163 protein-coding genes, 5 tRNA genes, 1 other RNA gene, 3 pseudogenes and 1 riboswitch are annotated in these 211333 nt (G+C 48.9%); of the genes and pseudogenes, 48 read left to right on the forward strand and 124 right to left on the reverse strand.

The annotated features are described in order from the left end of the window. Positions 1-558, reverse strand: a pseudogene (locus tag ACTJKB_RS22060) (YVTN family beta-propeller repeat-containing protein); the annotation flags it as partial. 1695 nt (positions 559-2253) lie between these two features. Between ACTJKB_RS22060 and ACTJKB_RS22065 the strand changes: the two are divergent. Both ACTJKB_RS22065 and ACTJKB_RS22070 read left to right on the forward strand, forming a co-directional pair. Then, entirely contained in the window at positions 2254-3375 is a 1122-nt protein-coding gene (locus tag ACTJKB_RS22065; protein WP_440836521.1) for a serine hydrolase, read from the forward strand. 302 nt (positions 3376-3677) lie between these two features. Then, the gene (locus tag ACTJKB_RS22070; RefSeq protein ID WP_440836665.1) at positions 3678-3977 is read left to right on the forward strand and encodes an RDD family protein; all 300 of its coding nucleotides are present in this window, start codon (positions 3678-3680) and stop codon (positions 3975-3977) included. 96 nt (positions 3978-4073) lie between these two features. Here the strand turns inward: ACTJKB_RS22070 and ACTJKB_RS22075 are convergent, their stop codons facing one another. Continuing rightward, a complete protein-coding gene (locus tag ACTJKB_RS22075; protein ID WP_440836522.1) occupies positions 4074-5522 on the reverse strand; it encodes an ABC transporter substrate-binding protein in 1449 nt (482 codons plus the stop codon). 238 nt (positions 5523-5760) lie between these two features. Here ACTJKB_RS22075 and ACTJKB_RS22080 point away from each other — a divergent pair, with 238 nt between their 5' ends. The 3 genes from ACTJKB_RS22080 (at position 5761) to ACTJKB_RS22090 (ending at position 9566) form a co-directional block, all read left to right on the forward strand. Next, positions 5761-7617 carry a cache domain-containing sensor histidine kinase gene (locus ACTJKB_RS22080; protein WP_440836523.1) on the forward strand — a complete coding sequence of 619 codons (1857 nt, stop codon included), beginning with the start codon at positions 5761-5763 and terminating at the stop codon, positions 7615-7617. Continuing rightward, positions 7592-9211: a response regulator gene (locus ACTJKB_RS22085; protein WP_440836524.1), complete on the forward strand. Its 1620-nt coding sequence runs from the start codon at positions 7592-7594 to the stop codon at positions 9209-9211. Before ACTJKB_RS22080 ends, ACTJKB_RS22085 begins: the two co-directional genes overlap by 26 nt. A 64-nt stretch (positions 9212-9275) precedes the next feature. Next, the gene (locus ACTJKB_RS22090) at positions 9276-9566 is read left to right on the forward strand and encodes an alpha/beta-type small acid-soluble spore protein (RefSeq protein WP_440836525.1); all 291 of its coding nucleotides are present in this window, start codon (positions 9276-9278) and stop codon (positions 9564-9566) included. A 103-nt stretch (positions 9567-9669) separates the two neighbouring features. Here ACTJKB_RS22090 and ACTJKB_RS22095 read toward each other — a convergent pair whose 3' ends face one another. The 8 genes from ACTJKB_RS22095 to ACTJKB_RS22130 form a co-directional block, all read right to left on the reverse strand. Continuing rightward, the gene (locus ACTJKB_RS22095; protein ID WP_440836526.1) at positions 9670-10416 is read right to left on the reverse strand and encodes a protein-glutamine gamma-glutamyltransferase; all 747 of its coding nucleotides are present in this window, start codon (positions 10414-10416) and stop codon (positions 9670-9672) included. A 49-nt stretch (positions 10417-10465) separates the two neighbouring features. Continuing rightward, on the reverse strand, positions 10466-11821 hold the full coding sequence (locus ACTJKB_RS22100; protein ID WP_440836527.1) for a PucR family transcriptional regulator: 1356 nt from the start codon (positions 11819-11821) through the stop codon (positions 10466-10468). 71 nt (positions 11822-11892) lie between these two features. Beyond that, positions 11893-14250, reverse strand: a complete 2358-nt coding sequence (locus tag ACTJKB_RS22105; protein WP_440836528.1) for an FtsX-like permease family protein — start codon at positions 14248-14250, stop codon at positions 11893-11895. Positions 14251-14252: 2 nt separating this feature from the next. Further along, the gene (locus tag ACTJKB_RS22110; protein WP_440836529.1) at positions 14253-15011 is read right to left on the reverse strand and encodes an ABC transporter ATP-binding protein; all 759 of its coding nucleotides are present in this window, start codon (positions 15009-15011) and stop codon (positions 14253-14255) included. A gap of 137 nt (positions 15012-15148) precedes the next feature. After that, positions 15149-16414, reverse strand: a complete 1266-nt coding sequence (locus ACTJKB_RS22115; protein ID WP_440836530.1) for an ATP-binding protein — start codon at positions 16412-16414, stop codon at positions 15149-15151. A gap of 9 nt (positions 16415-16423) precedes the next feature. Next, positions 16424-17101 carry a response regulator transcription factor gene (locus tag ACTJKB_RS22120; RefSeq protein WP_074110405.1) on the reverse strand — a complete coding sequence of 226 codons (678 nt, stop codon included), beginning with the start codon at positions 17099-17101 and terminating at the stop codon, positions 16424-16426. A 207-nt stretch (positions 17102-17308) separates the two neighbouring features. Then, positions 17309-18442 carry an alanine dehydrogenase gene (ald, locus tag ACTJKB_RS22125; RefSeq protein ID WP_440836531.1) on the reverse strand — a complete coding sequence of 378 codons (1134 nt, stop codon included), beginning with the start codon at positions 18440-18442 and terminating at the stop codon, positions 17309-17311. Positions 18443-18759: 317 nt separating this feature from the next. After that, positions 18760-19986, reverse strand: coding sequence for a Zn-dependent hydrolase (locus tag ACTJKB_RS22130; protein WP_440836532.1), 1227 nt, complete (start codon positions 19984-19986; stop codon positions 18760-18762). Between the two features lie 217 nt (positions 19987-20203). On the opposite strand from ACTJKB_RS22130, the gene ACTJKB_RS22135 reads away from it, so the two are divergent. The 6 genes from ACTJKB_RS22135 to ACTJKB_RS22160 all read left to right on the forward strand — a co-directional run bounded on the left by ACTJKB_RS22135 (position 20204) and on the right by ACTJKB_RS22160 (position 27991). After that, positions 20204-21079, forward strand: a complete 876-nt coding sequence (locus ACTJKB_RS22135) for an aldose 1-epimerase family protein (protein WP_440836533.1) — start codon at positions 20204-20206, stop codon at positions 21077-21079. 326 nt (positions 21080-21405) lie between these two features. Beyond that, a complete protein-coding gene (locus ACTJKB_RS22140; RefSeq protein ID WP_440836534.1) occupies positions 21406-22311 on the forward strand; it encodes a glycosyltransferase family 2 protein in 906 nt (301 codons plus the stop codon). Between the two features lie 30 nt (positions 22312-22341). After that, the gene (locus ACTJKB_RS22145) at positions 22342-23397 is read left to right on the forward strand and encodes a glycosyltransferase family 2 protein (protein ID WP_440836535.1); all 1056 of its coding nucleotides are present in this window, start codon (positions 22342-22344) and stop codon (positions 23395-23397) included. Then, positions 23394-24527: a polysaccharide pyruvyl transferase family protein gene (locus ACTJKB_RS22150; RefSeq protein ID WP_440836536.1), complete on the forward strand. Its 1134-nt coding sequence runs from the start codon at positions 23394-23396 to the stop codon at positions 24525-24527. Before ACTJKB_RS22145 ends, ACTJKB_RS22150 begins: the two co-directional genes overlap by 4 nt. Next, positions 24517-26055 carry a lipopolysaccharide biosynthesis protein gene (locus ACTJKB_RS22155; protein ID WP_440836537.1) on the forward strand — a complete coding sequence of 513 codons (1539 nt, stop codon included), beginning with the start codon at positions 24517-24519 and terminating at the stop codon, positions 26053-26055. Before ACTJKB_RS22150 ends, ACTJKB_RS22155 begins: the two co-directional genes overlap by 11 nt. A 619-nt stretch (positions 26056-26674) precedes the next feature. Next, positions 26675-27991 carry a glycosyltransferase family 2 protein gene (locus ACTJKB_RS22160; protein WP_440836538.1) on the forward strand — a complete coding sequence of 439 codons (1317 nt, stop codon included), beginning with the start codon at positions 26675-26677 and terminating at the stop codon, positions 27989-27991. A gap of 93 nt (positions 27992-28084) precedes the next feature. Here the strand turns inward: ACTJKB_RS22160 and ACTJKB_RS22165 are convergent, their stop codons facing one another. Beyond that, the gene (locus ACTJKB_RS22165) at positions 28085-29197 is read right to left on the reverse strand and encodes a threonine aldolase family protein (RefSeq protein ID WP_440836539.1); all 1113 of its coding nucleotides are present in this window, start codon (positions 29195-29197) and stop codon (positions 28085-28087) included. 190 nt (positions 29198-29387) lie between these two features. On the opposite strand from ACTJKB_RS22165, the gene udk reads away from it, so the two are divergent. Then, the gene (udk, locus tag ACTJKB_RS22170) at positions 29388-30023 is read left to right on the forward strand and encodes a uridine kinase (protein WP_440836540.1); all 636 of its coding nucleotides are present in this window, start codon (positions 29388-29390) and stop codon (positions 30021-30023) included. A gap of 129 nt (positions 30024-30152) precedes the next feature. Here the strand turns inward: udk and ACTJKB_RS22175 are convergent, their stop codons facing one another. The 6 genes and pseudogenes from ACTJKB_RS22175 to ACTJKB_RS22200 form a co-directional block, all read right to left on the reverse strand. After that, complete coding sequence (locus ACTJKB_RS22175) at positions 30153-33674, reverse strand: OmpL47-type beta-barrel domain-containing protein (RefSeq protein WP_440836541.1); 3522 nt, start codon at positions 33672-33674, stop codon at positions 30153-30155. A gap of 372 nt (positions 33675-34046) precedes the next feature. Further along, positions 34047-34970, reverse strand: a complete 924-nt coding sequence (locus tag ACTJKB_RS22180; protein WP_440836543.1) for a hypothetical protein — start codon at positions 34968-34970, stop codon at positions 34047-34049. A gap of 33 nt (positions 34971-35003) precedes the next feature. Continuing rightward, positions 35004-35741 (reverse strand): UMP kinase, encoded by a 738-nt coding sequence (gene pyrH, locus ACTJKB_RS22185; RefSeq protein ID WP_440836544.1) that lies wholly within the window; start codon positions 35739-35741, stop codon positions 35004-35006. Positions 35742-35979: 238 nt separating this feature from the next. Beyond that, positions 35980-36057: pseudogene (locus tag ACTJKB_RS22190) on the reverse strand (hypothetical protein); the annotation flags it as partial. 263 nt (positions 36058-36320) lie between these two features. Then, complete coding sequence (locus ACTJKB_RS22195; RefSeq protein ID WP_440836545.1) at positions 36321-36941, reverse strand: NUDIX domain-containing protein; 621 nt, start codon at positions 36939-36941, stop codon at positions 36321-36323. A 433-nt stretch (positions 36942-37374) separates the two neighbouring features. After that, positions 37375-38088: a DNA-binding protein gene (locus ACTJKB_RS22200; RefSeq protein ID WP_440836546.1), complete on the reverse strand. Its 714-nt coding sequence runs from the start codon at positions 38086-38088 to the stop codon at positions 37375-37377. A gap of 308 nt (positions 38089-38396) precedes the next feature. Between ACTJKB_RS22200 and ACTJKB_RS22205 the strand changes: the two genes are divergently transcribed. Next, on the forward strand, positions 38397-38654 hold the full coding sequence (locus tag ACTJKB_RS22205; RefSeq protein ID WP_440836547.1) for a helix-turn-helix domain-containing protein: 258 nt from the start codon (positions 38397-38399) through the stop codon (positions 38652-38654). Between the two features lie 243 nt (positions 38655-38897). Here ACTJKB_RS22205 and ACTJKB_RS22210 read toward each other — a convergent pair. From ACTJKB_RS22210 to ACTJKB_RS22230, 5 genes and pseudogenes are all read right to left on the reverse strand, one after another. Further along, positions 38898-39064: pseudogene (locus tag ACTJKB_RS22210) on the reverse strand (transposase); the annotation flags it as partial. 58 nt (positions 39065-39122) lie between these two features. Further along, positions 39123-39872 (reverse strand): hypothetical protein, encoded by a 750-nt coding sequence (locus tag ACTJKB_RS22215; protein ID WP_440836548.1) that lies wholly within the window; start codon positions 39870-39872, stop codon positions 39123-39125. Positions 39873-39893: 21 nt separating this feature from the next. Next, entirely contained in the window at positions 39894-40187 is a 294-nt protein-coding gene (locus ACTJKB_RS22220; RefSeq protein WP_440836666.1) for an AlkZ-related protein, read from the reverse strand. A 76-nt stretch (positions 40188-40263) separates the two neighbouring features. After that, positions 40264-41133 carry a hypothetical protein gene (locus tag ACTJKB_RS22225; RefSeq protein ID WP_440836549.1) on the reverse strand — a complete coding sequence of 290 codons (870 nt, stop codon included), beginning with the start codon at positions 41131-41133 and terminating at the stop codon, positions 40264-40266. Positions 41134-41387: 254 nt separating this feature from the next. Beyond that, complete coding sequence (locus ACTJKB_RS22230) at positions 41388-42089, reverse strand: hypothetical protein (protein WP_440836550.1); 702 nt, start codon at positions 42087-42089, stop codon at positions 41388-41390. Positions 42090-42779: 690 nt separating this feature from the next. On the opposite strand from ACTJKB_RS22230, the gene ACTJKB_RS22235 reads away from it, so the two are divergent. The 8 genes from ACTJKB_RS22235 (at position 42780) to ACTJKB_RS22270 (ending at position 50694) form a co-directional block, all read left to right on the forward strand. Continuing rightward, positions 42780-43637 carry a carbohydrate ABC transporter permease gene (locus ACTJKB_RS22235; protein WP_440836667.1) on the forward strand — a complete coding sequence of 286 codons (858 nt, stop codon included), beginning with the start codon at positions 42780-42782 and terminating at the stop codon, positions 43635-43637. Beyond that, a complete protein-coding gene (locus ACTJKB_RS22240) occupies positions 43634-44512 on the forward strand; it encodes a carbohydrate ABC transporter permease (protein ID WP_440836551.1) in 879 nt (292 codons plus the stop codon). The genes ACTJKB_RS22235 and ACTJKB_RS22240 overlap by 4 nt, the downstream gene beginning before the upstream one ends. A gap of 54 nt (positions 44513-44566) precedes the next feature. Continuing rightward, positions 44567-45952, forward strand: coding sequence for an ABC transporter substrate-binding protein (locus ACTJKB_RS22245; RefSeq protein ID WP_440836552.1), 1386 nt, complete (start codon positions 44567-44569; stop codon positions 45950-45952). Positions 45953-46039: 87 nt separating this feature from the next. Further along, on the forward strand, positions 46040-47029 hold the full coding sequence (locus ACTJKB_RS22250; RefSeq protein WP_440836553.1) for a LacI family DNA-binding transcriptional regulator: 990 nt from the start codon (positions 46040-46042) through the stop codon (positions 47027-47029). Between the two features lie 209 nt (positions 47030-47238). Beyond that, positions 47239-48234: an N-acetylglucosamine kinase gene (locus ACTJKB_RS22255; protein ID WP_440836554.1), complete on the forward strand. Its 996-nt coding sequence runs from the start codon at positions 47239-47241 to the stop codon at positions 48232-48234. A 6-nt stretch (positions 48235-48240) separates the two neighbouring features. Next, positions 48241-49575, forward strand: coding sequence for a 6-phospho-beta-glucosidase (locus ACTJKB_RS22260; RefSeq protein ID WP_440836555.1), 1335 nt, complete (start codon positions 48241-48243; stop codon positions 49573-49575). A 124-nt stretch (positions 49576-49699) separates the two neighbouring features. After that, positions 49700-50152 (forward strand): MarR family winged helix-turn-helix transcriptional regulator, encoded by a 453-nt coding sequence (locus tag ACTJKB_RS22265; RefSeq protein WP_440836556.1) that lies wholly within the window; start codon positions 49700-49702, stop codon positions 50150-50152. 23 nt (positions 50153-50175) lie between these two features. Then, positions 50176-50694 carry a GNAT family N-acetyltransferase gene (locus tag ACTJKB_RS22270; protein ID WP_440836557.1) on the forward strand — a complete coding sequence of 173 codons (519 nt, stop codon included), beginning with the start codon at positions 50176-50178 and terminating at the stop codon, positions 50692-50694. Between the two features lie 86 nt (positions 50695-50780). On the opposite strand, the gene ACTJKB_RS22275 is transcribed toward ACTJKB_RS22270, so the two are convergent. Next, positions 50781-51206, reverse strand: coding sequence for a MaoC family dehydratase (locus ACTJKB_RS22275; RefSeq protein WP_440836558.1), 426 nt, complete (start codon positions 51204-51206; stop codon positions 50781-50783). Positions 51207-51241: 35 nt separating this feature from the next. Beyond that, positions 51242-51673: a MerR family transcriptional regulator gene (locus tag ACTJKB_RS22280; protein ID WP_074088796.1), complete on the reverse strand. Its 432-nt coding sequence runs from the start codon at positions 51671-51673 to the stop codon at positions 51242-51244. A 169-nt stretch (positions 51674-51842) separates the two neighbouring features. Between ACTJKB_RS22280 and ACTJKB_RS22285 the strand changes: the two genes are divergently transcribed. Beyond that, positions 51843-52964 carry an NADH-dependent flavin oxidoreductase gene (locus ACTJKB_RS22285; RefSeq protein ID WP_440836559.1) on the forward strand — a complete coding sequence of 374 codons (1122 nt, stop codon included), beginning with the start codon at positions 51843-51845 and terminating at the stop codon, positions 52962-52964. A gap of 109 nt (positions 52965-53073) precedes the next feature. Here the strand turns inward: ACTJKB_RS22285 and ACTJKB_RS22290 are convergent, their stop codons facing one another. The 17 genes from ACTJKB_RS22290 to ACTJKB_RS22370 all read right to left on the reverse strand — a co-directional run bounded on the left by ACTJKB_RS22290 (position 53074) and on the right by ACTJKB_RS22370 (position 78857). After that, positions 53074-54465 (reverse strand): MATE family efflux transporter, encoded by a 1392-nt coding sequence (locus ACTJKB_RS22290; protein ID WP_440836560.1) that lies wholly within the window; start codon positions 54463-54465, stop codon positions 53074-53076. Between the two features lie 88 nt (positions 54466-54553). Continuing rightward, positions 54554-56302, reverse strand: a complete 1749-nt coding sequence (locus ACTJKB_RS22295; RefSeq protein ID WP_440836561.1) for a hypothetical protein — start codon at positions 56300-56302, stop codon at positions 54554-54556. A 52-nt stretch (positions 56303-56354) separates the two neighbouring features. Next, positions 56355-57017, reverse strand: coding sequence for a hypothetical protein (locus ACTJKB_RS22300; protein WP_440836562.1), 663 nt, complete (start codon positions 57015-57017; stop codon positions 56355-56357). Next, a complete protein-coding gene (locus ACTJKB_RS22305; RefSeq protein ID WP_440836563.1) occupies positions 57017-57967 on the reverse strand; it encodes a sugar phosphate isomerase/epimerase family protein in 951 nt (316 codons plus the stop codon). The genes ACTJKB_RS22300 and ACTJKB_RS22305 overlap by 1 nt, the downstream gene beginning before the upstream one ends. A 32-nt stretch (positions 57968-57999) precedes the next feature. After that, positions 58000-58872, reverse strand: coding sequence for a carbohydrate ABC transporter permease (locus ACTJKB_RS22310; RefSeq protein WP_440836564.1), 873 nt, complete (start codon positions 58870-58872; stop codon positions 58000-58002). A gap of 25 nt (positions 58873-58897) precedes the next feature. Then, complete coding sequence (locus ACTJKB_RS22315; protein ID WP_074110440.1) at positions 58898-59800, reverse strand: ABC transporter permease; 903 nt, start codon at positions 59798-59800, stop codon at positions 58898-58900. 76 nt (positions 59801-59876) lie between these two features. Further along, positions 59877-61490 (reverse strand): extracellular solute-binding protein, encoded by a 1614-nt coding sequence (locus ACTJKB_RS22320; protein ID WP_440836565.1) that lies wholly within the window; start codon positions 61488-61490, stop codon positions 59877-59879. A gap of 365 nt (positions 61491-61855) precedes the next feature. Continuing rightward, positions 61856-64114 carry a helix-turn-helix domain-containing protein gene (locus ACTJKB_RS22325; RefSeq protein ID WP_440836566.1) on the reverse strand — a complete coding sequence of 753 codons (2259 nt, stop codon included), beginning with the start codon at positions 64112-64114 and terminating at the stop codon, positions 61856-61858. A gap of 336 nt (positions 64115-64450) precedes the next feature. Continuing rightward, complete coding sequence (gene iolE, locus ACTJKB_RS22330) at positions 64451-65347, reverse strand: myo-inosose-2 dehydratase (RefSeq protein WP_440836669.1); 897 nt, start codon at positions 65345-65347, stop codon at positions 64451-64453. 104 nt (positions 65348-65451) lie between these two features. Beyond that, positions 65452-67407, reverse strand: a complete 1956-nt coding sequence (iolD, locus tag ACTJKB_RS22335; protein ID WP_440836567.1) for a 3D-(3,5/4)-trihydroxycyclohexane-1,2-dione acylhydrolase (decyclizing) — start codon at positions 67405-67407, stop codon at positions 65452-65454. 24 nt (positions 67408-67431) lie between these two features. Continuing rightward, complete coding sequence (locus ACTJKB_RS22340) at positions 67432-68892, reverse strand: CoA-acylating methylmalonate-semialdehyde dehydrogenase (RefSeq protein ID WP_440836568.1); 1461 nt, start codon at positions 68890-68892, stop codon at positions 67432-67434. A gap of 200 nt (positions 68893-69092) precedes the next feature. Continuing rightward, a complete protein-coding gene (gene iolC, locus ACTJKB_RS22345; RefSeq protein WP_440836569.1) occupies positions 69093-70103 on the reverse strand; it encodes a 5-dehydro-2-deoxygluconokinase in 1011 nt (336 codons plus the stop codon). 1033 nt (positions 70104-71136) lie between these two features. Continuing rightward, complete coding sequence (locus tag ACTJKB_RS22350; RefSeq protein ID WP_440836570.1) at positions 71137-72147, reverse strand: LacI family DNA-binding transcriptional regulator; 1011 nt, start codon at positions 72145-72147, stop codon at positions 71137-71139. 318 nt (positions 72148-72465) lie between these two features. Further along, positions 72466-73293 (reverse strand): 5-deoxy-glucuronate isomerase, encoded by an 828-nt coding sequence (gene iolB, locus ACTJKB_RS22355; protein WP_440836571.1) that lies wholly within the window; start codon positions 73291-73293, stop codon positions 72466-72468. 38 nt (positions 73294-73331) lie between these two features. After that, positions 73332-74381, reverse strand: a complete 1050-nt coding sequence (iolG, locus tag ACTJKB_RS22360; RefSeq protein ID WP_440836572.1) for an inositol 2-dehydrogenase — start codon at positions 74379-74381, stop codon at positions 73332-73334. Between the two features lie 179 nt (positions 74382-74560). Beyond that, positions 74561-75676, reverse strand: coding sequence for a glycoside hydrolase family 88/105 protein (locus tag ACTJKB_RS22365; protein ID WP_440836573.1), 1116 nt, complete (start codon positions 75674-75676; stop codon positions 74561-74563). A 40-nt stretch (positions 75677-75716) separates the two neighbouring features. Beyond that, positions 75717-78857, reverse strand: coding sequence for an alpha-mannosidase (locus tag ACTJKB_RS22370; RefSeq protein WP_440836574.1), 3141 nt, complete (start codon positions 78855-78857; stop codon positions 75717-75719). Positions 78858-79016: 159 nt separating this feature from the next. On the opposite strand from ACTJKB_RS22370, the gene ACTJKB_RS22375 reads away from it, so the two are divergent. After that, positions 79017-79928, forward strand: coding sequence for a helix-turn-helix domain-containing protein (locus ACTJKB_RS22375; RefSeq protein ID WP_440836575.1), 912 nt, complete (start codon positions 79017-79019; stop codon positions 79926-79928). A 68-nt stretch (positions 79929-79996) separates the two neighbouring features. Here ACTJKB_RS22375 and ACTJKB_RS22380 read toward each other — a convergent pair. After that, positions 79997-80080, reverse strand: a tRNA-Leu gene (locus ACTJKB_RS22380). A gap of 146 nt (positions 80081-80226) precedes the next feature. Here ACTJKB_RS22380 and ACTJKB_RS22385 point away from each other — a divergent pair. Continuing rightward, positions 80227-80895 (forward strand): ion channel, encoded by a 669-nt coding sequence (locus tag ACTJKB_RS22385; RefSeq protein ID WP_440836576.1) that lies wholly within the window; start codon positions 80227-80229, stop codon positions 80893-80895. A 174-nt stretch (positions 80896-81069) separates the two neighbouring features. Continuing rightward, entirely contained in the window at positions 81070-82860 is a 1791-nt protein-coding gene (locus ACTJKB_RS22390) for a helix-turn-helix domain-containing protein (RefSeq protein ID WP_440836577.1), read from the forward strand. A gap of 98 nt (positions 82861-82958) precedes the next feature. On the opposite strand, the gene ACTJKB_RS22395 is transcribed toward ACTJKB_RS22390, so the two are convergent. Beyond that, a complete protein-coding gene (locus ACTJKB_RS22395) occupies positions 82959-83864 on the reverse strand; it encodes a helix-turn-helix domain-containing protein (RefSeq protein ID WP_440836578.1) in 906 nt (301 codons plus the stop codon). 160 nt (positions 83865-84024) lie between these two features. Here ACTJKB_RS22395 and ACTJKB_RS22400 point away from each other — a divergent pair, with 160 nt between their 5' ends. Next, a complete protein-coding gene (locus ACTJKB_RS22400) occupies positions 84025-84426 on the forward strand; it encodes a hypothetical protein (RefSeq protein WP_440836579.1) in 402 nt (133 codons plus the stop codon). A gap of 82 nt (positions 84427-84508) precedes the next feature. Here the strand turns inward: ACTJKB_RS22400 and ACTJKB_RS22405 are convergent, their stop codons facing one another. From ACTJKB_RS22405 to ACTJKB_RS22460, 12 genes are all read right to left on the reverse strand, one after another. After that, entirely contained in the window at positions 84509-85795 is a 1287-nt protein-coding gene (locus ACTJKB_RS22405; protein WP_440836580.1) for a LysM peptidoglycan-binding domain-containing protein, read from the reverse strand. Between the two features lie 194 nt (positions 85796-85989). Then, the gene (locus tag ACTJKB_RS22410) at positions 85990-86688 is read right to left on the reverse strand and encodes a guanylate kinase (protein WP_440836670.1); all 699 of its coding nucleotides are present in this window, start codon (positions 86686-86688) and stop codon (positions 85990-85992) included. A 141-nt stretch (positions 86689-86829) separates the two neighbouring features. Beyond that, entirely contained in the window at positions 86830-89616 is a 2787-nt protein-coding gene (locus ACTJKB_RS22415) for a glycoside hydrolase family 3 C-terminal domain-containing protein (protein ID WP_440836581.1), read from the reverse strand. Between the two features lie 246 nt (positions 89617-89862). Further along, positions 89863-90366: a hypothetical protein gene (locus tag ACTJKB_RS22420; protein ID WP_440836582.1), complete on the reverse strand. Its 504-nt coding sequence runs from the start codon at positions 90364-90366 to the stop codon at positions 89863-89865. Positions 90367-90762: 396 nt separating this feature from the next. Continuing rightward, positions 90763-97116: an S-layer homology domain-containing protein gene (locus tag ACTJKB_RS22425; RefSeq protein ID WP_440836583.1), complete on the reverse strand. Its 6354-nt coding sequence runs from the start codon at positions 97114-97116 to the stop codon at positions 90763-90765. 18 nt (positions 97117-97134) lie between these two features. Then, a complete protein-coding gene (locus ACTJKB_RS22430; RefSeq protein ID WP_440836584.1) occupies positions 97135-98013 on the reverse strand; it encodes a carbohydrate ABC transporter permease in 879 nt (292 codons plus the stop codon). Then, entirely contained in the window at positions 98010-98990 is a 981-nt protein-coding gene (locus ACTJKB_RS22435) for a carbohydrate ABC transporter permease (RefSeq protein WP_074110648.1), read from the reverse strand. Before ACTJKB_RS22435 ends, ACTJKB_RS22430 begins: the two co-directional genes overlap by 4 nt. 57 nt (positions 98991-99047) lie before the next feature. Beyond that, positions 99048-100469, reverse strand: coding sequence for an extracellular solute-binding protein (locus tag ACTJKB_RS22440; RefSeq protein ID WP_440836585.1), 1422 nt, complete (start codon positions 100467-100469; stop codon positions 99048-99050). A 134-nt stretch (positions 100470-100603) separates the two neighbouring features. Continuing rightward, positions 100604-103036, reverse strand: coding sequence for a hypothetical protein (locus ACTJKB_RS22445; protein ID WP_440836586.1), 2433 nt, complete (start codon positions 103034-103036; stop codon positions 100604-100606). A 74-nt stretch (positions 103037-103110) separates the two neighbouring features. Next, positions 103111-104169: a LacI family DNA-binding transcriptional regulator gene (locus ACTJKB_RS22450; protein WP_440836587.1), complete on the reverse strand. Its 1059-nt coding sequence runs from the start codon at positions 104167-104169 to the stop codon at positions 103111-103113. A gap of 329 nt (positions 104170-104498) precedes the next feature. Further along, positions 104499-104687, reverse strand: coding sequence for a hypothetical protein (locus ACTJKB_RS22455; RefSeq protein WP_074088769.1), 189 nt, complete (start codon positions 104685-104687; stop codon positions 104499-104501). Between the two features lie 109 nt (positions 104688-104796). Continuing rightward, positions 104797-105027: a hypothetical protein gene (locus ACTJKB_RS22460; protein WP_440836588.1), complete on the reverse strand. Its 231-nt coding sequence runs from the start codon at positions 105025-105027 to the stop codon at positions 104797-104799. Between the two features lie 509 nt (positions 105028-105536). Here ACTJKB_RS22460 and ACTJKB_RS22465 point away from each other — a divergent pair. Both ACTJKB_RS22465 and ACTJKB_RS22470 read left to right on the forward strand, forming a co-directional pair. Then, entirely contained in the window at positions 105537-106871 is a 1335-nt protein-coding gene (locus tag ACTJKB_RS22465) for a putative DNA modification/repair radical SAM protein (RefSeq protein ID WP_440836589.1), read from the forward strand. Further along, positions 106871-107704 (forward strand): TIGR03915 family putative DNA repair protein, encoded by an 834-nt coding sequence (locus ACTJKB_RS22470; protein WP_440836590.1) that lies wholly within the window; start codon positions 106871-106873, stop codon positions 107702-107704. The genes ACTJKB_RS22465 and ACTJKB_RS22470 overlap by 1 nt, the downstream gene beginning before the upstream one ends. 89 nt (positions 107705-107793) lie before the next feature. Here ACTJKB_RS22470 and ACTJKB_RS22475 read toward each other — a convergent pair whose 3' ends face one another. Both ACTJKB_RS22475 and ACTJKB_RS22480 read right to left on the reverse strand, forming a co-directional pair. Continuing rightward, positions 107794-110178 (reverse strand): phosphoketolase family protein, encoded by a 2385-nt coding sequence (locus ACTJKB_RS22475; RefSeq protein ID WP_440836591.1) that lies wholly within the window; start codon positions 110176-110178, stop codon positions 107794-107796. A 267-nt stretch (positions 110179-110445) separates the two neighbouring features. Next, entirely contained in the window at positions 110446-111168 is a 723-nt protein-coding gene (locus tag ACTJKB_RS22480) for a GntR family transcriptional regulator (RefSeq protein ID WP_074088763.1), read from the reverse strand. 242 nt (positions 111169-111410) lie between these two features. Here ACTJKB_RS22480 and ACTJKB_RS22485 point away from each other — a divergent pair, with 242 nt between their 5' ends. From ACTJKB_RS22485 to ACTJKB_RS22505, 5 genes are all read left to right on the forward strand, one after another. Beyond that, the gene (locus ACTJKB_RS22485; protein ID WP_440836592.1) at positions 111411-112736 is read left to right on the forward strand and encodes an ABC transporter substrate-binding protein; all 1326 of its coding nucleotides are present in this window, start codon (positions 111411-111413) and stop codon (positions 112734-112736) included. A gap of 217 nt (positions 112737-112953) precedes the next feature. Next, on the forward strand, positions 112954-114729 hold the full coding sequence (locus tag ACTJKB_RS22490) for a sensor histidine kinase (protein WP_440836593.1): 1776 nt from the start codon (positions 112954-112956) through the stop codon (positions 114727-114729). Between the two features lie 28 nt (positions 114730-114757). After that, the gene (locus tag ACTJKB_RS22495; RefSeq protein WP_440836594.1) at positions 114758-115585 is read left to right on the forward strand and encodes a response regulator; all 828 of its coding nucleotides are present in this window, start codon (positions 114758-114760) and stop codon (positions 115583-115585) included. A 229-nt stretch (positions 115586-115814) separates the two neighbouring features. Beyond that, complete coding sequence (locus ACTJKB_RS22500; protein ID WP_440836595.1) at positions 115815-116696, forward strand: carbohydrate ABC transporter permease; 882 nt, start codon at positions 115815-115817, stop codon at positions 116694-116696. Positions 116697-116709: 13 nt separating this feature from the next. Further along, on the forward strand, positions 116710-117537 hold the full coding sequence (locus ACTJKB_RS22505; RefSeq protein WP_440836596.1) for a carbohydrate ABC transporter permease: 828 nt from the start codon (positions 116710-116712) through the stop codon (positions 117535-117537). Positions 117538-117572: 35 nt separating this feature from the next. Here the strand turns inward: ACTJKB_RS22505 and ACTJKB_RS22510 are convergent, their stop codons facing one another. Then, positions 117573-118313: a LytTR family DNA-binding domain-containing protein gene (locus ACTJKB_RS22510; protein ID WP_440836597.1), complete on the reverse strand. Its 741-nt coding sequence runs from the start codon at positions 118311-118313 to the stop codon at positions 117573-117575. Positions 118314-118496: 183 nt separating this feature from the next. On the opposite strand from ACTJKB_RS22510, the gene ACTJKB_RS22515 reads away from it, so the two are divergent. After that, positions 118497-119081, forward strand: coding sequence for an RNA polymerase sigma factor (locus ACTJKB_RS22515; protein WP_440836598.1), 585 nt, complete (start codon positions 118497-118499; stop codon positions 119079-119081). Continuing rightward, positions 119042-120028 (forward strand): hypothetical protein, encoded by a 987-nt coding sequence (locus ACTJKB_RS22520; protein ID WP_440836599.1) that lies wholly within the window; start codon positions 119042-119044, stop codon positions 120026-120028. The genes ACTJKB_RS22515 and ACTJKB_RS22520 overlap by 40 nt, the downstream gene beginning before the upstream one ends. Before the next feature lie 204 nt (positions 120029-120232). Here the strand turns inward: ACTJKB_RS22520 and ACTJKB_RS22525 are convergent, their stop codons facing one another. From ACTJKB_RS22525 to pflB, 3 genes are all read right to left on the reverse strand, one after another. Next, on the reverse strand, positions 120233-121114 hold the full coding sequence (locus ACTJKB_RS22525) for a hypothetical protein (protein WP_440836600.1): 882 nt from the start codon (positions 121112-121114) through the stop codon (positions 120233-120235). A gap of 691 nt (positions 121115-121805) precedes the next feature. Further along, positions 121806-122546 (reverse strand): pyruvate formate-lyase-activating protein, encoded by a 741-nt coding sequence (pflA, locus tag ACTJKB_RS22530; protein WP_440836601.1) that lies wholly within the window; start codon positions 122544-122546, stop codon positions 121806-121808. A gap of 13 nt (positions 122547-122559) precedes the next feature. Beyond that, complete coding sequence (gene pflB, locus ACTJKB_RS22535; protein WP_440836602.1) at positions 122560-124788, reverse strand: formate C-acetyltransferase; 2229 nt, start codon at positions 124786-124788, stop codon at positions 122560-122562. A 219-nt stretch (positions 124789-125007) separates the two neighbouring features. Here pflB and adhE point away from each other — a divergent pair, with 219 nt between their 5' ends. The 3 genes from adhE (at position 125008) to ACTJKB_RS22550 (ending at position 130246) form a co-directional block, all read left to right on the forward strand. After that, the gene (adhE, locus tag ACTJKB_RS22540; protein ID WP_440836603.1) at positions 125008-127635 is read left to right on the forward strand and encodes a bifunctional acetaldehyde-CoA/alcohol dehydrogenase; all 2628 of its coding nucleotides are present in this window, start codon (positions 125008-125010) and stop codon (positions 127633-127635) included. 1117 nt (positions 127636-128752) lie between these two features. After that, positions 128753-129382, forward strand: a complete 630-nt coding sequence (locus tag ACTJKB_RS22545) for a hypothetical protein (protein WP_440836604.1) — start codon at positions 128753-128755, stop codon at positions 129380-129382. A 75-nt stretch (positions 129383-129457) separates the two neighbouring features. Next, positions 129458-130246, forward strand: coding sequence for a hypothetical protein (locus tag ACTJKB_RS22550; RefSeq protein ID WP_440836605.1), 789 nt, complete (start codon positions 129458-129460; stop codon positions 130244-130246). Between the two features lie 1149 nt (positions 130247-131395). On the opposite strand, the gene ACTJKB_RS22555 is transcribed toward ACTJKB_RS22550, so the two are convergent. Beyond that, the gene (locus tag ACTJKB_RS22555; RefSeq protein WP_440836671.1) at positions 131396-133189 is read right to left on the reverse strand and encodes a response regulator; all 1794 of its coding nucleotides are present in this window, start codon (positions 133187-133189) and stop codon (positions 131396-131398) included. Positions 133190-133309: 120 nt separating this feature from the next. Next, on the reverse strand, positions 133310-133888 hold the full coding sequence (locus ACTJKB_RS22560; RefSeq protein WP_440836606.1) for a sensor domain-containing protein: 579 nt from the start codon (positions 133886-133888) through the stop codon (positions 133310-133312). A gap of 354 nt (positions 133889-134242) precedes the next feature. Between ACTJKB_RS22560 and ACTJKB_RS22565 the strand changes: the two genes are divergently transcribed. Then, a complete protein-coding gene (locus ACTJKB_RS22565) occupies positions 134243-135604 on the forward strand; it encodes an erythromycin esterase family protein (protein ID WP_440836607.1) in 1362 nt (453 codons plus the stop codon). Between the two features lie 22 nt (positions 135605-135626). Here the strand turns inward: ACTJKB_RS22565 and ACTJKB_RS22570 are convergent, their stop codons facing one another. The 4 genes from ACTJKB_RS22570 to ACTJKB_RS22585 all read right to left on the reverse strand — a co-directional run bounded on the left by ACTJKB_RS22570 (position 135627) and on the right by ACTJKB_RS22585 (position 138315). Continuing rightward, positions 135627-136400, reverse strand: coding sequence for a MerR family transcriptional regulator (locus ACTJKB_RS22570; protein WP_440836608.1), 774 nt, complete (start codon positions 136398-136400; stop codon positions 135627-135629). A gap of 9 nt (positions 136401-136409) precedes the next feature. After that, positions 136410-137144, reverse strand: coding sequence for an ABC transporter permease (locus tag ACTJKB_RS22575; RefSeq protein WP_440836609.1), 735 nt, complete (start codon positions 137142-137144; stop codon positions 136410-136412). Then, on the reverse strand, positions 137141-137860 hold the full coding sequence (locus ACTJKB_RS22580) for an ABC transporter ATP-binding protein (protein ID WP_440836610.1): 720 nt from the start codon (positions 137858-137860) through the stop codon (positions 137141-137143). Before ACTJKB_RS22580 ends, ACTJKB_RS22575 begins: the two co-directional genes overlap by 4 nt. A gap of 101 nt (positions 137861-137961) precedes the next feature. Next, entirely contained in the window at positions 137962-138315 is a 354-nt protein-coding gene (locus ACTJKB_RS22585) for a nitrous oxide-stimulated promoter family protein (protein WP_440836611.1), read from the reverse strand. Between the two features lie 515 nt (positions 138316-138830). Here ACTJKB_RS22585 and ACTJKB_RS22590 point away from each other — a divergent pair. Then, the gene (locus ACTJKB_RS22590) at positions 138831-141212 is read left to right on the forward strand and encodes a GH36-type glycosyl hydrolase domain-containing protein (protein WP_440836612.1); all 2382 of its coding nucleotides are present in this window, start codon (positions 138831-138833) and stop codon (positions 141210-141212) included. Between the two features lie 283 nt (positions 141213-141495). Here ACTJKB_RS22590 and ACTJKB_RS22595 read toward each other — a convergent pair whose 3' ends face one another. After that, the gene (locus tag ACTJKB_RS22595) at positions 141496-142059 is read right to left on the reverse strand and encodes an RBBP9/YdeN family alpha/beta hydrolase (RefSeq protein WP_440836613.1); all 564 of its coding nucleotides are present in this window, start codon (positions 142057-142059) and stop codon (positions 141496-141498) included. Between the two features lie 554 nt (positions 142060-142613). On the opposite strand from ACTJKB_RS22595, the gene ACTJKB_RS22600 reads away from it, so the two are divergent. Next, complete coding sequence (locus tag ACTJKB_RS22600) at positions 142614-143426, forward strand: hypothetical protein (RefSeq protein WP_440836614.1); 813 nt, start codon at positions 142614-142616, stop codon at positions 143424-143426. A 146-nt stretch (positions 143427-143572) separates the two neighbouring features. On the opposite strand, the gene ACTJKB_RS22605 is transcribed toward ACTJKB_RS22600, so the two are convergent. The 6 genes from ACTJKB_RS22605 to ACTJKB_RS22630 all read right to left on the reverse strand — a co-directional run bounded on the left by ACTJKB_RS22605 (position 143573) and on the right by ACTJKB_RS22630 (position 148203). Continuing rightward, positions 143573-145165: a DUF4179 domain-containing protein gene (locus tag ACTJKB_RS22605; protein ID WP_440836615.1), complete on the reverse strand. Its 1593-nt coding sequence runs from the start codon at positions 145163-145165 to the stop codon at positions 143573-143575. Continuing rightward, positions 145122-145715 (reverse strand): RNA polymerase sigma factor, encoded by a 594-nt coding sequence (locus tag ACTJKB_RS22610; protein ID WP_440836616.1) that lies wholly within the window; start codon positions 145713-145715, stop codon positions 145122-145124. The genes ACTJKB_RS22605 and ACTJKB_RS22610 overlap by 44 nt, the downstream gene beginning before the upstream one ends. A 438-nt stretch (positions 145716-146153) precedes the next feature. Beyond that, positions 146154-146711: a zeta toxin family protein gene (locus ACTJKB_RS22615; RefSeq protein ID WP_440836617.1), complete on the reverse strand. Its 558-nt coding sequence runs from the start codon at positions 146709-146711 to the stop codon at positions 146154-146156. A 13-nt stretch (positions 146712-146724) separates the two neighbouring features. Further along, positions 146725-146922 (reverse strand): hypothetical protein, encoded by a 198-nt coding sequence (locus tag ACTJKB_RS22620; protein ID WP_025708165.1) that lies wholly within the window; start codon positions 146920-146922, stop codon positions 146725-146727. An 84-nt stretch (positions 146923-147006) separates the two neighbouring features. Continuing rightward, positions 147007-147336 carry a DUF6155 family protein gene (locus ACTJKB_RS22625; RefSeq protein WP_440836618.1) on the reverse strand — a complete coding sequence of 110 codons (330 nt, stop codon included), beginning with the start codon at positions 147334-147336 and terminating at the stop codon, positions 147007-147009. Positions 147337-147372: 36 nt separating this feature from the next. Continuing rightward, entirely contained in the window at positions 147373-148203 is an 831-nt protein-coding gene (locus ACTJKB_RS22630; protein WP_440836619.1) for an Rpn family recombination-promoting nuclease/putative transposase, read from the reverse strand. Between the two features lie 383 nt (positions 148204-148586). On the opposite strand from ACTJKB_RS22630, the gene ACTJKB_RS22635 reads away from it, so the two are divergent. After that, positions 148587-149468, forward strand: a complete 882-nt coding sequence (locus ACTJKB_RS22635; RefSeq protein WP_440836620.1) for a phosphotransferase — start codon at positions 148587-148589, stop codon at positions 149466-149468. Positions 149469-149779: 311 nt separating this feature from the next. Here ACTJKB_RS22635 and ACTJKB_RS22640 read toward each other — a convergent pair whose 3' ends face one another. The 6 genes from ACTJKB_RS22640 to ACTJKB_RS22665 all read right to left on the reverse strand — a co-directional run bounded on the left by ACTJKB_RS22640 (position 149780) and on the right by ACTJKB_RS22665 (position 159695). Further along, entirely contained in the window at positions 149780-150022 is a 243-nt protein-coding gene (locus ACTJKB_RS22640; protein ID WP_440836621.1) for a hypothetical protein, read from the reverse strand. A 213-nt stretch (positions 150023-150235) separates the two neighbouring features. Beyond that, a complete protein-coding gene (locus ACTJKB_RS22645) occupies positions 150236-154933 on the reverse strand; it encodes a polysaccharide lyase family 8 super-sandwich domain-containing protein (protein ID WP_440836622.1) in 4698 nt (1565 codons plus the stop codon). A 239-nt stretch (positions 154934-155172) separates the two neighbouring features. Then, positions 155173-156219, reverse strand: coding sequence for a glycoside hydrolase family 130 protein (locus ACTJKB_RS22650; RefSeq protein ID WP_440836623.1), 1047 nt, complete (start codon positions 156217-156219; stop codon positions 155173-155175). A 32-nt stretch (positions 156220-156251) separates the two neighbouring features. Next, the gene (locus ACTJKB_RS22655) at positions 156252-157784 is read right to left on the reverse strand and encodes an ABC transporter substrate-binding protein (protein WP_440836624.1); all 1533 of its coding nucleotides are present in this window, start codon (positions 157782-157784) and stop codon (positions 156252-156254) included. A gap of 77 nt (positions 157785-157861) precedes the next feature. Further along, entirely contained in the window at positions 157862-158746 is an 885-nt protein-coding gene (locus tag ACTJKB_RS22660; RefSeq protein WP_440836625.1) for a carbohydrate ABC transporter permease, read from the reverse strand. 10 nt (positions 158747-158756) lie between these two features. Continuing rightward, entirely contained in the window at positions 158757-159695 is a 939-nt protein-coding gene (locus tag ACTJKB_RS22665) for an ABC transporter permease (protein WP_440836626.1), read from the reverse strand. A 252-nt stretch (positions 159696-159947) separates the two neighbouring features. On the opposite strand from ACTJKB_RS22665, the gene ACTJKB_RS22670 reads away from it, so the two are divergent. Further along, positions 159948-162296, forward strand: coding sequence for a helix-turn-helix domain-containing protein (locus tag ACTJKB_RS22670; protein WP_440836627.1), 2349 nt, complete (start codon positions 159948-159950; stop codon positions 162294-162296). A 123-nt stretch (positions 162297-162419) separates the two neighbouring features. On the opposite strand, the gene ACTJKB_RS22675 is transcribed toward ACTJKB_RS22670, so the two are convergent. The 11 genes from ACTJKB_RS22675 to ACTJKB_RS22725 all read right to left on the reverse strand — a co-directional run bounded on the left by ACTJKB_RS22675 (position 162420) and on the right by ACTJKB_RS22725 (position 175090). Beyond that, positions 162420-162782 carry a type II toxin-antitoxin system death-on-curing family toxin gene (locus ACTJKB_RS22675; protein WP_440836628.1) on the reverse strand — a complete coding sequence of 121 codons (363 nt, stop codon included), beginning with the start codon at positions 162780-162782 and terminating at the stop codon, positions 162420-162422. 235 nt (positions 162783-163017) lie between these two features. Beyond that, positions 163018-163382, reverse strand: a transfer-messenger RNA (tmRNA) gene (gene ssrA / locus ACTJKB_RS22680). A gap of 194 nt (positions 163383-163576) precedes the next feature. Next, complete coding sequence (smpB, locus tag ACTJKB_RS22685; RefSeq protein WP_074088737.1) at positions 163577-164056, reverse strand: SsrA-binding protein SmpB; 480 nt, start codon at positions 164054-164056, stop codon at positions 163577-163579. Positions 164057-164310: 254 nt separating this feature from the next. Further along, positions 164311-167184 carry a ribonuclease R gene (rnr, locus tag ACTJKB_RS22690; protein WP_440836672.1) on the reverse strand — a complete coding sequence of 958 codons (2874 nt, stop codon included), beginning with the start codon at positions 167182-167184 and terminating at the stop codon, positions 164311-164313. A 352-nt stretch (positions 167185-167536) separates the two neighbouring features. After that, a complete protein-coding gene (gene secG / locus ACTJKB_RS22695) occupies positions 167537-167770 on the reverse strand; it encodes a preprotein translocase subunit SecG (protein ID WP_074088735.1) in 234 nt (77 codons plus the stop codon). 175 nt (positions 167771-167945) lie between these two features. Then, positions 167946-169232 (reverse strand): phosphopyruvate hydratase, encoded by a 1287-nt coding sequence (eno, locus tag ACTJKB_RS22700; RefSeq protein ID WP_036726271.1) that lies wholly within the window; start codon positions 169230-169232, stop codon positions 167946-167948. Between the two features lie 48 nt (positions 169233-169280). Then, on the reverse strand, positions 169281-170825 hold the full coding sequence (gene gpmI / locus ACTJKB_RS22705; protein WP_074103414.1) for a 2,3-bisphosphoglycerate-independent phosphoglycerate mutase: 1545 nt from the start codon (positions 170823-170825) through the stop codon (positions 169281-169283). A 2-nt stretch (positions 170826-170827) separates the two neighbouring features. Then, complete coding sequence (gene tpiA / locus ACTJKB_RS22710; RefSeq protein WP_440836629.1) at positions 170828-171583, reverse strand: triose-phosphate isomerase; 756 nt, start codon at positions 171581-171583, stop codon at positions 170828-170830. A 33-nt stretch (positions 171584-171616) separates the two neighbouring features. Further along, the gene (locus ACTJKB_RS22715) at positions 171617-172798 is read right to left on the reverse strand and encodes a phosphoglycerate kinase (RefSeq protein ID WP_440836630.1); all 1182 of its coding nucleotides are present in this window, start codon (positions 172796-172798) and stop codon (positions 171617-171619) included. A gap of 112 nt (positions 172799-172910) precedes the next feature. Beyond that, positions 172911-173921, reverse strand: coding sequence for a type I glyceraldehyde-3-phosphate dehydrogenase (gap, locus tag ACTJKB_RS22720; protein ID WP_074088731.1), 1011 nt, complete (start codon positions 173919-173921; stop codon positions 172911-172913). Positions 173922-174037: 116 nt separating this feature from the next. Further along, positions 174038-175090 carry a sugar-binding transcriptional regulator gene (locus tag ACTJKB_RS22725; protein ID WP_440836631.1) on the reverse strand — a complete coding sequence of 351 codons (1053 nt, stop codon included), beginning with the start codon at positions 175088-175090 and terminating at the stop codon, positions 174038-174040. Positions 175091-175421: 331 nt separating this feature from the next. Here ACTJKB_RS22725 and ACTJKB_RS22730 point away from each other — a divergent pair. Together ACTJKB_RS22730 and clpP are read left to right on the forward strand one after the other, a co-directional pair. Beyond that, positions 175422-175496: transfer RNA gene (locus ACTJKB_RS22730), tRNA-Arg, on the forward strand. A 194-nt stretch (positions 175497-175690) separates the two neighbouring features. Continuing rightward, positions 175691-176287: an ATP-dependent Clp endopeptidase proteolytic subunit ClpP gene (gene clpP, locus ACTJKB_RS22735; RefSeq protein WP_074088729.1), complete on the forward strand. Its 597-nt coding sequence runs from the start codon at positions 175691-175693 to the stop codon at positions 176285-176287. Between the two features lie 78 nt (positions 176288-176365). Here the strand turns inward: clpP and ACTJKB_RS22740 are convergent, their stop codons facing one another. From ACTJKB_RS22740 to ACTJKB_RS22850, 23 genes are all read right to left on the reverse strand, one after another. Beyond that, positions 176366-177004 (reverse strand): GDSL-type esterase/lipase family protein, encoded by a 639-nt coding sequence (locus tag ACTJKB_RS22740; protein ID WP_440836632.1) that lies wholly within the window; start codon positions 177002-177004, stop codon positions 176366-176368. A 131-nt stretch (positions 177005-177135) separates the two neighbouring features. After that, positions 177136-178236: a PdaC/SigV domain-containing protein gene (locus ACTJKB_RS22745; RefSeq protein ID WP_440836634.1), complete on the reverse strand. Its 1101-nt coding sequence runs from the start codon at positions 178234-178236 to the stop codon at positions 177136-177138. Positions 178237-178522: 286 nt separating this feature from the next. Next, positions 178523-179281, reverse strand: coding sequence for an SIMPL domain-containing protein (locus ACTJKB_RS22750; RefSeq protein ID WP_440836635.1), 759 nt, complete (start codon positions 179279-179281; stop codon positions 178523-178525). A gap of 226 nt (positions 179282-179507) precedes the next feature. Further along, positions 179508-179777 (reverse strand): HPr family phosphocarrier protein, encoded by a 270-nt coding sequence (locus tag ACTJKB_RS22755; protein ID WP_019914358.1) that lies wholly within the window; start codon positions 179775-179777, stop codon positions 179508-179510. A 97-nt stretch (positions 179778-179874) separates the two neighbouring features. After that, positions 179875-180804: a DNA-binding protein WhiA gene (gene whiA, locus ACTJKB_RS22760; RefSeq protein WP_440836673.1), complete on the reverse strand. Its 930-nt coding sequence runs from the start codon at positions 180802-180804 to the stop codon at positions 179875-179877. A 35-nt stretch (positions 180805-180839) separates the two neighbouring features. Next, on the reverse strand, positions 180840-181775 hold the full coding sequence (locus ACTJKB_RS22765) for a gluconeogenesis factor YvcK family protein (protein WP_167374670.1): 936 nt from the start codon (positions 181773-181775) through the stop codon (positions 180840-180842). 56 nt (positions 181776-181831) lie between these two features. Continuing rightward, positions 181832-182731, reverse strand: a complete 900-nt coding sequence (rapZ, locus tag ACTJKB_RS22770) for an RNase adapter RapZ (RefSeq protein ID WP_074110591.1) — start codon at positions 182729-182731, stop codon at positions 181832-181834. 46 nt (positions 182732-182777) lie between these two features. Further along, positions 182778-183728: an ROK family glucokinase gene (locus tag ACTJKB_RS22775; protein WP_440836636.1), complete on the reverse strand. Its 951-nt coding sequence runs from the start codon at positions 183726-183728 to the stop codon at positions 182778-182780. Positions 183729-183931: 203 nt separating this feature from the next. Next, a complete protein-coding gene (locus ACTJKB_RS22780) occupies positions 183932-185203 on the reverse strand; it encodes a DUF438 domain-containing protein (RefSeq protein ID WP_440836637.1) in 1272 nt (423 codons plus the stop codon). Positions 185204-185245: 42 nt separating this feature from the next. Then, positions 185246-185473: a DUF1858 domain-containing protein gene (locus tag ACTJKB_RS22785; protein WP_440836638.1), complete on the reverse strand. Its 228-nt coding sequence runs from the start codon at positions 185471-185473 to the stop codon at positions 185246-185248. A gap of 262 nt (positions 185474-185735) precedes the next feature. Beyond that, positions 185736-187430 carry a phosphomethylpyrimidine synthase ThiC gene (gene thiC / locus ACTJKB_RS22790; protein WP_440836639.1) on the reverse strand — a complete coding sequence of 565 codons (1695 nt, stop codon included), beginning with the start codon at positions 187428-187430 and terminating at the stop codon, positions 185736-185738. 115 nt (positions 187431-187545) lie between these two features. Beyond that, a riboswitch (TPP riboswitch) is annotated at positions 187546-187652 on the reverse strand. Positions 187653-187726: 74 nt separating this feature from the next. Then, complete coding sequence (gene trxB / locus ACTJKB_RS22795) at positions 187727-188680, reverse strand: thioredoxin-disulfide reductase (RefSeq protein WP_440836640.1); 954 nt, start codon at positions 188678-188680, stop codon at positions 187727-187729. Between the two features lie 19 nt (positions 188681-188699). Beyond that, the gene (locus tag ACTJKB_RS22800) at positions 188700-190433 is read right to left on the reverse strand and encodes a tetratricopeptide repeat protein (RefSeq protein WP_440836641.1); all 1734 of its coding nucleotides are present in this window, start codon (positions 190431-190433) and stop codon (positions 188700-188702) included. A 265-nt stretch (positions 190434-190698) separates the two neighbouring features. Continuing rightward, positions 190699-191649 carry a ribose-phosphate diphosphokinase gene (locus tag ACTJKB_RS22805; RefSeq protein ID WP_062523658.1) on the reverse strand — a complete coding sequence of 317 codons (951 nt, stop codon included), beginning with the start codon at positions 191647-191649 and terminating at the stop codon, positions 190699-190701. Between the two features lie 23 nt (positions 191650-191672). Continuing rightward, positions 191673-192500, reverse strand: a complete 828-nt coding sequence (gene hisJ, locus ACTJKB_RS22810) for a histidinol-phosphatase HisJ (protein ID WP_440836642.1) — start codon at positions 192498-192500, stop codon at positions 191673-191675. Positions 192501-192515: 15 nt separating this feature from the next. Then, on the reverse strand, positions 192516-193244 hold the full coding sequence (gene hisIE, locus ACTJKB_RS22815; RefSeq protein ID WP_440836643.1) for a bifunctional phosphoribosyl-AMP cyclohydrolase/phosphoribosyl-ATP diphosphatase HisIE: 729 nt from the start codon (positions 193242-193244) through the stop codon (positions 192516-192518). Beyond that, positions 193241-193999: an imidazole glycerol phosphate synthase subunit HisF gene (hisF, locus tag ACTJKB_RS22820; protein ID WP_074110584.1), complete on the reverse strand. Its 759-nt coding sequence runs from the start codon at positions 193997-193999 to the stop codon at positions 193241-193243. The genes hisIE and hisF overlap by 4 nt, the downstream gene beginning before the upstream one ends. A gap of 361 nt (positions 194000-194360) precedes the next feature. Further along, positions 194361-195098 carry a 1-(5-phosphoribosyl)-5-[(5-phosphoribosylamino)methylideneamino]imidazole-4-carboxamide isomerase gene (hisA, locus tag ACTJKB_RS22825; RefSeq protein WP_440836644.1) on the reverse strand — a complete coding sequence of 246 codons (738 nt, stop codon included), beginning with the start codon at positions 195096-195098 and terminating at the stop codon, positions 194361-194363. A gap of 69 nt (positions 195099-195167) precedes the next feature. Next, positions 195168-195791 carry an imidazole glycerol phosphate synthase subunit HisH gene (gene hisH / locus ACTJKB_RS22830; RefSeq protein ID WP_440836645.1) on the reverse strand — a complete coding sequence of 208 codons (624 nt, stop codon included), beginning with the start codon at positions 195789-195791 and terminating at the stop codon, positions 195168-195170. Position 195792: 1 nt separating this feature from the next. Beyond that, the gene (hisB, locus tag ACTJKB_RS22835) at positions 195793-196404 is read right to left on the reverse strand and encodes an imidazoleglycerol-phosphate dehydratase HisB (RefSeq protein ID WP_440836646.1); all 612 of its coding nucleotides are present in this window, start codon (positions 196402-196404) and stop codon (positions 195793-195795) included. Further along, positions 196394-197701: a histidinol dehydrogenase gene (gene hisD / locus ACTJKB_RS22840; protein WP_440836648.1), complete on the reverse strand. Its 1308-nt coding sequence runs from the start codon at positions 197699-197701 to the stop codon at positions 196394-196396. Before hisD ends, hisB begins: the two co-directional genes overlap by 11 nt. Positions 197702-197723: 22 nt before the next feature. Then, positions 197724-198380: an ATP phosphoribosyltransferase gene (gene hisG, locus ACTJKB_RS22845; protein WP_074088709.1), complete on the reverse strand. Its 657-nt coding sequence runs from the start codon at positions 198378-198380 to the stop codon at positions 197724-197726. A gap of 52 nt (positions 198381-198432) precedes the next feature. Next, the gene (locus ACTJKB_RS22850; RefSeq protein ID WP_440836649.1) at positions 198433-199650 is read right to left on the reverse strand and encodes an ATP phosphoribosyltransferase regulatory subunit; all 1218 of its coding nucleotides are present in this window, start codon (positions 199648-199650) and stop codon (positions 198433-198435) included. A 348-nt stretch (positions 199651-199998) separates the two neighbouring features. Here ACTJKB_RS22850 and gnd point away from each other — a divergent pair, with 348 nt between their 5' ends. The 3 genes from gnd to gntK all read left to right on the forward strand — a co-directional run bounded on the left by gnd (position 199999) and on the right by gntK (position 203302). Further along, positions 199999-200901: a phosphogluconate dehydrogenase (NAD(+)-dependent, decarboxylating) gene (gene gnd / locus ACTJKB_RS22855; protein ID WP_440836650.1), complete on the forward strand. Its 903-nt coding sequence runs from the start codon at positions 199999-200001 to the stop codon at positions 200899-200901. Positions 200902-201036: 135 nt separating this feature from the next. Further along, positions 201037-201708 (forward strand): GntR family transcriptional regulator, encoded by a 672-nt coding sequence (locus ACTJKB_RS22860; RefSeq protein ID WP_440836651.1) that lies wholly within the window; start codon positions 201037-201039, stop codon positions 201706-201708. Between the two features lie 64 nt (positions 201709-201772). After that, the gene (gene gntK / locus ACTJKB_RS22865) at positions 201773-203302 is read left to right on the forward strand and encodes a gluconokinase (RefSeq protein ID WP_440836674.1); all 1530 of its coding nucleotides are present in this window, start codon (positions 201773-201775) and stop codon (positions 203300-203302) included. Positions 203303-203406: 104 nt separating this feature from the next. Here the strand turns inward: gntK and ACTJKB_RS22870 are convergent, their stop codons facing one another. The 10 genes from ACTJKB_RS22870 to ACTJKB_RS22915 form a co-directional block, all read right to left on the reverse strand. Next, entirely contained in the window at positions 203407-204558 is a 1152-nt protein-coding gene (locus tag ACTJKB_RS22870) for an acyltransferase (RefSeq protein ID WP_440836652.1), read from the reverse strand. Between the two features lie 213 nt (positions 204559-204771). Then, complete coding sequence (locus ACTJKB_RS22875) at positions 204772-205290, reverse strand: acyltransferase (protein ID WP_440836653.1); 519 nt, start codon at positions 205288-205290, stop codon at positions 204772-204774. Next, positions 205287-205940, reverse strand: coding sequence for a pyrophosphatase PpaX (gene ppaX / locus ACTJKB_RS22880; protein ID WP_440836654.1), 654 nt, complete (start codon positions 205938-205940; stop codon positions 205287-205289). Before ppaX ends, ACTJKB_RS22875 begins: the two co-directional genes overlap by 4 nt. A 9-nt stretch (positions 205941-205949) precedes the next feature. Beyond that, a complete protein-coding gene (gene lgt / locus ACTJKB_RS22885; RefSeq protein ID WP_440836655.1) occupies positions 205950-206981 on the reverse strand; it encodes a prolipoprotein diacylglyceryl transferase in 1032 nt (343 codons plus the stop codon). 12 nt (positions 206982-206993) lie between these two features. Further along, a complete protein-coding gene (gene hprK / locus ACTJKB_RS22890) occupies positions 206994-207932 on the reverse strand; it encodes an HPr(Ser) kinase/phosphatase (RefSeq protein WP_440836656.1) in 939 nt (312 codons plus the stop codon). Between the two features lie 333 nt (positions 207933-208265). Continuing rightward, positions 208266-209387, reverse strand: a complete 1122-nt coding sequence (locus ACTJKB_RS22895) for an ABC transporter ATP-binding protein (RefSeq protein ID WP_074088700.1) — start codon at positions 209385-209387, stop codon at positions 208266-208268. Positions 209388-209496: 109 nt separating this feature from the next. After that, positions 209497-210591 carry a PucR family transcriptional regulator gene (locus ACTJKB_RS22900; RefSeq protein ID WP_440836657.1) on the reverse strand — a complete coding sequence of 365 codons (1095 nt, stop codon included), beginning with the start codon at positions 210589-210591 and terminating at the stop codon, positions 209497-209499. A 494-nt stretch (positions 210592-211085) separates the two neighbouring features. After that, positions 211086-211158: transfer RNA gene (locus ACTJKB_RS22905), tRNA-Lys, on the reverse strand. A gap of 7 nt (positions 211159-211165) precedes the next feature. Beyond that, a tRNA-Tyr gene (locus ACTJKB_RS22910) sits at positions 211166-211251 on the reverse strand. Positions 211252-211257: 6 nt separating this feature from the next. Next, positions 211258-211333, reverse strand: a tRNA-Phe gene (locus tag ACTJKB_RS22915).

The following is a 211333-nucleotide window of genomic DNA, read 5'->3' on the forward strand; positions in this document are numbered from 1 at the left end:
TCCGGTTTCACCAGTCGCACCTGTCACACCTGTGGCTCCAGCCGCTCCCGTAGCTCCAGTGGCTCCCGTTTCACCAGTAGCACCTGTCACACCTGTGGCTCCAGTTGCTCCCGTTTCACCGGTCGCTCCTGTCACGCCCGTAGCTCCAGTGGCTCCCGTTTCACCGGTCGCTCCGGTAGCACCGGTGATCCCCGGGACTTCTCCCAGTAATTCAGAGGATACCAGACGATGGGCAGCCACTAATTGCCCCGTGCTGCTCTTACCCCAGAATGATATCTGTACAGGATCATCTGCCGGGCTTGGACTTGATGTTGTGAAAAGAAACTCAAATGCATCCAAATCAGCAAAATAGCTGATTGTCACTACTTGATTGGCAGCCAGGTTCAAGGATTGGCTGACATACAGATTCCGTATACCGCCACTCATATAGTAGCCTTGAATCGAGACTATAGAGGCTTCTGAATCACTCCGGTTGTCAATTCGGAGTGTCACTGACTGCGTGGGTCTTGCACCACTGACCGCATTGTTTTCAATGGGGCCCGTTGATAAAAAGGTCATCTCTTCATTCTCCTTTTTTTGGATTTCACATCCCTGCTGGTACTGCGTAATGACTTCCAATATTCCTCCCAGGAACTCTAGCAGCACAAAAAGTGATTTATATAGTAATATTCGAACGACTTACATGCGGTGTGGACGTAAGAACTGCAAGCTTGCGTACAATCTGGCACCCAACAAACAGAAAACACTGCACTGTCCTTAACAAAGTATCAGTGCTAACAAAACTGTACCGGCTTTACCTTACACAAAAGGCAACCGAGTAGGCCCATATCACTGACATGGGCCTCTCTTAGATCCGTGCGTGTGGCTCATCAAATACGGCATACGGCAACGACTCTTCCGACAGTTATTTCTTTTTGGGGGAACAGCTCGCCTTCCATTCCTCCGCATACTACCTCACGGCCACACTACCGGTTATCGTCAACTATGTACTTCAGCCACCTACAGTATACTCGGGACCTACTTCCGTCAGCGCAAAGAGCTGCCAAATGCACAAAGGACCGCTCCAAAAGCACAATGGCTTTTGGAACGGTCCCTTATAATTGGCAGCTTGCTTCGAATCGCTCTTGGGATCACTATCCTTTACAATTATTTGATACATTATGCTCAGAGATTCTTTCTATGGAGCAACGATGGAATTAACACCTATACCGAGACATTCCTACATACCAATTTTTCATTATACAACTTCTCTAACTCACTACTTTATTTCGATGTCGTCTACCATCTCGGAATCATCGTCTCTCTTATCTATCTTTTAGGCTATAAGGGACGCTTATTTGCTGTTCTTAATTTGTTTTTTAATTTTTGTATATTCGAACCATGTACATTAGTGATGGCGGCGATAACTTACTAAACCTCTGCTTGATATTCCTTGTGTTTGCAGAAAGCACCCGTTACTATTCCATTGATGCTCAAAGGAACAGGAGGACGAAAGAAAATTTCCAAATCTCCTTCATACATGAATTGAAGATGATTATCCATAATTTCGCCGTTTTATTCTGTATTATTCAATTGTGTATCGTTTATCTTTTTTCAGGTGCCTATCAGCTGATGGGAGAATTATGGCAGAATGGAACAGCAATCTACTATGTTTCCTAAGTGAATGAATTTAGCAGACCTATATTGCGTAATTCTATTGAACATTATCTATGGACTAGCTTCATTCTTTCTTATTTGAGTATATTTATTAAACTAACCTTCCCATTCAGTATTATGAACAAGAAGGTAAAACCGTTTATTGTTATATTCATGGTTCTATTTCATGCGGGAATCGGCGTTGGTATGGGCCTACTCACATTTTCATTTGGTTGGTGTCCAATGTGTCGAGGAGTCGTTCAAAAAATCGCCGCTATGGATTATTTCCGGTTTATCACTTGCACGAGCTTCAAGGACGAAAATGTCATCATCGAATACTCATTGGTACCGGAAGAGGTTCAGTTACGTATGCATAGTACTAAATTAAACCGAATCAATTTGAAGCGCGGGATTCATTCCGTTCTTCAAATTTCTTGCCGACTACTGCCATTATCGCCTCTTGTGCCATTAATTTATTTGTTCAGAGTTATCGGTCTGGGGTAATTCCTTTACGATATGATTGCCAAGAGGCGGATGAATGTTCCTGTTAATCATTGCGATGATACGTGCGACGTTACGTTTGTTAATCATTAGATATCAATTAGGAGGAAAAATGTCTTGGATATCATTATCTATATCGGTTGCGGGATCATCGTCCTACTAGGGTTGTTTGCCTTGCTGGTCTTCTTTGAAGTCAAGCGGCAGAATCGTAGAACCGAGCAGCATATCCTTAAATTTATTGCCAGAAACCCATCCCGGGCGTCACTCTATATTATTGAAAATGGAGAAATCGTTGTTGACTTGCAGTCAGCGGTCAGGAGACCTCTTGCGAGCGTGGCCAAGATTATCGTTCTGGCCGAATTTGCTGAGCAAGCTGCCAGTCAACAGATCGACCTTGATAAGAAGGTTCCTTTGGCCAGTCTCAACCGATTTTATATCCCCGATTCTGACGGAAGTGCGCATTCAGAATGGTTATTCGATCTGGAAGAGAAAGGACTCGATCTGGAAAAAGACATCACAATGCTTGAAGTAGCCAGAGGCATGATTCGGTATAGCTCAAACGCCAATACGGATTTTTTAATGGAGACTTTAGGGCTGGATAGAATTAATCAAAAAATAACGGATTGGGGATTGAAAGATCATGATGCCTTGTACCCTTTTTCTTCAGCCATTCTAATGCCCACATATCTTAAAGATACGCTTGGGGTCTCGATGAACAAAGTTGCCTCAATAATGAAAGGATTCACTTATGCTGAATATGCGGCTAAATCTATCGAAATATTTAACCTGCTTAGAAACGATCCTGAAGGGAAATGGATTCAGCAGTTGAATCGTCGGGCACGCGCCCGGATAAAATTCCAAAAGATCTGGTCCGACAAGTTCCCCCGTTCGACGGTCAAGGAATATGCTCAATTGTTAAAAGACATTTATGAAGGTGATCGGTTAAAGGAAGAGGCCAGGACACTATTCCAGAATCTAATTAAACTGGAGGTGCCGAATCCACAATTCACTATGGCTGCCCAGAAGGGCGGTTCCAGCTATACTATTCTTACTTTGGCTATGTATTACGAGGACCTCACGGGAAACAAAACAGAAATGGCCCTCTTCATATATGATCCTGCGGGCGGCGAACAAATGTGGTTGGAGAAGAAGCTGGTTCTTTTTATCAATCAATACTTCACAAACGAACAATTTAAACGGCAAGTCATCCAAGCTTGCCACCCAGCTAACGGTATATGATCTCTCTACTACTTCTTCTAAAGACTGTAGTATTGCCTCTCCTCCTATGTACCATTACATTTAGGTATCAGTTTAAGAGCATCTTCTCCTTGATCATCCATTCAAATCTTTACAGTAAGCTGGATGCTCACTTTGATGATCGTTTGATTCAGAAACATAACAACTAAGCCGGGTTTTGGCCGCGGTTTATGGCATTCACCATAGACGCAGCCATCATCCTTGCGTTTATTTTTCTATTGTCATCATGGGTACCGTACATAAACGTTATAAGTACATGACCGTTCAAACTCATTATCGTTCAGATTTATTTCGTTTCGTTAACCACGATATATAACCAGACCCTAGGAAAGATGATCGTCGGCATAAAAGTCCGTACGTTCACCGACGAGAAACCTTCTTGGGAAGATGTGTTGTTGCGTGAAGGCATCGGAAAAGGGATTTCGGCCTGCATTTTTTTTATAGGCTATTTGATGGCCGCGTTTGATCCTACAAAGCGAGCTTTACACGACCATTTGACGAATATGGTCGTCGTGTGGGAGGCGAATGGACGCAAAGCAGTCCACTCCCCTTTCCCAAATGGTGAGACAAATCCGTTCTTGTAAACCAGGCTTTCTCTGTTGGAATGTCACAAGGATGATCATCTCAAACAACGATAACACGATACTACATTAAGTAATTACTATTCAAATGTCTTGCAATTATTCTGCTCTTACATGACCCAAGGGATTCTTCGCATCAAACCCCGGATAAATGTACTCCTCACGTTTAAAAGAATAACCGGTAGCCGCAATATCCAGCATCTGATTCAACCGGTCACTTTCCGCGCGCAGGCCCTCGCCCGCGCTTATGCCGCCGGAAAGGATCTGCAGGTAGAGCTGTATGCGGGGGCGGTCACCTGAGTCGCGTGGTTCCACCGAAACGGTGTTCGGATCGTACTGGTCCATAATCTGCGGGGACAGCGGGTAAATGGACTCCTCTGCGGTCGGGTAAAATTCCTTGAAATGGCCCAGCCCCGGAACCAGGCCCGGAAGATCTGTGATCCCGTCTACCACCGGCAGTGCCAAGGCCTGCTGGAACAGAATGGTAAGGAAGGCTTCAGACTGCAGAAACTTCCATACTTTCACCGCCGCTTCCCGGTCAGGTGTGCTGCTATTTACCGCCAGCGGTGAGTGCGGAATCATCATTAACGCCCCGCTGCCCTTCTTCGCCGAAGACGTTACGGGCGGCAGAGCCACCCCCCAATTATCCTTTGGCATATATTCCTGTAATTTCACATAATCTTTGCTGGTTGCATACATCATGCCGATGTTGCCGTCGGCGAATTGCCTGAGTGCACCGTTCCGCTTCAGCAGAGTCTCCCCGGGATACAGGCTACCCTCTGCTTTCATATCCAGCAGCATTTGCAGCCAGGGAGCATATACACTCAGATCATAACGTCCGTTCCGGTAATTATAGAGATACACCCCGCTGTAGGTATTGGACATTTCCAGCCCCGTCTGCAGACTGTCCTGGCTGTCTCCGGCGGCCAGCGCGAAGCCGTATTTGTTCACACCGACCCCGGCCCGGCTAATCCTGGCCGCAGCCTGCTTCACTTCAGCGAAGGTGACAGGCGGATGCTCCGCATCCAGTCCGGCGCTCTGGAACAGCTGCTTATTATAGATCAGGCGAACAGTCTCAATACTGGAGGGCAGGAAGTAGATCCCTCCCTTAAACAGAGAGCTGCGTGCGTAATCTCTAGCCCACTTTGGAAATCTGTTCAGATCCGCAGGGTCCAGATAAGAGTTCAGGTTGGCCAGATACCCCTTGTTCACATAGGTAGCCAGCCAGCTGTTATCCACGCTGAACACATCCGGCCCCTGACCTGAAGTCATCAGCATGTTGAGCGTGTCATCGTAGGCATCCGTGGACAGATTCATCATTACAATTTCAATATGGTCTGGATTGCTCTGATTAAATTGCCGGATCGCGTTCTTCACCTCCAGATTCTCTGTCCAGTCGTACAGCGCGATCCGTACTTGAACCGGGGGAGCCCCCTCAGGTACCGGCTCTGAATTAAACTCCACCAGCAGCGGACGGTCATAAGCACTGGCATATACGATAAGCCCGCATAGCAACAGGCCGAAGATATAGAATAACAGCCGTTTCATCCTTCACCTCCTGCGTTGACAGCCTAACGCGCCCGTTTTACAATGTATACCATCTATTCCTGAAATAACGATGTCTGATCTCAGGACATTGTTATGGAAGCCAAATTGAGGGTCTTCTCCGAAATTCACATCTGATAGTGCCGCGAAGGAGCGGCATAAGTGCCTATTGATTGATATTTTCCATTAATACCTGTTAGATGGCAAGCGAAGATTATCCGCAGCGTGAAGGGGGCCTCAGATGAAGAAATTATTCGATACTCTGTCCAAAACCCTCTTCTTATACAACTTCAGCATCCGCAGCAGACTTATCCTCTACTTCCTCTTTCTCGTCCTTCTACCGACCACCATCATCTCCGTTACGGTATATAACAAATCAGCGGATATTATCACCCGCAATGTCAATACATCGATCGAAAACAACCTGAATCTGGTTCAGGATAATCTCGCTCAGCGTTTCGCCGCTGCGGATCAATCCATGATTTCTCTATACCTCAATACGGAGTTCGCTGACCTGATCTCCGCCAACCGTCCGACAGACAGCACAGGAATTATTAATGAGCTGGCTGCGCTGAGCAGAATCCTGGAGAGCTTTCCTGGCAGCGGAACCTCCGGAAGCAGCTTCGTCCCTATGCTATATATGCTGAACCGTCCGGAATATACGCAGTACAATTTCTCAAGACGGGTGTTCAATATCGATCAGATTTCCCTGAAGCCCTGGTATCTGGGCATTCCGGCCAAATCCGACTTCACGGTGGTCGGGCTCAGCTCCCTGGATTCCAAGTTCACCCTTAAATTTGCAAAACGCCTGTTTGGCATCCGGCATGCCCAACTGCCCTATGTAGGCCTCCTTACCATTGATATTCCCGTGACGGAATTCGATAATCTGCTGGAACACTACAAACCTACGGCAGGCAGCCGGATTTACATCGCTGACCAGACCGGAACGATTGCGGTTAGCCCTGACACGTCACTCATTGGACAGAACATCAGCACCCAGAACTATTACCCCTACATGAAGTTCCCTGAAGGCAGCAGCGGCACCCTCCATTCCTTCCGTCAAGTAATCCAGGGGGAGAAGATGCTGGTCTCCTATACCCAAATCCCGGAAACCGGCTGGACGATCCTTTCCTTCTCACCTGTGAGCGAGCTTAATGGAGAATTGGCCTCCTTTCAGCGTGTCATGTACATTGTCATCGGCATCTGTATGCTCATTTCACTCATGATGGCTCTGCTGCTGTCGGAGAATATCTCGGCACCCATCCGTAAATTTATCCAGTCCATGTCCCATGCAGAGAGCGGCAACTTCAACATCATTATCCGCTACCGCCGTAAAGACGAATTTTCCTATTTGTTCAACCGCTACAATAAGCTGCTGCAGCAGATCAAAGCGCTGATCGATAAGCTCTATGTGACCGAATTACGTAAAAAAGAAGCCGAGCTTAAAACCCTTCAGGCTCAGATCAATCCGCATTTCCTCTATAACACGCTGGATTCGATCAACTGGATTGCCATCAATCATGACATTCCCGAGATCAGCAATATGGTAACCTCGCTGTCCGACTTCTTCCGCTACAGCCTGAGCAAAGGCCGGAATATTATCCCGCTGCGCGATGAGCTGCGGCAGGTGGACAGCTACCTGCAGATTCAGCAGTTCCGCTTCCAGGATAAGCTGGAGTATGAGCTGGAGGAGACCGACCCCCGGGTGCTGGAGGAATGTCTGGTGGTCAAGCTCAGTCTTCAGCCGCTCGTAGAGAACTCCATTATCCATGGAATCCAGAAACGGCGGGGAAAAGGCAAAATCCGCATCCGGGTGGAGCGGTCCGGGGACCTTCTCTGTGTGTCCGTCTTTGACGATGGGGCAGGTGCAAATCCAGAGCGGCTGAATCAGCTGCTGACGGATCAGCATCCGGGGAATCAATCCTACGGCATCCGCAATGTGCATACCCGAATCCAGCAGTTTTTCGGCGAATCTTACGGCATCCGGTATTATGCCAATACCGAAGACCAGAGCGGCCTCTTGGCCATAGTCCGGTTTCCAGTTGTAACTACATGGAACGAGGTGATGGAAGATGTTGACGATGATCGTAGCGGATGATGAGCCGTTTATCCGCAGAAGTCTGATCCATGTGTTCAATTGGCAGGAGGAGTTCGGCATCGAGATCATCGGTGAGGCCTCAGACGGGCAAGAGGCGTATGAGTTATGTATGGAGCTTCAGCCTGATATTTTATTCACGGATATTATGATGCCCATGCTGGGGGGCCTGGAGGTGGCGGAGAAGCTGAAGGCCGGGAATTGCCGGACCCGAATCATTATCATCAGCGGCGCCCAGGATTTCTCCTATGCCCAAACTGCCCTGAAGGTCAATGCCGAGGGGTATATTCTGAAGCCTGTCAAATTGCCCGAGCTGCGGGAGGTCTTTCAGGAAGTCGTCAACCGGCTGCGTCAGGAGAAAGACCACCGGATGAATGTCGAGCAGTTGAAGAAGCAAGTAGAGAACCACATGCCGCTGATCCGCGAGAAATTCCTCCAGAACTGGGTGGGGGGACTATACCGGGATGAACGGGAGCTCTGGGAGAAGATCAGCTATTTCCGGCTTCCCTTTACAAAGGGGGATGTTCTGACGGCAGGCGTACTCCAGCTGGATGATTATGAGACCGCGGTCGACAAATTCTCGGAGGAAAATAAACAGCTGCTGTATTTTGCTATTCAGAACATCATCACCGAATGTCTGGAGAGTCCGCCCGGCGGAATCACTTTTGTCGCCAGTGAAAATGAATTCATCATCATCTTCTGCCCGGATACGTCTGCTTCTCCCGGCACCAGCAGCATCGCAAGCCTCTGTGAAAAAATCATGGGCAGCATCCAGCAATATCTGCGGCTGGATACATCCATAGGCATCGGCCGGGCTTGCCCCACCGTAAGTGAGCTTGAGGACTCCTATAAGGATGCGCTGGCCGCGCTGGTGCATACCTTTTATACCGGCCATGGTTCCATTCTGGATATCAAGGATATTCAGTCCGCTACGGAGACTCTGCAGAGCACTTTTTTTTACAAATTCCATGCGCGGCTGATGAATGAGCTGAAGGCGGGCCATACCGAAGAAGTCATGGAACTGCTGGAGAAGCTCTTCGACCGGCTGGCCGCCCCCAAGCTGCAAATCGATTATGTGCAGAGCATCTGCGCCGAGATGATTTTTACGTCTGCAAGAGCCCTTTATGAGCTGGATGAGGACATCGAACAGGTGCTGCAGGACCGGCTGACCATCATGGACACACTCTACAAGCAGAAGAATATATCCGGGCTAAAAGCCTATATGCTCTCGCTTTTTTATGATCTCAGCGCTTATGTGGCGGGGAAAAGCACCTCCAAAAACAGCAAAACCATCAACCGGATCAGAGCCATTGTTCAGGAGGGGTACGCTCATGAGCTGTCCATTGCACGAATTGCCGAGGAGGTCTACCTGACCCCCAACTACATCAGCCTGATCTTCAAAAAAGAAACCGGCGAAACCCTTACCGACTACATCACCAGAATCCGAATCGATAAGGCCAAGGAGCTGCTGCATTCCACAGATCTCAAGGTCATGGAAATTGCTGAACGGGTCGGCTACGAGAATCCCCATTATTTTAGTACAGTATTCAAAAAGATTGTCGGAAAACATCCGCTTAAATACCGCTCCGACAAGTAGCCAGAATGAACGGTTGTTCTTCCGGGCAAATTAAGGGCAAAGACATCAGGGGGAGTGAGTGAGGATGGCAAGAAGGAACAGAAGATATGCGGTGCCCGGAGTGGAACAGGGAATGCAGACTTTGAAAGCCAATGTGATGAAGCAGGAAGGCTATACGGTTAATCCGGACCGGCCGAATGACGTGAAATACGAAGTGGCTAAAGAGTTGGGCGTCCCTCTGCAGCACGGTAACAACGGAGCACTGACTACGGAATCGGCCGGTCAGATCGGCGGCAAAATTGGCGGGTCCATGGTTCGGGAAATGATCCGTCTTGCCCAAGAGCAGCTGGCGAACACAGAGCAGCAGAACAAGTAATCCTTCCGGGGACAAAGCTGGTTGTGTACATTGCATAGCCACCGGTGCTGCTGCCTGCCATTAGCAAATAGCTTCGATGGCGGGGCAGATGCCCCGTCCTTTTCTATTTAGTGATGTAGGATTTGACCCCAATTCTGGAGAAAATCCTGTGCCGCGCATCGCCGCTGCCCTTCGGACCCCGCACCGACCGGCTGGACAAGGTCTGCAGATAAGCAAAATCCGGGTGGAGTCCTTCATCCGTGAGATAAGCCGAGATCCGGCTGCCCGGGACTCTTTCGCGGTTCAGTGACGTAATGATGCCTTCCGCACTTTTAATCCCCAGCCCGTGTCCATAATAGCTGTCATTACCGAGCATCACCGTATTTTCACCCTGCCATTCCGGCTTATCCGGATCATGGTCCGGGTTCTTGAAATACACGACATCCCCCGGCTGCATTTCTGACGGATCAAATGTAGTGATCATCCGCAGATTGCTGTCATAGTTCCAATCCCACAGGAACAGGTCCGTAAAATGCTGATTAAACGCATTTTCCCCAATCATATCAATGGTTGCCTTGTAGAGAATCATTACCATCGCCATGGCACATTCGAAGGCGTACAACTGTCCGTTACTAAAAATATCCTGGATTGCCGCCGACGGGGTGACATCGCTGCGAAGCTGGAATCCTCCATTCTCCGTACGTATCCAATATTTTGGGTTGCAGCGGGAATTCTTAAATGTGGAAAAGTCTGTGCCGCCGGTACTCATCGCTTTGGCTGTTTCAATAATGCGTTCCCTCATCTTCTGTTCGAATCCCGAACCTGGATTATCATATCCAAAGGCCACTATCCATTTCCCCTTTCCTGTCACAATAGATAGGTTATTGTACGTGTCGGGCCTTCGGTTGGTGCACGGCAGTTTAACCCTCCTGAAACCAGGCGTTAACCTGAGCGGTCTCCTCTGTCAGAACATCCAGATAGATTGAAGTGCGGTAATCCGTTTCCTTGAGGCTTCGGCCCGTAATTTCAGCGATCCGGTTCAGCCGGTACATCAGGGTGTTGGTGTGGATATGCAGAAAGGACGCAGATTCCTTAAGATTCCCGTTCAGCGTCAAATAGACGGCAATGGTTTTGACAAAATCACTTTTGTGCTCACGGTCATGCGCCTTCAGTGGAGAGAGCAGCGAGCTCTTGCGCGTCCGGCTGCGCTTCTGCTCCAGAATGGCCGGAATATACGCCCAGAAGCCGATATCCTCATACAGCAGCAGGTGACGGGCATGATAGGGCAGCAGTTTTTTGATCTCCAGGATGGTGAGTGCTTCCCGGTACGCAGCCGCAGCCGAGGTATATTCCCGGTAGCCCGGACTGCAGCCTGCTGTCAGAACGCAGCTTTCGCTGCGGCTCAGCTCCTGCAGCAGGTTCTGCACGAACGAAGATAACAGTTCTGTTCCTTCGACCGGAAACAGAAAGGAAAACAGAATAATCAGCCGGTTATGCTCGGCAGTCAGAAACAGCAGGCGCTGATTGGCACCCGCCTCCATCCGTTGGCGGAAACGCTGTACAAAGCGGTCGTCGATCGTCTTGTCACTCTCCAGCACCCCGATATAATAGCTCTCCGGCAACAGGATCGAAGAACCTTCAGCCTCCTGGCGGATACGCGATTCCGTTTCGTAATGCGAGGTCAGCAGCTTCCAGAAGAAATCCTCATGCGCCTTCTCCTGCCTGGTCTTCCAGCCGCGCTGCTTCAGCAGATAACGCCCGGCAATCCCGGCAGCCTTCTCCACAATGCGCTCCGCATGCCCCTCAGCCAGATTGCCTCTGTCCACCACCCAGATATAACCGAGAATCTCCTGCTGATGCCGGATGCACATCGCCAGCCTCGGCCCGAGCCCTACCTCCATGACTGCCGGAATGCGGATCGGATGCGCGGTGTTCTCAAGCTGATGCATCACGCCTTTTTTTCGCAGGCCGATGATGACCGTATTCGGCACTCGCTTACCGATAATAGTGGAGATGCGCGCCGGATCGCTCTCGAACTGATGGGAGCTGTATCCGATCACGTGATGGTTGCTATCCTCAATCGTCACCTGCGACTGAAGCGATTCGCTGAGGGTATCCGCCAGGGATTCCATACTGTCAAAAAAACGATCAAATGATGGCTCTGAATCTGTCAATGTCCCCACCCCAACCTGAAGAATAGCCGAAATACTATAAGTGATTTCATTATAGCCTGCAGCTTTGCGGCTGACTATAGGGGACGGTTGCCTGGTGGTCAAGTAGAAACGGGTACCGTCGTTAAAGGACGGTACCCGTTTCTGGCATAAATCGTCTATCCACTTTTTTATGCTTACTCACTTACCAGAGCATACGCGGATATTTTACGAATGCGGTAAGTAATCAGCATCGAAGTACAGTAAGAGACAATGACAATTGCCACTCCAAACAAACTAATCCACGACGTCGCGATAATAAATTGTGCCTTCATAATCCCCATAGCACGCATCGCCACTGACATGAGTGGGTTGGTTAGGGTAAGTCCAGCTACACTTCCGAACAATACGCCTATAATGATAGGTAGCAAAAACCCAAGCGAGAGCTGATTCATTAGCTGGAAGGTTGTAAAACCAATCGCTTTTTGTATACCCAGTTCACGTTTCTTACGAATAACCGATGAAATAATAACAAAATACAGAACAAGGATCACAACAACTATGGTTATAACCATCATACCAATCCCAAGCTTCGAGACAATCGATATGTACATGCCCATGCCATCGTCCATAATTTTATCCATATCTACTGATGTTACGATTGAATCTCCATAGTCGCTTTCAAGCTTGTTTACAAATTCATTAGCTTTACTATTTTTGTTCAAATAGATTTGCAGGCTCTGCTGTTTAAAGTCCGGGTTAACCTTAAGGATGCCATCCCTTCTTATAGACGCATTCATTCCGCCCATATTCGCACCTTGAGATAAGCCTGTGATCATATATTCGGCCTGCTTAGCGCCGACTTTTATCATTACACGATCACCGATCTTTTTGTCCATCTTATCCGCTAAGATACCGGCAAGTACAACTTCATTGCTGTGGAGCGGATATCTGCCCTTAAAGACGGTGTTCGTTTCTTTTGTAGAAAAATCCTCCATTACATAAGCAGTTACATCATAGTTCTCTATTTTAACTTTGGACTCATCTATATACTGGACTTTTCTTACATTCTTCATGTTTTTAATGTTATCCACAAGCTTTGGTTGTTCCGCATCCGAATTCAAAATAGCCACCGCATTTGAAAGTTCGATTCCGGGAGTCTTTGCAAATGCCTTTGTATCAATGACGGTGTTATAAAACATCACAGCACCAAATGTACTGGCAAAAGATACAGCAGCAAGGATAACTCCAATCATGAAGCTGTGCTTCCTGCTTTGCAGCATGGATTTAAACCCGAGAACAACCGGCAGACTGCCTATTGACTTATGAAGCGGCAAATAATTTTTTCTGAAGTTATGGGTTGTGATTCCGCCTCTTAAGGCTACAATCGGATTAAGCTTACGAATTCGTCCCGAAGAAATGAAAGAGACAATGATAACAACGAATAAAATTGCACTTAGAATAATACTGCTGATTGCTCCATCGAAGCCTTGCACCCACATGAGCCCGGATTGATGTGCAAAAATATCAGAAAGTACTGGCGTTGTTAAATAGGATAACGATATGCCTGCTATACTGCCAACCAAGGCAATAAGCATGTACTGCATTACAATTGACAATATAATTTGTCTGCTGGTATACCCGATCGCCCTTAGAGACCCGATTTTGCTCATATCTTCTTCTATGCTGTTCCCAATTCTGAACCGGACCACAATAAGGCATACGATTGCGATAATAAAAGCGAAAGCCATCGCCATTACCGACACCATACTTGACATAAAAGTACGGGACGTTCTCAACAGTTCTATATCCGAGCTGGACAATGTGCTGGTATCTTCTACCATAGCAAGAGTCGCCTTTTGATCCGTTTGTACTAATTCTCTTATCCCTGTTTCAACTTCATTATTTACTTTATCAAGATCAGCAAAAATAAGTGTTGCACTATATTTGTCACCCAGCTTTTGTACAACTTTTTCATAGGTTTCATGGGGCAAATAAGTTCCTAAATTTATAGTATCAAGAGAACTGAAGAAGGCATCTTCTGTAAAACCTTTTATTGTAAATGTAAGGGCTGCATCATCAAATTTCATTTCAACTTTGTCATTCAGCTTGTATCCACCGTCAATATTCAATACATACGGCACATAAATCGACATTGAATCAGGCGGTAAATGCTCGCCAACAAATTTCCATTTAGAGAAATCACGTTCTTTATCTGCATCATTTAGAATAAAACTCATCTCGCGTATATCATCATTATAAGGGATGGATGCCTGAGCCCATATTACTTCCTCTTTTTGCATGTTTGATACATTTTTATTATTTCTGATGTACTTATCTACCTCTCCGTTATATAAATGACTTGGCATGATATAGTACACATCATTTGTCTTAAGCTCTTTGGTGACTTTTTCAAAAAAACTGCCAAAATTCACAAACACGAGCGAGCCCGCATTTAACAGCAATCCGGCAATGAAGAACATTAGCAATAGTGAAACCGTGTGTCCTTTGGTTTTTCGTATATTCGCAAAGCTGAGCATAGCTAATTTTCGCAACGTTACCACCCCATTTCAGTGAGGAAGGCCTGGAGCTTGCCGTGCCGCTCCCTGTCGCCGCTTACGTATTTGCCTAAGTTGCAAATGCCATGAATAACGCCGTCACGCATATATAAAATCCGGTTTCCTCTTCTTGCGGATTTCAAATCATGGGTAACCATGATAATGCTTTGCCCCCTGCTGTTAAGATCGGTCAGCACATCAAGTACTGCCTTACCAGACGCGGAGTTAAGGGCGCCTGTGGGTTCATCGGCAAAAACAACCTTTGGCTGGTTGATTAATGCACGCACAATCGCAGCACGCTGCGCTTCTCCGCCGGACAATTGGGTAGGAAATTTACTCCAAATCATTTCTGTTAATCCAACCTGTGCAAGCAGTTCTTTTGCCCTTGCTGTAATGGCCTTTCTGTCATTACTGACAAGCAGTCCTGCGGCAAGAATATTATCCAATATACTCATATTATCGAGCAGGAACATTTGCTGAAACACAAATCCGCAATTTAATCTGCGAAACACCGCCAGCTTATCATTGGACAGCTTTGCGATCTCCTGATCAAAGTATGTGATGGAGCCGAGCGTCGGCTTATCCATACCTGATAAGGCATACATGAGCGTGGATTTCCCCGCGCCGGATGAACCCATGATGACAGTGAAATCCCCGGATAATATCTCCAAATCAAGATTTTTAAGAACATGCTGCTGCATGCCTCCGCTGGAGAACGATTTGCTAAGCTTGTCGGTCGTTATAATTACTTGACTCATTATTGGGCCCCCTAATAAAAATAAGACTGTTAAAACTTACTGCATGTGGAGCAGTTAAAGTTTTATTTACAGTCTTATCTTAGCGTATAAATTCTTAACGGGTCTTTAGACAGTTCTTAACCAATTCTAAAATCTTTTTACGCGATATGTAATCTTAAGATCACCACAAAACCGCCATCCATATTCCTGCAATTGATATCTCCGGACATTTTGTTCATCAGGTATTGGGAAATATACAAGCCAAGCCCTGTTCCGCTTTTGCCCACCGAATTTTTGGCGCGATAGAATTTATTGAATAAAAGTGGGATTTCCTCCGGGGAGACCCCCTGTCCATAGTCTTTGAACTCGATCTCCAGATATTGTCCTTTGATGCTTGCCGTTATACCGATGGATGTACCCGCGTATTTATAGGAGTTGCTTATCACATTGTCAACGACCTGCAGAAGCCGAAGCAGATCTACAAGCACAATGCATTCAGGGATAGACGATACAACAGCTCTGTTATAGTAGTCAACATTTTGGATCAAATCCCCCAGAACTGTACTCGACTCCTCCGTTACTGTAACATTCAGCTCCTGTAACTCTTCTAATGTAGCATTGAACAAATTCGTGATCAGTGTATTGATCTGGTCAGCTTTTGAATTAATCACTTCCAGCTGATTGATGTCTTCCTCAATAACCGAATTCAGAATCATAACCTCGGAGACAGCCTTAATCGAGGCGACTGGTGTTTTTATATCATGGCTAAGTGACGCTACCAGCTCCTTTTTGCTCTGATTCGCCATTCTTTCATTCTCACGCGCTTTCGCAAGTTCCTCTCTCATCAGGTCAAAGCTCTCTGCAAATGCACCGAACCCATTGCCCTTTTCCATTTCGAGCGGCATGTCCAGCTTGCCCTCTGCCACATGACGCGCAAAGGCCTGCAGTTTACGAAACGGACGAAAAATCGATCTGTCGATATATACTGCATAGATCAAACAAAATAAAGTGATAAAAATGATAATCACTCCAAAAAAAACAAGCAGGTCGTTCCTGTATTTCTCCCATAGCTCGCTTGTATTATTAAAAATAATTACTTTCCCCAAAACCGTGCCATTTCGCGTAATATCCACAATCGTATCCCGGTTATGGATTGCAGAGTCAATATTCTCACTTAATCCACGCCTTGTGGCCCCAACCAGATCGCCGCGGCTATCCAGTACAGTATATTCCAGTCCGTATTGCCGGCTTGGTAATTCTGACTGCTCCTGACTGCCCCAATGTTCAGCAAGCGATTGTGTAATATCATTCACAGCAACAACATCGATTCCCGCTTCATTTAAGCTGCGAAAAATAAAAAAAATGACACTAATGCCAATGAATAGAATGGCTACAGCCAAAACCGTTACCTTCTTGATGCTCATCTTCCACCCCTAGTCGGCTTCAAATACATAGCCGGTCCCCCATATCGTCTTGATGTAACGCGGCTCATTAGGGTTTTCTTCAATTTTTTCACGCAGTTTGCGAATGTGGACATTTAAAGTTCCGTCACTCGTAATAGCATCGTTCCAAACGTTTGAGAACAATTCTTCTTTGGCAAGCGGGCGATTTTTGTTTTGGATTAAATAGGCTAGCAGCTTATATTCCATGGCCTTTAATTTAATTTCGCAACCATCATTCACAAGCTTTTCCGTGATCAGATCCATTGTAAAACTCCCAAAGCTTAAAACATCAACATCGCCCCTATACCTTTTTAATACCGTTTTTACCTTAGCCAAAATAATACTGAGTGCATACGGTTTTTGGATATAGTCGTCACCACCGATATTCAGTGCAAGCAGCACATCGTCATCACTTGTTCGTGCACTTATAAACAATATCGGGATATTGGTAGTACTTCTCAGTTTTTTACATATTTCAAATCCGGATGATTGTTGCCCTAAATTAATATCCAGCAGGATCAAATCAGCTTTATTTTGCGTAAAAAACTCAAAGCATGCCTGTTCATCAGCTACCCAGAAGGTTTTCACGCCAAGCATATTAAAGTATTTGCAGGTGCTTTTTGATAGCGCTTCTTCATCATCAACGATTAAACAGTCATACTTTAACATCCTTTTTCCCCCCGCAAATAAACTCGAATAACAGAAGCTATTATATCATATTGAAAATAGTGTCAAAATTAAAAAGGCTTTGGGGAGGTGGTCCCCAAGCGTCATCTGGCCCGCGAATAAAAGAGCAAAAAACAGCCCGGCGATTGCTCACCGGACTGCTGAATGATTGTTCCCCCTCGATTTCTGTCTATAGCCGGTTCTCTTGCTTTAGATCAGAGTGAACTCTTGCTCTACTGCTTTCTCTACCGTGTAGTACTCTTCCCCAAGAGCCTCTGCGACGGCCTGGCAGGTGATTTTACCATTGGCTACGTTGACACCGCTCTTCAAGCCGGCATTGTCTTCAATCGCCTTGAACACACCTTTATTTGCAATTTGCAGCGCATAAGGAACCGTAACGTTGGTTAAAGCCATGGTCGAAGTTTTGGCTACAGCACCCGGCATATTGGCTACCGAGTAATGCAGTACGCCGTATCTCTCAAATACCGGGTTATCGTGGGTAGTTACCCGGTCAATCGTTTCTACAATCCCGCCCTGGTCAATCGCTACGTCTACAATGACAGAGCCGGGCTTCATCGCCTTGACCATTTCTTCGGTAACCAGCTTCGGCGCTTTCGCACCCGGGATCAATACCGCACCTACCAGCAGGTCCGCTTCGGCTACAGCCTTGGCAATGTTGTACGGATTAGAGATCAGCGTATTAATCTGTGCACCAAAAATATCATCCAGCTGGCGCAATCTGTCTGCGCTGAGGTCAACAATCGTCACTTCGGCGCCGAGGCCGATGGCCATCTTGGCTGCGTTGGTACCCACTACACCCCCGCCGATAATGCTGACCTTGCCTCTGCTGACACCGGGAACCCCGGAGAGCAGAATGCCTTGTCCGCCGTAGTTCTTCTGCAGGAACTGTGCGCCGAGCTGCACGGACATCCGTCCGGCTACCTCACTCATCGGCGTCAGCAGCGGCAGTGTGCGTCCGTCGACAACCGTTTCGTATCCGATAGCGAACACGCCTTTGTCCTTCAGGGCAGTAGCCAGAGCAGGCTCTGGAGCCAGGTGCAAGTAGGTGAAGAGGATGAGTCCAGGACGGAAGTAGCCATATTCGCTTTCCAGTGGCTCTTTAACCTTCATGACCATTTCCGCAGTTGCCCATACCGCAGCAGCTTCAGCGATCAGTTCAGCACCAGCTGCAGTATACTCTTCATTCGGGAATCCGCTGCCTAATCCGGCTCCGGCTTCCACCAGCACTTGATGCCCATCAGCTACCAGACTTACGACTCCTGCAGGGGTAATGGCAACACGGTTTTCGTTATTTTTTATTTCCTTAGGCACTCCAATAATCATTGTTCATCGCTCCCGTCTGTTGTGTTTCTCTTATGTAAAGAATGATAACATAGTAATTCTTTTTGCAATTTGGGTAAAAAGAAAAACTTTATCTGCCATGATTGTGTTTTAACACAATGCAGGGGGTAAAAACCCTATACTCGAACACCGTAACCCTTGGTATATCTGACAAAACCATCATCAAACAGGTACAAAAAGACACCGTCGCCGGTGTCTTTTTGTACTGAACGATATATAGCAGGTAAGAAATCAAGTGCCGCTGTTTAAGTAAAGCTTCCCCAATCCTCTAATATTCACGTCATGTTTCATGACACGTTTTACTTAGCCAATACAGCAAGCACCGTTTCTAGTACGACATTTACACCTTGCTCGCACTCCTCATAGGAGGTGAGTTCTTCCTCACAGTGACTTTTTCCGTTTACGCTCGGCACAAAGATCATGGCTGACGGAAGGAAACCGGCCACGAATTGGGCATCATGTCCTGCGCCACTGGCTATTTTTTTGCTGGAGTAGCCTAGGGTCGATGCCGCCTGCTCCACCAAAGCGCAGATTTCAGGGTCGAACCACACGGTATCGCGGCCCCACAGCTTGGTCTTCGAGACCGTACAACCCAGCAGCACTTCAGGCAGGCCGTCAATGATATCCTCTACCGTGCGGACAATGTCCATGTCTTTGTGTCTGGCTTCAACGGTGAAGATCACCTTGTTCGGGATCACCGTATGGATATTAGGCAGTACATTCATCCGGCCCATGGTGAAGACCAACCCGGAATCGAGCACCCCCAGCTTACGGCGCAGCTCGGTAATCAAGTCGGTGGCAGCGAACAGCGCATCCTTGCGCATATCCATCGGCGTGGTCCCGGCATGGTCGGATTCGCCCGTCACTTCAATCTCATAGCAGGCCATACCGACGACGCAGTCGACCAGGCCGATGGTGAGGTTTTCTTTTTCCAGCACAGGTCCTTGTTCGATATGCAGCTCCAGATAAGCAGTTGCTTCCTTGATCCGGTTCGCGGCATCCCCCGCATATCCGCTCGCTTCCAGCGCTTCCGCAAAGGTCGTCCCTTCCGGGTCCTTTTTCTTCAGCATCTCTGCCTTATCGAACTTGCCGGAGAGCACGCCAGAAGCCATCATCGAAGGCTCGAACCGCGCACCTTCCTCATTCGTGAAATTCATGACCGTCACCGGCAGCCGCGGCTTGATCCCATGGTCCACCAGGGTGCGTACCACTTCCAGACCGGCAATGACCCCAAGCACGCCATCGAAACGTCCGCCTTTCTTGACCGTGTCCAGATGTGAGCCGATCACCACAGGCGGTCCTGCTTCCGTCCCTTCAAGCGTTGCGTACATCGTTCCCATATCATCTACTTTGACCGTCATTCCCAGTTCTTCACAACATGCAGCGAAGTAATTCCGCACCTTCACATCCTGCTCCGACAGTGACAGCCGGGTCACCCCATTGTTCTCCGTACGCCCATAATCGGCAAAGGCTTCAATCGTATTCTTCAATCTCTCACCGTTCACGAATATTTGCTTCAGCTGCATGGCCCTATCCCTCCGCTTCGAACGCTTAAGTTTACACAATCATTGCTTTCTATATATGTTATACCATTCCGCCTGATTGTCATTTTACACACTGTAATAATTATTTTTTGGAATTGTTCACGATGTGTTACATTGGTTCGGCAGAAGTTTGATAGAATATGAACAGCAGTCAGCAGCAGACAGGGCTGGCCAACCATTGTGAAAGGGGCGTCATCATATGAACACCATTTTGCGCAGCAGCTCAGCACAGGCTGAGATCAGTACCCTGGGGGCGGAGCTTGTCAGCTTCACCCGAAAGGACACAGGCACTGAATATATCTGGAGCGGGGATGCCGCTTATTGGACAGGCCGTTCTCCGGTCCTGTTCCCCATCATCGGCGCCGTCCGGAACGGAGAGATCAAGGTACAAGGACAGGCGTACAAGCTTGCCAATCACGGCTTCGCCAGACGCAGCGAATTCACAGTCGTTGAAGCAAGTGAGTCCCACGCGGTATTCCGGCTCACCAGTAGCGAACATACCCTAGCCAGCTACCCGTTCCAATTCAACCTGTATATTACCTACACGCTGAATGAAAACACGCTTAAGCTAGACTACCGGGTAGAGAACATTGATCAGCAGGATATCTTCTTCCAGCTTGGCACACACCCTGCCTTCAATTGCCCGCTGGATGAGAACGGAAGCTTCAGTGACTATGTACTTGAGTTCTCCGAGACTGAGACGCTGGAGCGGGAGTTTCTGAATAGTGCGGGCCTGCGGATCAGCGGCAAATCGGAGCCAGTGCTGAAGGGTGAGCGCATCCTTCCGTTAACCCATGAGATGTTCAAGGACGATGCGCTGGTCTTCCAGAATGTAGCCTCCCGGCAGATCACACTGAAGAGTAAGCTTACCGGAAAAAGCGTGGCCGTCTCCTTCGAAGGCTTCCCGGATCTCGGCATCTGGCAGAAGCTGAATGCACCTTTTCTCTGCATTGAACCTTGGCAGGGATTTGCGGACAGGGATACGTTCGACGGCGAACTGCAGGACAAAGAAGGCGTAATCGCCCTGGTACCAGGAGCAAATTTCGCCAGCTCATTAACGATCGAAATCAATTAAAAAAGCCAAAAAAAGGCCGTAGGTCACCTTTTCAGGTGCTACGGCCTTTTTCTGTTGATATGATTTTACTGGCTAAGCGTTTCCCCACCTTCATTATGCATCGCGTCTGGTCAATTTCCGCTAATTACTCCGTGAGAAATGTTCAGCACCACCACATGAAATCAGGGCATTTTTCTGCCCTTCATTCACTGCTCCGTGATATTCAATAAGTAAACTAAAGTAGTATATACAACCTTTCTCTGCCAATAGTAAGCTTAAGTTAGCTTATAATCCCAAGTTATATTAACAAACATAGAATGGGAGAATTGGATAAGGGAGTGGAGTATATGCAAGGATTGTCAGTGGTTATCTGCACGAGGAATCGGGTACAGGACCTGACACGGTGCATTCATTCTATAACTAATCAGGACATAGGCCGGACCTGCCCCATAGAGGTTATCGTTATAGATGACGGCGCCATACCTGAAAAAGTCCTGGGCGAATTCGAAACGTTACTTACCGCGTGCGGTTATCCCTTTATCTATCACAGCAAGACGGACCGGGGGTTATGGCTGTCCCGGATCAAGGCAGTGGAGCTGTCCACAATGGATAAAATCCTGTTCCTTGATGATGACGTCGAAATCCCCGCTCATTACTTGTCCACGCTGAACCAAACCTACCTCGACTATCCCAACTGCGCAGGGGTTGGCGGCATTGCCATCGGGATGCGCAACAGCTTCCTTGGCACGATCCGCTGCCTGCTGTCTTTTCAGCAATCTTTATCGAGCGGCAAGCTCTCCCTAAGCGGCCAGGCAGGCTCCATGTACAATTGGCATAAGGCGAGGAAGATCTTCAAGACCGAATTCCAGCACGGCTGCAACATGTCGTTCAAGAAGGAGGCCATCAAGGATCTGGGACCCGTGCCCTGGCTCAAGAGCTACAGCGTCGGCGAGGACATTCTCATGTCACGCATCGCCCGGAAATCCGGCCCCCTATATATCAATCCCGAACTGAAGCTCCTGCATCATGAGTCACCAGCCTCCAGAGATAACCTCGAAGATGTGGCCTATACCCGGGTGCTGAACCATGTGTATCTGCTGAAGGATAAGAAATCAGGTCCTGTCGGATATCTCGCTCTCGTCTGGACCACGCTCTACCTCATTCTCCGGGAGCAGCCCAAGAAGAATGTCGCCGCCATTAACGGCTACAAAAAAGGGCTGAAGGAAATCTTCTCCAGACAAACCGCGAGGTAACAATCACTGCTTCAGGAAGGGAGTGGCCGCATGAGCCTAAGCATTGTAGTTCCCATGTACAATTTAGAACATTATGTTGAGCCCCTGCTAAACTCACTCCTGGATCAGAATGAGAAGCGGTTCGAACTGATTTTGGTGGATGACGGCTCCAAGGACCGTACGGCCCAGGTTGCTGAAGAGATGCTCGCAAGCCATCCCATTCTGCAGGCCAAGCTGATCCGCACACCTAATGGCGGGGTCAGTGCCGCCAGAAATACAGGGCTGGCCGCAGCAAGCGGTGACTATGTGCTGTTCCTGGACGGCGACGATTATGCAGACAGCAGTCTGGTACAGCGTGTAGAGTCCTGCACGGCGGACGGGAAGACGGATATTCTCTGCTGGGGCTATACCCTGGTCCGTGAGGACAGATCAACGATCGTGAGCTTCACTTCAGACGCTGGAGATACTACGGGAAGCGAAGCGCTGAAGAATATTTTTGTGCATAAAACCTTGAGAATCTGGACCGGCAGCATCGCCTTCAAACGCACCTTTCTTCTGGAGAACGGCATCTCGTATACCGAGCGCTGCGTGAACGGAGAGGATCAAGAGTTCATCTATAAAGCGTTGTCCAGGGCTTCACGGGTCATCTCGATCCCCGATGTGCTGTCCTATTATCTGCAGCGGACGTCTTCAATTACGGGGACATATAATGTGAACAAATTCGATGTGGTCGCCGCCTTCAAACGGGTGGATGAATATTTCAGCAAGCATCCTTTCAGTGAGGTTCACACGATATCCGCCCTCTTGCTGAACCGCGAGATGACCGAGAATTACTTCTACAATCTCAAGACCTGCCTGAACGGCACAAACAGCATCAGTACCCGCAAACTACTTCATGATATTGAACTCGCCTACCCCGGCGTGAATCAGGAGATGCTTGCGATCATGCGCAATTATCAGGGGGATGACCGTAAGCTAGCTTTTCAAATCAAGGTCTTCTTAATTTCCCCGTCTCTGTACGGGCAGTTGATTCATCTGGACCACAGCTGGCTACAGTTCAAACAGAAGCTCAAAGCCGTGATTAGCAGAAAGGAAATTAAGATATGAAGAAGAAAATGATGATTTACGCATACACGGAATTCAATCTCGGCGATGATCTGTTTATCAAGGTACTGTGCGAGCGCTATCCCGACACCCAGTTCATGCTTATTGCCCCGCGGCTGTACAAAGTGGTGTTCAAGGATCTGAACAATCTCAAGGTCTATGCATCGGACTCTGTCCTGTTCCGGGGAATCAACTACTTCTTCCGCAAGCTGAAGCTTCATCCCAACTTCATGCAGAAGATGCTGGTGGATCAGGGGGACGGCACAGTCCATATCGGCGGGTCTATATTCATGCAGGGCGAACACTGGTCTGAATACGTGGCGAATAACGAGAGCCTCCGCAATAAAAACAAACCGTATTATCTGATGGGCGCCAACTTTGGCCCCTTTACTGATAACGCCTATTATGCGGAGCATCGTCGGATCTTCCAGGAATATGCCGATGTCTCATTCAGAGAACAGTACTCCTATGATTTGTTCAAGGATTTGGGCAATGTCAGAATGGCACCGGATATTATTTTTCAGCTCCAGTATGATCAGGCTGCAGGAAAAGCCCCGGAAGGGCAGTATATCGCCATTTCGGTGATTAAGCCTTCCTCCAAAGCCCTGAGCGGTTTTGACAACCTCTATTATGAAAAAATGAAAGATGTTGCAATCCATTTCATTCAGCAGGGCTATGCCGTGCATTTTCTGTCGTTCTGCCAGCATGAAGGCGACCAGGAAGCGATCGGACAGATTTTGGGCCTCATTCCGGTAGAGCTGCAGCGTGAGACACAGGTTCACTTTTACAAAACAGATATGGATGAGATTCTCGCGGCGCTGGCGGGTGCCAGCTTCATCGTTGCTTCCCGGTTCCATGCGATGATTCTCGGCTGGGTATTTGGCAAACCGGTGTATCCAATAGCGTACAGCAGCAAAATGATCAATGTTATGAATGACGCTCATTTCGGCGGGCTGTACACGGATTTCGCGCATCTGGCCGAGGTGACTCCGCAGCAGGTATTCGAGAGTATGGCTGTGAACAGCCTGGATGTGACGCTCCAGGCGAACCAGGCGGAGAAGCATTTCGAGCAGCTTGATACTTACCTCTCACCGGCACCGCTTGTGGAAGGGAGAAGAAGTTATGAAAGCTAAACGCAGCATGCTGAACCTCGGCTTCGGACTCACGAGCCAGGTCATCACCATTATTCTCGGCTTCTTCATCCCCCGGCTGATCATGGTCAATTACGGCTCGGAAGCCAACGGTCTGATCGCGTCCATCGTGCAGATCATCAGCTATTTCGCCCTGCTCGAAGCCGGTGTCGGCGCAGCTTCGCTGCAGGCGCTATATAAACCCGTTGCCAAAAATGACTACAACCATATCAATTCCATTCTCGCCGCCACCTCCAGCTACTACAAAAAAACCGGGATTTATTATTTCATCTCGGTCGTGCTGCTGGCGGTCGTCTATCCCCTGGTGATCCATTCGGAGATCAACAAGCTGAGCATTATGGCAATTATCCTGTTCTCGGGACTGGGCGGAGCAATCAATTATTACTACCAGGGGAAATTCAGAGTTCTGCTGATCGCCGAGGGCAAAAGCTATATTGAAACCTCCATCGTCACGATTGCGAACATTCTGAACAATGTGGTGCGGATCATCCTGCTGCTGCAGGGCGTGGACATTATCGCCGTACAGGCGTCTTTCTTCGCGCTGACCGTTCTGCAGATGATTGCCTTCTATATCTATTCCAAGCGTTATTACAAGTGGATTGATCTTGGACAGAAGCCGGACTTTGAAGCCATCGGGCAGAAAAATTCAGTGATGGTGCATGAGATTTCCTATATGATCTTCCGCAACACCGATGTGCTGATCCTGACGATTTTCACCAACCTGAAGGTGGTCAGCATCTACGTCATGTACAATATGATCTTCACGATTGTCGACAACATCGTCCAGACCGTCAACGGAAGTGTGAAGTCGGCGTTGGGACAGAGCTATCATGAGGGCAAAGAGGCTTTTGTCAAATTCTATGATGCGTATGAGGTCTATTTCATGGGCCTGATCTTCTCGATCCTGACCGTCGTATACATTCTCATTCTGCCGTTCATGCGGCTCTATACGGCTGGAGTCAACGATGTGAACTATATCAACTTCTGGCTGCCGGTCCTGTTCGTGGTGATCAAGCTGTTGACCAATGCCCGCACCTCATCCAACAATCTGATCACAATCGCCGGACATTTCCGCAACACCCAGTTCCGTTCGATTATGGAGTCGGCCATCAACCTGGGCGCTTCGATCATCTGCGTGCTGTTCTTCGGGATCTACGGTGTGCTAATGGGAACCATCGCCGCACTGCTGTACCGTTCTATCGATATCGTAGTGTACGCCAACCGGGTACTGCTGGAGCGCAGCCCTTGGGTCACCTTCCGCAGATGGCTGATCAATGTCGGCGTGTTCGTGGCTATTGTCTTCATCACCACCAAGCTCGACCTTAGCATGACCTCCTATACCAGCGTAATCCTATGGGGTGTAGTACTCGGTCTGGTCATCCTGCCTATCTACTACATCGCCGGTTCCCTGATGGAACGCGAGGTGTTCCTCTACGCCTGGGGCTACGCCAAACGCTTCAGAACCAAGATCAAGCTGAAGCGCAGCAAGGTCACAGCCAGCCAGACGTAAGGCGGCAGTTCTTCAGCTGCACGGGCGGAAATGCTGCGCGGGCTGCATTGCGTGGCATTCCGGCGGCGCAAGAGCGGCACCGGGGCTGTATTGCGTGACATTCAGGCGGCGTAAGTGCGGCACCGGGGCTGCATTGCGTGGCATTCAGGCGGCGTAAGTGCGGCACCGGGGCTGCATTTCCCCTACAGAGCTCACTCGCTATCCTGGCATTGAACCGGCATCGTCCCGATCCTGCGCTAAGTGGAAAAAAGTAACCTAATTCGTTCGATTTGGCTCGTTTTGAGCATTTAAGTGGGAAAAGTAAACCTAATCCTCCCCGCTTGACCGAATTTCGCTTATTTACGCTGATTTAAGTCTACTTTTTCCCACTAACACTTACCGCAGTTATCCGCCTAAGGAAATAAGTGTATAAATTCCCACTAAATATATACATGACTGACAGATAGCTCACCTGAATTAGCGTTTGTCCACGATAAGCTGCCTGACGCAGCAATTTTGGGGAGCCTAGCTCCACAAAACGCAGCAGCGACTAACAAACTGTTGAGGATATGCTTCCGAGGCTTTTTTTTCGTAGCTGAATCGGGGTAGATTATTCAAAAAATTTTGAGGAGGTCCAACTATGGCTCACAGCGAGGAATTGCACCAGGCCGGATACCGCCTGCTAAACCAGCTCAACGAAGCTAGACAGCATCTGCCTGCCGGGGCGCTGTCCAGCGAAGAGCTTATACGAAGATGCAGAGACAGCATTGGCAGCGAAGCCGACGCAGGCATACGGGGGAATCTTGAGAATCTGGCCGGGGTGATCGAGGCCTATCTGTCGCAGCGCGCCTCAGCGGATGCGCTGGATTTCTACTTGTCCCAGCAATTCAACATTCAAGCCGTGAATATCCTGGAACTCATGAAAGGTCTCGCCGGGTTAAGAGCGGACGGCGGAGAGCAGGAGATCCTTTTTCCTTCACCTTCCGATCCCTACAACCTTCCCAAAGTCAGTGTAATTATTACTACTTATAATAGAAAAGACTTCCTGCATCAGGCCGTTCAGAGCATCCTGCGTCAGGATTACCCGCATAAGGAGATTACGGTGATTGACGACTGCTCCAGCGACGGTACGGCAGAACTCATGAGCCGGAATTATGGCGATGATCCGCGTGTATTCTTCATGCCGAATGAGACCAATCAAGGCCCGGGGAATAACCGGCGCAAAGCGCTTGCCGCTCATGGTGACGGTGAGTATATTCTGTTCCTGGATGACGACGACTATCTGATTGACCGGAGCTATTTCAGCCGCGCTGTCCATTTCCATCAAGAGCAACCGGAGATTGCTTTTGTGGCTGCGAATGTGTTCCTGGAGTATTCCAAGACTGAAGAGCTGAAGCCGTCCAGCCTGCAGCTAAACCGGATTACCCCGAAGGAGGCCTACTTCAGGAATTTTGAACAAAAGGGGTATCCCAAACCAGCCTCAACCCTGACAGCGGTCTTCAAGCGGGAAACGCTGATGAAGATGGATATTCTGAACATGAACATGGTCAACGACGCTTCGATTTACCTGCGTGCCCTGCTGATCGGGGACGCCGGGTTTATCGACACCCTTGCCGGAGTGTACCGGATTCATGGCAACAATATTACTTTTAACCTCAGCCAGTCTTTTCTGATCGAGAATTTGGAGGAAAAACGGCTGATCCGCAATATGGCCATCGAACGCTACGGCTATAGCAAGACGGAAATGAACGAATGGTTCAACCATAATGTGTATGACACCATCTCGTATTACCTGATGAATTCCGCCAAAAGCCACACCGATTTCAAGTCAATGTACAGCTGGGCCAGCGAACATTGTCCCAAGGCCTACAGCCAATTAAAGCGCCAGTTCCGCACCAAGCTGATGAAAAAGCAGCTGCTGCGCGTGTCGTTTGTCCGGGCATTGCTGAACCGGTAGACTTTCCTGCGATGATGATAAAAAAGGATGATAGTGTGCATGGGCACAGACTACCATCCTTTTTGGGTTGGGCAGCCCTGATCCGGGTGATCCTTAAGCCTCCCTCAGCAGCCGATCCAGCATCCCGAATGCCGCTTCCAGGTTCGCCTTGGGAATGCCGCTGTACAAATCTCCAATGCTCAATTCATAAAAACACGACGACTCGCTGCTCTCCCTCAAACGCGGAGTAAAGCCCACGCCGGTTTCTTCACTGATCCGGGTCAGAATCAGCTCTACCTTCACCTTGGACAGGGCAAAATGCACATGGAACATGTTCGACACCGGCACTTCCGGCAGAGTACTTACGTTATGACAGCCGTTGAACAGAGCCGCAAGCTCCTTGGCCTCCGCATAATATTGAGCCATCTTGTCCACTCTCTGCCGGTAATAATGCCGGGAGGAGATAATGTATGGATACAGGCTGATCAGGTCGCCGCCATGCCGCCGTTTCCAAATTTTCGATTCTTCAGTAAAGTCCGCACTTCCCGCAAGAATGGCCCCGGCAATTCCGCCAATGCCTTTATAAAAGGAGATATATACGCTGTCGAACAGGCTGCAGACTTCAGCGGCGGTTTTGCCGTAATACGGCAGCACCTCAAACAAACGCGCACCGTCCAGATGCAGCATAATCTCCTGCTCACGGCAATAGGCGGATATTGCTTCAAGCTCTGCATACTCCGGAAGCTGTCCGCCAATCTCGCGCTGCGGCAGCTCCAGCAGGAGACAGGCTATTCCCTGACCCATGTTCTTCACATCTTCCAGTGTAATCAGGCGGTCCTTGTCAGCGAGCAGCAGCGGCTCCAGATGATGCAGCTCTTTTAGCCCATCCTGCTCATGTATCTCCAAGTGGCAGAGCGGGTGGTACGCTACAGACTTGCTGCCCTTACGGTCGCTCCAGATTCGAAGTGCAATCTGCTGTGCCATCGTACCGCTCGGGAAAAATACAGCCGTTTCCTTCCCCAGCACCTCTGCCATTTCCGCCTGAAAACCCTCGATCAGCTTACCTGTACCGTACATGTCACTGACCACACTATCCTCTACCCCGGCAAAAGCCTCCTTCAGCACCCGGACCTCTCGTTTGCCGTGGCCTGCCAGCTGCATTGGAGCCGCATTAAAAGCTTCTAATAATGATTGGCTGTTATCGCTCATGGTTTTGCTAATATCCATACTCCTAACTCCCCTCTCCGCCTGCTTGGGTCTAGCCCATCTGACAAAATTATATCATTTCCCGCCGGAAACCCCCTTTTTTTCAAAAGTTCACGGTTTGTTCCCCGCTGTTCAGGTGAAATTAATGCATCGCTGTGCTACAATATTGGAATTGCAAAGGCAATCGCTTAGGGAGGTTTATTACAACACCATGCTCATTATTGGTATCGCCGGCGGGACCGGCTCCGGCAAAACGACGGTAGCACGCTCCGTCATTGACCGTTTGGGAACAGACAAAGTGACGTTCATATCTCAGGATAACTACTATAAAGACCATTCTTACCTCAGCTTCGAGGAACGCGGAGCGATCAATTATGATCACCCGCTTGCCTTTGATACGGAGCTGCTGATCGAGCATTTAGATTGCCTCCAAGCCGGACAGGCTGCTTATGCCCCGGTGTATGATTTTACGATTCACGCCCGCTCTACCGACAAGACCGTTGAACTGCTGCCGAACAACATCGTTATCGTAGAGGGTCTGCATGTGCTCTCCGATGAGAAGCTCCGCGGGCAGCTGAATATTAAGGTTTTTGTCGATACCGACCCGGATGTGCGCATCCTCCGCCGTGTACTGCGGGATATCGAGGAACGCGGACGGACGATCCGTTCCATCCATACCCAGTATCTAACCACAGTCAAACCGATGCATGAAGCATTCATCGAGCCGTCCAAGAAATACGCCGACCTAATCATCCCTGAAGGCGGGCAGAATGAAGTAGGCATCCAGCTGCTGTCCGTACTTACAGAGAAGTATCTGTCAGGCGACCATCAGTGGACCATGAAGTAAAAGTTGAAGATTGTACAGGCCGCCGGGAGCTCCCGGCGGCCTTTTTGTATAAAACGAGATTTCACCTTACATATGTTACGGACAGACCTGCTTTTTCCATATTGAACCGGATGCAGAACTTCTTATTGGTTATTCAGCATTCTGATTGTTATTATTTACGGATTGATCATGAGGCACTCTGACGGTTACGGAAGAAGTCTCTTTATTCCCTGCTTTGTCGGTTATCGTATACGTAATTGTGTAGATACGGCCCACTGCTTTATCCTTCCCTTTTTCGGCGCGTAAACTAAAGGATGTGGCTGCTGTTCCTACACTGGCTTGAATGTCGCCTTGACCACTGTCCGGTTCATTGATCGTAATGGAGGTTAATATTACCGATTCAACCCCTGATGTAGCATCACCCGGATTCAATGCAGCGTGAATCGTCACCATTTTATGATTGGCCGGCCATAGGGTTGTTGTATCCAATTGGACGGTTAGCGCTGGCGCCGTCTTGTCTATCTTCAATTCGAGGGTTTTGATGGGTTCGACATTGCCTGCCTGGTCCGTGCTGCGATAGCCTACGGTATAAATCCCTTCACCAAAGGCGGGAATAGATCCTGTATAAGGGGTCCAATCTCCGTTATTGATCTGGTATTCTGTTTTCGACACACCGGATACATTGTCGCTTGCCGCTAAGCTTACAGTAACCTCCGATGTATACCATCCGGATTCTGCAGGACTCGCGGAGCCCAAGCTGGCTGTGGTGACTGGCGCGGTATGATCCAGCTTAAACGTCTGGGTCTTTGGGTATTCGGCCCCTCCGGCCGCATCCGTTGAATAATAGGCTACGGAATATTGCCCATCCTCATTAAATGTAACCGGACCGGTGTAGGTGCTCCATGCCGTTCCATTATCAACGCTGTACACCGCGCCGGTTACAGTACCTCCTGCTTCAGCCGCAGTAAGAGTCATCGACACCGGGCTAATATACCAGCCCTGCTCCCCATCCGGTAATGCCGGTGAGAATGCAGCCGTCGTGACCGGTGTTTTCTTTTCCACTGCCAGCCACGCCAGTACAGGATCACTGCCGCTGACCTTGCTTACGCTGATTTGTACATTCTGAGCTTTAGCCAGCGTAAATTCTATCTTCTCTTGATCGGCTAGGGTTGCTTTGTTGATGGTAAAGCTCTTAGAAGCAAGTACGCTGCCGCTGGCATCCTTGGCTGAGAAGGTCATGCCGCGGGTTGCTCCCCACCATTCCTTATAGCCCGAAACCAATGTGTAGGTTCCAGGGTCCAAATGAACGGAGTAATTGATGCTCTTATTGGAGTAGGCCCACCAGCCGCTATCGTAAATGCTGCTGGTACTGGTGTGATACCCAATGTCAGTACCGATTTTACCAGTGTAGCCCCATTGTCCGTTGTATGCCTGATCAGACACTGTGTTTACCAGCTGTCCGCCCAATTTAGCCTTAGCCGCGTTATAAAAAGCGGAATTACCCTGGGAACCCCCGCTAATGAAGTAGGTTAATCCCGCATTTACCACATCAACCGTGGCACTCACTTGATATCCGGGCAATGTGCCCGTAATCTTCACAGATGTATACGGACTAAAGGCCACACCAGCCGTATTCCAAATGACCGGCACCGTAACCGTATTCCCCGCAGCATTCACCGCTTGAAGTGTTGCCGGAAGGCCAGAGGCTCCGTCCCCCGTGGTCACCGCATATTCCGTAGGACTGCTTACAGAGACAATGACGTTCGGGTCGATGATATCAAAGTCTTTGGTCATTACACCGCTTGGTTCCATGCCCTCTGCGTAGGCGACCGCCTTGAGAATCGTGTGGCCTAGCGTCAAAGTGACCGGAGTGGTATAGAGCGTACTGTGATTTGTAGGTTCTGTACCATCAGTCGTGTAATAGATCTTGGCTCCGACGGCCTTACTAGAAAGTGTTATGGTCTGATCTGAAGTGTACCTGCCGCCTTCTTCGCTTGCTGCCGGCAGCGTAGCAATCGGCCTCGTGAGGTTGTTAGCATACACCTGGACCTCAAGCATGCCGTTCTCCCAACTGGCTGTGGAATTGCCATTGTGTGCATTAATGACGGAGGTGACATAGAGCCGCACATACCGGTATTTCCCCCCCAGTGTATTGCTTTTGAAGCCCGTCATTTTATTTTGGGTCTCATCCGCCAGGATTGTCCAGTTCTTGTTGTCATTGCTGCCTTGTACCGTATAGTCGTAATAGGCTTCGGAACCATTGAATTGCTTGAAGCTGATATCCACGCGGGAAAGATCGAATATCTCCTGCAAATCAATTGTTACTGCGTATGGGACCTTATTTTGCTGATAGTACAGTGTACCCGCCGACCATGTATCCGCCTCATCGTAGGAACCATCGTTAATGTACTTCAGCAATTTGCCGGAAACGACATTATCTTCACCTTCTACCGGTTTGCCTTGCGAAACATTGGATACATCCGGGAAATGAAATGCTCCGGTCACAGGGTCGAGGGACCACCCCGGTGTATAGCTCATGGTCATGGTGTGTGTGGTACTGTCGATGTTCAAGGGCAGCCACACATAAGCGGAGGTGCCTAGAGCTTCGGGATTCCAGCGGTCGCCCATGTATACATTTTGCCTGCTGCCATCTGCCGCAACAATCTCCATAATGTTGGTGGGCTGGCTGTAGAAGGTGGTGTTGTTGCCCACGGGCTGGAGAGCCGACCATCCGCTTGGATTACTGATATCGGTGGTGAAGGAATACATAGCCTGATTCGGATACCAGCCTGACTGACTGGAAGTGATGATATAGTAGACGCCATTAGCTTTGATCATGGCAGGCGCTTCCCTTCTGCCGCCGCTAAACAGCAGATAGGAGTTTTGCCAGTCAACATTCGTACTGTTCTCAGTAAGCTTGTATACGCGCATGTTCTGCCAATCCTGTGTGCTGATCAGGTAAGCTTCGCCGGTGCCGGGATCCTGATAGACGGTGAAATCGCGGGAGCCATAACCCCATTTGCCGTCGGTTCCCGTATAGGACTCGTCTTTTTCATTAGGGTCCCCTACATAGCCCACACCCGGACGGAAATTATGAAGTACGGTGTAATGGCCGTCCACTGAACCTGCGGAAGCAATCAGAATATGGGAATTTCCATAGCTGGTCCCGTTTTCCCAGTGGGCGAACAGAACGAACTTCCCGCTGGCCTGATCATAAATCAGCTTCGGACGCTCCATATTGAACTGCTGGGTCTGGGGGCTGATGAGCCCGGGTGTCGTAGCCGTGGTATATCCAGGGTTTGTCGTATTGGACAGGATCGTAGACACAAATTCCCAGTTGAGAAGATCCTTCGATCTGTACAGATTAATGCCTGTAGTATTGTGGGAATTGCTGGATTTATTCTCTCCGACCCAATAATACCAGCCGCCCTGCTGCACGAAACCTCCGCCGTGGGCCTGGATAGAGTTTCCGGCACTGTCATTCCACGCCGCACCAACCGGAACACTTGTATAGAGACCCGCAGGTGGTGTACCGTTGACGGTCAGTTCACTTGCCGTTCCGAAAGTGGCAGCGCTTACAGTAGCAGACATTGCAGGAATCATTCCAATAATAAGGATTAGGCCAAAGAAACCTGCCAGAATGCGTTTCATTCCAATGTGTTTCTTGTTCATTTCTACAGCTCATCTCCTTTTTTCAACTGCTGTTAAAATAACAAGGCACTTCAAATACGTCCTGCGGCTACATCTTCCTCCTCCCCGGAATTAGGTGACGACACGTCTTCTCCGTGAATTGTAAGCCCTTTCTCAGGCATGCGTATAGTGAATTATTTAAACTTTTAGGGACATTCCATGTTTTTTGGTGGATGCAAACACTTTTGAACGATAATAATTCATAGGTTTCATATATCCTCCAAAAAAACTTGCCTCTACTTATGATACGGCTCACCGCGCTAGCTGTAACGGCAAGTTAAAGGCCATCCCGCAGAGGGTGGCCTTCTCTATTAGACTCACTCTATTCAACTATCGTTTTCCGTTAGAACGTAATCAGAAAGCATTTTCCCTTATTTCATTGAGTTCCTCTGCGCTAAACAATTCTGCCTGGTACAGATTGAAAAACTCCTCCGATACACTTTGGTCAAAAATAAGCATATCATCTGAATTTATCGTTACCCTTATGCCATGGTCGTACAAAATTTTTATAGGATGTGTTTGATAGTTCTCTACTCTTGAGAGCAGGATATTGCTTGTTGGGCAAATGTTCAATTGTATGTGATGGTCTGATAACCATCTCATCACTTGGGGAGAACGTGCAGCGGCGATTCCATGCTGTATTTGATCCAATTCCAATTCTTCAGCCGCTTGTCTGACCAGTTGAGCCGTTCCAAATTCACCGACATGTGCCTTAAGAATCAATCCTTTATCCTTCGCCTTTCGAAAAATCTTCTTGAATGCGGGGACAGCAAATTCATCACCGAATATGTCCATAGATTTGAAATAATTAAGCTCTAGGAACTGATCCATCTTTTCGGAGGTCTCATGCATCGGTGTATGTGTTAGAAATGCGATCTCCGGGACAAAAGTAACCTCAGGAGCAACTCTCCGATGGATGTCCTGTATTGCTTGTATCCATTTTTCAGGGGAGTTATCAAACAAAGCTTCTTCACCAATGGTTACACTCATATGAAGTAAGTGAATCCCATCCAATTTCGCCTGAGCAAAGGCAGCTTCTATACGCTTTTCATAACCAAGCCGACCCATTAACAAAGGTTTTATGTGCATGGCGTTCCACTGATTCATATCATGAAGATCTGCAAACTTAGGGCACTCAGGTATCTTTACACCGCACCAATCCTCAATATATCTCTTATTTCCGCCCCTGGTGATATGATTGTGTAAATCAGCTTTGAGTACTTTTCTCATTTCAGCCAAGCTGTTTTGCTGTAAAGCCGCTATAAACTGATCTTTCATGAGTTACTCGCCCCCCCTTTAGTGAAATACCTCCTATTCCATTTCTAAAACTGATTTACCACTAATGATCGTACCGTTATTTTTTCCTTCACAAATCTCTTTCATTGAGCCTGGCTTGTCAAAGTTGAACACATGCATTGGCAGATTGTAGTCTCTAGCTAAGATGAAAGCTGACTGATCCATTACCTTTAAGTTATGTTGTAAAACATCGTTGTAGTGAAGGGATCTGAACTTCCTTGCATCTTTATCGCACTTAGGATCTGCATTTAGAACACCATCAACACCTTGCTTTGCAACTAAAAGAGCTTCACAATTAACTTCGATTGCTCTTTGAACAGAAGGATAGTCTGTTGTAACGTAGGGTTGCCCGTTTCCTCCTGCAAAAATTACAATGTAGCCCTTTTCCAAATGGTGAACTGCTCTTAGTCTGATGTATGGTTCAGCAACTGATGTAGTAGGTATTGCTGTCATTACACGAACTTCTTTGTTTGTTTTAGCTTTAAGAACGCCACGAAGCATCAAGCTATTGATAACAGTTGCGAGCGTCCCAATGTTGTCAGCTTCTGCTCTTTCTATTCCCCAGCTTTCCGCCATACTACCACGGAAAATGTTCCCACCGCCTATAACTAATGATACCTCAACGCCTAGATTCACAACTGACATAATTTCGTTAGCAATATGATCCAACCTTTCAGGCTCAAAACCAAATTCCGTGTTTCCAGCGACTGCTCCACCACTTAGTTTAATAAGAACTCTTTTGTACCTTGTCAACTTTTACACCTCCGCAAATAAAAAACACTAAAGCAATGAATGCTTTAGTGTTTTAATGGAACGAGAATATGAAATTGTAACAGTTGACAGAATATAAATCTTCCGTTTCGCCCTCATATCCCCACCCCTTCCAGTAATTTTTCATCAACTAATTCTATACTCTATTGAAGCAATATTCAACTACCGTAGGATTGCCCCGTTGGAGGCTATGACCTGCTTATAATCCCAGCAGATCAACGCCGTCTTCTTCAACCGTATCCACGACGCCGAACCCGTTCTCTACAATAAACAACGGCTTCTGATAACGACCGTATAATATGTATGCATGGCATAGCGCCAGTTGGTGGAGAAATATGCAGCAAAAGACAAACCTTGTTGACGTTACATACTCCGAGGACATTCAGGACAAGGTGTTGTGGAGAGCTACGGCAGATTTTGACCTTCACGAAGTTCGCCCTATTTATGATACGGTTCACCGCGATGTATCAAGTAAAAAGTACAATTTGGCCACAAAATATACATCAATATATAAAGACAAAGCCACTCCTAACGAAAGAGTGGTTTCTTTGGATGTTGTTATTATAGGAGAAAGGTATATTTCAATTCATTTGAAACGTATTTTATCCATTCGTTTTGCGGTGATACTATCTCAGGTAACTTGTTAATTGGAGACCAAAACAATTTAAAAGTATGATTATCCGCTTCCTGCTCCCACTCTTTAAGTTCACTTTTTGTGTGTAAATGATAAAAATGTCTTTCGACCGTTGATGCTAATTGTGTTTCCTCCACCCAACCTGTTATTTGATAAGTAATGTAGTTTGGCTCTGGATATTTATCTCCTTCAATATAGGAGATTTGTACAAACTTTTCGTGCTTGCGTTCGTGTTTGACAGTAATACCCCTTCTAATCTCAGCCCAATGTGAACTTGATGAGTCTGGTCTTGAATAGACCTTTGCTTTTTGAAAAACGATGTATTTATCTCCCGAAAAGTTCAACTCTTGTTTTCCTATGTAATTACATGAAAGAAATTCATTTAGCCCAGTTTCTTCAAAGGCTTCACGTAAGGCAGACTGTTTGAAATCCTCATTTATCTCAACCGTCCCTGCTGGAAATTGAATACCTGCATTTGGATGCTGAATTAGAAGGAGTTCAATATTGTCCTTTTTTCCCCTAGTAATAAAGCACGTGACTTTTCCCATTACATGAGGTTTTATCATTATTCCCCCCACAAATTATATTCTTTCAACCCTTCTCACAGTACCATATATTGGAACACCTTTCTATATCGTATCGTCCCAAAATTATAGATACCCTCGTCTAAGTGACAACATTGATGAAATTCATAAGGATAGTAGACCCTGAGAAGCAGAAGGATTTACTTCATGCTATCATTAGTAAAATTACAGTGAACACAGGTAATAAGCCTGAAAAAGGAGCGTCAAGGAAATTGAATTGTTCTTTGACGCTTCCATTAAGAACAACTTTGTGCTTACTTGTGATACGGTTCTCCGCGCTGTCTGTAACGGCAAGTTTTTAGGCCATCCTTTGGCCTATTTCTGCAGGTAGTACCTCGCCCTTAAAAGCGACTATGCACGCATCATTTTCATGAATGGAACGGCGAACCGCCTTGGGTCACCGTTCCTTAATCATCCCCTGAACCTCCCTCACCTGCTCTGCCGTCGCCCAATCCCGCAGCAATTCGAAAAGCGCAAGACTTCTTGTAAAATAACTGTCATTCCCCGACCGATGAGCAAGCCTTAAGGCTTGCAGTACCTGCTCCAGTGCCTCCTCCGTTCTTCCCGCCCGCTTCTGGTACAACGCCAGATGATGGCTGAAGCGGTAATAGTGCGCCAAATTGCCCTCATCCTCATATGTACCAAATTCAGCCGTCTGCTCCGCAAACGTCTCCAGCAGCTCGTCCACATTGAGTCCATGCCGCAGCGCGGCCCGCAGAATTGTATCCAGCCCCGGTAGCACTTCTTCGGGATTCTCCCACAAAAAGTCGGTATAGGCAGCCAGCACCTCCACACGGCCAGACAGCAACTCCAGCGTATACCTGTTCGCTTGGGCCAGAAATCGGAACTCCTCTACAACCTCCAGCCCATCCTCACCCAGATCCTCCAGCCATCCCAGCTCGGCATACTTATCAATGCACGCCCGGGATTCCTCATACTGTCCCTTCTCCTGGCAAGCCATTCCCCGCATCAGATGACTGAACCCGTAGTAGTAGACCATTGGATGCTCCAGCTCGAATGTCTGCAGCGGCAAGGACTTAGCCTTCCTATACTGCTGCTCCTGGTACAAGCACTGCACGCATTCGCACAAAATCTCCGCCGTCTCAATCACCTTGTTCTACTTCTCCAGGCGGCAAACCATCTCTAACATCTCCACAATAACATCCGGGTTGAGTGATTTTAGGAAGGATGGGCGCACGGGTAGAGCCTCCTTTGGGCTAAAAGAATATTTTTGCTTTTTGAGGGTACGTTATTTGTGCGATATATTTGCAGGTCAAGTAACTTGGGATGATTGAGAGTCTGCTATAGGGCTTTCATAAACAACTTCATAAATTGTATATATTTTACTTTTTGTTGAATACTTTATCTGTTGTGGCCATTATATCAGATTGATAATGGACTTAAAAGGGGTGAATTTCCTTGAGCGATCCGTCCAATATCATTAAGCAAATTATCGGTAAAACCGTGAAAGCAATACGTATCACACGAGGCTTAAGCCAAGAAGATCTAGCGCATGAATGCAATGTCGACCGATCCTATATTTCCATGATTGAGGTTGGCAGAAACGAGCCTTCCGTCACAAAAATTTTCGACCTCTGCAAAGGTCTAAAAATCAAGCCGTCCGACTTTTTTAAACTGGTTGAGGTGGAATATGAGAAAGCACAGGAGAATGAGTGAATGTGAATAAGAGCGGGACATAAGGCCGGTGGCCTGTGTTCCGCTCTTATAACGACGACTTTGCCTCTACTTTCAACGCGATGGCTGAAGGGGCAAGTTATCTTGTAAATCAAAAGGCGACTTATAATAATCAATTACCTCAGAGTATCGAGAAATCCAGGTCGCAGGCCTTTGGTTTCTTTTAATGTTCCGGCAGATGTAAAATCGCGAAAACGAGAGGGTTATCCCTGTTTCCAGGCGATCCAAGTGAATTTGCAACTTCTTCTTATTCTGCACGACTACCGTTCTCAGTGCCTGTTCCTGAAGTTTGCGAGTCCGCGCAATCGGCAATAGCGAAACCTACGGAGCTCTTTTGCATCCGCGAAGCTTCGCTCTATCGTCTCTTTTTGTTTGCGGTACAGCTGTTTCCCGAAGGTAAAAAAACCAGTGAACACAATGTTGTAAATATCTCCAATTTTATTATCTGGATCACAATTTATTGAACTCAATACATAATTTATAGTAAGCACTGGATATTTGATCCATCACATATTTATTACTTACAAATGCACTCTTTATATTTATTAGGTATAAGCATCTTAAATAAAAAGCAAAACATCTGTATTCCTCAAACTTCACTTCAATACTTTCTCCATCGCCTCTCCCCCAAATTGCCTTCATAACTGGCTCCCTACCTCTCTCAAGGCTGAACGTGAAATATGTTTCGATTTTTCCTTCAGCATCGTCTGTAAATAAGTTCTTTTCATCCCACGATAACACAATTATTGCTGTTTCAAGGTTAGAAATAAACGCTGAGACAAGATCAAAATAAAGATCTAGTTCCGCAATCTGAGGTATTGAATATTCATGCTCCATTTTATTTCTTATCGCATTTAACTTTGTTAAAGACTTTGAATTAAAGATACCGATAGCTCCTAATAGCTCAAGCTTTTTTTCAAACTTCAAATTCCTTTTTTTTATCACATCATAGAGTGTTAAGGTATGATAAAAGGTATCGATTTGACAATCCACCGCTCTCTTTAAGTTAGATACACAATTAATAAGAGATTCTGTTGTTCCAACAAGGAGTTGATTCTCAGCAAAATTCAAGTAATCTCTTGCATATAAATCATGCTCAGGCACATTAAAACTTGATCCCCAAGAAGCATCGTCCTTAAGCACTTCTAAGTACTTCTCCAAGAATATATATAATTTATTGATTTTATTAAATTCATCCACTAATAACACTCCAAATCAAATTTAGTTATAATTTTTCCACAAATCATATCGAAGATGACACTGGCCTTCCGGGAAGGGGAGCTTTCCATGCTCACTAAGGACATCATAGATATGATGTGACATTTTTGAAATTAAACCATTTTTGAATCTTTCATCTACCGTTTTGTTGGAAGTTTGGATGGTCCTAAATAGAGGGAATAAATGCGTATGAATAAAGGAGGCTTTCGTACCAAAAAACTTACCATATGCAGCAACACCCTCTTGGACAATTCGAATTCGCCATAGCCATCTCCCTCTACCAGTGGAGAAGCCCAGCCTTCGTACATAATTCTAATAAAATGTGGGTATAAAAAATAATACCCACTTATTGCAAAGTGGGCTTTAAGTTACTTTAATTTTTAAAAATTTTATCAAGTACCTTTTCAAAATTTTCAGTCACTTGTGGTAACTTTGTTGAAAGAGTTTCAACTTTTGCAAATGTTTCAAGCGTAAATAGTTTTTTCAATCCTGACAGAACTAGCGCACCAAATGCTTTTATCTTACTCTTTTTAGGAATATCACTTTCAATAGTTTCTTCAAGATCATTTAAGGACTCCACAATTTCGTCCTTCTCTTCGTTTGGAACACTACCAAGTAATTCTTTAATCTCAGTTATAATACTTCTTAACTCTTCAATATCAACATTACTATTTCCAATGTTTTGAATTCCCGTAGAGTTATCTAGGTTCTGTTGAAAGCCCGTAACCGATCCTTGAAAAATATTATTTACTCTTGCCCCATTGTCCATATCAACAACCTTCCTCCCGATAAAATCTTTAATCCTGTGCGCCAAATTATCTAAATCGAACATATCTCCAGCCATGTTACATATTTCAGAGTCAATTGACTCTACTTTACTAAAGTTAGCTTCACCATATTCTTTATCCCTATAACTAGACCAAACCTTTTTTGCATCGCTGAATATTTCCTGTGCAGTCGTTGCTAACTTTATTAAAATCTTAAAGTGATATTCTTTAATTTCCGTATGTATCCCTTCGATAACTTCCCTTATATCGGATTTTGCAGTATCAAAAAATTTGACAGCGTAAGCACAAATCGAGCGAAAATCAAAGTCAACTTGCTTCCAATAGCCATTTTGAATGAGTTCAGCACTAATCTTATTTATTACTTTTACACTCTCTTCTAAAGAATTATTCCATTCCTCTAAATCTATTGATATATCTGTTAGAGACTGATGAGAGTAGTCAGTTAAACCAACCATTAATCCCCGTACCAACTAAATCACCTTCCTTATATACAATGCTATTTACGTAAATTATGATTTGAGGACTTTTTAGTTCATTAGCAGATATCATAAAAATTAGCGTTCGTGCTTATTACGAAACCTCAACTCTCGCAGAGCTATAAATGATTCAGGATGGGCTGAGTGTAATTTAGCAATCTTGACGAAATATAGAAAACACCTCTTGGTTAGGCAACCCAACATTACCACACTTATGTAGCACCGAGTTGCTTTTAAAGATAATCATTTTTGTTTTTATCATAGCTTTCAAATATCTTTAAAAAGTAATTACTTTTCAAGATATCTAATTGATTGAACCTTTTCATATTTATATAATTCTTTTTTGCATTTTCCTTGGAGAAATCACCAACATAATATCCTATACACTCTTCGATACTTGGTATAGCAAGCACCATCTCCTTTGAATTTAAACAACAATTATCTTCATTATAGAAAAAAGAGAGGTTAATCCGATAAATAGCTGGCATTTTGGGATCACCCAAAGTATTTGCAAGTTTAATTTTAAATCTGTCTACTCCGTTTGGGGGGATTTCTTGAGATATTGGGTGAATTTTGTTCTCTAATCCCGATAGTAATACATCATATGTATATGACGACTCTACTCTACTAAACTGAGTTATTTGTGGATCAATCATCTCATAAAATTCAGATATATTAAAAGAGATTTCCTTTAAAAAAGCTACTTCAGCACCAATGTTTCTAAGTTTAATATCTAACTCTGGAAATCTTCCTTTTTCATCTATAGCAATATCAACAATTCTAATATCAGCTTTTTTTCTGAATATGTCTTTAAATTCTTCGGTGTTTATAATACTAGGATCAATATTTTGTGTCCCTTTTGCGGTATCGAATGTTTGTTGCAATCCAATAACCGGAGCATTAAAAACATTTGTCACCTGCTTATTATTTTTCATACCATTTCTCTCCTTGCATAGTTTTCTTTTCAATAAACGATCCGATCGAATTATTTAAATATTACCATAAATATCCTGTATAGGTAACTACATATTAACTATAAAACTTCCCGCATTATCCCTTGTATTCAGGATGACCCTTGCCTCTATTTATGATACGGTTCACCGTAACGCAATTACAAGGTGAATAGAATCCTGTTCAACCAGGACTCTATTTGGATACGTCAATTCCATTGAACTGAACAGTTCCGCCTTGATCGCCGTTGTAAATGACAAGAAACTGGCCCCTCCCCGCCAAATCGGCGGAGGGGCTTTTGTTTTCCGCAAGCCAAATCTCCCCTCTAGGTACCGCATCGCCCTTTCCGATATGTCACATTACTTCACACAAATACTCATAACCCCGGCAGACCAAACCGAAAATCCAACCGAAAATTCTTTCTAGCGTTATATTTCTTTACTGGTAGCGCTTTATTCGATGAATTGGGGGTTGATTATTTCCAGGCCATCCTCTATGATAATCTCATCAGGTTATTTATAAGTTTAAGCGGTTAAACTTTATAAATAATTCTTCCTTTATTAATCCATATTACAACGTTTATTTATCATAAAAGTTAAAGCGCTTATACTTTTTAAACAAGAAAGGCTGGTGTGTAAGTGATTAAGAGTGAAAGCCGGCGGCAGACCTTCTACATGTATATGTTCATTTCCCCGTGGTTAATCGGTTTTCTGGTGTTTGCCTTGTACCCTATTCTTTCGTCGCTGTATTACAGCTTCACGGACTATGACATCATCCACCCGCCGAGATTCATCGGACTTGCCAACTACACAGAGATGTTTCACAACGAGTTGTTCTGGAAATCGGTCACGGTCACCCTGAGGTACACCTTCATCAGTGTGCCAATACAGCTGCTGCTCGGTCTTGGCTTCGCCCTCCTGCTGCACCAGACGATCCCGCTGCGCGGATTCTTCCGCACCGCGATGTATTTTCCCAGCATGGTGTCCGGGGTGGCGATGTCACTCCTGTGGTACTGGATCTTTAACCCGCAGATCGGCCTTTTCAACTACATGCTCTCCTGGTTCGGCATCCATGGCCCGGCCTGGCTGATGAATCCCGACACGGCGCTGTATGCACTAATTATCATGTCCTTCTGGACTGCCGGTTCAGGAATGATCCTCTTCCTCGCCGGGCTGCAGGGCGTCCCTGCCAGTCTGATCGAAGCCGCCAACCTGGATGGGGCCGGGCGTTTCAGGATTTTTCTGAATATCACCCTGCCGATGATCTCGCCGGTACTGCTGTTCCAGCTCATTATGGGCCTGATTGATTCGTTCCAGGTCTTCACCCAAGCCTTCGTCATGACACAGGGCGGTCCTAACTACTCTACCTGGTTCTATGTCTACAATCTGTACACCAGCGCCTTCAAGGAATACCGTGCCGGCTACTCCTCCGCACTGGCATGGGTGCTGCTGATCGTTGTTATGGTGTTCACCGCTATCATTATGAAGTTGTCGAACCGTTATGTGCACTATGAAGGAGGCGGACGCCGATGAGCATCGTCAAAACAGCCAACCACCGTGCACCCGCTTCTGCGCACCGCCGGAGGGTCGATCCCGTAAAGGCAGCCAGCTTCATCACCTTACTGATTACCACCTTTCTTATGCTGCTGCCGCTGTTCTTCATGGTCTCCACCTCACTGAAATCGAAGCGGGAGATGCTGAAGTTCCCGCCGACCTTTCTGCCGGAGAACTGGGCGTGGAGCAACTACCGTGAGATTTTTGACACGCTGCATTTCGGTACCCTGTACAAGAACAGTCTGACCATCGCTGTGCTGACTGTCATCGGCACCCTGATCTCCTCGGCGCTGGTCGCCTACGGGTTCGCCCGGTTCAGGGGCAGAGGCAACCAATTCCTGTTCATCCTGCTGCTCAGCACCATGATGCTGCCGTATCCGGCGATTATGATCCCGCAGTTCGTGCTGTTCTCCCACATGAACTGGATCGACACCTTCCTTCCGCTGATCGTGCCCGCATTCTTCGGTTCGGCCTACAACATCTTCCTGCTACGGCAATTCTTCTCCACGCTGCCCGAGGAATTGTTCGATGCCGGCCGGATCGACGGCTGCGGTGAGCTGCGGATGTGGTGGACGATCGCCCTGCCGCTGTCCGCTCCGGCACTGGCAACCGTTGCAATCTTTGCTTTTATCTACAGCTGGAATGACCTGCTTACACCTGTGCTCTACTTAAGCTCATCGGAGAAATTCACCCTGCCGGTCGGCATGGCCTCACTCACCTCGTCGCGCTTCCGCATCCCGCCGTGGCACCTCTTGATGGTCGCTTCCGTACTGGCGATGCTTCCCATTGTGACCTTGTTCGCGGTCGCCCAGAAGCAGTTCGTGGAAGGTATTGTTCTGACCGGCATCAAGTAATCCCCGCCCTATCCGGCGGTCCAATACGACTTGAAATGATGGAGGGATTAGCTGATGAACACACGTAACCGAAAAACATCCTCGCTGCTGCTGGCAGCAGGGCTAACTGTAATGGCGGCCTTATCCGGCTGCAGCGGAGGCAAATCAGCAGGCAATGTGGCTGCAGGAAATAACGGCGCGCCAAATGGCGGCAACACAGAAGAACAAGTAACCATCACCCACTACACCATTGATTCCGAGGACCGCACGTTTATCGAGAAGCTGATTCCCGATTTTGAGAAGGAGCATCCGAATATCCGGGTCAAGGTGGAAAAAGCGCCTTACGAGCAGTTCGACAGCAAGCTGCAGACCCTGATCGCCGGGGGCAAATCGCCTGATGTCACAAGCCATTACGGATATGGCGGTTTTGCCGAGTATTACAACAAGGGCATGCTGCTGGATTTGACCGATCTGATTAAGGAAGTGGGATTTAAGCCGGAGGATTATCACATTCCTGACAATCTCATGAAAATCTACACCGTCAAGGACCGCACCTACGGCATCCCGGTCAATATGTATGTCACCCTGATGCTGTACAACAAAGATATGTTCGATGCCGCGAAGCTCTCCTACCCTCCAAGTGACTATGAGGACAAAAGCTGGACCTTTGACAAAATGGTTGAAAAGGCCAAGCAAATGACCGTCGTCTCTGACGACATTGCCAAAACGCAGTACGGCGTGGACTTCACCTGGTCCGAGCGCGATATGCGGCCGCTGTATTTCGGAGCTGAACCCTATTCTGAAGATACCTGGACGAACGGCGGCGTGCCTTCCGAGACCCATTTTGACTCCCCCAAGGTGATTGCCGCTTACCAAAAACTGTTCGATCTGATATTCAAGGACAAAGTCTCTCCCACCTCCGAGTGGAGCAAAAGCGTGGCCGGACAGAACGGCGACCCCTTCGTTGCAGGTAAAATCGGCATGTCCATCGGCGGCTCCTGGAACCTGGCGGGAGCGAATGATTTTCCATTCAAAATCGGCGTAGCCGCCGTCCCTTGGGGAGGCAACGAGAAGGTGCGCAGTACGCTGTTCGTCGATCCGCTGCTGATTCTGAAGGATTCCAAGCATCCGAAGGAAGCTTTTGAATGGATCAAGTATCTGATGACCACCGAAGTCCAGGAGAAATCCATCGAGCTGAGCGGCGGCAATCCTCCGGTCAACACGGAAGCTGCGGAAGAATATTATAAGCATTTTGACGGCATTGATCCGGCGGATGTGAAGAAGGTCTACGAGGGTGCAGTCAAATACGGCTTCGAATCCTATAACCATCTGATCACCAACTACTCGCAGATCAACGACATGTTCATCAACGAGCTGCAGCCGGTCGAGACCGGACATCAGACACTCGAGGAGGTTATGCCGGTGATTCAGAAGAAAGTGACCGAGATTATTAAGAGATAAATCCCTGCCTTTAGCGGATATGCGGCAAGCCCTGTATACTGTAGGCAGGGAATAGATTCGGAAAATCCGCCGCAAGGAGCGTTTGAGATGAAAGTGAGTATTTTTGATGTAGCCAAAAAATCCGGGTTATCCGTGGTAACGGTCTCCCGGGTCATTAACGGGGCGGGCTCGGTGCGCGAGAAGAACCGCCAAAAAGTGCTGGACGCGATCAAAGAGCTGGATTACCGCCCCAATGCGGCGGCCCGCAGCCTGGCCAGCGGCAAGACCGGAATCATCGGTCTGATTGTAACGACCCTGCAGGATTCCTTCTTCGATGCAGTGGTCAAAGAGCTGAATGAGGTGCTGGCGCTGCACGGCTATTTTCTGGCCATCTCCATATCTACGGGTATCGCCTCGGACGAGAACCACTATCTGATCCAGGAGGACCGGGTGGACGGCCTGATTCTGCTCTCGCCGATGGAGGAGGACAACTATATTGTGGAGCTGAAACGGCGCGGCATCCCCTACGTGCTGATCGATAATCAGCAGCCGGAAAATGACAGCTATTCGATTACTATTGATAACGTAAAAGGCGGCTATGCCGCCGCCCGCCACCTGCTGGAGCTGGGACATACCTCTATCGCCCATCTCTGCGGACATGAGATGTTCCGCAGTACCAAGGAACGGCGCGCCGGCTTCCTGAAGGCCCTGAAGGAACAAGGGCTGGAACCCTTTGAGATTGTTCACGGTGATTTTGAAATTGCCAAAGGCTACGATATTGCGAAACGCTGGCTGTCCGAGGGCAAGCTGCCCACCGCCGTATTTACGGGAGATGACAACATCGCCCTTGGCGTGATCAATGCCCTGATGGAAGCCGGGGTGCGCGTGCCTGAAGAGGTAGCTGTTGTCGGCTATGACGACCACTACATTGCTTCCCAGCTTCGCCCGCATCTGACAACCCTGCGCCAGCCGGCAGACAAGATCGGGATAGCCGCTGCCGACATGCTGCTGAAACGCATGAATGGGACGATGAAACGCGGCGCCAATGTAAGGATTGATCCGGAATTAATTGTACGTGAATCTACTTTATCCAAGTAGAGCCGTACTGTCCGGCAGCTAAGTATAGGATGACGAAGTAACTCAGGATGTGAAAGCTCACAAAACTTAGACTATGCTTTCGAGGCGAGTTTTGTACGAAGTGACTCAAGCTGTGAAAGCTTACAAAACTTTAGCGTATGCTTTCGAGGAGAGTTTTGCGGAGTATATATCAAGGATGCGTGGCTACAAAACTTTAGGAGTGACGACCATTGGCTTACTATTTGGGCATCGATGGCGGAGGAAGCAAAACCTACGCTCTGCTCTGCGATGAGCATGGCAATGTGCTTGGCAAGGGCAGGAGCGGCAATGGGAACCATCAGATGGGAGCCCGTCAGGCCGCGGCCAGCATCCGTGAGGCGGCGTTCGCGGCGCTTGCGGAAGCAGGACTCCGGCTTGGCGAGGTTAAGCATGCTTATCTGGGTCTGGCCGGTGCTGACCGCAAGACGGATTACGACATCCTCCATCCGATGATCCGCAGCATCGGATTTACGAATTATACGATCAGCGGCGACCCGATGATCGGCCTGCGTGCCGGTACGAAACGCCCTTACGGCGTTGCCCTCATCTGCGGCACCGGCACGAATGCCGCCGGGCGGAGCCGTGAGGGCCGGCACTATCAATGCGGCGGCTTTGATTATATGTACGGCGATTTCGGCGGCGGCGGAGCGCTGAACATCGAAGTATTCCGCACCGTACTCCGGGCCTGGGACGGGCGGGAAGCGCCTACACTTCTCACAGAGCCGCTGCTTCAGCTGCTCGGCTATACGCATGTCGGAGAGATGTTCGATGACTTCCTCGATCATGGAAAGTCCGTGCCCCTGGACGCCGCCCGCCTGCTGTTCCCGGCAGCAGCCGAAGGTGATGCCGCAGCGCTTGCGATCCTGAACCGCCAAGGCGTGGAGCTGGGCAAGGCGGCTGCGGCCGTGATTCACAGGCTGGGCATGGAGAACGAGACCTTTGACGTAGTGCTCGCCGGAAGCCTGCTTACCCGGGGGGACCGGGGCTGGATCACTGGCCCGATTGAGCATGCGGTGCACAGCGCAGCTCCGAACGCTTCCGTGGTCACCTTAACCACAGAACCTGTCGTCGGTGCTGTGTGGTCAGCACTCGAAGAAGACGGTATTCCTGTAAACAACGATATTTATGAGAAAATGCGTGTATTTCAAGAGTTCGAAGCAATCCCCATCACAACCAGACAGGAGTGATTAATCTTGGCAACTAACCAAGGCCTTAAGATCGCCGTCATCGGCGGCGGATCTTCCTATACCCCGGAACTCGTCGAAGGCTTCATTCTTCATCACAAGGAGCTTCCGGTCCGCGAGCTATGGCTTGTGGATATTGAACCCGGCCTGCACAAGCTGAATATCGTCGGCAGTCTGGCCAAACGCATGGTAGAGAAATCCGGGCTTCCAATCGAGGTCCACCTCACCACCGACCGCCGCAAAGCGATTGAAGGCGCCGATTTCGTCAGCACACAGATTCGTGTCGGCATGCTGGATGCCCGCGCCCGTGACGAGTCGATCCCGCTGAAGTATGGAGTAATCGGCCAGGAAACGACCGGCCCGGGCGGAATGCTGAAGGCACTGCGTACCATCCCGGTTATCCTGGATATCTGCCGGGATATCGAGGAGCTGGCCCCGAACGCCTGGCTGCTGAATTTCACCAATCCGGCCGGAATGGTTACCGAAGCAGTGCTGCGGTATTCGAACGTCAAGAGTGTGGGGCTGTGCAATGCACCCATCGGCTTGATCAAGCAGGTATCGGCCAAATACAATGCCGCCCCTGACCGGATCTATGCCGAGTTCGTCGGGCTGAATCATCTGCACTGGATTACCCGCATTGATGTCGAAGGAGAAGACAAACTGGATGACATGCTGGCCGACACCGCCGGCTACAGCGCGAAGAATGTTCCAGCGAGGGAGTGGAATCCTGAGTTCCTGCAATCTTTGCAGGCACTGCCCTCTTACTATCTGAAATATTTCTATATGACCGATGCCATGCTCGCAGAGCAGCAGGAATCCTTCAAGCAAGGCGGCAACCGCGCCGAGGTTGTCAAACACGTAGAGGAGGAACTGTTCGCCATCTACGCCAATCCGGAGCTGAGCGAGAAGCCAAAGCAGCTGGAGCAGCGCGGCGGAGCCTTTTATTCCGAGGCTGCGGTCAATCTGATGCGTTCCCTGCACAACGGCACGAACGACATCCAGACACTGAATGTGGCGAACCGCGGCGTCCTGGACTTCCTGCCGGAGGATGCGAGCATTGAGGTCAACTGTGTGGTGACCAAGACCGGCCCCCTGCCGCTGCCGCTGACCAAGATCCCTCCGATGGCCAAGGGACTGATCCATGCCGTCAAAACCTACGAGCAGCTGGCCATTGATGCCGCTGTCACCGGGGACCGCAGCCTGGCGATTCAGGCGCTCGCGCATCATCCGCTTGTGCCTTCCGTAGAGGTGGCCATTGCCATGCTGGACGAAATGCTGGAAGCGAACAAAGCATACTTGCCGAACTTTTTTGCCAAAGAGACTGCCGGGACACCGGGACAATAAACGGAGATATCAAAAAGAGACTGCCTTTCAAATTAGGGCAGGCTCTTTTTGTTGTAAATGCAACAATAATAATGTATTATTTCTTACATCGTTTGAAAAATACATGAGTAGCGGAGTGGCAATTATGAAAGAAATTTTACGTGAGGTTGGAATGATTGCCAGAGCATTGGATTCTGTAAGTAATATAGAATTCAAAAAGTATGACCTTACAAAAGGGCAGTATTTGTATCTCGTGCGAATATGTGAAAATCCGGGAATGATTCAAGAAAAGCTGGCGGAAATGATAAAGGTAGACCGGACAACTGCGGCTCGTGCGATAAAGAAACTGGAGATTAACGGATTTATTAAGAAGACTGATGATCCCGTTAATCAAAAAATTAAAAAACTATTTCCTACAGAGAAAGGGATGACTGTGTACCCTTTTATTAAAAGGGAAAACGATTATTCCAATAAGGTCGCACTATCCGGATTCTCCGAAAGTGAAATGGATACGGTTTTCGACCTGCTGCAAAGAGTCAGAAAAAATGTAGAAAAAGACTGGGAGTTTGTAAAAAAGGGGAACCAGAGAACTTATTGATTTCTTAAAAGGAGGCACCTAAAATGACTATAACTATACAAAAGTGCACATTAGAAGATCTAGGATTACTTCAAGATATTAGTGTTGAAACATTTAAGGAGACATTTGAGGATCAAAATTCACCTGAGCATATGAAGGCCTACTTGGAAAAAGCGTTTAACGCAGTGCAATTGGAAAAGGAATTATTAACTATCTCTTCGGAATTCTATTTTATTCATTCCAACGGGGAACTTGCCGGGTATTTAAAGGTCAACACTAATGAGGCTCAATCTGAAATCATGGATAATCTTTCGCTTGAGATTGAGAGGATTTATATCCGCAAAAAATTCCATAAGCAGGGACTTGGAAGCTATCTGATGAGCAAAGCTATAGACATAGCAAAAGAACAGAATAAAGAGAAGATCTGGCTCGGGGTATGGGAAAAAAATGAGCGCGCCATTACCTTTTATCAAAAAATAGGGTTTGTTCAAACCGGAGCCCACTCTTTCTATATGGGTGATGATGAACAAATCGATCTGATAATGACCAAGACACTCCAATAGCATTCTTCTGAAAAGATATTCAGGCTAGAGGATATCCCTTATCCGTTGCAGGAGTCAGGGATACCTTTTGTTGGGGGATGTATAAGTTACTGCTTAACCAGCACGGTTAAATCACCTTCAAAAACCTTCTCATCGTTGTGGTTGAACGTTGACAGCAATACAGTAACGCTCCCCGTGTCATTCTTCTTCTCTTTCAGTTCGGTCACTTCAACAAGGGTATACAACTCATCCTCCGGATACACCGGCTTAGTAAATTTAAGATTATTCATAGCGGTTCCAGCAATAACATCATCACCATAACTCCCCGTTTCCACCCAAAGTTTGAATGAGACAGCCATGGTTTGTATACCTGATGCAATAATTCCATTAAATCTTCCTTGCTTCGCCTTCTCTTCATCCAAATGCATATATTGAGGGTCAAACTCCGCTGCAAATCTCGTAATACTCTCTTTAGTCATTCTGATGGACTTGGTTCTGAAGACTTGCCCGACAAAAAATTCATTAAATCTCATTCATCGCACCTCTTATATAAGTTGAATTTGCTGTTTTATTGGACGATCTTGTCCTGGGAGCTTAAGTAACCGTGACATTTAAAGTCATAGTTGGGATTGTTCATAACCTCTTCTTTCTGAAGTTCATACATGGCAATTTTATAATTTATTTCCTCCAAGTGTTTAAAACTTTCGTCAATCTTCTTCTGCACTTCCAATTTATGCTGCATTAACATTTCTTCTCTTTGCAAAAAGGTGTTATTCCCCAGTTCATAAAGCTCCTTGTAATCCTTTATTTTGGAAAGAGGCATTCCTGTCTCTTTGAGACAACGAATAAAAGAAATCCAGTCTATTTGTTGTTGGGTATACACTCTACGGCCTTTTTCGTCACGAGATATGTTTGGTAATATCCCTTGCTCTTCATAAAATCTAAGTGTCTTTGCAGATACATCCACATTCTCCACTACATATGTCATTGAATACAGCATCTACTCGTCCCACCTCCAGTTACAGTTACTGTAACTAAATATATATCACAAAGATAACGATAACATAAAAACCCTTTATATAACCATATAAAAATAAACCCTTTACTTACCGTAACAGCAACCAATTACACTGAAATAGAAAATATAACAGGATAGCGAGGTTAATAAAATGAATCAGAAATACAGCAGGTTATTTGAATCCTTCACATTCAGAAATGGAGTAACCATTAAGAATAGTATCGTTATGGCCCCAATGACGACCTGGTCAAGTAATGACGATCTTACCCTTTCGGATGACGAAGTAAAATATTACAAAAAAAGAGTGAATGGAGTAGGACTCGTCATTACAGGGTGTACTCATGTTACGCCTAATGGGCAGGGTTTTATGAATGAATTCGCTGGGTACAATGATGAATTTACTCCAAGTTTACGAAAACTAGCTGAGGCAGCCAAAAGTGGAGGCGCTCCTGCGCTCCTGCAGATTTTTCATGCTGGCAATAAAGCTGTGCCTGGGTTGGATGCCGTCAGTGCGAGTGCATTGCAGCCTGAAGTTACTAATTTAGGTTCAACTTCAGAAACAAGAGAACTATCCCATGAGGAGATCTTGTCGATTGTACGTGCTTTTGGAGACACAACAAGACGAGCAATTGAAGCCGGATTTGATGGCGTCGAAATTCATGGGGCTCATGGATTTTTAATACAAAACTTCTGGTCGCCAGCAACAAATCAACGGACGGACCAATGGGGAGGATCACTTGAAAATCGCTTGCGTTTTCCATTGGCAATTATTGAAGAGGTCAAAAATGTCATTGAAAAACATGCTACCAAACCATTCCTTATTGGATTCCGGCTTTCCCCTGAAGAATCCCACAAAGTGGACGGATTACGTATGAAAGACACGTATGAATTAATTGATTTCCTTGTCGAACAGGATTTGGATTACATTCATGCTTCATTAGATAATGTGTCTTCAAAGCCAGTAGACAGTCAAGATGAAAAAACACGGCTTGAATTAATTCTTGAAAGAGCAAACGGGAAGATACCTGTGATGGCTGCCGGTTCCATAATAACACCGGATGATGCCCTTAATGCTATGGAATTAGGCTTGCCGCTAGTCGCCATTGGACATGCGTTAATTATGGATCCCAATTGGGTTGAGAAGGTCGCAAATGGACGTGAAGCCGAGGTGGATTCTGAATTGAACGTTTCGAAACTCGACCAGCTTAATATTCCGGAAAAACTTTGGAATGTACTTCAAGCCATGCCAGGTTGGTTTAATATCGCTAAATAAACATTTTCAAATACCGTTGAATCGTTTATTGGTACTTTAACAGACTTAAAGAACCCATCTCCACTTATCGTGGGCATGGGTTCTTTTTTTATCGTATATACCTTAGGGGTTAAATCACCTTATGCTGAACCCACTTATCCCCGAGAAACCGCCGGAGGAAAATGAAGCCGCGTATGCCCCACTCGCAGTTCATGGCCAGCCAAACCCCGATAATGCCCATATGCAGCACGATACCGAGGATATAGCCGAGCACTACGCGGAACAGCCACATCGACAGCATGGACACGATGGATGTGAACTTGGAATCGCCAGCCGCCCGGAGTGCGGAAGGGGTAATGAAGCTGATCGACCACAGCGGGATCTGGGCAATCGAATTGATCAGAAAAACGATAAAGATATCCCGGACAATCTCCTGCGGCGGATGAAACAGCGACACCAGAGGGTGGAAAAACGGGAAGATTAGCAGTGCCATCAAGACAAAGGAGGCCGAGGACAGCCACAGAAACGACTTGACGAATTTGCGCGCATCCCGGATATTCCGGCTCCCCATGCATTGGCCAACGACAGTGATCAAAGTCAGCGACAATGCATTGGCGGGAATCTGCATGACTCCGGCGAGCGAGGAAGTGATCGCATTGGTGGCAATGGCATAGGTGCCGAGACTGACAATAAAAATCTGCGTCAGAATCTTGCCGCCATTGAAGAACATCTGCTCCGCCGCAAACGGCAGACCGATGAACATAATCCTGCGGAGCATGGTCCAGTTGAGAACCAGCAAGTCCCGGATCTTCACCCGCAGGCTGCTGTCGAGCCGGAACAGATAGATCAGCGAGCAGACCGCCGCCAGATACCGGGAGGTATTAATCGCGATGGTCATTCCGAACACACCCATATGCAGCCCGTTAATGAACACGAAGTTCAACAGCACATAAGAAAAGTTCATAATCAGCGAGAGTACAAGGGACACACGGGTCCTCCCGATACCGCGCAGCGCACCGCATACTGCTTCCATCACAGCAATCCCCAGATAGGACAGGCTGCTGCCGATCAGATACGTACGGGCGTTCGACATGACCTCCGGCGAAGCCGCACCGAACAGCAGATGCAGCAGCGGTCCATGGAACACAATGCCAAACAAGCCGATGGCAAATGCCATCAGCGAAACAGAGGAGACCGCTCCGGCGGCAGCTTTGGAGACCATCAGGTCGTTTCCGCTGCCTTTATATTGTGCTACTACAACAGTTCCGCCGGTTGATACCGCGATGAACACACTGATCAGAAAAATATTCAGCGAATCTATCATATTCACCGCACTGATCGCCGCCACTCCGGAAGAGCTGATCATCGCTGTGTTCACGACGTTCAGCCCTACCACAAAGGCCTGGTCTACCAATATAGGAAGAAATAACGATATAATTTGACGGTAGTCAATGGATTCTCCAGAAAAATACTTGTCGAGAAACAGGCGGCCCTGCTTCACGTTCACCTTGGGCTCTAGCATAAGTTCACTTCTTTATATTAGAATTAGGGCCTCGCTATTCTAACATATGAGCTGCATAAGTCAAGGCGGTCTGCATATGTGACCGGCATTACTCCCCTTGCATCGAAGGAGATAATGAAATTGAGAATGTCTTATCGAACGGGGTCACTGCGTTAACCAGCACCGCCTTGCAGTTATTCTGCAGCTTGGCCTCCCGTACCCCGGTCGCCAGATGTTCTCTTCCGCCCCCCGTCAATTCAATCCAGTCCTTCCCGCAGGCATAACGGAGATTCCCGCCGCTCCAGAGATAGCAGTCCTCGTCTGCAGCCTGCAGCTCTCCAGAGGTGAAGCTTCCTTCGTTCCCGAAAATGAAAGACACCTGTGTCATGACCTCCGCCGGCTCATCACAGTGCAGCCGGATAGTCCAACCCTCGTCAGTCCGCTGCACCTCCGCCTGTACCCGGAATGTCTGTTCATGCGTAAGCGGGCGGCTCTGATGCGGGAGCAAATACCAAGGACTGACCGGCGTTCGGGATGTTGGCGGAAGCAGCGCCTCCTCGACGGGGCCGTAATAGCCTTTCTTCTGTTCTCCCGCCAGGCGGTATCCTTCGGGCAGCCTGGTCATTTCCTGCATCGGCACATATCCCGGATAAAAGTACGATGCCACCTGAACGGCTAGCAGCCTTACGGCACCATGGCGCAGCGCAAAGAAAGACGGTGTCTCCGTAATCAGCGTCACACTTGTACTGCCATCCCTGTAGCGGGCAACGGGTGCACCGAAATCAGTATGCAGCCGGCTGTGGTAAATCCGTCCCCCATGGCCGGCATCATCCATCTGCTCCAAATAACTATGGCGCAAGAAATTCCCGTTCAGCATTTCCTCATATTTCACAGGAAGGGGCGCCGCTGCCTGAAGCGGCTCCTGAAGCTCCGGCTCCAGCAGCATCCGCACGAGCGCGTTAACCGAGCAGACACCCGGATCTGCAAGCGAACCTCCAGCCCATTCAGCCATGCCCGCAAATAACTCATCCTTATCGGAGCGGGCCAGAATCGCATAAGGTAAATAATAGGGAGACAGATCGTGAACACTCCCCAGGTCCTGCCGGCCGGAATAATCGGTAACGACCTCGCCCGAAGGATGGACCAGGTATACCATCATACGCAGATTCTGACGAACCGGGTCCAGTAGCTGCGGACGATTCAGCAGACGGGCGGCATGAATCAGCATGATGTCGCTTACTGCGCTGTAAATTCCATTGCTTCTCTCCGTCCATTCCCCGTCCGGTGTAATGTCCATCCCTTCCGCCAGCCAATGATCCGCCCGTTGAACGGCCTCTTCGAGTCCAAACAGCTCATGCAGATATCCAAGTGCTGCACAGAGTACCCAGCGGTGATTCGGTGTATGGCATCCGCCCGTAATCATGACAGGCACGGTCCGTTCAAGAAACAGCCGCATATTGTCCAGCACCGGCTGCAGCGGCAACCATTCCTTGCGGGCCAGCAATTGGTACAGCTGAGCGTAACCGACAATGACAAAAGCCGTATCCGGCGGAGAATGAAAATTCGTCCAGCCCGGAGATATAGAGCCGTCCTCATGCTGAAAGCGCAGCACGAACTCCGTGGCCAGCAGCAGCCGCGCCAGCAGTGCTTCATCCAGATAGTACGCAGAATCGGGATTGACCAGAGCCGCTCCCCAGTAACACATGTCAGTCGGCGTGCCAGTCGTGTGATTGACCCAGGCAATACCCGTGCCCGGATCTATCGTCCCGCCATAATAGCGGTTCTGCGGATCCAGCATCTGCCGTGATAACCCTTCCTTCACCGCTCTGTCATTACTCTCCACCAGTTGCTTATACATTGTAATTCCCTCCAATACACATTCTGCTTCATGCCTGGGTAATGCCAGGTTCCTATATCCGTTCCAGCTCTCTCCCAATACGCTCAGGAATCTCAGCAAATAACTGACTCCAGGAAACGAACAGGTCCTCCCGGTCTGCATAGTCCCAGCTCTGGTAAGACAGAGAGGGAGTGAACCGGAAGGTTTGCAGGTAACGGCGGACCCGGCTGTCAATGTCTTCGTCCGCCGCCAGAACTCCACTATAGAAATCGCCGTAGATCAGGCCGTCTGCGCCCGCCTCCTCCTGCGTGCAGGACACAAATCCCGGCAGCAGCTCAAATAGTTCAGGAAGCGGAGAGAGCGCATGTTTGCCGGGCTGGACATACAGAGCAGCCCGCGTGCCGCTCAGATTAGTCCGTCCGCGCAGCAGCCCTTTCAGGTATTTACCGTGAAAGCTGACCTCGACATCCGCCACCTCTCCATTCCTGGCGATATATACCCACACATGCTCCAGATCATACAGATGCTGAATATCATAATCGTAATAAATGGCGTATTCTACAACAGCCTCCACATCAGGGCGGTTTACAATCAGACGCCGCCGGAAGGAAGGAGAGTCCCCCTCCTGCCGCAGTACCGTTATACCGAAGCGAACAGGAAAGAACGGCTCGCACTGATCGAACAATAAGCACGGGGCATATCTGGCAGCCAGTAGCCGGTCGGCATCGCTCAGCATTAGGCCTGACCTCTGGCCGCAAGCTTGGCCGCAAGCAGCGAATGGCTTTCATCGATCTCTTCCGGCTGGCAGGCTGCCTTCAGCTCATACACCTTGACTTGTGCCCGCTCGATCATCGGCAAATAGGCATCGTAGAACTCCATATCCTTGCTGTTCACATAGGGGCACCAATGATCGGAAAGACCAAGGGTTTCATGAATATGGACACCCACAATATCCTCCATCAGGCCTTCCATTTCCCGCACACTATCGTACAGTCCCAAGCGATCCATCATAATGGCATGACCGGTATCGTACCAGATGCCTACAGGTGCTCCCTTTAGCGCCTTTATGATCGTCTTGGCTTCCGCGAGCGTCGGAATCTGCTGCGGTCTGGAGCGGGTCTCGATCCCAAAGCGGACATTCAGCCCCCTCGACACCGCCAGGTTGCATACCTCATCCAGACTTTCGATGATCTTCTGTACATAGCCGGCGCTATATGTCTCCCGCCGCTCCATCAGCTCCGCCCACTTGCTGCGGTAAGCCTCCGAATCTCTGCCCTGTCCGTTATAGATCTGCTCCAGCTCTTTGCTGATATCATTCGGAAAGGGCACTTCGCCGGGATGCACAACAACCGCTTCGCCTCCATAGCGCTGGGCGTATTCGGCTGAGCGGACCAGCAGCTCGATCGCACGCTGCCGCTTATCCTCCTCCCCGAAGCCGAGCAGTACGGAATCTGTACCATAATCAGGGTCCGAAACGTGAGGGAAGGTGTTGTGGACACTGGAGATGCCGATCTCTCCCCGCTCGATCATTGGCTCGATGGTAGTGAGCATTTCCTGGGTCACATTATAATTCAGCTCCACGCGGTGAAAGCCGAGCTCACGGATTTCCCGGACCATTTCACTGCCTATGGTATGGCGTTTAATGTTCCAGCATGTTGAGAAAGAGAAGACTCCCTTATCCTCCATAACAGTGTTCTCCTTTCTTGACCGTTAACGGTTCAGCCTTTGACAGCACCCAGCATAACACCGCTAACAAAATATTTCTGCAGCCACGGATACACAACTAGGATAGGGACTGTGGCGAAAATGACGGTGGCCGCCTTGAGGCTCTCCGGTGTCAGTGCAGTCCTGTTCGAACCTTCCAGCTGTGTCAGCTCAGAGACCATATTGTTCTGTACCATCTGGAACAGCTTCAGCTGAAGCGGATACAGTTCCGGGCTGTTGATATACATCAGGGAATCCTGGAAGCCGTTCCACCGTCCCACTGCATAGAAGAGAGCGAGCGTAGCCATGACAGGCATGGATAACGGCAGCACAATACGCATCAGTGTGTGAAAATGGGAGCTGCCATCAATTTCAGCTGACTCCTCCAGACTGGGAGGAATGTTATTGAAAAAGGAAATCAGAATAATAAGATTAAAAGGGCTGACCAGGCCGGGAAGAATAAGCGCCCAGACCGAATCAATCATTTTCAAATCGCGGATCAGCAAATATTCAGGAATAATTCCGCCGCTGAAAAACATTGTAACGACGATAAGATACATGAAGATCTTACGGCCCTTCAGATTCTTTTTGGTCAACGGATAGGCTGCTGCGATGGTGAAGAGCATGCATAGCACAGTTGTGGCTACCGTCAGAATAATGGTGAAGATCAGAGAGTGGATCATGGAATCATTCGAAAACACCTGAATGTATGCATCCCAGTTCACTTCAATAGGGAAAAGGGTGACTTCGCCGGAGGTAATCGCCCGGTTGGAACTTAGGGATACCGCAATGATGTGTAAAAACGGAGCCAGACAGAATAAAACGAACAACGTAACCAATGTAATATTAACGATATCAAAAATCCGGTTTGAGGTACGTTCACTCATAGCACTCCGCCTCCTTCCTTCCTTGTCATATAATGCCGTCACCGGTCGTTTTTTTCGAAATATAGTTAGAACCCAGAATGAACACCAGCCCCACCACGGCCTGGAACAGCCCGATGACGGTAGCCTGCGTATATTGCCCGGATTCCAGACCAATCCGGTATACAAAGGTGCTAAGCACATCGGAGTATTCACGGACCGTTGTATTACCGATCACGTAAGGACGGTCAAATCCGATGCTGACCATTTTTCCGAGGTTGAGAATCAGCAATGTGATGATGGTTGGTTTGATGCTTGGAAGCGTAATGTAACGGATTTTCTTGAGTCTTGTCGCTCCATCCACTTCAGCAGCTTCAAACAGCTCCCTGTTGACACCCGTTAGGGCTGCCAGATACAGGATGGTTCCCCAACCGGCGCTTTGCCAGACACCTGTGAAGAGATAGGTGATCAGCCACGGATTTTTTTCCGTCAGAAAAGGTACGGGGTCCAGTCCCAGACCTACCAGAACTTCATTCACCATACCGGACTGGTTGCCGAACAATTGGTATACGATTCCCCCGATGATCACCCAGGAAATAAAGTGGGGGATGTACAAAAGGGTCTGCGATATTTTTTTGAACCATACCGACCGGATCTCATACAGCATAATCGCGAGTATGATCGGGGCCGGGAAAGAGACAATCAGATCAAGAAAATTCAACATAAACGTATTGCGCAGGGTAGTATAGAACTCCCTCATGCCAAAAACCTCGCGGAAGGCGTCAAATCCTATCCATTCACTGCCCCCGATTCCCTGAAACAGGTTGAAATCTTTGAACGCAATTTGTACACCATACATCGGACCGTAGCGAAAGATCACAAAATAGGCAATCGGCAGTGCAAGCAGCGCGTACAGTTGCCAATACCGTCTTAAATATGACGCTTTGCTCAATGGGGTTTCCTCCTATGGAGAAAAACCGGGGTGAAGCGGCCTTCACTTCCCCCCAGCTTTCACTTTTTATATTTGTCTATTTAGCCGGAAGTTCCTTAACCGCCTGCTCTAGTTCTTCTTTCAGCTTCGTTCCGCCCAAAGACATGAAGTCTTTCATTTCCTGCTCGTACACCGCTTCAAATTGATCCGGTTTAGCCATCGTTGTTTTTACAATGATCACGTCGAGCTTATCTGTAAGTGTGGTGCCATATTGCGCTTCCCCTTCAATCGGCTTGCCGAAGACAATTGGGCCTACGGTGTCCGTGTTGGCGATAGTGATCGACTGCTTCAGCATTTCCTGATTGTTTTTCGGGAAGCCCATCACCCATGCTTTTTCGTTGGTTGCCTGATCGCCGAGGTTCTTACCGTTAGAGATGATGGCCATGTCGCCACCATTGAACAGGCGATCGGCAAATTCTTGAGAGACATTTTCCTTGACCACCGGAATTCCGTCCACCATATCATAGTTCTCACCTTCAACCCCATTGTAAATATCAATCAGGTTGTTGCCTGTGGACATCCAATCCAGGTATTTAATCGCTTCTACGGCGCGCTTGCTGCTCTTTGGAATCATGATGTACATACCGTTAGAGGCATAGCGGGATTTAATGTACTTGTTATCAACTTTGGCATTGGTATACACATCTACCGGAGTAACCTTGCTTCCCGGCACATTTTTGTAGAGATTATCCATGGTGCCGTCTTTGTAGAACTGGGCATCCACATCTTCTGACCAATAGCCGGTGTTGCCATTCTGGATGTCCTTAGCCAATTGTGTTTTATCTTTATCCAGACCGAAGTCCTTGCTGATCAGCCCTTCGTTATAGAGCTTGTTCATAAACTGCATTGCATCCTTGAAGCCCTCATGGAGCGGCAGCTCGTACCGCTGGCTGTAAGTCAGATCGCCGCTGATCGGCTTAATGAAGGAGTAGATCAGTGTTTCAAACTGAGCCGGCGCAAGTGCCATACCCATCGGGATGTTTTTGCTGCCAAGCTTGCCAGGGTCCTTCTCTTTAAACGCTTTCAAAGTTGTATACAGCTCATCCGTCGTCTTTGGAACAGGCAAACTCAGTTTATCCAGCCAATCCTGACGGATGTAGGAGCTGTAACGGCCCGTGATAGCACGTTTACCCGGAATGGAGAACTGTTTGCCATCCAGCTGACCGAATGCCAGTGTTTCGTCACCGATAAACTTCTTCAGGTTTGGACCATATTCATCGAGAAGTTTGCCGACATCGGTCAGACCGCCCTGTCCCGCATAGCGGTAAAATACGCTTGAATCATACGTGAACACGATGTCAGGTACATCACTGTCACTCGCCATCAGCACGTTCAGCTTCGTAACTTCCTCAGAGCGCTGAATAGGTACATACTGAACATCAATGTTGTTCGGATCACCGAAATTTTTCTGCACCAGCTTAGATAAAAAGTTGTTGGTAATGGTTTGAGGCGCCGGGCTGTTGCCGCGGTCAAACACTTCCACCTTTAAGGTAACGCGCTTAGCGCTGCTTCCCTCCGTCGGCGTCCCTCCGTTTGCTGCATTCTCTTTGGAATCGGACGAACATCCCGCCAGCAGAGAAACCCCCATTACCGCAGTCAATGTGATCCCCGTTGCCTTCTTCCAAAATCTCTGGTTTGTGTTCACTGTCATCTTTCCATCTCCTTCGCCTGTACAGGCCGTAATGGTGACTTTATGTTCCCCCAAGCCTTAATCCTAAATATCCCCTGGAAGCGGATTCACATCACATCATCCTGTGCTCTGCCTTGCCGCCTGTCATTTGGGATGCCCACAGTATTTCATAGCTTTCGATCATTTGACAATAAACCTGTTTCGGAAATGCACCTTGCCGTGAATTCGGCCTTCCTGTTTATCCAAACCACTGTTTTCGTAAAATAAAGCGCTTTCAAGGTTTCTGAAATAAAGACCGGAACACTGCTTGCGTCCTCCCGGCGGAGGCTGGCGAGCAATATTCCGGTCCGGGCCGTTCACCTTTCATCCGGTACAAAGGATACGGCTTACGATTCTGTTGTGGAGGCTTTGTGCCCGCGCTTCAAAGAGCGGTAATCGCCCGGCGTAATTCCGGTCACCCGTTTGAATACCCTCCCGAAAGTGATGGCATTCGCATAACCCACCTTAAGCGCTATATCCTGCAATGAACATTCCGTCTCCAGCAGCAGCTTTTCGGCTTCCTCCATCCGCAGCTGCGTAAGGAAATCAACAAACTTCATATTAAACTCCATCTTAAAAAGATAACTGCCATATTTGCCGGATATCTGAAACCGGTCACTTAAATGCTTCAGAGAAAGATCCGGATTGGCAAAATTCTCTTCAATATATTTCTTCATCTCATTTACCATTGCCTTGTAACTTTTGGTTTCGCTGACCGAAACATAGGTGCGGAATACATCGGTCAGATACTCGAACAGAATGCCCTTCACCTCATGAATGGATTCCGCCTTTTCCAGCAGCTTCAACTGCTCCGCCGCATTCTCCGCCGACAGCTCATCCTGCAGCTGCTCTGACATTACGGCTACTTCCCGGTTCAGCATCTGCAGCATAGCCTGGATTAGAGAACGAATATCGGCATCCTGCAGAAAGTCCTGTTCAAACGCGTCAAAAATCCCCTCCAGCCGCTGCCGCCACTGGCCGCTCGACATTCGAAACTGCTTGACGAACTCCGCAATCATCTGTAGATACTTATACGTTTCAAGCAGCGGCTGGCGTGAGTCCCTGCCTTCCGCCAGAACGATATCTTCGTGCATCAGAAGCTTGTGCTGCATGACATTCTCCGCTGCCACATAGGATTCCCGAATCGAACCCGGACCGGATACCGCCGGGCCAATGCCGAAGCTAAGAGAGATGCGCAAATTTTGCTCAACCCAGGAACGGCATTGCTCGGCAAATAGACGGATTTTCTCCGTCATCTCCTCATCATTTCCGGTGGCCAGGAAGAGAATCGCCGCCCGGTCGGTACTGATCCACTCCGCCCAGCCCTGCAAATCCGCCCCCCGGGCCAATTCCTGAAACACATTCATCAGGGCAAACTTAAGTGTATTCTGATCACCCCTGGTGTATCGATCCTGAAATACCTTCTCGTAGCTGTTAATTTCACTGAGCACAACCGTGAAACGGGAAGAAGAGTCGGCACCAGAGAGCGGCGACAGCTCCTCCATCCGCTGGACGACATTGTCCAGCCGTTCACTGTGCAGCAGATCGGTGAATAGCTTGCTGCGCTGAAGCAGCAGATTCTCCCTGCTCTTTTTATCATAATCCGTCATATGGTTGATCAGATCTTCCAGCACTCCGTCAATGAGCATCATTTCATCCGGCCTGGAGGCGGATTGATCCATCGTCCGGATTTGATGACCTTCAATCCGGTTCATAATCACCTGAATCGGCTTATAATTGCGCCGGGTAACATAGATCAGGTATAGAACCGCGCACACCACGGTTCCGAACGCAATCGCCACCCAGAGATAGGAGATCACAGAAACCCAGCTGAACAGGTTGCCGGCCTTGATCCCGCTGGCGAACTTCCAGCCAAGCTTCTCCAGATAAACAGTGTTCAGCAGCTTGCCCTTCTCGGCACCTTCGCTGTCCGAATGGGCCTGGTACAATGTCTGTCCATCGCTTCCATAGATCGTAAGGAAAGACAATTGCTCGTTAACCATACTGTCCACAATCTGTTCAATTCCGCTCATTTTGATATTGATTACAAGCACACCCTCTGAGCCGAAGGGCAGCGGCATTCCTTTATCTATGGTAAGCACACGTACAGGCGTGCGCTGAATGAACTCGTCCTTGTATTCTCTGACGGGCTGCCACCCCTCCTTCACCGTGCCGGAGGTAACGCGGCGAATCCAATCTTCGTCTATGAATCCGTTCAGATTCTTTAATCCAGTTTCTGTAATAACGCTTTCATTTTTCTTGTCATATACATAAATGGATTGAATGTAAGACGAGTCGTCTGTCAATATGCGCAGGTTCTCGGCCACCGCATAGATTGCCCCGGTATCCCTCTGGCCTTCACTGTTGAAATAACGTTTATAGGCATCGCTTCGTTCAGCGGATTCCAGTACCGACAGCTCGACTTCCTTGATGGTCCGCTCTACATTATCCACTAGATATTTGGCGGCGATACGGTCCGCTTTCTGGGTCTCTGTCCGTGAAATATCGTTAATAAACACAAAAGAAGCGAAAATCAGGATCGTCACAGTAAGCAAAAAAATAGGAAAGTACGACAGCAGCAACCGGCGATACCAGGTACGGAACAATGGACAACCCCCTCTAACAAACATATGAATATAAGCCGCGGTTCGGTCCCCAATATACGCACGGTAGTAAATATTGGAAGCGCATTCACGAACGGGGCTTCGTATGAAGTTCTGCCATTATAGCACATGCCGGGTATACCCGGCCAACCAGAAACGCAATGGAAAATACAGGAATGGCCTATAGTAACCGCATTCCTGTGTCCGGAACCCGCCGCCGTATCCTTTGCTAAACAACAAATCAAAAAGGCGGGATGCACACACCCGTGCAACCCCGCATTCACATCCGCCCAGGCATTGTTAAGCACCTGCCAAGCGGCGAATCGTCACCATTGTGATTTATAAACCGCTGATTTCTCTGATATATCGGCGTGCCTTTATCGCATATTCCAAAGGATCTGCAAGCGCCGGATCCTGCTCCGCCTCCACCACGAACCATCCCGTATAATCGTAACGGTCCAATTCGGTGAAAATCTCTGCAAACGCAATGCAGCCATCACCAGGCACGGTGAACGCTCCCGCTTTTACCGCCTGCAGAAAGCTGAGCTGCTCCCGCTTGACACGATCGACAACCTCCGGCCGGATATCCTTCAAGTGTACATGCTTGATCCGGGGTATATGAACACGCAGTACCTCTAACGGATTCTCGCCGGCAAAGGCCAGGTGTCCCGTATCGAACAGCAGAGACACCTCATTCGGCTCCGTGAGCTCCATCAGCCGGGTAATTTCGGCCGCGGTCTGGACTCCGGTCCCCATATGGTGGTGATACACCAGCGTCATATCCTTCTCTGCCGCCAGACGGCCCAGACGGCCCAGCCCTTCCGCGAGTGCGGACCACTCCGTTTCTGTAAACACAGGCTTATCAGTGAACAATGGCGTATCCATTTGCCCCTGTATGCTCCGCCCTTGTTCTGAAACAACGATCACCTTGGCCCCCATCTCATGCAAAAAGTCACGGTGCGCACAAAATGCCGCAGCGGTCTCCTCATATGGACGTACTGTCAGATATGCGCTGAACCAGGCACTGGCAATCTGAAGTCCGCGGAGCGCAAGCGCCTGATGAAGCCGCTCCGGGTCGCGCGGATATTTATTGCCCACCTCGCTTCCCTGAAATCCCGCCAGTGCCATTTCACTGATGCACTGCTCAAAGGTATTGTCCCGCCCGAGCTCAGGCATATCGTCATTGGTCCAGGCAATGGGGGCAATCCCCAGCTTCACCGCATGTTCTTTGAACATCATCGCGTCTATCCCTTCCGTTATCCGTAATAGGGCGGGTGTAGGCCCGCCGCATGTTTCGTTCATTATTCAAGTGATATCAGGAATTCCGGGCTCAGACTCTATCAGTAGCTGCGCGCTTGATCTAATTGTACGCGCTTCTGCTCGTAGGCCGCCTGCACCGCTTCGCTGCCGGACACTTCCGGTACCCCGACATGCCACCAGGCGCCGTAGCCATGGGTCATGGTCTTTGGCAGCACCTTGATGTCGATCAGCGTGGACCGATCCTGCTTCCCGGCTTCCTCCAGGGCGCTTCGCAGCTGCTCAGCCGTTGCCGCACGGAAGGTCTTCACCCCATAGCCTGCTGCACTGGCTGCATAGTCAATATGCATCAATTCACCACTTAAGCGGCCGTCCGGGCCACGGTGGCGGAATTCAGTGCCCATACTGTCCAGGCCTTGTTCCATCTGCAGATTGTTAATGCAGCCGAAGCCCGCATTGTCGAGCAGAATAATGTTGATCTTCTTATTTTCCTGAAGACTTGTCACCAGCTCAGAGTGTAGCATTTGATAACTGCCGTCACCTACCAGTGCGTATACCTCCCGGCCCGGTTCCGCCAGTTTCACACCGAGCGCACCAGAGATTTCATACCCCATACAGGAGAATCCATACTCCATATGATAAGTATCCGGAACAGCAGCATTCCACATGCGCTGCATATCGCCCGGCAGACTGCCTGCGGCTCCAATGACGATAGCATCTTTGGGAATACTCTCATTGATGATCGCAAGCACCCGTGTTTGCGTCAGTGAGGTCTTCAGCTTCGCTGCATAATCCGGGAGCAGCTCATCCAGATGTCCGGCAATCTCGGGTACGAAGAGGCTTTCCAGACTGTTTTCATCCCCATTCCCGGTATACTCTATGCCTGCCAGACGTTTTCTTTCTGCTTCCCACGCCTCCTTGGCGGACACGATTTCATCCGTATAAGCGGAACGATAGCCGCGCTCCTCCAAGGCTGCAGACAATGCAGTCAGACCTTCCGCCGCATCACAGACCACAGCGAGTGCATCCAGCTTGGCAGCATGATAAGGAGAAGCGTTAAGCGTCAGAAACTCTACCCCGGGATGTGTGAATAAGCTTTTTGAGCCTGTGGTGAAATCTGTAAAACGGGTTCCTACGCCGATCACCAGATCAGCTGTTGCAGCCAGGGCATTGGCACCGCCGTTGCCGGTAACCCCTATACCGCCCAGATTGTATGCGCAGCCGCTTTCTACAGCACTTTTTCCGGCCTGTGTTTCACCGAACGGGATCGCGAATTTTTCTGCAAAATCACGCAATTCTGGTCCGGCGTCCGCATATCGTACCCCGCCCCCGCAGACCAGGAGAGGTCTTTGTTTGCCGGCAATCAGATCTGCCGCCGCAGCGACCTCCTCCGGATGAGGAAGGCGGGGAATGACCCGGTGAATGCGCTCGCGGAAGAAATCAAGCGGGTAGTCCCAAGCCTCGGCCTGCACATCCTGCGGAAGCGCAAGCGTAACTGCTCCGGTGTCAGCCTGATCCGTCAGCACACGCATGGCATTCAGCAGTGCCGTCATCAGCTGCTCCGGCCGGCAGATCCGGTCCCAATATTTGCTCACGGCCTTGAAGGCATCGTTGACCGTGATCGACAGATTATGAGTATGCTCCATCTGCTGCAGCACCGGATCGGGTTGCCGGGTAGCAAACGTATCGCCAGGCAGTAGCAGGACGGGAATCTGATTAGCCGTCGCAGTGGCTGCAGCCGTCAGCATATTAGCTGAGCCAGGTCCCACTGAAGCGGTACAGGCCATGATCCGCCGTCTGCGGCTCTGCTTGGCAAATGCGGTTGCCGCATGGACCATCCCCTGCTCGTTTCTCCCCTGGTACACGGTCAATCCACCCGGTGCTTCCTGCAGCGCCTGCCCCAGGCCTAGTACATTGCCATGACCGAAGACGGTGAATATCCCATGAATGAAGCGCTCCGGCCCGCTGCCAAAGTCTACATATTGCTGGTCCAGAAATTTCACCAGTGCCTGCGCTGTCGTTAATCTGATTCGTTCCACATGTATCCCCTCCTCTCGTACCCTTTACTGCCAGCGGGCAGTAACGACTTTTTTGCGTGTGTAGAATTCAACCCCGTCGCTTCCGTTCGCATGAAGGTCACCATAGAAGGAATCCTTCCAGCCGGAGAAAGGGAAGAAGGCCATCGGTGCCGGTACCCCGACATTGACACCAAGCATGCCTGACTCGATATGTTCGCGGAAATAGCGCACTTTTCCGCCGTCATTCGTAAAAATACAAGCTCCGTTGGCAAATCGTGACGCGTTGGCGATCTCAACCGCCTCCATCACATCCTTGACACGAATCACCGACAATACAGGCGCGAAGATTTCCTCCTGCCAGATTTTCATGTCCCGGGTCACCCCGTCAAACACCGTGGGTCCGATAAAATAACCCTTCTCCTGCACGGCGGCGTCCTCCCGGCCGTCCCTGAGCAGCTTCGCACCCTCCGCCACGCCTTGTTCTATATAAGAGACAGTTCTCTCCTTATGGCCCTGACGGATAACCGGCCCCAGAAACGTGTCGTCCTCCAGACCATTGCCTATCTTCATCCGGTCACATTCCCGCAGCAGGATGGAGATCAGCTCATCCGCCACCTCTTCCTGCACCGTTACCACGGAGCAAGCCATACAGCGTTCGCCGGCAGAGCCGAAGGCTGCGTTAACAATCTGGTTGGCCGAAGCCTCAAGGTTCGCATCCGCCAGCACGATGGAATGATTCTTTGCGCCCGCCAGTGCTTGAACCCGTTTCAAATGAGCAGTGCCCTTCTTGAATACATATTCAGCCACCGGCTGCGAGCCTACAAAGGAAATTGCTTTGACATCGGGATGCTCCAGCAGGCCGTTCACGACATCATGCGCACCGTTAACCAGGTTGAATACACCCTTTGGCAGTCCGGCTTCTTCCAGCAGCTCGGCAAGACGCGCCGCCAGCAGCGGTGTGCGTTCAGAAGGCTTCAGTACAAAGGTATTGCCACAGGCAATAGCGAGCGGGAACATCCAGCAGGGCACCATCATTGGGAAATTAAAAGGCGTAATGCCGCCAACCACACCGATGGGATAGCGGTACATCCCGGACTCGATTCCTGTTGCAATATCCGGCAGCTGCCGGCCCATCATTAGTGTCGGCACCCCGGTGGCGAACTCCACACACTCGATGCCGCGCTGCACCTCGCCGTACGCTTCTTTGAAGCTTTTTCCATTCTCCAGGGTGATTGTCTTCGCCAGTTCATCCCAATGGTCTACTAAAAGCTGCTGGTATTTGAACAATATTCGCGCTCTGCGCGGCACCGGTGTTTTGGACCATCCTTCAAAAGCCGTCTTCGCCGCAGCCACAGCCCGGTCCAGGTCTGCCCTCCCGGACAGCGGAACCCTCGCTAATTCTTCACCTGAAGCCGGATTATACACCGTCTCCGTCTGCTTCGTATCCGCCTCTACCCATTGCCCGTCAATATAATTATTCAGCACTTTCGCGATTTGCTGTTCCATCCTGCTCCACTCCTTCGACTCTAGTAATCTGTTCCTGCTATATGGAGTGAACTTAAGAATCTTGCATGCTGTATTGGAGAAATCCTTTGGACCACAAGAGTTAATTCAATCAGCCTTCCATCATTCTTAAGTTCAGCTTATCTAGTAGGTTTGCTTCGAGATGATACTCTAAATTGGTGTTCTCCGCTTCTGCAGCCTTCTTACTCCAAGCCCGAACCCACTTCTACATTAGAGCTTAAGAACGCTTCCAATTCGTCCAGGGTTGGCATGGCATCCGAGCAGCTGTGGCGGGAGATGACGATGGATGCGGAAGCACTGCCCCGGCGCATGGCCTCGCTGACAGTGTCTCCCCGCATCAGACTGTGGATGAATGCTGAGGCATAAGAATCTCCGGCTCCAAAAGTCTTCAATACCTTGGCGGGAAAAATACCGCTCCGGTGCTTCTTCCCGTCTGCCGTGTAGGAGATAGAGCCGCTCCCGCCATGTTTGATGACCACCAGCTTCGCCCGGTGCGAGAACCAGCGGCTGGCCGTTGCTTCATCGTCTGCACCTTTCTCGTTGTAGAGGTTCTCCATACTGTCGAATTCCTCACGGGTACCGATGATGCAGTCGCATTTCTCTGCAGCCAGGTTATAATAGACAGCCGTTTCTGCGGCAGATTTCCATGTGTAAGGGCGGTAATCCAGATCAAAAAATGTAGTGACATTATGCTTACGGGCAAATTCCAGCGCCAGAAACACAGCCTCGCGGGAGGGACTTTGTGCCAGTGCCGTACCTGAGATCAGCAGCGCTTTGGACTTCCGGATGTAATCTTCCGAGATCTCCTCCGTGGTCAGCAGCAAATCTGCTACATGGTCCCGGTACATGAGAATGCTGCATTCTTGCGGGCTCTTGATTTCTGTAAAAGCAAGCCCGGTCACCGCACCGGTCCGGTCAATAGTCACCTGACTGTCGTCAATACCGTTGTTCTGCAGATAGGTGCGGATAAAACGGCCCATCTGGTCATCGGCAATCTTGCCGATGAAGCCGGTGCGCATGCCCAGCCGCGCCGTGCCAATTACAATATTGGCGGGGGAGCCGCCGACATATTTGGTGAACGTCAGCGTCTCTTCCATGGGTCTTCCGGTTTCATTGGCATTAAGATCAATACATAGCCGGCCGACGGCGATTAAATCCAGCGGCCGGGCGGGATCGAACTGTAAACCGTTCATAGTGGCGCCTCCTTGAAAAAGCTTTCAGTGGAAATAACACTTAGGAAGAATAGTCTGAGATGGATTGAATGAGATTCATTGAGATTGAATGAGACTAAGTAAGACTAAGTAAGACTAAGTAAGACTGAGTGAGATTCATGAGACTCATGAGACTCATGAGACTCATGAGATTAAGTGAAATTGGTGAAATCGAATAAATTAATCGATTTAAATGTAATTAAATTAAATGAAAAAGTATTCGAGATATTCTCTGCGTATTTTGAAAACAACTATCATCGGGGGAGGGTAAGCGCTTAACCTAATTTTCTACTTAAGTATAGTTGAGAAGTCTTGGTTTGGCAATCCCGAATTTGAAGCGTTTCCATAATTTTGGCCCATTCGGCAGCAAATGAATAGAACCACGGACAAATATTGGACCATGACCAAAGCCGTGCAAGCTCAAGTGGAATAAGTGAACTTAAATCCTCCCTGCCAGTTTCTCCCCAAGCATTAGTTGGAAAAAGTAGAGTTAATCCGACCGATTCGCACCCTAAAAGCGCATTTTACTTGAATTAGGTTTCCTTTTTCCAACTATTCCCTCTACAGATAGTTTTTTAGCCCATTTAAGTTTACTAATTCCACTTCACTTCGCCGGGATTCCGATGGCCCTATTCCTATTCCTATTCCTATTCCTATTCCTATTCCTATTCCTATTCCTATTCCTATTCCTATTCCTACTCCTACTCCTACTCCTACTCCTACCCCTGCCTTGCCCTTGCCCTTGCCCTTGCCCTTGCCCTTGCCCTTGCCCTTGCCCCTCCCCGCCTAAGGATTCCGCATTCCTTAAAAGTTCAATAGCATCAGCTACCTTGAGCACACTTACAAAACTAGCCTCGGAAGCATTGATCCGCCGAAAGCCCAAGGTTTCCTGAGGAAGGCTCGTCGGCTCAAGGTATGCAACAACAAAAAGCCTGTCCACCGCTGGGTAGCGGAGAACAAGCCTGCATAATGATGAGCGCCCGGACTTCGGGCGCAGCTTGGTTTCCTTTGCTTCTTAATGCGGCACCGGACCCGTGGAATGACGGACAACCAGCTCCGGCATCAGCATGATTTTGCGCTTGGGACTATCCGGATTATCGATAGCCTGATTCAGCAGGATCATAGCCTGCTCTGTCATCTCACGCAGGGGCTGGGCAATGCTGGTCAAGGAAGGATGGCAAATCTCAGCCAGCATGGTATTGTCAAAGCCCACTACGGACAGATCGCGGGGAATAGACAACCCTAAGCCGCGCGCCTCCTTCAATACCCCGATAGCGAGCAGATCGTTACAGGCAAACACCGCTGTCGGACGCTCTTCCTCCGCCTGGCCAAGCATCGCTGCAGCCGCTTTCCGGCCATTCTCCAGTGTGGCCGAAGTATGTGTAATATTCGCCGGATTATCAAAGGGGACGCCCGCAGCCTTCAGCGCATCCAGGAAGCCTTCGGCGCGCAGTTTGCTTCCCGGCAGATTGTCGGAGATGATGCCGAGCTTGCGGTGTCCCAGGGACAGCAAATATTCCGTTGCCTGATAGCCGCCCTTATAGTCATCTACCGTGACAGAGTTGCTCTCCATCATACGGATATCCGCCGAGAATAGCACGAGCGGCACATGATCGGCCAGCAGACGGCGGATCATGTCGGGATTCCCGACATGAGATGCGATAATCAGGCCATCGACCCGTTTGCGCAAGAGCAGCGAGATATACCTTGCCGCCTTCTCATCGTCCCGGTCCGTACTGCAGACGATTAAATCGCTCCCCTGCCCCTGGGCGTAATCCTCAATACCGCGGGCTGCTTCAGCAAAAAAAGGATTGGCAATATCGGGAATCATCAGCCCGATCGTTCCCGTCCGGCGGCTCGTCAGTGCAGAAGCCACCATGCTGGGCTGGTAATTCAGCTCTTCCATAATACTGCTGACCTTCTGCCGCGTCTTGTCGCTGATCCTCCCGCTCTTATTCAGCACCTTGGACACTGTAGCGATAGAGACTCCCGCTTCACGTGCCACATCATATATCGTAGGTTTCATCGTTAATAGGCCCGCCTTTACCTTCTTGCAATCTTATACGTTTGATTATAGGGAACTCGCCAGACGGTGTCTATTATGCGGTGCCGTACCCGTCAGTTGCAGCCGGTATCTCGCCCGCACTACGCTTTGACCACTTACCCGTGGAAACGGCTTTGCTGTCCTTTTGTAACTTGTGCTTCCGAAGCAGCGATACTGCGAATCGAATCAGGTATCCGTCCTCTGCGGGGAATAAAAACGTTGGTGTGACACACCCTTCCTTCTATTTGCGCAAAGAGGGGCCTCCGCCCTGCGGAAGCCCCTCTTTGGCCAACCCATTGATTATTCCCGTCTGTCTGGCTGCTGCTGCGCCCCGAACAACCACTCATGATCCGGATCATTGTGGAAGACCCAGGTACGGACGGGGCCTGCCATCACGTTAAGATAATAAGAATCGTAGCCCGGCGGCGCGGATACCGGATGATACCCTTCCGGAACCAGCACAATGCTGCGGTCAGCCACGGCCATCGTCTCGTCCAGGCTGCGGTCATCATTGTACACCCGCTGCACCACAAAGCCATGGGCGGGATTGACCCGGTGGTAGTATGTCTCTTCCAGATAGGACTCTGCCGGCAGATTGTCCTGATCATGTTTATGCGGGGGATAGCTGGACCAGTTGCCGCCGCCCGTACGCACCTCGACCACCAGCAGACTCTCCGCTTCACTCTGCTCCGGAAGGATGTTGACCACCCGGCGCGACATACTGCCAAACCCCCGGTTCTCGGCCACAGCGTCAGAAGGAGCGATCAGCCGGGGTGAATATTTGCCCGTCCCTGGCGCCAGACATGCGGCAAGCTCCAGCTCTGTCAGGGCGGTAACTTCATAATGGGCTCCGGCGGGAACGTACACCGCATACGGCGCCACATCCTCAAACACAGACATGCGCTCACCAATGCCGGAGAAGACTATGCCGTCTACCTTTACATCAGCCTTGCCTGCCAGCAGCACCAGGCAGATCTCATTTCCTTCTGCACTGCGGCTTAATAGTTCCCCGGCCTGCAGCTGATACACTTCAAAACCTACATATTTCCATCCGGCGCTCTCCTTGCTCACTGCCGCCACAAGTCCATCCTTGCCGGGTGCTCCGGCCTTAATGATTAATTCGGACATCTTCACCGGCCTCCTCTGTCTTCAGGGTGTGCATCCGCTTACAATACTTGACTCGTTGCTGGCATTCCCTCTCCTGCATGGTGTGACAACTTGACCGGAAGCCCGGTCAGGTGCGATTCCTTAGCAGCTTCAGCAATTCGCTCCGCTTGCTGGCCGTCCATGCCGCTGCAAATGAGCGGCTCTTGCAAACGAACCGCCTGTGCAAATGCGGCAACCTCATCCGTAAAAGCCTGATTATACCGCTCGAGGAAGAAATGCTCCGGCTGATCGCGGGTGACAGAGCTCGCGGTAGACACCTCCACCGTAGTCGGACGGCAATTGTCGGCGGTGGCCGATCCGTGGGAACCGAACACCTCTACCCGCTGGTCGTAGCCATAGACGGCCTTCCGGCTGTTATCAATGACACAGATCGCGCCGCTGGCAAAGGTCAGCGTGATGACGGCTGTATCCACATCACCACAGCGCCCGAACATCGGGTCAACCAGATTGGCACCCCGGGTGTACACCTCAACCACTTCCTCACCCATCAGGTAACGGGCCATATCAAAATCGTGAATCGTCATATCCATAAACATACCGCCGGAAGAAAGGACATAAGCCTCACCGGGTGGCTGCGGATCACGCGAAGTGATCTTCACGATATGAGGCTTGCCCAGTTGTCCGGACTGAACCAGCTGCTTCAGCTTGCGGAAGCTCGGGTCCATCCGGCGGTTGAAGCCGACTTGAATCAGTACGCCTTCTTCCTTGGCAATCTGCAGTGCCCGGCTGGTCTGCTCTGACGAGAGGCTGATCGGTTTCTCACAAAAAATACTCTTGTGAGCACGGGCAGCCTGCTCGATCCAGTATGCATGGGTATCCGTTGGCGTGCAGATGAACACCGCTTCGATCTCAGGGTCATTCAGCAAATCTTCCCCATTTGTAAATACAGAGCCAAGGTTGCGGCTTTCTGCCCACTCCAGCAGTTCCTCACCTACCATAGCTTCTGCGATTGATTTCAGTTTAAACGACGGCATCACACGCAGATTATCTGCATGAAGGCGACCGATTCTGCCTGCGCCAATAATCCCTACTACGATTGGATTTACCATTTTCGCTTATCCTCCCAAGGGGTAAGCGCTTAACCATCCCGGGAATAGTATACTCCAAGCACCACCAATGCTACAAGCAAAATTTCTTTATTTATTTTTACCAGATGGAACTGCATGCAGGGCACAGCATTAACAGTAATATAGTCCCTCTCCCAGCGCGATGCATGCAGAACACTGTATCAGCAATAATGCAGCGCTTCTCCCAGCGCGACGATAGCCATCGCCTGGCCATAGGCCATAGGGGCAATAATGATCTGCTTATAATCTTCTTTTGCCGCACCGATCGGTGTCCCGCCGGATACACCAAGCACCGTGCCCTCACCGTCAATTCTGCCTAGTACAGCCCGGATCGCGCTCAGGGCCTGGTTAGCATATGACTCTGGCAGCAGCCCTCTGCGCGCACCCTGAAGAATACCGGCTGCGATGGCTGCTGAACCGGAAGTTTCCGTATAGCTGTCCGGGTCATCCAGCAGGGTATGCCACAGGCCATCCCCGCTCTGGCAGGCCAATAGCGCCTCTGCCTGTGCGTGCAGAATCTGCTGAAGATAGGTGAAGACTCCGCTCTCCAGATACGGGCGCATCAGCTCCAGGTACTCCGGCAGGCCGAGTGCGAACCAGCCGTTACCGCGGCACCAGAAGGCTTCGCTGAAATTATGGCGGCCGGCAAAATGCCAGCCATGGAAGAACAGACCCGTCTTTTTGTCATACAAATATTTGATATGCAGCAGCAGCTGGTGCAGCGACGCTTGTCTCCATTCGGCGTTATCATATTTCACACCCATTTTAGCCGTGAACAAAATAGCCATAAACAGCGTATCAATCCAAATTTCATTGTCATGAAGCGTAATTTCATCCTTGCTGGCTCCCGTTGTGACATGCTGATAACCCAGCTCCTTCGTCCGGGGCAGGCCATTCATCAGCCAATGAACCCATTCGAGGCTCAAGGCCTCCGCTTCCTCCAGTTCCATTAGCGACAACAGCGGGGCGGTTGTATTGATATTCCGGCTTGGCAGCCCCTTCTCCAGTTGACGGGCCATCCACGGCTTCGCATAACTCTCATAACGGTCATCCCTGAAATACCGTTCCAGCTTTTGAAGGCCATACAGCCCCACTCCCTGCGGCCAATCCCATTCTTCCATGCCGAAATCACGGGCAAAATATCCCCGTCGTCCCGCATCCTCTCCTAAGTTCTGCAACTCTGCTTCATTATCCGGCCGTTCCAGCTTCAGCAGCTTATTCGTTACTTGATTCAGCTTTTCAACGATTTCGTCCTTGTTCACCCGGTAGTTATCCATCGTGCACTCCGCTCCCTCTCCCGCTGTAGATTCTTTTCTATCAGTTTGCTCTTTTCCCCATATCTATTCTAAAAGTCTTAATCTCATAAGGCTTGATCTGGAATACAAAATCACCTGCCTGCCAATCACCCTGCGGTTCCTCCATCAGATTACATTCCTGCCAGGACACAATGGGATAAGCGCTCTCCACGCGGACCCGGGTCTGCGAACCAGCGTATTCATGCAGGCGCAGCACAACATGGCTGCCATCCTCCGAACGCTTGATGGCATCGGCCAGCACATGTTTGCCCTCGATAGAGAACAAGGCATCGCCCTCCAGCTCTCCTGGAACCGTACGCAGGGGATTATTCAATTCCCAAGCCTCCTGGACAACCCCGCCATCCACAAAATCACCGGTATGCGGATAAAGCGCATAAGTGAAGGCATGCTGGCCCTGATCCTGCTCAGGATTAGGATGGACTGCTGACTTCAATAACGTCAGCCGCATCACGCTGTCCTTGATGTCATAGCCGTATTTGCAATCATTCAGCAGGGCTACGCCATAGCCCTTCTCGCTGAGATCTGCCCATTGGTGGGCTCCCGTTTCGAAACGGGCATAATCCCAGCTTGTGTTCCAGTGCGTCGGCCGTTTCACATTGCCGAACTGAATATCGTAGGTAGCTTCCACAGCATGAATATCCACCGGAAACGCCACTTTCAGCAATTGGTTATGACCATGCCAGTCCATCTCAGTCTGGAAATCAATTCTTGCCGTGTCACGGTAGAACACGATTCTCTGGGTGATGGTTGTGCGATGGTACGTCCAGACCATACGCAGGACCGCCCGCAGCGGACCGTTTTCGATCAGACTGCATTCTTCAAGCTGCGAGATTTCCGTCATTTTCTCCTGGTAGAAGATATCAATGTCCCAGGCTTCAAAATCCAGCGGTTTGTCCTCAAATACCTGAAGCACATTGCCGCGCTTTCCGGGTGCCAAGAGCTCACGGCCGTTCCGGCGGTCGTAGATAGAGGTGAAATGTCCCTCTTCATTCCAGGCCACCTCATACAAAGGTGTTGTCAGGCGGTTGCCGGCGGCATCCGCAAGCGGCGATTCCCCCTCGAGGCCGGCGCCAGCCCGTTCCCCCCGTCCATATTGCAGAACGGCCGTGCCAAGAGCAGGCAAGGAGGGAATATACACCAGCCTTCCCCCGTCTGCCGTCCGCTGCTGTTCCAGAGGCTGCCCGGCCATATCACAGATGACAGTGTCATCCGCAGATTCGCCCGGCAACTCGGCATACCGCGGACGATTCCAGATAGAGCTGTTCAGCAGCGTAAGACGCTCTTCCCCGGCGACGGTGCCTGCGGCTTCACTACAGCTGTTAATTAAAGCCAGTGACCGCGCCTCCCCTTCCGCATATTCAAGGTCACTATCCTCGTAGACTTCTTTAATCGATGAGCCGGGGATAATATCATGGAACTGGTTGCGCAGGAGGATCTCCCATATCCCGCGGAGTTCTTCTGTCGGGTAACCGGTTTCAAGATCCCCCCGCCGGACACCGGTGAGCGTATGCAGCCACTCTGCATCGCGCAGCAGCAACTCCAGCCGCCGGTTGTATTTTTTATTCTTGGCCTGAGAGGTATATGTCCCCCTATGGCATTCAAAATATAACTCGCCGTTCCAGGTATGCACATAAGCTTCAGTATTTTCGATCCGTTCATGCAGCCCGTCAAAATACTCTCCTGCGCTGCCCATATTCAGCTTAGGCATCCCTGGAAGCTTGTCGAACCGCCGTCGAAGCTCCAGCATTTCCCGCGTAGGCCCACCGCCCCCGTCGCCCCAGCCATAAGTGAACATCAGGTTATCATTGATGTCCTTATCCTGATACGAATTCCAGATCCCCCGCAGCATTGCGGCAGTCATCCGGCCATTGTACGTGTAAGCATCTCCGTTCTTCTCCGAAGTGGTAATGAAGTGCGTCAAAATTTCGGAACCGTCAAGCCCGCGCCACCAGAACGTATCATGCGGCATCCGGTTGAACTGGTTCCAGCTGATTTTGGTCGTCATGAACGTGGAGATCCCCGACTTGCGCAAAATCTGCGGCAATGCCCAGCTGTATCCGAATACATCCGGCAGCCACAAATACTTGCTTTCGATCCCGAACTCTTCCCGGAAGTAGCGTTTCCCCGCCACAATCTGACGGACCAAGGATTCACCGGACGGGATATTACAATCCGACTCCAGCCACATGGCTCCTTCGGCTTCCCAGCGGCCTTCCTTGATTTTCTCCGAGATCCGTCCGAACAGTTCGGGATAATCACGCTTCAGATAGTCGTACAATTGCGGCTGCGTCTGCAGGAACTGATATTCCGGGAACTCCTCCATCAGTCGCAGTACGGTAGAGAAGGAACGTGCTATTTTCTCCCGCGTATGCTTTAGCTGCCACAGCCACGCAACATCAATATGGGTATGACCAACGGCTGTAATCGTCATGTCAAAGGTTTTGGGCATAGCATCCACGGCGCGGTTCAGGCTGGCCCCGGCACGGTACAGGGACATTTCGTGGGCCTCTGATCCGGGCTCCGACCAGTCAATTTCACGAAAGGCATCGTTCAGCGCTTTTTTTAGCCATTGCTTCTCCGGCTGATCGCTGCCCAGATACCGGTACGTGTCCAGCGCCGCCTGTGACAGATAGCACAAATCATCAATCGTTTCATCCAGGTAGCCAATCATCGCTTCGCTAATCCGGTGATCCTGAATAACGGCGGGGCCTCCGCCCTCAAGACCAGACCACAGCCGGAAGACAAGCTCCACCGTCCGCCCGCTTAGCTCCGGCCCAAAAATAACCTCCCTGTGATTGTTATCCACGCCCTGATAAGGCTCCCCGTTCACAAACAGCAACGATTCAAACCCCGAGTTGTTGAAGCTCCCCGACTTGCCGAAGTCGAACCTTCCGGCAATTTTGAAGCCGGGTGTACTTATAGGCATCTCGACCACAGTACGCAGCCAGACATAACGGTCGCGCCCGCGCCAGTGCTCCTGCAGCTTGATTGTGCCATCAAAGGAAACGGCCTCAGGATACACACCGTTAGCCCCGTCCTCATCCTCTGCGAATTCCAGTTCCTCAATCTCCAGCAGCTTGCGGTACCTGTACTTTCCAATCTCCGCCTGACGCCGGATCAGCTTCTCTTCGGTCAAAAACATGATCACCACTCCTTGTATCCGCTTTCATACAGCCAATATAGCAAATCCCTCCCCTCAAAAACTACGTTATATTTGCTGCGATCCCCCTCATACATTGCATATTTTGCTTTTCTGGATTTATAATAGGTCCATACTACAGATTAAGGCGGCGACCAGGATATGCTTGATAGCGACTTGTTGTATGAGCAAGGATATAGCGTAAGCATCAACACACCGGCTGATTCGCTTTTTTATTATTTTGATTATGACCAGCGGTCCCATAACATCAATATGGAGTTTCAGCATTTTCATGACTTTTACGAGATTCATATATTAATGGATTCCAGAGCCACCCATATGATCGAGGGGAATGCGTATGCCCTTCAGCAATATGATATCGTTCTGCTTCGTCCGCACCGGCTGCACAAGACACAATACCCGGTAGGTCCGCCCCACAAAAGGCTGATCATTAACTTTGCGATGCCCAAAAATATACCCGGTCTAGAAACCGCTTACAAGAATATGTTTCTCTCTTTTGGAGAGGAAGTGCCGATTTACCGTTTGAATGGCGAGTCGCGGAGAGCCGTGTTTGAACCTCTTAACTCCATCTTCACCTTGTCACATGGTGCTTCTCCCCTGAATCCTGTACTGATTCACAGCTTGTTTCAGCAATTTCTGTGTGCCCTGTACCAGCAAAGAGAGCGGAACAGCTACGTCCTGGAAGAAGTGGGGAATTCCATTATGCAAAAAATATATTCGGTCACTGCATACATCCACAGTCATTTCAACAGCGAGCTGTCTCTGGATTCAATCTCCCGGGAGTTCTACATCAGCTCTTATTATTTATCACATCAGTTCAAGTCGGTCACCGGCTCTACACTGACCGAGTATATCCAAATGACCCGTATCCGCAATGCCCAGCAGCTGCTGATCAGCACCCGGCTGAAGATTTCCGTGATCGCTGAACAGTGCGGCTTCAACAGCTTCTCCCAGTTTAACCGGGTATTCCATAAGCTGAGCGGCATGTCTCCCTCCGGGTTCCGCAAGCAACAGGCCTCGTCCCCTTCAGCCTCAACCGCGCTGTCCTATTGAACGGAACTGATAAAAAAAAAGCTTCTGCGCTGCCCGGATGAGCAGTACAAAAGCTTTTTTTGTTATTATGCGGTCAAGAGGACTCGAACCTCCACGATATTGCTACCACTGGCACCTGAAGCCAGCGCGTCTGCCAATTCCGCCATGACCGCAAATTAATGAAATGCAACGCAAGAAGTAATATATCATGAATCTGGCGGGAGAGCAAGCGTTTTTTTATTCCTTTTGAGTTGCTGTCCGAATTGTCAAAAATATCGACTTTTCCGGGCTTTAACTATTAATTTCTGGGGGAATGCACATGAATGAACGTAATAATACAGAGGGATTTATATTGATTGTTTGGGTTTGGAAGACTGTTATTCAATTCCTGTCGAGGATTTCCGTCTTCGATATCGTCAGAAGGAGTATTTCCTTTGCTAGCTGGGAAGATAAAAGGAAGTATCTGTTCGTTGATATCTGGGTATTGGCACATACTCTGCTTTCAGTCCTGTCTATAATTATTATGAGATACAGCAGCATTGGCGTTATTAAGCAAATCTTGTTTTACTACGGAATATTAAGGGTCTTTGAGATATTTATTTATCAATTAAAAGTCAATCTGCTGGATAACTATGAAGAGAATGCTACCCTGCGCAGCTATAGAAGATCTATCCTCTTGCTTATACATAATTTTGTGGAAATTATATTTTGGTTTACCGCTTCATATGAATTTCTAATGAATTGGTTTGACGTGGCGGATCGCAGTACCAGCTTAATTCAAGCCTTTTATATGAGCTTTGTTACAATGACTACGTTCGGACCTCCTAATTTCAACATCGATAACAATCCAGCGATGGTGATCATAATGATTCAATCCGTGCTGGGATTATTTATGACGGTGGTTTCGATTGCCAGATTCATATCTATGCTTCCCACACCTAAATCACATGTCTTAATTGAAAATAGAAATGATACCCCTCTGTCCTGAGGCAGCCTCACTCTCTAACCAAGAGAGGCTCTCCTCCCGTTATACAGATCATAGCATCCAGTTCAACCTGTGGTTGCTTTTTTCACCTTCTACCCAACCATTAATCCATGTTCTTTCAAGAGGATGGAATTATAATAGACCTACGACGTCGAATTGAACCTTGGGAGATGTACTATGATCAGCAGCGAACAAGTAGGCAAGCGGATTGCAAGACTCCGTAAAGAAAAACACATGTCACAGGAACAACTGGCGGAACAGCTAAATGTCAGCGCCCAGGCGGTTTCCAAATGGGAAACGGGTAAATCACTGCCTGAAACCACCACGCTTCCACTGTTGTCCACCATATTGGGCCACTCTATAGACAGTATTTTGCTGCCCCAAAAGCTGGTCGTACTTAGCGCTGTTTATACCGATGGCCAGGAGGCCTATGATGTCACCCATTTCGTAAATCAATTCGTTGTCGGCAGCAGATTGAATCTTGCGGTCAGTATGTTAACTTTTCCCGAATCCATCAAGAGCGACCGCCTGAAGCTGCTGCTCCTGAAATATGAGACTCCTTCCGGAGTCTATGCTACTTATGTGCTGAATGACAATCTGCTTACCATTGATATTCATTCCACAGGCTATGCTGCCAGCCAAAGCGAGCTTGATATCGTATTCGCCGCCTATGGCAATGAACAGGCGAGCCGCAATGTACTTAACAAGATGAAGCATTATGAGTTTTTTCAGTGGAAACAGATCACCGCCAGCCACGAGCTTTTTCCAAGTCTGATCGACAATGATGGCAACGACTACCTGCTGCTTCTATATCTGAATGAGGAAGGCATTCATGCGGTAAGCTGTGCGGAAGGTGAACAGATTCACTATACCCCAGACCGGACACGGCTCTTTCGAACGGAATCTCCCCATGAGCACTGCATTATAGAGGGGGTAGGCCAGCTGGGCTTTGGCAGAGATATGGACTGCTCCTGGGCCGGGGCACTTCTTTTGTCTCTGACAGCAAGAGGAGTAGATACTACCTACGAGCAGATTATGGGCGTGTCGGGGGCGTGCTGGAGAATTTCTTTTACACCTATGTGGGATTACAGCTCGGCCGATGCACTTGTGGCCTATAACTACTCCGATCCGGCGTTTAGCGCCTATGGGCTAACCGCCGTTTGGGCCAACCATCTGAATCCTGAGGAGCGCAGATTGGAAAAGCACAACATCCTGGAGAGCCTACGTAATCATCAGCTTCCCATAGCTATCAACCTGCGGGTCGCTCCTGAGTGGGGGGTGATCACCGGGTATTTGGATGCTGGCGGCACTCTGCTGTGCCGCAGTTATTTTGACGATGAAACCTTTGAGGAACTTCGTAATGATCCGGAGTTTCTGGAAGACATGAAGGTTAGCAAGGGTTACCTGAACGTGGATCATTGGCCTTACATGCTTGTACGTATAGGCAGCCAGGGGCATGTCCCGTCAGCATTAGATAATCTGTATGCTTCGCTCAGCATCAAGGTGGATTCGATGAATACTGCCGGGAATAGAGGTTATAGCCTTGGTTACAAGGCTTTTGAGGCCTGGCAGGAAGGGCTCTTGGATGAGGCCTGGTATAGAAACGCAAGTGACAAGGATTTTGCACGCAGACTGGGGGTGAACCACTTTTGTATGATGGGATTAACCGATGCCCGCAGAAGCGCTGCCGCTTACCTGCAAGAATCCCTGCCGCTGCTGGATAACCGTCCTGGATCTCCGGCTCTGTCCGAACTGGCAGAATTGTACACACAGATGGCTTCATTGCTTGCAGACTTTTACAAATGCATGACTGATCCGGCTTCTGTCAAATCCGGTCCCTCTAAGCAGTCATGGACCCGGGAACAGCGGGAACAGCAAGCCGAACTGCTTCAGACAGTGGCAGCTTTGGAATTTCGCGGAGAGACACTTGCTAAGGAAGTACTTGGAACATTAGCTGAAAGATTATAGTGCACTTAAAGACCTAAAGAGAAGCGCAGGAGCGCTTCTCTTTTTTTAAGTAATATTTTTGCCGGGCTCCATTGGGATGCATCCTTCTTCAATCCCCGCTACCCCAGCTTCTTCACTGGCCGCAGCACCGCATACCCGTATCCCTCCGGGAAATGGCGCTGATAATCCTGCTTGGAGTCCTCGTCCCATTGGTAGCCCATACTCTCCGGATTATAGCTCCAGGCTACCTGCTCAACAATCCGCATCACCTCACCGTTGTCCTTTAGATAATCAAAGGGCGGGTGGAAGAAGACCAGGTACTCGGATTCGGGGATATCTCTGATCTGCATTCCCTCAGGGATCTCCCCGTTATAGTCTGCAGGCACAGGGATTCCGTACAGGTACCCTTTTTGTCCGTTCTGATAGAACCAGCCCGCCGTTTGGCCAAGCTGTCCAGGCAGAGTATGATGGGACATACTTTCCAGCGTTCCCGATACCTCATCGCAATCGTGCCCGTTCCCCCAGAACTGTCCATAGTCCGATACCTCAGCATCCCAGATCCCAATGAACCTATGGGCCGGTATGCGCTCGATCTTGATTTCCGCTTCCTGCAAATGCACCTGTCTCATCTTATCCCGCTCCTTGATCAAATAATGATAAGGGGAGAACACTTCAGAGCGAATTGCGAGCGGAATAGGCCTGAGTGCCTTCCGGTAAGCATAGGGTGTAATCTTAAAAGCCTTCACAAACGCCCGCGTGAGCGCTTCCTGTGACGAAAAGCCGAACTTCACGGCAATGTCCAGTATACGGGCATCCGTGTCCCGCAGCTCCAAAGCGGCGCGGCTGATTCTTCGTTGCCAGATGTAATCCCGCAGGGTCATTCCGGTCAGCGAGTGAAACTGCTTCGTGCAGTAATATGGCGAGTAGCCGAGCTGCTCCGACATTTTTAGAAGTGAAGGCACTGTGGCAAGATCCCCGTCGACCCAATCCACCATGAGCTGAACCATCTCATTCCATTCGTACATGCGGTGCTCCCTCCTTTCACTATCGATCTTAGCAGAGCCGGCTGCTGTAGTTTTGACTTGAATTGCAGTGCTTTTCCCTAAGAAAATTTCCCGTTCGCACAAGCCCCAAGCCATTTGCTGAGTAATATAAGAGTAAATAGAGCGAAGAGGTGAACGACACATGGGACAGCCAACTACAATGCGCAAGCGGGCCAAGGCGCTGAAGGGCCGGCCGGTCTGCATTACACTTCATGACGGACGTTCGTATGTAGGCTATATAACCGGGGTAGAAAAGGACGTGCTGATTCTCTCCAGACCCCATACAAGTACAACCCAAGCATCCGGTAAAAAACGGTCCAGCCGCCGGCAAAAAGCAGAAGTCTCCGCATTCATGCCGCTTATCGGCTCACTCCTGGGCGGCTCGGGAGCAGGCGCAGGCTTAGCATCAGGGCTTGGCGGCGGTTTGCGCTTCCTGGGATTTATCCAGAAGGCGATGCCGGTAATGAAGATGGGCTACGGGATGATCAAGACCATTAGACCCTTTTTTAACGGACTGAAGGGGTTAATGGGAAACAGCGGCTGAGCTTGCAGTCGAGATGAGCAAAAATACAAAAGACACCCCCTGAGGTGTCTTTTGGTCTGCGCCTATAATATTGACGGTCCGGCTATCTTTTAACAACCTGGAAGTTATCTTCGATCAGCAGCCAGTTCTGCGGAAAAGGAAGCCCCAGCTTCCAATAGCTGATTCCTCTAAGGCCCAGCTCCTTCAGCAGCGTGAATTTCGCCTGAATCGACCGGGCATCCTCGAACCAGACCTTATGCTGCTTGCCGGAGTCATCCGTATAGTCAAAATGCGGTGCCTGATCCTTATAGTCATACTGAATTGCAGCGTTCCTGGTTCTGGCCAAATCAATCGCGGCCTGGGGACTTAGTGCTTTGGCATAGGCTCCGCCCGCAACGTAAGGCAAGGTCCAATCATAGCCGTAGAGGTTCTGCCCCATCATGATTTTCGACCCCGGCATCTCGCTTAAGGCATACTCCAGCACCTTGCGGACAGGTCCGATCGGGGAGACCGGCATTGGCGGCCCACCACTGTACCCCCACTCATACGTCATAATAATCACAAAGTCAGCAACTTCACCGTGCACCTTGTAATCATGTGCGGTGTACCAGGCCCCCACTTGGGTTCTGCTTGTTTTAGGTGCAAGCGCAGTGGACAACAGGAAGCCTTCCTGATGAATCCGGGCCGCCGCCCTCCGCAAAAAACGATTATACGCCTCACGGTCCTCCGGGCGGAGAAACTCAAAGTCAAAATGGATATCACGGAAACCCAACTGCTTTGCTGTGTTAATAATGTTCGTAAGCAGCCGGTCCTGGATGGCAGGATCATTCAGAATAAGCCGCCCCAGCTCTGAGCTGAACTGGGCATTCTCCAGATTGGTCACGACCATCATCAGCGTCACCCCGCTCCGCCTGGCGATGGAGGCCAGATTGTCCAGAGGCGGCGCCGCAAGGGAGCCATCCCGCTGAACCTGGAAGCTGAAGGGGGCCAGATACGTAAGATGGGGTGCTGCTTCTGTCGCGGCACTTTGTAAGCTCTGGGATACCTCTTCCCCTCTCGGCTCGACATAGGCGTTAACTTCCGCGTTCCGCTTAGGCCCAGGCGGGATATACAGGCGAAGCCCAATGGGCAAGGGTTTGTTCAAGGATAACTGATTGCTAGCGGCTAAAGTATTGATGTTAACACCAAATCTTCGCGAGATGCTATATAGGCTATCCCCTGGCCGCACCCAGTAGTACATACCTGTAATTGGAATTACCATCGTCTGCCCGACCACCAGCCTTCCGGGTGCAGACAGTTGATTGGCTAGGGTAATCTCATTTGGGGTTACCCCGTAGGCTTCCGCAATACCATACAGGGATTGACCTGACTGCACAACATGAATTTGCATATGACCATCCTCTCTATCCGGGAACCACGAATGGTATATTTTATTCGGATGAACGAGAGGGTATGCGGCTTTGGCAGAGAATGATGCAGACCTGTTTCCTTCCGACAAAAAGACCGCCCTTAATCCAAAGGCGGTCTGCTCACTTATGCTTTTACCCCTCTATGTTTGATTGCGGTACACCTATTCCCCGCCACCTATATTTTCGTCTGTAAGAACTCCTTAATTTTCTGGACCGTAATCTCCGGGTCCATGTTCTGCAGTAGATACTCCGACTCCCTTTTAAAGGCCACTTCCTCCGTATAATTCCCCAGATATTCATCTACAATGCCGTACGGCACCGCTTCCCGCTCCAATCGAAGCTGGATATCATTCTTCGTGACGTATAAGAAAACCCGCAAGGCCTCTTCGCCGTATTTCTTCCGAAATGCGCTGGCGCCTTCATGATTCACTACAACGATGACAGCTTTATGCTCTTCAAGGCCTTGTTCAAGGTCCACCCATGCAATTCCGTAGTGCCCCCGCTCCAAATGGACCCTCTGGAAAAATGCATTTTTCTCCGCCATCGCCTGAAACTCACCGTCAGAGATAAAATGATAGTGTTGCCCATCCTCCTCTTGCGGGCGGGCCGAACGTGTAGTATACGGAAGGATGTAGGGGATTCCCAGCGAAGCACTAAGCTGCTTGGCAATACTTTTCCGCCCCGCACCGCTGGTTCCGGTGATAATAATGATCTTGGGATGGGAAGATTCTATAAGAGTCTCAGCCGGTTGGTTCTGAATATCCTCTTGAGTCGCTGATGCTTTGGACGTTTTCAGCCAGTTCCACATTGCCTTTCCCGTATGCCTATGTCTGCGCAAGCTTTTGACAGCAGCACCGGGATTCACCTCCTTCACATACAAGCTATACCTAAGTTAATTCGACAAATATCTCCAAATCCCTCTACCCAGCCCCCTTTAGTTGCCCCTCTGAAGACAGCAAAAAGAGAGTACCCTTAAGATACTCTCTTCTCCCTTTTATTTATCAATGAAAGCTGCTTACACCTGCTTGAATTCGATCCAGTCAATCTGAAGACCCGGCTTCACAAAATCCAATTTCAGCTCATACAAGCCCGCTTCCAGTTCAATCTTCACAAGCTTCTGTTTGATCCACTTGCCGTCTGTGCCATTCGTCTGAATAGTCGCCATCGTCTGACCGTTCAGGGTCACATTACATGCGCTTTGTGCCAGTTCCGTCTCTGTGGACATGATACCCACGATAATCCGGTACTCACCTGCTTGTTCCACTTTTACAAAGGTCGATCCCGCTTCGGAAGGTTTCACCTGTGCGTTCTGTGCCAGAGACTGTGCATGTTCTGCCGAAAGGGCAGAGTTCGCCTTGAAGCTCTCGACCGTTTCCTCGCTCACATGGGGTCTTGTGAATACCGGCGCATTCATAATGAACCGGCAGATGTTCATAGCAGAACGCTGAAGCTCTCCACGGGTCACTGAGCCATTATCCAGTGAATCCAGGGTGTTGTCATCATATGCGTTGACCTCGGAGCCATAATTGCTGACAACCATGTATACGTCATTTTGTGCACGGACCATCCAGTTCATATTCTTGCGGTCTGCCGGACCTCCATCCACAACATCGTTCATAATTGCCCACCAGTCCGTCATTACGATGCCCTGGAAGCCCCATTCTCCGCGGAGAATCGTGGTATTCAGATCATAATTGGAAGCGGCCCAATGTCCGTTCACCGGATTATAGGAGGTCATGATCGAGTTCGCTCCGCCTTCTTTTACCGCAATCTCAAAGCCCTTAAGATAAATCTCGCGGACCGCGCGTTCCGATACGATTGCATCCACCTTGCTGCGGTGCTTCTCCTGGTTGTTGCAGGCGAAGTGCTTCAGGGTGGCATTAGAGCCGCCTTTCATAATCCCGCGTGTGCATGCTGCCGCAAAAACGCCGGAAATCAGCGGATCCTCCGAAAAATACTCAAAGTTGCGTCCATTCAGCGGACTGCGGCGGATATTCAGCCCTGGTCCAAGCAAAGTATCCACGCTGTTTCTGACCAGCTCCCGGCCTTCCATAACATAGAGCTCTTCAACCAGTTCCGCGTTCCAGGTTGCCGCAAGCAGCGTTCCAATGGGAACCTGAGTCGCCTTGTGTCCGCTGTCCATCCGAATCCCGGAAGGGCCGTCTGCGGTACAAGCTACCGGAATGCCATAGCTGAACAGCTGGTCGCTGACCCCGCCAAAGGCCGACGCTGTACCCGGTGTAACCAGCGGACTGCTCATCCCTTCGCCTCTGACAATTACCGCGAGATCCTGATCGCTCAGTTGGGCGATGAAGGTGGTCAGCTCTACTTTTCCGTCATGCACATCTCTTAAGGTATAGCCTTGATACCCGGTCTGCGTAAGCGTTGCAGGCAGATTCTGCTCAATCCGCTCTTTCATCGAAACCTTGCGTGTTGGAACGGCAGCGTATACCAATTCATAGGAACCGTCTTCCTTGCGGGCTCCAGGCATCATCCGGGTGAACCCTTCGGTTGGCGCCAGCGCTTCCTGCAGCTGCTCCACCACCTCAAGAGCCTCCAGCACATAGCCGCTTCGTCCCTCTACCAGTACTTCTTCTGCCTTCTTAATGCTGCTTCCCACATAAATACGGTAGGTTCCCGCTTCCAGCACATAGGCCGAAGGATGCCCGGTCACGCCAGCGTCATCATAGGAGGCCATCGAATGAACCGGGAAGCTCACCGTCAGACGCTGCGACTCTCCCGGCTGAAGAACCCCGGTCTTTCCGAAGGCTGCCAGCACTTTGGCCGGTTGTCCCAGCTTGCCTTGCGGAGCTTCGTAATAGACCTGTACAACCTCTTTTCCGGCAAAATCGGTTCCCGTATTCGTTACGGTTACCCCAATCTCAGCGAAGGTCTTGCCTGCCCGGCTGACCAGCCTGGCTTCTTCCGGCTCGATGGAGAATGTAGTGTAGGAGATCCCGTAGCCGAACTCAAACTGAACCTTTTCGGGACAGAAGGTTTCAAAATAACGGTACCCCACATATATATCTTCCTGATAGAAGTTTTTGAATTCATTACCGTAGTTTGCAGTCGAAGGATAGTCCTTGATCGAATACGCAATCGTATCCGTCAATTTACCGCTTGGCGTCACTTCTCCTGCCAGTACATCGGCAATGGCATTGCCCCCTTCCATCCCGCCGTGCCAGGAGTAAATCACACTTGAAATAGGGTGCGCATAGCCGTTATCGTTCAGCCAGCTCATATCGATAATATTCGAGACATTCAGTACAACGACCGTTTGCTCAAAATAAGCCGTCACCTGCTTCAGCATCGTCTGCTCATCCGCCGTCAACTGGTAGCTCCCCGGCGCGTCAGCATTATCCTGATCTTCTCCCGCCGTACGTCCGATGACGATAATCGCCTTGTCCGATTTGCTTCTTGCCTGCGACACCAGCTCATCCGTTAGCGGCATTTCCTTCTGGTTCCAAGGCTCTGCTGCCCAGGCTCCGCCGCCATTGTCAAACGGATTCTGCTCAATCCACTTCTCGTAGACGGCCGCCAGCTCTTCATTGACAGCCAGATTCTTCTTACTGCGCAGTCCATCCAATAAATTGGTGGTATACGAGACATGCACGCTTCCGCCTGAGCCTGTACCGCTGCGGTAATAATTCACTTGGGTTCTGCCAAAAACTGAAACGGTTTCACCACCGCGCAGCGGAAGCACCTGGCCTTCATTGCGCAGCAGCACCGCGCCTTCCGCACCTACGGTCCGGCTGAATTCTGCAAAACCCTCTAGTGGAACTCCTAATTGCTGTGTAGTCAAATTTGTTTCCTCCTGATTGTCATTTCCTTATCCATATCTTACTATAAAGAATACCCTATTAAGAATCAAAGGGATTGTGGTCTATACAGACTGAACTTGAGATTTTGTCCAAACGGGATCTGGTCGTAACTGCGGGGAATGTTTGGGCTTCCGGCAGTTGTTATGCTCAGGCGATCTCTAGCAGGAGGTGCTATAGCATAAAAAAGCCCCCGGGAATCGGGAGCTTTCTCAACAGCAAAACTTGAATTAATTTGTATCATCGGAAATAGATGAACCAGTTTTTCCGAAAAATTCTCCATTAACGTTACTACTGCCACCACTCCATTGAAGCGTATAGTCTCCACCACGCATGCCTTGTTCGTAACCATGTTCGAAATTTTTCCACGCAATAGATCCATTTCCTGAAATTACCTCCGAAAAATATACCCAACCTGAATTTTTGTGTGTTAAGTTAACAGTAACTGAACTGCTACTATAGTTTTTCATAAGCAGTTTAATATGGCCATATCCCACATTTATAGTAAAGGTTTTTGGTACAACTGCGCCTCCCGTTACGGTACCCCCAATGGGGTTGGACGTATCAATAACAAATGGGCTTATAAATTGACCTTCGACAAAAGGATTACTAATGGGATTAATAGATTCAGGAGTTACATTCTTCTGAGTTGTACTTGGTGAAGCAAAAGCAGTTATCGCTGTTATTGCCATAGCTAAAGATAATGTCGCAAAAAAAGCACTTCTTTTCTTCATAAAATTACTTCACCCTCATTTTCTTTGATGTATTAATTGGTTAATAATGTATTGAAGATATATTGTCAGTGAAGTATTGTCAACTATTTCAAAAAACGACTTACGTTATCCATATGTATCGATGCGAGAGAGAATCTCGCTCAGCTATTCGCTCGTCTCCTACTGGCCTCAACTGCCCTAATGTTCCGCTATACTTAATGTCCGCATTTGAACCGCCCGTAAGAGCAGTTAAGACAACATATGTTTTTTCTAGAACCAATGGAAAACGTGGAACTTCGAACCATTTCCATAGTTTCAAAAATAAAAACGGCTGTCTCACTAGCAGAAAAATCTGCTGGAGACAGCCGTTTCGTTGGTTTCAGATTTGCTTAAGCTTGAAAATGTCCGGCCAGCCGCTTATTCGGCTTGACCAAGCAACCGGTAGATGACAGTCGCTGCTTGCGCCCGGGTAGCTTGTCCTTCTGGGACAAAGCGTCCATCCGGCATGCCGTTGATCAGTCCGCCGCTGCGCACCGCTTCCACCGCTTCAGCGGCATCCTGCGGCAATTGCTTCAGGTCGGTGAACGGAGCGGTCGCCGCTCCGGCTTCACTCTTCAATGGAACATTCACGATACCTGCGAGGCGGTAGATCATTACGGCCATTTCCTGGCGGGTAATTTGCTCATTAACCCCGAAGGAGCCGTCGGCTTTACCTTTTACAATGCCCAGCTTTTGTGCGCTGGCAATCGGGCCGGAGTACCAAACCCCTGATTTTACATCACTGAATGCAGGGACAGCCGTCTCATCTAGCAGATCGAACGCGTTCATCAAAATTTTGATGAATTCCGCACGGGTCACGTTGTCCCCCGGCTTAAACGCGCCTGCTTCCGTTCCCTGGATAGCCCCTCTGGCTGCCAGCGCTTCAATGCTGTCCACTGCCCAGCCCACGTTCGCTACATCGGTGAATGCAACGTTCGGGCAGAGTACCGCATAGGTTCCGTTATGCTTCATGTTGAATTCGAACATTCCGGTGGCGGCATTGTACTTGCCGCCTGCAACGATCTTGGCTGTTCCGGCATCACTCAGCGTGTAGGCGACCACTTGTTGGCTCTTGTCGCCAGCCTTTAACACATAAGGCAACGCCAGCTTGATGCCCTTCGCTTGCAGCGCGGTAGCCGGAAGCGCTGCTCCGTCAATATTCAGCGTGATATCGTTGACCGTTCCCGCTCCCTTGAGGGCGCCCGCTTGCGCCGGCAGGCCCGCAACGTCCACGGCCTTGACCAGCAACGTGAGGCTGCTGTTACCCGTGTACGATTTCAGGAAGCTCTGCGGCAGGATCACATCCGCCGAGCCGGTCTCAAGCTTCAGCGTGGTCACCGCTTTCGCTGCGGCCAGCGCTTGCAGCGGAAGCTCTACCGCCACTTGCTTCACACCAGCCGCCGCTTTAACAGTGACTGTCAACGTGCCGTCTTTGATGTCCTTGGCGGCAGCTTCGATATCACCGGCGGCTACCTGCACCTTGACCGTTCCGTCCGCCAGCACAACCGGCTGCACGGCGATACTGCCTTTGCCTACGGCAGCGGTCGCGCTAGGGCTTGGTTTCGGTGTAGGCGAACTAGTGGCGGAACCGGACGATGGAACGTACGGCGTAGCCGTTGGCGTCGGTGATGGTGTCGGCGTTGGTGTCGGCGTTGCGGACGGAAGCAGCTTCAATCCGGCAATTGCCGACCCCAATCTGCTTAACGCCGCATCAATGTCCGCCTGCGTAGCGGACCCACTCTCCAGCAGCAGCGAGGTATGGCTTATGGCTTCTGCGAGAGCCTTCCAGCTTGCTTCGGTATACAGCTCCTGCTTCAAACCTTTCGCTTCTTTAAGCTTTTCCTCCAACAGACTGGTATTGACCGGCAGATTAACAGTTACAAGCATCAGCGTATAGGTGCGCGTTGTAGTCTGGTCGGCAGCCGTTACCTTCACTTTGTATCCCGTTTTCAAATCCGTTGCCAGAGTGACAGCATCGTTTTCATAGACGGCAAAGGTAACTCCAGCCCGTACAGTTAATCCCTCTTTCAACTGATTTAGGGTCGTAGTCTCAGGCACAATAATTTCCTTCGCCACCTGATCCAGCGAACCGCCCGGAATCGTGATACCGCTAATGGAAGCATTGTGCTCCTCCACCGGCTTGAGAGCTTCAAAAGCGTTCTTCAACGCTTTGTAAGCCGTATCAATATCGCCTTCGGTGGATGAGTCATTTTTGTAGACCTCTGTTGCAGCCAGCAGAGCGGCGTGCAGCGTTTCCCACTGTTCCGGCGTTCCGCTGTAGTTATCTTCGTTCACTGCCGGGTCGGCAGCCGTATCGATCGCCGTTTTCAGACGCGTCTTGTCATACTTGACATAGATGCGGCAGCTTGCCCGCAGCTCACTTCCTTCCACCTTGCCCAGAACAGCAAAGTCGGTGGCAATGGTCAGCTTGTTCGGTGGAACTTCATCCCACACCACGCTTGCCTGCCCTCTTGTTTTGTCCGCATAGGTTACAGTCACTTTGGCAGGCAGAACTGGCATTACGTTTACCGTTGTATTGACCGAGACCGGCTCAATGGCTGTAATTGCTCCGTGATCAGCCGGAATCGGCTCTTCCCCACCGGCTTTGGCCGAAATGGCACGCCATTCCTTAAGTCCAGTATAGGAGCCGCCTTGCTTCACCATCGTCAGCCGCAGCTTGTCGGTCGTAATCTCATTAAAGGTGACCTCGTTGAAGCTGTCCTTCTCCGTCTTCTTCTCGCTCAGACCGCTGACAGGTTCGAATTTACCCGACGCGCTGTCCCAATATTCGAAGCTGTAGTCGGCAGGAACGATCACTCCGCCGCCATCATCGAAGAAATACAGCGAGCTTCCGGAGAGAGTCACCGGACGTTTCCACGAGTATTGTACCCAGTGGCTGCTGCCGGGACCGCCCCAGTTTCCGTATTGGGTTTCAATATCCTTGTCGCCAAGACCATTCGAAATAAGCGGGATATAACCGTCATTAATCGCGTACACATTCTCCCAAGCCGAAGTATACGAAGCGCTTGGCGTTGCGAGCAGAGCCGCATTTCTATAGCGTAGGCTGTCTATGGCCGACCGCAACTGGTCCGTTGTGGTCTGGACTTCCTCCAGGGTGTATTTGTCTTTGGCGAGCAGCGCCTTAGCCGCAGTCAGCGCAGTTTGCAGCCCCTGCCATGATTCAGGCGTAAAGTCGGCCTGATTCCGCACAAGTGGTCCCTGCTCCGAACTCCGATCTGCGAATTTCGCGATCATATCGGACAGTTCGGCGGTCGCTACGAATACGGTAACCGGCACATCGACTTTGGTAACCTGATCTCCGTCACTGACACTCAGCTCGTATTTATATTCGCCAACCGTCTTGAACGTCGCTTTCAGGACAGCTTGATCCAGCACAGGCGCTTCGACCTGGCCTTCACCGGAGACAAGCTTCCACTGATAGGTCAGCTTGCCGCTTGGCAGACCGTCATCCTGGATTGTCGGTACAAGGGTTAGCGGAGCGTCCTGCTCCACCTTCACCGGCGTATCGAGCATCACCTTCGGCGCACGGTTGGCCGCAGGCGTAACCTTCAGATTATTGTTGTAAATCTGGATTTCCTTGATGCCGGTTGCAAACCCCGAAGCATGGGTGAAATTAACGCGAATCGCCGCCGTATTCACCGCCTTGAACTCCACATTGTTATAGTTGGAGGTTACATAATCCGGATAACGGAATTGCCCCTCCACCGGTTTCCAGGTCGTACCGTCAGCATCCAGATATTCTACGCCGAAGGTCTGCGGAGCGTCATAGCCGTTAGGACGCCGGTCGTTGTAGAAGTAGACCTTCACATTATCCACCGTCTGAGAGCTGTCGAACTTGAAGGTCACCGTATCGGACGGATTCGGCGAGCCGCCGAACAAAGCCGTATTGGACGTATGATTGATGGAAGCAATCGTTGAGCCGTCCGCCAGATTCTTCACATCCGAGCCGCTCTTGATATAGCTGGATTCAATAGTGGTTCCAGCCGCAAGCGCCAGATTCTCACCGCTATGCACAACGTCAATGCCGGCTTTGTTGAACATATCAACCGCTTTTGCATTGCCGGCCAGCGAAGTGTCATCGGCTGCAGCCAGTTTGACAGCGCTGCCTTTTTGGAATAATACCTGCGTCTTCGAGTTGTCGCCTACAGCGCCCGGAACATCACCCGAAGGTTTTTCCACTTTGCCTGTAGCTGTATCAAAAATGATATGCGACATTTCATTGGTGGTCATCACACGCTCACCATTAATGAAGAGTGAATAGCCAGCTGGAATGCCTTTGTAGTATGGATTGCTGTCCGAATATTTTGCCGGGTCCTGCCAGACAATCGACAGGTTGGCATCATGATAACGCACATTGTCCACTGCGAAGTGGTCATATTTTACATTGATCGGCCACAGCTCGATTTTGTCATCCGTTCTCGGCTGCAGTCCGGCCATATCCTCCATGACCGTGTAATTCATCATCCCCAGCGTATCGTGGTGAATCCATGCCCGCACCATTTTGCCGCTCGGGTTCGGCGGGTTATCCTTGGTCCAAGGGGTGCCGAAGAAATAATCCTCCAGCCAGAAGAACTCATTGGAATCCAGATGATCCGTATTGCCCGGATTCACTGTATGCAGCCATGCGCCCCAGTCGAACAGTGTTTTATAGGTGTCACTGTTGATGTTGTCCACGGGGTAATAGCGCAGTGAAGCACGGATAGTATTAATATAATTGCCGAAGTTACACCAAGCGAACTGGTCGGTGCCGAAGGCATCCGTCTCGCCGTTCTTGAACGCATCCACCCGCTTCATAATGCTGTTCTGATCAGCAGTGAAGAATGGGAAGATCGGATAATAATCCGGATCAGCGTAGTCGTACAGTTGGGTCAAATACTTGGACTCATATCCAGTCTCCCCTGCCTTTGGCACGACGCCGAAGTTGAACACGAACATGTTATTGTCGCGCCACGGATCGAATACATCCTTGCTGCCTTCCACTTTTTTATGCAAAAAGCTGCCGTCGCCGTTGGTATCCGCTTTACCGTCACCGTCAAAATCCTTATTGTCATACCACATATTCGTCAAAATGGCCTGCTGGATCTTACCGGCAATCTCCTTCATCTGCGCGGCCTTTGTCTTATCGCCAAGCTGCTCATACATTTGCTGCGCGGCTACTGCATTGGCATACTCTGTGGACGATCCGTCCAGACGGGCATAGTTGCCGCCGCCTTTCCAGTGCATCGAGACCGTGTCGCCGTCGTTGCCGGTAATCGGCCCGTGGTTATAGTAGACCAGATCCGGATCTGTGCCCTTGAAATGAGCCAGCGTGCCGGTTACATCATTCGCTGAGAAATCAGCGAATTTCTTCAGCACCTTATCCCCGCCGCCGTAGATTTTGTAGGCTTCCCAGCCTACCTGCGACGAGTTCTGCATCATATCCCAGGTCCAGATGTTGGGCCGTCCAGGGTTGTTCTTATAGTTGGCATTCTCGGAATATTCGCCTTGGGCCAGCCATGTGCCGTAAGCATAAGATGGATCGCGCAGCCATTTCAAATCCTGCAGCGCCCACGGCACGCTGACCGTGATGCCGTTGTTATAGCCGAGCACCCCCTCCATATTCATCGGGAACTGCCAGTCATTTCCGGGAATGTTAGCCTCCAGCAGATTATAGCGGTTGCTCCACCAGCGATAGTAAAGCACCTTCTTCACATTCTCGTCCGGAACATCAATGTACGGAATGTTTTGCGCCCACCACTCGTTGTACTGCTTAACCTGATCTGAGAAAGCCTTTTCATTATTAGCTGCCTTGAAGTCGGCATACTGCGTCTTGGAGGCAGGAATCTCTTCTGCCAGCCAGCCCATGACGACCTTCTGGTCAACCGATCCGCCTGCCGGAACGGTGATCTCTTTGACGAGATCGTTGCCCGCTGGACTCATGCCGTCTCCGCTTAAGTGAACATCGACATAGGACATTGCTTCCACATACTTTTCACCGGCCCGTCCGACCATGATCGGAGCGGCAACCCGATTGCCAATGAGTTCATCACCTTCCGCCTTGGAGACAAATGGCGATTTGACCGTCATCGTTACTGTGACCGGCTGGCTTCCCTTATTGGTAAGCTTCAGCAGGGTAACGGCACTGTTGTAGGCGGAAATGAATTTGCGCTGGTTGATTTCCAGCCCGCCGCTGCTGTAGGTCTGATTCTCGTGACTGGGATAATTTTGGCGTTTGTCTTTGTCCTCCACCATGCCGCCCGTCGAGAGGGAGATGTTGTACATCGTATCCTTGTTGAGCGTATCCGCATAATGCACCGTGCCGACAAAACCAAGCTGCGAATTGTCCTGTGTCTTCATGTACAGGGCGCTGCCGCGGCTGAACAGCATATTAGCGCTGCTGTCGTCACCGACATTATCGTCGGGAATGACGCCGCTATTGACTAGCAGTGAATCGAGCCACGGCAGGTCGGCATTGTCTTTGGCGAACTTGGCAAAATCAAAGTCCTCCATTTTCTTCATCATCTGGCCGATAGTTTCCTGGCTGAAATCCACCGGCTGCTTGACGATTTGGTTGCTATCCTTCCACTTCGCCGGACCATAATCCGTGCCTACCCCTTTATGCACAAAATCCGTCGTATAGTTCGCCGATGCCGGCACAATCCCGGCATTCAGGGTAACGGCCGTACACAAGGCCGCTACCCAAATCTTTCGATTCCATTTCTTTGTTGCCATCTTTGTCTTGTCTCCTCTCTAACCTTTAATCCCCGTCAACGTAATACCTTCCACAAAATATTTGTTGCCGATCAGGAAAAACACCAGGCAGGGAGCCGTAACGACCAGCGCAAGCGCCATAACCTGTTCATAGTTCGGAATCCGCATCCCGTTGACGATGTAGAGACCCATCGGCAGGGTATAGTCAGCTTCCGTCTTTAAATAAATCATCGTGTAGAAAAATTCATTCCAGCAGTTGATGAAGCTGAACAGTGCAACAACAATCATCGCCGGGCGAATCAGCGGCAGCATAATGCGGGAATAGATGCGGAAATGGCCCGCGCCGTCAATCTTGGCCGCCTCGCTTAATTCACCTGGAATGGTCATGAAGAATTGCCGTAACAGAAAGACAAAGTAAGCATTGCCGCCCGCGCAAAAAAAGGCGGGAATGATCAGCGCTGGCTTGCCAGCCAGTCCAAGCGAAGTGTACAGCGAGAATTGCGGCAGCAGGGTTACCGCACTCGGCAGCATCATGCTGCTAATGACGAGCACGAACCACATCCCGCGCAGCGGGAACTTCAGCTTGGCGAAGGCATAGCCGGCAAAGCTTGTCGTAAGCACGGTGCCGATCACATAAGGAACGACAATGGACACCGAGTTCCAAAGCTGCCGCCAGAACTGAATGCGCTCCAGCCCCAGCTTGAAGTTATCCGCATTCAGCTGCTCCGGGAAGAACACGGGCGGACGCGCCAAGATCTCCGAATGGCTGACGAAAGCGCCGCGCAACAGCCAGTACAGCGGGAAAGCGAAGATCACCCCGAGCAGGCAGGACAGCGTAATGAGCGCCATATGAATGGCTTTGCTTCTGCTTTTTGCCCGCTTGATGCTGGAATATTTCATCGTTGCCGATGCCGTCATAATCTCACCCTCTTTCTTTTGCCCATGGAATCGTCCCGTTTAAACGAGCCCTGAAAGTAGAATAATACGCCGGTAATAACCATCGTAATCAGGAAAACGATCCAGGCCTCTGCGGACGCCAGCCCGCGCATGCCCACTTGGACAAAGGAGTGATCATAGATCATAACGTTGATGAAATAGGTCATCCGGTCAGGCGCGCCGTTTCTCGACAGCACCACGCTCTGGGTATAAATCTGGATGGAAGTCATCATGCACATGATCAACTGGAAGAAAAGCACCGGCTTGATCGTCGGGTAAGTCACCTTCAGGAACTTGTGCCACGCATTGCCGCCATCCATTTCAATGGCCTCCAGCAGTTCGCCGGGGACATCCTGCAATGTGGCGATGAAGACAACAATCGTCCCGCCGCAGGTCCACAAGCTCATGATGAACAAGGTCTCGAAAATCCGGATCGGGTCCGTCAGAAATTCTACGGGCGCTATTCCCAACTGCAGCAAAAGCCAGTTGACAAGTCCGCCTTTGGCCTGATTTTGCAGCAGCATTTGCCACACAATCGTAGTCGCCAGCATCGGCACCACGGACGGCAGAAAGAAGATGGCCCGCAGCATATTTCTGCCGATAAACTTGCGGTTCAGCAACAGTGCAACGATCAGGCAAAAGAAGATCACAAGCGCCACATTGACGAAAGCGTATATCAAGGTTACCGTTATCGATTTTTTGAACTCGGAGCTGGGATTGTTGAATATATATCTGTAGTTATCCAGCCCGATCCAGTCCATTACCTGACTTCCGCTCAAAATTGTAATTTTATGAAAACTGTAAAATAAGCTGGCCAGCATCGGGTAGAGCGTCAGCACCAAAAATCCGATAATGGCGGGCGCTGCAAATAAATATCCGGCAACCGCCTCCTTGGTGGCGCCTTTGGCGTGTTTCTTGACATAGACGGGTGCCACACCGGTTTTGCTCTCTGGGTTCATAAGCACAGCCCTCTTTTCAAATAAAAGCTTTATACTTTTGGATTAGTGATGTCAGTTCTAGGACACTTTACCGCTTTCCCACAGCTTCTTAATCGCCGGCATGATCGAATCATAAATTTCCTTAACGCTCTTCTTGCCGGACAACGCCTGGTCGATTGATTTCTCATACTCCGTATTCATCTTCAGGTAAGCCGGAACATAATAAGCAGGCCATTGCACGATGGCATCCTTAGTGGTGGAGTAGCTGAGAATTGTTTCTTTGGCACTTTCCGGAAGATCGCCGGTCCACTTGTCCACCAGGGCAGGATCCGTATACCAGTCTGCCTGATTCGGCAGCCATGCACCGCTCTTCAGCAGCTCCAGACTGTTCTCAGGGTTAACCATGTAGGCGTAGAATTTTTTGGCTTCTTCGATATGTTTGGAGGTATTGTACACAACCAGCGGAGCGCCAGCGTTCATTGTTACTGCCTTCTCCATTTTCGGCAGCACGCCAACCCCGATGTCCTCGTTGCCTTTGATGTTGGCTAAATCCCAGGAACCGCTGATCGCCATAGCATATCCGCCACTGAGCGCGTCTACAGCGGAACCAATTCCTGTGCTCCAAGTGTAGGTGAATGGAGAAGCTACCTTATCCTTGTTGACCAGATCAGCCAGCTTTTGAATGCCCTCTGCGCTCTTCGGTGAATCCCATTGGAACTCCTTACCGTCCGGTGATACAATACCGCCGCCGTTCGCATTGGCTGCCCAGAAATGGTGGAATTCGCGGCCGGCAGTAAAGCCCAGACCATAATTCTCGGTAAGTGAAGCATCGAACCCGGCATCTGCAGCCGTCTTGCCCTTCGAATCCTTGGTAAGCTTCTTAGCGTTGGCTACAAAAGTATCCCAATCCCAGGCGTCTTCTACTTTGGTAGGAGGATAAGAAACACCGGCTTCGTCAAATTTCGATTTGCTGTAGAACAGCAGCTCCATTTGGTTGGAGAGTCCCACACCGATTACCTTTTGTTCGGGGGAATGGATGGTAATTGCCGGTAGCTTCTCGGGGATACTTCCGTCTTTCAGCAGATCGGAGATATCCGCCAGAATGCCCATTTCATTGTACTTTTGAATGTCGCCTTCACCCATGTAGCTGATGTCCGGCAGCTCGCCGGATTGCAGCCGGGTCTGGATAAAGGTGTCGAAGGTGCCGTCTGCCGGCAGTACCTGCGCGTTGATTTTGACTCCGGTATCGGCCGTATATTTCTCTGCGGCTGCTTCAACCAGCTTCTTCTGCACATCATCCCCCCAATACAACAGTTCCAGGGTAACGTCCTTCGCGGACGCATCCTTATTGTCCGCCGCCGCTTCCGATGCCTTCGGTGCCTCTGTTGCCGCATTTTTGGCATTGCCTGAGTTGTTCGAATTGCCCGAACAGCCCGCCAGCGCGGAGAACGCCATCGTTAGTGCAAGAGACAGAACCAGATTGCGTTTGCCAAACTTCATGTTTGTTTCCTCCCTTATGTCAAAGCTATTTATTTCAAGTCAAACGAGTTTAATCGTTTAACTTAAAAGCTACATAAACTTGCATAACCGGATGTTCCCCCGGCCCATAGCGGCGGCGGGATCAGCAGAGTAATTTACAGGCAGGCACTGAACCGTCCGTCCCGCAGGCGGACTCTGGGCTGCAGCGTACCTTGAGGAGCGCGGAATTCCAGCTTATCTTCAAGCAGCAGAACTCTTGACGGATATGCGGCATAGCTTGTCACAATCCAGCCGTCCTCCTCTTCGGTAAGGAACCCGTTGACGCAACGCATCTGACCGCCGCTGTCCCGGTACAGGTAAGCCGTCGTCCCGAAGCCGAGCAGATAGGCGACCAGTTCCTCACCCATATCCCAATCATCCCCGGACACACCGGAGAACAGAGAGGCGAACAGTGGATCGCTTGCGCCCACGAACACCGATTGTCCGAACCGGTTCCGTGAAAGCTCCGGCATATTCAGGTTGGGAGCAGCCACGCTGTAGGTCGAAGCCGCTTCGCCGGGCTCCAGACGGCGCGGTGTGGAGCGTACGTTCCAGTCATAGCAGTTGAACACCGCCATCGTGGAGCGGTAAGCCGCTTCCAGATATTCAGGGTCGCCCAAATGCTCATAAGCAACCAACGCCGACGCGGCCACAAGTCCGCCCCATAAGGAGTGGATCATGGGAGACAACGCTTCCCACCAGCGATCCGGATTTTGCAGCCGGTAATCATTGCTGAATCCGATGTTAGCCAGAATAAGCTGTCCGTAACGCGCTGCTTCGCCGGGAATGCCAAGACGGCACAGGGTTTCACAGGTTGGGCCGAAGCCAGCGTTATCGTAGAAATGCTCTGTAACCGCCCCGCCGTATTGCTGCACGCCGATCTCCATGCTGCGGCCAAATCGCTCCCATAGCTTCAGCAGCCGCTCGTGCCATTCGAACAATCCCTCACCCTCCAGATCCTTCAGCAGCTCCTGTATGTAGAGAATAAAAACGCCGTTCAGGCTTGACTCGTCCTTCTCCCGCTGTCCGGGATGGCAATCCGGGTCCAGCCGCATGCACATGACTTCCGCAGCCCACTCCAGATATACCCGGGGCGGATTCAGCTTCAGCAGCCCGCCATCCATCCGCGACAGCAGATAGAAGACGTGGCCGATGTAATCGAAGTCGTAGATGCGGTAGAAGTCTCCGTATAAAGGACGCGGCCGGGAAAAATCACCGTCTACGAACCAATGTGACTTCATATCCAGCACCGCAGCAGCCTCAGCCTTGGCTACCTGCTCCGGCACGGGAGTGGTCATCCTGTTGTTCATCAGCAGAAACGCCAGCTTACCTAGCGATTCCCCCTGATTAGACAGCGGCCGGAAGGCATGGGGCCGTTCCGCCGCCTCTGCGCCCTCATAGCTCCTCGCGGCCAGCCACTCCGCCCGCCTCTTGAGCAGGGTGCCGACCGGCTCCAGCACGTTCCAGACCAGGACATCGCGACGTCCATCCTCAAGCCTCAGCTCCAGCTTGTGCTCTCCCGGCTCGCTCCGGTGAAGAGACAATGTATACCCGCTGCCTCCGCCGTTCTGCCCGGACCCGGTCAGGGGCAGCGCCTGCGCCGTAACATCCTCCTCGCGGATGGCATCAGAGCCTCCAGGCGCACTGTATAGGCGCAGTTCGCGCAAAGCCTGGCCATCCGGCAGGCTCAGCGAAGCCTGGAATACCCCGTCCCTCGGCAGCACAGGTGTATAGCTCCAGCGCGGATGCCCAAGGACTTCGCCCCGGCGGTAAAATTCGTCCATATCCTGGAACGGAAGAAAGACATATTCCCACACTTTCGTCTGTTCTGGTTCAAGCTTCAATGTTTGGTAAGCGCTACCATAAATCCAATCAGCCGCTGCCGATTCACTCATTGAAGCCCCGTCTTCGACCAGTGACAACCGATGGTAGAGCAGGCCGTCCAGCGAAGGCGAAATCTGCTCAAGAAAGCGGTTGCTATACCGGCAATAGGAACCTGTCGCCACCGTTCTGCCTTCCAAGCTGTATACACCCAGATGTGGCCCTTCATTGCTGCGCCGGACGGCGGCGAATTTGGCGAAATCTCCGCCAAGATGAGTGAACACAGCGCAGGATTCCCGCATATTGCGGATCACATTCTCGTCACGGTACATTACATAAGCCAGTGAAAACCAGACATGCAGCCCGTTGATGTTGGCAGGCTTGTCCGAAGGATTCGACAATTTGACCGCCCACCGCAACTTTTCGCCTTCCAAAGTATACACCAACGTGACCACAACTGGGGAGACAGTAAATTCTACAGTTGCACGGCATGGGCCCTCTTGTATAATTTTCGGAGTGAGGTCAGCGCTGCGCAAGTTTTTCCCGTTCAGCCGCATCGTCCATTCTCCGAACAGCTTATCATCGTCATCTTTATATCCGGCCTGCTGCAAATAGCCGGGGTCTATCACCCAATTCATCTCATGGGGATCGTTCCGCATGACGAGAGCCTCCATGGCTCCGCGCCCACTAAGTTCGATTCTGTATTTCTCATTGCTCAGTATAGTCATCAGCCATCACCTCTTTCACATCCTGCCGCTAAGTTAAACGTTTAAATTAGCGGGAAAATAAGTGATGTGAAACATCACTCCTGTTTCTGTTCCACATCACTGTGCCATACTCCGACCGAATCGCGCTCGATCAAACGGCATTCCGGCATTACGAGCGTCTGTACCTTGTTTCCGTTAATTAAATGATAGAGCGCTTCAATGGCCTGATATCCCATCTCATGCAGCGGCAATCCCATCGTTGTTATGCGCGGCCTCAGGTAATCACTGAATTCCCGGTTATCAAAGCCGATTACCGACAACTCTCCCGGAATACTGACTCCGCACTCATCCGCCGCCTGCAGTACACCGACAACCATCACATCGTTCATCGACAGGATAGCCGTTGGGGGCTCCGGCAGCGCAAGCAGTTCGGCTGTCAAGCGATAACCGGATTCCCGTTCCCAATCCCCCATCTTGATCAGCAAAGGATCAAAGGGCAGCTCGAAATCGGTAACCGCTCTGTAGTAGCCGTTCAGCCGCTGTCTGGATGGAATGGAATCCATCAGACCACTGATAATCGCGATTCGGCTGTGTCCTTTACGGACCAGATACGACATCGCTTCATAGGAAGCCTGCTCATCATTATATTGGATCGATATATCGTTCTGTGTATAACCGTAAGTATATACAATGGGTATGCCTTCGGCATCGATAAGGCCGGTCAAATCACGGGTATGTACACCGATATAAATGATTCCATCCACTTGCTTGCTGAGCAGCTCGGACACGGCGTTGGCAGCATATTTGCGGTAAGCTTCCGTATCGCCGAAATTGCGGCCAATCCGCTTATCCAGTCGGAGGTTGACAAGCAATATATGCAGGTCGTGCCGGTCCCCGAAGTCATTGATACCGTCGATAATATCGGGTGCATTGAATACGGTCACATCTTCTGCGATTACACCAATCGTATTCGTGCGGTTGCGTTTGAGGCTCTTTGCAATATCGTTCGGTTTGTAGTTCAGCTCTTCTATGGCTTCTGTCACCCGCTTATGCGTTTCAGGACGGACATTACGGGTGCCGTTAAGTACATAGGAGACGGTAGCAATTGAAACATTGGCCTTGAGAGCTATGTCTTTAATGCTGGTTTTCCTCATAGAATTCTCCTGTCTAAGCATCCGAACCAAAGTCCATTAGCCGTTTAAACGTTTAGATTTATAAGTGACAACTAAAACTTACCACATTAGATTTCTTTCTGCAAGCACTTACACCACAATTTTCTCAAAATTAATTACAGCCATATCCGCTCCTTTTCCAATATTCTGATTAAAACACAAAAGACCCACAAGAAGGTCACCTTTTTTCAAAGTGTCTTTCTTGTGGGTCACAGTTAGTCAGTGCAATACTGTTTCTTCCCGCAGTTTGACTACAGCCACCCACAGATAGTATCGGTCAGACTCCAGGATGCTAAATGTCTACCTTATATTTATTTCCGGCGCTGCTTCATCATCCGGTTATACATCACCAGCGCGGCAATGATCATGCCGATCATGGCGACACTGCTTGCTGAATTAGCCGACATGCCGAACATGAGGCACACGCTGTTCACTAATGTTCTAGTAAGCAGCGCAACCAAGATCAGCATCAATGGACGCCAAATATTATACCCTCTCATCCCCTCAACACTCCCACTCTAGTAATCAAGCTATTAGTTGCTATTATAACACAAGAAGGAATGCGCATACATTTCTGCCTGGAGAGCACTGCCGGACAGCAGCTGCTCCCTACTGACTCTTATCCATTTTTCTTTTAAAACACTCCAGGAGCTCAACCTTCATGCTCTGTATGGCATCTTCTTTGGGCATCCGCAGCACACGGGTTAACCGGACCATATCTTTTTCAAAAAATTTCAATAACGCCAGTGTAGCCGATTCATCATTATGCTTCTGAAGGCGTTCAAGCAAACCTAAGAATTCATCTTCCGACTTAATTCCTGAATCATTTTCTTCCTCCATTTGTTCACCGCCTGTTGAGATATGTTCAATTGCCGGGCGACCTCAGCTTCTGTTTGATCTCCTAGATAGATTGCGCAAATAACCTTCTTTCCTACTTCTGACGTTAATCCATTTAAATAGTGCTGCACTAATAACCTGTTATCAGCTTGTTCGGAAAATGAAGGAGTACGGGGCTCTGGGCTGGATGCGAGAGGGACTTCACGCTTAAAATCCCTCTTGGCACGATACTGCATACGCCAAGCAATCCGGTAGAGCTCATGACGATAGTATTCTATTGCACTCACTTTTAATGCCTCCCTTGTATTTCTAATGCCTATAATGTAGGGAGTTATTAATTTCCATTCTACAACCAATATAGGAACTTATGTTCCTATTATTATATACATAAGGCAATCTTTTGTACATTGCTAGTCAAAATCCCAGTCCAATAAAGTGCTGTGCCCGTCTGATTTTGACAAGAACATGTGTTCGTTATATAATTTCCTGTACGAGGGGGATTCTGTGTGGATATGATGAAGAAACTTGAAATTTTAACGGCTTCAGCCAAATATGATGTAGCCTGCACCTCCAGCGGCTCCGATCGTAAAGGCCAGCCCGGTGGCATGGGCAATGCCGTCAGCATGGGCATCTGCCACAGCTTCGCAGCAGATGGCCGCTGCATTTCACTGCTTAAGGTGCTGATGACCAACGGATGCGTATATGACTGTGCATACTGTGTGAACCGTAAATCGAACCCCACACCCCGGGCCGCACTCTCGCCGGAGGAGCTCGCAGACCTGACGATGCAGTTCTACCGCCGCAATTATATAGAGGGTCTGTTTCTCAGCTCCGGTATTATGAGAAGTCCCGATTATACAACCGAGCAAATGATTGCTGCTCTTGATCTGTTAAGAAACACCTACCAGTTCAGAGGATATATCCATGTAAAGGCCATTCCCGGCGCAGACGAGGTGCTGCTGTCCAGACTTGGTCTGCTGGCCGACCGCATGAGCGTAAATATCGAGCTGCCCTCCCAGGAAAGCCTCGGCCTGCTGGCCCCAGACAAAAGCAAAGCCTCCATTCTGAAGCCTATGTCCCTGATCAAAGAAAAGATTAACGAGAACCGCTCCGATCTCGTCAAATATAACCATGCCCCCCGCTTTGCTCCCGCCGGACAGAGCACCCAGATGATTATCGGAGCTACGCCCGATACCGATCTCCGTATTCTAACCCTCACCGAAGGGTTGTACCGGAAATACGCCTTGAAGCGCGTTTTTTTCTCTGCCTATACCCCTGTAGTAGAACATTCACTTCTGCCGGCTCTAGATACCAAACCGCCGCTGCTGCGGGAGCACCGCCTCTACCAGGCCGACTGGCTGCTGCGTTTCTATGGCTTTCAGGCCCATGAATTGCTGGATGAAGCGGTACCCAACTTCAATCCGCTGCTGGATCCAAAATGCAGCTGGGCGGTGAATCACCGGGAAGAGTTCCCGGTTGAAATCAACCGTGCCCCGTATGAGCAGCTGCTGCGGGTGCCGGGGATCGGGGTAAGGAGTGCTCAGCGGATTGTTAAGGCACGACGGGCCGGAACCCTGGACTTTACAGCCCTGAAGAAGCTTGGTGTGGTTCTTAAACGTGCACAATTTTTCATAACCTGTAAGGGAAAAATGCTGGAGGGGTTAAAGGTGGGCGAGCATACCCTGCTCCGCTCACTCATGTCCGGCCAGGAGCTTGCCAGGATCGAGCCGCCACAGTACGAACAGCTCACTCTGTTCGACGATTCCTATCTGGCAGCCTTACCGGCAGCGGGAGCTGCAGCCCCGACAGCAGGAGCGACAGTGCCTAAGGGAGGGGAATGGCCCTGATGTTTAAGGCAGCCGCTTTGGCCTATACCTACGACGGCAGCTTTGAAGGCCTGCTATGCTGTGTGTTCGAGAGCTATCAATGGAAGGAAACCCCGCTCGCTATACATTCGGATGAAGAAGAACAAGGCCTGCTGCTGGAATCGAAATGGATTGACACAGACAGCAGCAGAGCAGAACGGGTGCTAAAGTCGATCCCGCTCCGCATCTGCACCGAGGCAGAGGAGTGGGTTCGTCTTGGCTTTTGGTCATGCGCGCCGGAGAAGGAGATGCTGCTGCTGAATTTTCTGTACCTGGGCTTCACCCATGGCCGCAAGGTAATGGACATGCTTGCTGATGATACGGTGAACGCCCTGCAGAAGGCGGTTCAGCAGCTCCAGCGGGAAGCTCACCTGTATCTGGGGTTTGTGCGTTTTTCCGTATACGGCCCGGTTATGGCGGCGGTCATTGAGCCCAAAGGCTTCGTGCTGCCCGTTATTCAGGATCATTTCTGTGACCGGTTCCACGGCGAGAGCTTCATGATCTACGACAAAACCCACCGCATGGCCCTTATCCACCAGCCTGGACAGCAAGCCATTATTCCGCTCGATGAATGGGTACCGCCTGCACCGGATGCAGCTGAGGAAGAATACCGCCGCCTGTGGCAAGGATTCTACAACGCCATCGGCATCCGTGAGCGCAAGAACGACAGCCTGCGCTCCTCGCTGATGCCCAAGCGGTACTGGAAGCACCTCACAGAGATGAATAGCGGCAGCACTGGCATGGCCGAGAGCAAGCCGAAGCTTGAAGAGGGCTCACCCCTATTGGAACATGGGAAGTCGAAATTCAAAAGCTGATTTTGAACAGCAATCCACATCACAAAAAGGGATGCCCCTCAGCCATTTTCATGACCTTCAGGACATCCCCTATATCAGTACTTATGCTTTTAGTTCAAAGCCTTCCATACCCAGTTCTCTACTTCCGGCAGGTCGATACCTTCTTCACGGATATATTGGTTATGCTTCTTGACCATAGCATCCATTTCGTCCGCGATAGCCTGATATTTACCAGCATTCGGCAAGCTCAGTACAGCTTCCTTCGTCAGGTCGAAACGGTCCATCTGATTCAGTACGCGCATATCAAATGGTGTGGTAATGTCGCCGTTTTCCCGGTAGCCATGTACATGCAGGTTATGGTTATGGCGGTCGAAGAACAGATCTTTGATCAGACCTTCATAGCCATGGAATGCGAAAATGACCGGTTTGTCTTTTGTGAAAAATTGATCAAACTCAGCGTCAGATAAACCACGAGGGTCCAGCTTCTGACTTCTCAGCTTCAGCAGATCCACTACGTTGATATAGCGGATTTTCAGATCAGGCAATTTCTCATGCAGGATGGAGATGGCAGCCAAGCTCTCCATAGTAGGCTCTGTACCGGACGAAGCAATAACCACATCTGGCTCTCCACCCTTGTCCGTGCTTGCCCAGTCAATGATTTTGAGTCCTTTATCCACCAATTCCTGCGCCTCATCAGCCGAGAACCATTGCGGACGCGGATGTTTGGACGACACAATCAGGTTGATCTTCTGACGGTCATTCAAGATGGTGTCAAAAACAGCCAGCAAGGAGTTGGCATCAGCCGGCAAATATTCACGGATAAATTCCGGTTTCTTGTCTGCCAAGTGACCGAGCAATCCTGGATCCTGGTGAGTGTAACCATTATGGTCCTGCTGGAACACTGTTGAGGTTGCAATGACATTTAAGGACGGAATATCTGTACGCCAGCTTTGATCTGTCGCTTTGCGCAGCCATTTGAAGTGCTGGGTGATCATCGAGTCTACTACACGCAGGAAAGCTTCATAGCTTGCGAAGAATCCGTGACGTCCAGTTAATACGTAACCTTCCAGGAATCCTTCTGCCTGATGCTCGGACAACTGCGAATCGATTACACGGCCATATGGCGCCAGGAATTCATCTTGCGGTTCTTTGATGGAATCCATCCATTGGCGTTTGGTCACTTCGAATACAGGACCCAGGCGGTTCGACATGGTTTCATCCGGTCCAAAAATTCTGAAGTTGCGGTTCTCTTCATTGAGTGTAACCACTTCCTTCAGATATTTGCCCAGTACGGCCATATCTTGTGCAATCACTTGACCCGGAACGGAATTATCCAGCGTATAGTTGCGGAAATTCGGCTTGTGCAGGTCTTTGATCAGTTTGCCGGCGTTAGTTACAGGGTTCATCCCCATACGTCTGTCGCCAGTAGGCAGGATTTCAGCGAGGTCCGCGTTCAAACGGCCATTTTCGTCGAACAATTCTTCAGGTCTATAGCTGTTCAGCCATTCAAGCAATGCCGGAGCATGCTTCATGTTCTTTTGATCCACTGGAATCGGAACCTGGTGGGCACGGAAAGAACCTTCGTTCGGCACTTTATCCCATTCTTTAGGACCGGTCCAGCCTTTAGGAGTACGGAACACAAGCATCGGCCATACAGGACGGGTGGTGTCATTGTTCTCACGTGCATTCTTTTGAATCGCTTCAATCTTCTCAATAATAGTATCCAGAACCTTCGCCATTTCCGGATGCATCAGATCTGGATTTTCACCTTCTACAAAGAACGGTTCCCAGCCCATGCCTGCAAAATAATTGGTTAACTCCTCTTTGGACATACGGGACAGAATGGTTGGGTTACTGATCTTGAAGCCGTTCAAGTGTAGAATCGGCAGGACCGCACCATCTGTAATCGGATTGATGAACCGGTTGGAGAGCCAGGAAGCAGCCAGTGGTCCGGTTTCAGCCTCACCATCGCCTACAACCACTGCAGAGATCAGATCCGGGTAATCCAGAATGGCACCCACGCTGTGGGACAGGGAGTAACCAAGTTCTCCGCCTTCATGAATCGATCCTGGAGTTTCAGGAGCCGCATGTGAAGCCACACCGCCAGGGAACGAGAACTGTTTGAACAATTTTTTTAGTCCAGGAATATCCTGTGTAATTTTTGGGTAGATCTCTGTGTAGCTTCCATCCAGATAAGAGTTGGATACCATAACCTGGCCGCCATGGCCTGGACCCTCAACGTAGAACATATTCAAATCATATTTGGTAATGACACGGTTCAGATGCGCATAAATAAAGTTCTGGCCGGGGATCGTACCCCAGTGTCCGATAGGCTTAACTTTGACATCTGCATCCTTCAAAGGTTCTCTTAACAACGGGTTATCCTTCAAATATAGCTGTCCTACCGATATATAGTTGGTTGCACGCCAGTAGGCATCGAGCTTTGCTAAGTACGTTTTAGATGAATAATCCACGGGTAAAGTTGACAATCCCATTTCAATCCACTCCCATTCTGTTTTTCTATTTCCTGAACATAATTATTTCTACAATTACATCATACCGCCGCGTAGATAAAATTCAATCATTTTAACAATTGATACGGTCCAATTTTGTGAAATTTTGAACATAGTATGAATAACAGAGCAAATCACTTACAAAAAAATCTTTATTTTTATAAATATGTAACTATTTGTATCATTGCATGCATGCCTAAAAATACAAAAAAAGACCAGGGAATATTCCCCGGCCTGATCATAAGAACGTTATTGAACAGATACAAACGTGTTGAATTTTAGATATTTGTAGTGGAACCGCATATGAGAGAACTCGAAGGGAGTGCCATTATCCAGGAAGAAAATCCCCTCCATAATCCCCACAGGCTCATTCTCCTGCAGATGGAGCAGTTCTTGGTCATTAGCGCCCGAAGGCTCAGCAAAAATAGACAAAAACGACTTGGTTACCGCCAGATTCCGCGACTCCTCCAGGTAATGAAAGATCGATCCTTCGATAATCGTCTGGTCCAGATTCTGGACAATTTTGATCGGAATGTAGCCCGTCTCAATCATGAACGGCTCGTCATCGAATAAGCGAAGGCGCACGATTTTGTATACAAAATCATGGGGCTGCAAGAACAAATCGCGCTGCAGCTCTTCCGTAGGCCGGATCACCTCGAAATCCAGTACTTTCACCTTAGGTTTTTTGCCATGCATCTGAAAGTTGTCGGTGACCCCCAGATTGGAGCCCTCGTAATTAAAGATCGATTCATTTTTTATGTATAACGGGTTGATAAAGGTGCCTGAACCCCGTTTTTTGAAAATAATTCCCGAGTTCTCCATCTTCATCAGTGCGCGTTTGATGGAACTGCGGCTTACCTGATAGGTTTCGCTAAGACTGCGCTCATCCGGTAGTCTCATATCGGCAAACTGTCCCGCAAAAATCTTCATTTTGAGGTCGTCAATAATTTGCTTATAGACAAATTGGGTCATGGGGTACTCCTTCTTCAGAACTGTAAAGAGCTAAATTTTCAATATTAAATATATCATAATTAGGGCAGGGTTCATACCGAATGGATGAAATAGAACAATTTCACACAAAAGCACCTAAAAACCCGTTCGAAATTGTAAAGTTATGTTCCATATACTCCGTTATTTTGTTACTTCTGAGCCTTTTTCCATTCTGCTATTCTTGAAGAGCGGGAAGATAAAGTTCATAAGGGAGGTTGTTTCTTTTGAAAAAGAAGAGCTGGGTCAACGGGATTACATCACTTGTTCTTGCCATGGGGCTGCTTGCGGGATGTTCGGGTAACGACAATAGCAACTCATCTGCATCTAATAATGAAAGCGCTGGCAACTCATCCGGTAAACCGGTTACCCTGAAAATGTGGGGAGGGGTGCCGCCGGAGTCGGGTCCGCAAGAGGTCATCGATACATGGAACAAAGCACACCCCGATATTCAGGTGGAGTATGTGCGCTTCGTGAATGATGATGACGGAAATCTCAAACTCGACACGGCTATGATTACCGGGCAGGATGTAGATTTATTCGTGAACTATACGATCTCCCATGCAGCCAAACGCGTAGAATCAAATCTGTCCCTCGACCTCAGCCGATTTACGGATTACAACATTGATGAGAAAATGGGCAAAGACGCGGAAAGCTGGAAGATCGACGGTAAATATTACGGTGTTCCTACGACCAAAAGCTCATACTTCATTGCACTGAACAAAGATGCCCTGGATGCTGCCCATTTGCCGGTACCCAAGAACTGGACCTGGGATGAGCTGCGTGTATATGCGAAGAAGCTTAAGACTGGAAACAACTACGGGTTCATTCAAAATATGGAGCCCTATGTTGATCCGATAGACTCTGTGCTGTCACAAGAAGGATATACCAAAGCAGACGGCACATCCAATCTGGACCATCCGCTCATCAAAAAATGGCTGGAAACACTGAATGCGATGATGCAGGAGGATAAGACCACCCCTCCTCTGGGCGAACAATTGACTTCTAAAATGCCGGTTGAACAGGTTTTCCTGAGCGGAGAAGTCCCTATGCTCAATATCGGGGCATGGCTGCTGCGCAGCTCGAACAATTTCACGGATTTCCCCCGTGACTTTAAGATCGCTTTTGCCCAGGTCCCAAGGCTAGCAGAAAACGCTGACAGTTATATGACCCGCGGCGGTCTCGGAGACTACATCTCCATTAACGCCAAGTCCAAAAATCAGGAAGCAGCCTGGGAATTTCTGAAATGGTATTCGGATGGCGGGATGGCGCCCATGGCCGCCGGAGGAAGATTGCCCGCCTCCAAGGATGCTAATCAGGACGATGCCCTGAACAATCTCCTTGGTGAGCATCGGGATACCTATGACCTCGATTCTCTGATGTATGTAATGTTCGATGACAAGACCCCAACTTATGTGCGCAGTCTGCCGCAGGAAGTGATGGATCTGCGCTCCCAGGAATACGAGAAATATTTCCTCGGTTCACAGTCCATTGATCAGACCATCAACGCCATGGTGACCAGACATAATGAGTTTTTGAAGCAAAATAAATAAAGCAGCCGGAGAAAGATACTGGAAATAGGGTGGAGAGGCTTAGTCCTCTCTGCCATTTTTTATTTACCGGATACCCGATAGAACAAATCTTTGTTTTTGTAGACGGTGACGACGCTTTTTTGCAACAAAACCATGCAATTTTAGATATTTCGTATGTATAAATTTGAATATGATATACTTTAAGCAACATCCACAACGTATTGGAGGTCGCAGCCGTGTGTCAAAACTAATGCGTTTTCTGATTCCGCAAAAGCTGAAGTACCGCCTGTTTGCCGCCTTTGTTTTTCTGATCCTGCTTCCCTTTTGCGCTCTGAACTTATACAACTACCAGCGCATTGAAAGTCTGGTTCAAAAGAAAATCAGCCAGCAAAGCCACTATCAGCTGGAGCAGATGTACCGTACACTGGAGGATCAGATCAGCATCGCTTTTAAAACTTTAATATTTCTTCAGCAGGACGAAACGGTCAAATCCATACTTACCCATCCCGAGCAGCAAAATGAGCTTGAGAATAAAAGACGCATGGAGAACATCTTCAAAAATCTGAATAACAGCTTCTTTCTCTATAACCCTTCAGTCTATTTCATGATACTGGATTTAAATGAAAGCGTATACACTTCTTATCCGCCAAGAGACTCTTTGATTTATAAGAATTTACGCGGCAATGCCGGTTTTGATCGAAGCCTGATGAATCCAAGCTCGTATCATTGGGTTTCCAATGACAGCAACTATGTGCTGAGGGATGTATCGACCAGTGCCTACCTGCTGTCTCTATACGCTTATTTGGAGGATACGCAGAACCAGCCATATGGCATGGCCCGGATCAGTATTGATTATACCTATTGGCTGCGGTCCATTCACAAACAATCCGACCTTCAGCAGTCGTATTTCCTTATTACCCATACGGGAGAAGATATCTCTCAATCCGTTCCGGAGAGCATTTTACCGGAGGAGGTCAAGGCCAGAATCGCTGAGCACCCGGAGCACCAGTATTTTATCGACAAAGGCTCTAATTCCCTGATCAACTATATTTATGTGGAATCCCTGGACTGGTATATTGTGAACCGCATTCCACAGTCTGTCTTGTTTGTTGAGATCGAGGAGTTGAAAAGGCAGTACTTTATCACTTTTTTTGCGCTGATGAGTATTTTTCTGATCATGACCTTCATCATTTCGACGACAATTACCCGCCCACTCTCCCATCTGCAGAACAAAATGAAGGCCGCTGTGCAGAAAAGTCTGAAAATCCGGCTGCCGGAGCATAAATTCAGCGGTGAAATTCTCGAATTAACCCGGACTTTCAACACCATGCTGGATGACACCAACCTATTGATTCAGAAGCTGAAGACCGAGGAGCGGCAGAAAGAAGCGGTCCATTTTCAAATGCTGCTTGCCCAGACCAATCCCCACTTCCTTCTGAACACGCTGAATACGATTAAATGGATCGCCATCCGGGAGCAGAATGAGGATATTACCCATATGACTTTGTCTCTCGGCAAACTGCTGGAGGCCAGTCTGAATACTGATAAGGATCTGATCTATCTAAAAGACGAAATCGAGCTGGTTCAGGCCTACGTCCATATCCAGCAGGTCCGGTACCGACATAAATTCGAGGTCACCTGTGAGTATGATGAAGATATTCTGTACGTGCTCGTTCCCAAGCTCAGCCTGCAGCCGCTTGTAGAAAACGCCATTGTTCACGGGATCAGCCCGCTTCCGGGCAACGGCTTAATTGAAATCAAGGTGTACCGGGATGGGCCCGGCAAGCTCATTGTAGTGATTAAGGATAATGGAGTAGGTATGGAACAAACACGTATCAAAAAAACGGAACGCAAGCGTCCGGGTATCGGCCTCAGCAACATTGAGGAGCGGCTGCGCCTCCTGTTCAAGGAAGAAGGCTCTATGGAAGTCATCTCCTCTGATCAGGGTGTCACCGTCCGGTTCACGCTTCCTTTTCTGCTATCAACACCCTATGGCACTGAGCATCCGGCTTAATACCTTATACACCGGGAGGTTATCATTCATGTGGAAAGTATTGCTGGTTGAAGATGAAGTCTTTGTTCGGGAGTCTGTGCGGGAGATCATCGCCTGGGAGGAGCTAGGTTTCACCGTTAGCGGGGAAGCGGGGAATGGTGCCGAAGCTCTGGATATGATCCGTCAAGATGTGCCTGACCTGGTAATCACGGATATTATCATGCCTGAAATGGACGGTGTCGAGTTGCTCAGAAAAACCCGGGAAGAGGGCTATACCTCCCGCTTCGTGATGCTTACGTGCATGGGTGATTTCGAATATGTCCGGCAGGCCATGGAATACGGGGCTTCGAACTATATTCTGAAGCTGTCCATGAGCGTGAATTCCCTGCGGGAGACGTTGTCCAAAATTAGCAATGAACTGTTGAAAGACAAGGATAACCGTGGTATTCCATCCGCTGCAGTGCAGGTAACCTCCGGAAGAGATAAGCGGAACCCCAAAGAGCTGCTGCCGCTTCTGCATGAAGAGGTGACCTCCCATCCGGAAATCCAGAAAATCCTCCAATACATTCATGCCCACTACCCTGAGGATATCACTGTGAAGTCGATGTCCGTGTACGTCATGATGGGTGAGAACTATGTAAGCACCTTGTTCAAAAAAAAGACCGGCCAGACCCTGATCCATTACCTGCATCTGGTGCGCGTAAATCAGGCGATCCAGTATCTGTGCCATTCCGACCTGCCTGTATATGAGATTGGCAACCGGGTGGGATTCGTCAACGACAATTATTTTATCAAAATATTCAAACGCTTAACTTTGCAGACTCCAAGCCAGTTCAGGCAGAGCCAACGGGGGGAACCCGAACCCGTATCTCTTTGACCCAGATTTGCCCGGATCTACAGACAGCGGCCTTCCGTATCAGGAAGGCCGCTGTTTTGGTGTGCGGACAGACAGATGGATAGAACAGAACTACGAATTCACTACATAACCGCCTGGGCTAAATGTATATTTTTGTAGCATGAAGTCGGGGGTTTTGTTCCTTAACCGCTTACATTCAGCTTGCTATGCTTGATAAGTACAGCAACCGACCGAAGAGGAGTGGAATGATGTGAAAATATCTTGGATGAAACGTCAGCAGCATCTGGGCTATCTGTTTATCGGGCCAAATATGATTGGCGTGCTTCTATTTTTTATCATACCTGCCATCTATTCTTTTTATCTCATGTTTACAGACTACAAATTTATGAATCCAAACACAAAGTTTGTCGGCCTGGCCAACATCAAGCGGATGCTGGGCGACGATGTATTCTATATTGCCATCAAGAATACCCTGATGTTCCTGTTATCAGTACCTGTATCCATTGGATTGGCCTTCATTGTAGCTGTTGTTCTCAACCGTTCCGTGTATTTAAAAAAGCTGCTGCGTGCACTGTATTTCATGCCCTACATTACAAGCGGAGTGGCCGTTGCCTTTGTCTGGATGCTGCTGTTCCAGCCTAATAACGGCCCCATTAACGGCATTCTCAGAACAATAGGCATAGCCCATCCGCCGGGATGGCTGTCTACTATGGAATCCTCCATGTACGCTATCGATATCATCTGGATCTGGTTCATGCTAGGTTACAATATGATCATCTACCTGGCTGCGCTGCAGGAAGTATCGGGAGAATTGCTGGAAGCGGCCAAAATTGACGGCGCCCGTACTTTGCAGACCGTCCGCAGCATCCTTTGGCCGCTAGTCAGTCCAACGACGTTCCTGCTGCTGATTACCGGACTCATTATGTCCATTAAGCAGTTCGGGATTATTCAAGCGATTACGCAGGGCGGACCGGGGAATAGCACTACCGTATTGTCCCTCTTTATTTACCAGAATGCCTTCCGCTATTACGAAATGGGCTATGCGTCAGCCGTGTCTTGGGCGCTGTTCGTTATCATCATGATCTTCACCGTCGTCCAATGGCTGGGACAAAACCGCTGGGTTCACTACTAAAGGAGGGGCGACCATGAATAAAGCTGTATTCAATAAGAGCCTTGTCACGATTGTGATGCTGTTCCTGAGCATCGTGATGATCGTTCCGTTCCTCTGGATGATTAGCACCTCGTTCAAGACACCGGCCGAAGTATTCCAGTATCCGATTCAGTGGATTCCCGTTCATTTCAATTGGAGCCATCATGTGAAGGTATGGACGGGAGACAACAGTTTTGTATTGTACTATCTAAATTCCCTGAAAGTCGCATTGATTAGCACCCTCGGGGCAGTCACGCTATCCTCGCTCGCTGCCTACGGTTTTGCAAGAATTCAGTTCAAAGGGCGGGATACCATGTTCATGGTATATCTGTCGATGATGATGGTCCCGCCCCAGGTTTTGTTCGTGCCCAAATTCATCATGTTCGAATGGGCGGGGATCTACAACACCCATTGGGCACTTATTCTGCCAGGGATGTTCACTATCTTCGGGGTGTTTATGATGCGGCAGTTTTTCTTGTCTGTGCCTTATGAGATCTCTGAAGCAGCGTTCATCGACGGAGCTGGCCATTTCCGGATCTTCTCCCGGATTATTCTGCCCATGGCCAAGCCCTCAATCGCTACACTGGCCATCATTGACTTCTCCTGGCACTGGAATGATTATGAGAATGCGCTTGTCTTCCTAATCGATCATGATCTATTCACTGTGCCGCTGGGTCTCCAAAACTTCATTCTGGAGAACAACGTTGACTACAACGGAATGATGGCCGCCGCCACCGCCGGGATTATTCCGATGATTATCGTCTTCCTGATCGGACAGAAATATATTATCGAGGGCGTGGCAAGCTCTGCGGTGAAGGGGTGAAGGGGCTGAAGCTTGAGGTAAAGCATTCTCAAGGCTTATTTCAAAATTTTGTTCAGCTCTTCAGCTTTTTTTCTACTACTTATTCCAGCATAAAAATAAAATGCGATGACATGAAGTACAACTGACAACAGCAACATTCCGGGCAGCCAAGGAGTTATAACGTGAAACATATCTTTTGAGAACAACCATATCATGCCCATCCCACCCAGTATACTGAAGGTTGAAGCAATGAGAATATTCCAGATCGGTTTCAAAGTAAAATGATTCCATAGCGCATTATACATCACCCCAAAGATCCCGGCGGAAATAACAGCGATACCTGCAATACGCCATAGAAACAACATATCAATGAGTTGATCCTTAAAAAAGATAGTTAACAGACCAGAACCATTAGTTAATATCACTTCTATTCTTGCATTATCTGTTGATGAGAATTCTTTTATGTAGCTTGTGTTGATAACGGTTTGATTATTAATTTTCACAAAACGAGGACTATTAAGAGTATCTTCCACAAACTTCAAACGGATATTGAGAAGATACACTTCTCCCGTAATTACACGAACGCTACACATTCGATCTTTGGATTCAATTACAGTAATGGAACTCAATGCAATTTGGACATTGCGATTATTTTTGGCGTTAATGACAACAATCTTCTTCTCAGTATTATTAATGGCTTCTTTAATATTTACCCAATGCTCTTTTTCAGTAGGATGAGTTATTACTTTCGTGATACTCCGATCCATTCCCGGGTCAGCTTCAAAAATAATATCCAATGATGCGCCTCCTTTCAAAATTCATCTTATAAGCAAAACAATACCTTAACCACTATATTTCGTTTTCTTACATTAATTTGTATGTTTGTTGCATTTTATTTAGAGGTTATGGCACTTTTTCAGATGGCCGGGTGTTATAGAGATATACAGCTTGAGGAGGTGTTAACAACGTCGGATGATGTGATGGACTCCAGAGAATTGGAGCAGTTGATCTTCAGGATCCAGAGCGGGAATAGCGGACAGTATGCTCTCATTGTCAGAGCTTTTCAGCAGCCCATCTACGGCTATTGCTGTCGTCTGCTAGGGAACAGGCAGGATGCTGAGGACGCGGTCCAGGAAATACTGGTGAAGGCGTATCAGGCGATTCATCAGTACAAGCCTACTGTACAGTTCTCCGCTTGGCTGTATCGGATTGCCTATAATCATTGCCTGAATCTGCTGCGCAGGCGCAGGCTGCACCGTCAGGTGATGCAGATTTTTCGGCCGGAGACGGTTGTGGAGAGCCCCGAACAAGAGCTGGATGACCGGCTGTACAAACCCTCTTTGGCAGCGGCCTTGGCCAAGTTATCGCTGGAGGAACGTAATCTCTTGATTTTGCGGGTATTCGAGGAGAAGAGTTATGCGGAAATGAGTGAGATCCTGAAGATCAGCCCCAATGCGCTGAACAAAAGAATGAACCGCATCAAGCAGAAGGTGAAGCAGGTCATGGAATCGGAGGAGGAGAAGCTGTGGGACGAACCGCAATCAGCCATGAATACCAAGATATAATTAAAGCCTCTGCCGGTCGAAATCCGCTTGAGGTGATTGATGTAGAAGCACAAGTGATGGAACGGGTAGAGGGGCTGGGGCTGGTGCGCACCCGCCCTGCTGCGTGGAAGGGAAGGCTGCGCAAACCTACAGCAGTGTTCAGTCTACTTACGGTATTCCTGCTACTCTCCGTGACAGCATATGCTGCTGCGGAATATATTCAGATCCGTAACAGCAGAGGCGAGGTGAAGGTGCAGTACATGGAGCCGGAGCCAGTGCAACAATCGGGCCATTTGGTGAATAACAAGCTTAGGCAGCAGATGGAGGCCAAAGCACTCGCTTTTGCTAAACCGGGTGAATTGATTGGTTACTATGTTAAAGAGGATGCGGCAAAAGAAGCAGCGGAAGCGTTGAAATTTGTGCATAAGGAACAGCGCCTAACCGCCTATACGGATTTCTCTGCAGAGATTCGCCGAACCGGAGCACCTATGCTGCCGGAAGCGCCGGAGGGATACTCTTTTCAAAATGGTACCGTTGAACCCGACTTTCCATATTATTCGCCTATGATGCAGCAGGAACTATACCTGGAAACGCTCAATGAGCTGCGTACTCAAGCGGAACAAGCGACCGGAGGGCAGCAATTGTTCATGAAATCTGTGCCGTGGACAAGTCCGATCTCGGTCAGTGCCTCGTATGCGAAAGACGGCGGGTTCCTGGGGATTTCCGCTCACATGATGCACGGCGGAGACATGAGGGTATGGCAGGGAGCGGAGGAGCAGGCGAACAAAATTTCTGTAGCCGGAACAGACGTCATCGTCAATACTTTGGGAGTAGGGTCGGATAAACAGCACAACTACCTGACCTGGTATAACGAAAAGTATGATGCATACTTTACGGTTACCAGTTACGGCGACAAAACCCTGAGCGAGGAAAAGCTATTGAAGCTTGTGGCAGAGTTGTTGCAGTAAAAAGACACCCTGAGGGGTGTCCTTTGCTGATACTCCATATGAAGCCGAGAGGAGTTGAATAACTATCCAAAGATTACGGCATATAAGTTTTTACGAGTGTAGTTACAGTTTTGATATACGCAAGTGACACTATTAGCGATACCGAGACTCGCTATCTTCGAAAGCGGAGACCTTTTTAAAAGAATGAAGCTAATCGATGAAAAACTAGCCTTCAACGATTTGCTTATTGAGTTTATCAAAATAATTATCAATTTGGGCCTTAATTTCCACATATAATTGGTTTGCTTGTTGACATTTTGAAATTGTTACCGTTGGTTCCGAACTATGCACCGTATAGTTTCTATATTTTCTAATTTCGTTGATTCTATTTATTAGGGATTTATTTAAAATATCTTTAGATTGAAGAATATTTAATGATTGGAGGATTTGAGGTTTGTACTCTTTATAATTTTTTTGTGTAAATTGTAAGGTCGGTTTATTAATTAGATAATCGGCTGTTGAGATAATCAAATCTTGCATATTATTATAATACTTCAAAAATTCAGAAAGATCCCCAGCAACTTCATCATTATCTTCAATTTCAGACTTTCGAGCATTACTTAATTTTAATATTTTGTTTGGGTCTGCTACCTTAATTACAAAATCAACTATATATAATATTTCAATCAAAATAAACAGTACTGTTTGATTCAATAGAAATATATGCATTTCCTCGTACGTTTGTAGAAAAGAATTCCATGCTATATTTAACATACATAAAGCCACAGCACATACACACACTACACCCATTTTTATAATGGCTCTATAATATCCTTTTTTCAAGGTTTCAACGGCATCGTATAAAGAATCATCAGCTAGCACTTCTTTTTCTAATCTATCGTTAAAAAAGATGTACCCTGCTAAGGTAAGTCCAAATAATCCTGCAATAACTTGTGCCCCAGTTGAATATAAATACATGATTTGATTTTCGTTTAATTCAAAATAAACTTTTCCATATAAACTAAAGAATATTCCTAAACAACTTAATATTATGAAGATAGCCTCAAACACTTTTATTATACTGATTTTTTGTTTTAGTTTTTTCATTTCCTCCACCTTCATGCCTTCGAGAACAGCTTAGTCAATTCTATCTCTCGAACCTCTTTTAAATCTTCACTTGCACCAGCGACTCTCAATATCAACAATTATTAATAGACCGCCAATTTGAAATATTGCTTATTTAACATAGGCATTATAAATAAAAAGGAAAAAACATATACTGTTGATTAATATATGTGACCATCTATATCCAAAACTTCATGTTATTTATAATTTATACTTAAAATGCATGGGCTGTGACCGTTAAGTCCAATTTTTATATAGATTCCACATTCTAGGACATATTCCTGCTAATCCAAAAATTTTTCCCAGCATACCGCTCAGTCACTCTGTAAACCACTATGGATGGAAAATCTCAGTTTATTGAATGTAAATCAGGTTTAGTTAACTCCATGAGATTTCAAATAACGTTGAACGAATTATCAATGTTATTGAGTAATATTTATTGAAGGATTAGCACTTCTATAGAATGAGGTACCATACCCAAGTCATCAAAAATCCCTCGTATTCAATCTCAAAGTTACAAATAAGCCTGATACTAACCAGTTCTCTAACCGCATCGCATACGTAACATAAAAAAGACACCCCTAAAGGTGTCTTCACTGACACTCCATATAGAACCGAAGTATGGATCAGTAAATCAATTCGCCGCGGTTGGAATGCTGACAGAGAAGCGGTGTTAATGTGCGCCTAATATCTCTTTTGCCATTCGAATGGTCTCTTCATCTGGTGGCTTGATATGGGCAAGAGGGTATTTCATACCAAGCTGTTCATACTTGAACTTTCCCATTTCATGATAGGGCAGGATCTCAACACGCTCTACATTGCGCAAGGTCTTGATAAAGTCGGCCAGCTTCCGAAGATCCGCTTCATCATCAGAGAGGCCGGGAACAAGAACATGCCTGATCCAGACCGGAATATTAACTTCCGAGAGAAAACGGGCAAAGTCGAGAATATGATCGTTGGGCTTACCGGTTAGGTCGAGATGCTTTTGCGGATCGATTTGCTTCAAATCAAGCAGAACGAGGTCGGTATCCTGCATCAACTGCTGCAGCGTCTCAAAGAAATGGCCGCGCCGGCTAAAGCAACCGCCTGAAGAATCGATTGCAGTGTGAATACCGAGTTCTTGTTTTAAAGCTTGGAACAGCGTAAGAAGAAAATCCGACTGCAAAAGAGGCTCTCCGCCACTGACCGTTACTCCGCCCCCGGAAAACTGCAGGAAAGGGAGATATCCACGAATTTCTTCCACCAATTCCTGAACGGTTACAAGTTGGCCCTTCCCAATGGCCCAGGTATCAGGGTTATGGCAATATTGGCAGCGCAGTAAGCATCCCTGCATAAAAACAACGAACCGGATACCCGGACCATCTACCATACCAGATGTTTCAATGGAATGAATGCGACCTTGGTGCTGCTCCATAGCGCTTCCCCCGTTAGATTTTTTCGTGAAAGGTTCTGTTAATGACATCAAGCTGCTGCTCTCTCGTCAGTTTAATGAAATTAACCGCATAACCTGACACTCGTATCGTGAGCTGCGGATACTCCTCTGGATGCTCCATCGCATCAAGCAAGGTTTTGGTGTCAAACACATTAATATTGAGATGATGGCCATCCTTGGCTGTATACCCGTCGAGCAGCGCGGTCAGATTATGGATTCGATCCTGTTCGTTCTTCCCAAGAGCGCCGGGAATAATCGAGAACGTATTCGATATGCCATCCAAGGCGTACTCATATGGAAGCTTTGCTACGGAGGTCAATGAAGCAATCGCACCTTTTTTATCTCTGCCGTGCATCGGATTCGCTCCCGGGGCGAATGGCTCGCCCTTCTTTCTACCATCCGGGGTATTCCCGGTCAACTTCCCATATACGACATTGGAGGTAATCGTCAGTACAGACATCGTGGTTTTGGCCTGCCTGTACGTGGAGTGTTTCTTCAACTTGCGATAAAACCGTTTGACAAGGTCAATCGCGATCTCATCGGCACGATTATCGTTATTGCCGTATGCAGGATATTCCCCCTCAACGACATAGTCGACAGCAAGACCGTTCTCATCCCGAACTGGCCGAACGTCCGCATATTTAATGGCACTGAGCGAATCGGTTACGACGGATAGTCCTGCAATCCCGGTTGCCATGGTCCGCATCGTTTCCTGATCGTGAAGCGCCATCTCGATGCGTTCATAACAGTATTTATCGTGCATGTAGTGAATAACATTCAAGGTATTAATATAGAGTTCCGCCAGCCATTCCATCATATGGTCGAAAGCGGCCATCACTTCGTCAAAGTCCAGCTTGTCCGACAGAATCGGCCGCATCGGCGGAGTAATCTGCACCTTCATCTGCTCATCCATACCGCCGTTAATCGCATACAGCAGGGCTTTGGCCAGATTCGCCCGGGCGCCGAAATACTGCATTTGCTTCCCGATCCGCATGGCGGACACACAACAGGCAATCCCGTAATCATCACCAAAATAAGTCCGCATTAAATCATCATTCTCATATTGAAGAGAGCTGGTCTGAATCGTCATGCGTGCACAATATTCCTTGAACTTCTGCGGGAGCCGGGTAGACCAGAGTATGGTCAAATTCGGTTCCGGCGATGGACCAAGCGTCTCAAGCGAATGCAGGAATCGAAAGGTAGTCTTTGTAACTAACGGGCGACCGTCCAGACCAATACCGCCGAGCGACTCAGTCACCCATGTCGGATCGCCGCTGAACAGCGAGTTATATTCCGGTGTCCTTGCGAATTTCACCATGCGCAGCTTCATGACAAAATGATCGACGAGCTCCTGTGCCTTTTGCTCCGTTAACCTCTCCTTCTTTAGATCACGCGCTATATAGATATCCAGAAAGGTGGAGGTGCGGCCAAGACTCATAGCAGCCCCGTTCTGCTCCTTGATTGCGGCAAGATATCCGAAGTACAGCCATTGAAAGGCTTCCTGCGCGGTCTCCGCGGGCTTGGTAATATCGAATCCATAGCTGGCCGCCATCTGCTTCAGCTCCGAAAGGGCGCGAAGCTGCTCAGCAATTTCTTCACGTGCCCGAATTACATCTTCAGTCATCGTGCGTTCGTCGAAGAAGGAGAGCTCGGTTTTTTTGCTTTTAGCCAGAAAATCTGTGCCATATAAGGCTACCCGCCGGTAATCGCCGATAATTCGTCCCCGGCCATACGCATCCGGAAGCCCTGTAATGATGCCGGCTTTTCTGGCGAGACTCATGGCAGGCGAATAACCGTCAAATACGCCTTGATTGTGAGTTTTCCGGTAAGTGGAGAAAATATGCTCGATTTCCGGGTCCAGCTCATAACCGTAGGATTCACAAGCATTTTTGGCCATTCGGATTCCGCCGTAAGGCTGAAGAGCCCGCTTGAATGGTTTGTCTGTTTGAAGACCTACAATTACCTCAAGCTCCTTATTCAAATAGCCGGGTTCATGCGAAATAATGCTGGAAACCACCTCTGTATCCATATCCAGGACTCCGCCTTGATCGCGTTCTTGCTTGGCGAGCTCCATGAACTGCTCCCAGAGCTGTTGCGTGGCTTCCGTTGTAACCGCCAGAAAAGACGCATCTCCTTCATAGGGTTCGTAGTTGAGCTGGATGAACTGGCGGACATCGATTTCTTCCTGCCAATTTCCTGATTTAAAACCTTCCCATGCCTGCATCGTGATGCTTCCTCCTTTATTCCATTGTCATGGTTATGGACTGTGCTTAGTATGATCCATCTTGGCAAATATAAAGAAGGTACATCAATGGATAGTGTGGGGGATATCGCCACTTTTCACACGGGTCTAAACGGTAGAGGCTGGGAACGGGGATAATAACACGAATGCAGGTAAAACTGTACTTGTTAAAATCGAGTAGAACGTCAGGGAGGGAAAATGATGGCTGTTACAGAAAGCCAAGCAGGAGGCAACGAGAGCATCACAGATAAGAAGCTTACCGCACAAGATGAGGTCAACCGTCTGGTTACACGTGCCAAGGCTTCGCAAGAAGCCTACCTGTCCATGAATCAAGAGCAGATTGACCGCATTGTGCAAGCCATGGCACTCGCAGGACTGGACAAGCATATGCTGCTCGCCAAGATGGCAGTTGAAGAAACCGGGCGCGGCGTATACGAAGATAAAATCACGAAAAACCTTTTTGCCTCAGAATACATTTATAACAGCATCAAAAATAACAAAACCGTCGGGATTATTGAAGAAAATCTTTATGAAAATTTCCAGCGGGTAGCCGAACCGGTTGGCATTATAGCCGGTGTAACGCCTGTTACGAATCCGACCTCAACGACAATCTTTAAAACGCTGATCGCCACGAAGACGCGAAACCCCATCATTTTTGCTTTTCATCCGTCCGCGCAGAAATGCAGCAGCGAATCGGCAAAAACGCTGCTGGAGGCAGCAGTAGCAGAAGGAGCGCCGCCTCACTGTGTACAGTGGGTCGAGAATCCGTCGCTTGAAGCGACACAGCTGCTTATGAACCATCCGGATGTAGCTCTGGTCCTGGCCACGGGCGGCTCCGCCATGGTGAAGGCCGCCTATAGTACAGGCAAGCCGGCGCTTGGCGTCGGACCCGGAAATGTACCTTGTTTTATTGAAAAAACAGCCGACCTCAGACAAGCGGTCACCGATCTTATTCTCTCCAAAACATTCGATAACGGGATGATCTGTGCTTCCGAGCAAGCAGTCATCATTGAGGAACCAGTGTATGATCAGGTTCGCAAATTGTTGACAGACAACGGCTGCTATTTTTTAGATAAAACGGAAACAGAGGCTGTCTCGGGTTTGGTAATCACCGGGGAGAAATGTGCGGTCAATGGCGCTATTGTCGGTCAGCCCGCTTACAAAATTGCCGAGATGGCCGGTCTTCAGGTACATGTGAATACGAAAATTCTAGTCGCCGAATTGGAGGGCGTGGGAACGGACTTCCCGCTGTCCGCTGAGAAACTGAGCCCGGTTCTGGCCTGTTATAAGGTAACCTCTGCCGAACAAGGCATTGATCGTGCAGCGGAAATCGTCACTTTTGGCGGTCTGGGACACTCTTCTGTCATTCACTCTAAGGACAATAAAGTGATTGAGGCCTTCGCGGAAAGATTACAGACCGGACGTGTGATTGTCAATTCTCCTTCAACACAGGGGGCTATCGGCGATATTTACAACACCAATCTACCGTCACTCACCTTAGGCTGCGGATCCTACGGCAAAAACTCAACCACCTCCAATGTAACTGCAGTGAACCTGATCAATATCAAACGTGTCGCCTACCGGAGGGTAAATATGCAGTGGTTCAAAATTCCGCCTAGGATCTACTTTGAAAAAGGGTCCACACAGTATCTTGAGAAAATGCCTAACATCTCCAAGGTGCTTATTGTTACTGACGCCATGATGGTTAAGCTCGGATACGTGGAAAAAATCGAATATTACTTGAGAAAACGCGCTGAGCCTGTGTCTGTTGAAATTTTCGCCGATGTTGAGCCCGATCCGTCTGTAGAGACGGTTGAACGCGGAACCCGCATGATGGAAAACTTCCAGCCCGACTGCATCATAGCACTGGGAGGCGGCTCGCCTATGGACGCGGCGAAGGCGATGTGGCTCTTTTACGAATACCCGGATACCAGCTTCCATTCGCTAAAACAGAAGTTTCTGGACATCCGTAAACGGGTCTACAAATATCCGCGATTAGGTGTCAAAGCCCAATTCGTTGCGATCCCGACAACCTCAGGAACAGGCTCGGAGGTAACTTCATTTGCGGTAATCACAGATAAAAAAGACGGACATACTAAATATCCGCTTGCGGATTACGAACTGACGCCAGACGTGGCGATCATTGATCCGGAGCTTGTGTATTCCCTGCCAAAAGCGGCGGTCGCAGATACAGGAATGGATGTGCTGACGCATGCCATTGAAGCGTATGTTTCCGTCATGGCCAGTGACTATACCGATGGATTGGCACTGCATGCCATCAAGCTGGTATTCCAGTACCTGGAGAAATCCTTCCATACGGCGGACCCGCTTGCCCGTGAGAAAATGCATAATGCGTCAACGATTGCAGGCATGGCTTTCGCCAACGCCTTCCTTGGCATCAACCACAGCTTAGCGCATAAGTGGGGCGGTGAATATCATACGGCGCACGGACGGACGAACGCGATTCTGTTGCCGCATGTTATCCGGTATAATGCCCAGAAGCCGTCAAAATTCGCATCATTTCCGAAATATAACTATTTCATCGCCGATGAACGATATGCAGAAATCGCCAGAATACTGGGAATGGACGCCCGCACCACGGAAGAGGGAGTGAACAGCTTGATTATGGCTATCCGCAAGCTGAACCAATCCCTTGGCATTCCTGAGAAATTCCAGGATCTCGGCTTCGCCCCATCCGATTTCGAATCAAAAGTCGATTATCTGGCCGACCGCGCCTTCGAGGACCAATGCACAACAGCCAATCCCCGCATGCCGCTTGTCAAAGAACTTGCCGACATTTACCGGAATGCGTTCTACGGCAAATTTTAATACAATTGTTAAATAAGCCTCTCCTAAGAATGGTGGCATGATACAACCACCACCAAAGGAGAGGCTTTTTGTATGAGAGGCAACCAGCCAGAGCCAGCGCTCCTTAAATTCCATCTTATCGTCTGAAACTTCACCAGCGCACGTACGGCAAATAAGTTTCTACGAGTGTAGTCACAGTTTTGATATCACCTATATCCTATCTGCCCCTCTTGCAAGCCAATGCTTTGCTGCGGGGTATTTGCCATTAGGGTTTCATTCCGCATATTGTAATTTGGAAATCCCATACTCTTTTCTGGCTTATGACTAGGTCTATACGCTTATCATAGCGTTGGTGGATTAACAATCTGAGCTTTCCAGCATGTTTATACTCTTCATCGAGTTAGTTTAAACGAACTCCAATTCTTCTATGACATGCTGCCGATCCAACTGAACCATCTTAGATTTTGCTCGATTAGAGTACTCGAGTTATCCAGACCGCTGGAAAAGTAATTGCGTCCACTTCAATGCTTCATTGTTAGGGTACTCAATAAAGGCTGTATCGCGATCAATGCCCATAAGAAAAGCATCATGGTTTAGTCAATTGATATTTTCCTGGTCAACGTCGCCGGACCACATCGCAACTGGGAATACAATTAACTACAAGTGTATATTATTAAAATCCCGATTTTAAATGCTTGATTTCATCATCAGGAAACCCGAATGCACGGACTGAATGCTATATCGATACTAGCTCAAAAGCTGATTGTATAGTGGCTGAGAATCCTTATAAGGGGAAGCCCACGCTATCATTCCTGCCCTCATACGGATCCCTCTCCTAAATTTCCATACATATAATATTATAAATGATAAAAATATGTAAATTTCAGCCTACCACATTTCTTTAATGGTAAAGTTCCTCTTCGTCTTTGTTTTGGATTTAACATATGAAGCCGAGAGAGGACTTGCAGTCCAAAATCACATTTATCCAGTTTTACATCCTTTAAGATTTCCTCCTTTACTAATAATATCCATTATTATAAAAAATCTATTAAAAATAAAAATAGATGTATTTTTTTGGTTTATATGATATATTTGGAAATGGGTTGGCCAACCAAATATTACTAACGGAGTTGTTATCATGAAAAAAACAGCCAAAATCTTACTGGGAACATTGTTATTATCAAGTGCAATCTCCACATCTGCTTTTGCAGCATCAGAAGACACTGAGGTTACTGGACACTTTAGAGCACCTGTTGAAACACATGATGAAAATGGCAAGTTATACATTGATGGTATCCCCTACGCCTCCCAAGAAGAACTAGAACAGATCTCCGAGCCCTCTGTTAGTAATCGCATTTCATTATTAGCTCCACCTACAGACACCTGGATTATGGAGGGATCAGAGACATATTATTCAGGACAAGAGTTAGATACTTACAACAATGTCTCTGCGAGTAAAATTAAAATCACGCTTCAAACAACCTCTTCATTAACCGCAACATTAACTGGCAGCCTTGAATATGGGTTTTCTGCTGTTGCAAAAGCTTCCATGAGTTTAGCTGTAGGACAGACTTTTTCCAAAACATTTACTCAAGAGTTTACCACTGAAGGATATCATGTGTACTCTTTAAAAAGTGCTGTAAAAACCATTAAGCGTAATTATGTATATTACGATACTAAATGGATCAACGAAACTTTCCATTCATCTAGCGTTGATTTAAATGGAGGCTCAGAGTTTTGGTTCTGGTCTAACCCTATTTCTAAATAAATAGAATGAACATAGTGGTGGTCACTTTAAATAAAGTGGCCTCTTTTTTCATATTAAATAAGGATGTGTGCGCTATTGAAACGATTGCTTACTTTAATACCTCTAATTCTAATTCTAATTCTAACTGTGTCTTGCACTTCGCAGAAAAATATTACAAAAAAAGATCAGCTTGAAGATACTATTCTTAAAAAAATTCAATCTTATACTCTTAATGAATTAAATTATCTTCTGTTTGTAGAGAGTCCCGCAGCAGCAAATAAAAAAATCACACTTTTTCTACCCTATTCTGTAGACAATATGAATATTAAAAAAATTTCTCTTATTCAAGATAATGAGCAGGTCACCAATAAAACTACTGTTAATTCTCCTAACATTCTTGATAACAAGCTTTATTTCACTTTGAATGAATTTGTACCTTCTTTCAACAAGGCAAAACTAACCCTGGATAATGGAAAGACAGTTACAATTAATACGGGTCAATACAATTTACAAAAGTATGTATCACAAGAAAACGTACCCGAAAACAAACTTAAGTTCCTTGATTCAGGAAACTTCCAAAATAAATTAGGCAAACTCACTTATTCTGCTCAATTTAAATACAAAGAGAAAAGTGCGGAGCAAGATGTTGATATAATTCTTCCTGATGATTTAATTTCTCTACGTAAGACTATTGATTTTAAACAAGTCAGTGTTAGTGATACTTTAGCAACATTTAAATTGGGCCTGAGTTTTCCTAAGAGCGAGTTCACTAAACTGCATGTTGATTCCTTAACCTTTGAAGTATTATGGTTCCAGAAATATAGTGATAAGAATGCAGTGATTTTAATTGGATCCATTCCCGTTACATTAAATGATTACCAATAGCATAACACCCCTGTTCATTTCTAAAATGAATAGGAGATCTCCCCTTCTTCTCACCTACAGTCCAGCGATTTTTGTGTGGCAGAATTCTAGATAATGAGAATGGGATTTCGTCATGATTTGGTGACTTATCCGGCTACAACCGCCTCAAATGGGATTCGTGTGCCTCAGGACGTGCTTTTGCCCCTAGCTTCCTTCAGATTCCGCCTCACGGCGAACACCCTCGCTCTTCGCTAACGGTAGGCGCTTGCAGCCCCCGCTCGGGACTTTCACCCGTGAGATAACGCCCATGCTGGGCGTATAAAGCAAAAAAGACACCCCTAAAGGGCAATGTCATTAAGTTAAAGCGTAGAGCCAAAAATCATAAAAAAGAGCAGGTTATCGAAAAGATAGCCCGCTCTTTTTTGCAAAAAAAAGAAGAAGAAGACTTGAAAAGCAAATAAAAACGCGTGGCGGAGCCCCTTGAAACAACGAGAAATGAGGAGGAAACAGCCTATATAAGGAACTCTTGGAATCGCAGGGCTACAATGTATACACCGCAACCACTTCTGCTTTTGTCCAGCAGAGGAATAAAATCCTGCCCTCTACTGTAGAATTCTTGTTTCACAAATTCACACAAACCTACACAGATGTCAAGCGCTACCGAGGATATCGATTACTGGCCATTGACGGTTCGGATTTGCTTATCGCAACAGACCGGTCGGATGCGGACACCTATAAATGGAGGCTCCAGCCTTTTTGGCCTTTTTCAATAACCGTTGCAAATCTTCTCTTTGGGGCAGCATTAGAATAGCACCTCGCTCGGATTTTCAAATTTATTTTATAATATTTAAACACAATCCTTATGGTTAAATAATTCTTCGTATACGCCACTCAAGGTCTTCTTCATCCAAACCCCAGCCTATATCCTGACTGCTTTGCATCAACTCGTTGCATCGATCTACAAACTTGTCTTCTAATTCCCATATATCGCTCTCGCACCACAACCTTAGGACGGGAGGTGTAAAAAAACAATACCCGTGATGCGGATCTTTCTGGTACAGTTCACTGTACCATTTAGCTTTCATCCCCAACATGGAAAAGGGGGGGCCCAGCCATGAAACGGCTCTCTCAAATTCAGTTGTCTGTTCATTCCGTTTATTCCTTCGAGTTCTAGCTAATGATGATCCCGCTCTCCAATGCTTTCTGGACGGCTTCTTCCTTGTTGCGTACTCCTAGCTTAATATAGGCCGAGGAGGCGTAGTTTCTGACCGTGCCGTCCGACAAATACAGCTTGGACGCTATCGTCTTGTACCGGAATCCTTTGGCAACAAGCTGCAATATTTCTATTTCCCTGTTAGTCAGGTCATAGTCGTTGGTGGCTTTCAATGGCGTTGATTCGACGCTCTTATCGAGCTTCTTGAATATTTCATGGGACATCCCTCGATCGATTAATGTACCTCCTCTGTGAACAAGCCGGATGGTATCGGCCAGCTCTAACGGTTCGGCTGATTTTAGCAGGAAGCCGTCCGCACCACTGCGCAATAAGTCCAACGCTTGCTCCGCATCCTGAAACGTCGTGATAATCAAAACGCGAATATGCGGCCATTGCTGCTTGATCATTTTGGTTGCCTCGGCTCCATTCATGCGTGGCATATCCAAATCCATTAGCACTACGTGAGGCTGGAGGCGTCCGCACAGGTCGACGGCTTGTTCGCCATCCTCTGCCGAGCCGACTACCTTCAAGTCTTGGTACTTGTCGAGCAGCAACTGCAGACCTTCCCGAATAAAAGGTTGGTCGTCGACGATCATCAGCTGAATAAGGTCGTTCTCCATTTCCGCTTGCCGCGGCAACGTACAGGTGACAAGCGTACCCTCCCCTGGTTTCGTATAGACGAGCACTTGACCTTGCAAATTCATGGCCCGCTCCTTCATCGCGTTCATGCCGAAGCCCTCCTGCCATTCTTCCATCCCTCTTCCATTGTCGTGCACCTCCAGTCTTGTATCTTGGTGCCCAAATTGCAAAGAAACGGTGATATCCGTCGCCTGACCGTGACGAACTGCATTCGTAAGCGACTCCTGCAAGCAGCGAATGAATGCCATTTTCGCTTGTCGGGACAGTCGGGACTCCTCTCCGAACGCACGAAAGTTTACCTCGACCCGGGCATGCTCCTGAAATTCATCTCCAAGCTTTTGGAGAGACTGGACCAAGGAAAGCGACTGCTCTGAAGACTCCATTTGATGCAAGTAGCCCCTCACCTCCTCTATACTTTTGCGGCCCAACTCAAGCAAGGAATCCAGCCTCTGTATACCCTTTTCAGTAGCAAGCTCGGACCGGAACGCTTCCATTCCCATGATGATGGAAGTATATGCATGACCGACAGTATCGTGAAGCTCTCTCGACAGCCTGTTTCGTTCTTCTGCCAGCGTAATACGCTCGATTTGGGACATATATTGCTCAAGCACCGCGTTTTGCTTACGAATCGTTTCATTTTGCCGATGATTGACGGTCAATAAATGAAAAGCGAACCCCATCACATAAGCAAGTCCGTAGTAGATTACCATGATCCAATAGCTGTAATTTGGCGAAACAACATAAAAAATTCCGGGTATTATCAGGACCGTTGCAGGTGCCGTCCAATGATAGGACATACGAGCGCTATTCGCTGCGATCAGAAAGACGGATACAAGAAATGAAGGGAAAGCTTCTGGAAACAACGAGGTTAAATGTACGCATAGCCCGCCAAAGAGCAGTATCTCTGTGAATAAATAATATTTGTAGTTAAGCTGCAAGCAAACCCAGGGAATGAAGAAAGCGGCAATCTCCCAAAAAATAACGATCCCTAAAGGCAGTATTAGACCTTCCTGAAATCTGATCGTCGTAAGAATGAGCGAAACGCTAGTAATAAGGCGGAGCCCAAGCATAATCCAATCATACCAAAACCATTTTTTGATCATTTCCAGCAATTCCTTCAACCCCTAAGCAGCTATCTGTTTTTTTCCTATAGTATTATAACCCAAACCTTTGAACAGTGTGTAATTGGCTGTTTACGCTCCGTCACCTGCATAAAGGTCGGCCAAAAATAGCTATCGGTCAAGCTGTTGAATCATGGTTCGCGTATAGCCTCCGAATGTTTTCGCCAACCGGTCACCCAACTTGACGCTTATTGCGGCAAGCACCGCTCCCAGAACCATGATAAGGAGTGATTTCGCAAAAGTATCTACTTGCATGAAAATGACATTCATATCGATGTACCGATACAAAATTGGTGCTAACAGGAATGCAACCGGTGTTAAATAGAGAACGGCTACGCTGACGAGACTGACAAGTCCGATCACCAACTTCTGCATTAACCAAAAGACGGCGAGCCAATTGCGACGATCCGTTAGTTCTAATTTGGCATGAACCCAAATCGATGCGTCCTTTGTTATTTTTTTATCGTAAGGTGCTGTCGTAATATCTGTATAAATTTTCGTCTGCGTGCGTTCGAATTGGATGAAGGTTGTCGTAGTTCGCAATACTCGTGTAAATAGTGGAATACCGATTCCTATAAGTGAAAGACCTAAACTGAACGACAGAGCTACCATATAAAAGCAAAAATAAAACAGGCCTGTAACGAAAGTTAATAATAAAAAACAACCATTTTGGATGAAACCTGATTTCATAAGGCTCATCGCTCCTCTCCGTGAAATAGCGGTTTGTATGTTTGGCTTCTTCCGTCAACTACGGTTTACTATAGGTGAATCAGCTCCTCTTTAAAAAATAGGTTGGTGCGGTTGCTTACTGCCCGATACTAACCGCACAGCTGTCATTTCCACCAGTGACAACATGTCATCATTTTCTTTGTGATATGTTGGCGCTGATCAATACAAGCGAGCATTGCATGTCACATGAAATAGTGAAGATTTGTAACTAGCTTAAATGATTATGAGTGAATGACAATTGGACTACTGAAGACGCCCCCGTATGCTGGTATGCAGAAAGAGTCGTACTTCAAAAAAATCCAAGAGGTGAATACCATGAACAATAGAAGGAAAATGATTTACGGTGGAGTTGCCGTAATGCTAAGTACAGCGATTCTAACTACAGGTTGCAGTACAGGACCAGCTGAAAAGACGGATCAAATAGGAACAACCCAACCCGTTGAGACAGCTCAAATATCTCAAAACAGTATTGCAAAATCACTCCAATTGCAGGCGAAGCAGCTGAAGACGTCAGATCCAAAACAACCATTGGATGATTTAAAACCGCTAAAAGACATGATAGGAAATGCAAATTATGTTGGTTTGGGAGAGGCTACTCACGGAAGCTCGGAGATTTTTATGATGAAGCATCGCCTCGTGAAGTATTTGGTCACTGAGCTGGGATTCACCAATTTTGGGATTGAAGAGGATTGGGGCAACGGTTTAAAGCTGAACGAGTATATCCAAACGGGAAAAGGCGACCCTAGGGAGTTTTTGAAGCTGCTGTACCCAACGGATGAGATCGTCGCTATGGTAGAATGGATGCGGGAATACAACTCTGATCCTGTAAATAAAAAGAAAATTCAATTCATCGGACTCGACTTAAAAATGCTGGATCAAAGTGTCTTCGATAAAGTGATCAACTATGTAAAAGAGCATCATCCTGATTTGCTGCCCGAAGTCGAGCAAAGCTACAAAGAGTTATCATCGGCGGCAGGTAATCTACAGGAATACATGAAGCTGACTACTGAAGTGAAAGAAAAACATATGGCTAATGCGCAAAAAGTAGTCAAACTACTTGAAGACAAAACGAAGTCGAATAATGAGACGGATTCATACGAGCTAGCTTGGGTGAAAGAGACGGCTAAGGTGATAGAGAATTTTACGAAGATGGTGATTCCGGCGGACTATCCGAGCATAGTAAAGCTGCATGATCAGTATCTAGCCGAGCACGCTGTTTGGGCTCAAGAAAAATTGGGCGGCAAAACGATGATTTGGGGGCACAATGTTCACATCGCTAAAGGTGTTATCACCGAGAAGATGTATCCTAAAGTCGCCGGGGAGTTTCTGAAAGAACGTGTAGGTAATCAATATGTAGCCATTGGCTCCACCACCACAGAAGGTAAATTCACGGCATTTATATCACTCAGTGAACATAAGATTGGAGCGGATACCATTCAGAAGAACGAGAACAGCTCCAATCATATGCTTGGACAAGTTCATTACGATCAGTTCCTGTTAGATCTTCGCAAATTGAATGGAGCCGCGCAACAATGGGCAAAAGAAAAGCAGCCATTCTTGGATGGCGGTGCACAGATCATTCCTAACGTACCGCAATATGATGATGATGTTTCCCTTCAAGAGCAATTCGACATTTTGGTTCATATTCAAAAAACGACCCCTTCGCATATCAAGTAATCTGAAATAAAAGGACAATCCCTTAACTTGTTACCAGGATGGGGGGTTGTTTACGTTTGGTTTGCTTCAGTTTCGCCCTTAGTATCCCTATAAGCTCCTTTGCAGACTCAATGGCTTGTTCCAATGAATAGACTAATCGATCTGTCACTGAAATAATGTCTTCATGATCTTCTGGTGTGTCGAGCACTTTCTTAATATTAAGATTAGTCCACCTCATGTTCTCTGCTTGATTCATCAACCGAAGGATTGAACTTATCGAATAATGTGCCGTCCTTAAGGTCCGAATAATTTTCAGTCGTTTTATTTCATTTTCTGTATATGCCCGGGAGCCATTGGAAAGCCTATGGACTGTTATTAATCCATTGCGTTCCCAATTTCGAATCACTTCAGTGGAGAGATCCAGAACCCGAGCAGTCTCTTTGCGTGTATACGTTGGAGTAGGTGTAGACTTTATTCCACATATCCACTGTTCCGAAAGTTCAATAGCTTCTAGCGCCCGGTTATACTCTTTTTCTAGATGGGACAAATAGGCTTGTGCATATTCTAGTGCTTGAGTAAAATCTGCTTTACCGCTAGCTTCAACTATGGCTCTAGCCTTTGCCCGAATGAGCCCTTGAACAATTTCACAACGGAAAGCGATTCTAGCTATTTTTAGTTGAAATAAATGCAAGTCGGAATACATGCGGTAGCCGTTCACACCTCTCGGAACAGCAGAGATATACCCCCATTCTTCATAAATCCGAACAGTGTTGGGATGTACCCCGACAATTGCTGCAATTTCTTTGGTTTGGTACATCCCTCAACCCTACTTCCACTTAAAAAATTTGAATGACCCAATCAAGCTGATCACAGTAACAATGCCTAAAATCAAAAACGGCACTGTCATCCCCTCGGTTTCTCTGCCTGTACTTACCAGCTTTAATAAATGAATCCCATGTGACAGGGGTAATATATCCATTATCCATTGAACGAAGCGTGGCATCACTTCATATGGAATGGTCGCACCTGAGAACAATAACATCGTAAAGTACGCAATAGAACTCCACATATTAGCTGCTTTTTGATCAGGTACGACACTTCCAATTAAAGTGCCAATACTGTACATGGCTAAAATAACAAAGGCATACACGCTCAAAAATATAAGCCAGGATCCTACTATTTGATAATCAAAAAATAAATAATATACGAGAGTAACACCCATAAATGAAACAAGGGCAGAGGAAAGCTGAATGATACCTTGGGCAAATAAAATCTGTAAAGGTGATACCGGTGTCACTTGGAACCGTTTCAGAATACCCCGATGCCGATAATCAGCAATGGTTAATGGTAGCCCCATTACGCCCGTTGCAAGCACACCAATAGTGATAACGGCTGCGTAAGATAATTCAAAATTAGATGAACCTGCCGATGCATCTTTACTAAGCACGTAACCAAACAAAGCCGCCAAAATGACCGGAAAGCATATACCGAAAATTAAAATATCAATGCCTTTCCATACCAGCTTACCTTCTATTTTTAAGAGCGTAAACATTGTACTCATCCCCAGTATTCCTCCTCGCCGGCCAAAAATAAATATGCGTCTTCGAGCGTTGTTTTCCCGCTAACGACTAATGCTTCCTGAATGGTTCCATGAAAAACGGTTTGGCCCTCCCGCAGGATTAATATCTCATCACATAACGCTTCAACCTCATCCATGTAATGTGATGTTAATACAATCGCCAAACCATCTTCCTTCATCGTTGCGAGCTGCTTCCACAGCATACGACGTGCCTTTGTATCAAGCCCTGTTGTCAGTTCATCCAAAAACACAAGTTTCGGTTCTGGAATTAGGGCAAGGAGTACGGCCAGCCGCTGTCGCTCCCCACCAGAAAGTAATTTAACCAGTTGCTGTTCCTTATCTGCCAACCCAAAGGTTTGTAGTAAAGCAGATAAGTCAGCTGTTGTTTTATAGAGTGACCGCCATTGTTCACATGCGTCGGAAACGGTTAGCTTATCTTGAAAATTGGTTTCTTGAAACTGCACCCCAACTTGTTCAAATATCTCCTTTCGATTGCGTATTGGTGACTTACCAATGATAATAAGCTCATCATAAGTGCTCTTTTCAATACCAAGCACTGCAGCAATGGTTGAAGATTTCCCCGCCCCGTTCGCACCTAGTAATCCAAAGGCTTGCCCCGACTTTACTTCAAAGCTAATGTGATCGACAGCCTTTTTCTGACCGTATGTAACGGTTAAATTTCTAACCTGTAATACCATGTTCTAACCTCCTAAATAAGTCTTAGGACGTCAGTATAACAAATGGTCTATGGGGTGGTGTCTTATTGGAGGGTTTGAAACCACGCAACTTGCTAAGATAGCTATCGTGAAATTGATTTTCTTAACTTATCCGGTATTGGGATATGCCTTATCGACTCTAACGGATGATACAGCAGCATCCATGGACCTGAAAAACGCATAACCTCCTTGATTTTTTGACGGTAAACCGGTGTATAACAATGAATAGAACACTTCGCACAAGCCGTTTTCTCTTCACCGAATTTGCAGTGGGATAGTCTTTTCATAGCATACTCATTTAAGTTCTGACATTCGCCACAGAGCTCTTTTTTATGATGTTTTTTCTTACAATATATACGGATCATTTTTGAAACAATAACTTTTTCTTTGCGGATTTTAGGGCCATCTTTTAACTGCTGCTCTGCTTCTGTTCCCATATAATAAAGCCTCCTCGACTCTTAATTGGGCTGCTCGGGATCTGGTAACTTTATATAGTGAGTGGAATATTGTCTCTCCACTTAGCCGTTACCCGATTTCGAGAACCGTAGCGGATGTTTCGGACCCATTCCATTTCGATCAACCTCACATGATTTATATGATCCTATTTTAGCAGAATGATTTCACTATGAGCATAACTCTAAAATCTCACTTCACCGGAATCTCACTTCCATTTTGTTGAATGAATTTCCCGCTTGAATTAACCCTGCTACTGAATGAAGATAACGCCACATAAGCTTCTAAGAGTGTAACTATAGAGATAGCAATATTCATCTGAAGTGGAAAGGTGTATTACGCTAGAAAAAACACTCAATATTTTGTTGTTTTTTTCTTAAATATGGGGTTATAGACTAACTGAAACTATCTTATAATAAAATTGAGATTGGATATTATACCCATTTGTGAACGCGCGTTTACAAATGGTCAGTTAGCCACTTTAATAGGAGGAATGGTTATGCAATATGGTTGTTTTGATGAAAAGAACAAAGAATATCTCATTACAAAACCGAATACCCCTGCACCTTGGGCGAACTACCTCGGATCTCCGGAATACGGCGCCATCATTTCTGGAAACGCAGGAGGCTATAGCTTTGTAAAATCTGGAGCAAACGGGCGGCATATAAGGTACCACTTCAACTCCAAGGACGAACCGGGACGCTACATTTACGTGAGAGATCTGGAGAACGGGGATTATTGGTCCGGCTCCTGGCAGCCGGTGGGCAAAGATCTGGAACAGTACAAATCTGTGTGCCATCATGGAACCGGATACACGAACATCGTCTCGGATTATGACAACATTCATACAGAATCATTATATTACGTGCCGCTGAACAGATCCTATGAAGTATGGCGCATGAAGGTCCGCAATGATAGCTCCAAGGCACGCAAGCTGGCTCTGTTCGGGTTTGTTGAATTCACCAACAATAACAACTACGAGCAGGATACCGTCAACCTTCAGTACACACTGTTTATTTCACGGACCTATTATAAAAATAATATGATCCTTCAGTCCATCAATGAAAATGTTCCCGAGGATCAGAGTTGGAGATTCTTCGGCGCCGCAGGCGCGGAAGTTACTGGTTACGACGGCGACCGGGATACCTTCCTGGGTGATTACCGCAGCTACGGAAATCCGTCCTCTGTTGAAAACGGTCAATGCGCCAACTCGCTGAACTATAATACCAACTCCTGTGGTGCCTTGCAGATCAACGTAGATTTGCAGCCGGGAGAAGAGAAGGAAATCGCATTTTTACTGGGACAGTATGATGAGCGAGGTGCGTCCGAAATTCTCAACAGCTATAAGGATCTGTCCGTTATTGACAAGGAACTTGAAGAATTGAAGGCATTCTGGCACAGTAAGCTTAACCGCTTCCAGGTCCAGACACCAAGCGACAATCTGAACAACATGATCAACACTTGGAATGCATATCAATGCTTCATCACTTTCATCTGGTCACGTGCGGCCTCCTTCCAATACTCCGGTCTGCGTAACGGACTCGGCTATCGGGATACCGTGCAGGATATTCAAGGCATCATTCATCTGGACCATGAGATGGCTCTTGAGCGTTTGCGACTGATGATTTCTGCCCAAGTCTCCAACGGCGGTGGTCTTCCATTGGTAAAATTCGATCATAACCCGGGGTATGAGGGCACACCAGATGATCCGGAATACGTACGGGAGACCGGCCATCCCCATTATCGTGCCGATGACGCCTTATGGCTGTTCCCGACGGTCATCAAATACGTAAATGAAAGCGGCAACTGGGCCTTTATGGATGAAGTGATACCTTATTCAGATAAAGGTGAGGCCACTGTGTATGGGCATCTGCGCCAGGCCCTTCAATTTAGCCTTGACCGTATGGGTGCGCACGGTATGCCAGTCGGGCTTCATGCGGACTGGAACGATTGTCTGCGTCTTGGAGCCAAGGGTGAATCACTGTTCGTCGCCTTCCAACTGTATATGGCCTTCAAAGTGTTCATTGAAATCGCACAAAATAAGAGCAAGCCTAACGACGTAGCGTGGGCACAATGCCTGCTCGATGAGCTCGATGAAAACATTCAGAAGCATGCTTGGGAGAACAATCAGTTCGTCCGCGGGTTCACCGAAGACAACTATACCATTGGGTCCTGGGAGAACGATGAGGCAAAAATTTGGCTGAATCCGCAAAGCTGGGCCGTATTAAGCGGCGCTGCCCGCCCGGATCAGGCGAAGCTCTCTATGGACAAAGTGTACGAGAATCTGCGTACCGATTATGGCACCATGCTATTCTATCCGCCATTCCGGAAATATGGGTTGCCCGTAGCACGGATGGCCCTTTTCAACCCGTCAACCAAAGAAAATGCCGGCATCTTTAGCCAGCCGCAGGGATGGCTCATTCTGGCGGAAACGATGATCGGCAACGGTGAACGTGCGTTCGAGTATTTCTTGAACTGCAGCCCGGCTAGCATGAACGATAAAGCCGAAGTCCGCAAACTTGAGCCTTACGTACATGGTCAGTTCGTTGAGTCTAAAGATAGTCCCTATCAAGGCCGGGCACATGTCCACTGGCTCACCGGAACTGCCTCGACCGTAATGGTCTCTCTAGTGGAGGGCATCATGGGAGTACAACCGCAGATCGATGGCCTTCGGATCAATCCGTGCGTGCCCTCCGATTGGACAGACTTCTCCATGGTGCGGGAATTCCGCGGATTGAAGCTGAACATTCAGGTGGAGAACAAGAACAGCGTACAAAAAGGAGTTACCCATATCGTCATTAACGGTGAGGAAATTCAAGGTGACCTAATTCCTCTCACCAAAATGCAGGCAGAAAACACCGTACGGGTTATCATGGGGTAAGACGTAAAGAGCCATATTGTTCTCTCCCCACAACCGCAGGATGGGAGGTGTGAAATATCGGGTATTAACTTCTAAACCAGAGTCAGGCCTCCGGCCGATCCCCGAAGCTCTTTTTTATAGTTAAAAAACAGCGGCAGTCCAGGACTTTATTCTCGCGTCCAGGGTTGCCGCTGTTTGTATTATTGGATCAGTTTGGTCACTGACTTTATGAGTTCGTTTCAATGTTGAGCTATAACCTCTGATCAGAATCACTGATCATTAAGCACCTTGTTCGTCCACTCTTTCATAGTGTAACTTGCTGGTTTAAGCACACATCGAGAATCCACGGCCATGGACCGTAGCCCGCTTCTACGTTGATGTGACCCATTTTAGGCAACATAACGCAAGGGACCCCTAAATCTAAATATTGAGAAACATCTTCTACCGAACAATAAGGGTCTGTTGAGGATAAAACAAACAGCGTCTTTTCCGCCACCGTTGCAATCTCAGCCAAGTTTTCCGGTATAGGGAAAAACGTCATCACAGGCTCATATTTCAAAAATGGCGAAGGCGGTGCTACCAGAATCGCCCGCTGAATTTTTCGTTTCGGATGTGAAGTCGCATAGTGAAACCACATAATGCACGCTAAACTGTGAGCTACAACGATTACTTCTTCCTCCTGCGGAATTTCTTCAAGAACAGAAGATAAATAGTCAAGCCAAACATCCTTATCTGGCTGATCCTTGTCTGGAAAATCAGGAAAATAGACTTGTTCACCTTGCTTCACCAGCTCTTGATGTAACCATCTTTGCCAATGATCGGGCCCACTGCCGCCGACTCCATACAAAAGAAGAAAACTTCTACTCATGATAACCATACCTCCACAATAGTCGGATAAAATTATGATTGCATCCTTCTCGATTCTGCTAAACCTTGTATTCTTCTTGTTTTAGATAAATGTCATTATACAGTAATGCAAATTGAAATAATTCATATTTTACATGAGTAGATGCTCATGACATGTACACAAGTGGCCTCTCCCCCAACTTAACTTTAACCCAGTCAGTGAACTAATAAATAAAGGTTCCAGAATTGAACAAGAAACGGCTACCGAGAAGGGGATTGAGATTAGTACAATTCTCATCGCCGAAGGGAATTGTAATTATCACTGTTTACGTGGCGGCCAAAGCCTCCCGTCTCCGTATAGGCTCAGTGAAACCCACTGTATCTATTAACAGTAAGCCTCAAAAACCACATCATAGTAAGCTTAATAACCGCCACGTCTAGTCCAAACAACCGATAAAACGAAAAAAGACACCCTGAAAAGTGTCTTCACTGATACTCCATATGGAGCCGAAGCGTGGACGTGCAGAGCCACAATTCGGCGAAGTGTGATGATTTAGATTTAAGGAGAGTGTATTTATGAATCTCAAGAAATTAGGCCTGTCTCTAGTTATTGCATCATTTTTTATTGCTCCGACTAGTATTTATGCTGATTCTAATCAAGAGGAGGCTGATGTAATCAATACAATCCAAACATACTATACAGCCGAAAAAAATCATGACTTATCAACAATGCTCAATACTTCTACTGATAGCTATTTTCCAGATCAAGAGACAAAGGAATATTATTTAGGAGGACCATCAAAGCAACTGCTTTCCTTTGAAGTATCTGATGTGGAGAAACTATCTGATACCGAATACACAGCAAACATCGATGTTACTTATGATGACAACGTAGACTACCCTAAATATCCCATTCATGTTGTAAAAGAAGATAATAGCTGGCAGTTGAATCTAGAACAAGTCGCATTTCTTAAAGACAGTAATGACAATTGGTATTATGAAATTATAAACTCGCCTATCGATTCAATTAACAAAGTAACTGTATTTTCGACTATAAATACTGGTAGCTGGACCCTTCCAGGTGGAAGCTCTACGTACACTGGATCTGACTTCACCTATAATTCTCTCTACAACCTGACGATTAACGGTTGGCAGCAACCCGTTTCTGACTTCTCCCAGCAAGCCTATATTGAATATGACCTTATGCTTAAAACAGGAAGTAGTAGCTATAGTACGGCAAGTGCTTTATCTTACTACAGCACTGTTTACCAATCGGGGCAATGGTTCAATATGCAATTTAATAATGTTGTTAATGGCGCAACCTATAAGGTTTTAGTAAAGAATCTATCCTCCATTAGTTGCAACGGCGCATTCAATATTTATAATTAACTAATAGTTATATTTACGATAAAGCCTTTGTACAACCTTAGTTCCGATATCCTATCGAACTGAGGTTGTATTTTTGAGCCTATACTTTTGATCCAAAACGTTCGTAGAAAGCCAGCAGCATTATTATTAATGCTACTGGCTATTCCTTATCTCCAATATTTTATGGGTACGTTATTCTCCAATCCAGGAATTCTCTTTCCTTTTGGTAAGTCAAAGGACCACTCAACATTATTGTAATAACGATCAATAACATTACGCGAAAGAATCAATTTCTTAGGCGTATAAGATAAGCCCTTGATTATAAATTTCCCATTCAGATACTTGCTATTAAGGTCAATTGGCCCACGATATTCTATATTATATTTTTTACCTTCATCATCAACTGCCATCCATTGTTCAATCAGTGGGTTCACCGTATTATAATATTCACCTCTGACCTCCAGAACTCCAATCGGTGTTGTTTCATTCTGACCAGGCTCTTCAGAAAGACTAAACGATTTAAACCACATTTTATCGCCTGAACCGCTAAACATAGCACTTTCTTTTTTGAGTTCAAAAGGTGAAATAATTATCTTTTCATCGCTTGTTTCAGGAATTGAATATCCATCAAAAACCATTTTTATCTCTTGGGTGTCAAAGGGCATGTCAATAAATGTATACACCCAATGAATGCCTTTATCGGTTCGTACTGATGTTTCCCCAGCCAACATAGAAATTGAATCTGTTTCGTTTACTTTGGATATTGTTTCGCCATGTTCATTTTCAAAATGAAACATTAGTGTCTGTCTCTCTTCCATTTCTGTTGGAACTTTATTTATTTTTTGTTCGCCCAGTGATGTTGTGAATTCCAGTTTAACTCCACTAGGAGTATGAGTTAATTTGTCCATCTGTATAATCAATCCATCCGGTGTAACATATCGTCCAACCAATTTGTAAACATTCGTTAGAGCATCGGCTTTGGATAGATCCACGGCAAAGGAAAACCCCCAATCTCCTTCGTCTTGTCTAATCCGGTCAATTTGGCTTTCTACAGTAAGTATCGAGGAGTTCAATTCCCCCTTATAAATGTAGGTTAAAACATCAACTTTCTCATTGGTACCAAGAGGAGAGCGCAATAGACCTACCGAGTTTCCCGTCTCATCTTTAACGGTGATTTGTTCCGGATTAAATCCATTGAGAATTGCTTTGCCAAATCGGTCTGTAACTTTTAATGCAATAGTGAGTCTTGTCGCGTCTGCCGAAACTTCATTTACCTGTATCTTGTATCCATTATCACTAACACTTATGCTTGGGTTCTGAATAAGCCCTAGTTCTTTCGATTGAAGTAATCCCGGGTCAAGTACAGCATCAGACACAAACATTGAGCGTACGATTTCAGCTAATGATGGACTTGCATATATAAGCGATCCACACAATACGAGCAGTATAGCCGCTGCACTAGTCCATCGTTGTAAAGTTGTATAGCTTCTGCGAGCTGCTTTTTTTGGAGAATACATATCATTATGTACCTGCTCTCCAACGCCGGCTATATCCGTTTCTTGTAATACTTCCATAACCCTTTTGGTGAAAGAAGAAGGCAATGAAGCAGTAAATAGGGCATTAGACCAGTCCGTTTGTTCTCGCAGCAGCAGCTCGTAGGAATCCTTGCAAGAAGAGCAGCTTTCAATATGCTTCTCCAGTTTGTTCAGATCTCGATTAATAAGGGACTCTTCCATCTGTGTAATGCTCCAGCATTTCATTTAAATCGACTCCTTCCTTTAAAATCATTTTTTGAAGTCTTTTCTTAGCTCGATGCAAGCCATTTCTAATTTGGTTACTGCTCATTCCCGTGATTTTCTCCATTTCCTCATAGGTCAAATCATTTGTATATCGTAGCATTAGTATAAATTTGTAATTGTGTGGAAGCTTGTTGACCATACGGTTAAGTTCTGATTTATTTTCCTGATATATTACTTCATTTTCAGGATTAGGGAGCGTGCTCGGCAAATCAGAAGGGATTGCTTGATGTTCAAGCCTTTTTTGTCCCCGGTATCTTTCCTGTAGCGTACGTATTGCAATGGTATAGATCCATCCCGCAAAGCTACGGTCGGTATGATGGCTCCCAAGCATTCTATAAGCAGTTATAAAGGTTTCCTGTGTAATATCTTGGGCATCTTCAGGAGAGGCGCCCATTTTTAATAGAAGACCATATATTTTATTTTTATATTTGTCTACTAGGAAGGCATAGGCTTCCTTATTCCCTTTTATGATATCCTTAATTATGTTGAGTTCCGAATCATTAATATCCAATCTTTCTCCCCTCCTCTCTTGCTGTTCTGCTTCTAAGATGCAATAAACCATTCAATGTTCTCACTTATTATCAAAAAAAGTTTAGGCTCAACCTAAAAACTAGCGGTTAATGTCTTTTTAGCCCCCTAATCCATTTGGACACTTTTAACCACTTCAGATACAGATATCCTCAGTGAAACTCACTGTATCCATTAACAGCAAGCCCCAGAAACCGCGTAGCGGCAAGCTTTTTAACCACTTCGTATCGTCCAAAATAACCGCTGAAATGAAAAAAGACACCAATTAAGGTGTCTTCACTGATACTCCATATGGAGCCGAGGCGTAGACATGCAGAGCCACAATTCGACGGAAACCGCTGTTAGAACTGTACATAGTTGCCGGTTAGCAAAGACGTATAAATCCCTTGCTCTCACTTAATTGGCCCTAACTTGGACCAACTTAATACAAGTACAATTCCAAAGCTCCCCTAGCCCATGTAGGAATCTCATCACGGCAAAAGCTAATCTGTGAACGTTTGATCTCTGCCACAACCTCAGGTTCACTAGTATTGTCGATAATGGTGACTTCATCTGAAATCTCCAAGGCAGGCTTCAGATTACTCAACGATTGACCATATCTCCACCGAATATCTTCTTCGGCGATCCAGTGCCCTCCCTGTTCCACTCTTGAAGCTACCCGATCAATATGCATTTGCACATCCTGCAAACCAATATAGTACATGACGACTTTATAACCTTGTTCTTTAGCTGTCTTCATATGACGTAAAACAAAACTTCCCGACAGAGTAGTTTCTATAGCAAAATTTTCTTTTCGCCCGATTAATTCCCTTATTTGCTTTACAGCCTCTCGTCCGGCAGACAGGTCTGCACTTCTGGGGTCCTCCGGGTTAATCCTTTTGGCAATCTGGTCAGGATCAATAATGGTTCCAACATAATCCCTCATTTGAAAACTGATTGTGCTTTTCCCGGCTCCATTAGTGCCAGCAAAAACCGTCATTACAGACTCCCGATCAGTCATGACTAATAAGCTCAGTGCGATTTCCGGCTACATCGTAAGTAATCTCGAATTTTTGCCCAGTGGCATCTTCACGTATCCGTTTGCCGTCTTTTATATAATAAATGGAGGCTCCAGCCTTTTTGGCCTCTGCGACTGCATGCTGATTGGCCTTTTTCAATAACCGTTGCAATTCTTCTCTTTGGGGCAGCATTAGGATAGCACCTCGCTCGGATTTCGAATTTATTTTATAATATTATAACACAATCCTTATAGTTAAATAATTCGTTCGTATACGCTACTTAAGGTCTTCTTCTTCATCCATGTGTCCTAAATAATCACTATACAACTCCATCATCCAATCTCCAAAACCCCAGCCAATACCCTGACTGCTCTGCGTCAATTCGTTGCATCGATCAACAAACTCTTCTTCTAATTGATTGTCCACAATATACTTTAAAGCTTGTTCATATATGCTTGATATAGTACGATAGAATTTTTCATCTATGTCTCCATATGAAAGCGTAAAGTCTACTCCACATTCCACTGTAAAAATCATTAGCTCTGCAATTTGCTCCTTGTTAGAAAGTAATGAAGAGCAGCAAACGCGAGGCATCAATAATAACAAAAGGGAGCATCCGCTCATAGGATGCTCCCACGTTCTTTAGTTTCTCAAAGCATTAATTTCCTGCTCTGTTAATCCAGTTGCCTTTACAATGGTCGTTATGTCCAGATTCAAGTCTAGCATATTCTTGGCCACTTTTTTTATACCTTCCATTTCTGCACTTCCCAGCATGGAGGCCTCATCGTGCAAATACTTCTGTCTGGCTTCATACAACCGTCTGGCCTCTGAATCCTGACTCAAATATTGCAAGGTATCCATTGCCTTCTCCAATCCTGGCTCATTCATCTTCAGCACCTCCCATTGTGAAGTATCGGCACCTTTCAGGAACAATAGCCAATTGATCAATCCGCCTTCAGACGAAACACTATGTTCATCTAGCTTCGGCAATTCCAAGAAATGAACCTCGATGTCGTCATTCAAGGATATCCCTGTCCGGTCTTCCCGCAGATGAAATACGTTATGATATTGCTCATTCTTCAAGAACGAATAATTCAAAATGTTGATCGTTACGCATTTCTTCAACTCTAGATACTTCTCACCCTCACTGAGTTGACTCGCATACCGTTTGCTCCAATAAAAAAGCGTTCTTTTCTCTATGTCGTACTTATTAAACAGCTGCATCTCTATATCAATCAGTTTACCTTCAGAGGTCTTGGCATAAACATCAAAAATGGATTGTTTGTCGAGTGGATCGTCTTTATCCGTATAAGGATTCATCAGAATGATCTCAGTCAGCGGCGGCTCGCCAGCTTCCGTAAAAATGCGGTTAAGAAACGCCAGCAGCACATCCTTATTGTTCTCACTACCAAATATCCGTTTGAATACAAAATCCACACGCGGGTCCAGCAAATCCAGCGGCATCAGCTCCATTCATTATTATTATATCATTTTTCAAGGGTTCTGAACCTTGCAAAGATGTGTAAAACCGATCAGATTGAATCAGGTTGTCGTTTGAAGCACTGGAAGCTAACGAAAGCAGTTTGTAGTAAGTGAAGCAAGGAGGAGGGCGGAGACGCCGCTCCGAAGGGGATTATATTTAACTAATGGGCAATTTTGTTTCAATGAAAATTACATTGGTGATAGAAGTCCTTTGAAACGACAGCAGTGTCAATTATAATATAATTTGAAATAATTACCATTATGTTACGTTAGGAGAATTGTTGTATGTGTAGTTAAACTATTATATCCGTCTTATAAAAATGAGGAGCAACCGTTACCCTTGTGCCTTCATTATGAGAGGAGTGGGTGTATTCATGGATGAGAAAATATCAAAATACATTAATTATATAAAGGTAAAATATCCCAATATAAAAATCAGTAACATTCAAACAAATTTGACTGACGGCCTACACAACGACATTGTCATTATTAACGGAAATGAAGTCTTTCGGTTTGCAAAAACCGACTTTAGTAAACACCTTTTACTTAATGAATTTAGAGTTATTCAAATCATAAAGCAATATGTGGAAATGCCTGTACCCAATTTAGAAATTATCGATGAAGGAGTGTCGAAATATTCCTTGATCAAAGGCAATCCTATTTTTAGAAGTAATATTATGAACTTACATGTAGACCACTTCAATTTGTTTGCTGAACAGATAGGCCGGTTTTTATCTCAGTTACATTCAATTCCTCTAGGTGAGATACAAGAACACGATATAAGTTCCTTTCCCGGTAATGGTACAAGGGATTCTTATCTGGAGTTATATTCAAGAATTGAGGATAAACTATTTCCGCATATGAAGAGTTATGTCGTTGAACACATAAACCATATTTTCAAGCCCCTATTTATCAACGAGAAGTTTCTTGATTATGACCCGGTATTGATACACGGGGATTTAGCTCCGTACCACATCCTAGAAGCATCCAACAAAGTCGTTGGCATAATTGATTTTGGTGTTTCCGGCACCGGCGATCCAGCTCATGATGTTGGTGTGATTCTTGATACATTAGGGGAGGAAATCGTTAATAGAATTAGTCATTATTATGAAGGCATTAACACATTTATCGATAGGTCAAGATTCTATGCTAATGTCTCGTCAATACGATGGGCACTCATCGGGTATGAAAGCAACGATGTTTCTTGGCATTTAAATCACTTTTTTACCGCTAAAGAAATAGACCCTTATAGGTAAGACAAATAGAGCGGTAGTCCAGGACTTTATTTTCTCGTCCATGGCTGCCGCTGCTTTTATTATTGGGTCAGTCTATTACTGATTTTACGAATTCTGAAGGTATTACAATTCAAAAATCCGCGAGGAGTCAATACCTCCAGTTTTTTTACATTGATTACGTGGCGGCCAAAACCTTCTGTCTCCGTATAGGCTCAGTGAAACTCACTGTATCCATTAACAGCAAGCCTCAGAAACCGCGTCGCAACAAGCTTTTCAACCGCCACATATCGCCCAAAACATCCGCCGAAATGAAAAAGACACCCCTCAAGCCCTCAAGGTGTCTTCACTGATACTCCATATGGAGCCGAGGCGTGGACATGCAGAGCCACAATCCGGCGGGGGTTCTGCTGGAATTGTATAAGTATCCGGGAATGACTGAATACGGATAAATAGAAGGAAATCACCTCTTCCGCCTTCCCGAACTTATCCCCGACGAATGAAAATGACGGCACTATAGCAGGCCGTTCTTCATCTTCGGAATTCATAAGCATCGGCTGCCAGGACACACTGTACATGCGGAACGATTCTCTGGCTGATGTTGGCCATAAGTGATTCCTCCTCAGCTTCCTGCCTGCTCGGAGAGAGGGGACTGCATCATGATCCCCTCTGGAACAAGTTGGATAACAAGCTTATTATATACCGAATTGAAGGAGGCAAACACTTTTTACGAACATATGATCTTATGAGAATTTGAGCAGAGAAGGGGGTGAAAATTCCCCCTACTTATTTTACTTCTGCTCCTTGGCTGCCAGCATCCTGAGCAGAACTGTGACTGTTTCCGCCCTCGTCGCGGCATTGTTCGGGAAGAAGCTGTTGTTGCCCTTCCCCTGCATAATCCCCAGCTTCTTCATCTCGGCTGCCGCTCCTGCAGCCCAGGCCGGTATGTCGCGGTCATCTGCGAATCCGGCGGAGCGGGCTTCGGATATGAGGTTTAAGGCTCTCGCCAGCATTACGGCCATTTCCGATCTCGTCAAGGCCGCATCTGGACGGAAGTTGCTATTCGTATCCCCTTGGATAAGGCCCAAGCTTTCGGCTCGCGCAACGGCTGTCCGGGCCCACTGCCCGATCCGGTCCGCATCCTTGAAAGACAGGACTGCTTCTTCGTTCTGAAGCTTCAGCGAATTCGCCAGCATCACCGCGAATTCAGCGCGCGTTACCGTGCGATCGGGCCGGAACGAGCCGTCCGGATAACCTGTGATGATTCCCTTCTGTGCTGCTTCCAGGATATTGGCTTCGGCCCAATGACCGCCAATATCCCCGAAGGCATGACCGGGTACCGGAACGTCCGGCGTATCCGGGCCTTCTTGTGGATCATCCTTCGGATGATTTGGAGTTACCGGCGGGATCACGGGCGCTCCACCTCCCGGAGGACCTCCGCTTTCGCCGTTTGAACGCTCGTTAACGGATACATTTATTTTCCCCGTAACGGACGGACTCGCGGTCAAGACAGCCGTAATCGTCACTTCTCCGGCTTCAGATGGTGCTGTAAAGACCATGCTGAACCGGCCATTCGCATCCGTGAGCACTTTAGCCGTATTGAAGCTGCCGGACGAAGCTGTGACTTCTGCCTCCACGCCGGAGACCGGAAGATTGTCACCGTCGTAGACGATTCCTGCAATGGATACATCGCCACCGACCGTCACAGCTGACGGCGTCGCCTGGAGTTCGATAAGAACGGGTACTGGTGCGGCCTTAATTACGGAGACGGTTATCGTATCCGTCACGGCCGGACTCGCAGTCAAGCTGGCTGTAATAATCACATCTCCCGCAGAAGGCGGCGCTGTAAAGACTGTGCGGAACCGGCCGTTCGCGTCCGTGACGGCTTTTGCCGTCTTAAGGCTGCCGGACGAAGCCAATATTTCGACCTCCACACCCGGGACCGGAAGATTACCGTTGTCGTAAACGGCTCCGGTAACGGATAGGTCGCCTCCTGCCGTCACGGAAGAGGTTGCTGCCTGGATTTCAATCCGGGCAGGCACTTGTACTACTCCGTCTACGTGTACGGTGGCCGTCCCTCTCACGGACGGATTCGCGGTCACGGCTGCCGTAATTGTCACTTCTCCGGCAACAGGCGGCGCTGTAAAGAATGTGCTGAACCGCCCGTCCGCGTCCGTGACTGCTATAACCGGCTCAATACTGCCGGGTGCAGCCGTGATCTCGACCTCTACGCCGGATACCGGAAGATCGCCGCTGTCGTAGACGGCTCCGGTAACCGATACTTCGCCTCCAGCCGCCACGGAAGACGGCGCTGTCTGAAGCTCAATCCGGGCGGGCACTTGTACATCCTGGTTCACAGATACGGTTATCGTATCTGTCACGGCCGGACTTGCCGGAAGAACGGCTGTGATCGTCACATCACCGGCTGCGGATGGCGCCGTATAGACCGCCTTGAACTGGCCGTTCGCGTCTGTTACGGCTTTCGCAGCTTCGATGCTGCCGGGTGCAGCCGTGATCTCGACCTCTACGCCGGATACCGGAAGATCGCCGCTGTCGTAGACGGCTCCCGTAACCGATACTTGGCCTCCAGCCGCCACCGAAGATGGGGTTGCCTCCAGTTCAAGCCGGGCGGGAACCCTTTCTACGTTCTCTGGACCATACACTTTAAACTCCCAGAGCGAGTAGCCGTACGTGGTTGCTCTTTTCAGGCCATACATCTGAACGTATCTTGCATTCACCGGATCGAAGGAGATCTCGTCCGTTTCACCGTCTCCGGTCGCGGTGCTGTATACGGTCTTCCAGTCCTGTGTGTTGTCGGAGACCCGGATTTCGTACTCCTTCCCATATGCACTTTCCCAATGCAGCATGACCTTCGCGATGGACTGGCTGGAGCCCAGATCGACGTAGATCCACTGCGAATCGGAATAGTTAGATCCCCAGCGGCTTGTCAATGACCCGTCAACTGCATTTCCGGGAGACACGTCGGCGGCTTTGGATGAGCTTGCCGTTACCAGCATGCCTTCCGCGAGATTGGGCGCCACCGCTTCAAATACGTTAAATTCAGCGAGCGAGTAGCCGTCTCCGGTGCCCTGCTGAACGCCCTGCATCCGCACGAACCTGGCACGAACCTTACCGAAGGAAATATCGTCGATTCCGCCGTCACCCATCGAGGTTGTGTAAACATCCTTCCAGGTGACCGCATCCTCCGACACTTGAATTTTGTAGCTTTTCCCATAGGCCTTTTGCCAGTTTAGCCTAACTTTATTGATCATATAATAGTCCTGCAGATCGACATAGATCCACTCGTTGTCCGAAGCACTGGAGCTCCAATAGGAGCTTCTGTATAGATCCGTAGCATTCGAGGCAAATTGCTTGCCTTCGCTGGAGGAAGCGGTCACTCCTTTACTGTAAGCAAGATCGAATCCTCTGTCGTCGAGCGAGGTTCCCTCGTTCAGGGTCATGCTTCGGCCGGTAAACGTATCCTTGCCGAGTCTGTAGGTGGTTGTGGTTTTTTCTCCGTCCCGGTTCAGCGTCACGTTCACTGTAATCCCCGGTGTTTCGGGATTAGCAGCCGAGATGCGGACAGGTGTCACGGATTCGTCAATGATCACCATGGACGGCTGGTCCACTGTGACTGTCAATCCGTCTTTTACCTTCACTGTACCGGGCTGATAGAACAGCAATTCCGCAATGCCAAGAGAATTATGCCGCACCGCCTGAACCGAAGGCGTATTGGACAGAATACTAATCGGGTTCACGGCCGCGTAGCTGCCGACCTCTTCGGGGGTTTTATCCGGCAATACGATATACTCATAGGAAGCATCAACCGGCTTCACGCCATGATCGAGCCATAGGGAGAAAACCGGCTTCGTGATCGGCTCCGTTGAGCTTCCCGTGATGACGTCGCTCCATTGACCGGTCTTCGTCTCCCGCTTTACTTGAAAATCTGTCGGGTCCGGGAAAACATAACCGATCTTATCATTATACGCCCAGCGTCCGTTAGCCTGCTTCGTACCGTCCGGGATGACAGCGCCGTCTACGAGCACATCGCCTACTGCCAGACTTTGGTTCAGTGTCGTGTGCACCGGCGCGGTATTCGTCGAAGTGATACCTGCGCCCAGCGCGACCATTTCATCATCGAAGAAAAAGTAGCCTTTTTTACCGCTTGTGCTCAGCTTATTAAAGTTAAACGCGGTGGCCCCATAACGCTCATTGGTTACGCCGCCTACAAACGTTTTGGGGTTGTTGAAGTTCGTATCCTTCGTGAGTACATAGGGGGCCGTCGTACCGGGAACATGCGCCCAGTCCATCAGCGGGTACACGGTTCTGTATTCGTCGCCGGTTCTCTGAATGGCCGTGGCTCCCTGCGGTGTCCAGTAGAGCAGGTTATATCCGCCGGGGTTAATGGTTCTCCATTCGCCGCCCTTGACCGTTTTGGAAGACATCTTGACCGTAATTCCATAATCATCCCGCATATGGGAAGAGACGAGCGTCTGCCATTGCGTCATGTTGTTCGCGTCCATTCCGTTGCCCGTGCTGGTGCCGAAGCTGCGGATATTGGCCAGGAAACTCGCGAATTCCCCAGCCCGCTTCGGATTGGCCGCCTGCATCCACTGGAGCGGATCTTCATAGAAGGTTAGAGCCGAACTCTCATAACCCGGCCATTCCGGTCCGTTCATCCCCATCCCCAGATCGGCAACATCGCCTCTCACGAGATACCGGGTGCCATCCAGCAGGTAGGATGATAACGAATCAATCGCCGCCTTGCTGTACGAGAATGAGGTATCCGAGGTGATAAACGCCCAGAATGACATATCTCTGGCAAAGCTTCTTCCATAGCCCGTCGTATAATTGGTTTTGCCATGCATGAAAAAAGACATATCCGACTGGATGCCGGTCACGGTCGCCGTCACATTCGACAGCACGTTGAACGCTTCCACAGCGTTCCGGACGTTCTGGGCATCCTCCAGCAATAAGCCGCGGATCATATAATTCTGATTGTACCAGGACGAATTGGCTCCATCGACAGTGTTAGGGCTGCTATCCAGCGTGCCGATAATATTGGAAGCTTGTTCTGCAGTTAAATAGCCTTCACATAAAACCGCAATTTTTGCCAGCCTTAATTGCTTGCCGATGCCGGTCTCCCACCAGTTGGTTGAAGTCGGTTTTACCGTAAACCAATAGTCGAGCCCCTTTTGAATACCTCCCAGCAGGGTTTCATTATGATAATAGGGACCCTTCGGGTCAGCAAACGCCTGAGCCATCGACTGCATCCGGTCTAGGGCCAGATAAGGCGACCACGCGCGCCCGTTGGCACTGGAGGTCGTATTCGCGTAATCTACATCCCCCCAGCTTCCATTAGCGTTTTGATTGGATAAGTAAGTGCCAGCCTGTGATTTGAAGGTCCATTCGACCCGGCCGTTCGTGCCGTCGTTGATGATATCCTTGGAGACGTAAAAATCGACCATCCGTTTTTTCATCAATTTCATTTCAGCGGTCTCTTGAGAAGCGCTCACCGGCCCGGATGCGCTTGCCGATGCTGGCGAATAGAACCATATGGACGATATCATCGAACAAACCATAACAAGACATGTCCACCTCATTACATACCTTTGCTTTTTCTCAGCCATGCACATGCACTCCTTTGTCCCTCTAAAATTAAAACCGTAAATGATAGCGCTTTCCTTTGTGCGGACGAAAGAAGGCAGTTTGCACTGCCTCCAGCTTGTTACCATAGCGTACTTAATATATCCTCCAAGGAGATATCTGCCACTGCCATCACTTCGTCTGCAGCTCCGTAATACATGCGTACCGTCTGATCCAGCAGCAGGGCACCGCACGAGAACACGACTTTGCCGAAGAATCCATTCACCTCATAGGCAGCCTCCGGCTCCAATATCGGTACGCGGGATCTAGCAATTACCTTGGACGGGTCCTCCAGATCAAGCAGCACCGCGCCCATGCAGTAGCGGTGCTTGCTGTTCGCTCCGTGGTACAGCGCCAGCCAGCCGCGTTCGGTTCGAATCGGAACCGCCCCGCCCCCCATACGGGCTGAATCCCAGCCTTGTTCACTGAGCCCCATCAGGAAGCGGTGGTTCCCCCAATGGTCAAGATCGGGCGATTCGGCGATCCACATCTCGGGAGAGCCGAACGAGTTCGGCACCGGACGGTGCAGCGCATAGTATTTGCCGTTAATTCTTTCCGGGAATAAGATGACATCCTTATTTTCAGGAGCCAGCATCAGTCCGCGGCGCTTGAATGTCCGGAAATCCCGGGTCTCCGCCAGTCCGGCACCAACGCCGTGAGCCGAGGCGGAGCTGTAAGTAATATAATAGATGTCTCCGATTTGGGTCACACGCGGATCTTCAATTCCCCACGCCTCCAGAGCGTGTTCCGGGAACAGGGTCGGCTGCGGCTCAATCTCGAAATGTTTGCCGTCTGTGCTTCGCGCCACCCGCAGATGGGATAAGGAAGTGAGCATGACTGTTCGTCCGTTCTTTGCGATGAAGCGCGAGTCGGAGAAATCATAGGCGGGATCGTTTTTGTCGTAGCGCTCCACCCGTACATCGGTACCTGCCTCATTCAGCCGGGGGACGAGCACCTCGTCCGCCCGGTCCGATATCGGCGCTTCCGCAATGCGCAGTAAAAGGATCGTTTCATCCCCTAACTGCGCAACGCCTGCATTAAACGCACCCAGCACCCGAAAGTCGGGGCGGGAGGGGACAACGTCCCGGACCCGTATAACAGGATTTTGCGCGCTGCGTGTTATGTTCATGTGAAATACCTCTTTCAGTATTTTTAATGCTGTTATTTACCTGATGTGACAACGTCGATTTGCGCCTGAATTTCATCAATTACTTTTTGTCCGCCGAGGCTTTCCATTTTTTTGTCCATCATCTTCTTGCCTTCTTCGGCAGGCACCAAGCCCTGGCTAAGCGGCAGGAAGGTGGAATCGTGAAGCGGAGTGATTTTGGCATATTCCGTCTTCACCTTTTCAGCGTTAAAGTTGAAGCCTGCCGTTGGACTGAGCGTGAAGTTGTCCGGGTTGGTTGAGAAGTCGAACCACTTCTTGTCATCCTTCATCATCGTGTCCGGCGTGCGGTTCAGCGTTGGCCGCCAGGTCAACACAAAGCCCGGGAATGAATAGCTGGACAGCACCTTATAGCTTGAATCGCCGACCGGTTCCCAGTCCTTGCCTTGAATGCCGTATTCCATCAAATCGTGGTTTTCCTTAATCGACAACCAATTGGCTACATCCAGAGCCAGATCAGCATGCTTGGAGGAAGCCGGAATGCACAGGAAATTCCACTGCTGGAAAGCGGTATACGGCTTGGCCTTTTCCCTGTTCGGAATGAAAATCTCCAGCTTGTCGCTGCCGTCTTGCAGCATTTCCGAATATTTCAATCCTTCTACACCATCCGCCGCATAATAGGTAGCTGCATATTTGCCCTGCTTGAATAGTGTTTCTGCATTTTGTTCCTGTGCGATATTTTTGGAGATGATGCCGTCCTTATAGTATTTGGTGACGCGATCATAACCATCGGCAATCATCGGACTTGCCCATTGGCCGGTTACCTTCTTATCCTTGATGGAATATGCGAACATGTTGACACCGATTTCAAGCACTTCATCCAGCGCCAGATTCGCAGATTCGCTCAGGATAAACGGGAGTTTATCGGCTTTGATGCCGTTAATGACGAAGGGCTTCACATCCTTCTCTTTTTCCTTGACCGTATACAAGAATTTCTCCAGATCGCCAAGGGTTTTTAGCTCGGGAAGTCCGTATTTCTCGCGCAAGTCTTTGCGGATTAGAAGGCCGTAGAGCTGACCCTGGGTAGTGCCCAGCGGAATCCCCATAATTTTGCCGCCAAATTTGTTATATTCCCACATTTCCTCGGGAATGGATGCTTTGAGCTCCGGACGCTGCGCCACTCCGGCATCCAGTTCCATTAAAGAATTGCTCTCGATCATCTGATTCATGGATAACCATGGGGCATCCAGATACATATCGAAGTCTTCGCCGGCAGACATCTTCACGGAGACCGCATTCCCGTAATCGGACCAAGGCAAGAAATTAACATTCAAGGCCGCTCCGACGTTATCCGCTTTCAATTTGTCGTTGACCGCCTGCAGCACAGCGTCAAAGCCGTTCGGTTTATCCCCTGGAAAATAGGCTTTCAACGTCACCGTTTCCTTCGCTTGGGGTGCAGTGCTTTGCGTATTCGCTCCAGAACTTCCCTCATTGCCGTCCGTCTTCGTATTGCCGCCGCAGCCCGCCAGCATCAGTGAGGATACCAATACCGCTGTCGTCGTTGTGCCAACCCATTTTTTTAACCTCATTCCGTAATCCTCCCCTGTCTATGGAAAATAATCTATAATTCACCCGGACTAATCCGGTTAATGCCGGAAATGCTTCGTTAACCTTTTACCGCTCCTACCGTTAGACCTTTGACAAAATACTTTTGAAGCAAGGGATACAGTAGGACAATCGGGCCGATCGTCAATACGGTCGTCGCCATCCGTATACCATAGGTAGGCGGCGTCACGGCAATGGCTGCGCCGGAGGGAATCAGATTTTTGGCCGCTTCCATATTGGAGACCATCCGGCGCAGAATCAGCTGCAGCGGGAACAACTTCTCATTATCCACGAACATCAGTCCCATAAACCAGTCATTCCAGTAGCTCAGGGCATAGAAGAGGCCGACGGAGGCCAGAATCGGCTTCGAGATCGGAATCATAATTTGAAAGAAAATCCTCATTTCATTCGCTCCGTCTATTCTTGCCGCTTCCTCCAATTCCTCAGGAATGGTGCGGAAGAAACTGACCAGCAAAAAGACGAGGAACGGCTGGCATAACATCGTCAGAATGAGCACCCAGACGGTATTCTGCAAATGCAGCCACTGGCTGACCACAATATAAAATGGAATGATGCCTCCGGAAAAAAGCATAGGCAGGTAGCAAAAAAACAGAAACGGTGTCTGCAGGACATTCCGTTTGTTAGCCAGCGAATAGCCGAGCATTGCCGAAATGCACAACGCGGTTAATGCGCCTACGACAGTGATAAAGATCGTGACCGCATAGCCGTTGAACAGCACATCCGATTGTAAAACCGCCTTATACGCATCCAGCGATAAGGTTTGCGGAAATAAAGTATAACCGTGGGCAATCAGCTCCTCTTCGTCCGTAAAAGAGCCGATAATCATCAGCAGAAAAGGAAACACACAAAATAAGGTAAACAACAAAATGAACGTATGGGCAAATCCCGTAAAAGTTCGATCCGCAGCGCTCTGTTTCTGTCTCATAGTTCTTCTCCTAGAATAAAGCAGATTCTTTAGACACTCTTCGGGTGATCCAGTTGGCGGTAATGACGAAGATTAGACCCATTATCGACTGGAACAGCCCAACCGCCGAGGACATGCCGAAGTCATGCAGCTGTCTCATCGAGCGGAAGACGAAGGTGTCAATGACATCGGTAGTCGGATACAACGATGAATTGTCTCCAATGATGGCATAGATCATGGCAAAATCACCATTGAAAATCTTGCCTACGGCCAGCAAAGTCATAATCATAATAGTAGGAACGAGCAGCGGCAGCGTAATGCGCAGCACAATCTGCATTTTGGACGCCCCGTCAATCCGGGCAGCCTCATACAAATCCTCCGATATGCCGGTAATCGCCGCCAGGAAAATAATCGAAAGATAACCGGCTCCTTGCCATACACGGATTACCGTCAGAATGTAGGGCCAAAGCTTGGACTCAAACATCCAGTTGACCGGTTCCATCCCAAGATTCATCAGCCAGGTATTAATCATCGGCTCTTCTCCGCCAAATAAGGATTGGACGATCATTCCTACCACAATCCAGGACATAAAGTAAGGAAGGAAAATGAGCGACTGTGAAACTCGTTTGAAATACTTATTGCGGATTTCATTGAACATAAGAGCAATCATCACCGCAGCCACCGTAGTAAACACAATAAACAGGATGTTCAACACCAGCGTATTACGCAGAATGACCCAGAAATCATCTGAAGTAAAAAAGTAATCGAAGTTCCTAAAACCGACCCAATCGCTTCCCGTAATGCCTTTGGCAAAATTATAGTCTTTGAAGGCGATTATAATCCCGTAGATAGGAAAATAACTGAACACGAGAAAAAATAACAGCCCCGGTACAGCCATCGCATATAGAAATGGATTCCGGATAATATGCTTCAGCTTAGACCCCTTATTTGCATTAAGTTGGTATTGCATCTTGTTACATCCCCCCTCTCATCAAGACCGGCAAACGCATCTGCGTCCCGTTATCTCTGCCGTTACCTTATCAAGCCCCTGCGGCAACGGCAATTCAGAAAAACTCCAATTTATCCTGCAAGCGCAGATTTACGAACTTCCCAAAAACAACACTACTTCGGAAATAACCGATTCTGAAGACGAAAATGTCCGGTATGCTATAATAAATCTACAATTTATGAGCTCGGCAGTTATGATTACGGAGGTTCCAGCATGAAATTCAGACGTCCACTCCTCGCATCGTTGAAGCAGCATCCTACCTATATGAGGCTTATTTTTTATTTTGTCAGTGCAAACGTTCTGGTGCTGGGTATATCCTTTGCGCTGCTCTATTGGCAGTCCTCCAAGACGCTTCTGGAAGAGATCGGCGATCATTCCGAATCCCTGCTGGTGAACAGCGCCCAGAACACCGCGCGGCTGATGGAATGGGCACTGGAATTCAGCTTCTCCTCCAGCGATGACAGCACCCTTAAGGTATATGCCTTGTCGGATCAATACAGCGATTTTGAAACTTTCGAGGTATGGAGCCGGCTTATGGACATTAAGAACTCCAATCCGTCTATCGATTCGGTCTACCTCATCAACGATTATACGAATACCGTAGTCGATTCCCGACTCGGACTAAATGATGCAGGAACTTTCTACGATCAGGACATCATTAAACGTCTGCGGGACCCGGTTACCGCGAATCACAGCGTGCTCATTCCAAGAACCCTGTCTCTCCCTCTTACCGGGAATACGCCCAAAGAGGTGATGACCATTATAAGATTTTACGAAAGAGGCAGTTCGATCTCCGCTTTCGTAATGAATGTAGATACAGAGAACCTCATGACCCTGTTTCAGGATAATTCCAATTATCCCAACCGGTCCGTTGCCGTGCTGAATGACCGGGATGAGACCGTGTTTAGCAGCACTTCTTTGAAGCAGGAACAGATTGCGGAGCTGAGGAGCCACGTGATTAAGGGTGGAAGCGGATGGAAGCTCTTTCATCCCCGGACCCAGGGAGAGCAGCTAATGGTTTATACCGGTATCTCCATCAAGGGAATCCAGGATTGGACCTTTATCGAAACGGTGCCGAAGTCTGTCATTCTGAGGAAAATTACGGTTCTTCGCAACACCAGCCTGATCTTGTTCATCGCCCTGTTCATCGCCTCCTTGACCGTCATCGTGCTCATTTCCAAACGGGTATACTCGCCCATTCAAGAGCTGATTACCAGAGTGATGCGGCAGCATCAGGCAGAAAAGCCCGGTCTGGGATACAACACCAATGAACTGGACTACTTATCCAATGTGTTTACAGCCCAGCATAATCAGATCAATGAGCTGACCGAGCAATGGCGGCTTAATAAATTTTTGGGCAGAGAGAGGTTTTTACGGGATTTTCTGGGGGAGACCTACCATTCCGCACAGGAAATAGGTGCTCAATTTCAGGAGTGGGGCATTGACCTGCCGATGGATCAGCTGTCGGTGGCTATCTTCCGGATTGACCACTTCTCGGAATTCTCGGAGACCTACCCGGAGAAGGACCGGCGTCTGCTCCGGTTCGCCATGTCCAATATTATTCAAGAGTCGCTGCAATCGTCCAGGCACAAGCTGCAAACGGTGGACATGGGGGACGATCACGTAGCCGTTGTCCTGTCCGTCCCGTTGTCCGAAGAATATGTGAAGAAGCTGCAAGTATCCCAGCAGTTAATTGAGCAGTATTTGTCCGTTGGAACGACTGTTGCCTGGGGCAGGACGCTGCCCGGCCTGACCGACATGCATGAGGTATATATGGAGACGTATGAACTGACGCAGGAACGGTTCCGGTTCGGACACAGAGCGCTCATTGTGAAGGCATGGCTGCCGGATGCACCCGGAGAACTGTACCACTTGCCTGTGAACAAAGAGCGACAGATCGCTCAGGCCCTTCCCAAGGGGAATGCAGATACGGTTCTGGAAGTTATACGCTCAGCCGTAGTCAAGCTGCGTGAAATGCCTTATTTTGAATGTAAAATGTCGCTGATTACCTTGTTTATGGATATACGCCGGCTCATGCAGGAGCACTCCGTTCAGCCGTTGACCAGTTCATGGGGGCTGACCTCCATCGAGAAACAGATCAACCAGCAGGAGACGATGGAGAATGTGGTGCCATGGATGGAAGCATTGGTGACCAAGACGATTGAAGACATCGTGGCCGCCCGCGGTCTGTCCAAAAACACCGCTCTGATCGAGCAGGCGGATCGGTTCATTGAAGAGCAACTAACCGATCCTAACTTATCCGCAAAAATGCTCGCTGATCAATTGGGGTTATCTGTTAATTATTTCCGCAGTTTATATAAAGCAGAGACAAACCAGTCCATTACAGACAAAATCTCGGAGAAGCGTCTAAACTTCATCTGTCAGGAGTTAATCACCTCCGACTCGCCCATTGAGCCCATCGTCCAGCATTCCGGATTCTCGTCGCTCAACACGTTTTATTCCATCTTCAAAAAGGTCTACAGAATGACTCCGGCCCAGTACCGGAAGAAGCATAGAACCGAAACAGAAAAGGTACAACGCGCAACCGGCCGGGAGGATTAGGAACATATAGGCCTTGTGCTGGAGACACAACCGTGATCCTGAAAAATGAAACCGTGGAATTGAAAAAATCCGCACCCACATGCGGTGCGGTATTTTTACATGCCCCCAACGAATTATCTCTCTTCAGAGTGTTCTTTCAGCATATGAGCTGCCCTTTCCAACGTATACAATCTTTTTGGCAATATCGACTATGAACTCTACTGCAGGCTCGCGCTTCATCCTTAGATAGTATCCATTCAGGATTAAGAAGGATTTTGTAACCAGATAGGCGGTACGTTTATTGCCATTGTAAAAGCAATGATTTTTGACCACTGACTCCAGTAGAGCTGCGGACTTGTCAAATATATCAAAGAATGCCTCCAGTACTTCAGGCCGAACCTGATTTGGCAGATGGCCTAACCGGGCTTTTTTTAAAACTACTTCACCGCGGTCATTTTCAACAAGCTCGATTTCATCCCCTTGCGAAAGATTAAGCTTGTCGGCCAAGGCTTTAGGCAAGCTTAATCTTTCGGGAATAACGGGTTACTTTGGATTTATCATTCGTCACTTTGACCACACCATTCTTTTTTTATCGTCCTATAGTAGGATCGCAACACTCTAAGTTATAACTTATAACAGTAATAACTATTATAACGTAGTACATTATATCAAATAACTAAGTTCATTAAAGCCCGGCCTATAACGAAAAAGACACCGATTAAGGTGTCTTCACTGATACTCCATATGGAGCCGAGGGGAGTCGAACCCCTGTCCGAAGATAACGGCACATAAGTTTCTACGAGTGTAGTTACAGTTTTGATGTCACCCGAGTATCGCCCCGTAACCGGCTATACGTTGGGTCAGCCTGATTATCTTCTTCTGCTGACCCCAGGCGGAGACCAGACAGCGTATCCCACTACTTGTTAGCCCCTATCCCTGTCACATGGGCGATGCAGGGTAGAAGCACGCACACAGGTTATTAAGCTGCGAAAGCGTAGTTGTTTTGTTGTTTGCCGTTTAATAGGCTTTAGCGTTGATGAAGCGGACGCGTCCCCACTACTCGCTGCTCATGCTCGAACTACCCCCGTCGAATCCAAGAACGGCCCCTCATTAGAAAGGGCGCTTCGGATCAAGCGGATCTTCTAGCAAAAGAGATCCAATCCACAGTCTCTAAGATTAGAAGACTGTCACGAAGCAAAAATCTTACTTACACAGTATAGCACACTTATCAACACTTTAACACGTGGGTTAAAGGAATTGAAGGGTAGATCTGGAACTCCAGGAAGTGCCGCACCATCGGCTTATCTGGCGATCTTTTGTTTCTCACGCAGCGCACGCGCGATGTCGCGTTGAGCATCTTTTTTGGCGGCGGTGTCGCGTTTGTCGTATTGCTTCTTCCCTTTACCCAGGCCGATCAGCAGCTTCGCGTAGCCATTCCGCACATACACCTTCAGCGGCACAATCGAGTAGCCATCCTGCTTGGACAGACCGAGCAGCTTGCTAATCTGCACCTTATGCATCAGCAGCTTGCGTGTGCGTGTCGGGTCCGTCGGATTATTGCGGTTCCCCTGTTCAAAAGGGCTGATGTGCATGTTGTGCACATGAATCTCGCCGTTCCGAATGGTAGCAAAAGCATCGCCAATGTTAGCACGGCCATTCCGCAGCGACTTGATTTCCGTACCGGTCAGCACTAAGCCAGCTTCATAAGTGTCCTCGATAAAATAATCATGGGAAGCTTTTTTGTTCTGGGCGAGCACTTTCCCGTCTGCTTTTTTACCCATGAAAGTCACCCCTTGAATCGAATTTCCCGTTTGCACGGAGTCAAACGTCAGATCTATATTGTACCAAATGCGATTATGCTAACGCAAGGAAGGATGATCCTCTCTTGTGCTGACACCGATCAGGCCATTGTACCAAGATCGCTAATGGAACAAATTGCACCAAGGATTACTAATTATGCGAAGCATATCAATACTTATCTTTAAAAAAACGCTGCCTCCTCACACAGGAAGCAGCGCCTTATATCGTATTCAGCTTACTCTTGCGTTTTTTTCTTCTTCTTGCGGCGGCCGCTGCCCTCAGGGCTGCCGCTCTTGTCGCTCTGCTCCACGTTGCCCGGTGTCACGGAAGGGCTAATGAAGACGCCACCCTTCTTTTTCTTCTTGCGGCGGCTCTTGCCTTCGCCGCCGCTGCTGCGGCCTTCGGCCGCTGGCCCGCTGCCGAGATCCTCGCGGCTGCGGAACCGCGTGCTGGCGTCTACGCCGCGCAGCTCGCTACCCTGCTCTGCTCCGCCGGTAGGGGCGCCATAGCCGCCCTTGCCGGAGCCGAAGCCGAAGCTGATGCCGCGTCCCCCGGCACCGCCTCCGGCCTCTCCGCCGCGGCCACGCCCGCTGCTGCGGTCCCGCTCACGCGGCGCGCTGGCCCCGCCAGCCTCGCCGCGGTTCACGGCCGCGAACGCCCGGCGCGCGGCCTCTGCCGGACCGCCGCCGCGCTTGCCGCGTCCGCCAGCCGGCGCACCGCCGCTGGCCTCTACCGCTGCGCGCGGCTCTTCCCCGGCGCGTGCTACCGCGCCGGGCTTGCCCTTGCCGGCGTGTGCTGCGCCGCCGTTTTTACCCTTGCCCGCGCCGCCAGTGCTGCCGGGCTTGCCCTTACTCGCGGCGCGGCCCTTGCCGCCGCCGGCTTTACCACCAAGCGGCTTGGCGAAGCCGCCGCCTGCTCGGCCGCCCTTGCCGCCACGCCCGCCATAGCTGCGATGCTCGCCCGCCGCGCGCGGCTTCATGTCGACCAGCTCGAAGTCGATCGTATGGTCGTCCATGTTGACCTTGGCGACACGGATCTTCACCTCGTCGCCAATGCGGAACACCTTCGAGGTGCGCTCCCCGATGAGCGCCATATGGGCTTCGTCGAAGTGATAGTAATCATCGCTAAGCGCGCTGAGGCGGATCAGGCCTTCGACGGTATTTTCCAGCTCGATGAACATGCCGAAGCTGGTAACACTGCTGACCATGGCATCGAATTCCTCGCCAACCTTGTCCTGCATATACTCGGCCTTCTTCAATTGTTCCGTATCGCGCTCAGCTTCTACGGCCACACGCTCGCGTTCCGAAGACTGCTGAGCGATTTCCGGCATCCTACTGGAGAGATATTCATGACGCTTCTCTGTGAGCGCCCCGCCATTCTCGATGACCTCACGCATGACGCGGTGAATGACAAGATCCGGATAACGGCGGATCGGCGATGTGAAGTGGGAGTAAAACTCGGCTGCCAGCCCGAAATGGCCAGTACTCTCCGCATCATACTTCGCCTGCTTCATGGAGCGCAGCATCATGGTACTGATGACGGTCTGTTCCTTCGTCCCTTGAATCTGTTCCAGCAGATCCTGCAGGGCGCGGGGATGTACCGAATTGCCACGGCCTTTGACATGATAGCCAAAGTTCGCCGCGAAGGCCATGAAGTTCTGCAGCTTCTCCGGGTCCGGATCTTCATGAATCCGGTATAGGAATGGCACCTTCAGCCAGTGGAAATGCTCAGCCACAGTCTCATTGGCCGCCAGCATGAATTCCTCGATAATCTGCTCGGCCACGGAACGCTCGCGTTTCACGATATCTATGGCCTTGCCGCTCTCATCGACGATAATCTTGCTCTCTTCAAAATCGAAGTCGACCGCCCCGCGCCGCATCCGGGCATCGCGCAGCTTCATCGCCAGTTCTTTCATCAGACGGAAATCGTCGATCAGCGGACTGTATCGCTCCAGCAGCTCGGGATCTTCGTCTTCGACGATTTTGCGGACATCGGAGTACGTCATTCTCTCTTTGGTGCGGATCACGCTCGTAAAGACATCATGCTTCACGACCTTCATATGCTCGTCGAATTCCATCTCACAGGACATCGTCAGCCGGTCCACCTTGGGATTCAAACTGCAGATACCGTTTGACAGGCGATGCGGCAGCATCGGAATCACCCGGTCGACCAGATACACGCTGCAGCCGCGGTCATAAGCTTCTTTATCCAGCTCAGAGCCTTCACGTACGTAATAACCAACGTCAGCGATATGCACACCCAGCTTGTAGTGTCCATTCTCCAGACGAGACACGTTCACCGCATCATCCAAATCCTTGGCGTCCGCACCATCGATGGTGACAATGTTCAGACCGCGCAGATCGCGGCGTCCCTGCTGGATGATCTCGTCCTCCGTAATCGAATCCGGGGCCTGCTCCGCTTCATGCATCACTTCACCCGGAAAAGCCTCCGGCAGCTGATGCTTGCGGATCACCGACAGAATATCCACACCCGGGTCATCCTTATGCCCCAGAATCTCAATGATTTCCCCCTCAGCCGCTGCGCGTCCCTCCGGGTAATTCACAATACGGACTACAACCTTTTCACCGTCAACCGCACCTTTGAAGGACTGCTTCGGAATAAAAATATCCCGGTTAATCCGCTTGTCATCCGGCAGCACAAAGCCATACGTATCCAGGCTCTGGAACACACCGACGGTCTGCAGCACCCCTCTTTTGACGATCCGTACGACTTCGCCTTCCATACGCCCGCCAGACGGACTACGTGATGTAATGCGAACCAGCACGATATCGCCGTTCATCGCACCCTTCAGGTCATTGGCATTGATATAGATATCGGGATGATCGCGGTCATCGGGGATAAGAAAAGCAAACCCCTTCGCATGTGCCTGCACACGTCCACGCACCATATCCATGCGCTCTGGTACCCCATAGCGGGCATTGCGGGTCAATATCATTCTTCCATCCTGCTCCAGCAGGAGCAGCAAATCCTCGAATGCTTTGAACGACTCGCTCTCCTCTATCGCGAAATGGCTCACCAGTTCGTCATATGTGAGCGGTTTATAAGCGGTTTCCCGCATGAAATCCAGTAATTGTTCCTGTGTTATCAATTTCGTCACCTCGGCCCTCCGCAGCATTCGTATGCCGCTGGCATATATGTATGTCTTGTCCTCTATTGCCTGTGCGTATTCCAGTAAATTTTACCATTATATACTCATACCCTAGTATACACGAAATCAATCCCCGGCATCCCTTTTATGATCAACCGACGGTTAACACAGCACAAAATTTTCTCAACTGCAAAACTTGTATATTCCAAAACAACCCCACAAAGCAGACCTGGGCATAAAGCTTACTCAGGTACTTTGCGGGGCCCCTTTAATCGTATACGTTCTAGGCTCCTAACAAAAAAGCCTCCGCCCCATTCTATAGAGAACAGAGTGAAGGCTTGCTGTTAGTAATCTAGTCTACCAGAACGGCCACAAGGATCGACATAATGAAGAATCCTGCTGCCAGTCCAACCGTTACACGCTGCAGTACGAGCTCCATACCGCGTGCTTTTGTTTTACCGAAGAGATGCTCAGCACCGCCGGAGATGGCACCGGAAAGACCTGCGCTTTTCCCTTTTTGCAGAAGAACGACCGCAATCAGACCGACGGAAAAAATCAGGAGCACTACTTTCAAAAAGATATCCATTCACTTCCACCTCCTACGTCCAAGCATCACTATCTATGCTAATTTGGGATTCACGTTTCATAAACAGCATTTTAATTTTATCATAGCCAAGATGCGAATACAACCAATTGAGAACAGATAGACAAAAAAAGCCTGCCGGAATCGGCAGGCTCTGTATACCAGTGCTCAAAAGGAATTATCTTTTGAGGTTGTAGAAGGATTTCAGGCCGTTGTATTGAGCCAATTCGCCCAGTTCATCTTCGATGCGAAGCAACTGGTTGTATTTAGCAACACGGTCTGTACGGGAAGGAGCACCTGTTTTGATCTGACCAGCGTTAGTTGCAACTGCGATGTCAGCGATTGTGCTGTCTTCGGATTCACCGGAACGGTGGGAGATAACTGCTGTGTAACCAGCACGTTTAGCCATTTCGATAGCATCGAAAGTTTCAGTCAATGTACCAATTTGGTTAACCTTAACCAGGATGGAGTTACCGATACCTTTTTCGATACCTGTTGCCAGACGCTCAGTGTTCGTAACGAACAAGTCGTCACCAACCAATTGGACTTTGTCGCCCAATTTTTCAGTAAGCAATTTCCAGCCATCCCAGTCATCTTCGGACATACCGTCTTCGATTGTGATGATTGGGTACTTCTCAACCCATGAAGCAAGCAGGTCAACATACTCAGCGGAAGTGTAAGATTTACCTTCGCCGGCAAGTGTGTATTTACCGTCTTTGTAGAACTCAGTGGAAGCAACGTCCATACCGAGGAATACGTCAACGCCTGGTTTGTAGCCGGCTTTTTCGATAGCTTCGATGATTGTAGTGATTGCTTCTTCGTTCGAACCAAGGTTCGGTGCGAAGCCGCCTTCGTCGCCTACAGCTGTGTTCAGGCCTTTGGATTGCAATACGGATTTCAGGTTGTGGAAGATTTCTGCGCCTGTGCGAAGAGCTTCTTTGAAGCTTGGAGCACCTACAGGAAGAACCATGAATTCTTGAACGTCGATGTTGTTGTCAGCGTGCTCACCACCATTGATGATGTTCATCATTGGCACTGGAAGAGTTTTAGCGTTGAATCCGCCCAGGTATACGTACAAAGGAATATCCAAAGCTGTTGCTGCAGCGCGGGCTACGGCCATGGATACTGCCAGAATTGCGTTAGCGCCCAGCTTGCCTTTGTTAGGAGTTCCGTCCAAAGTGATCATCAATTTGTCGATGCCCACCTGGTCAAGAGCGTCCATACCGATTACTTCTGGAGCGATAATTTCATTTACGTTCTCAACAGCTTTCAGAACGCCTTTGCCCATGTAACGGGATTTGTCGCCATCACGAAGCTCTACAGCTTCATGAGCGCCAGTGGAGGCGCCGGAAGGAACGATAGCGCGGCCTTTAGCGCCGGATTCCAGATAAACATCAACCTCTACAGTAGGGTTACCGCGGGAGTCAAGGACTTCGCGTGCATATACATCAGAAATAATAGTCATGTAAGTTAATCTCCTTTTAATATAGGTTATAGTCTTGCAAGGTACTGCCTATTTACGGCTGGCAATCATGGACTGTCCGGTCATTTCCGCAGGTTGCGGAAGTCCCATCAGGTCAAGAATAGTCGGTGCCACATCTGCGAGAATACCGGATTCGCGCAGTACAACATTTTCGGTGGTTACAATGAAAGGAACCGGGTTGGTGGTATGTGCCGTGAACGGACGACCATTCTCGTCAAACACCATATCCGCATTACCGTGGTCGGCAATGATGATAGCAACGCCGCCTTTGGCTACGACTGCATCCACAACCTTACCCACACATTCATCCGTTACTTCTACTGCCTTGATGGTTGGTTCCAGCATGCCGGAGTGTCCTACCATGTCAGGGTTCGCAAAGTTCAGGATAATGGCATCTTGTCTGTCCGCTTCGATCTCCGCTACGCAGGCCGCCGCCACTTCGTATGCGCTCATCTCAGGCTGAAGATCATAGGTTGCCACTTTTGGCGAGTTGATCAGGATACGGGTTTCGCCAGGAAGCTCTTCATCGCGTCCACCGCTAAAGAAGAAGGTTACGTGCGGATACTTCTCGGTTTCCGCGATACGCAGTTGCTTCTTGTTCTGCTGTACAAGCACTTCACCCAGCGTATTGTCCAAGTTCTTAGGCGAATACGCCACATAGCCTTGAACCGTTTCGCTAAATGTAGTCAAACATACAAAATGCAGGTTCTGCGGGAACAATGGACCCCGGTCGAAACCGCGGAAATCCGAATTCGTAAATACCTGGGACAACTGAATGGCACGGTCCGGGCGGAAGTTGAGGAACACGACGGAATCGCCGCTCTCAACAGTCGCTGTCGGTTTGCCTTCGCTGTCTACAATTACGCTAGGCTCAACAAATTCATCATACACAGAGTTCTGGTAAGATCCAGTGATCGCCTGCAGGGCATCGGTATATTTCGGGCCTTCGCCATAAACCATAGCGCGGTAAGCCTTCTCTACACGTTCCCAGCGTTTGTCACGGTCCATCGCGAAGTACCGTCCGGATACCGTAGCAATCTTGCCTACCCCTACTTCCTCAATCTTGGCGATCAGCTCCTGAACGAACTTCTGTCCACTATCAGGAGGAACATCGCGGCCATCCATGAAAGCATGGATATACACTTCGTGCATATCTTCTTTCTTGGCCAGATCAAGCATTGCAAACAGGTGTTTGATATGGCTGTGCACCCCTCCGTCGGATACAAGCGCATACAGGTGAAGCTTCTTGCCGGTTGACTTAGCGCTTCTTACAGCAGCAACCAGTGTTTCGTTCTCAAAGAATTCCCCATCTCGGATCGATTTATCGATACGGGTCAGGTCCTGGTATACGATCCGGCCGGCACCGATGTTAAGGTGACCCACTTCGGAGTTCCCCATCTGTCCTTCCGGCAGGCCCACAGCTTCACCGCAAGCGGTAAGCGTAGTGTTCGGATACTGTTTCAGGTAACGGTCATAGTTAGGCTTGTTGGCTTGGGCAACTGCGTTGCCTTCAGTCGTATTACGCAGACCGAAACCATCCATGATGATCAAAGCAACGGGTTTTGGTGCTGACATCCTTACTTCGCCCCCTCAACTAATGAAACGAACGAAGCAGGCTGCAGGCTGGCACCGCCGACGAGCGCGCCGTCGATGTCGCTTTGACTCATGTACTCCGTAACATTCTCAGGCTTCACACTACCGCCGTATTGGATACGCACAACTTCAGCAGTCGCTTCATCGTACAGGTCTTTTACAAGCGTACGGATGTAGGCGATAACTTCATTAGCATCCTGGGAAGTAGACGATTTACCTGTTCCGATAGCCCAGATTGGCTCATAGGCAACAACTACACTTGCAGCCTGCTCCGCGCTAAGGCCGGCAAATGCGCCTTCGGTCTGGACTTTGCAAACGTCTTTTGTCTGATTAGCTTCGCGCTCTTCGAGCTTTTCGCCTACACAAACAATTGGAGTGATGCCGTGGCGGAATGCCGCATGCATCTTCTTGTTCACGATTTCATCCGTTTCACCAAAGTATGCACGACGCTCAGAGTGGCCGATGATCACGTAGTCTACGCCAAGGTCTTTCAGCATTACGCCGCTGATTTCGCCTGTATAGGCTCCGTTGTCTTCAAAGTGCAGGTTCTGTGCGCCAATCTTGATGCTAGTACCTTTGGCTGCTGCAACCAGTGCCGGCAGGTTCGTGAATGGTGCGCAGATTACGGTTTCTACGCCTTCCACTTCTGCTTGGCCTTTGACTTCAGCGAAAAAGCCTTCCGCTTCGGAAACTGTTTTGAACATCTTCCAGTTGCCGGCGATAATAGGTGTTCTGCTCATAGTAATGGATTGCCTCCTTCTACCTTCTACGTCTTACTTGTCGTTCAGTGCTTCTACACCAGGAAGAGCCTTGCCTTCCATGAACTCGAGTGATGCGCCGCCGCCAGTGGAGATGTGGTCCATCTGGTCAGCCAGGTGGAATTTCTCTGCAGCTGCTGCGGAATCACCGCCGCCGATGATAGTATAACCTTCGGTTGTTGCGCAAGCCTGAGCTACAGCCTTGGTTCCTTCAGCAAAGATGTCGATTTCGAACACGCCCATAGGTCCGTTCCATACAACCAGCTTGGAGTTCTTGATCACATCAGCATAGAGTTCGCGAGTCTTAGGACCGATGTCCAGACCCATCCAGCCTGCTGGGATTTCATTGATATCTACTACCTTGGTATTCGCGTCTGCGCCGAACTTGTCAGCTACAACAACGTCTACCGGAAGCAGGAAGTTCTTGCCAAGTTTTTTAGCCTTTTCGATAAATCCGAGCGAAGCTTCGAGCTTCTCGTTATCTACCAGGGATTCACCGATTTCGAAGCCTTGAGCTTTGGTGAAGGTGTAAGAAAGGCCGCCGCCGATCAATACGTTGTCAGCCAGAGTCAGCAGGTTGTCGATAACGTCGATTTTGTCTTTAACTTTAGATCCGCCGATGATGGCAGTGAAAGGACGTTCAGGGTTCGAAAGGGCTTTGCCCAGAACGGACAATTCTTTTTCCATCAAAAGACCGGATACAGCCGGCAGGAAGTGAGCGATACCTTCAGTGGAAGCATGTGCACGGTGAGCCGCGCCGAATGCGTCGTTGACGAACAGATCAGCCAGTTCTGCGAACTGCTTAGCCAATTCAGGATCGTTCTTTTCTTCACCTTTATAGAAACGTACGTTTTCAAGCACAAGCACGTCGCCTTCGTTCAGTTCAGCGATTTGCGCTTTTACTGCTTCGCCAACCGCTTCATCAGCCTTGGCTACCGGTTTGCCGAGAAGCTCGGACAGACGGACAGCAGCGGATGTCAAACGCATGGAATCGACGAATTCACCTTTAGGACGGCCCATATGGCTGGCCAGAATGACCTTTGCACCGTTCTCGATCAGGTATTTAATTGTTGGAAGGGTTTCGCGGATACGGGTATCATCAGTGATTTTACCGTCTTCCACTGGCACGTTGAAATCCACACGCACGAATACGCGTTTGCCTTTTACTTCTACATCACGGACACTTTTTTTGTTCATGATTAACATTTCCTCCACACCCAAAATTGGTTCGTTCACGAATCCATTTAGAAAGAGCGGAAACAAGGAAAGTCTGTTTCCGCTCTATAGTTACGCTTATATGAAATCGATATTATTGAGCCAGTTTAGCGAATTTCTCCAAAGTACGAACGAGTTGTGCAGTGTAGGACATTTCATTGTCATACCAAGCAACAGTTTTAACCAGTTGTTTGTCGCCAACAGTCAGGACCTTAGTCTGTGTAGCATCGAACAGGGAACCGAAAGTCATACCCTTGATGTCGGAAGATACGATTTCATCTTCAGTGTAGCCGTAAGTTTCTGGATCGGAAGCTGCTTTCATTGCTGCGTTGATTTCTTCAACAGTTACACTCTTATCCAGAACAGTAACCAGCTCAGTCAGGGAACCAGTCGCTACAGGCACACGTTGTGCTGCACCGTCAAGTTTGCCTTTCAGTGCTGGGATTACCAGACCGATAGCTTTTGCAGCACCGGTAGTGTTAGGAATGATGTTCTCAGCAGCAGCGCGGGCACGTCTGAAGTCGCCTTTTGCGTGTGGAGCATCAAGAGTATTCTGGTCACCTGTGTAAGCGTGGATAGTAGTCATCAGGCCTTCAACGATTCCGAACTTGTCGTTCAGGACTTTTGCCATTGGAGCAAGGCAGTTCGTTGTGCAAGAAGCGCCGGAGATTACTGTTTCGGAACCGTCAAGGATGTCATCGTTAACGTTGTAAACAACAGTTTTCATGTCGCCTGTAGCTGGAGCGGAGATAACTACTTTCTTAGCTCCACCTTTAAGGTGCTTTTCAGCAGCTTCTTTAGTTGTGAAGAAACCTGTGCATTCCAGAACGATATCAACGCCAAGCTCTCCCCAAGGAAGTTCTTCAGGGTTGCGGTTAGCAAGAACCTTAACATCTTTGCCGTTAACTTTGAAGAAGCCGTCATGCACTTCAACGTCCCCTTGGAATTTACCTTGAGTTGTATCATATTTAAGCAAATGAGCAAGCATCTTAGCGTCAGTCAAGTCATTGATTGCTACCACTTCGATACCTTCTACATTTTGAATACGGCGGAATGCAAGGCGTCCAATACGTCCAAAACCGTTAATACCAACTTTTACACTCATTGAATAGTTCCTCCTAGATTTCGTTTTATTTATTCAAGACAGGCCGTGAGGCTCGTCAAGACAACAATGTTAAGTATAATGCATAAGTCCTTTGCTTGCTCTCCATATTCTGGAAGCTATAGGACTGCCTGGATCTGATTGTCAATTTCTTTGCCAATTTCGACAGCAGCCGCCTCATCTGTAACGAGTATATCCTCCTGCCCGAACCGCAGCATCGCATGGATGGCTTTGGCCTTGCGTTTGCCTCCGGCGATCCCGACAACCACATCCGTGCGGATAATATCCTCAAGGCGGAGCCCCATAGTCAGCATGGTATGAACAACCTGACCTTCTTCATTGAAATAATAGCCGAACGATTCGGCAACCGCCCCTTCTTCCTGAATCTCCGAGACTGTAGTCTCATCCAGCTTGCGGCGGCGGGTCATTTCAATGGCATCCCCAATACCATGCACAATAATTCGTGATCTGCGGATAATTTGCACGATCTCTCCAATATTTGCATCAAGCGCCAGTGACTGGTAAGCATCTTCACTAAGTAAATCAGGCACATGCAGTAGGCGGTAATTCGCTCCTATCCGTTTGGCCATCTTTGAAGCAATGGTGTTGGCCTGGATCTCCATGCTCTCACCCAATCCCCCGCGCGCCGGGACAACCCAAGCGTTCTTATAGGAAAGGGATAACGGAGGTGTGAGCTGATCAGCCATTTCAGCAAGCGTTGAACCCCCCGTAACGGCAATGGTATCATCCGACCGCAGTACACCAAGCAATGCCTTGGCGCCCGCGCGTCCCAGCTCACGCTTCGTGAACGGCGACGTTTCGCAATCACCAGGTACAACAATAACTTTGTTCAGACCATACGTTGTACGAATTTTCTCTTCCAGATCATCCAGGCCAAACAGGCTCTTGGCGATTGGCTCCAGCAGGTCAAGCAGTCTGCGCCCCGCATCGCTTACGCGCATGCCTACGCTCTCGATCTCAATGAGCCCTTGCGATTTCAGAAGATCCGTCTCGGCGCGCAGCACCCGCTCTGTCATATCCAGCGATGCGGCAAGCGTTCTGCGCCCAATAATATCGGACAGCATGATCTGATGTAGAATCGTGTAACGTCTCTTAAGGGTTTCCATGAGATCAGGCAGAAGCTGCTTTTGGATTTCTAATAAATTACGCATGCTTTCACTCCTGCAACTTCGTCTTCCTCTTATTCCCTTGTCCATGGTCTTAAAACGTCCCGGGTTAACTTTTTAAGTCCCACCCATATTCTACCCAAATATTACGCGGAGTGCAAGTCTTCCGAGACTATAATTCTCAACCTCTTTTCATCTTATACATCTGCCGCGTCATGGAAAGTGCTGAAAGTCCTGTGACTCCCGGATAAAAGCCTTGTAAATGAATTTCCCCGAACGCTGGAGGCCGATTATTAGAAGAAGACAAAGATATTTTTACAGCAGTGTGATTAAGCCGTTGCATTTGAACCCTAAATAGATTATAATAATTTTTGTTGCGCCCGTGGTCCAATGGATATGACGTAGGCCTCCGAAGCCTGAGATCCAAGTTCGATTCTTGGCGGGCGCGCCATTAATTTCACTTTTGTACATAATTTAGCAGTCATCACCTATAGTATTTAACCAAAGAGCCGCTTGTTGGCTCTTTTTTTATTAACTAAGTTTGACTTTCTTTGACTTTTTGTTTGAATTTGTTTATCATGTGGTTAATACGGTAACAGTAAAAAATGAACACATTCGAAGAACCAATTCAAGGAGGTTTTCCACGTGAGTTATATTCCTATGGTAGTAGAACAGAGCAACCGCGGTGAGCGCGCTTATGACATCTATTCCCGCCTGCTGAAGGACCGCATCATTTTCCTCGGAACGGAGGTTAATGACGTGGTAGCCAATTCCATCATCGCACAAATGCTCTTCCTGGCTGCCGAAGATCCGGATAAGGATATTCACCTGTATGTGAACAGCCCTGGCGGTTCCATCACAGCCGGAATGGCTATATTTGATACAATGCAATACATTAAGCCGGATGTTTCCACCATTTGTGTGGGCATGGCCGCTTCCATGGGGGCGTTCCTGCTGAACGCCGGTGCCAAGGGCAAGCGCTTCGCGCTGCCAAACAGTGAAATCATGATCCACCAGCCGCTGGGTGGTGCTCAAGGACAGGCTACAGACATCGAAATTCGTGCCCGCCGTATCCTTAAGCTCCGCGACAAGCTGAACCGTATCCTATCTGAACGCACTGGCCAACCGCTGGAGCGCATCGAGAAGGATACCGACCGCGACTACTTCATGACCGCTGCTGAAGCAGCTGAATATGGTATTGTCGATAAGGTTATTGAGAAGACGCTGCCTGCAGGCGTATAATTCACAGCACATGCAAAAGGGCTGCCTGGACCATTATGGTCTAGAGCAGCCCTTTTTTGTATATATAGCAGCAGTTTGTCATCCCAACCGGCTGTAACCCAAAGCGTCTAGCTTCCCGGCGATTACACGGTACCCTCTGCCGTTAGGATGCACATGATCCAGTGACAGCAGTCCACGCTCATTACCTGCGAACTCATGATAGATGGAGGCAAACCCGCATACATTGCTGCTGTAACCCGCAACATAGCCGTTGAACTGGCGTACCCAGTTCGTAGCCTCCGTTAACTGAGGATAAGGATTATAGAGTCCTACCATCCGGATAATATAGGGCCGGCGGCTGCCGTTCTTCAACTGCCAGAGTGAACCCATAATCTCACTGAAGTTTCTTTTGCATTCACGAAGCGCCCGTTCCAGCGCTGGAGACAGGTAGCCTGGACGAAATGACACAGCTTTGGCTGCCTTGATCAGATCGTTTCCTCCAATGGACAAAGTAACGATATCTGCATCCCTGACAGCTTGGCGGAACATGGGGTCACTGCTTAAACGTTGCTCCAATGCAGCCGTAGTCAGACCATTGATACCAAGGTTGACCGCTCTGATTGGTTCGCGGAGCCTTCCCTCTGCCATTCTGCGGTAAACGGGTACGAAGCCATTGCCCGGCAGCGCTCCGAATCCGGTCGTCAAGGAGTCACCAATGGCCGTGTACAGATAACTCATTTCCTTCCCTCCCCGCTTGATAAGCTGGTTTCTCCTTTAGCTTATGAACGGGGGAGGCGTCAGGCAACGGAAAGGTGTCCATACACGGCATTAGCGGAGCGGGCTAATCTCTGTTTTATGAAAGAATGCACTTATTTCATTCCGGCGAACGGGCTGCTTCCATCCGGCAGAAGCTCCTTGAAGGTGAACTCATACTCAGGGAACCCTGAAGCATAAGCGGTGTATTCATAGAGTTGGAAGAATACTACCAATTTCCCGTCTTTCACATAAAAGTTCTTCTCTGTATTCAGGCCGGTGAATCCGCCCTGGTAGCCGCCTTCTGCCTTGATTAGCTTGGATAACTTGGCATTAAGCTCTTTTTTATAGTTCGGGTTGGCCTTCAACAAATCCCCGATTAGGAGGCGCTTGCCGTCCTTCAGAGAGAACGTGAACGCATCACGGTAAGTCATGCCGTGAGCACCGCCAAGATAGCTGTACTGGGTCGTGATTAGACTGAGTATGCCGTCCTGGTTATAAGTGATTACATAGCCCCCGTCGAACTCATACGGCTGGTCGTCCGAGGATTTATTTGCAATTTCCTTCTCCGCTTCGGCTGCAAATTTGATGAGTGTCTGCTTAATTGTGTCGTTGATCGTTTGTTGGGCCTTGGCATTCGCCAGACCGCTAATCTGAGGATAATCCACCTTGATCGGTGCGTCCTTACGTTCCTTGACAATGCTCTCTGTCTTAATGGTGATCGCATTTTGCGGTTTGCTGACGACATTCAATTGGCCTGTAGCCCCATTATAATCCCCTTTATACCCCAGAAAGTCGTTCAGCAGATCAAGCGGAACAAACAGCCGATTGTTGATGTTTTGACCTTGATAATTATTTAAATAAAAATTATTCACCCGGACTGAAATTTCGTAATCGGTGAGAGACAGATTAACCTTTGTTGTTCCTTTACCGATTGTATAGGCCTTTTCTGCCTTATCATAGGTCAGGGACATACCCAGTGAATCGCGTAAAAAGGTCAACGGCACCCACACTTTCCCTTCATGGACCACACCAGTCTGAGGTGTGATCTTCCCGTTTACCTTCAGCACCACTAGCGAATGTTCCGCATTTGCCTGAACCGCAGCTGAAGCAGCCTGACTGGTCCCTGCGGGCAAAAGCCCTCCGCTTAGCAGAATCCCTGCCGCCATAATGCCTGCACCCCATGCTTTTGCTTGTTTCTTCTTGATGTTCTTCATATGATTATCCCCTTCCGCTAGTACGATGATAGATTTGATGAAAATTCCAAAATACCGGAGAGCAGCCTCCTTGCCGCCCTCGTTTCCACTCTTCCCATTATAAAGACATCAGGAGTATCGGTTGTTACAAAGCCCTTTACAATTTCTTAAGCTTCGCCGATCATTTCAGCGCTGCTTATTACATTTCTTTAAACAAAATGAGAGATCTCACAACCATTCCCCGCAAAAAAAGAGGCACTACTCCCTGCTGTAACCAGCAGAAGAAGCGCCTCTTAAGGATAACGGACTATTTCAGCTCATACATTACGCTAAGCTGCGTTGAAACCTTCACTTCTCCCGGTTCAACGGAAGTGCCTCCGGCTGTATCTGCCACTGCTTTGGACATTGTCGCATTTTCCATGTAGATTACTGGGTTGTTGCCGTCATCATTCTGAGTGACTGTAATGACCTGGCCCAGGCTGCGTTTGGCTGCTTTGGCAATAGCTCCAGCTTTTACATCTGCATTGGTCATGGCTTTTTCAATCACCTGCGCTTCAAAGGCTGACGGATCTTCAATGGCAAATTGGGCATTGCCAATATTGTTCGCTCCTGCAGTAGAAGCAGCATCCAGCAGCGCCCCAACCTTGGTCAGATCACGATAGGTTACCTTCAACGTATGCTGGGCAATGTAGCCTTTAATCTGCTGACCATCTTTTTCAGAATAGCTGTAATTCGGTTGTACGCTGAATTGGGTGCTCTGAACGTCTTTATCTGCAATGCCCCAAGTCGTCTTCAGTAGCGCGGTGATCTTGGCGATTTTGGCTCCATTGGTTTTCTGTGCCTCTTCCGCCGTTGCTGCCGAAGTGTTCACCCCGATGGACAGATAGACAACGTCCGGTTTGATGGAAAGTTCTCCTTTGCCAATCACATTGACGATGTTTCTCTGGGCCTCCTCTGCGGCGTAAGCCTTTTCAGGACCTTGGAACACTCCGCTCAAAGCCATACCCCCTATCATCAAACTCCCTGCCAGCATTACCGCTCCGAGCTTTTTGCTCCATGCATTCATGTTTGCCATCCCCTTTCGTTATTTGTAATTGTTGTTGGTACTCTCTAGACGGCGCGGCTTGGCAAAAGTTGCATATCAACCCATTAGGTAAGAAAAAAAGTTAAACAAGACCACCGGAGTACATAGTCGTAGCCTTGTCCTTTCTTCTTCATATCTATACGCAGACATTAAAAAAAGCCCCGGAGGGCTTTTTGTCATACCATTTAAAAGTAAGGCCTTGCAACAATTACTGGTTCTCAAGCTCTTCTTTGCTGACAAGACTTGTCAAAGCGGTTACAGCTTGGTCCGCATCGGCGCCATCCGCGCTGATATAAATCTCCGTGCCGGAACTGATCGCCAGGCTCATAATACCCATGATGCTTTTAGCGTTCACTTTTTTATCGTCTTTTTCCACGAAAATCTCCGACGAGAATTTGTTAGCTTCCTGCACGAACAATGCTGCCGGCCGAGCGTGAAGCCCCGTCTTCAACCGTACAACTACCGGGTGCTTTGTCATGAAACGCTTACCCCCTATTTGAGATCTGCCCAAAAATTTCACATTAATTTTATAATATTATATCATTATAACCGCAACCGCACTAGAAAAAAAATAATCAACTGCCCCGAACCTTATCAGCCAGCTCGTCAATTTTGCGCAAACGGTGATTTACTCCCGATTTACTGACTGTGCCTTTCAGCATTTCGCCAACTTCCTTAAGGTTGATATCCGGGTGTGCCAGTCTGATCTCGGCTACTTCGCGCAGCTTATCCGGTAGGCTTTCCAGCCCCACCTCACGCTGCAGCAGCTTGATATTCTCGATCTGCCGCACCGCTGCGCTTATGGTTTTGTTCAGGTTGGCCGTTTCACAGTTAACGATCCGGTTCACGGAATTGCGCATGTCACGCATAATCCGTACATCCTCGAACTTGAACAGTGCTTGATGTGCGCCGATCAGACTCAGAAACTCGATGATTTTCTCGCCTTCCTTGATGTACAGGATGAAGCCCTTTTTGCGCTCAATACAGCGGGCATTCAGGTGGAATTCACCTGCCAGATCCACCAGCGCCTTGCAGTGCTCCTCGTACATCGAAGCAATCTCCAGATGATAGGAAGATCCTTCTGGGTTATTAACCGATCCTCCCGCCATAAACGCCCCTCTTAGGTATGCGCGTTTGCAGCAGTTTTTGCCGACAATCTCCTGGTCGATTCCATCAGTGAAGATAAAGCCTTCGGAGACGATCCGCAGATCCTTGAGAATTTCCTGAACGCGGTTTGGAATCCGCACGATGTAAACGTTATTCTTCTTCAAACGCATTTTTTTACGCACGAGCAGCTCGATATGGACTTGGTAATATTTCTTAAGTAAAGAATATACCCGCCTTGCAATCGCGGCGTTCTCCGTCGAAATGTCGAGCACTACCTTTTTGCTTGAAAGCTGCACCGAACCGTTCATCCGGATCAGCGCGGACATCTCTGCTTTCTCACAGCAAGGCTGGCTCTCCACCATCGTCAGCTCTTTTTTGGTAAGGGCCGCAAAAGACAAGGGGCTCACCTCTTTCATGTTCCTACAAAATAGACTTATCTGGAAATCCAGTCTTTCACAAGCTGGTAAATATGATGACTAAGCTTATCTGTATCATGCCTCAGATAGGTCTTGAATAATACCAGCTTGTCGGCAATCACTTTGTAGCCGTTACCATCCACTACATCAAGGTCAAGCTGTACGGGCCGGGCACCCTTTTCTGCATACTTTAACTGTACCTGCTCGGGAATCTCGCCATCGTTCACGATCACGTAATCGAACAAATGAAGTCCTACGTGGTCATAGACGGCCTGAAGGTGGTCACTAACCGTGTAGTTGTCTGTTTCCCCGGGTTGGGTCATCACGTTACAGACAAAAATTTTGATCGCATCCGAGGCCACAACAGCCTCCGCCAGCTTAGGCACCAGCAAATTCGGCAGGATACTCGTGTACAGACTGCCTGGACCGCACAGGATGGCGTCGGCATTGCGGATAGCCTCCAGTGCCTCCGGGAGCGGCTCTACATCTGCCGGCTCCAGGGAGACCCGTTTGATGACTCCCCTGGCCTCAGGGATTTTGGACTCACCTGTGATCATAGAGCCATCGGCCATCTCGGCGTGCAGCACTACGGCTTCGCCAGCAGCAGGCAGCACGCGTCCGCGCACGGCGAATAACCGGCTAAGCTCCCGGACCGCAGTTACAAAATCACCGGAAATGTCCGTAAGCGCCGCCAGAATCAAATTCCCGAGGCTATGCCCGGCCAAGCCTTCTCCGCTGCTGAAGCGGTATTTCATGATCTGGGCCATGAGTGGTTCTACATCAGCCATTGCTGTCAGTACATTGCGGATATCGCCAGGGGGTGGCATTTGCAGTTCACTGCGCAGTATGCCAGAGCTTCCCCCGTCATCCGCAACCGTAACGATCGCTGTAATATCAAGCGGCTTTTCCTTCAAACCGCGAAGCATAACAGACAATCCCGTACCTCCACCCATAACGACGATACGTGGACGTTGTCCTTGTTCTTCAGCCACTATTGACCCCTTCTCTCTTAATGCCGGTCACGCTCGGAGTCCCGGTGGCTGACGGCTACCGACTCCGTCTCGCTAACCCCCAGCATCTTGCCCAGGTATTCGGATATTGCCACAGAGCGGTGTTTGCCACCCGTACAGCCAATGCCGATAATAATCTGGGATTTGCCTTCTTTCCGGTATTGCGGAATCAGGAAATGAAGCATATCCAGCAGTTTGGTCAGAAACGTCTGTGTCTCCGGCCATTTCATGACATAATCGTAAACCTCGCTATCCTGACCGGTCTTTGGCCGCAAATGATCCACATAATGAGGATTCGGCAAAAAACGAACATCAAACACAAGGTCTGCGTCAATCGGAATTCCGTATTTGAAGCCAAACGAAGTAATATTAACAGAAAGAGTGCTTTTGCCCAGATGGGAAAAACGCGATACAATCTTCTCCTTCAACTGGACAGGCTTCATGCTGCTGGTGTCAAAACATAAGGTTGCTGAATTCTTCAGCTCCTCCAGCATCTGACGTTCCAAGCGGATGCCATCCAGCGGCATGCCTTGGGGTGCCAGCGGATGATGCCGCCGACTCTCCTTGTAGCGCTGTACCAGTACGGAATCCGTTGCATCCAGGAAGAGAATTTCAAAACCGATCGTAGATTCATCTTTGATATAGGACAGTGATTCCGACAAAGCTGTGAAGAATTCTCTCCCGCGCAAATCGATAACAAGCGCTACTTTGGCGATTTTTCCTTTGGACTGCTCTATCAGCTCAGCGAATTTGGGAATCAGCACCGGCGGCAAATTATCCACACAGAAAAACCCGAGATCTTCCAGGCTCTGTACGGCAATTGTCTTGCCTGCACCTGACATGCCCGTAATAATGATCAGGGTGGCACCACCGGGCGGTGATTGTTCCAGTTCGGTCATCAAAGCGCCCCCTCCCTATACATAGTATATGAATAATTCCATCTGCTTAAGAACGCAGCAAAAGACCTGCAGCGCCAATAATACCCGCATCATTTCCAAGCTCGGCAGGCACGATGGTCACTCCGGTCTGCAGTGGGGCCGGGGCCAGCTTCGCGAACACGCGGCGAACCTCTTCAAACAGAATATCTCCGGCTTTGGAGACACCGCCCCCAACGATGAATACCTCTGGATTAAGCACCGCTGCGACAGCAGCCATGGATTTACCCAGATAGAACGCAGCACGGTTCACAATTCGCAGAGCGACTTCATCTCCGGCCTTGGCTGCATCAAATACTTCTTTGGCGGCAATTTTCTCCACCATGGACAGGGAAGTGCGGTCGCCGCGGCTAACCGCATCGTTTGCCATGCGAATAATACCCGTTGCAGAGGAGACGGTCTCCAAACAACCCATATTACCGCAGCCGCATTGGATAGCTTCCAGATCAGGCACTACGGAAATATGACCAAGCTCGCCCGCAAGGCCGGCAAAACCTTGATACACCTTGCCATTAATAATGATACCGCCGCCGACACCCGTGCCCAGCGTGTAGCAGACACAATTCTCCACACCACGTCCCGCTCCGCTCCATGCCTCACCCAGCGCAGCCACATTGGCATCATTGTCTATTTTGACAGGCTTGTTCAAACGACCCTCCAGAATGGAGCGGATCGGCACATCTCTAAAACCTATGTTAGGCGCAAGGATGATGATTCCTTCACGAATATTCGTAAACCCGGCCAGGCCCGCTCCTACACCGGCAAGCTGATCCCAAGAGTACGGGGATTCCTCCACAATCTGACGCACATACTTTTCGATATTATCGATGACGGCATCGACGCCATCCGCAGTCCCCGTAGGTCCCTCAAAAGTATGCAGCAGGTTCCCCTCGGCATTGCAGATTCCAACCTTAATCGTGGTTCCACCTAAATCCACGCCAACGTAGATACTTTCAGACATGTAACAAGCCACCTTTTTCTATGCTAAAATAGTTAATCCTACGTACCCACTATAATAGAAGGTACCCCTGCGGTCAAGGAAAGGCGACACACCCGGCCATATGAGGGGTCTGGTATAAAAATAGCCTCTTGCCAATGCGGCAAGGGGCGGATGGATCAGCTTAAACGTAAGGTGATGGCCGGTGGGCATTTGATTCTAGACGGCTACTCCGACAAAATCCGTTTCTGTCCCTCCAGTGCGCGGATCGGGGCGATGTTCTGGGTAAATTCAAGGGTGCCCATGTAGTTGCCCGCTTCGTCACGTACTGCGAAATAACGGATGTAGATAAATTTATCCTTTATGGCAATCCAGAAATCCTCCGCGTCTTTGCGGCCCGCCTTGAAATCCTCCAGCAGCTTCTCAACGACATGCACACTTTGCGGCGGGTGACAGTTCTGCACCGTGCGTCCAATGACAGCCTTAGTCCGGGCGAAGATCCGCTCTTTTCCATGCGAGAAGTAACGGACCACATCATTTTCATCAATAAATGTCAGGTCGACAGGCAAATGATTCAGCACTGTTTCCAGCTGATGCAGCGACAGCAGGCCTGTCTCGAAGCGGATAAAGCCTTGCGGCGATAATCCTCCTTCTCCCTCTCCTTCTTCCGCTTGCACGGCTGCTCCCTCCGGTTCTGCGGCACGCTCAGGAATCCATTCCTGCTCCGGTGCAGTTAGACAGAAGCCAATTTCGTCGCTTTCGCGGGCGATTTTGACCCATTCATCTTCAGTCAGCTTATCGAGCGCCATCGGCAGCAGAATATTTTCTTCCTTAAAGATCATTTCATTTACTTCCTGGATAATGTTCGTCAGAAGAGCTCCAAGCTCCGCAGCTTCCCCGTTGTACGCACTGAGCGCCGCTTTTGCCTGTTTAATCATGCCGCGAATACCATCATCCACTCCCCACATTACCTTGGTTGGTCCATAAATGCCGTATTTCTCAAGGTAAGGGAATAGTAGATTTTCTTTGCGGCTGTAGTGCTTGTCGAGATCCAGCAGCAGGCTCAGATCCTCCAGCAGTTTGAAAATCATCTCTTCGCTGTCATTCCTTTGGAATTTATCGGCATGCAGCTGCAAGCGGAAGTTCACCAGCCGTTCAATCTCACGGTTCTCCAGCTTAAAGGTGTGGACAGGATGTCCCGGCTGCTCCTCTGGCTTGTTAGAACGGTGAATTTCCTGGATTGAGCCTTTAAAAATGGCCGTATGCACAGAGCATAGGCGCTGTACCTCCGTTACAGGAATCCCCTCCTCCGTCATCAGGGAATGCTCCATCGCGGAAATTTCTGCTACCGTAACATCACCTACCGCTTCTGCAAAACGCGCTTTGACTTCCTCTACACTTTTTCCGGCATGCAATTCCTTAATAATCTCCTTAAGCATAGCTTGGCGGCGTGTCTGCTCAGGAATATCCATTTCACGGTTGTTAATCAGTTCGCTCATCGTTCTCTCCCCTTCTCTATTCCACTTGTTAATCTCAGCGATCTATTCAATAATCTCGAAGCCATGGCTCTGAAAAGCCAGCCGGACGATTTCGCGATCCATTTTCTTCATTGTGATTCCTTTAGACAAGGTCATGAACCGGCCCGCCGTCTGCAGCATGCCAGGCTTCGTAATATCGCGGAAACCCAGCTCAACCATAATGTCTACGGCCTCCGGATAACGACTGACCAGCTCGAATATGGACTCATCCATGTTAAGGTGTTTGCTCATTGCACTCTCCTCCTGCAGCTTAGCTTCATGCCAATTGATAACCTTTCTCAACAACAGCTTAGCATAGGGTACAGGGCCGAAGAGTGATTGCAGTCACTAAATTATAAACTTATATACCTGCAACTATTCATTGCAAAGCAGAAATGAATTGGCCCCGCTTTTGTTGCCGGCATGCCTGTATGCCAACTCATGGATATAGAAAAAGGCTGCTTCCTCCGCCTGTTACAGCAAGGGAAACAGCCTCTTATAAAGCCCGTTCCAGTTATAGCATTTTGCTCAGTCTGAACGAATTACGGATATCGTGCGAAATGCGCATGCTGCAGAATTTGGGACCGCACATGGAGCAGAAATGCGCTGTTTTGGCACCCTCGGCAGGAAGAGTCTCATCATGGTACTCCAGCGCCCGCTCTGGGTCAAGCGACAGATGGAACTGGTCACGCCAGCGGAACTCGAACCGAGCCTTGGACAATGCATTGTCCCGATCCTGGGCACCCGGGTGGCCTTTAGCCAGATCTGCAGCATGAGCAGCAATTTTGTAGGTGATAACTCCTTCGCGCACGTCATTCTTGTTAGGCAGCCCCAGATGCTCCTTGGGCGTAACATAGCACAGCATCGCTGTCCCAAACCAGCCGATCATCGCCGCGCCAATCGCCGAAGTAATATGGTCATAACCCGGGGCAATATCCGTGGTTAACGGACCTAGGGTGTAGAAAGGGGCTTCCTGGCAGAGCTCGAGCTGCTTGTCCATATTTTCCTTGATCTTGTGCATCGGCACATGCCCCGGACCTTCGACCATCACCTGAACATCATGTTTCCAGGCGACGGCTGTCAACTCCCCAAGCGTCTCCAGCTCAGCGAACTGAGCCTCATCATTGGCATCGGCGATGGAGCCCGGGCGCAGTCCGTCTCCCAAGGAAAAGGCCACATCATAAGTCTTCATAATCTCACAGATTTCTTCAAAATGTGTATATAAAAAGTTCTCTTGCTGATGTGCAAGGCACCAGGCCGCCATGATGGAGCCGCCTCGGGACACAATTCCGGTCATTCTTCCGGCAGTAAGCGGGATATACCGCTTCAGCACCCCGGCATGAATGGTAAAGTAATCCACACCTTGCTCCGCCTGTTCAATCAGCGTGTCGCGGTACAGCTCCCAGGTCAGATCCTCGGCTATTCCTTTTACCTTCTCCAGCGCCTGATAGATCGGCACTGTGCCGATCGGTACTGGTGAGTTGCGGATAATCCATTCGCGGGTGGCATGAATTTTTGCACCAGTGGAGAGATCCATAATCGTATCGGCACCCCATCGGGTCGCCCATCTCATCTTCTCCACTTCCTCTTCAATGGAAGATGAGACGGCGGAATTCCCAATGTTCGCGTTGATCTTAACCAGGAAGTTACGGCCGATGATCATCGGCTCACTCTCAGGATGGTTGATATTAGCCGGGATAATGGCCCGTCCGGCAGCGACCTCATCCCTTACAAATTCAGGCCGGGTATTCTCGCGAATCGCGATAAACTCCATTTCCGGTGTAATCATCCCCTGCCGCGCATAATGCAGTTGGGTGACATTGCGGCCCTCACGTGCTCTTAAAGGATTTCGCTTCAAGCCAGCGAACCCTTCTGCCGACGTCCGGTCTGCAGCTAATCCGGAATCTCCGGGCTGAACGGTTCTCCCGGCGTACTCCTCTGAATCCCCGCGCTCCGCAATCCAGCTTAAGCGGTGCGGAGGCAACCCTTTCCGAACATCGGTATCTTCAGCGGCATCGGTGTAAATACCACTGGTATCATAGACACGTAGCGGCGCATTGTCCTCTTCCCCCGCAACACCTTCGGTCCGGCTAAGATGGATCTCACGCATCGGAACCTGAATATCCGGACGCGAGCCCTCTACATACACCTTACGGCTTGCGGGAAATCCCGAAAGATCGACTTGTTCCTTTTTTGATGAATTTGACATTCTTATCTCCTCCTCATCGCTCTGTGAGCCATTCAGATAAGATCAGCACGCAGCAAAAAGCCGCTCCACCTGGAGCGGCTTTATTCATGAACAGCCCAATACGGCTGTGCTCAAAAAAGGTCCGGCTCCACTTTCCTACGCTGGTATGATCCAGATCAGGTTCAAGGGTCCGGGAATTCAATTTCCCCGTCTCAGCCTATTCAGGCTCCCCTAGTGGGTATCTTATCTAATTACATACAATCTAATTTAGAAGGTATATGTTGTCAATCAAAAAATTTGCTTAACCAGCATTGTCGTTACTTATCCAGCGTTTCGCTCCAGTCATGTACCATAGCGCCTTCCAGATATTTCTCGGCATCCATAGCAGCCATGCAGCCGGTTCCTGCAGCGGAAATTGCCTGCCGGTAACGGGTATCCTGAACATCCCCACAAGCGAACACGCCGGGAATGTTGGTTTCGGTTGTCCCCGGATTCACAACGATGTAGCCGTTGGCATCCGTAGTAATCTGACCGCCCAGGAAAGCGGTATTCGGTGTATGGCCGATAGCGACAAATACGCCATCTGCTTCCACGAGCTCCTCAAGACCCGTATCATTGTTACGGACGGTAAGTCCCTTTACCCCGGTATCCCCGAGGGTCACTTCAAGCGGCGTGCGGTTCAGTGCCCAGGCTACTTTGCTGTTCTCCCGCGCCCGGTCCTGCATAATCTTCGAAGCGCGCAGCTCCGGACGGCGGTGGACCAGGGTTACGCTGGAAGCGAACCGCGTGAGGAAGCTGGCTTCCTCCATTGCGGAATCGCCGCCGCCGACCACGACTATCTTTTTACCGCGGAAAAAGAAACCGTCGCAGGTTGCACAGGTACTAACCCCACGTCCGACATTCTCCTGCTCTCCCGGTATGCCCAGGTATCTTGCCGAAGCACCAGTTGATATAATCACCGACTCTGCTTCCAGTACACCCAGACCATCCACGGTTACTTTGAAAGGGCGCTGCGAGAAATCCACAGAATCCACCCAACCATTTTTAAATTGAGCCCCAAAGCGTTCTGCCTGCTTGCGCATGTTATCCATCAGATCCGGACCTAGAATACCTTCAGGAAAACCAGGAAAGTTCTCTACCTCTGTCGTCGTAGTCAATTGTCCTCCTGGCTGCAATCCTTCAATAACAAGGGGGCTGAGGTTAGCACGTGCCAGGTAAATCGCAGCAGTTAATCCTGCCGGACCTGTTCCGATTACAATTGTTTTGTACATTAGCAAGTCCTCCTTAGGGTCAGATATTTTCCGTAAATGGCGGCAAAATGTCTGCTGCCGCCCCGTCCTGCGTCAACCCGCATGCTTGATGAATACGCCGTGCGTACCGGCTTACCATGGAGACGGAAACGCCGTAATGCTGGGCAGCCTCACGGTAGGTAACCGGATGACCATGAAGCTTGGCAGTTAAATATTCCAGAGCCGCACACCAGCCCTCTGCATGCCGGAACAAGGGGACATCCGGGTAGAGGCGGGCTATGAACTGCTTCCAAAGGAGCTCAGCATCCCTCTTCTGGGCGGCATCCAATCTCCGGTCCATCACAGCAGCCATATGATCTATAATCCGCTGCCAATCTTCTTTCCACTCTGGCGGCCCTTTATGGCCTGGCACAACCGGTTCTTGAACGGCCCTCTGGATTACACTTTCCTCCGGACTGCCGCCGATCAGCCGCTGCAGACTGAGAAGCGCAGCCTCCTGCAGCGGTTCCTGCTCCGAGACTCCCTTCAGAACATCGGATATTTCATCGTCCTCAATCCAGCGCAGCGCTTCTGTCACCTGGAGCTTCGTGCCGGCATCACCGTAGCGCAGCGCCCAAAAGAACGAAGCGCGCAGCAGTGGATTATTCTGTACTTCTTCCGTGAAGCTGTTCGTATTGTTCTTCCACTGCTTCAACTGCTCCTGAAAAGGCAGCTGATAATTATAGCTTACCGGAGGCAGCGGCCTGCCCTCTGACTGTGCCAGCTGCATCTGGGACAGGAAAAATTTCGGCACTGCTGATTCCGGGTCCAGCCTGGCGGCCATCTGCCAGCAGCGTACAGCCTCAGTATGAAGCCCGCTGTTGCTGGCCGCCGCCGCGCAATAATGGTACAAACCGGCATCACCGCCAACCTCTTCATCCTTCAGCAGACGGCGGAAATGTCCATATGCAGTTTTGTGCTTGCCCAGTATGCCCATCGTTGTCGCCATTTTAAAAACATGCTCCTGATGAAAAGGCACTGTCGCTTCAAGCATACGCACCAATCCCGCAAGCTGGTCTTGATCGCCAGCATATTGCAGGAAAATCGCCATGTTGCAGAGAGCATGCAGGTTGCCCGGATCCTGCTTCAGCACTTCGCCAAGACATTCCTTGGCTTTGGCGAAGCGGCCCATATAGAAATAGGCAAGAGCCAGATTGTTATGCGCCGCCAGGAAGTCCGGAATATTCAGGACAATCTCTTCAAGCAGCTTTACCGCTTGCGGGAATTTACCTTCCTCCAAAAGACTCCGGGCTCTGTCATGCTCCACCACACCTTCCCGGCTGCGGATCCGGACTAGCGGAGCGGGCCGATTCAGCTCATACTGCAGCAGTTCCATCAGCTCTTCGGACTCGGCCAGAAACTCACCGCTTGCATCCTCTTGCAGATAGGTCACAAGACTGCGCTCCGCCTCTTCAAAGTTTTCCATATTAGCGTAGTTATTAGCCATATAGAAGTGGCACTCTGTCATAGACGGATCAATCTCTTCCAGAACATGAGTCAAGATGTCGTTGGAATCCTCGTATTTCCCCATCTCGGATAATATACCCGCCATATTGCAATGATTCACCGGGTTTTCCGGCTCATATTCAACAGCTTTGCGAAAATTCTTCAATGCCTTATCATATTGAAAGCGGTCCAATGACCGTACGGCTCTTTCAAAGAAAAAATTGGCATCCAGAGTGACGGGAATCACGTTACCATTCACCGCGTTATTCTCTGAAGTTCTCTCAATCATGGAAGCAAGGCACCTCCCTTTGTAAGCTTCCTTATCCTCACGAAAAATAGGAGAGCGGCAGCAAACACCTGCCCGGACTCCCACCTAAGTGCCGTCGTTTCCATTTTTGGTCCCGACTGTCTTCACACAGTATACCACATGTGACAGGGGGATTCTCAAGATTGGAAGGGACTCCACAGGAGGAAAAAGCTTCAAAAAGCCATTCAAGCCCCCTGATTGTTCAATCTGGTTTGGCTCTTGTCCTAATATAAAAAAGACACAGGAATTAAATCCCCGCGTCTCTGAACAGCTTATCAATAGAACCGCCTTCAATAATAATGCGTGTGGCTTCAGCCAGCATAGGTGCTACGGAGAGCACAGTGAACCGGCTGGAATGATCATCTGGCAGTGCAATGGAATCGGTAACGACAATTTCATCTATATTGGGGTGGACCATACGGCTTAGTGCATCCCCCGAAAAAAGGCCATGAGTAGCACAAACGATGCTGTTCTTCGCCCCGCGCTCCTTCAGGCCTTCCACCACATTCACAATCGTTGTGCCTGTATCGATCAGGTCCTCGATAATGATAGGCGTCCGTCCCTCTACATCACCAATCACATGTGTAATCACCGATTCATTGTGAGCCGGGCGCTTCTTGATCATAATAGCAAATGGCGAGTCCAGACGGCTAGCCAGCTTCTCTGCCATGGAGGCACGGCCTGCATCGGGAGACACCACAACCAGGTCGGACAAGCCTTTAACCTTCAGATATCCGCTGATCAGATCAAGTGCCGTCAAGTGATCTACCGGAATGTTGAAAAAGCCTTGAATAGCCGCCGCATGCAGATCAATTGTAATCACACGGGTAGCTCCGGCGGTTGTAAGCACATCAGCAACCATCTTAGCCGATATCGGCTCGCGCGGCGCTGATTTGCGCTCCTGTCTGGCATAGCCGTAGTAAGGCACAATAATATTTACCGTTCTTGCCGACGCCCGCTTAGCCGCATCAATCATGACCAGCAGCTCTACGAACAGCTCATTAATGGGGTGAGCGAGGGATTGCACCAAAAATACGTCACAGTTCCGGATGCTCTCTTCATAATGCACATAAATCTCGCCGCTCTTGAAGCGGGTCAGCTTAATCTGGCCCAGCGGTGCGCCCAGACGCTCCGCAATATCAGCGGCCAGCTTCGGATTCGACGAACCGGAAAAAATACGCAATTGATGATGATGCATAGTACCCTCCTGGGGATCAAAATTTATAGTTCAAACGGAACCATTGTGCGGACACGACCCTCAAACACAGCCAATTCGCGGAAACCGGTGTGCCACAGCAAGCTGCGGGCTTCCTGCAAGCCGTCTCCCAGCTTCATTGGATCATGGGCATCAGAGCCCAGGGTGAGCGGTATGCCCAGCTTCAAAGCCTGCTGCAGCACATGCTCAGCGGGAAACATCTCCGCGCAGGGCTTGGTAAGCCCTGATGCGTTAAGCTCCATCGCTATGCCGCTGCCCGCTATCGCCCCGAGCGCCTCCAGCTCCATCCCCCGCACCTTGGCCTTACCCTCCGGTGTCTGTGGACCGTAGCCAAACCGTTTGATAACATCCATATGTCCTATAATATCATATAATCCCGATAACGCCGACTTCCGTACAGCATCATAATACCGGCGGTAAACCTCCATCACATCTTGACCTTCCCAGCCATGCGTCTGGCGAAAATCCGTAATGTCCCATTCTCGGAGAAAATGCACCGAACCGATCAAATAGTCCCAGGGATACGGTGCCAAAAGCTCACGGATCTGCTCCTCATAGCCTTCGATATAATCGGCTTCCAGTCCTACACGCAGCTCGATCCTTCCGCGATAACGCTCCTTGAGGTTCAGACATTCGTCCACATAGCGGGGAAGCTCGGATAACGGCATCGCCATCTCTGGATAGTAGGTATCCGGGTCTACATGAAGAAGCGGCAGGTGATCAGATAAACCGAGCTGCTCCAGCCCCAGTTCAATACCCCGCTGCACATACTGTTCAAGGGTTCCTACTGCATGTCCACAGCGCTCATGGTGGGTATGGTAATCAATACGCATGCTGAAGGCTCCTTCCTAATCACGGCGCGGCCGTTCATGGCGGGCGCTCAGTTCCTCCATAATCTCATCCAGCGGAAGCTTGCGCTCCTGCAGCAGCACCAGCAGATGGTAGATCAAATCGCTGACTTCAAGGCGCAGTTCGGCATTGTCTTTATTTTTGGCGGCGATGATCGTTTCCGAGGCCTCTTCGCCCACTTTTTTCAGAATTTTATCAACACCTTTATCGAACAGGTAGGTTGTATACGCGCCTTCCGGCCGTTCTGCTTCCCGCTCGGCAATCACCCGCTCCAGCTCCCCGAGAACGGCAAAACGCTCACTGTCGCTCAGCCCCTGCGAGGCAGTCGCGGCAGTTGGTCCCTTAACGCTGCCTGCTGCTGCCGGATGGCTCAGCGGGAGCTCACGGAAGAAACAGGAAGTTTCCCCTGTATGGCAAGCTGGCCCTTCCGGTACCACCTTCAACAGCAGAGTGTCGCTGTCGCAATCATAATGGATGGAAGTAATAGCCTGGGTATTGCCGGAGGTCCCCCCTTTATGCCACAGTTCGCTGCGCGAACGGCTCCAGAACCAGGTCTGTCCGCTCTCCAGCGATAGCTGCAGGGATTCTTTATTCATATAGGCAACCATTAGCACTTCCAGACTGTTCGCATCCTGCACTACGGCAGGGAGCAGTCCAGCTTCATTCCAGCGGATGCCCTCTAATACTTCCTGTTGGCTCTGGGCTGTTAATTGCTCTGCTTCGCTCATCGGATCTCTACCCCTTTTTGCTTCAGATCTGCTTTCAAATCATGAATGGCAATTTCTTTATAGTGAAAAATCGTCGCCGCCAGTCCAGCGTCGGCTTTGCCTTCCGTAAATACATCATAAAAATGCTCCATCTTCCCTGCTCCCCCCGAAGCAATCACGGGAATGGTAAGCAGGTCACTCACCGCAGCGGTCAGCTTCAGATCGAAGCCATCCTTGGTGCCGTCCGCATCCATGCTGGTCAGCAGAATCTCGCCGGCTCCCAGCTTCTCGGCCTCCTTGGCCCAGGTCAGCGCACGGATTCCCGTAGGCTTGCGCCCGCCGTGCGTATATACTTCCCATTCGCCCCAAGCCTCATTGTATTTGGCATCCATCGCCACTACAATACACTGGGCTCCGAAACGCCGGGCCCCTTCTAGAATGAGCTGCGGATTATTGACCGCCGCTGTATTGATACCGATTTTGTCCGCACCCGCGCGCAGGATGCGCTTCATATCCTCCGGAGTAGAGATCCCTCCGCCCACTGTAAAGGGGATGGCAATTTCACCTGCGGTCTGCCGCACGACTTCAACCATCGTGGCCCGGCCTTCCACAGAGGCGGAAATATCCAGAAATACAAGCTCATCGGCGCCTTCCCGGTCATACAATGCCGCCAGCTCCACCGGATCCCCGGCATCGCGCAGATTCACAAAGTTCACGCCTTTGACTACCCGCCCGTCTTTAACATCCAGACAGGGAATGATGCGTTTGGCTAACATGAAATAACCCCTTTCCATAGTTTTCGAGTGAGAAATTTTCGATCCCCCTAAATCCCCCTTAGCCAAGGGGGACCCCAAGGGCCCCGGCCCTCTGGACACCTGGATGGCTGGCGTAGGCAGAGGGCCTGAGCTCCCGGGAAATTATGGGCTAAAGGATCGCTAACCCCTGCGAGGCCGCTTCTACGTGAGTGCACCTGCAAGGGCAAAATCTAAACCTTAAAACAACTTTCGTGTTCCACGTTCTGGCCCTGACGGGGCGGCGGCTTCGCACCGCCTACGGAAAGAATATCCATAAGATGGGAACTAAACTTTGGATCGAGCTCAAACTGCATTCGTGCAGCCAAAAGCCCTGTCAATTATTCTATTTCCCGTTCAGAGCCTTCAAAGCCTCCGAAAGATCAATATTGCCAGTGTATAACGCTTTGCCGACTATCGCACCGCCGACTCCGCTACCGCTATGTACGTTAAGGCGCAGCAGGTCGTCCAGACTTGTGACGCCGCCAGAGGCGATCACGGTTTTACCGCTGGTAGCGGCCATGGATACGATGCCCTCAATGTTTGGACCCTGCATCATACCGTCGCGTGAGATGTCGGTGTAAATGAACGTTTCGGCACCTTTGGCTGCCAGCTCCTTGGCCAGATCCTCTGCACGAACCTCAGAGGTGTTCAGCCAGCCATGAGTGGCAACATAGCCGCCACGGGCATCGATGCCAATCGCCACTTTGTCGCCGTATTTGGCGAGCACAGCCTCTGTGAAGGCATGATCGTTGATGGCGGCTGTACCGATAATGACACGGCTGACGCCGAGTCCCAGCAGTTTTTCCACATCCGCAAGCGTGCGGAGGCCTCCGCCTACCTGTACGGGAACACCCGCGTTTTTGGCGATAGCTCCGATGATGGCGTCATTTACCGGATGTCCGGCCTTGGCTCCGTCCAAATCGACGAGATGAATAAACTTCCCGCCCTGCTCTTCCCAAGATTTGGCTACCTTTAGCGGGCTGTCATTGTATATGGTTTCTTGGTTGTAATCACCCTGCTGCAGTCTGACGCATTTTCCATCCCGGATATCAATCGCCGGATATACGATAAAAGAAGACATGAGGCGCTCCTACCTTCGCTACAATATAGTTATATAGAGAGTTTCTTAAGTTCATTATATATACCGGGCTTACACCCGCGTACCCTTCAGTTGCAAGAAATTGCCCAGCAGCTGCATTCCCAGCTCTCCGCTTTTCTCCGGGTGAAACTGCATACCGAATATATTCTCCCGGCCTACAATAGCCGTAACCGGATGACCGTAATCTGTGATGGCGAGCAGATCGCTCTGCTGTGCCATGACAGCATGGAAAGAGTGGACAAAGTATACATGCCCTGCTTCAAGTTCCGCGAACAACGGACTCTGCGGCTGAAGGAAATCCAGCTTGTTCCAGCCCATATGCGGGACTTTATAGCCCTCACGCGGTGCAAAACGGACCACCGAGCCAGGCAGAAGATCAAGCCCTTCATGAGTGCCGTATTCTTCACCGCTGCTGAACAGCAGCTGCATTCCGAGGCATATCCCCAGCAGCGGCTGTCCTGAAGATGCGGCTTCACGGACCACAGCATCCAGCCCGCTCTCCCGCAGATGCTCCATCGCATCGCCAAACGCACCAACACCCGGCAAAATGACGCTATCGGCAGCCAGAATCTCCCCGGCCTCACCCGTCACAAGACTTTTATACCCGAGTCGTTCCACCGCCTTGCTGACACTATGCAGATTGCCCATGCCGTAATCGACGATTGCAACGGTCATTCTACAGCACTCCCTTCGTGGAAGGCACACCCTTCACGCGCGGGTCAATCCGTGTCGCTTCATCCAGCGCGCGGCCCAGCGCTTTGAATATCGCCTCGATCATGTGGTGGGTATTTGAGCCATAGTGCACGATCACGTGCAGTGTAATCCGCGCCTCCAGTGCGAATTTCCACAGAAATTCATGCACCAGCTCTGTGGAAAAGCTTCCAACCTGTTGCGATGGATACGCAGCACGGTACTCAAAATGCGGACGGTTGCTGATATCGATGACCACCTGAGCCAGTGCCTCATCCATAGGGATGAAGACACTCGCGTAGCGCTTGATGCCTTTTTTGTCGCCCAGGGCCTCACGAAGCGCCTGTCCCAGACAAATGCCAATGTCCTCCACGGTGTGGTGATCGTCAATGTCAATGTCGCCCCGCGCCTGCACGGACAGATCAAACTGGCCATGCTTTGTAAATAAATCCAGCATATGATTCAAAAACGGGACATCCGTCTGCAGCTCCGAAACCCCGCTGCCGTCCACGGCCAGAGTGAGCTTGATATCCGTTTCATTGGTTTTGCGGCTAAGTCCCGCTTGGCGCACGGCCTGGGCCTCGTTGTTATTTTCCATTTCCGTCTCCACCCTTCGCTTCGTTCTGCAGTCTGACCTCTATTGCACGCGCATGGCCTTCCAACCCCTCGCGGCGGGCCAGCTCGATAATCGTCGCCCCGTCCTTCAGCAGCGCTTCCTTGCTGTAATAGATCAGGCTTGATTTCTTAATGAAATCATCCACATCGACCGGCGACGAGAACCGTGCTGTGCCATTGGTCGGAATAATATGATTCGGGCCGGCAAAATAGTCGCCGACCGGCTCCGAGCTGTACGGGCCCAGGAAGATAGCTCCGGCATTCTCGATGCTGCCGAGCAGACCCATCGGGTCCTCTGTAACAATCTCCAGATGCTCCGGCGCTAGCCGGTTCACAACGGAGATCCCTTCCGCCAGCGACTCCACGACGATGATCGCGCCGTAGTTGTCCACAGAAGCGCGCGCGATAGCCTCGCGCGGAAGTTCTTGCAGCTGCCGTTCTACTTCGGCAGCGACAGCCTCCGCCAAGCGCTGCGATGGCGTAACCAGGATGGCCGAGGCCATCTCGTCATGCTCGGCCTGCGAGAGCAGGTCGGCCGCGACGTAGGCGGCCTGAGCGGTATCGTCGGCGAGCACGACGATCTCGCTCGGTCCGGCGATGCTGTCGATATCGACAGCGCCGTAGACCTCGCGTTTGGCCAGGGCCACGTAGATGTTCCCTGGCCCGCAGATCTTATCGACCGGCACGATAGACTCCGTGCCGAAAGCTAGTGCGGCGATCGCCTGCGCGCCGCCCACGCGGTAGATCTCGTTCACGCCGGCTTCAGCGGCGGCAACGAGGATGTAAGGATCGATGCCCTCCGTGCCGCCGGTCGACGGCGGAGTGACCATCACAATCTCCGGCACTCCGGCAATCTGAGCCGGAATTACGTTCATCAGCACCGAGGACGGGTATGCCGCCTTGCCGCCGGGTACGTATACGCCCACCCGCTTCAGCGGCCGGATGATCTGGCCGAGGATCGTGCCGTCCGGCTGCAGATCCATCCAGGAATTGCGTTTCTGCCGGGCATGAAACGCCCGGATATTGGCTGCGGCGGCGCGGATCGCCGTTACAAAAGACTCCTCCACCCTGCCGTATGCGGCCTGGAGCTCCTCTGCCGTCACCCGCAGCTGTGCTGCAGTAAGCGCAGCGCCGTCGAACCGCTCCGTATAGCGGAGCAGTGCCGCGTCGCCTTCTTTTTTGATATCGGCCACAATTTCCTTCACGGCCTTATTCTGCTCAGGCGTTCCGTACTCTACTTCACGCTGAAGCTTAAATTCCTTGCTTGATTGAACCTTCACCGCTGCTTCCCCCTTTACATCCTTAGCGCTCTACTCCGCCCGTTGCCGCTCCCGGTCTGGTGATAACCGCCTGCAGACGGTCGCACAGCTGCTGAATCTCTTCGTTCTTCATCCGGTAGCTTACACGGTTGGCCACAAGACGGCTCGTAATCTCGAAGATGCTCTTCATCTCCACCAGTCCATTGTCCTTCAGCGTCTGGCCGGTCTCCACCATATCAACAATACGGTCTGCAAGACCGATTAGCGGCGCAAGCTCGATGGAACCATTCAGCTTCACAACCTCTACCTGCTGCCCCTGCTCGCGGAAATAGCGGGAAGCCACATTCGGATATTTCGTCGCCACCCGTTGTTGAATACCCGGCTGCCAGTTCGGCAAACCGATAATCGACATCCGACAGCGCGCGATCCCCAGATCCAGCAGCTCGTAGACGTCACGGTTTTCCTCCAGCAGCACATCTTTGCCGACAATTCCGATATCCGCGACACCATATTCCACATAAGTGGGAACATCGACCGGTTTGGCCAGGATAAATTCCATTCCTGCTTCCGGCAGTGAAATCACCAGCTTACGCGACTCTTCACCATCCGCCGGAATCGGCAGCCCCGCTTGACGGAACAACTCGGCTGCTTTATTGTAAATCCGACCTTTTGGCATGGCCACTTTCAATATCTGCGCCATTATCATCGACCTCCGTTTCCATATTTTGCCTATATACTTGTATATGTAAAACTTAGCCATGCTCGCTGACAAAAGAAACGAATGTATAAATCTCCCCGTACGTTTCGCCTTCCGCTTTAACCGCATTTGTGTCTAAACGCTTCACTGTCTTCAGATCACCGACCTCGCTGGCCAGCCGCGTCACCACTATGTGGCCTTCAGCCCGTAGCCGCGCCGCCTCCTCCAGACCTTCTTTGCGCCGGGAAGCGTCGTACTGGATCAGGACTGGAAGCTCTTCCTCTTCCGGTACCCCGGATACACCGTCCAGAATACGGTTCGTCTTCAAAGAGAAGCCGGTTGACGGAATGGGGCGCCCGAATTGCTGCAGCAGATTGTCATAACGGCCACCGCTGCATACCGGAAATCCAAGCTCCGAGGCATAGCCCTCAAAGGTCATCCCTGTATAATAGGAGAAGTCGCCAATCATCGTCAGATCAATCAGAACATGCTGAGAGACGCCATACGATACCAGTACTTCCCACACCTTGCATAAATGCTCGATGGAGGTACGGGCCAGCGGATGGCTGCTGAGCTCCAGAGCTTGACTGCAGATTTCCTTGCCTCCCCGCAGCCGCAGCAGTCCATCCAGCTCATTCTTCTGCGCCTCAGTCAGTTCAAGCTGGCGGAGCGTCTCGCGGAAGGCCACATAATCACGGTTTAGCAAATGGCTCTTCAGTTCTTCCTGCGCTTCCGGAAGACCGGCTACCGCCTCCTGGAACAACCCGTCGAGGAAGCCAACATGCCCCATTGCGATTTTGAAAGACTTCACGCCCGCAGCCTGCAGCGAGGAAATCGCCAGCGCCACAACCTCGGCATCGGCCTCCGGTGAATCATCGCCGACAAGCTCTACCCCGGTCTGGAAGAATTCTGCTTCCCGCCCCGCTTCCTCCTCAATGGCCCGGAACACATTAGCGTGGTAGGACAGGCGGAGAGGTAGCGGCTCATCCTTTAACAGTGAAGAAACCACACGCGCCACCGGCGCTGTCATCTCCGAGCGCAGCACCAGGGCCTGCCCACGGTTGTTAAGCAATTTATAGAGCTTCTGATCGGATGTGGAGCTGGCCACGCCGACGGTATCGTAATATTCCAATGTGGGCGTAATCATCTGCCGGTATCCCCAGCGGCTCATGCAGTGCAGCACATCATTCTCGATCTTGCGCAGTTTGGCCACTGCACGCGGGAGATAGTCACGCACGCCAGCCGGCTTCTCGAATCCCTTTGGTTTGGACATCTTCATTGGTCACCTCGTCAGATATCATCAATAGTAGGAAATAAACGCTTTATTATGGTACAGTGGTAACAAAGTAAAGCAGTGGCAATATCGTATCACGGACTATCCTATACGTCAATTGAACCTTTGATATATAGAATAGCATAATTGCTTACATATAGAGTGATGTTGAGATTTTTATATATTGTCTCCATCCACACCTCTTAATAGCCGGGAGCCTTACTCTCACGAATATTAATTACATACAAGATTACCCTTTACAAGCTATTCAGTGCAGTAGTAAGATACAGACAAAGTTGTATACAAGTACACAAGTTATCACAAGAATCTGCTAAGGAGTGAACTACAATGAAATTGGGCATGATCGGACTGGGCAAAATGGGTTTTAACCTGGCACTGAACCTGATGAACCATGGGCATGAGCTTGTAGTAAGCGATATCAACCCGCAAATGGGGCTGCAGTTAGCCGAACGGGGCGCGCTTGCCGCTTCATCCTTGGAGGAAGTGGTTGCGAAGCTTGAACATCCCAGAATAGTCTGGGTCATGCTCCCTGCCGGCGAGATCGTAGGAGGAGTGATTGAGAGTCTATCCCGGCTATTGGATGCGGGGGATATCATCATAGACGGCGGCAACTCCCACTATAAGGAATCCGTTGCACGGGCAGAGAAGCTGCGTGAGCGCGGCATTTATTTGTTCGATGCCGGCACATCCGGCGGAACGGAGGGGGCTGAGCATGGAGCCTGCTTAATGATTGGGGGCGATCCGGAGGTATTCAAGGACATTGAACCGCTATTCCGTGATCTCGCGGTCGAGCGCGGTTACCTGTACGCAGGGGAACGTGGCAGCGGCCATTTTCTGAAGATGATTCATAATGGTATTGAGTATGGAATGATGCAGTCCATTGCCGAAGGTTTTGAGCTGCTGGAGAAAAGCCCGTTCGACTTTAACTATGAGCAGGTTGCCAGACTGTGGTCGAATGGATCTGTGATCCGCGGTTGGCTGATGGAGCTTGCACAGAACGCTTTTGCCAAAGATCCGAAGCTTTCCGGAATCCGCGGGGTGATGCAGAGCTCCGGAGAAGGTAAATGGACCGTTCAAACTGCGCTTGATCTTGAAGCCAGCACTCCGGTTATTGCCCTCTCTCTGCTGATGCGCTACCGTTCCCTTGAGGACGATACTTTCCACGGCAAGGTTGTGGCCGCGCTACGCAATGAATTTGGCGGTCACGCTGTTGTACAGGGGGAGGACTGATTTGAATTACAGAATGCGCTCCAGGCAAGGAAAGGCGCAGGTTAAACCGGATGGAACGGTGAAGACATTGTATGCTAAAATTAATGGAATGCCTGGTCTTAGCTAACAACTAATCACACAGAGGAGTCCTTTTACATGCATTATCCTGCCACATGGCTGCAAGGAGTTTCCCTTGGAGAATCGCTTGCCTGTGAACTCAGGCTACAAATCATAAATGAAAACATCAAACCAGGCGAGGTGCTTTCGGAGAATCGGATTGCAGCCGATTTTGGCATCAGCCGTTCTCCGGTCCGGGAGGCACTCAAGACCTTGGCTGGCGAGGGATTAATCCGTCTGGAAAGAATGGGAGCCGTTGTTGTAGGACTGAACATCAAAGATGTTGAAGAGCTCTATGATGTCCGGTACCTCATCGAGAGCTTTGCCCAAGAAAGGCTCGCCAGGAATATACAGGATGCGCTAATCCAGCAGCTCGAACAGAGTATCGACAAAATGAAGTTGGCCGTCAAGCACAATGATTACGTTGAGTTTGCCCGCCAGGACTTCTTTTTTCACGAATCCATTATCACCGAAGCGAAGCATACAAGGATTCTTCATTTATGGAATAGCATCCGTTATATTGTAATGACCGTCATTCTAATTACTACCGAAAAAGGCTTTACCCTCGGAGAGGAACGGATGTATTGGGTGGCCGAGAAGCACCGCATGGTTATAGAGGCACTTCGTTCGGGAGATCGTGAAACGATCCACAAGGTGGTTCAGGAGTATTTCGCCGATTCTTCTGAAACGCTGATTCGCAGCCTGTCCTAATCATTTTAAATATCTGGGTAACATCTTCATTGGAAAGAAGGTTTGCAGATTGGGCACATCCTATATGCTAGGCGTCGATATTGGAACTACAAGCACTAAAGCTGTCCTCTTTGAGGAAAACGGAAAAATTGCCGCACAAGCGGATCAAGGCTATCCGCTGCACACCCCTTCATCCTCGGTTGCAGAACAGGACCCGGACCAGATCCTGCATGCTGTAGTCCATACCGTCGGAGCCGTAATGAAGGACAGCGCCATCAGGCCCGATTCTGTCCTTTTTCTTTCGTTCAGCTCCGCCATGCACAGTGTAATTGCTGTAGACCATGCGGGTAATCCTTTGACCGCCTGTATTACATGGGCAGATAACCGCAGTGCTGCCTGTGCAGCACGCTTGCGGGACGAATTAGGCGGCCACGAGCTATACCTGCGTACAGGAACACCTATTCATCCTATGTCCCCGATCACCAAGCTGATGTGGCTGGGGGAGGAGCAGCCGGAGTTGTTCCGCCAGACATACAAATTCATTTCCATTAAGGAATACATCTTCGCCAAGCTCTTCGGTGAATATGTCATTGATCATTCTATTGCGTCTTCCACTGGCATGTTCAATTTAGAACAGCTGGACTGGGATACGGAGGCCCTGAGTATTGCCGGCATTACTCCGGAGCATCTCTCAAAGCCTGTTCCCACGACCCAGATTATGCAGGGCCTGCTGCCTGGTTGGTCTGAGAAGCTCGGTTTGTTGCCAAACACTCCGTTTATAGTTGGAGCCAGCGACGGCGTCCTCTCTAATCTTGGTGTAGGCGCTATTAAGCCAGGAGTCGTTGCTGCCACGATCGGAACCAGCGGGGCCATCCGCACAGTTGTTGACCGGCCGCTTACCGATCCCAAGGGACGGATATTCTGTTATGCCCTGACAGAGAAGCACTGGGTCATCGGAGGTCCGGTTAACAACGGGGGAATGCTTTTCCGCTGGGTGCGTGATGAGTTCGCTGCCTCCGAGGTGGAAACAGCCAAACGTCTGGGTATTGACCCCTATGAGGTGCTGACACGCATTGCCGAGCAGGTACCGACGGGCAGTAACGGCCTCCTCTTCCATCCCTACCTTACCGGAGAACGTGCACCGCTATGGAATCCGGATGCCCGGGGTTCCTTTTTTGGCCTAACGATGAATCATCATAAAGAGCATATGATCCGTGCCGTGCTGGAAGGTGTCATTTTCAACATGTATACTGTGCTATTGGCCATGGAGGAGCAGATCGGACAGCCAGCCAAGATTCATGCCACCGGAGGCTTTGCCCGCTCATCACTGTGGCGGCAGATGATGGCTGATATTTTTGACCAGGAGGTTGTCATTCCAGAGAGCTTCGAGAGTTCTTGTCTGGGAGCGGTTGTACTTGGCCTTTACGCTACCGGACGTACAGACACCCTTGATATTGTTTTTAAAATGATCGGCTCGACTCATCAGCATCATCCCATCCAGGAGCACGCTGACGTCTATAAACGGCTGCTGCCGATTTATATCTCCGTTTACCGCAGTCTGGAGAGCCATTATCAGGCCATCGCCGAGTTTCAGCGGGAACAAGCCGGAGAGTAAAAGCCGCTCTACCCGTTTTGCTTAACATACCAAACAAAGCGCCGACCCGTCGCAGGATGCGAACGTCGGCGCTTTGTTTGTAGTGATCTTTGATATGATGGATGTTAAAGAGCTGCCTTTTTCTTTGGCATCTGTGGTCCGGATCCGAACACAATCCAGGCAGGCTTCACATAACGGAAGATGAGAGCAACCGCGAGCCATGAACCCAGCAAGGCCACAAGCCAACCGCCGGCAATTGCCGCTGTGTATGCAAGCGAACCCCCGTGAAACGGAAGTTTTCTGTACAGGAACAGCAGTGCAGGATGAAGCAGGTAGATTCCAAAGGAACAAGCTCCGATAGAGATCAGCATACGGCTCAGCAGAAGCTTGCCTGTCCCATATAGCAGGAACGACAGCTGCAGCAGCACAATACAGGACAGCAGTGCATGAAGATTGGAGAAGCCTTCATACCACAGGCTGTTAATTACCGTTTTTTTCGTATAGTTATTGAACCAGAGCTCTACATGAATGATTCCAGCGGCAGCCCATAGTACCCAGAGCACAATCCACCCCGGACCTTTACCGGAACGCCAACCTTCACGCGAGAGGATCAGCCATTTTTTCAATGGACCATAATAGACGGCAATTGCAGCCCCCAGCAGAAAGTAGGAGAAGTAAGTAATAGCCAAACTACCTTTGGACAGTTGCCAGTAACCGTGATTGGTCATATATTTATTGAGCAGCACGAATCCCCATTGCAGCAGCAGACCTATTATGGGAGCCCAGGCAGCAAGACGCCGGACCTTCTGAAGGCACCATAACATAAGCGGGAACAGGATATAGAACTGGATAATAATAATGATGTAATACAGATGCGTATACGCTGTCCCGGTAAGAAGATACTTGCCCAACTTCCGTGCCATTTCATCCAAAGGCATACTCCAGGTATGACCTGCTGTCATCTTTAGAATAAAGTACATGAGTGAAAATACAACATAAGGCAAAATAATATATATCAGCCTGCGGCTATAAAACTTCCCCAGTGTTTTTCCGCTTAGCGGACGGTCAATATAATTGTAGAACAACACAAATCCGCTCAGAAAGACAAATGAAGGTACGGCAAACTGGCTGAATTTGTTAATGAACAAAAACGGATGGAACATCGAGGTGTCCAGTGTCTCCGCAAGTGTGCGTGAAGTGGCATGTATAGCGATCACCGCAAATATCGCAACTGCCCGAAATATATCCAGCTGCGGAATTCTTTCCTTTTGTCCCATTTCATTTCCTCCTGTGAACTCGCACCCCAGGTGCCTGTATCCAATCATCTGCTGCCTATCCAACATCGATAATGTAGGCTGACCTAATTATATCGCTACAATCCCCCAGTTGAACACTTAAAGGTTGCTTAACATTTCTGTTTTACACAACAAAACCCCGCAGTTCCTGCGTAAGTGCACGCAACCTGATCCTGCAGGGCAACTTTTATTGCATCACTTATCTTCAAATACTTCTTCATTATTCATCCCGGATGACGGCGTCAGCTCCCGCAGCGGATTGCCTCCAACGAAGGAACCTGCGGCTACATCCTTATGCACTACAGAACCTGCCGCTACAATCGCCCCATCCCCGATGGTTACGCCAGGGAGAATCGTTGTATTGGCACCGATCAGCACATTTTCACCGATAATGACCTCACCCAGGCGGTACTCCTTGATCAGGTATTCATGTGCGAGAATTGTAGTGTTGTAGCCGATCACGGAATTCTCACCCACCGTAATCTTCTCCGGGAAAAACACATCCACCATGGCCATCAGTCCAAACGCCGTGTGCTTGCCAACCTTCATACCCAGAATGCTACGGTATATCCAGTTCTTAAGCGGAAGAATCGGACAATACCGGGCAATCTGTATAAAAATAAAATTGCGCACACCCTTCCAGGGACTAACCGTACGGTAAATGTACCAAAGGGAATTATGTCCTTCCACGGGATAGCGGGTTACTTTTCTCACGGTCCAATCGTCCCCTGCTCCACAATATCGAAGATGTCCTTCATCTCATGAATAATATAGTCGGGTTCATATTTCCGTAACGTCGCTTCACCTTTGAGCGACCAGGCTACTCCAGCTGCAAGTACACCCGCTGCCTTGGCCGACTGAATATCAACCATACTATCTCCCACCATCAGTGTTTTTCGGGGATCAACACCCAGGTTGCTGACAGCCTTAAGAACTGGCTCCGGATGTGGCTTGGGCTGAACTACATCACTTACGGTAACAATCGTCTCCATATACTTCAGCAGATCGAACATCTCCAGCGCCTTCATTGTTGTCGGGCGAATCTTGGTCGTTACAATTCCCAGTTTGATACCACGGCGTGACAGTTCCTCCATCGTCTCATTTACATAGGGAAAAGATCCAATCAGTTCGTCATGATGAGCATTGTTATAGGCTCGGTAGGCAAGCTCCAATACACTTGTATCCTCTAGACCAGAAAAAACTCTCATCTGCTGCTGAAGCGTGGTCCCCATATGAGGAATAATCTGTTCCCGGGTTAGCGGGGGCAGATTATTCTCCTTCAGCGCATGCATAAATGAATTGATAATCAGCTCATTCGTATTTACAATCGTTCCGTCCAAATCAAATAGTACACATTCTATCATTAGTTTCTGCTACTCCTTCGATACTTCATCCGGTGTCTTGTCCGGTTCCGGCTGTCTAACCGGTGGGGCACTCTGCGGCGTATGTGCCGCACTGTCCGGAACTATCGTATCTACGGCAGCGGCCTTCGTACTGATAATAGGATCAGAGTAATGATCCTTGGGTTGACCCGTTACGCGTCGGACAATGATTATTATTATAGCTGCTACTATAGTCAGCAGTGCCAGCAGCTGCGAGCTGCGGATATTCCCGTAAGCCGGATCAAGATATCCTTGTTCAAAACCAAACCACTTCATCGGTCCCCATAATCCATTCAGGAACGATGCAAGTCCGCTGCTTCCTTGAAACCCCAAGCTGTCTGTGCGGAGCGCCTCGATAAAGAAGCGGCCGATGGAATACCAAATGAAATAAGACAGGAAGATTTCACCTGCACGCACGAATTTTTGCCGGCGCAGTACCATCAGTAGCAGAATACCCAGCAAACTCCAGAGGGATTCATACAAAAATGTTGGGTGATGAAAAGCATCTCCTATGTACATCTGGTTCACAATGAAATCAGGAAGATGCAGCTTATCACGAAGGAAGGACTCTTCTACAACGCCACCATATGCTTCCTGGTTCACGAAGTTGCCCCAACGTCCGATCATCTGGCCTGCAAGCAGTCCGGGTGCACAAATATCCACAATCCGCCAGAAGGGATACCCTTTGTAACGGAAATAAATGATACCGCAAATAACCGCACCGATCAGAGCACCATAAATAGCGATTCCGCCATTCCAGACTTTGAAGACATCTGCAAAGTTGTCCTTATAATCCTCCCATTTGAATGCCACAAAATATATACGGGCACCAATGATGGCTGACGGCAAACCAAGCAGCAGCATATCCATGAAGAATTCCTGTGATATGTTGAAGCGCTTGCCTTCCTGGATGGCCAAAAGTAATCCAACCAACGCACCGACACCAAGTATTAGACCATACCAGTGAACCGGCAGTGAACCGATGGAGAAGACAATCGGATCAATCGCTAATGAAAAAAACATGCTCTCACACTCCTAGTCCAAATCATCCATGTCTTCAGATATGGTGGCAGTAAGCTTATTCGTAAATTGAAGTGCAGCATTGTAGCCCATCTGCTTCAAACGATAGTTCATTGCCGCCACTTCTATAATAACCGCAAGGTTACGTCCAGGACGCACGGGAATTGTCACAAGTGGTACATCTGTATCAATAATCCTGGTCGTTTCCTCGTCCAGTCCGAGCCGGTCATACTGTTTGTCCTGCTGCCAAGCTTCCAGTCTGATCACCAGTGTAATCCGTTTATGATTACGGATAGCCCCTGCGCCAAACAGTGTCATAACATTGATTATCCCAACACCGCGGATTTCAAGCAGATGACGGATCAGCTCAGGTGCCGTACCATGCAGCTGATTATCCGAGGTTTGACGGATTTCCACCGCATCATCGGCAATCAAACGATGGCCGCGTTTTACGAGCTCAAGCGCTGTCTCACTTTTACCGATACCGCTACTGCCGGTAATCAGCATGCCCACACCATACACATCACACAGAACACCATGAATCGTGGCTGTAGGTGCCAGTTTCCCTTCCAAAAAGCTGGTAAGTCTGCTGGAGAATATTGTAGTCGCCATCGAGCTTCGCAGCACTGGCAGTCCCTTTTCATTGCTAATATCGATAAGCTCTTGAGGCACATCAAGGGCTCTCGTAATCACAATACATGGTGTATTGTCGTTACAGATCCCGCGAATTCGGCTCTTGCGCTCTTCATCCGGAAGCATTGAGAAAAAGGCCAGTTCAGTCTTGCCTAGAAGCTGAACGCGTTCTTCCGGATAATATTCAAAATAACCGGCCATTTCAAGTCCCGGACGATTCAAATCATCCACTGTAATAGGTCTTTTCAGACCCTCTTGTCCGGAAACAACCTCTAACTGAAAATGCTGCACCAATTCGGATACTTTTACCTTCTTAGCCATGTGTGTCCGTCCTTTCGTCACCAGCGGTATTATCCGCTCGCCCGCATTTGGTTAATACTAATTCTCATTCCAGCCGCAGGTAATTCTCCTGCTATCTTAATGGATAACGCCTATGAATGCAATCTTAATAGCCGCTGTTCCTCCCGTATGAAGCCTGATTAAAAAGCTGAGTTTCATGAACAGCAGTATGTAAAAATAAACAGCCCCACTTGGTGGGGCCTAGGCTTCGGTCCAAATTCAAGGTTTGTAGAGGATCTTCAATAAATAAGGTTGGTCCTGTTTATTAAAAAAGCCGCCTTCTCAGGCGGCTTAGTTCAAGCAGGTCTAACTATCTTATCCGAGCAAAATGTTAAGTTCGGATTCTTTATCGAAGAGATGGATTTTGTTCATGTCAATGGCCAATTTTGGCTTGCTGCCTTCACGAGTAGTAGAACGTCCATCTACACGTGCAATTACAGTGTTAGTGCCAAGACCGCTCAAGTAGAGGAGCATTTCATGACCAAGGTTTTCAGTAACATCAACCAACGAAGTGAAGATTGTGTTCGGCGAAGCTTCCAGGAATACTGGTTCTTCGTGAATATCTTCTGGACGAACGCCCATTATTACTTCTTTGCCAATGTAGCCTTTGTTGCGAAGCAGTGTAGCTTTGCCGCCTGGAACTTCAACATCAAGGTTCTCAGCACGGAAGCGTACAGCACCACCAACATCAGACAATGTACCGTTGATAAAGTTCATTGTTGGGGAACCAATGAACCCGGCTACGAACAGGTTCGTAGGCTCATTGTACAGTTCTTCAGGAGAAGCAGCTTGTTGAATAATACCATCATACATAACTACGATACGGTCACCCATTGTCATAGCTTCTGTCTGGTCATGTGTTACATAGATACAAGTGGTTTCAAGACGTTTAACCAGTTTAGTGATTTCCGCACGCATTTGACCACGAAGTTTAGCATCCAAGTTGGAGAGAGGTTCATCCATCAGGAAGACTTGTGGATCACGTACGATAGCGCGGCCCAGTGCGACACGTTGACGTTGACCACCGGACAATGCCTTTGGTTTACGGTCAAGCAAGTGTTCGATATCGAGGATTTTCGCAGCTTCGCGAACCTTCTTATCGATTTCTTCTTTTTTCACTTTACGCAGTTTCAAACCGAATGCCATGTTCTGATACACACTCATGTGCGGGTACAGGGCGTAGGATTGGAATACCATCGCGATATCGCGGTCTTTTGGAGCTACGTCATTGACTACACGGTCGCCAATGTACATTTTTCCTTCGGAGATTTCTTCCAGACCAGCAATCATACGCAAGGTTGTGGATTTACCGCAACCGGAAGGTCCAACCAGTACCAAGAATTCCTTATCTTTAATATCAAGATTGATATCGATTACTGTCGCTTTATCGGAACCCGGGTATTTTTTGAAAATATGCTCTAAACGTACGCCTGCCATTTTATTTCCCCCTCGAGTCAATTATTAGTTTAAAAAATAAATCGCTTTCTTGTACATTTATCTTACCCCAGACATGCCGCGATGGCTATTTGTAAGGTTCACAAAAAACCTATTTTCTTTTCGTCACTTTATACAATAACATGGCTAACTTCACAATAGCAGCGTCTCCAAAGCTCCGGACATCGGCGCCGGTCTCCTGTTTGATCTTATCCAGCCTGTACAGTAGCGTATTCCGGTGGATATATAGCTTTTTTGCCGTTTCACTGACATTACAGTCCATCTCGAAAAAAGTCTCCAGAGTCAGAAGCATCTCTTTATCCGCCAGCACGGAAGTATAATCTCCTATTTGTCCGAGCAGTTGTCTGCGGCGGTCATCGGGAATACTATTGACTAGACGCTCCATATGGAGCTCCCATGGCAAATGAATATAGTCTCCCACCTGGAAAACCCGGCCCAAAATGATTGTTTCCCGCAGCAAAGCTACTGACCCGGTCAATCCCTTCACAGGAATAACCGCAGGTGCCACCGCCAGGTGAAATACTCCCACCCACTCGCTGGCAATCAGTTCATGCAGTCCCATACAAGTCTGAGCCAGTAGATCCTCAGCACTCTCTTCTTCATCTTCTTTATCATCCCCGCCGGTGAGCAGTTCCTTACGGGCTAAAATTAACCATTCCTTCTCCTGAAGCGGAATAAGCAAAATTTCATTCTCGAAGTAACTCCGCAGCAGTTTCATCAGGGTGCGGTAGGTCACTTGCGGGTTATGAACATTTTCGCTAACCAGGAGGAATGGAATCATCTCCCCCACCAGCCGTCCCTTTAAAGTCATCTCATCAGGAATTTCTGCATCATTCTTCTCCTGCTCTAGCTGGGCATTCAGCCAGCCGCTAAGCTGACGGGCCTCCAGTTCGCCTTCTTCCTTAAGGCCTGTCGCCTTCAGGGCTATAGCGAAATTCCTCGCAGCATAATTGACCAATTGCACTTCTAATGGAGTCAGCCCATCGAGTTCCAGCCAAATCGCCGTGATCCTTCCTTCATTCTCATACAAAGGTACCCATAAGTGTCCCTCGTGGAACACTGGCTGTTCCTGCTCTTCCATGCCTATGCCAAAAAGGGAAGCCGAATGCTGCCTCCCAAGCTGTTTGATTCCTGTTCTCTTTCCGGTGAGCTTCTCCAACTTTTGACGCAAAACCTCACTATCCATCGTCACCATACTCCACCACTTTTGCTCTTTTCGCCTATTTTATCACATTTTTCGTCAATATGCGCCTTAGTAAACGCGGTGTAATGACAAGCGTAAATATCATTGATCATGTATGAGCCGCTTTTTTGCCGGAGGCAGAGGAACCGGGTTCAACTTTTCCAGTTCCTTATGCATCCAAATCCCGGCGATTCCCATCCGGCCACCCCAGAATATTATGATAGCTTTGGCAAAGATTTGACCGCCCACCTTCGGCATCCACCACAAGCACACGATAGCAGAGTAACGACCTAACTGAATGTCTGCCCGAAGACTACAAAGCCGCCTCCAACGATAATGGCATCATGTATCATGGACAATCCCTCATTTCTGCTAAACGTTATAAGCTTATAATTTAACGAAGACAGAAATCCTAAACTTAAACTCAGAACATACTATTGAAAATTATGAAAACACAAAAAAGCCACCACCTAAAGGTGATGACTTTCAGATTGGAATGAGCCATGAAGGACTCGAACCTTCGACACCCTGATTAAAAGTCAGGTGCTCTACCAACTGAGCTAATGGCTCATAAAACTGGTGGAGGCTGATGGATTCGAACCACCGAACACGTACGTGAGCAGATTTACAGTCTGATGCGTTTGGCCACTTCGCTAAGCCTCCACAATATGGTGGCGCGGGAGGGAATCGAACCCCCGACACAAGGATTTTCAGTCCTTTGCTCTACCGACTGAGCTACCGAGCC

The organism is Paenibacillus sp. 22594, assembly GCF_052044425.1.
In the GTDB taxonomy this organism is placed as follows: Bacteria; Bacillota; Bacilli; order Paenibacillales; family Paenibacillaceae; genus Paenibacillus_AQ.

What these genes read in the sequence shown, in the direction of transcription:
- ACTJKB_RS22075 (WP_440836522.1), bottom strand. Translation starts at nt 5,522, where the DNA reads ATGAAACGGCTGTTATTCTATATCTTCGGCCTGTTGCTATGCGGGCTT.
- ACTJKB_RS22080 (WP_440836523.1), top strand. Translation starts at nt 5,761, where the DNA reads ATGAAGAAATTATTCGATACTCTGTCCAAAACCCTCTTCTTATACAAC.
- ACTJKB_RS22085 (WP_440836524.1), top strand. Translation starts at nt 7,592, where the DNA reads ATGTTGACGATGATCGTAGCGGATGATGAGCCGTTTATCCGCAGAAGT.
- ACTJKB_RS22090 (WP_440836525.1), top strand. Translation starts at nt 9,276, where the DNA reads ATGGCAAGAAGGAACAGAAGATATGCGGTGCCCGGAGTGGAACAGGGA.
- ACTJKB_RS22110 (WP_440836529.1), bottom strand. Translation starts at nt 15,011, where the DNA reads ATGAGTCAAGTAATTATAACGACCGACAAGCTTAGCAAATCGTTCTCC.
- ACTJKB_RS22115 (WP_440836530.1), bottom strand. Translation starts at nt 16,414, where the DNA reads ATGAGCATCAAGAAGGTAACGGTTTTGGCTGTAGCCATTCTATTCATT.
- ACTJKB_RS22120 (WP_074110405.1), bottom strand. Translation starts at nt 17,101, where the DNA reads ATGTTAAAGTATGACTGTTTAATCGTTGATGATGAAGAAGCGCTATCA.
- ald (WP_440836531.1), bottom strand. Translation starts at nt 18,442, where the DNA reads ATGATTATTGGAGTGCCTAAGGAAATAAAAAATAACGAAAACCGTGTT.
- ACTJKB_RS22130 (WP_440836532.1), bottom strand. Translation starts at nt 19,986, where the DNA reads ATGCAGCTGAAGCAAATATTCGTGAACGGTGAGAGATTGAAGAATACG.
- ACTJKB_RS22135 (WP_440836533.1), top strand. Translation starts at nt 20,204, where the DNA reads ATGAACACCATTTTGCGCAGCAGCTCAGCACAGGCTGAGATCAGTACC.
- ACTJKB_RS22140 (WP_440836534.1), top strand. Translation starts at nt 21,406, where the DNA reads ATGCAAGGATTGTCAGTGGTTATCTGCACGAGGAATCGGGTACAGGAC.
- ACTJKB_RS22145 (WP_440836535.1), top strand. Translation starts at nt 22,342, where the DNA reads ATGAGCCTAAGCATTGTAGTTCCCATGTACAATTTAGAACATTATGTT.
- ACTJKB_RS22150 (WP_440836536.1), top strand. Translation starts at nt 23,394, where the DNA reads ATGAAGAAGAAAATGATGATTTACGCATACACGGAATTCAATCTCGGC.
- ACTJKB_RS22155 (WP_440836537.1), top strand. Translation starts at nt 24,517, where the DNA reads ATGAAAGCTAAACGCAGCATGCTGAACCTCGGCTTCGGACTCACGAGC.
- ACTJKB_RS22160 (WP_440836538.1), top strand. Translation starts at nt 26,675, where the DNA reads ATGGCTCACAGCGAGGAATTGCACCAGGCCGGATACCGCCTGCTAAAC.
- ACTJKB_RS22165 (WP_440836539.1), bottom strand. Translation starts at nt 29,197, where the DNA reads ATGGATATTAGCAAAACCATGAGCGATAACAGCCAATCATTATTAGAA.
- udk (WP_440836540.1), top strand. Translation starts at nt 29,388, where the DNA reads ATGCTCATTATTGGTATCGCCGGCGGGACCGGCTCCGGCAAAACGACG.
- ACTJKB_RS22175 (WP_440836541.1), bottom strand. Translation starts at nt 33,674, where the DNA reads ATGAACAAGAAACACATTGGAATGAAACGCATTCTGGCAGGTTTCTTT.
- ACTJKB_RS22180 (WP_440836543.1), bottom strand. Translation starts at nt 34,970, where the DNA reads ATGAAAGATCAGTTTATAGCGGCTTTACAGCAAAACAGCTTGGCTGAA.
- ACTJKB_RS22195 (WP_440836545.1), bottom strand. Translation starts at nt 36,941, where the DNA reads ATGGGAAAAGTCACGTGCTTTATTACTAGGGGAAAAAAGGACAATATT.
- ACTJKB_RS22225 (WP_440836549.1), bottom strand. Translation starts at nt 41,133, where the DNA reads ATGGTTGGTTTAACTGACTACTCTCATCAGTCTCTAACAGATATATCA.
- ACTJKB_RS22230 (WP_440836550.1), bottom strand. Translation starts at nt 42,089, where the DNA reads ATGAAAAATAATAAGCAGGTGACAAATGTTTTTAATGCTCCGGTTATT.
- ACTJKB_RS22235 (WP_440836667.1), top strand. Translation starts at nt 42,780, where the DNA reads ATGTATATGTTCATTTCCCCGTGGTTAATCGGTTTTCTGGTGTTTGCC.
- ACTJKB_RS22240 (WP_440836551.1), top strand. Translation starts at nt 43,634, where the DNA reads ATGAGCATCGTCAAAACAGCCAACCACCGTGCACCCGCTTCTGCGCAC.
- ACTJKB_RS22245 (WP_440836552.1), top strand. Translation starts at nt 44,567, where the DNA reads ATGAACACACGTAACCGAAAAACATCCTCGCTGCTGCTGGCAGCAGGG.
- ACTJKB_RS22250 (WP_440836553.1), top strand. Translation starts at nt 46,040, where the DNA reads ATGAAAGTGAGTATTTTTGATGTAGCCAAAAAATCCGGGTTATCCGTG.
- ACTJKB_RS22265 (WP_440836556.1), top strand. Translation starts at nt 49,700, where the DNA reads ATGAAAGAAATTTTACGTGAGGTTGGAATGATTGCCAGAGCATTGGAT.
- ACTJKB_RS22270 (WP_440836557.1), top strand. Translation starts at nt 50,176, where the DNA reads ATGACTATAACTATACAAAAGTGCACATTAGAAGATCTAGGATTACTT.
- ACTJKB_RS22275 (WP_440836558.1), bottom strand. Translation starts at nt 51,206, where the DNA reads ATGAGATTTAATGAATTTTTTGTCGGGCAAGTCTTCAGAACCAAGTCC.
- ACTJKB_RS22280 (WP_074088796.1), bottom strand. Translation starts at nt 51,673, where the DNA reads ATGCTGTATTCAATGACATATGTAGTGGAGAATGTGGATGTATCTGCA.
- ACTJKB_RS22285 (WP_440836559.1), top strand. Translation starts at nt 51,843, where the DNA reads ATGAATCAGAAATACAGCAGGTTATTTGAATCCTTCACATTCAGAAAT.
- ACTJKB_RS22290 (WP_440836560.1), bottom strand. Translation starts at nt 54,465, where the DNA reads ATGCTAGAGCCCAAGGTGAACGTGAAGCAGGGCCGCCTGTTTCTCGAC.
- ACTJKB_RS22295 (WP_440836561.1), bottom strand. Translation starts at nt 56,302, where the DNA reads ATGTATAAGCAACTGGTGGAGAGTAATGACAGAGCGGTGAAGGAAGGG.
- ACTJKB_RS22300 (WP_440836562.1), bottom strand. Translation starts at nt 57,017, where the DNA reads ATGCTGAGCGATGCCGACCGGCTACTGGCTGCCAGATATGCCCCGTGC.
- ACTJKB_RS22305 (WP_440836563.1), bottom strand. Translation starts at nt 57,967, where the DNA reads ATGGAGGATAAGGGAGTCTTCTCTTTCTCAACATGCTGGAACATTAAA.
- ACTJKB_RS22310 (WP_440836564.1), bottom strand. Translation starts at nt 58,872, where the DNA reads ATGAGTGAACGTACCTCAAACCGGATTTTTGATATCGTTAATATTACA.
- ACTJKB_RS22320 (WP_440836565.1), bottom strand. Translation starts at nt 61,490, where the DNA reads ATGACAGTGAACACAAACCAGAGATTTTGGAAGAAGGCAACGGGGATC.
- iolE (WP_440836669.1), bottom strand. Translation starts at nt 65,347, where the DNA reads ATGTTCAAAGAACATGCGGTGAAGCTGGGGATTGCCCCCATTGCCTGG.
- ACTJKB_RS22340 (WP_440836568.1), bottom strand. Translation starts at nt 68,892, where the DNA reads ATGGAACAGCAAATCGCGAAAGTGCTGAATAATTATATTGACGGGCAA.
- iolC (WP_440836569.1), bottom strand. Translation starts at nt 70,103, where the DNA reads ATGAACGGTTTACAGTTCGATCCCGCCCGGCCGCTGGATTTAATCGCC.
- ACTJKB_RS22350 (WP_440836570.1), bottom strand. Translation starts at nt 72,147, where the DNA reads ATGAAACCTACGATATATGATGTGGCACGTGAAGCGGGAGTCTCTATC.
- iolB (WP_440836571.1), bottom strand. Translation starts at nt 73,293, where the DNA reads ATGTCCGAATTAATCATTAAGGCCGGAGCACCCGGCAAGGATGGACTT.
- iolG (WP_440836572.1), bottom strand. Translation starts at nt 74,381, where the DNA reads ATGGTAAATCCAATCGTAGTAGGGATTATTGGCGCAGGCAGAATCGGT.
- ACTJKB_RS22365 (WP_440836573.1), bottom strand. Translation starts at nt 75,676, where the DNA reads ATGGATAACTACCGGGTGAACAAGGACGAAATCGTTGAAAAGCTGAAT.
- ACTJKB_RS22370 (WP_440836574.1), bottom strand. Translation starts at nt 78,857, where the DNA reads ATGTTTTTGACCGAAGAGAAGCTGATCCGGCGTCAGGCGGAGATTGGA.
- ACTJKB_RS22375 (WP_440836575.1), top strand. Translation starts at nt 79,017, where the DNA reads ATGCTTGATAGCGACTTGTTGTATGAGCAAGGATATAGCGTAAGCATC.
- ACTJKB_RS22385 (WP_440836576.1), top strand. Translation starts at nt 80,227, where the DNA reads ATGAATGAACGTAATAATACAGAGGGATTTATATTGATTGTTTGGGTT.
- ACTJKB_RS22390 (WP_440836577.1), top strand. Translation starts at nt 81,070, where the DNA reads ATGATCAGCAGCGAACAAGTAGGCAAGCGGATTGCAAGACTCCGTAAA.
- ACTJKB_RS22395 (WP_440836578.1), bottom strand. Translation starts at nt 83,864, where the DNA reads ATGTACGAATGGAATGAGATGGTTCAGCTCATGGTGGATTGGGTCGAC.
- ACTJKB_RS22400 (WP_440836579.1), top strand. Translation starts at nt 84,025, where the DNA reads ATGGGACAGCCAACTACAATGCGCAAGCGGGCCAAGGCGCTGAAGGGC.
- ACTJKB_RS22405 (WP_440836580.1), bottom strand. Translation starts at nt 85,795, where the DNA reads ATGCAAATTCATGTTGTGCAGTCAGGTCAATCCCTGTATGGTATTGCG.
- ACTJKB_RS22420 (WP_440836582.1), bottom strand. Translation starts at nt 90,366, where the DNA reads ATGAAGAAAAGAAGTGCTTTTTTTGCGACATTATCTTTAGCTATGGCA.
- ACTJKB_RS22425 (WP_440836583.1), bottom strand. Translation starts at nt 97,116, where the DNA reads ATGGCAACAAAGAAATGGAATCGAAAGATTTGGGTAGCGGCCTTGTGT.
- ACTJKB_RS22430 (WP_440836584.1), bottom strand. Translation starts at nt 98,013, where the DNA reads ATGACGGCATCGGCAACGATGAAATATTCCAGCATCAAGCGGGCAAAA.
- ACTJKB_RS22435 (WP_074110648.1), bottom strand. Translation starts at nt 98,990, where the DNA reads ATGAACCCAGAGAGCAAAACCGGTGTGGCACCCGTCTATGTCAAGAAA.
- ACTJKB_RS22440 (WP_440836585.1), bottom strand. Translation starts at nt 100,469, where the DNA reads ATGAAGTTTGGCAAACGCAATCTGGTTCTGTCTCTTGCACTAACGATG.
- ACTJKB_RS22445 (WP_440836586.1), bottom strand. Translation starts at nt 103,036, where the DNA reads ATGACTATACTGAGCAATGAGAAATACAGAATCGAACTTAGTGGGCGC.
- ACTJKB_RS22450 (WP_440836587.1), bottom strand. Translation starts at nt 104,169, where the DNA reads ATGAGGAAAACCAGCATTAAAGACATAGCTCTCAAGGCCAATGTTTCA.
- ACTJKB_RS22455 (WP_074088769.1), bottom strand. Translation starts at nt 104,687, where the DNA reads ATGAGAGGGTATAATATTTGGCGTCCATTGATGCTGATCTTGGTTGCG.
- ACTJKB_RS22460 (WP_440836588.1), bottom strand. Translation starts at nt 105,027, where the DNA reads ATGGAGGAAGAAAATGATTCAGGAATTAAGTCGGAAGATGAATTCTTA.
- ACTJKB_RS22465 (WP_440836589.1), top strand. Translation starts at nt 105,537, where the DNA reads ATGATGAAGAAACTTGAAATTTTAACGGCTTCAGCCAAATATGATGTA.
- ACTJKB_RS22470 (WP_440836590.1), top strand. Translation starts at nt 106,871, where the DNA reads ATGTTTAAGGCAGCCGCTTTGGCCTATACCTACGACGGCAGCTTTGAA.
- ACTJKB_RS22475 (WP_440836591.1), bottom strand. Translation starts at nt 110,178, where the DNA reads ATGGGATTGTCAACTTTACCCGTGGATTATTCATCTAAAACGTACTTA.
- ACTJKB_RS22480 (WP_074088763.1), bottom strand. Translation starts at nt 111,168, where the DNA reads ATGACCCAATTTGTCTATAAGCAAATTATTGACGACCTCAAAATGAAG.
- ACTJKB_RS22495 (WP_440836594.1), top strand. Translation starts at nt 114,758, where the DNA reads ATGTGGAAAGTATTGCTGGTTGAAGATGAAGTCTTTGTTCGGGAGTCT.
- ACTJKB_RS22505 (WP_440836596.1), top strand. Translation starts at nt 116,710, where the DNA reads ATGAATAAAGCTGTATTCAATAAGAGCCTTGTCACGATTGTGATGCTG.
- ACTJKB_RS22515 (WP_440836598.1), top strand. Translation starts at nt 118,497, where the DNA reads ATGGACTCCAGAGAATTGGAGCAGTTGATCTTCAGGATCCAGAGCGGG.
- ACTJKB_RS22525 (WP_440836600.1), bottom strand. Translation starts at nt 121,114, where the DNA reads ATGAAAAAACTAAAACAAAAAATCAGTATAATAAAAGTGTTTGAGGCT.
- pflA (WP_440836601.1), bottom strand. Translation starts at nt 122,546, where the DNA reads ATGGAGCAGCACCAAGGTCGCATTCATTCCATTGAAACATCTGGTATG.
- pflB (WP_440836602.1), bottom strand. Translation starts at nt 124,788, where the DNA reads ATGCAGGCATGGGAAGGTTTTAAATCAGGAAATTGGCAGGAAGAAATC.
- adhE (WP_440836603.1), top strand. Translation starts at nt 125,008, where the DNA reads ATGGCTGTTACAGAAAGCCAAGCAGGAGGCAACGAGAGCATCACAGAT.
- ACTJKB_RS22545 (WP_440836604.1), top strand. Translation starts at nt 128,753, where the DNA reads ATGAAAAAAACAGCCAAAATCTTACTGGGAACATTGTTATTATCAAGT.
- ACTJKB_RS22560 (WP_440836606.1), bottom strand. Translation starts at nt 133,888, where the DNA reads ATGAAATCAGGTTTCATCCAAAATGGTTGTTTTTTATTATTAACTTTC.
- ACTJKB_RS22565 (WP_440836607.1), top strand. Translation starts at nt 134,243, where the DNA reads ATGAACAATAGAAGGAAAATGATTTACGGTGGAGTTGCCGTAATGCTA.
- ACTJKB_RS22570 (WP_440836608.1), bottom strand. Translation starts at nt 136,400, where the DNA reads ATGTACCAAACCAAAGAAATTGCAGCAATTGTCGGGGTACATCCCAAC.
- ACTJKB_RS22575 (WP_440836609.1), bottom strand. Translation starts at nt 137,144, where the DNA reads ATGAGTACAATGTTTACGCTCTTAAAAATAGAAGGTAAGCTGGTATGG.
- ACTJKB_RS22580 (WP_440836610.1), bottom strand. Translation starts at nt 137,860, where the DNA reads ATGGTATTACAGGTTAGAAATTTAACCGTTACATACGGTCAGAAAAAG.
- ACTJKB_RS22585 (WP_440836611.1), bottom strand. Translation starts at nt 138,315, where the DNA reads ATGGGAACAGAAGCAGAGCAGCAGTTAAAAGATGGCCCTAAAATCCGC.
- ACTJKB_RS22590 (WP_440836612.1), top strand. Translation starts at nt 138,831, where the DNA reads ATGCAATATGGTTGTTTTGATGAAAAGAACAAAGAATATCTCATTACA.
- ACTJKB_RS22595 (WP_440836613.1), bottom strand. Translation starts at nt 142,059, where the DNA reads ATGAGTAGAAGTTTTCTTCTTTTGTATGGAGTCGGCGGCAGTGGGCCC.
- ACTJKB_RS22600 (WP_440836614.1), top strand. Translation starts at nt 142,614, where the DNA reads ATGAATCTCAAGAAATTAGGCCTGTCTCTAGTTATTGCATCATTTTTT.
- ACTJKB_RS22605 (WP_440836615.1), bottom strand. Translation starts at nt 145,165, where the DNA reads ATGAAATGCTGGAGCATTACACAGATGGAAGAGTCCCTTATTAATCGA.
- ACTJKB_RS22615 (WP_440836617.1), bottom strand. Translation starts at nt 146,711, where the DNA reads ATGACGGTTTTTGCTGGCACTAATGGAGCCGGGAAAAGCACAATCAGT.
- ACTJKB_RS22620 (WP_025708165.1), bottom strand. Translation starts at nt 146,922, where the DNA reads ATGCTGCCCCAAAGAGAAGAATTGCAACGGTTATTGAAAAAGGCCAAT.
- ACTJKB_RS22630 (WP_440836619.1), bottom strand. Translation starts at nt 148,203, where the DNA reads ATGGAGCTGATGCCGCTGGATTTGCTGGACCCGCGTGTGGATTTTGTA.
- ACTJKB_RS22635 (WP_440836620.1), top strand. Translation starts at nt 148,587, where the DNA reads ATGGATGAGAAAATATCAAAATACATTAATTATATAAAGGTAAAATAT.
- ACTJKB_RS22640 (WP_440836621.1), bottom strand. Translation starts at nt 150,022, where the DNA reads ATGTACAGTGTGTCCTGGCAGCCGATGCTTATGAATTCCGAAGATGAA.
- ACTJKB_RS22645 (WP_440836622.1), bottom strand. Translation starts at nt 154,933, where the DNA reads ATGAAATTGATGAAAAAACGGATGGTCGATTTTTACGTCTCCAAGGAT.
- ACTJKB_RS22650 (WP_440836623.1), bottom strand. Translation starts at nt 156,219, where the DNA reads ATGAACATAACACGCAGCGCGCAAAATCCTGTTATACGGGTCCGGGAC.
- ACTJKB_RS22655 (WP_440836624.1), bottom strand. Translation starts at nt 157,784, where the DNA reads ATGAGGTTAAAAAAATGGGTTGGCACAACGACGACAGCGGTATTGGTA.
- ACTJKB_RS22660 (WP_440836625.1), bottom strand. Translation starts at nt 158,746, where the DNA reads ATGAGACAGAAACAGAGCGCTGCGGATCGAACTTTTACGGGATTTGCC.
- ACTJKB_RS22665 (WP_440836626.1), bottom strand. Translation starts at nt 159,695, where the DNA reads ATGCAATACCAACTTAATGCAAATAAGGGGTCTAAGCTGAAGCATATT.
- ACTJKB_RS22670 (WP_440836627.1), top strand. Translation starts at nt 159,948, where the DNA reads ATGAAATTCAGACGTCCACTCCTCGCATCGTTGAAGCAGCATCCTACC.
- smpB (WP_074088737.1), bottom strand. Translation starts at nt 164,056, where the DNA reads ATGGGTAAAAAAGCAGACGGGAAAGTGCTCGCCCAGAACAAAAAAGCT.
- secG (WP_074088735.1), bottom strand. Translation starts at nt 167,770, where the DNA reads ATGGATATCTTTTTGAAAGTAGTGCTCCTGATTTTTTCCGTCGGTCTG.
- eno (WP_036726271.1), bottom strand. Translation starts at nt 169,232, where the DNA reads ATGACTATTATTTCTGATGTATATGCACGCGAAGTCCTTGACTCCCGC.
- gpmI (WP_074103414.1), bottom strand. Translation starts at nt 170,825, where the DNA reads ATGTCAGCACCAAAACCCGTTGCTTTGATCATCATGGATGGTTTCGGT.
- tpiA (WP_440836629.1), bottom strand. Translation starts at nt 171,583, where the DNA reads ATGAGCAGAACACCTATTATCGCCGGCAACTGGAAGATGTTCAAAACA.
- ACTJKB_RS22715 (WP_440836630.1), bottom strand. Translation starts at nt 172,798, where the DNA reads ATGAACAAAAAAAGTGTCCGTGATGTAGAAGTAAAAGGCAAACGCGTA.
- gap (WP_074088731.1), bottom strand. Translation starts at nt 173,921, where the DNA reads ATGAGTGTAAAAGTTGGTATTAACGGTTTTGGACGTATTGGACGCCTT.
- ACTJKB_RS22725 (WP_440836631.1), bottom strand. Translation starts at nt 175,090, where the DNA reads ATGCGTAATTTATTAGAAATCCAAAAGCAGCTTCTGCCTGATCTCATG.
- ACTJKB_RS22740 (WP_440836632.1), bottom strand. Translation starts at nt 177,004, where the DNA reads ATGAGTTATCTGTACACGGCCATTGGTGACTCCTTGACGACCGGATTC.
- ACTJKB_RS22745 (WP_440836634.1), bottom strand. Translation starts at nt 178,236, where the DNA reads ATGAAGAACATCAAGAAGAAACAAGCAAAAGCATGGGGTGCAGGCATT.
- ACTJKB_RS22750 (WP_440836635.1), bottom strand. Translation starts at nt 179,281, where the DNA reads ATGAATGCATGGAGCAAAAAGCTCGGAGCGGTAATGCTGGCAGGGAGT.
- ACTJKB_RS22755 (WP_019914358.1), bottom strand. Translation starts at nt 179,777, where the DNA reads ATGACAAAGCACCCGGTAGTTGTACGGTTGAAGACGGGGCTTCACGCT.
- ACTJKB_RS22765 (WP_167374670.1), bottom strand. Translation starts at nt 181,775, where the DNA reads ATGGGTGGAGGTACGGGATTGTCTGTTATGCTTCGCGGTTTGAAGGAA.
- rapZ (WP_074110591.1), bottom strand. Translation starts at nt 182,731, where the DNA reads ATGACCGAACTGGAACAATCACCGCCCGGTGGTGCCACCCTGATCATT.
- ACTJKB_RS22775 (WP_440836636.1), bottom strand. Translation starts at nt 183,728, where the DNA reads ATGTCTGAAAGTATCTACGTTGGCGTGGATTTAGGTGGAACCACGATT.
- ACTJKB_RS22780 (WP_440836637.1), bottom strand. Translation starts at nt 185,203, where the DNA reads ATGAGCGAACTGATTAACAACCGTGAAATGGATATTCCTGAGCAGACA.
- ACTJKB_RS22785 (WP_440836638.1), bottom strand. Translation starts at nt 185,473, where the DNA reads ATGAGCAAACACCTTAACATGGATGAGTCCATATTCGAGCTGGTCAGT.
- thiC (WP_440836639.1), bottom strand. Translation starts at nt 187,430, where the DNA reads ATGTCAAATTCATCAAAAAAGGAACAAGTCGATCTTTCGGGATTTCCC.
- trxB (WP_440836640.1), bottom strand. Translation starts at nt 188,680, where the DNA reads ATGTACAAAACAATTGTAATCGGAACAGGTCCGGCAGGATTAACTGCT.
- ACTJKB_RS22800 (WP_440836641.1), bottom strand. Translation starts at nt 190,433, where the DNA reads ATGATTGAGAGAACTTCAGAGAATAACGCGGTGAATGGTAACGTGATT.
- ACTJKB_RS22805 (WP_062523658.1), bottom strand. Translation starts at nt 191,649, where the DNA reads ATGCATCATCATCAATTGCGTATTTTTTCCGGTTCGTCGAATCCGAAG.
- hisJ (WP_440836642.1), bottom strand. Translation starts at nt 192,500, where the DNA reads ATGCGTATTGATTACCATACCCACCATGAGCGCTGTGGACATGCAGTA.
- hisIE (WP_440836643.1), bottom strand. Translation starts at nt 193,244, where the DNA reads ATGAGCGAAGCAGAGCAATTAACAGCCCAGAGCCAACAGGAAGTATTA.
- hisF (WP_074110584.1), bottom strand. Translation starts at nt 193,999, where the DNA reads ATGTTAGCCAAACGCATCATTCCCTGTCTGGATGTTAAAGACGGGCGG.
- hisA (WP_440836644.1), bottom strand. Translation starts at nt 195,098, where the DNA reads ATGTCTTCTTTTATCGTATATCCGGCGATTGATATCCGGGATGGAAAA.
- hisH (WP_440836645.1), bottom strand. Translation starts at nt 195,791, where the DNA reads ATGACCGTTGCAATCGTCGATTACGGCATGGGCAATCTGCATAGTGTC.
- hisB (WP_440836646.1), bottom strand. Translation starts at nt 196,404, where the DNA reads ATGGAAAATAACAACGAGGCCCAGGCCGTGCGCCAAGCGGGACTTAGC.
- hisG (WP_074088709.1), bottom strand. Translation starts at nt 198,380, where the DNA reads ATGGCGCAGATATTGAAAGTGGCCATGCCAAAAGGTCGGATTTACAAT.
- ACTJKB_RS22850 (WP_440836649.1), bottom strand. Translation starts at nt 199,650, where the DNA reads ATGTCCAAACCAAAGGGATTCGAGAAGCCGGCTGGCGTGCGTGACTAT.
- gnd (WP_440836650.1), top strand. Translation starts at nt 199,999, where the DNA reads ATGAAATTGGGCATGATCGGACTGGGCAAAATGGGTTTTAACCTGGCA.
- ACTJKB_RS22860 (WP_440836651.1), top strand. Translation starts at nt 201,037, where the DNA reads ATGCATTATCCTGCCACATGGCTGCAAGGAGTTTCCCTTGGAGAATCG.
- gntK (WP_440836674.1), top strand. Translation starts at nt 201,773, where the DNA reads ATGCTAGGCGTCGATATTGGAACTACAAGCACTAAAGCTGTCCTCTTT.
- ACTJKB_RS22870 (WP_440836652.1), bottom strand. Translation starts at nt 204,558, where the DNA reads ATGGGACAAAAGGAAAGAATTCCGCAGCTGGATATATTTCGGGCAGTT.
- ppaX (WP_440836654.1), bottom strand. Translation starts at nt 205,940, where the DNA reads ATGATAGAATGTGTACTATTTGATTTGGACGGAACGATTGTAAATACG.
- lgt (WP_440836655.1), bottom strand. Translation starts at nt 206,981, where the DNA reads ATGTTTTTTTCATTAGCGATTGATCCGATTGTCTTCTCCATCGGTTCA.
- hprK (WP_440836656.1), bottom strand. Translation starts at nt 207,932, where the DNA reads ATGGCTAAGAAGGTAAAAGTATCCGAATTGGTGCAGCATTTTCAGTTA.
- ACTJKB_RS22895 (WP_074088700.1), bottom strand. Translation starts at nt 209,387, where the DNA reads ATGGCAGGCGTACGTTTAGAGCATATTTTCAAAAAATACCCGGGTTCC.
- ACTJKB_RS22900 (WP_440836657.1), bottom strand. Translation starts at nt 210,591, where the DNA reads ATGGATAGTGAGGTTTTGCGTCAAAAGTTGGAGAAGCTCACCGGAAAG.